Annotated in this window: 197 protein-coding genes (2 of these 197 only partly in view); 85 read left to right on the top strand and 112 right to left on the bottom strand. The window is 55.5% G+C overall.

Features of this window, described 5'->3' with window-relative positions; all coding sequences use genetic code 11:
- Both P1X16_RS08315 and P1X16_RS08310 read left to right on the top strand, forming a co-directional pair.
- A protein-coding gene (locus P1X16_RS08315) for a DUF2147 domain-containing protein (RefSeq protein ID WP_277227479.1) crosses the window boundary here: on the top strand, nucleotides 1-419 show its 3' portion. It extends 28 nt beyond the left edge of the window; the window shows 419 of its 447 coding nt (coding positions 29-447); its start codon lies off the left edge, out of view; its stop codon occupies nucleotides 417-419.
- A 191-nt stretch (nucleotides 420-610) separates the two neighbouring features.
- Nucleotides 611-1,243 (top strand): hypothetical protein, encoded by a 633-nt coding sequence (locus P1X16_RS08310; protein WP_277227478.1) that lies wholly within the window; start codon nucleotides 611-613, stop codon nucleotides 1,241-1,243.
- Nucleotides 1,244-1,369: 126 nt separating this feature from the next.
- Here the strand turns inward: P1X16_RS08310 and P1X16_RS08305 are convergent, their stop codons facing one another.
- The gene (locus P1X16_RS08305; protein WP_277227477.1) at nucleotides 1,370-3,337 is read right to left on the bottom strand and encodes a M1 family aminopeptidase; all 1,968 of its coding nucleotides are present in this window, start codon (nucleotides 3,335-3,337) and stop codon (nucleotides 1,370-1,372) included.
- Nucleotides 3,338-3,537: 200 nt separating this feature from the next.
- Between P1X16_RS08305 and P1X16_RS08300 the strand changes: the two genes are divergently transcribed.
- Entirely contained in the window at nucleotides 3,538-5,805 is a 2,268-nt protein-coding gene (locus P1X16_RS08300) for a gliding motility-associated C-terminal domain-containing protein (RefSeq protein WP_277227476.1), read from the top strand.
- A 101-nt stretch (nucleotides 5,806-5,906) separates the two neighbouring features.
- Here P1X16_RS08300 and P1X16_RS08295 read toward each other — a convergent pair whose 3' ends face one another.
- The 3 genes from P1X16_RS08295 to P1X16_RS08285 all read right to left on the bottom strand — a co-directional run bounded on the left by P1X16_RS08295 (nucleotide 5,907) and on the right by P1X16_RS08285 (nucleotide 7,423).
- Nucleotides 5,907-6,566, bottom strand: a complete 660-nt coding sequence (locus tag P1X16_RS08295) for a cytochrome c oxidase subunit III (protein WP_277227475.1) — start codon at nucleotides 6,564-6,566, stop codon at nucleotides 5,907-5,909.
- 262 nt (nucleotides 6,567-6,828) lie between these two features.
- On the bottom strand, nucleotides 6,829-7,176 hold the full coding sequence (locus tag P1X16_RS08290; RefSeq protein ID WP_277227474.1) for a hypothetical protein: 348 nt from the start codon (nucleotides 7,174-7,176) through the stop codon (nucleotides 6,829-6,831).
- Nucleotides 7,169-7,423, bottom strand: a complete 255-nt coding sequence (locus P1X16_RS08285) for a hypothetical protein (RefSeq protein ID WP_277227473.1) — start codon at nucleotides 7,421-7,423, stop codon at nucleotides 7,169-7,171. Before P1X16_RS08285 ends, P1X16_RS08290 begins: the two co-directional genes overlap by 8 nt.
- A gap of 251 nt (nucleotides 7,424-7,674) precedes the next feature.
- Here P1X16_RS08285 and P1X16_RS08280 point away from each other — a divergent pair, with 251 nt between their 5' ends.
- From P1X16_RS08280 to P1X16_RS08260, 5 genes are all read left to right on the top strand, one after another.
- Nucleotides 7,675-8,502 (top strand): hypothetical protein, encoded by an 828-nt coding sequence (locus tag P1X16_RS08280; RefSeq protein WP_277227472.1) that lies wholly within the window; start codon nucleotides 7,675-7,677, stop codon nucleotides 8,500-8,502.
- 78 nt (nucleotides 8,503-8,580) lie between these two features.
- Nucleotides 8,581-9,099 (top strand): DUF4920 domain-containing protein, encoded by a 519-nt coding sequence (locus P1X16_RS08275; protein WP_277227471.1) that lies wholly within the window; start codon nucleotides 8,581-8,583, stop codon nucleotides 9,097-9,099.
- 178 nt (nucleotides 9,100-9,277) lie between these two features.
- The gene (gene ligA / locus P1X16_RS08270; protein ID WP_277227470.1) at nucleotides 9,278-11,449 is read left to right on the top strand and encodes an NAD-dependent DNA ligase LigA; all 2,172 of its coding nucleotides are present in this window, start codon (nucleotides 9,278-9,280) and stop codon (nucleotides 11,447-11,449) included.
- A gap of 195 nt (nucleotides 11,450-11,644) precedes the next feature.
- Nucleotides 11,645-12,025 (top strand): rhodanese-like domain-containing protein, encoded by a 381-nt coding sequence (locus tag P1X16_RS08265; protein WP_277227469.1) that lies wholly within the window; start codon nucleotides 11,645-11,647, stop codon nucleotides 12,023-12,025.
- A gap of 273 nt (nucleotides 12,026-12,298) precedes the next feature.
- On the top strand, nucleotides 12,299-13,783 hold the full coding sequence (locus P1X16_RS08260; protein WP_277227468.1) for a right-handed parallel beta-helix repeat-containing protein: 1,485 nt from the start codon (nucleotides 12,299-12,301) through the stop codon (nucleotides 13,781-13,783).
- Between the two features lie 161 nt (nucleotides 13,784-13,944).
- On the opposite strand, the gene P1X16_RS08255 is transcribed toward P1X16_RS08260, so the two are convergent.
- The gene (locus P1X16_RS08255) at nucleotides 13,945-15,123 is read right to left on the bottom strand and encodes a glycoside hydrolase family 2 TIM barrel-domain containing protein (protein ID WP_277227467.1); all 1,179 of its coding nucleotides are present in this window, start codon (nucleotides 15,121-15,123) and stop codon (nucleotides 13,945-13,947) included.
- A 654-nt stretch (nucleotides 15,124-15,777) separates the two neighbouring features.
- On the opposite strand from P1X16_RS08255, the gene P1X16_RS08250 reads away from it, so the two are divergent.
- Nucleotides 15,778-18,072, top strand: a complete 2,295-nt coding sequence (locus tag P1X16_RS08250; protein WP_277227466.1) for a glycosyltransferase — start codon at nucleotides 15,778-15,780, stop codon at nucleotides 18,070-18,072.
- 68 nt (nucleotides 18,073-18,140) lie between these two features.
- Here P1X16_RS08250 and P1X16_RS08245 read toward each other — a convergent pair whose 3' ends face one another.
- Nucleotides 18,141-19,055 (bottom strand): polysaccharide deacetylase family protein, encoded by a 915-nt coding sequence (locus tag P1X16_RS08245; protein WP_277227465.1) that lies wholly within the window; start codon nucleotides 19,053-19,055, stop codon nucleotides 18,141-18,143.
- 123 nt (nucleotides 19,056-19,178) lie between these two features.
- Between P1X16_RS08245 and dapA the strand changes: the two genes are divergently transcribed.
- Nucleotides 19,179-20,045 (top strand): 4-hydroxy-tetrahydrodipicolinate synthase, encoded by an 867-nt coding sequence (gene dapA / locus P1X16_RS08240; RefSeq protein ID WP_277227464.1) that lies wholly within the window; start codon nucleotides 19,179-19,181, stop codon nucleotides 20,043-20,045.
- Between the two features lie 101 nt (nucleotides 20,046-20,146).
- Here the strand turns inward: dapA and P1X16_RS08235 are convergent, their stop codons facing one another.
- The 5 genes from P1X16_RS08235 to P1X16_RS08215 form a co-directional block, all read right to left on the bottom strand.
- Nucleotides 20,147-21,049 carry a cupin-like domain-containing protein gene (locus P1X16_RS08235; RefSeq protein ID WP_277227463.1) on the bottom strand — a complete coding sequence of 301 codons (903 nt, stop codon included), beginning with the start codon at nucleotides 21,047-21,049 and terminating at the stop codon, nucleotides 20,147-20,149.
- Nucleotides 21,050-21,174: 125 nt separating this feature from the next.
- On the bottom strand, nucleotides 21,175-21,909 hold the full coding sequence (locus P1X16_RS08230) for a (Fe-S)-binding protein (RefSeq protein ID WP_277227462.1): 735 nt from the start codon (nucleotides 21,907-21,909) through the stop codon (nucleotides 21,175-21,177).
- Nucleotides 21,910-21,981: 72 nt separating this feature from the next.
- Nucleotides 21,982-22,833 (bottom strand): hydroxymethylglutaryl-CoA lyase, encoded by an 852-nt coding sequence (locus tag P1X16_RS08225; protein WP_277227461.1) that lies wholly within the window; start codon nucleotides 22,831-22,833, stop codon nucleotides 21,982-21,984.
- A 75-nt stretch (nucleotides 22,834-22,908) separates the two neighbouring features.
- The gene (locus P1X16_RS08220) at nucleotides 22,909-23,886 is read right to left on the bottom strand and encodes a hypothetical protein (protein WP_277227460.1); all 978 of its coding nucleotides are present in this window, start codon (nucleotides 23,884-23,886) and stop codon (nucleotides 22,909-22,911) included.
- A 124-nt stretch (nucleotides 23,887-24,010) separates the two neighbouring features.
- A complete protein-coding gene (locus tag P1X16_RS08215; protein WP_277227459.1) occupies nucleotides 24,011-24,631 on the bottom strand; it encodes a helix-turn-helix transcriptional regulator in 621 nt (206 codons plus the stop codon).
- 277 nt (nucleotides 24,632-24,908) lie between these two features.
- Between P1X16_RS08215 and P1X16_RS08210 the strand changes: the two genes are divergently transcribed.
- Complete coding sequence (locus P1X16_RS08210; protein WP_277227458.1) at nucleotides 24,909-26,249, top strand: M23 family metallopeptidase; 1,341 nt, start codon at nucleotides 24,909-24,911, stop codon at nucleotides 26,247-26,249.
- Nucleotides 26,250-26,488: 239 nt separating this feature from the next.
- On the opposite strand, the gene P1X16_RS08205 is transcribed toward P1X16_RS08210, so the two are convergent.
- The 3 genes from P1X16_RS08205 to P1X16_RS08195 all read right to left on the bottom strand — a co-directional run bounded on the left by P1X16_RS08205 (nucleotide 26,489) and on the right by P1X16_RS08195 (nucleotide 29,874).
- Complete coding sequence (locus tag P1X16_RS08205; protein ID WP_277227457.1) at nucleotides 26,489-27,052, bottom strand: hypothetical protein; 564 nt, start codon at nucleotides 27,050-27,052, stop codon at nucleotides 26,489-26,491.
- Nucleotides 27,053-27,361: 309 nt separating this feature from the next.
- Nucleotides 27,362-28,084: a hypothetical protein gene (locus tag P1X16_RS08200; RefSeq protein WP_277227456.1), complete on the bottom strand. Its 723-nt coding sequence runs from the start codon at nucleotides 28,082-28,084 to the stop codon at nucleotides 27,362-27,364.
- Nucleotides 28,081-29,874 carry a S8 family serine peptidase gene (locus P1X16_RS08195; RefSeq protein WP_277227455.1) on the bottom strand — a complete coding sequence of 598 codons (1,794 nt, stop codon included), beginning with the start codon at nucleotides 29,872-29,874 and terminating at the stop codon, nucleotides 28,081-28,083. Before P1X16_RS08195 ends, P1X16_RS08200 begins: the two co-directional genes overlap by 4 nt.
- A 218-nt stretch (nucleotides 29,875-30,092) precedes the next feature.
- On the opposite strand from P1X16_RS08195, the gene P1X16_RS08190 reads away from it, so the two are divergent.
- Both P1X16_RS08190 and P1X16_RS08185 read left to right on the top strand, forming a co-directional pair.
- Entirely contained in the window at nucleotides 30,093-30,920 is an 828-nt protein-coding gene (locus P1X16_RS08190; RefSeq protein ID WP_277227454.1) for an OmpA family protein, read from the top strand.
- An 864-nt stretch (nucleotides 30,921-31,784) separates the two neighbouring features.
- Complete coding sequence (locus P1X16_RS08185) at nucleotides 31,785-32,021, top strand: hypothetical protein (RefSeq protein WP_245124992.1); 237 nt, start codon at nucleotides 31,785-31,787, stop codon at nucleotides 32,019-32,021.
- Between the two features lie 137 nt (nucleotides 32,022-32,158).
- Here the strand turns inward: P1X16_RS08185 and P1X16_RS08180 are convergent, their stop codons facing one another.
- The 3 genes from P1X16_RS08180 to P1X16_RS08170 all read right to left on the bottom strand — a co-directional run bounded on the left by P1X16_RS08180 (nucleotide 32,159) and on the right by P1X16_RS08170 (nucleotide 35,179).
- The gene (locus P1X16_RS08180) at nucleotides 32,159-33,550 is read right to left on the bottom strand and encodes a M20/M25/M40 family metallo-hydrolase (RefSeq protein ID WP_277227453.1); all 1,392 of its coding nucleotides are present in this window, start codon (nucleotides 33,548-33,550) and stop codon (nucleotides 32,159-32,161) included.
- A gap of 99 nt (nucleotides 33,551-33,649) precedes the next feature.
- Nucleotides 33,650-34,204, bottom strand: a complete 555-nt coding sequence (locus P1X16_RS08175) for a histidine phosphatase family protein (RefSeq protein WP_277227452.1) — start codon at nucleotides 34,202-34,204, stop codon at nucleotides 33,650-33,652.
- A 39-nt stretch (nucleotides 34,205-34,243) separates the two neighbouring features.
- On the bottom strand, nucleotides 34,244-35,179 hold the full coding sequence (locus P1X16_RS08170; RefSeq protein WP_277229501.1) for a DUF1028 domain-containing protein: 936 nt from the start codon (nucleotides 35,177-35,179) through the stop codon (nucleotides 34,244-34,246).
- A gap of 321 nt (nucleotides 35,180-35,500) precedes the next feature.
- Here P1X16_RS08170 and P1X16_RS08165 point away from each other — a divergent pair, with 321 nt between their 5' ends.
- The 3 genes from P1X16_RS08165 to P1X16_RS08155 all read left to right on the top strand — a co-directional run bounded on the left by P1X16_RS08165 (nucleotide 35,501) and on the right by P1X16_RS08155 (nucleotide 38,911).
- On the top strand, nucleotides 35,501-36,577 hold the full coding sequence (locus P1X16_RS08165; protein WP_277227451.1) for an ATP-binding cassette domain-containing protein: 1,077 nt from the start codon (nucleotides 35,501-35,503) through the stop codon (nucleotides 36,575-36,577).
- Entirely contained in the window at nucleotides 36,574-38,145 is a 1,572-nt protein-coding gene (locus tag P1X16_RS08160) for an ABC transporter permease/substrate-binding protein (RefSeq protein WP_277227450.1), read from the top strand. The genes P1X16_RS08165 and P1X16_RS08160 overlap by 4 nt, the downstream gene beginning before the upstream one ends.
- Nucleotides 38,146-38,230: 85 nt before the next feature.
- Nucleotides 38,231-38,911: a response regulator transcription factor gene (locus P1X16_RS08155; RefSeq protein ID WP_277227449.1), complete on the top strand. Its 681-nt coding sequence runs from the start codon at nucleotides 38,231-38,233 to the stop codon at nucleotides 38,909-38,911.
- Between the two features lie 51 nt (nucleotides 38,912-38,962).
- On the opposite strand, the gene P1X16_RS08150 is transcribed toward P1X16_RS08155, so the two are convergent.
- Entirely contained in the window at nucleotides 38,963-39,340 is a 378-nt protein-coding gene (locus P1X16_RS08150) for a four helix bundle protein (RefSeq protein ID WP_277227448.1), read from the bottom strand.
- Nucleotides 39,341-39,467: 127 nt separating this feature from the next.
- Between P1X16_RS08150 and P1X16_RS08145 the strand changes: the two genes are divergently transcribed.
- Nucleotides 39,468-40,841, top strand: coding sequence for a HAMP domain-containing sensor histidine kinase (locus P1X16_RS08145; RefSeq protein ID WP_277227447.1), 1,374 nt, complete (start codon nucleotides 39,468-39,470; stop codon nucleotides 40,839-40,841).
- A 132-nt stretch (nucleotides 40,842-40,973) separates the two neighbouring features.
- Nucleotides 40,974-41,186 carry a hypothetical protein gene (locus tag P1X16_RS08140; RefSeq protein WP_277227446.1) on the top strand — a complete coding sequence of 71 codons (213 nt, stop codon included), beginning with the start codon at nucleotides 40,974-40,976 and terminating at the stop codon, nucleotides 41,184-41,186.
- A gap of 103 nt (nucleotides 41,187-41,289) precedes the next feature.
- Here the strand turns inward: P1X16_RS08140 and surE are convergent, their stop codons facing one another.
- Nucleotides 41,290-42,168 carry a 5'/3'-nucleotidase SurE gene (gene surE / locus P1X16_RS08135; protein WP_277229499.1) on the bottom strand — a complete coding sequence of 293 codons (879 nt, stop codon included), beginning with the start codon at nucleotides 42,166-42,168 and terminating at the stop codon, nucleotides 41,290-41,292.
- A gap of 263 nt (nucleotides 42,169-42,431) precedes the next feature.
- On the opposite strand from surE, the gene P1X16_RS08130 reads away from it, so the two are divergent.
- The 8 genes from P1X16_RS08130 (at nucleotide 42,432) to P1X16_RS08095 (ending at nucleotide 51,830) form a co-directional block, all read left to right on the top strand.
- Nucleotides 42,432-43,094: a hypothetical protein gene (locus tag P1X16_RS08130; protein ID WP_277227445.1), complete on the top strand. Its 663-nt coding sequence runs from the start codon at nucleotides 42,432-42,434 to the stop codon at nucleotides 43,092-43,094.
- 117 nt (nucleotides 43,095-43,211) lie between these two features.
- Complete coding sequence (locus P1X16_RS08125) at nucleotides 43,212-43,646, top strand: DoxX family protein (RefSeq protein ID WP_277227444.1); 435 nt, start codon at nucleotides 43,212-43,214, stop codon at nucleotides 43,644-43,646.
- A gap of 141 nt (nucleotides 43,647-43,787) precedes the next feature.
- Complete coding sequence (uxuA, locus tag P1X16_RS08120) at nucleotides 43,788-44,957, top strand: mannonate dehydratase (RefSeq protein ID WP_277227443.1); 1,170 nt, start codon at nucleotides 43,788-43,790, stop codon at nucleotides 44,955-44,957.
- Nucleotides 44,958-45,296: 339 nt separating this feature from the next.
- On the top strand, nucleotides 45,297-47,045 hold the full coding sequence (locus P1X16_RS08115) for a M14 family metallopeptidase (RefSeq protein WP_277227442.1): 1,749 nt from the start codon (nucleotides 45,297-45,299) through the stop codon (nucleotides 47,043-47,045).
- 176 nt (nucleotides 47,046-47,221) lie between these two features.
- Nucleotides 47,222-48,118 (top strand): ABC transporter ATP-binding protein, encoded by an 897-nt coding sequence (locus tag P1X16_RS08110; protein WP_277227441.1) that lies wholly within the window; start codon nucleotides 47,222-47,224, stop codon nucleotides 48,116-48,118.
- A 106-nt stretch (nucleotides 48,119-48,224) separates the two neighbouring features.
- On the top strand, nucleotides 48,225-48,986 hold the full coding sequence (locus tag P1X16_RS08105; protein WP_277227440.1) for an ABC transporter permease: 762 nt from the start codon (nucleotides 48,225-48,227) through the stop codon (nucleotides 48,984-48,986).
- A 409-nt stretch (nucleotides 48,987-49,395) separates the two neighbouring features.
- Nucleotides 49,396-51,300: a GDSL-type esterase/lipase family protein gene (locus tag P1X16_RS08100; RefSeq protein ID WP_277227439.1), complete on the top strand. Its 1,905-nt coding sequence runs from the start codon at nucleotides 49,396-49,398 to the stop codon at nucleotides 51,298-51,300.
- A 104-nt stretch (nucleotides 51,301-51,404) separates the two neighbouring features.
- Nucleotides 51,405-51,830 (top strand): DUF1810 domain-containing protein, encoded by a 426-nt coding sequence (locus P1X16_RS08095; protein WP_277227438.1) that lies wholly within the window; start codon nucleotides 51,405-51,407, stop codon nucleotides 51,828-51,830.
- Between the two features lie 120 nt (nucleotides 51,831-51,950).
- Here the strand turns inward: P1X16_RS08095 and P1X16_RS08090 are convergent, their stop codons facing one another.
- The 10 genes from P1X16_RS08090 to dnaG all read right to left on the bottom strand — a co-directional run bounded on the left by P1X16_RS08090 (nucleotide 51,951) and on the right by dnaG (nucleotide 64,163).
- The gene (locus P1X16_RS08090) at nucleotides 51,951-52,739 is read right to left on the bottom strand and encodes a hypothetical protein (protein WP_277227437.1); all 789 of its coding nucleotides are present in this window, start codon (nucleotides 52,737-52,739) and stop codon (nucleotides 51,951-51,953) included.
- A gap of 158 nt (nucleotides 52,740-52,897) precedes the next feature.
- The gene (locus tag P1X16_RS08085; RefSeq protein WP_277227436.1) at nucleotides 52,898-53,470 is read right to left on the bottom strand and encodes a cupin domain-containing protein; all 573 of its coding nucleotides are present in this window, start codon (nucleotides 53,468-53,470) and stop codon (nucleotides 52,898-52,900) included.
- Nucleotides 53,471-53,626: 156 nt separating this feature from the next.
- On the bottom strand, nucleotides 53,627-54,874 hold the full coding sequence (locus P1X16_RS08080; RefSeq protein WP_277227435.1) for a bifunctional 3,4-dihydroxy-2-butanone-4-phosphate synthase/GTP cyclohydrolase II: 1,248 nt from the start codon (nucleotides 54,872-54,874) through the stop codon (nucleotides 53,627-53,629).
- 235 nt (nucleotides 54,875-55,109) lie between these two features.
- On the bottom strand, nucleotides 55,110-55,925 hold the full coding sequence (gene proC, locus P1X16_RS08075) for a pyrroline-5-carboxylate reductase (protein WP_277227434.1): 816 nt from the start codon (nucleotides 55,923-55,925) through the stop codon (nucleotides 55,110-55,112).
- 214 nt (nucleotides 55,926-56,139) lie between these two features.
- Nucleotides 56,140-57,183: a UbiA family prenyltransferase gene (locus P1X16_RS08070; protein WP_277227433.1), complete on the bottom strand. Its 1,044-nt coding sequence runs from the start codon at nucleotides 57,181-57,183 to the stop codon at nucleotides 56,140-56,142.
- The gene (locus tag P1X16_RS08065) at nucleotides 57,176-57,874 is read right to left on the bottom strand and encodes an HAD family hydrolase (protein WP_277227432.1); all 699 of its coding nucleotides are present in this window, start codon (nucleotides 57,872-57,874) and stop codon (nucleotides 57,176-57,178) included. Before P1X16_RS08065 ends, P1X16_RS08070 begins: the two co-directional genes overlap by 8 nt.
- 545 nt (nucleotides 57,875-58,419) lie before the next feature.
- Nucleotides 58,420-59,601, bottom strand: a complete 1,182-nt coding sequence (locus P1X16_RS08060) for a glycosyltransferase (protein ID WP_277227431.1) — start codon at nucleotides 59,599-59,601, stop codon at nucleotides 58,420-58,422.
- A gap of 11 nt (nucleotides 59,602-59,612) precedes the next feature.
- On the bottom strand, nucleotides 59,613-60,863 hold the full coding sequence (locus P1X16_RS08055; protein WP_277227430.1) for a glycosyltransferase family 4 protein: 1,251 nt from the start codon (nucleotides 60,861-60,863) through the stop codon (nucleotides 59,613-59,615).
- A gap of 48 nt (nucleotides 60,864-60,911) precedes the next feature.
- Complete coding sequence (locus P1X16_RS08050; RefSeq protein ID WP_277227429.1) at nucleotides 60,912-61,931, bottom strand: potassium channel protein; 1,020 nt, start codon at nucleotides 61,929-61,931, stop codon at nucleotides 60,912-60,914.
- A 147-nt stretch (nucleotides 61,932-62,078) separates the two neighbouring features.
- Nucleotides 62,079-64,163 carry a DNA primase gene (dnaG, locus tag P1X16_RS08045; RefSeq protein WP_277227428.1) on the bottom strand — a complete coding sequence of 695 codons (2,085 nt, stop codon included), beginning with the start codon at nucleotides 64,161-64,163 and terminating at the stop codon, nucleotides 62,079-62,081.
- A gap of 223 nt (nucleotides 64,164-64,386) precedes the next feature.
- Here dnaG and P1X16_RS08040 point away from each other — a divergent pair, with 223 nt between their 5' ends.
- Both P1X16_RS08040 and P1X16_RS08035 read left to right on the top strand, forming a co-directional pair.
- Entirely contained in the window at nucleotides 64,387-65,487 is a 1,101-nt protein-coding gene (locus P1X16_RS08040) for an Mrp/NBP35 family ATP-binding protein (RefSeq protein ID WP_277227427.1), read from the top strand.
- A gap of 503 nt (nucleotides 65,488-65,990) precedes the next feature.
- On the top strand, nucleotides 65,991-66,326 hold the full coding sequence (locus P1X16_RS08035; protein WP_277227426.1) for a NifU family protein: 336 nt from the start codon (nucleotides 65,991-65,993) through the stop codon (nucleotides 66,324-66,326).
- A gap of 147 nt (nucleotides 66,327-66,473) precedes the next feature.
- Here the strand turns inward: P1X16_RS08035 and P1X16_RS08030 are convergent, their stop codons facing one another.
- Nucleotides 66,474-67,100: a hypothetical protein gene (locus tag P1X16_RS08030; protein ID WP_277227425.1), complete on the bottom strand. Its 627-nt coding sequence runs from the start codon at nucleotides 67,098-67,100 to the stop codon at nucleotides 66,474-66,476.
- A 123-nt stretch (nucleotides 67,101-67,223) separates the two neighbouring features.
- On the bottom strand, nucleotides 67,224-67,907 hold the full coding sequence (locus tag P1X16_RS08025; protein WP_277227424.1) for a family 16 glycoside hydrolase: 684 nt from the start codon (nucleotides 67,905-67,907) through the stop codon (nucleotides 67,224-67,226).
- A gap of 209 nt (nucleotides 67,908-68,116) precedes the next feature.
- Here P1X16_RS08025 and fahA point away from each other — a divergent pair, with 209 nt between their 5' ends.
- Nucleotides 68,117-69,400 (top strand): fumarylacetoacetase, encoded by a 1,284-nt coding sequence (gene fahA / locus P1X16_RS08020; RefSeq protein WP_277227423.1) that lies wholly within the window; start codon nucleotides 68,117-68,119, stop codon nucleotides 69,398-69,400.
- 86 nt (nucleotides 69,401-69,486) lie between these two features.
- Here fahA and cobC read toward each other — a convergent pair whose 3' ends face one another.
- The 12 genes from cobC to P1X16_RS07960 form a co-directional block, all read right to left on the bottom strand.
- On the bottom strand, nucleotides 69,487-70,065 hold the full coding sequence (gene cobC, locus P1X16_RS08015) for an alpha-ribazole phosphatase family protein (RefSeq protein WP_277227422.1): 579 nt from the start codon (nucleotides 70,063-70,065) through the stop codon (nucleotides 69,487-69,489).
- Nucleotides 70,050-70,847, bottom strand: coding sequence for an adenosylcobinamide-GDP ribazoletransferase (locus tag P1X16_RS08010; protein WP_346771240.1), 798 nt, complete (start codon nucleotides 70,845-70,847; stop codon nucleotides 70,050-70,052). The genes cobC and P1X16_RS08010 overlap by 16 nt, the downstream gene beginning before the upstream one ends.
- Entirely contained in the window at nucleotides 70,844-71,902 is a 1,059-nt protein-coding gene (gene cobT / locus P1X16_RS08005; protein ID WP_277227421.1) for a nicotinate-nucleotide--dimethylbenzimidazole phosphoribosyltransferase, read from the bottom strand. Before cobT ends, P1X16_RS08010 begins: the two co-directional genes overlap by 4 nt.
- A 393-nt stretch (nucleotides 71,903-72,295) precedes the next feature.
- Nucleotides 72,296-74,221 (bottom strand): acetate--CoA ligase, encoded by a 1,926-nt coding sequence (acs, locus tag P1X16_RS08000; RefSeq protein WP_277227420.1) that lies wholly within the window; start codon nucleotides 74,219-74,221, stop codon nucleotides 72,296-72,298.
- A gap of 404 nt (nucleotides 74,222-74,625) precedes the next feature.
- Nucleotides 74,626-75,024, bottom strand: a complete 399-nt coding sequence (locus P1X16_RS07995) for a response regulator (protein ID WP_277227419.1) — start codon at nucleotides 75,022-75,024, stop codon at nucleotides 74,626-74,628.
- Nucleotides 75,025-75,088: 64 nt separating this feature from the next.
- Nucleotides 75,089-77,863, bottom strand: coding sequence for a sensor histidine kinase (locus P1X16_RS07990; protein WP_277227418.1), 2,775 nt, complete (start codon nucleotides 77,861-77,863; stop codon nucleotides 75,089-75,091).
- A 90-nt stretch (nucleotides 77,864-77,953) separates the two neighbouring features.
- Nucleotides 77,954-78,166, bottom strand: a complete 213-nt coding sequence (locus tag P1X16_RS07985; protein WP_277227417.1) for a hypothetical protein — start codon at nucleotides 78,164-78,166, stop codon at nucleotides 77,954-77,956.
- Nucleotides 78,167-78,683: 517 nt separating this feature from the next.
- Nucleotides 78,684-80,207 (bottom strand): MFS transporter, encoded by a 1,524-nt coding sequence (locus P1X16_RS07980; RefSeq protein WP_277227416.1) that lies wholly within the window; start codon nucleotides 80,205-80,207, stop codon nucleotides 78,684-78,686.
- 132 nt (nucleotides 80,208-80,339) lie between these two features.
- Nucleotides 80,340-81,911, bottom strand: coding sequence for a hypothetical protein (locus P1X16_RS07975; protein ID WP_277227415.1), 1,572 nt, complete (start codon nucleotides 81,909-81,911; stop codon nucleotides 80,340-80,342).
- Nucleotides 81,912-82,051: 140 nt separating this feature from the next.
- Nucleotides 82,052-82,474 (bottom strand): helix-turn-helix domain-containing protein, encoded by a 423-nt coding sequence (locus tag P1X16_RS07970; protein ID WP_277227414.1) that lies wholly within the window; start codon nucleotides 82,472-82,474, stop codon nucleotides 82,052-82,054.
- 686 nt (nucleotides 82,475-83,160) lie between these two features.
- Nucleotides 83,161-83,940, bottom strand: a complete 780-nt coding sequence (locus P1X16_RS07965) for a DUF2490 domain-containing protein (RefSeq protein ID WP_277227413.1) — start codon at nucleotides 83,938-83,940, stop codon at nucleotides 83,161-83,163.
- Between the two features lie 86 nt (nucleotides 83,941-84,026).
- A complete protein-coding gene (locus P1X16_RS07960; RefSeq protein ID WP_277227412.1) occupies nucleotides 84,027-84,962 on the bottom strand; it encodes a M28 family peptidase in 936 nt (311 codons plus the stop codon).
- Between the two features lie 132 nt (nucleotides 84,963-85,094).
- Here P1X16_RS07960 and P1X16_RS07955 point away from each other — a divergent pair, with 132 nt between their 5' ends.
- Both P1X16_RS07955 and P1X16_RS07950 read left to right on the top strand, forming a co-directional pair.
- Nucleotides 85,095-87,176 carry an ATP-binding protein gene (locus tag P1X16_RS07955; RefSeq protein ID WP_277227411.1) on the top strand — a complete coding sequence of 694 codons (2,082 nt, stop codon included), beginning with the start codon at nucleotides 85,095-85,097 and terminating at the stop codon, nucleotides 87,174-87,176.
- 104 nt (nucleotides 87,177-87,280) lie between these two features.
- Nucleotides 87,281-88,192 (top strand): flavin reductase family protein, encoded by a 912-nt coding sequence (locus tag P1X16_RS07950; protein WP_277227410.1) that lies wholly within the window; start codon nucleotides 87,281-87,283, stop codon nucleotides 88,190-88,192.
- Nucleotides 88,193-88,310: 118 nt separating this feature from the next.
- On the opposite strand, the gene P1X16_RS07945 is transcribed toward P1X16_RS07950, so the two are convergent.
- Together P1X16_RS07945 and tsaE are read right to left on the bottom strand one after the other, a co-directional pair.
- Complete coding sequence (locus P1X16_RS07945) at nucleotides 88,311-89,537, bottom strand: alanine dehydrogenase (protein WP_277227409.1); 1,227 nt, start codon at nucleotides 89,535-89,537, stop codon at nucleotides 88,311-88,313.
- 94 nt (nucleotides 89,538-89,631) lie between these two features.
- On the bottom strand, nucleotides 89,632-90,066 hold the full coding sequence (gene tsaE / locus P1X16_RS07940) for a tRNA (adenosine(37)-N6)-threonylcarbamoyltransferase complex ATPase subunit type 1 TsaE (RefSeq protein WP_277227408.1): 435 nt from the start codon (nucleotides 90,064-90,066) through the stop codon (nucleotides 89,632-89,634).
- Nucleotides 90,067-90,243: 177 nt separating this feature from the next.
- Between tsaE and P1X16_RS07935 the strand changes: the two genes are divergently transcribed.
- The 3 genes from P1X16_RS07935 to P1X16_RS07925 all read left to right on the top strand — a co-directional run bounded on the left by P1X16_RS07935 (nucleotide 90,244) and on the right by P1X16_RS07925 (nucleotide 95,981).
- Nucleotides 90,244-91,500 carry an aminotransferase class I/II-fold pyridoxal phosphate-dependent enzyme gene (locus P1X16_RS07935; RefSeq protein ID WP_277227407.1) on the top strand — a complete coding sequence of 419 codons (1,257 nt, stop codon included), beginning with the start codon at nucleotides 90,244-90,246 and terminating at the stop codon, nucleotides 91,498-91,500.
- A gap of 329 nt (nucleotides 91,501-91,829) precedes the next feature.
- Complete coding sequence (locus P1X16_RS07930) at nucleotides 91,830-94,277, top strand: TonB dependent receptor (protein WP_277227406.1); 2,448 nt, start codon at nucleotides 91,830-91,832, stop codon at nucleotides 94,275-94,277.
- Between the two features lie 336 nt (nucleotides 94,278-94,613).
- A complete protein-coding gene (locus P1X16_RS07925) occupies nucleotides 94,614-95,981 on the top strand; it encodes a sigma 54-interacting transcriptional regulator (RefSeq protein WP_277227405.1) in 1,368 nt (455 codons plus the stop codon).
- Between the two features lie 101 nt (nucleotides 95,982-96,082).
- Here the strand turns inward: P1X16_RS07925 and P1X16_RS07920 are convergent, their stop codons facing one another.
- The 8 genes from P1X16_RS07920 to P1X16_RS07885 form a co-directional block, all read right to left on the bottom strand.
- Nucleotides 96,083-96,901 (bottom strand): amidohydrolase family protein, encoded by an 819-nt coding sequence (locus P1X16_RS07920; protein ID WP_277227404.1) that lies wholly within the window; start codon nucleotides 96,899-96,901, stop codon nucleotides 96,083-96,085.
- Nucleotides 96,811-98,301, bottom strand: coding sequence for a dipeptidase (locus tag P1X16_RS07915; RefSeq protein ID WP_277227403.1), 1,491 nt, complete (start codon nucleotides 98,299-98,301; stop codon nucleotides 96,811-96,813). Before P1X16_RS07915 ends, P1X16_RS07920 begins: the two co-directional genes overlap by 91 nt.
- An 86-nt stretch (nucleotides 98,302-98,387) precedes the next feature.
- Nucleotides 98,388-99,332, bottom strand: coding sequence for a polymorphic toxin type 5 domain-containing protein (locus tag P1X16_RS07910; RefSeq protein ID WP_277227402.1), 945 nt, complete (start codon nucleotides 99,330-99,332; stop codon nucleotides 98,388-98,390).
- Entirely contained in the window at nucleotides 99,304-100,431 is a 1,128-nt protein-coding gene (locus tag P1X16_RS07905; protein ID WP_277227401.1) for an aminotransferase class I/II-fold pyridoxal phosphate-dependent enzyme, read from the bottom strand. The genes P1X16_RS07910 and P1X16_RS07905 overlap by 29 nt, the downstream gene beginning before the upstream one ends.
- Nucleotides 100,432-100,655: 224 nt before the next feature.
- Nucleotides 100,656-102,719, bottom strand: a complete 2,064-nt coding sequence (locus tag P1X16_RS07900; protein ID WP_277227400.1) for a hypothetical protein — start codon at nucleotides 102,717-102,719, stop codon at nucleotides 100,656-100,658.
- The gene (locus tag P1X16_RS07895; RefSeq protein WP_277227399.1) at nucleotides 102,703-104,055 is read right to left on the bottom strand and encodes a hypothetical protein; all 1,353 of its coding nucleotides are present in this window, start codon (nucleotides 104,053-104,055) and stop codon (nucleotides 102,703-102,705) included. The genes P1X16_RS07900 and P1X16_RS07895 overlap by 17 nt, the downstream gene beginning before the upstream one ends.
- 3 nt (nucleotides 104,056-104,058) lie before the next feature.
- Nucleotides 104,059-104,994: a hypothetical protein gene (locus P1X16_RS07890; RefSeq protein WP_277227398.1), complete on the bottom strand. Its 936-nt coding sequence runs from the start codon at nucleotides 104,992-104,994 to the stop codon at nucleotides 104,059-104,061.
- A gap of 132 nt (nucleotides 104,995-105,126) precedes the next feature.
- Complete coding sequence (locus P1X16_RS07885) at nucleotides 105,127-105,981, bottom strand: hypothetical protein (RefSeq protein WP_277227397.1); 855 nt, start codon at nucleotides 105,979-105,981, stop codon at nucleotides 105,127-105,129.
- Between the two features lie 322 nt (nucleotides 105,982-106,303).
- Here P1X16_RS07885 and P1X16_RS07880 point away from each other — a divergent pair, with 322 nt between their 5' ends.
- Entirely contained in the window at nucleotides 106,304-107,020 is a 717-nt protein-coding gene (locus P1X16_RS07880) for a methyltransferase (RefSeq protein ID WP_277227396.1), read from the top strand.
- 99 nt (nucleotides 107,021-107,119) lie between these two features.
- On the opposite strand, the gene P1X16_RS07875 is transcribed toward P1X16_RS07880, so the two are convergent.
- Nucleotides 107,120-108,478: a saccharopine dehydrogenase C-terminal domain-containing protein gene (locus tag P1X16_RS07875; protein ID WP_277227395.1), complete on the bottom strand. Its 1,359-nt coding sequence runs from the start codon at nucleotides 108,476-108,478 to the stop codon at nucleotides 107,120-107,122.
- A 372-nt stretch (nucleotides 108,479-108,850) separates the two neighbouring features.
- Between P1X16_RS07875 and P1X16_RS07870 the strand changes: the two genes are divergently transcribed.
- The gene (locus P1X16_RS07870) at nucleotides 108,851-109,354 is read left to right on the top strand and encodes a cytidine deaminase (RefSeq protein WP_277227394.1); all 504 of its coding nucleotides are present in this window, start codon (nucleotides 108,851-108,853) and stop codon (nucleotides 109,352-109,354) included.
- Nucleotides 109,355-109,475: 121 nt separating this feature from the next.
- Entirely contained in the window at nucleotides 109,476-110,153 is a 678-nt protein-coding gene (locus P1X16_RS07865) for a phospholipase (RefSeq protein WP_277227393.1), read from the top strand.
- Nucleotides 110,154-110,242: 89 nt separating this feature from the next.
- Here P1X16_RS07865 and P1X16_RS07860 read toward each other — a convergent pair whose 3' ends face one another.
- The 4 genes from P1X16_RS07860 to P1X16_RS07845 form a co-directional block, all read right to left on the bottom strand.
- On the bottom strand, nucleotides 110,243-110,989 hold the full coding sequence (locus P1X16_RS07860; RefSeq protein WP_277227392.1) for an SDR family NAD(P)-dependent oxidoreductase: 747 nt from the start codon (nucleotides 110,987-110,989) through the stop codon (nucleotides 110,243-110,245).
- A 106-nt stretch (nucleotides 110,990-111,095) separates the two neighbouring features.
- Complete coding sequence (locus tag P1X16_RS07855; protein WP_277227391.1) at nucleotides 111,096-111,920, bottom strand: porin family protein; 825 nt, start codon at nucleotides 111,918-111,920, stop codon at nucleotides 111,096-111,098.
- A complete protein-coding gene (ubiE, locus tag P1X16_RS07850) occupies nucleotides 111,869-112,597 on the bottom strand; it encodes a bifunctional demethylmenaquinone methyltransferase/2-methoxy-6-polyprenyl-1,4-benzoquinol methylase UbiE (RefSeq protein ID WP_277227390.1) in 729 nt (242 codons plus the stop codon). The genes P1X16_RS07855 and ubiE overlap by 52 nt, the downstream gene beginning before the upstream one ends.
- Before the next feature lie 128 nt (nucleotides 112,598-112,725).
- Nucleotides 112,726-114,954, bottom strand: coding sequence for an OmpA family protein (locus tag P1X16_RS07845; RefSeq protein WP_277227389.1), 2,229 nt, complete (start codon nucleotides 114,952-114,954; stop codon nucleotides 112,726-112,728).
- Nucleotides 114,955-115,435: 481 nt separating this feature from the next.
- Here P1X16_RS07845 and yihA point away from each other — a divergent pair, with 481 nt between their 5' ends.
- The 3 genes from yihA (at nucleotide 115,436) to P1X16_RS07830 (ending at nucleotide 117,177) form a co-directional block, all read left to right on the top strand.
- Complete coding sequence (yihA, locus tag P1X16_RS07840; protein ID WP_277227388.1) at nucleotides 115,436-116,053, top strand: ribosome biogenesis GTP-binding protein YihA/YsxC; 618 nt, start codon at nucleotides 115,436-115,438, stop codon at nucleotides 116,051-116,053.
- A gap of 76 nt (nucleotides 116,054-116,129) precedes the next feature.
- Nucleotides 116,130-116,597, top strand: a complete 468-nt coding sequence (locus P1X16_RS07835; RefSeq protein ID WP_277227387.1) for an energy transducer TonB — start codon at nucleotides 116,130-116,132, stop codon at nucleotides 116,595-116,597.
- A 31-nt stretch (nucleotides 116,598-116,628) separates the two neighbouring features.
- Entirely contained in the window at nucleotides 116,629-117,177 is a 549-nt protein-coding gene (locus P1X16_RS07830) for a DUF5606 domain-containing protein (RefSeq protein ID WP_277227386.1), read from the top strand.
- 76 nt (nucleotides 117,178-117,253) lie between these two features.
- Here P1X16_RS07830 and fbp read toward each other — a convergent pair whose 3' ends face one another.
- Nucleotides 117,254-118,267, bottom strand: coding sequence for a class 1 fructose-bisphosphatase (fbp, locus tag P1X16_RS07825; protein WP_277227385.1), 1,014 nt, complete (start codon nucleotides 118,265-118,267; stop codon nucleotides 117,254-117,256).
- A gap of 166 nt (nucleotides 118,268-118,433) precedes the next feature.
- Here fbp and P1X16_RS07820 point away from each other — a divergent pair, with 166 nt between their 5' ends.
- The 5 genes from P1X16_RS07820 to P1X16_RS07800 all read left to right on the top strand — a co-directional run bounded on the left by P1X16_RS07820 (nucleotide 118,434) and on the right by P1X16_RS07800 (nucleotide 124,021).
- Nucleotides 118,434-119,723, top strand: a complete 1,290-nt coding sequence (locus P1X16_RS07820; RefSeq protein WP_277227384.1) for an aspartate kinase — start codon at nucleotides 118,434-118,436, stop codon at nucleotides 119,721-119,723.
- Nucleotides 119,724-119,930: 207 nt separating this feature from the next.
- A complete protein-coding gene (locus P1X16_RS07815) occupies nucleotides 119,931-120,563 on the top strand; it encodes a peroxiredoxin (protein WP_277227383.1) in 633 nt (210 codons plus the stop codon).
- 168 nt (nucleotides 120,564-120,731) lie between these two features.
- Nucleotides 120,732-121,985, top strand: coding sequence for a glycosyltransferase N-terminal domain-containing protein (locus tag P1X16_RS07810; protein WP_277227382.1), 1,254 nt, complete (start codon nucleotides 120,732-120,734; stop codon nucleotides 121,983-121,985).
- 112 nt (nucleotides 121,986-122,097) lie between these two features.
- The gene (gene rsgA, locus P1X16_RS07805) at nucleotides 122,098-123,024 is read left to right on the top strand and encodes a ribosome small subunit-dependent GTPase A (protein WP_277227381.1); all 927 of its coding nucleotides are present in this window, start codon (nucleotides 122,098-122,100) and stop codon (nucleotides 123,022-123,024) included.
- A 118-nt stretch (nucleotides 123,025-123,142) separates the two neighbouring features.
- Entirely contained in the window at nucleotides 123,143-124,021 is an 879-nt protein-coding gene (locus P1X16_RS07800; protein ID WP_277227380.1) for an NAD(P)-dependent oxidoreductase, read from the top strand.
- A 92-nt stretch (nucleotides 124,022-124,113) separates the two neighbouring features.
- On the opposite strand, the gene P1X16_RS07795 is transcribed toward P1X16_RS07800, so the two are convergent.
- Nucleotides 124,114-124,761, bottom strand: a complete 648-nt coding sequence (locus P1X16_RS07795; RefSeq protein WP_277227379.1) for a fasciclin domain-containing protein — start codon at nucleotides 124,759-124,761, stop codon at nucleotides 124,114-124,116.
- Nucleotides 124,762-124,957: 196 nt separating this feature from the next.
- On the opposite strand from P1X16_RS07795, the gene P1X16_RS07790 reads away from it, so the two are divergent.
- On the top strand, nucleotides 124,958-125,416 hold the full coding sequence (locus tag P1X16_RS07790) for a peptidylprolyl isomerase (RefSeq protein ID WP_277227378.1): 459 nt from the start codon (nucleotides 124,958-124,960) through the stop codon (nucleotides 125,414-125,416).
- A gap of 147 nt (nucleotides 125,417-125,563) precedes the next feature.
- On the opposite strand, the gene P1X16_RS07785 is transcribed toward P1X16_RS07790, so the two are convergent.
- Nucleotides 125,564-127,093, bottom strand: a complete 1,530-nt coding sequence (locus P1X16_RS07785; protein WP_277227377.1) for a sigma 54-interacting transcriptional regulator — start codon at nucleotides 127,091-127,093, stop codon at nucleotides 125,564-125,566.
- Between the two features lie 304 nt (nucleotides 127,094-127,397).
- Nucleotides 127,398-128,504: a VWA domain-containing protein gene (locus P1X16_RS07780; RefSeq protein ID WP_277227376.1), complete on the bottom strand. Its 1,107-nt coding sequence runs from the start codon at nucleotides 128,502-128,504 to the stop codon at nucleotides 127,398-127,400.
- A gap of 175 nt (nucleotides 128,505-128,679) precedes the next feature.
- On the opposite strand from P1X16_RS07780, the gene P1X16_RS07775 reads away from it, so the two are divergent.
- From P1X16_RS07775 to P1X16_RS07765, 3 genes are all read left to right on the top strand, one after another.
- Complete coding sequence (locus P1X16_RS07775) at nucleotides 128,680-128,961, top strand: DUF427 domain-containing protein (RefSeq protein WP_277227375.1); 282 nt, start codon at nucleotides 128,680-128,682, stop codon at nucleotides 128,959-128,961.
- A gap of 102 nt (nucleotides 128,962-129,063) precedes the next feature.
- The gene (locus tag P1X16_RS07770; RefSeq protein ID WP_277227374.1) at nucleotides 129,064-129,681 is read left to right on the top strand and encodes a hypothetical protein; all 618 of its coding nucleotides are present in this window, start codon (nucleotides 129,064-129,066) and stop codon (nucleotides 129,679-129,681) included.
- Nucleotides 129,682-129,979: 298 nt separating this feature from the next.
- Nucleotides 129,980-130,624, top strand: coding sequence for a hypothetical protein (locus P1X16_RS07765; RefSeq protein WP_277227373.1), 645 nt, complete (start codon nucleotides 129,980-129,982; stop codon nucleotides 130,622-130,624).
- Between the two features lie 83 nt (nucleotides 130,625-130,707).
- Here the strand turns inward: P1X16_RS07765 and P1X16_RS07760 are convergent, their stop codons facing one another.
- Together P1X16_RS07760 and P1X16_RS07755 are read right to left on the bottom strand one after the other, a co-directional pair.
- A complete protein-coding gene (locus P1X16_RS07760) occupies nucleotides 130,708-131,685 on the bottom strand; it encodes an acyl-ACP desaturase (RefSeq protein ID WP_277227372.1) in 978 nt (325 codons plus the stop codon).
- Nucleotides 131,686-131,797: 112 nt separating this feature from the next.
- The gene (locus P1X16_RS07755) at nucleotides 131,798-133,429 is read right to left on the bottom strand and encodes a hypothetical protein (protein ID WP_277227371.1); all 1,632 of its coding nucleotides are present in this window, start codon (nucleotides 133,427-133,429) and stop codon (nucleotides 131,798-131,800) included.
- A 186-nt stretch (nucleotides 133,430-133,615) separates the two neighbouring features.
- Here P1X16_RS07755 and P1X16_RS07750 point away from each other — a divergent pair, with 186 nt between their 5' ends.
- Complete coding sequence (locus P1X16_RS07750) at nucleotides 133,616-135,286, top strand: hypothetical protein (RefSeq protein WP_277227370.1); 1,671 nt, start codon at nucleotides 133,616-133,618, stop codon at nucleotides 135,284-135,286.
- Between the two features lie 74 nt (nucleotides 135,287-135,360).
- Here P1X16_RS07750 and P1X16_RS07745 read toward each other — a convergent pair whose 3' ends face one another.
- The 4 genes from P1X16_RS07745 to P1X16_RS07730 all read right to left on the bottom strand — a co-directional run bounded on the left by P1X16_RS07745 (nucleotide 135,361) and on the right by P1X16_RS07730 (nucleotide 141,198).
- Nucleotides 135,361-136,170 carry a phytanoyl-CoA dioxygenase family protein gene (locus P1X16_RS07745; protein ID WP_277227369.1) on the bottom strand — a complete coding sequence of 270 codons (810 nt, stop codon included), beginning with the start codon at nucleotides 136,168-136,170 and terminating at the stop codon, nucleotides 135,361-135,363.
- Nucleotides 136,171-136,414: 244 nt separating this feature from the next.
- Nucleotides 136,415-137,335 (bottom strand): glycosyltransferase, encoded by a 921-nt coding sequence (locus tag P1X16_RS07740; protein ID WP_277227368.1) that lies wholly within the window; start codon nucleotides 137,333-137,335, stop codon nucleotides 136,415-136,417.
- 53 nt (nucleotides 137,336-137,388) lie between these two features.
- On the bottom strand, nucleotides 137,389-139,797 hold the full coding sequence (locus P1X16_RS07735) for a glycoside hydrolase family 95 protein (RefSeq protein ID WP_277227367.1): 2,409 nt from the start codon (nucleotides 139,795-139,797) through the stop codon (nucleotides 137,389-137,391).
- Nucleotides 139,798-139,899: 102 nt separating this feature from the next.
- Complete coding sequence (locus P1X16_RS07730) at nucleotides 139,900-141,198, bottom strand: hypothetical protein (protein WP_277227366.1); 1,299 nt, start codon at nucleotides 141,196-141,198, stop codon at nucleotides 139,900-139,902.
- A 102-nt stretch (nucleotides 141,199-141,300) separates the two neighbouring features.
- On the opposite strand from P1X16_RS07730, the gene corA reads away from it, so the two are divergent.
- The 3 genes from corA (at nucleotide 141,301) to P1X16_RS07715 (ending at nucleotide 144,696) form a co-directional block, all read left to right on the top strand.
- On the top strand, nucleotides 141,301-142,494 hold the full coding sequence (gene corA, locus P1X16_RS07725; RefSeq protein ID WP_277227365.1) for a magnesium/cobalt transporter CorA: 1,194 nt from the start codon (nucleotides 141,301-141,303) through the stop codon (nucleotides 142,492-142,494).
- Nucleotides 142,495-142,699: 205 nt separating this feature from the next.
- Nucleotides 142,700-143,749, top strand: a complete 1,050-nt coding sequence (locus tag P1X16_RS07720; protein WP_277227364.1) for an aldo/keto reductase — start codon at nucleotides 142,700-142,702, stop codon at nucleotides 143,747-143,749.
- 68 nt (nucleotides 143,750-143,817) lie between these two features.
- Entirely contained in the window at nucleotides 143,818-144,696 is an 879-nt protein-coding gene (locus P1X16_RS07715) for a hypothetical protein (RefSeq protein ID WP_277227363.1), read from the top strand.
- Nucleotides 144,697-144,773: 77 nt separating this feature from the next.
- Here P1X16_RS07715 and P1X16_RS07710 read toward each other — a convergent pair whose 3' ends face one another.
- A complete protein-coding gene (locus tag P1X16_RS07710; protein WP_277227362.1) occupies nucleotides 144,774-147,506 on the bottom strand; it encodes a hypothetical protein in 2,733 nt (910 codons plus the stop codon).
- A 305-nt stretch (nucleotides 147,507-147,811) separates the two neighbouring features.
- Between P1X16_RS07710 and P1X16_RS07705 the strand changes: the two genes are divergently transcribed.
- Nucleotides 147,812-149,272 carry an amino acid permease gene (locus P1X16_RS07705; protein ID WP_277227361.1) on the top strand — a complete coding sequence of 487 codons (1,461 nt, stop codon included), beginning with the start codon at nucleotides 147,812-147,814 and terminating at the stop codon, nucleotides 149,270-149,272.
- A gap of 145 nt (nucleotides 149,273-149,417) precedes the next feature.
- On the opposite strand, the gene P1X16_RS07700 is transcribed toward P1X16_RS07705, so the two are convergent.
- From P1X16_RS07700 to P1X16_RS07690, 3 genes are all read right to left on the bottom strand, one after another.
- Entirely contained in the window at nucleotides 149,418-150,116 is a 699-nt protein-coding gene (locus P1X16_RS07700; protein ID WP_277227360.1) for a carboxypeptidase-like regulatory domain-containing protein, read from the bottom strand.
- A gap of 510 nt (nucleotides 150,117-150,626) precedes the next feature.
- Nucleotides 150,627-151,040, bottom strand: a complete 414-nt coding sequence (locus P1X16_RS07695) for a hypothetical protein (protein ID WP_277227359.1) — start codon at nucleotides 151,038-151,040, stop codon at nucleotides 150,627-150,629.
- A gap of 95 nt (nucleotides 151,041-151,135) precedes the next feature.
- A complete protein-coding gene (locus tag P1X16_RS07690) occupies nucleotides 151,136-151,906 on the bottom strand; it encodes a DUF547 domain-containing protein (RefSeq protein WP_277227358.1) in 771 nt (256 codons plus the stop codon).
- Nucleotides 151,907-152,077: 171 nt separating this feature from the next.
- Here P1X16_RS07690 and P1X16_RS07685 point away from each other — a divergent pair, with 171 nt between their 5' ends.
- The 3 genes from P1X16_RS07685 (at nucleotide 152,078) to P1X16_RS07675 (ending at nucleotide 155,237) form a co-directional block, all read left to right on the top strand.
- On the top strand, nucleotides 152,078-153,427 hold the full coding sequence (locus tag P1X16_RS07685) for an FAD-dependent oxidoreductase (RefSeq protein WP_277227357.1): 1,350 nt from the start codon (nucleotides 152,078-152,080) through the stop codon (nucleotides 153,425-153,427).
- A 105-nt stretch (nucleotides 153,428-153,532) separates the two neighbouring features.
- Nucleotides 153,533-153,796 (top strand): hypothetical protein, encoded by a 264-nt coding sequence (locus P1X16_RS07680; RefSeq protein WP_277227356.1) that lies wholly within the window; start codon nucleotides 153,533-153,535, stop codon nucleotides 153,794-153,796.
- A 70-nt stretch (nucleotides 153,797-153,866) separates the two neighbouring features.
- A complete protein-coding gene (locus tag P1X16_RS07675) occupies nucleotides 153,867-155,237 on the top strand; it encodes a 4Fe-4S binding protein (protein ID WP_277227355.1) in 1,371 nt (456 codons plus the stop codon).
- On the opposite strand, the gene P1X16_RS07670 is transcribed toward P1X16_RS07675, so the two are convergent.
- The 5 genes from P1X16_RS07670 to P1X16_RS07650 form a co-directional block, all read right to left on the bottom strand.
- Complete coding sequence (locus tag P1X16_RS07670) at nucleotides 155,203-156,162, bottom strand: hypothetical protein (protein WP_277227354.1); 960 nt, start codon at nucleotides 156,160-156,162, stop codon at nucleotides 155,203-155,205. The two genes, P1X16_RS07675 and P1X16_RS07670, sit on opposite strands and share 35 nt — an antisense overlap.
- Nucleotides 156,163-156,221: 59 nt before the next feature.
- On the bottom strand, nucleotides 156,222-156,602 hold the full coding sequence (locus tag P1X16_RS07665) for a hypothetical protein (RefSeq protein WP_277227353.1): 381 nt from the start codon (nucleotides 156,600-156,602) through the stop codon (nucleotides 156,222-156,224).
- Between the two features lie 164 nt (nucleotides 156,603-156,766).
- A complete protein-coding gene (locus P1X16_RS07660) occupies nucleotides 156,767-157,768 on the bottom strand; it encodes an alpha/beta hydrolase (RefSeq protein WP_277227352.1) in 1,002 nt (333 codons plus the stop codon).
- 141 nt (nucleotides 157,769-157,909) lie between these two features.
- The gene (locus tag P1X16_RS07655; RefSeq protein ID WP_277227351.1) at nucleotides 157,910-158,479 is read right to left on the bottom strand and encodes a hypothetical protein; all 570 of its coding nucleotides are present in this window, start codon (nucleotides 158,477-158,479) and stop codon (nucleotides 157,910-157,912) included.
- A gap of 123 nt (nucleotides 158,480-158,602) precedes the next feature.
- Entirely contained in the window at nucleotides 158,603-159,070 is a 468-nt protein-coding gene (locus P1X16_RS07650) for a peroxiredoxin (RefSeq protein WP_277227350.1), read from the bottom strand.
- Nucleotides 159,071-159,253: 183 nt separating this feature from the next.
- On the opposite strand from P1X16_RS07650, the gene P1X16_RS07645 reads away from it, so the two are divergent.
- From P1X16_RS07645 to P1X16_RS07635, 3 genes are all read left to right on the top strand, one after another.
- The gene (locus tag P1X16_RS07645) at nucleotides 159,254-159,946 is read left to right on the top strand and encodes a glycosyltransferase family 2 protein (protein ID WP_277227349.1); all 693 of its coding nucleotides are present in this window, start codon (nucleotides 159,254-159,256) and stop codon (nucleotides 159,944-159,946) included.
- A 106-nt stretch (nucleotides 159,947-160,052) separates the two neighbouring features.
- Nucleotides 160,053-161,519 carry a glycosyltransferase gene (locus P1X16_RS07640; RefSeq protein ID WP_277227348.1) on the top strand — a complete coding sequence of 489 codons (1,467 nt, stop codon included), beginning with the start codon at nucleotides 160,053-160,055 and terminating at the stop codon, nucleotides 161,517-161,519.
- Between the two features lie 108 nt (nucleotides 161,520-161,627).
- On the top strand, nucleotides 161,628-163,013 hold the full coding sequence (locus P1X16_RS07635; protein WP_277227347.1) for a hypothetical protein: 1,386 nt from the start codon (nucleotides 161,628-161,630) through the stop codon (nucleotides 163,011-163,013).
- Nucleotides 163,014-163,058: 45 nt separating this feature from the next.
- Here P1X16_RS07635 and P1X16_RS07630 read toward each other — a convergent pair whose 3' ends face one another.
- From P1X16_RS07630 to P1X16_RS07585, 10 genes are all read right to left on the bottom strand, one after another.
- Nucleotides 163,059-164,003, bottom strand: a complete 945-nt coding sequence (locus tag P1X16_RS07630; RefSeq protein ID WP_277227346.1) for a hypothetical protein — start codon at nucleotides 164,001-164,003, stop codon at nucleotides 163,059-163,061.
- A gap of 54 nt (nucleotides 164,004-164,057) precedes the next feature.
- Nucleotides 164,058-164,702, bottom strand: a complete 645-nt coding sequence (locus P1X16_RS07625) for a TIGR04282 family arsenosugar biosynthesis glycosyltransferase (RefSeq protein WP_277227345.1) — start codon at nucleotides 164,700-164,702, stop codon at nucleotides 164,058-164,060.
- A 20-nt stretch (nucleotides 164,703-164,722) separates the two neighbouring features.
- Nucleotides 164,723-165,451 carry a hypothetical protein gene (locus P1X16_RS07620; RefSeq protein ID WP_277227344.1) on the bottom strand — a complete coding sequence of 243 codons (729 nt, stop codon included), beginning with the start codon at nucleotides 165,449-165,451 and terminating at the stop codon, nucleotides 164,723-164,725.
- Nucleotides 165,417-166,346 (bottom strand): hypothetical protein, encoded by a 930-nt coding sequence (locus P1X16_RS07615; RefSeq protein WP_277227343.1) that lies wholly within the window; start codon nucleotides 166,344-166,346, stop codon nucleotides 165,417-165,419. The genes P1X16_RS07620 and P1X16_RS07615 overlap by 35 nt, the downstream gene beginning before the upstream one ends.
- 100 nt (nucleotides 166,347-166,446) lie before the next feature.
- Nucleotides 166,447-166,926, bottom strand: coding sequence for a rhodanese-like domain-containing protein (locus P1X16_RS07610; RefSeq protein ID WP_277227342.1), 480 nt, complete (start codon nucleotides 166,924-166,926; stop codon nucleotides 166,447-166,449).
- Nucleotides 166,927-167,043: 117 nt separating this feature from the next.
- Nucleotides 167,044-168,093 (bottom strand): arsenosugar biosynthesis radical SAM (seleno)protein ArsS, encoded by a 1,050-nt coding sequence (gene arsS / locus P1X16_RS07605; RefSeq protein ID WP_277227341.1) that lies wholly within the window; start codon nucleotides 168,091-168,093, stop codon nucleotides 167,044-167,046.
- Nucleotides 168,094-168,242: 149 nt separating this feature from the next.
- Nucleotides 168,243-168,581: an arsenosugar biosynthesis-associated peroxidase-like protein gene (locus P1X16_RS07600; RefSeq protein WP_277227340.1), complete on the bottom strand. Its 339-nt coding sequence runs from the start codon at nucleotides 168,579-168,581 to the stop codon at nucleotides 168,243-168,245.
- A gap of 77 nt (nucleotides 168,582-168,658) precedes the next feature.
- Nucleotides 168,659-169,228, bottom strand: coding sequence for a heme NO-binding domain-containing protein (locus P1X16_RS07595; protein WP_277227339.1), 570 nt, complete (start codon nucleotides 169,226-169,228; stop codon nucleotides 168,659-168,661).
- Between the two features lie 123 nt (nucleotides 169,229-169,351).
- Entirely contained in the window at nucleotides 169,352-170,281 is a 930-nt protein-coding gene (locus tag P1X16_RS07590) for an anti-sigma factor (protein WP_277227338.1), read from the bottom strand.
- A gap of 2 nt (nucleotides 170,282-170,283) precedes the next feature.
- Entirely contained in the window at nucleotides 170,284-170,844 is a 561-nt protein-coding gene (locus tag P1X16_RS07585; protein WP_277227337.1) for a sigma-70 family RNA polymerase sigma factor, read from the bottom strand.
- A 263-nt stretch (nucleotides 170,845-171,107) separates the two neighbouring features.
- On the opposite strand from P1X16_RS07585, the gene P1X16_RS07580 reads away from it, so the two are divergent.
- Entirely contained in the window at nucleotides 171,108-172,508 is a 1,401-nt protein-coding gene (locus tag P1X16_RS07580) for an NAD-dependent succinate-semialdehyde dehydrogenase (protein ID WP_277227336.1), read from the top strand.
- A 326-nt stretch (nucleotides 172,509-172,834) separates the two neighbouring features.
- Here P1X16_RS07580 and P1X16_RS07575 read toward each other — a convergent pair whose 3' ends face one another.
- The 3 genes from P1X16_RS07575 to P1X16_RS07565 form a co-directional block, all read right to left on the bottom strand.
- Nucleotides 172,835-173,569 carry a YdcF family protein gene (locus tag P1X16_RS07575; RefSeq protein WP_277227335.1) on the bottom strand — a complete coding sequence of 245 codons (735 nt, stop codon included), beginning with the start codon at nucleotides 173,567-173,569 and terminating at the stop codon, nucleotides 172,835-172,837.
- Nucleotides 173,570-173,790: 221 nt separating this feature from the next.
- Entirely contained in the window at nucleotides 173,791-174,147 is a 357-nt protein-coding gene (locus P1X16_RS07570) for a thioredoxin family protein (protein WP_277227334.1), read from the bottom strand.
- Between the two features lie 147 nt (nucleotides 174,148-174,294).
- On the bottom strand, nucleotides 174,295-176,085 hold the full coding sequence (locus P1X16_RS07565; RefSeq protein WP_277227333.1) for a DUF885 domain-containing protein: 1,791 nt from the start codon (nucleotides 176,083-176,085) through the stop codon (nucleotides 174,295-174,297).
- 529 nt (nucleotides 176,086-176,614) lie between these two features.
- On the opposite strand from P1X16_RS07565, the gene P1X16_RS07560 reads away from it, so the two are divergent.
- From P1X16_RS07560 to P1X16_RS07550, 3 genes are all read left to right on the top strand, one after another.
- Nucleotides 176,615-178,042: a DNA/RNA non-specific endonuclease gene (locus P1X16_RS07560; RefSeq protein WP_277227332.1), complete on the top strand. Its 1,428-nt coding sequence runs from the start codon at nucleotides 176,615-176,617 to the stop codon at nucleotides 178,040-178,042.
- A 330-nt stretch (nucleotides 178,043-178,372) separates the two neighbouring features.
- On the top strand, nucleotides 178,373-179,536 hold the full coding sequence (locus tag P1X16_RS07555; RefSeq protein WP_277227331.1) for an MFS transporter: 1,164 nt from the start codon (nucleotides 178,373-178,375) through the stop codon (nucleotides 179,534-179,536).
- Between the two features lie 72 nt (nucleotides 179,537-179,608).
- Nucleotides 179,609-180,652 (top strand): AI-2E family transporter, encoded by a 1,044-nt coding sequence (locus P1X16_RS07550; protein WP_277227330.1) that lies wholly within the window; start codon nucleotides 179,609-179,611, stop codon nucleotides 180,650-180,652.
- A gap of 154 nt (nucleotides 180,653-180,806) precedes the next feature.
- Here P1X16_RS07550 and P1X16_RS07545 read toward each other — a convergent pair whose 3' ends face one another.
- From P1X16_RS07545 to rsmA, 7 genes are all read right to left on the bottom strand, one after another.
- Nucleotides 180,807-182,453, bottom strand: coding sequence for a M28 family peptidase (locus tag P1X16_RS07545; protein ID WP_277227329.1), 1,647 nt, complete (start codon nucleotides 182,451-182,453; stop codon nucleotides 180,807-180,809).
- Nucleotides 182,454-182,548: 95 nt separating this feature from the next.
- On the bottom strand, nucleotides 182,549-183,199 hold the full coding sequence (locus P1X16_RS07540) for an endonuclease V (protein WP_277229494.1): 651 nt from the start codon (nucleotides 183,197-183,199) through the stop codon (nucleotides 182,549-182,551).
- Nucleotides 183,139-184,023, bottom strand: a complete 885-nt coding sequence (locus P1X16_RS31315; RefSeq protein ID WP_346771239.1) for a nuclease A inhibitor family protein — start codon at nucleotides 184,021-184,023, stop codon at nucleotides 183,139-183,141. Before P1X16_RS31315 ends, P1X16_RS07540 begins: the two co-directional genes overlap by 61 nt.
- Before the next feature lie 143 nt (nucleotides 184,024-184,166).
- Nucleotides 184,167-184,640 carry a transcription elongation factor GreA gene (gene greA, locus P1X16_RS07525; protein ID WP_277227328.1) on the bottom strand — a complete coding sequence of 158 codons (474 nt, stop codon included), beginning with the start codon at nucleotides 184,638-184,640 and terminating at the stop codon, nucleotides 184,167-184,169.
- 164 nt (nucleotides 184,641-184,804) lie between these two features.
- On the bottom strand, nucleotides 184,805-185,770 hold the full coding sequence (locus tag P1X16_RS07520; protein ID WP_277227327.1) for an NAD(P)-dependent oxidoreductase: 966 nt from the start codon (nucleotides 185,768-185,770) through the stop codon (nucleotides 184,805-184,807).
- Nucleotides 185,771-185,781: 11 nt separating this feature from the next.
- The gene (locus P1X16_RS07515) at nucleotides 185,782-186,174 is read right to left on the bottom strand and encodes a hypothetical protein (protein WP_277227326.1); all 393 of its coding nucleotides are present in this window, start codon (nucleotides 186,172-186,174) and stop codon (nucleotides 185,782-185,784) included.
- 25 nt (nucleotides 186,175-186,199) lie between these two features.
- A complete protein-coding gene (rsmA, locus tag P1X16_RS07510) occupies nucleotides 186,200-186,985 on the bottom strand; it encodes a 16S rRNA (adenine(1518)-N(6)/adenine(1519)-N(6))-dimethyltransferase RsmA (RefSeq protein WP_277227325.1) in 786 nt (261 codons plus the stop codon).
- A 290-nt stretch (nucleotides 186,986-187,275) separates the two neighbouring features.
- Between rsmA and P1X16_RS07505 the strand changes: the two genes are divergently transcribed.
- The 10 genes from P1X16_RS07505 (at nucleotide 187,276) to accC (ending at nucleotide 196,386) form a co-directional block, all read left to right on the top strand.
- Entirely contained in the window at nucleotides 187,276-188,730 is a 1,455-nt protein-coding gene (locus tag P1X16_RS07505) for a leucyl aminopeptidase (protein ID WP_277227324.1), read from the top strand.
- 135 nt (nucleotides 188,731-188,865) lie between these two features.
- Nucleotides 188,866-189,918: a 4-hydroxythreonine-4-phosphate dehydrogenase PdxA gene (gene pdxA, locus P1X16_RS07500; RefSeq protein WP_277227323.1), complete on the top strand. Its 1,053-nt coding sequence runs from the start codon at nucleotides 188,866-188,868 to the stop codon at nucleotides 189,916-189,918.
- A 352-nt stretch (nucleotides 189,919-190,270) separates the two neighbouring features.
- Nucleotides 190,271-190,639 carry a helix-turn-helix domain-containing protein gene (locus tag P1X16_RS07495; RefSeq protein WP_277227322.1) on the top strand — a complete coding sequence of 123 codons (369 nt, stop codon included), beginning with the start codon at nucleotides 190,271-190,273 and terminating at the stop codon, nucleotides 190,637-190,639.
- Between the two features lie 77 nt (nucleotides 190,640-190,716).
- Nucleotides 190,717-191,250 (top strand): DUF177 domain-containing protein, encoded by a 534-nt coding sequence (locus P1X16_RS07490; RefSeq protein ID WP_277227321.1) that lies wholly within the window; start codon nucleotides 190,717-190,719, stop codon nucleotides 191,248-191,250.
- 58 nt (nucleotides 191,251-191,308) lie between these two features.
- A complete protein-coding gene (gene rpmF / locus P1X16_RS07485) occupies nucleotides 191,309-191,536 on the top strand; it encodes a 50S ribosomal protein L32 (protein ID WP_022822852.1) in 228 nt (75 codons plus the stop codon).
- A 111-nt stretch (nucleotides 191,537-191,647) separates the two neighbouring features.
- Nucleotides 191,648-192,589, top strand: a complete 942-nt coding sequence (gene plsX / locus P1X16_RS07480) for a phosphate acyltransferase PlsX (RefSeq protein ID WP_277227320.1) — start codon at nucleotides 191,648-191,650, stop codon at nucleotides 192,587-192,589.
- 57 nt (nucleotides 192,590-192,646) lie between these two features.
- Complete coding sequence (locus tag P1X16_RS07475; RefSeq protein WP_277227319.1) at nucleotides 192,647-193,660, top strand: beta-ketoacyl-ACP synthase III; 1,014 nt, start codon at nucleotides 192,647-192,649, stop codon at nucleotides 193,658-193,660.
- A gap of 191 nt (nucleotides 193,661-193,851) precedes the next feature.
- Nucleotides 193,852-194,415 (top strand): elongation factor P, encoded by a 564-nt coding sequence (efp, locus tag P1X16_RS07470; protein WP_277227318.1) that lies wholly within the window; start codon nucleotides 193,852-193,854, stop codon nucleotides 194,413-194,415.
- 25 nt (nucleotides 194,416-194,440) lie between these two features.
- Entirely contained in the window at nucleotides 194,441-194,926 is a 486-nt protein-coding gene (gene accB / locus P1X16_RS07465; protein ID WP_277229488.1) for an acetyl-CoA carboxylase biotin carboxyl carrier protein, read from the top strand.
- Nucleotides 194,927-195,039: 113 nt separating this feature from the next.
- Entirely contained in the window at nucleotides 195,040-196,386 is a 1,347-nt protein-coding gene (gene accC / locus P1X16_RS07460; protein WP_277227317.1) for an acetyl-CoA carboxylase biotin carboxylase subunit, read from the top strand.
- A gap of 63 nt (nucleotides 196,387-196,449) precedes the next feature.
- Here the strand turns inward: accC and P1X16_RS07455 are convergent, their stop codons facing one another.
- The 3 genes from P1X16_RS07455 to P1X16_RS07445 form a co-directional block, all read right to left on the bottom strand.
- A complete protein-coding gene (locus P1X16_RS07455) occupies nucleotides 196,450-196,932 on the bottom strand; it encodes a hypothetical protein (RefSeq protein ID WP_277227316.1) in 483 nt (160 codons plus the stop codon).
- A 71-nt stretch (nucleotides 196,933-197,003) separates the two neighbouring features.
- Nucleotides 197,004-197,585 (bottom strand): DUF3109 family protein, encoded by a 582-nt coding sequence (locus tag P1X16_RS07450; protein ID WP_277227315.1) that lies wholly within the window; start codon nucleotides 197,583-197,585, stop codon nucleotides 197,004-197,006.
- Between the two features lie 119 nt (nucleotides 197,586-197,704).
- Nucleotides 197,705-198,967 carry a glycosyltransferase family 4 protein gene (locus P1X16_RS07445; protein ID WP_277227314.1) on the bottom strand — a complete coding sequence of 421 codons (1,263 nt, stop codon included), beginning with the start codon at nucleotides 198,965-198,967 and terminating at the stop codon, nucleotides 197,705-197,707.
- A 176-nt stretch (nucleotides 198,968-199,143) separates the two neighbouring features.
- On the opposite strand from P1X16_RS07445, the gene P1X16_RS07440 reads away from it, so the two are divergent.
- The 3 genes from P1X16_RS07440 (at nucleotide 199,144) to murA (ending at nucleotide 203,743) form a co-directional block, all read left to right on the top strand.
- Nucleotides 199,144-201,402, top strand: a complete 2,259-nt coding sequence (locus P1X16_RS07440; protein ID WP_277227313.1) for a UvrD-helicase domain-containing protein — start codon at nucleotides 199,144-199,146, stop codon at nucleotides 201,400-201,402.
- Nucleotides 201,403-201,535: 133 nt separating this feature from the next.
- The gene (locus tag P1X16_RS07435) at nucleotides 201,536-202,264 is read left to right on the top strand and encodes a DUF4290 domain-containing protein (protein ID WP_277227312.1); all 729 of its coding nucleotides are present in this window, start codon (nucleotides 201,536-201,538) and stop codon (nucleotides 202,262-202,264) included.
- Nucleotides 202,265-202,438: 174 nt separating this feature from the next.
- Entirely contained in the window at nucleotides 202,439-203,743 is a 1,305-nt protein-coding gene (murA, locus tag P1X16_RS07430) for a UDP-N-acetylglucosamine 1-carboxyvinyltransferase (RefSeq protein WP_277227311.1), read from the top strand.
- Between the two features lie 48 nt (nucleotides 203,744-203,791).
- On the opposite strand, the gene P1X16_RS07425 is transcribed toward murA, so the two are convergent.
- On the bottom strand, nucleotides 203,792-204,337 hold the full coding sequence (locus P1X16_RS07425) for a GAF domain-containing protein (RefSeq protein WP_277227310.1): 546 nt from the start codon (nucleotides 204,335-204,337) through the stop codon (nucleotides 203,792-203,794).
- Nucleotides 204,338-204,651: 314 nt separating this feature from the next.
- On the opposite strand from P1X16_RS07425, the gene P1X16_RS07420 reads away from it, so the two are divergent.
- On the top strand, nucleotides 204,652-205,440 hold the full coding sequence (locus tag P1X16_RS07420; RefSeq protein ID WP_277227309.1) for a DUF4349 domain-containing protein: 789 nt from the start codon (nucleotides 204,652-204,654) through the stop codon (nucleotides 205,438-205,440).
- A gap of 78 nt (nucleotides 205,441-205,518) precedes the next feature.
- On the opposite strand, the gene P1X16_RS07415 is transcribed toward P1X16_RS07420, so the two are convergent.
- From P1X16_RS07415 to P1X16_RS07380, 8 genes are all read right to left on the bottom strand, one after another.
- Nucleotides 205,519-205,854, bottom strand: a complete 336-nt coding sequence (locus P1X16_RS07415) for a phage holin family protein (protein ID WP_277227308.1) — start codon at nucleotides 205,852-205,854, stop codon at nucleotides 205,519-205,521.
- A gap of 190 nt (nucleotides 205,855-206,044) precedes the next feature.
- Nucleotides 206,045-207,139 carry an agmatinase family protein gene (locus P1X16_RS07410; protein ID WP_277227307.1) on the bottom strand — a complete coding sequence of 365 codons (1,095 nt, stop codon included), beginning with the start codon at nucleotides 207,137-207,139 and terminating at the stop codon, nucleotides 206,045-206,047.
- A 116-nt stretch (nucleotides 207,140-207,255) separates the two neighbouring features.
- Nucleotides 207,256-207,897, bottom strand: a complete 642-nt coding sequence (locus P1X16_RS07405; RefSeq protein ID WP_277227306.1) for a chemotaxis protein CheC — start codon at nucleotides 207,895-207,897, stop codon at nucleotides 207,256-207,258.
- Between the two features lie 55 nt (nucleotides 207,898-207,952).
- Entirely contained in the window at nucleotides 207,953-209,581 is a 1,629-nt protein-coding gene (locus tag P1X16_RS07400; RefSeq protein WP_277227305.1) for a chemotaxis protein CheA, read from the bottom strand.
- The gene (locus P1X16_RS07395; protein ID WP_277227304.1) at nucleotides 209,578-210,660 is read right to left on the bottom strand and encodes a chemotaxis protein CheB; all 1,083 of its coding nucleotides are present in this window, start codon (nucleotides 210,658-210,660) and stop codon (nucleotides 209,578-209,580) included. The genes P1X16_RS07400 and P1X16_RS07395 overlap by 4 nt, the downstream gene beginning before the upstream one ends.
- Before the next feature lie 81 nt (nucleotides 210,661-210,741).
- Nucleotides 210,742-211,110, bottom strand: a complete 369-nt coding sequence (locus P1X16_RS07390; protein WP_245124572.1) for a response regulator — start codon at nucleotides 211,108-211,110, stop codon at nucleotides 210,742-210,744.
- Nucleotides 211,111-211,188: 78 nt separating this feature from the next.
- On the bottom strand, nucleotides 211,189-211,695 hold the full coding sequence (locus P1X16_RS07385) for a chemotaxis protein CheW (protein ID WP_277227303.1): 507 nt from the start codon (nucleotides 211,693-211,695) through the stop codon (nucleotides 211,189-211,191).
- Nucleotides 211,696-211,899: 204 nt separating this feature from the next.
- A complete protein-coding gene (locus P1X16_RS07380) occupies nucleotides 211,900-216,306 on the bottom strand; it encodes a HAMP domain-containing protein (protein WP_277227302.1) in 4,407 nt (1,468 codons plus the stop codon).
- Between the two features lie 348 nt (nucleotides 216,307-216,654).
- Between P1X16_RS07380 and topA the strand changes: the two genes are divergently transcribed.
- From topA to P1X16_RS07355, 5 genes are all read left to right on the top strand, one after another.
- Nucleotides 216,655-219,159: a type I DNA topoisomerase gene (gene topA, locus P1X16_RS07375; protein ID WP_277227301.1), complete on the top strand. Its 2,505-nt coding sequence runs from the start codon at nucleotides 216,655-216,657 to the stop codon at nucleotides 219,157-219,159.
- A 432-nt stretch (nucleotides 219,160-219,591) separates the two neighbouring features.
- Nucleotides 219,592-220,461 (top strand): DUF4846 domain-containing protein, encoded by an 870-nt coding sequence (locus P1X16_RS07370; RefSeq protein WP_277227300.1) that lies wholly within the window; start codon nucleotides 219,592-219,594, stop codon nucleotides 220,459-220,461.
- Nucleotides 220,462-220,623: 162 nt separating this feature from the next.
- Entirely contained in the window at nucleotides 220,624-221,316 is a 693-nt protein-coding gene (locus tag P1X16_RS07365; protein ID WP_277227299.1) for an NAD-dependent deacylase, read from the top strand.
- Between the two features lie 119 nt (nucleotides 221,317-221,435).
- Nucleotides 221,436-221,996 carry a metal-dependent hydrolase gene (locus P1X16_RS07360; RefSeq protein ID WP_277227298.1) on the top strand — a complete coding sequence of 187 codons (561 nt, stop codon included), beginning with the start codon at nucleotides 221,436-221,438 and terminating at the stop codon, nucleotides 221,994-221,996.
- A 141-nt stretch (nucleotides 221,997-222,137) separates the two neighbouring features.
- Nucleotides 222,138-225,806, top strand: coding sequence for a hypothetical protein (locus P1X16_RS07355; protein ID WP_277227297.1), 3,669 nt, complete (start codon nucleotides 222,138-222,140; stop codon nucleotides 225,804-225,806).
- A gap of 237 nt (nucleotides 225,807-226,043) precedes the next feature.
- Here P1X16_RS07355 and P1X16_RS07350 read toward each other — a convergent pair whose 3' ends face one another.
- A complete protein-coding gene (locus P1X16_RS07350; RefSeq protein WP_277227296.1) occupies nucleotides 226,044-226,673 on the bottom strand; it encodes an SDR family oxidoreductase in 630 nt (209 codons plus the stop codon).
- Between the two features lie 66 nt (nucleotides 226,674-226,739).
- Nucleotides 226,740-227,546 (bottom strand): helix-turn-helix domain-containing protein, encoded by an 807-nt coding sequence (locus P1X16_RS07345; RefSeq protein WP_277227295.1) that lies wholly within the window; start codon nucleotides 227,544-227,546, stop codon nucleotides 226,740-226,742.
- A gap of 443 nt (nucleotides 227,547-227,989) precedes the next feature.
- Between P1X16_RS07345 and P1X16_RS07340 the strand changes: the two genes are divergently transcribed.
- A complete protein-coding gene (locus tag P1X16_RS07340; RefSeq protein WP_277227294.1) occupies nucleotides 227,990-228,271 on the top strand; it encodes an acyl carrier protein in 282 nt (93 codons plus the stop codon).
- Between the two features lie 447 nt (nucleotides 228,272-228,718).
- On the top strand, nucleotides 228,719-229,747 hold the full coding sequence (locus P1X16_RS07335; protein ID WP_346771238.1) for a phosphatase: 1,029 nt from the start codon (nucleotides 228,719-228,721) through the stop codon (nucleotides 229,745-229,747).
- 103 nt (nucleotides 229,748-229,850) lie between these two features.
- On the opposite strand, the gene ppk1 is transcribed toward P1X16_RS07335, so the two are convergent.
- Nucleotides 229,851-230,686, bottom strand: the 3' end of a protein-coding gene (gene ppk1, locus P1X16_RS07330; protein WP_277227293.1) for a polyphosphate kinase 1. Its footprint extends 1,498 nt past the window's final position; only the last 836 of its 2,334 coding nucleotides appear in the window; the start codon falls outside the window, past its right edge — the gene reads right to left on this strand; the stop codon is at nucleotides 229,851-229,853.

The raw sequence follows: 230,686 nt of genomic DNA, 5'->3' as shown, positions 1-230,686 counted from the left end.
TTTTTCTAGCTAGCCTGGTTTCGGCCCCGGCGCAAACGCCTACCGCTACCCCACCGCTCGGGGTGTGGGCCGATGACACCGGCGACTCGCATATCGAGTTGTATCGGTGCGGTGAAGAGTTGTGCGGCCGAGTGGTATGGCTTCGGCAGCCCACTGACCCCAACGGGAAGCCGCGCCTCGACGAAAAAAACCCGAAAGCCGAGCGACGCACCCAGCCCTTGAAAAATCTAACGGTGTTGCAGCACCTGCGCCACAACCCGAGCAATGACCGATGGGAAGGTGGTGAAATTTATGACCCGGAAAACGGCCGCACGTATTCCTGTTATGTGAGTGCCGCTGGTAAAGACCGGCTGGAAGTAAAGGGCTACATCGGTTTCTCGATGATCGGTAAATCTCACTATTGGCAGCGAGTAAAATGAGTGCGTAAAGCTTGCTAGTATGCAGGCGACCTGTAATTATTTAATTTATTTTTAATTGAAGGCAAGCCCCGGCACGGAGCTTGCCTTCGTTGTTTTAGCCCTTTTTCCAACGATTTGAAGAGCTTTCATTGAGAAGTCAATCGAAACCATTTGTCTCGACTGGTGTTCTCCCTCCATACGGCATTTCCACCTTGCATCCCTTCCTAAAACGGCTTTTTTCTTCGCCCTCTGCCTCAGCCAAGGCCGAGTGGCAGCCCCTGCAACGCACTCCCGCCGAGCAGCGGAAGCACGCGCAGTGGGTGGAAGAGCAGGTGTATTTAAATTGGGCTGGTCCTTATTTTAAAGCCTACCATTTCACTAAGACCGGCATTCAGGGCCAAGGGCTGCGGGTGCAGTTGCTAGCCGAGCACGGGCGCCAGGGCGCGGTTTTTTTCTATGACCCTAGCATCGGCCCCGGCAACTTCCGCCACTTCTTCGACCTAATCTGCGAGCGGGTGGTTGCCCTTGGGTATCGACTGTCCACGTCGGATCAGCGCAATCTGCACCACGAGCGCTACACCGAAACCATCGAGAAGCACTTTCTTAAGCCCCTACCCCGCGACTGTAGCATTACTGGCCGCTGCCTTCAGCGCTTTGGTACCGTCACGGTAGATTTGGTGAGCGTGAATGATCAGCCTGGCTTTATTCGCTTCACCAGCAATCCTTATCAGGATTCTATCTTCACTCCGGCGCATTCCTTCGACGAGCTAATGTCCGCCGTGCTGGACATGCCTCCTGCTCCGCCTGAGGTGCAAGCACTTATTAAAAAATACTATAAAGAGTAAAGCAGAAGCGTCAAGTTCTTTCAACTGTTTAGCCTCTTGCCTTCACCAACAAAGGGCCGGCCTCGAAAGAAGGCCGGCCCTTTGCGTTTTACTGTAGTCATTGTTCAAGCAAGCAATTCGAAAGCCCTATTGCCGCACGAAGCGTGCTAGCGAGACCATGCCATTAGGCGTAGTAAGGCGCAAATGGTAGAGGCCAGCCGCCAGACGACGCGTGTCGAGTTGTGGTTTCAGCGGGTCCACTGTTTGGCGCAGCCACACGCGGCCCGTAGCGTCCGTAACCTCGGCTAGGGCGCGCGAGCTTAGGTCGGCAAGCATGAGGGCTTCGTGGCAAGGATTAGGATACACGGCAAGTCGGGCTAAGCGCGCCGCAGAACTGTTGCTCAGGATTAAAGTATTGTCGCGGGTAATCGTACCCGTACCATTGAGTAGCCACTGAGCGGGGTCGACGTCGATGCGAGCTACTGTTTTGCTGACGGGCACGCTAAACGTTGATACTAGTTGGCTTTGGCGCAGGCGCAGCACTTGGGTGGTGTTGTCGGTAAACGTGAGGAGATAGTCTACGTCGGTATCAAAGAAGGCCGTCACGCTTGGCATGCTCGCGGTTTCTGTGCTTTCGAGGAAGAAGGCCTGGCCGGTCTGGTTCCAGCGTACGTTGAACGTGGGGTAGCCTTCCCCCGCAAACCACTGGTTGAAAAAGTATTGCAGCGGCCGGCCAGCTTCTCCCTCGAAAACGCGCTGCAAATCGATGGTGCGGGCAGTGCGGCCGCTGTAGGTGGTTTGGTAGGTGCGTAGTGCGCGGAAAAACTTCTGGTCGTCGTTAAGTAAGTAACGAAGCATGTGCACGACGGCCGCTCCCTTATTATAAGTAAGCCGCCCGCTGAAGATGCGGCCCACGTTGGTAGTATCAACTACGCGGACGCTGCCATCGGGACTGCGCATGACACTGTTGTGCGCGTTGTCCATCCATTGCCGGGCCGCAGTGGCCGACGAGAAACGGTCGAGCGACAGGTACTCGCCATAGGAAGCGAAGCCTTCGTTCAGCCAGATATCTTCCCAGGAGCCACACGTTACGTTGTCGCCAAACCATTGGTGAAACAGTTCGTGTGCCGTCAGCGTGAACGTGAAGCCATCCTGCGTGGTCATGGTTTGGTGCTCCATGCCGCCCCCAAGCGGCGCCATGCTGTGGCCGTATTTTTCGCTGGCAAACGGGTAGAGCCCTACTAAGCTGGAGTAGTTTTCGATGAAGCCCGGTGTACGGTCGATTTCGGTGCGGAAGTTGGTGAGGGCAGCTTGGCTGTATACGTAGTTGACAATTGGAATTTGAGGGCCGCCCGCCGGATTGGCGTAGTTGGTGTACTCGATGTAAGGGGCTACCGCCACCGACACCAGATAGTAGGCAATAGGCTTGACTCGGTGCTTCCACTCGTAGCGGCTCTTTCCGTTGGCCAAGGGCGTTACTCGCTGCAATACTCCATTCGAGCCTACTTTATTGCTGCCGCTCGTCGTCACCCACACGTCCAACGAATCGGCCTTATCGGTCAGCACTTGCTTGCAGGGCCACCACTCGTGGGCCGAAAATGGCTCCGACAAACTCCACGTAACATTAACGCCATAGTTGTTTACAAATCGGGTGCTCAAGGCATTGCCAATGGCAGCCGACTGCCCGCTCGGCGCAGTGCCGCGGTAGTAGACAACGGTGGTGAAAAGCGTATTGGCCGCTACCCCCTGCGGAATAGCTGCCATAACGTCGGAACTTGTCCAGCGCCAACCCGACGAGCGGCGGCCATTTATTACCACCGAGTCGATGGTGTAGTCCGGGTAGAGTTCGAAAGCCACCGAATCGAGAGGCTGCGCGAGCGTGCGGGCAAGCATCCGTACGTTTCCGCTCACGTTGCGTGAGTTGTTTTCCAGGGCCAGATCGAGCTTGTAGTATTTCACATCGTAGCGGTCCATCTTCTGGCGGTGCCGCACGGTGGTAGCCGGCTGACGCAGGGCGGCCTGCACATGCGACCGGGCACAGCTAGCTGCTGCACTGTTGAGGTCGGTAGCCGAAGGTTGGTTGGCTCCGTCCTGCGCGCGCAGGCCAGGAGCCATAAACAATATATTGATTAACAACAAGTAAACACGTTGCATGAGTGGGAGGCAGCAGGAATTTGATGACGACAAAATGTAGGGAGAGCAAGGTCTGAAAGATACAAAGGCCCTACTACAAACTGGGTGGTTTATCCTATAGGTTAGCCCTGCAGGTTGTATATTTCGAGAGTTCTTTTCTCTGCTCCACCCTAGCTGCAAAAATGATTCTTTCTTTTCTCCTAGTATTTCGTAGTAGTTGCCGGCCACCGGGTTTGTTGGTGCTCCTGCTCTTGCTTATTGGGCTAGGTCGCTCAGCCCATGCTACGCACATAGTAGGCGGCGAAATGGATCTGCAATACCGGTCGGGGTCCAGCTACACGCTAACGCTCAATCTGTATTTCGACGCACTCAACGGCAATGCCGGTGCTCTAGATACAGCTCTGACGGTCAGCATCTTCGACAAAGCCACCAATATGCGGATGCAAAATTTGACGTTGCGCCTCCGCACCAACTCGTTTGTCAATTATACCAATCCGGCTTGCTCATCCACGTCGTCGTTGGTTACGCGTAGGCTGATTTACACGGCCGGGGTTGATTTGGCAGCCAACCGCTACACCAGTCCAGCTGGCTACTATGCTGCCGTAGAGCGCTGTTGCCGCAACAACGGCATTAGCAACATTCTTAACCCGGGCGACGCAGGCCAAACCTTCTACTTGGAGTTCCCGGCTGTGGTGCGCAACGGTCTGACCTTCCGCGACTCCACTCCCCGCATTTTCCCGCCTCTAAGCGACTATGCCTGCCGCGGCGAATTGTTTTACTACGACTTTGGCGGCCAGGATGCCGACGGCGACTCGCTGGTGTACGAGCTAGCCACTCCTTTCAACGGCAACTCCACCCCCGGCGACCCGAAGCCGTTTGCAGCAGCGCCACAACCTTATCGAGAAGTTCGCTGGGGGCCGGGCCGTAGCGAAACCAACCAGATTCCGGGCACTCCTACCCTGACTATCAACCGGTTCACTGGCCGGTTGCAGGTACGGCCCTCCCAAGTAGGGCTGTTTGTGTTTGGGCTGAAATGCTCGGAATTCCGGGACGGCATCAAGATCGGAGAGACCCGGCGCGACTTCCAACTCAAAGTAATCCTCTGCACGCCCAACTCAGCGCCTAGCATGACGGTGCGGGCGTCGGGAGCCAACATGTATCGAGAAGGAGTGGATACGGTGCGCCTGCGCCCTGGTACTGAACGTTGCTTGAATCTGCGCTTCACGGACCCGGACTCCCCCTCGCAACTAACCTTGGGCTTGCGGGCTGTCAACTTCCCCGCTGCTTTGCTGCCGGCTTTTTCGCTCACGCAAGGCACCATCCGGACCCCTGGCCTCCCCGACACGCTGGTTTCGCGGCTGTGCTTTCCAAGCTGCTTTGATTCCAAAGGGCAGGTGTATTTGCTGGATATAATTGTGTCGGACAATGGTTGCAGCCTCCCGAAGCGCGATACGGTGCGGGTTGCTTTTACGGCCCAGCCCGACCCTAACAGTCCTCCTACCTTGGCTAGCACGGCTGGCCCTGCCTTGCCTCTGAAGGTCCGCGTAGGTGACCTGGTAACATTTGACGTGATAGGCGCCGACCCCGATAACGACCCCATTACGTTGACTATGAACGGTGTGGGCTTCCAACCAGCCGAGGTGGGCGCCACTTTCACGCAGGGGCCCAATGGTAACCAAATCCGGGGACGGTTTTCGTGGCGCGTCGATTGCCGGGCCGCAGGTCGTCCATTGCACGAATTCCGGTTCACAGCCTCAGCAGGACCCTGCAACGAACCAAAGACTGTGGTTCTGACGGTTCCTATTCAAGTGGAGTACAACAACTCACCGCCTGTACTTGCCTCGCCCGAGCTACCGACCCCGATCAGCGCCACTGATCCACCCATCGTCATTGAGCGGCTAATAGGAGGTGTGTTTGAAGCTACTTTCACCGGTACCGACGCCGATCAGGATCCCCTGGTGCTATCGGCTACCGGCAACGGGTTCGATTTGGCGGCGGCCGGCATGAGCTTCCGCCCCACCAATGGCAACGGACAAGCGGCGGCCACCTTCCGCTGGGATGCCAACTGCGTCGCCGCTGCTCTCCCCGACCAGACGCTAGAAGTTACCTTTCAACTGCAGGAAACCACTTGCCGGCCGGGCCCGCAGACGCGCGTTGTGCGCTTCAAGCTGGTGCAGCCAGAAAATGTCGAGTTCAAGCCAGTCAATATCTTCACCCCTAACGGCGACAATCTCAACGCTACTTTTAATATCCCCAATTTGCCGGCTGACTTCTGCGAATCGCGCTTTGCTACCATCAAAATCTTTTCCCGCTGGGGCAACTTGGTTTATGAATCCAAGAACCGCAATTTCAGCTGGGACGGAGGCAAGCAGGTGCCGGGAGTGTATTATTACCTAATCGAGTACACCGACGGCCGCAAGTATAAAGGTCCCATCACACTGGAGCGCTAAATGTAAATTACTGTGCACCTAGTGAACACAGCAGTAAACCAAAGAGCAACAAAAAAGCCCGGTCTAGGCCGGGCTTTTTTGTTGCTCTTAATTAAAGCACTCTAGTACAAGAACACGAATACCACAAACAACACCACCCACAGCGCATCAATGAAGTGCCAGAAATAACTGAGGAGGCGAAGCTGAAGACGGCGATACGGATTGCGGATGAAGACCAGCGTGCGAACCGCGTCGCGGGAGGCATGCAAGGTGCGCAGCAGCAAGGCTAGCAGAAACAGCATACCACCTAGCAAGTGAGCTACGTGCAGGGCCGAAATCAGGTAGATGTAGCTGCCTGTGGCGAAAGTGTGATTTTCTATTCCCTTGAACGTGACGCCCTGCGCCACCAACTCGCGCCAGCCAAGTACTTGCAAGCCCGCGAAAATGCAGCCTAGCAGTAGCGTAGCCCCGAGGCAACGCGTTAAGTTCACTACATCGTCGGAGCGGTAGATACGCGGTGCCTGGGCAAGCGTGTAGCTGCTAATGAGCAGCACAATGGTACTGATAGAGAAAAACTTGGGAAAAGGATGCAGCCCGCGGGGCAGATCGGCCATGTAACGGGTTTGGGCATACGCTACCACCAGAAACAAAAACAATACGCCGATGCCGGCCATAGCCAAATACAGCATCATCAACATGGGCGGTACTCGCTCCATGCGCTGGAAGGCGGAGGCTGTTCGGTTGGCCCCTACTTTATCTTTACGTTCTTTATCGGAATTCATGCGTGGTGGCGAGAAGAAAGCGAAGTCCTTGGCAAACCAATCCAGAAAGCTTTAGTTCCGATAGAACTATATCTACTAGGCCGGAAGCCACAAAGCAAGATACGTAAAAGCCTCTCTCGCCGACAACCAGAATTACGGGCTTTTCTGGGTAAATCAGGAAGAAACAACGTGCTATGCTGATGCCGACTATTGGCGAAATAACCGCTTAGTTAAATCCACCTTCGGCCGGCATCAGCATAACAGCCAGGGTATCACGAGAATTTCAGTTGCCGCGAAAAAAAGACCCTATTTTACCTAGCACAGCGTTGATGGTAATTTTGGGGCTGCGGCCGGTGCCAAAAGTTACGTGGGTTTTGCCGGCCACCCGCAGATCCATAACGAGGCCTAAGCGCAAGGCCAAGTCATTGAGTTGCTGCAAAGGGTCAATTTTAGGGGCGTTTCTAGGTTTAGGAGGCGCATTCGGGTCTTTAGGAGGCCCGCTCGTGAGCTTGTCGAGCACGCGCTGACTAGGAAAGTTGACGATAAGGTAAGTACCCGACGCAGCTATCTGAATAGCGTCGCCATCCCAGGTCACTACCAACTGCGCCTCCAGTTCAAGACCGTTAGCCAAGGGAATCTGGGTTAGTAGGAGGCAAAGCAGGGCGGTTGGCAGCCGCTGGGTTTTCGCCGCGGGTGCGGATGCGCAACGAGCCGTTTAGCCGCCAGGTAGCTGCCGGAGCCGCGGGGTTTTGGGGGTTAGGAACCTGCAGTTCCATCTGGTCGAAGGCCAGGGCTAATTCTACCCCACCCGAAAGTTTGGAGAGCAGCGAAGCGGCCGTATCGGCCCAGGAAGTGGGTTGTTGGCTTGAATCAGGCATGAGAGCGTGAGAAGAAAAAGTGGTACATACTTCCGGCGGGTTAGGGCAAGAAGACTTGGCAGGGTTATGGCAAACGACCAGCCTCGGCGCAAGTTACACGCATCCTTACTTGTCGTACGGCTGGGCTACCAAAACATTCTTCCATTAGCACTGTCACTTATCTAATGGAGTATAATATACCGTTCAGCTAATCCAATTAAGCTCGACTACGTATGAGAGCCATCTGCCACTTTTTCTCTGCTCCTACTCCTATGCAATTCCCTTCTTGTTTCTCGTTGTTACTCACTCAGGGTCTAGCACTTACCTTATCAAGTACGCAGGCTCAAGACACCTCTACTTTAACTCACCACGCCCTGCCCGTCAACAACCTAACGGAGTTGGCCGTAGCCGCGCCCAAATCCAATCAGGCGTTTGGGATGGCCGATAATACCGAGCTTATTTATCAGATAAAGGATGCGAGCGGCAAGCCGGCTGGCGAGCTACGGCAGCGGGTGGTGACGCTAAGCAGTACGGAGCGAAAGGAAAGTAAAAAAACCATAGTCCCGGAAAACATTACCACGCTGAAAAGCGGCCTCTATACCAACAAAAACCTGCTGGTGCGGCTGCAGGATCTTACCTTCCGCAGCCGCCGCGACACCTGCTTCACCGACGGCCTCGCCGACTTGGACGCCGACGCCCTCCGCCGCTTCCGCGACCGGAAACTGGCCTACTTGCCCATGCCAGTTGCCTGGCCCAACCAGCCTACGGTAGGCACTAGCCTTCCCGATGGCGGCATCAACGTGCAGGTTAGCAGCTCGGTGGTGGATATTGCTACGGTTAGCACCGTGCTCCGCAAGCGGCGCGTCGTGAGCGGACCTTCGTCGTTGACCACGCCAGCGGGCACGTTTAACTGTTATAAAGTAGAAGCCGTGCGTGAGAGTGCCACCGTACCCCGCCCCGACATGGCCATGCGTACCAGTGTCAAACAAGTAGATTATTACGCTCCCGGCGTAGGCATCGTGCGCACCGAAATCTATGGCAAGAATGGCAAGGTAGCGCAGGTGCGCGAGTTGGCGGCTCGCAACATTAGCGCCGAATAGCGCGGTGCGTAGCGTCTAACTAGAACTTTGTAATTTCCGGTGTGTTAACTCCTTGAATTCACTGTCTAGACCAACCCTATGACTACCAAGCTTCTTGTGCTGGCGGCTACCCTAACTTGTTTGGGCGCCTGCCAGTCGACCCCGGCTACCGATGCGGCCAGCGCCAGCAAGCCCGCCACCGAAACGGCAGCCATGCCGCAGGGCAAAACCTATGGCGCGGCAGTAACCGCCGAAGGTGCCAAGCCACTCTCCGAGCTTAAGCAGGTGCTAGGCAAGCAAGACTCGGCACAAGTGAAGCTAGTGGGCACCGCCGATGCCGTATGTCAAGCCAAAGGCTGCTGGCTGACCATGAAAACGCCCGAAGGCCAGGAAATGCGGGTCCGCTTCAAAGACTACGCGTTCTTTGTGCCCAAAGACATAGCCGGCAAAACCGTGGTGATAAACGGGTGGGCGCACCGCGAGCAGGTACCCGTTTCCGATTTGCAGCACTACGCTAAAGATGCCGGCAAATCCGACCAAGAAGTGGCCGCCATTACCAAGCCCGAGGAGCAACTGAATTTCGAGGCTGACGGCGTACTCATTACCGACAAAATGTAAGCTCGGTTCTGACTGCATAGAAAGCCATTACACAACGTAACTCTTTATAAAAAGCCCGTCCGTTTCGAAACGGACGGGCTTTTTATATCCTGAGTATGCCGAAAGCCGTAGCTTGCAAAGCCACCGGCTTTAAACCCAACCACCAGTGGCATTAGTTGAAGCTTCTGCGCCCCTCTTTATGACAACCGACATTCAGCAGCAAATTTCCGCCCTCACTGAGCGCCTCCACCACCTCAACTACCAATATTATCAGAGGGATACTTCTGAAGTATCCGACCAGGAATTCGACCAGCTCCTGGCCGATTTGCAACGCCTGGAAAAAGAGTATCCGCAGTATGCCCTGCCCAACTCCCCCACGCAACGGGTGGGCGGCACCATCACCAAGCAGTTTCCTACGGCCCTGCACCGCTACCCCATGCTTAGCTTGGGCAACACCTACTCGGAAGCAGACTTGCGCGAGTTCGACGAGCGGGTACGCCGTGGCTTGGAGGGCGCCGAATTTGCCTACGTCTGCGAGTTGAAGTTCGACGGGGTAGCCATGAGCCTAACCTACGAGCAAGGTCAGCTGACCCAGGGCGTCACGCGCGGCGACGGTACCCGCGGCGACGTGGTAACAAACAACGTGCGCACCATCAAGAACCTGCCGCTGCACCTGCGCCCCGACACGGCAGCCAAGCAACCCGCCGAAATGGAAGTACGGGGCGAAGTATTCATGCCCCTGCCGGTTTTCGCTGAGTTGAATGCCGAGCGCGAAGCCAATGGCGAAGCATTGCTGGCTAACCCACGCAACGCCGCCAGTGGGGCCCTCAAGCTCCAAGATTCGGCGCTGGTGGCCGAACGGCGGTTGCGGTTCTACGCTTACTCCTTCCTGATGCCGGGCCGGAGCATATTTCCCACCCACAGCGCTTCCCTAGAAGCGCTTAACGATTGGGGCTTGCCCGTATCGAACACGTGGCGGCTATGCCGGAGCATGGACGAGGTGCTGGACTTTGTGCACGAGTGGGACAAGAAGCGCTTTACCCTACCCGTTGCCACCGATGGCATTGTTATCAAAGTTGATGATTTCCGGCAGCAGGAACAGCTAGGATACACCTCGAAAAGTCCGCGCTGGGCCATTGCGTATAAGTATCCTGCCGAAGCTGCCCGCACACGCCTGCGGGAAGTGCAGTACAACGTCGGCCGTACCGGCGCCGTTACGCCTGTGGCGCTGCTCGACCCTGTGCCACTGGCCGGCACCGTGGTGAAGCGCGCATCCGTGCACAACGCCAACCAGATTGCCGCCCTCGACCTGCGCCTCGGCGACATGGTATTTGTGGAGAAAGGCGGGGAAATCATTCCGAAAATCACGGGCGTCGACCTCACGGCCCGCCTTCCCGAAAGCCAGGCCATCGTTTACCCCGCCACGTGCCCAGCCTGCGATACGCCGCTTATTCGTCCGGCAGGCGAGGCGCATTACCGCTGCCCCAACGAACGGGGCTGCCCACCGCAGCGCAAGGCCAAGCTCGAACACTACGTGTCGCGCAAGGCCCTAGACATCGACGGGCTCGGTGCCGAAACCGTCGGCCGCTTCTTCGATTTGGGCTTAGTTACGGATGCGGCCAGCTTGTACGATTTGCCCGCTAAGGCGCAGGAACTGGCGCAATTGGAGCGCATGGGCGAGAAATCAGTGCAGCGCCTGGTAGCCGGCTTAGAGCAAAGCAAGCAAGTACCTTTCGACCGGGTACTCTTTGGGCTAGGAATCCGCTACGTAGGCGAGACCGTGGCCGAGAAGCTGGCCGCGCACTACCGCACCGTAGATGCCATGGCGCAAGCCTCAGTAACTGAGCTTGCCGCCGTGCCCGAAGTAGGAGGCGTTATTGCCGAGTCGGTGGCGGCTTGGTTTCAAGAGGCTGCCAACCGCGACTTAGTGGAGCGCCTACGACTAGCGGGCGTGCAACTGGCGCTAACTGGCGAAGCACCCCAAGCCGTGAGTAACCGGCTAGAGGGCCTCACCTTCGTATTGTCGGGGGTGTTCGAATTGCACAGCCGGGATGAACTGCAAGCCCTAATTCAGGCGCACGGCGGCAAAATAACGGGCAGCATCAGCAAGAAACTCAGCTATCTGGTAGCCGGCGACAAAATGGGCCCTGCCAAGCGTGAGAAGGCTACGGAACTGAAAGTACCCATCATTTCGGAGACCGATCTGCTAGCCATGATTCCGACTGAGACAGAGGCTACCTTTAACGGTGCCGAGGACTTAGACGGACCGCTGGAAGACGTACAAGATTTAGGCATTTCCTCGAAATCCTCTGAATCTGACTCATTTCCAGCGAAAAGCAGTGGTACAGGTCAACAGGGTTCTCTATTTTAGGGCCCCCATAATACCGGCCTCCCGGGCAGCATACTTTCACGAATGGGTTAGCCTGGCTACCGCGTAGCCACGCTTTAATTCCCCCCTGATCCCTCGGGGAGTATGCGTCCGGGAGCACCGGTGGCCAAAACTGGCCCCGGCGCAGTCTGTTTTTCGCGTCGCTCTCCTCTTTCTTTTTCGCTTTTACTGTTCGTTATGTATCGCCTCCTTGTGCTGGCTTTCCTGGGTGTATTCAGCTTTCTGCCAGCAGCGTTTGCCCAAACCGCTACAACCTTTACCCCGCCTGCTGTGGTGGCCGACATGCTAAAAAAACCTCGCACGGTCCTGCTCGATGTGCGCACCCCCGAGGAGTTTGCTGCCGGCCATGTGAAAGGAGCCGAGAACCTAAACTTTCGCGCCCCTGACTTCCGCGAGCAGGTCGCTAAACTAGACAAAGAGCAAAACTACGTTCTGTATTGTGCTTCCGGCAACCGGAGCGGCCAAACGTTGAAGCTGATGGAAGAAGCTGGCTTCAAGAATGTTGTGAATGCAGGCGGCTTCAAAGACCTGAAAGCGGCTGGTTTGCCATCTGAGTAGTAGCTACGTTGCCGAACAGCATACACTCTTCAAGTTACACCTACTTCTGTAGCAGTTGGATTGCGTTTGTAGCTACTGCACAATCTTGGAGCGCTTACTTGTGTAGCCTTGTAATTCAACTGCTTGCACCAAAGAATTATTCGTACTGTATCTGTAATCCTGTTTGTTCTATTGTCTTTCTCTGCATCAGCCAAGACCTATTATGTCAGTGCAACTGGCAATGATGCAGACGCAGGTACTTCCATCAAGAAAGCTTGGAAGACAATCGGGAAAGTGAATAGCACCCCCTTTAAAGCAGGTGACCAGATCCTGTTTGAAGGCGGCAGCAATTTTGAAGGCGCTATTTGGGTGCGCAGTACGGTTCAAGGGTCGGTTGCTCGGCCCATCCTCTTTGGCTCGTACGGAGCAGGCCGGGCACGCATCATCAGCGGTACTACATATGGCTTCTACGCCGAAAACATCGGTGGTATTGAGCTGCACAATCTGGAATTTGTTGGTTCGGGGCGACTAACCAACACCAATTCCGGCGTCATCTTTCACCTCGACCTAGCCGACACCCATTTACAACACGTGGTGCTCGACAACCTTAGCGTGCAAGGCTACCGCGACCGGGGCATTTCCATCGGTAGTGCGAACGGAAGTAGCGGCTACGACCACGTGCGCGTGACGCGCTGCGTTGTGTCGGCCAATGGCGAGGCTGGCTTGGGCTCGTATGCCCAAACGCTAGCTGCCCACCACAACTGGTACGTGGGGTCCTGCCAAGCCTTTGACAACACTGGTCGGGCCGACGTAACCGATACGCACACTGGCAGCGGCATCGTGCTTTCAGGCGTCGATGGAGTTCTGATTGAGCGTTGCGAAGCTCATCATAATGGTGCCCTTAATGCCAACCCCAACGGCGGCCCCGTTGGTATCTGGGGCTGGAACTGCAACAACTTAATCATCCAATACTGCGAATCGCACCACAACCAGACGGGGACCACAAAGGATGGCGGAGGCTTCGACTTAGACGGCGGCTGCACCAACTCCATTTTGCAGTACAACTACTCGCACGACAACGACGGCCCAGGTTACCTCGTGGCTCAATATGCAAATGCGCCTCCCCTACACGACGTAACGGTTCGCTATAACATCAGTGAAAATGACGGGCGTCGGCATGGGCAGGGCGCGCTGACGCTTTGGTCGTCGGGTGCCAACGGGGGTATCCAACGAGCCTTTGTCCACAACAATACCATCTATGTGAGTGCGCCAGCAGATAACTCACAACCGAAGGCAGTGCATATAAGCGGCGAAGGCTTCACCGACGTGGGCCTACACAACAATGTGCTGCAAACTACGGCCGGCTTACCAGTGGTAGTGAGCCTCACAACTCGTGGGGTACTCTTGCAAGGCAACGCGTATTGGAGCAGCGGACAGGCCCTACAAATAGCTTGGGGCGCTGAGCGGTACAATTCGCTTAGGGAATGGCGAGCAGCAACCGGGCAAGAACAACTTGGCACTCGCGCCACAGGAATAGAAGCAGATCCGCAGCTGCAGCAGCCCGGCACCGGTGGTACCCTAGCAACCCTAAATTCCAGCCGACAGCTGACTTCCCTTACCGCGTATCAAATGCAAGCCAGCTCAGGCTTACTAGGTACTGGCTTAGACCTACTTAGTGAATTCAATCGTGACCCTGGACCGCACGATTTCTTTGGCAATCCAATTCCTTCGCACGGTGAAAAGCGGGCTATTGGGGCTAGCGAATCCACTAGCAACTAAAGCTTCTTTAGGGCAACTAACCTTAAAGTTGAAAGGGGATTTCCAATGGATTGACGCCCTCTAATAAGCAGGAATCGAGTAGCTTATCTATATTTCAAATAACTCATTACACACTCATTCACAAGTGATTATATACAAGTATATCAAAATCTTATTTAGCCTTACTTCAGCAAGCTAGCTGCCTGAAGAGAGGACTTCAGCTTAGTAGCGAGCGAGCCTTGGTCGTTGCCCTTGGAAGTGGCTCCTTGCACGTAAAAAGGGAAGTTTGCTGTGGAGGCTCCTCCGTGCCCATCCGTGACCGTAACGTACAAGCGGTAGGCTCCCGGCTTAGAAGGAGTGCGCACTGAGGTATTAAACTGATTGGGCGCCAGCACCAAGCCGGGGAGCGGTTCGTCGCGGACTTGTAGCGTCTTGCGGTCTTCGCGCCAACGCGACTCGGGCCGGACCTCCCATGCCACGCGCAAGCTGTCGTGCTCCTGGTCTTGGGCCGTAACGAAAGCCGGATACGTCTGGCTCGGCCGCAGCCGTAAGCTTTGATTGTCGAAGTGCCGATTGAACTGGATGTCGCTTACTTGGGGTGCCCGATTAGCTGGCCAAGTGCCGCTCCACAAATACTGCATCTGGTCGACGAGTTCGGTCCGCTCTCCGGTAGGCGTAAACATGCTGAACCACGTAGGAGTCGCCTCTTGGCGGTTGCCCCAATAGAAGACGTAGGAACCCAAGCACTGATTACTTTCCTTCTGAATGCCCGTCTGGTAGAATTCGGCTACTGCCCTAGCTTTTTGGGCGCTTCGTGGCTCTAGCGCTGCCCCCCAGCTGGTTTGAGAAGTCTCCCAATAGCCTTGGGTCCCAAACTCAGTGATAATGTACGGATGCTGCCAGTTAACCTTTTTCAGGTAGTTCCGAAGTTCTCTTAAGTTACCGTAGCTATTAAACGCAATGAAGTCCAGTTCATGGCCTCGGTTTCCCATCCACTTCAATACCGTGGGGTCAATGAAAGTGGATATCACCGGATGATTTGGATCTTCCTTATGGATCATTCTTGCCACGTCATCAATGGCATCAAACACATCTGGGTTGCCGGACCCCTGTTCCACTTCGTTGCCAACATCCCAGGCGAGCAGGGCCGGGTGGTTGCGGTAGCGTATCACTTGCTTGCGCAGATCTTCCACCTGCTTTTTTACAGCCTTCTTGTCGTAATAATCAAACCCATCACGCTCGGGTATCAGCCATAACCCAAGCAGAACGGTTAGGCCATGTGCCTGCGCCGAATCGAGCAGGGGCTGAGCATAGTCGGTGGTCCAGAGCCGAATAGAGTTACCACCGGCTGCTTTCAACAAAGCAAATTTCTCAAGTCCACCGGCTCCTTTTACAAAATAGGGTTTTCCGCCACGCAGCAACTCGTACTTAGTACCTGTACGAACTACCCGCACGGGGATAACCTTATTAGGCGATGTAGCGTTAGGAGCCTGGTTTTGCTGCTCAGCTGCGCGGCTTTCTCTTTTCTGTTCAGTGCAGGCAACCGCCAGGCTAGCAAGGAAAAGCCCAAGCAGCAAACGACTCGCTCTGTTAACCTGATGGCGAATTTTAAACAATTGCTGCATGAATATTTGTTGAAACTTTTGTCTGGCAACTCGACATACGAAGCAGATCAATGTTCCGGTTGTAAAGCGCAAATCTATGATTTATTGTATAAATAATTCTACAATATTTATATAATCATAAACAGAGGAGCTTGCGCCTACTAGAAAGTCAGAGTATCTTTATACAATTTCTATTTATTTTCCAGTCACAGAGAGCTATGTCTCGACATAAGTTGTTAGAGCATAGCTTGATTGAGATTCGCGAAAGGCGCTCGGATGGACGATACTCGAAAAACAGTGCGGGAAGGTGATTTTGCAGGAAATAGTACAACCCCTTCTCCTACCACTGTCAAATACAAAGCAGCCCCTGGCGTAAAGCAGATGCGGCTATTAGTCGCCTTAGGTTGCTTGATGCTGCTGCAATTCGTTTGGTGGTTTGCTGACGCCGACCACATTGGTAACCCGTTGTTGTTCTGGCTGCTAACCGGCTCATTGGGCTTTAAATTTTTGCGTACGCTGCACGAGTGGTACCACTACGTAAATGTGCGGGAACCCATAGCGCCTACTTGGCAGCCTGGCTATGCCCCTACCGTAGATGTACTCACGACCTTTTGCGCCGGCGAGCCCTACGATATGATCGTGCGCACATTGCAGGCTATGCAGGCTATTCGCTACCCTCACACCAGCTACCTCTGCGATGAAGCCGACGACCCGTATCTACGTCGGGTGTGCGAGCAGCTCGGTGTAGTACACGTCACGCGCAAAATAAAGGTGCACGCCAAAGCCGGCAACATCAACAACGCGCTGCGCCAAGCCACGGGTGAGCTGTGCGTGGTGCTCGACCCTGACCACGTGCCCACCCCCGACTTCCTCGACCAGGTGGTACCGTATTTCCAAGATACTCACGTGGGCTTTGTGCAGGTGGTGCAGGCCTACGGCAACCAGCACGAGAGTTTGGTAGCCCGCGGCGCAGCAGAGCAAACCTATCATTTTTATGGTCCGCTGCTCATGGGCATGAATGCCTACAACACCGGCCAGGCTATTGGCGCCAACTGCACCTTCCGCCGTATCGCACTCGACTCCATTGGTGGCCACGCATCGGGCCTAACGGAAGACATGCATACCGCTATGCGTTTGCACGCCCAGGGGTGGCAGTCGGTGTATTTGCCCAAGGTGCTGAGCCGGGGACTGGTACCTGCTTCGCTCGGGGCCTTCTATTCGCAGCAGCTGAAATGGTCACGCGGCGCTTTCGACTTACTGTTTCGAGTGTATCCGCGCTTGTTTCCTCGCTTCAGTTGGCGGCAGCGGCTACATTACTTGCTTTTGCCTTTGTACTTTTTGTCGGGGGTTGTCACGCTCATTGACATAGCCGTACCCACCCTAGCGCTAGTAACCACTACGTTTCCTTGGCGAGTGGGGCTCGGCGAATTCACGTTGCATATTTTCCCTTTCACGGCCCTTACACTTCTTATTCGCTTGTGTGCGCAACGCTGGCTACGCGAGCCGCACGAAGCAGGCTTGCACTTGGCAGGAGGTATTTTGCGGGTAGGTTCGTGGTGGGTGTATGCGTTGGGCTTTTTCTATGCGCTGATCAACTTCAAAGTACCCTACATTCCAACGCCTAAAGAAGGCCGCCCGGCGACAGAGTGGCTGATCAGCCTGCCCAATATCCTGACCGCTGTAGTGCTGGTAGCTGCCGCCAAATATGGCCGGGGGCTTTCCTTAACGCCAGCCACGCAGTTTATGTCGGTGCTGGTACTTTTCAACGCGGCTATTCTGCTGGCGGCTGTGGCCATGGCGCAGCACGGAATCCTGGAATCGTTGCTGCGCACGGCAGCAGCTACACGGCCTGTGCGGTGGCTGTTGCTAACGGCCGACCAATGGCGCGGCCAAATCGGCCACCAGCTGGTGGAAGGGTTGCGGCCCGCCGCTGGCCGTTTTGCAATCGGGCTAGCCAGCCTCTATTGCCTTACTTTGGTGGGGCTTTATAGCTACCGGACCCAGTACCTTGCTTTAGAGCGGCAATGGTGGCCTACGCAGCCAGATGCCTCCTTGCATGTTGGGCAACTTGTGGCGTTGCCTACCACTAGCACCCCTCCTCCTACCGACTCCACGTCTCTTGTGGCTTTAGATATGCCCGCAAGCCCGACCCTGGCGCAACTGCAGACGCTGAAGCAAACCTTAGCGGCACGGCGTGGGGCCACCTTAGTGAATTGGGAACTGAAGCCTGGCAATCGGGGCAACTTGCAGCAGCTTAGGCAGCTAGAGCTAGATGAATTGAAGTTTCCTGTGCTCTTACGGCCGCTGCTTCATACTTCTTCGGCATCTGAGTACATCCACGACTGGCAAAACCTTGTGCGGCAGGTGCGTACCGTTGGGGGGCCACGGCTGATATGGGTCTGGACCCCACCCCAGAGTGATTCACTGAAGGCGTATTTCCCGGGCATCAATTATGTGGATTGGGTGGCCGTGGATGGTCGCAATACTTTAGCCGATCCGGCCGAGTGGTACAATCCAGTTCGCGCGCAACTAGCTCCTGCTATTGAGCTACACTCCAAGCCCGTACTACTCCTAATGGCTTCTGCCGAAAAAGCAAAAGTGGTTCCACGGCAATTGAGTGAAAGTTTCCCTGAAGTGAAAGCCGTAATTTTCGATCAGGCACACACTAGTTTATCTAAGATCAAACAACTCAGCTTTGCAGAGTAGTACCATACTTTACCAACACAAAGGGCACCAACTTATCAAGTTGGCGCCCTTTGTGTTGGTAAGCAACTTTAAAAGCTATTAACCATACTGTTGTGCAGCGTGCGCGGGCTCCAATAGCCGCTGGCGATGATGCGCCGAATGGTGTAAAGAGGATCTTGCGGGTCGCGTTTCTCAGCTAGCACAAAGGCGGCTACCATGCCCCGCTGCTTGAGTTGCGGAATAGCCTCCGGATTCCAGAGGCCGAACGGATAGGCAAAGTACTTGATGTCTTTGCCGGTGATTTCCTCAAGGGTTTTCGTAGGCTTTTCCACCTGCGTCACCCAATCCTCGCCCTGATACTTTTTCACGTTGTGGTGGTCCCAAGTGTGCGAACCGATAACGTTGCCTTCGTCGGAAAGCTGCTTCACTTGGGCCTTGCTCATGTAGCGCGGCCGGCCTAAGCTCACGGTCATCACAAAGTATACCGCTTTAAAACCGTGCTTTTCCAGCTCCGGCCGGGCCACCGTAAACTGGTCTAGGTCGGTGTCATCGAAGGTCAGCATGATGGGCTTGGGAGGCAGAGGGGCGCCGGTAGCCAGGTAAGCGTAGAGCTGGTCGGGCAGGATGGTGTGGTAGCCGCTGTCGGCCAGCATCTGAATTTGCTTTTTGAACTGCTCGACGGGTACTATGTAGTCTTTCGCTCCTTTCGAATCGCGCGGACGCCAGTCGCGGATTTGGTGGTAGCACAGGATAGGCACTTGCGGACGGGCCGTGATGGTGGCTGCATCGGCAATACGGCTGGCCGGAATGCTAGCTGGATCGGGTGTTGAGGGCCCTGTTGAGGCGGTTTCAGTTGTCGCAACTGCGTTGGAAGCACTAGTCGCCGTCTCGGCTGCGGTACCAACCTCGGTCGTCAGGGCTGACTTGGAATCGTTACAGGAAGAAAAGGTGAAAGCAGTGGCACAAACGGCCGCAGCGACTAATGAGGAGTAAGAAAGCTTCATGAAAGATAAAAAGTGACCAGACCGCAGGCAAATGCTTTATTTTCGCGCAACGAAGTTGAAAAAGAGTCGCTTTGACTGATTCTAGGCTTCTTGCATCCTACAAAGCAACAGTTTATTCCCCGCATGGACAAATTCCGAGGCACGGGTGTCGCCCTCGTCACTCCTTTCTCCCCTTCCGACCAGTCAGTCGATTATGCCGCGCTGCGCCGTCTACTCGACTTCGTTATCGAGGGGGGAGTTGAATATTTGGTGGTCAACGGCACTACCGCCGAATCTCCTACTATCACGCACGAAGAAAAAGCGGAAATTCTTCGTGTCGTGAAAGAACACGTAGCAGGGCGCGTGCCCCTCGTGTATGGCATTGGGGGCAATGATACTGCCGGCACCGAAGCCACTATCCGCAACACCGACCTATCAGGCATTGCGGCGCTACTTTCGGCCAGCCCCTACTACAACAAACCTTCCCAAGCGGGCATCATTGCGCACTACGAGCGGTTAGCCGATGCTTCGCCGGTACCCGTCATTCTGTATAACGTGCCGGGTCGCACCGCCTCCAACCTCACGGCCGCCACTACGCTTCGGTTGGCTCAGCACCCCAACATTATCGGCATCAAGGAAGCCAGCGGCAACTTAGAGCAGTGCCAGCAAATAGCCGCTCACAAACCCGAAGACTTCCTGCTCATCTCCGGCGACGATATGATGACAACTTCACTTGTTAGCTTCGGGGCCGTGGGTGTTATATCCGTGCTGGCGAATGCCTTCCCGCGCCCTTTCACTGATATGGTGCGCCACGCACTGGCCGGTGAGTTTGCGCAGGCAAGCCAACTTCTCTTCAGGTTTGTGGACCTGAACCCGCTGATGTATGAAGAAAGCAACCCAGTAGGCGTAAAAGCCGCTCTAGAAGCACTAGGCGTGTGCTCCGGGGCCGTGCGCCTACCGTTGCTGGCAGCTTCAGAGAGCTTGCAGGAGCGAGTAAAGCAGCTACTGTAAGGTTTTACTCTTTCCTCTATAAGCAACAAGCCGCCTCCAAGGAAGCGGCTTGTTGCTTATAGAGGAAATCTGAATTTTGTTCTTGCCAGAAGCAGCTGTTTCTAGTGTTTAGGAGCTGTTAGTTTCTCCTGGAGATCCATAAGGCGGCCGAGCACTTTGCTATACCCCAACATGGCCAGCGCCAGGGCGGGATAGGTTTCTTTTCGCAGCTGGAAGTTGTCTTCCACGAAGTCGGTCCAGTTGTAGGTGTTGAGGTAGCTTCGAGCCACTGATATGCAAGGTTCGTGAATCTGAGTGGTATGCCACCACTTAGTGGGAAACAAAATGGTTTCGCCTTCCTTGACCGTAACCTTCACTGGCTTTGCGTTCCTGAACAGCGGGTACTTCTCGTAATCCGGGTTGAAAATGTTCACCCGCGCAATCTTTTCGTTGTCCTCTTCCGGATAGAGATACGCTGTTTGGTCGGGAGGGTATAAGATGAAGTCTTTGGAACCGTACACTTGGGTAATTTGGGTGTGCAGGTACAAAGCATCGACGTGTAGAAACGGAAAGCAGGATCCATTGCCACCCAGAAAAAGCTCGTAGACTTCCGTGTGCAGCAACATCATCTTCGATAAGAGCGGATGCCGTACTCTGTCGGGGGCCCCAACGCTTACTTCGGGCGTAATGTCTGCCATCAACTCGGGTAGCAGCTTCTCTAAGTTCAGGCAGAACGGATAAGGCGCAGGATTGTCGGGAGTGGAAGTAAGCAGCCGGTCGACGGTTTCGGCCATCGTATAGGTCTTCCCCTTTATATCCTTGGTGAGGTGTCCGTAGTTGGTTTTGAAAAACTCGGGCGTGAATTTTCCCATGGCACTCCACTTACTAGCTCCATCCGTCAGTACAACGGGAATACCTGGTTCGATATACTCGGCAATCAATTCACGGCGCGAAATATTACTTCTCTTATCAACTGTAGCTGTATAAGCGTCAGAAGATTGAGGTTGCGCCACGTCAGCAGGCATAGGATCTTTAAATGAATTGTTAGCTAATAGACGAGCAGAAAGAACATAGCTCTCCCTACAGTATAAATATATACTATTCGTATAACAAATACGGGTTTATTGTATTTTTCTACTAGCAGCAGCTCTTACCAGCCGCTGGCTAGTACATCAGCCACATGGAGCGTTTTGATGGGCTTCTTCTCACGGCGAATGTAGGCGTCGAGGTGCATGAGGCAGCTGGTGTCGGTACTGATGATGTATTCGGCGCCGGTAGCCAAGGCGTGCTCTACTTTCTGCTCGGCCATGGCCACGGAAATGGCTTCAAACTTCACGGCGAAAGTGCCCCCAAAACCGCAGCAGGTTTCGTTTTCGGCCATCTCCAGGCGTTCGAGGCCGGGAATGGCATCGAGCAACTGCCGCGGGGCTATTTTGATACCGCACTCGCGCAGGGCCGAGCAAGAATCGTGGTAAGTGTAGCGGCCTTGGAGGCGGGCCTGCGGAATAGCTGACACTCCTAGCACATCAACTAAAAACTCGGTTAGCTCGAAAATGCGGCGCTGCGTGGCATGGTAACGGCCTTGCTCGGGGCTGCCGTCAAAGAGTTCAGCGTACGAATTGCGTACCATACCCACGCACGAAGCCGAAGGGCTGACGATGTACCGGTCGGGCTCGTTGGGGAAGTCGTCGAGAAACTTGCAGGCTACTTCGCGGCTCTCTTTTTTGTAGCCGGCATTGTAGGCGGGCTGCCCGCAGCAGGTTTGGTTGCTATTGTAGTGCACCTCGCAGCCCACCGATTCCAGCACTTTCACCATGTTCATGGCCGTTTCCGGAAAAAGCTGATCTACGAAACAAGGAATAAATATATCGACGGCAGTAGGCATGGAAATGTGGCTTGAAGAAAAGGGATTTACCCTGGTATCAACTTTGAAAAAGAGAAGAAGCTAGCAGTAATACTAATGCGCTGCAAATATTGCCTGATTTAACTTTTTCGCCTCATCTAATGCCGCTTCGTTTAGCTTCAATTTCTCTCCTACTTCCCCACTGAAATCAAGTAGGCGCTCGGTCGGCATGTTGCCGGTGAGCTGGTCCGCGGCCATGGGGCAGCCTCCGTAGCCCCCGAGGGCGCCATCGAACCGTCGGCAACCAGCCTCGTAGGCGGCCTGCACTTTTTCGTGCCAACTGTCGGGGGTGGTGTGCAAATGCGCCCCAAATTCAATGTGCGGGAAAGCCACCGTCAATTCCTGGAAAGGCGGCGCAATAGTTTCCGGCACCGACGCCCCAATAGTATCCGACAAAGCAACGATGCGCACGCCAAGCGCATCAAGCTTTTGCGTGAATTCGCCTAGTACTTCCGGGCTCCAAGGGTCGCCATACGGGTTGCCAAACCCCATGCTCAAGTACACTACCTGCTCCTGCCCGGTGCGGGCGCATAGCTCCTGCATGCGCGCAACCTCATCGAGGGCCTCGGCGATGCTCTTGTTGGTGTTGCGCTGCTGGAAAGTTTCCGACACCGAAAGTGGAAACCCGATGTAGCGGATCTGGGAATACTGAGCAGCGGTTTCGGCCCCGCGTAAGTTCGCCACGATGGCCAACAGCTTGGTGGTAGTGGCGCTCAGCTCCAGCCCGTCGAGCACCTCGGCGGTGTCGGCGAGCTGGGGAATGGCCTTGGGCGAAACAAAGCTGCCGAAGTCGAGCGTGTCGAACCCTACCTGCATCAGCGTGTTCAGGTAGCTGATTTTCTGGGCAGTGGGAATGAAAGTGGGCCAGCCCTGCATAGCGTCGCGGGGGCAGTCGATGAGCTTCATGGTGGGGCGAGGAAAGTAGCGTGGAGCAGCAAAGGTAGAACCCCGCCCGACAAACCTATCCCCGTCCCATTCCGCTTACTTTTGCACCACTCCAAAGCGCCCACCGGCTACATCCAAAATAACCGTGTGCTCCACAAAGGGCTCGTTGCCGAGCATGCCGCCCAGCCCCGAAAAGCGCGTCAGCATCATTTGCCACCAGTCCATCCCCTCGATATACGTGACGGTGCGCAGGGGCATGGTTAAGGGTCCAACCTGCAAGGCCGCCGCGGTAGGCACCGTGTAAGAGGTCAGCGTTTTATTCCATGACTTAACCGCAGCCGTTTGAACTGGGGCGGCTGGGCGAGCTAAGCTTTTCCAGGTGCTTTGGTTGGTAATTAAAGCAAAAGCACTGCTGCCCGAGTCGAAGAGCATCTGCTTGGACTCCCCTTGCAGGCCCATGTTCAGCATTACACGGCGGCTGTCGAAACTCATGGGCACGTAGGTAGCCCGGCGCGCGAGGCTGTCGGGGACGGCGGCGTACAGATTGAACTGCCGATTGGCGTAATCGATAACCAGCACCTGCTCGGCCAGTACATCGGACCCTAGCGTCCCAATGACGAAGGGCGCCGTGCTGTCGGCTGGCAGCTGGGTAGCGCCGCCGTGCAGTACCCGAATAGTGCGCGCTTGCGCCTGCGCCTTACCGATAGTGTAACGGAAATTATGCACCCCATCAGCCTGTGGAAGAAGGGTAGTGCTAGTAGCTGGGTACTGAACCCGGAGCGCCGCCAGGGGATTATCGTATAGAACTGAGTAAGGGGCACCGGTATCGAATTGCAAGTAGCAGGTGCGGGCACAGCCGGGTAGTGTTACGGGGACGAGCATGGCCGAGTGTGGTATGGCCGGACGAGCCGTGGTATCAGCGTCCCAAACGAAAGAGCTGGTGGCAGGCAGCTGGGTAACGGTGAGCTGATTGACCGGTGGCTGGAACTGCTTCCGAACGTAGAAATAGCCGCCGATGGCACTTACAACCAGCACGACCAGCACCGCAAGCAGAACTTTGAAGAGGGGTTTCACGAGGAACAGAGTTAGGGGTGAATTACGAAACCAAAACTAGGGTCTAGCCTAACCCGCCCGTGCGTCATTTACCCGCCATTTACCCGCCACTCCCTATTGTCAACTGATTATCAAATAGTTGTTATTACAGCCTGATACGATATAGGTCAAGGTTTCCCCGGCGCAGTTGCTGCGCATAGTAGCCAACCGTTAGCACGTTGAGGGAATACGAGAGGATGAATACTCCTAAAAAGGCTCCCGGTAGCACGAGGTGGTAGTAGCGGGCTGCTGCCATCTGGCCCAGCAACAACAGCATATACACGAAGAAGCAACCTACTTGCCACAAGATCTGGAAGCCTAGCACGCGGCGACCTATTTCGGCCACGTGCTCGGTGTCGTGGCGGCGCGCGCGCCAGAGCAGCAGCGGCACTACTATGTTGAGAAGGGGAAGCAGCAGAAAGCTTAGCGCGCTTAGATTAAGCAACTGCAAAAACTGCGGGTCTGACCGGAACGCTGGTACAACAGCGGAGACTTCCGCTGCTTGTTGGAGCTCTGGTTCACGCAGAGTTTCCGGCGCATTCTGCAGCACTTCCAGCGGCACTTCCAGCGCCACCGCTAGCGCCAACACAGTGTGGCCGCGGGGGGTGGTGTCGCCTTGCTCTACCCGCTGTATAGTGCGCAAACTTACCCCCGACCGCTCTGCCAACACCTCCTGTGAAAAACCTTTGCTTTTGCGAGCGGCGATAATACGGTCAGCAGAGAACATATAGACGGTAGAGAAAAGATAAATTCCGTCAATAATACCTCTCTCCCTCCATATATTCTCGTTGCACAGTTGCACAACTACTTGCTTGAGTTTAGAAGGCAGCCTTTGGGCTTGACGAGTTAATAAGCCGCGACGCAAGCCTAACACAGCTCGGCACTAGTCGCAGCTAGGTTCGATCAGCACCCTTGGCACCAAGCAGCAACAGCAAGTCAAGCCAGTATCAGGGGGCGGCGAACTACCCTGCCCATTTAGGGGTTTGAAAGGAAACCAGCAACTCATGCCCTTTCGCCTGCGCGCTCCGCTATACCTCGTTTTCTTTTTGTTGCTTACGGCCTGTAGCCAGCAACAAACCTTACAGGGGCTCTTTCAAAAATCAACGCCCCACGAAACTTACGCCCGGCGCCTACGCCAAGCCGGCCTCGACCAGACGGCCTTGGGCCGCGACTGGCTAAATGCCGCTGCTAACGCCCTACGCGACTCGCTGGTCGTGACGCTGCCCTTCCAGGAAACCGGCTACTTTTCTGCCGAGCGGGCTACGGCGGCCTCCTACCGTTACCAAGTCCGGGAGGGAGAAACCGTTCGTATTAGCCTGACTTTAGGAGCCGGTACCGACGCTCGGGTATTTCTGGATGCCTTCGAGCTAGACCCTGAACGGGCCACGCCGCGTCCACTTGCCTCCGCCGATACCACTGCCCTGTCCTTCAGCTACGTCGCCGAAGACGACCGTCAGCACCTGTTGCGGGTGCAGCCCGAATTGCTGCGTACTGGCCAGTTTACGTTGCGGATTCAGCGGGCCCCGAGTCTGGGCTTTCCGGTGCACGGCAAGAACGACGTGGCCGTGGGTAGCTTCTGGGGAGTCGACCGGGACGGGGGTGCCCGTCGGCACGAAGGCATCGACATCTTTGCCAAGCGCGGCACCCCGGCCGTAGCGGCGGTGGCAGGCTTCATCACCCGCGTAAACGAGACGCCACGAGGGGGCAAGGTGGTTTGGCTGGCCGACACCGAGCACAGCCAGCATCTTTACTACGCCCACCTCGACCGCCAACTAGTGCAGCCCGGCCAGCAAGTGAAACCCGGCGACACGCTCGGCTTAATCGGCAACACCGGTAACGCCCGCACCACGCCGCCACACTTGCACTTCGGCATCTACCGGGGCGGCCGGGGCGCCGTCGATCCGTTTCCGTTTGTACGGCATGCCGATGCTTTGCCGCCTGCTCCGCGCACTGCTCCCGAGCGGCTAGGCCAGTGGGTGCGGGTGCGCGACAAGCAAGCCACGCTGCACCGGGGCCCATTGGCCAAAGCCACAGCCGTTGCAGGCGTTGTGCGCAATACGCCCCTGCTGGTGGTTGGCAGCCAAACCGACTGGTACCGGGTGCAGCGCCCCGATGGTCAACTGGGCTACATTCCGGCGCGTGCCGTGGTAGCGGCCACGGCACCCCTGCGCCGGACGGCTTTGCCGGTTGCTACCGATCTGTACGCTAAACCACAAACCGGCGCCGCCACCCTCGACTCGTTGCCGGCGCGCAGCTTGGTAGCTGTGTTGGGCGAATTCCAGGGCTTTCGGCTGGTCCGCAGCGCCACCGGTACTATCGGCTGGCTAGCCGGCCTCGATTCTTAATTGCAGGGCTAGCTTCACTAACCATTCATGTAGCTGCCTCTACCTTTCACCCGGTGATTGGATATTCGCGGCGCAGCTTTCCTGGTGGAGCTGCGCCGCGTTTGCTAACGCATCAGCAGGATTATCTACCCGTAAAACGAAACAGCCCCTGTCATACGACAAGGGCTGTTTCGTTTTACGGGTAGATACCAACGTTGTATCAGCTGGCAGATGAAGTGCCAGCACATTGTGGATATAGGCTACTCCGCCACAATAACCGCTTTGCGCAGCTTTTTGGCATAAGCCAAACGGCGCTCTTTGCCACCGGCGGCCGTGTAGTCGAAGCCTACGGCTTTGGTATCATCCCGAACTGCTTGCCAAGCTTGGGCATCCACGTCGGAGGGCAGACGCAGGGTGCGAGGTACCGCCGGCTGAGTGAACCGGTCTTCCTTGAAGAAAGCATTCATGCTTTGCAGAATAGCAATTTCTTTGTCGCGGGCAGTGGCAGCCGTAGGATCCGCAGCCATGCGCTTGTCAATCAAAGCGGTGGCGGGCATCAACTCTTTGCGCAGTGTATCGCCGGTGCTTGTCAAGATAACGAAGCGCGCTTGCGCATTCAGGATCTTGGTGCCCCGCAATTGCAGCACGAAGTTGTCTTTGGTTTTGGTATTAGAGAAGTAATGACTGGCATTCACAGTGCGTAGCACAGTACGGTTCGTAACGCGGCCGCGCGACGGATCAGGAGCTGGCGTATAGGGCTTATCGGCGTTACGGGCAGTGCCCGCTTCCTTATCGGTGGTAATACACGAGGAAACTTGGAGCAAAACGCCCAAGCAAGTGGCAACTAGTACTAATTTTTTCATTATTACGCGAAAAACTTTCATTAGAGCAGGTCGGCAAAGTACAAAGTCACCCATTAGTGGGATGATGTCCGAAAGCCGAACTCACTAAGTTTAAATCAAAGCTACGGCTAACCCTTTAGCTACCAAAAAACTAGACAGGATTAAAATTTAAGGCTTGTTTGTCGGTTTTAGCTGTGGTTTTTGTGTCACCTAATATTAAGCTTATATTACGAGCTCTATACGTTTGCCACTTAGCGTAAGGTTTGAAAAATGCCACTTTAAATTGAAATTTTAGAGCCAGCCCAGCTCCACTCCTACCGTCCAGCGGGGCAGTTCCGGATAGCTGGTTCGGTAAGTTGAAGTGAAGGTATCAGAAAGCCGGTAGCGCCCCACGGCCGCAAAACGTCCCGAGCCGAGCCTGGCCCCGACGCCGTAGGGCCAGCGGGTAATGTAAGGCAGCCCATGCTCCACCACTTTCACCCGCTTTGCGCCTGTGCCTGGCCGATCTTCGTAGCGGTGAGCCGTACTCATCACCCAACCACCCCAGCCCGTTAGGTCGAGGTAGCGGCCTATCACGTTGCCACGGTGCCCCACGTTCACCCGCACAAACCCTTCGAGCTGCCACTGCGACGCCACCAACGACTCGCGGTAGTGCAAAGCGGGCGTAGGCAACCGTTTTTGACTGGTTTGGTCGAGCCCGTATACCTGCCGCACAAACCGCAGGTCCACTCCCGCACTAAGCGGCTCGTTCAACCGAAATTTATTGCGCACTCCAAGCATCAATTCGGCAGAATTGCTGTAGTTCAGTTTAGCGCCCGCCGCAGCCCGGCCTACCACCGGCAGGTAGCCCACATACAGGTGGTTGAAGAATGCCCTGTTCGGTCCGAAAGAGGTATAAACTGTATCGTTGGCCACCTCGGCGTGCAGTAGCACCCGCTGCGCATGCGTGGGTAGCCCGACCAGAAGCGCCAGCATCAGCACAAGCGCCGCCGTCAGATTCTTAAATAAACTCATCGAACAAGATAGCTATGCGTGGTGCCTTGGTAGAATACCCGGACCACGTCGCCGGGACGTAAGGTGCGGCGCGGGATGCGCAGGATGGCGCGCTGGCTGACTTCCATCACCTCGTAGCGCCGCAATACGCCTTTGGCGTCCGCTACGTGCCAGTATAGGTAGCCGGCTGCTGGCAGCGGCGGGAAACCCGGTGCAGCAGGTGTGCTTGTCGCTGCTGGGCTCTGGCCTTCGGCCTGCGTTGGGCGTGCGTCCTCGCGGCCGAGCGGGGCTACTCGCGCTGGAGCAGAATCGGCTTTGTTGTTCGCTGAGTCTGCATAAAGTGGAAGCCGCTGCACCACAACCGGCCGATCCGCCTCCGGACGAATAATTACGGCCAGCGCGCTATCCTGAGGAACGAAGCTAACCTTTGGTGTTTGCTCCGGTGCCCGTTGTCCAGATGAGTTGCGCAGCACCACGGCCGCTTGAGGGATGCCGTAGCCGTGGGCGTAATCATAATAAGGATACAAACTAGCCGATTGCTCGATTTCAGTGAACAAAGCCATGACGGGCAGTGTACGCTGCAACTGCCAGGCGCAGGCAGCAAACCCCGCTACCAACGGCGACGCAAACGAAGTGCCGTCGATGCGGGAGTAGCCGCCGGGCGAAGCCGCCAATACGGTCCCGAAAGCGGCCACGTTGGGCTTTAGCCGGCGGCTAGCCGATGGCCCGTAGGCACTAAAGTCGAGGTGCAAGCCCGTATCGGGGTTTACGCCGCCCACCGCCAGCACGGAGTCGCCATCGGCGGGTGTACCAATGGTGCGCCACTCGTCGTTGTCGCCATCGTTGCCGGCGGCATTTACTACTAGTATGCCTTTGCGGACGGCTAACTCGGCGGCGCGGGCCACTAGGCTGGTGCGGCCATTCATATCTTCGGGGAAATAGCGGCGCGAAGTGTAGCCCAACGACGAGTTGATGATATCTGCACCGTTGCGGTCGGCCCACTCCACCGCGGCCAGCCAATCCAGTTCCTCGGTGTACACTTCCCGGTTCATGCGCTCCGTACGAGCCAGCAGATACTCGGCCCCGGGCGCCATGCCGAGCAGCGTACCATCGGGCAGGCGGCCAGCCAAGCACGAGAGCACCTCCAACCCGTGTGTGCCGCCGTGAAAGACGTTGGTGGTCTGACGCACGAAATCATAACTAGCTACCACCTTCTTTTCAGCGAAAAGCTGGCGAAAGGCCGGGTGCCGATCGGCTCCGTTGAAGCCCACATCGAAAATAGCAATGCGCAAGCCGCGTCCGTCAAGGCCGGCCCGCCGGAAAGCATCGGCCCCCAGGGTGCGGGTTTGCTGACGGGCCAATTGGCGGTCGGCGACACTAATGGTGGTCTTATCCCCTGCCCTAGCAAAAGTTGCTTCCGTTAGTTGGCGAGCGGGAAGCAGCGCTACTTCGGGCAGTTCCACTATCTGCCGCACGCCTGGTAGCGTCGCAAGCACGGCGGCTTGAGCGACTGTGGCCCGGCAGGCTACGGCATTGAACCATCGGCTCACGAAAAGCACCGTATCGGCGTGGGCTTGTACGGCGCGCAAATACGAAGGGCTAACTGGAAAATCGGTAGCGTCGGCGGGCGGCAGATGTTGCCGCTGGCGGCGAGCTTGGGCAGCCGGGTGAAAGTAAGCCGCTGGCTCGAACTCGACTCCAACTTTGTCGCGCAGTTCCACCCAGTAGCGGCGCGTAGGTGGTGGGCCCGCAGCTTGGCTAGTTGTTCCTAACAGCAGGAGCAGCACTACAACCTGAACGCGAGACAGCAAATACAGCAAGGAAATAACAAGTAGTGGAATACAATCAAGATAACCGAGCAGCAGGGCTAGCATCAATAAAGCAGCATCCGACAGCACCACAGAAAGACTCGGTTTTGAGATTTCAAAGCTAATGCAAAACAACTGGTCTTGGTCGTATCGGTTCAGCAACTCAACTTTGCCAGGGCCGTTTCAAGCCCAACTACTTCTTCACCCTTCTCTCTAGTTCTATGAATCTGTTGTCTGCCCGTTTAACCTTGCTCTCTGCGCTCGGCTCTGGTGCATTACTATTAGGCGGTTGCAACGCCAAGGAAATTGCTGCACTGCAACAACAAAACGCCGCTCTTACTTCTTCCCGCGACCAATTGCAGGCGCAGAAAACCGCCCTCGAACAAGAGAAAACCCGCAACGAAGAAGCTTTACGAACTAGCTTACTCAACAGGAGCCAACAACTAAACCAGCTCAACGACAACCTTACCGGGGCCGAGCAAGCCAATAGTGCCCTCACCGCTGACTTACGCTCGAAAGAGCAGCGCATAGCTGAGATGCAACGCATTCTAGACCAGAAGGACGCCGCCGTGAAAGCTCTGCGCCAGAAAGTTGGGGATGCCCTGTTAGGTTTCAACGCTCAAGACTTGCAAGTGAACGTTAAAAACGGGAAGGTATACGTTTCCCTTTCCGAACAACTGCTCTTCAAGTCGGGCTCCACCAGAGTAGACCCCAAAGGCCAAGAGGCGCTGAAAAAGTTAGCTACTGCCTTGCAGGGCAACCAAGACGTGAACGTGCTAGTGGAAGGCCACACCGACAACGTACCCATTGCCAGAGGTACTGCCGGCATGCGCGACAACTGGGATTTGAGCGTACTGCGGGCCACTGAAATAACGCGCTTGCTTACTACCAACGGGCTACCAGCTAGTCAAGTAACCCCCTCAGGTCGCGCCGAGTACGTGCCAGTTGCCGAAAATAATTCACCTACCAACAAAGCCCTAAATCGGCGCACCGAAATTATTCTGACGCCTAAACTCGACGAGTTATTCCAAATTTTGGAAGCCAACTAATTACTGCTCATGCAGTTCCGTCAATAAGCAACAATGACTTTCTCACATGGGAAAGTCATTCTTGTTTATAAGCTTACTCTCACCTAAAGATGAAAAAGCGCTCAACTTAAATTCACCATGTGCAGTCTTCTGCGAAATTTAATTGTCTTATTTAGTAGAGCAATTGTAAATTATTGACTTCTTAACAAACTATTGCAAAACGATACTGATTACAAAATTTAACACAACTGCATTACTACCTCCTGCTACATTGATGTTAGGGCTGAGCTGTATATGCACACTAAAGAGCTATAGATTAGAATTAGATTTCCAATAAAATATTATTGCTAGTTATATCTCAGTCATGAACTCTTCATCTTAGCAAAAATAAGTAATTTACACAAAATACGCTTGCAAAGACAAGCGTATGTACAGTTCGCCAGTTTTAAATCCGAAGCAATAGACTATTCAGTAGCGTGCTGAGTTCCGCTTTCTACTAGACAAGTTTTGACAACTCCTCTCTACTAATTACCGCGTAATTAAAAACGCAACTTTCATGAAACGCTCATGCAAGTTGTGCAAAAGCCAATGCAAATATTTTGCACAGCTGCGTTTCGCTGTTAAAGGCTTATACAAGGCCTCATCGTGAGAAGTAGGGCTCGCTAGGTCGTTCAGTTACTGAGAGGCTACTATCTGCTGTTGTAATTCAAAAGAAACAAGGATAGATGAATGAAAATTTGTTTTTGTAACAACCCAAATTAAACAATGCCAATTAGCTAACCTAGCTGCTATTTTCTCGTTGTAGATAAAAACTATTTGATATAAATAGTTTTTAGTTCAAATTTGAGCGATAGTTCGTATTTACTCAACCAAAAATTCCAGCTCATGGCTACTCCTGACCTCAGCAAATTACAGCAGATTCTGGCTAGCGCCGAAGACAACGAAGCGGTGCTCAATCAGATTCGCAAAAATATGACCAAAGTGACCGAATTGATTACAGAAATCAGCACGATGCTGGAGCCAGGCTATACAGTTGAGAAAAAAGAGCGTAAGCCTCGCGCTGTGAGCAGCACTGGCAAGCGTCCTGGCCGTCCGAAGAAAGAAACAACTTCCGCTGAATAGTTGCTTACTAATAAGTAAAAAAGCCGTCCGCAATTAATTGCAGACGGCTTTTTACTTTATCACAGTTCAACACAACCTAATGACACCAGCTAATAAGCCGAATTACGATTGGCTTCGTGCACTTGCTGCTGGGACTATTACAGACCGTATTTACTGATCAAATAAATAAGTCCCGCCATGCTGGCACCGCCCAATTCCAGTTCACGCCGGTTCACTTTGTCGAACGTGTCGGCGGCGGTGTGGTGAATATCGAAATAGCGCTGGTCGTCACAATTGTAGCCAATCAGGGCTTTCACTTGGTCCTTCAGGGGGCCGATGTCGGTGCCGCCGTGGCCGGGGGCAAATTCGTTGCTTTTGTAGGGTGCAAACAAAGGCTCCCACTGCTGCATTTTCTTGATGGTAGTGGGGTCAGCCTCGATGCTGAAACCACGGGGCGTAAAGCCTCCCCCATCCGATTCCATGGCAATTACGTGCTGCTCTTTGGCGGCTTTAGCCAACTCAGCATATTTAATGCCGCCACGCGCGCCATTCTCCTCGTTCATAAACAGTACTGCCCGAATGGTACGCTCGGGGCGCAAGCCGGTGGCCTTGAGCAACCGCAACACTTCCATGCTTTGCACGCAGCCGGTACCATCGTCGTGGGCTCCCTGGGCTAGGTCCCACGAATCGAGGTGGCCGCCCACGGTGATTATTTCGTTGGGATATTTCGAGCCTTTGATTTCGCCTACCACGTTGTAGCTTTTCACGTCGGGCAGGGTTTGGCAGGCCATTTCCAGCTCCACCATTAGGTCGGAATCCACCTTGAGAAGTTGGCTGAGCTGATCGGCGCCGTTGGTGCTAAGGGCAGCGGCGGGCACTTTGGCTACGTTGTCTTCGTAGCGCATGGTACCCGTGTGAGGAAAATCGTCGTGGGCTAGGCTGAGGCTGCGCACAAGAGCACCTACGGCACCCCGCTTCGCGGCTTCGGAAGCTCCTATGCGGCGCTGGTCGCCGGCTTCGCCGTAGGCGCGGCCGGTTTCTACGTAGGTGGCATTCATAGGCCGGTTGAAGAACACGAACTTGCCTTTCACCTTTTCGGCGGGCAATGCCGCTAGCTCGGCCATGCTCTTCACTTCCACTACTTGAGCCTTCAATTTGCCGTTCGTTCCGACAGAGCCGCCAAGGGCGCACACCGACAGAGCTACGCCCTTGCCTTTGGCCGGCTTAATTTCAGCTTTTTCCTTGGCACCCCGCACCCAATGCGGCACCATGACTTCTTGCAGGTACACCCGATCCAACCCCAACTTTTCCATGGCTACCTTGCCCCATTGCACTGCCTGTTCGGCCTGGGGCGAGCCACTGAGGCGCCCACCTACCTTGGTGCACAACTCGCGCAGGTTTTCGTAGCTCTGCCCGCGCAGCAACGCCTCGTCGTAGATTTTGCGGATGGCCAGCGAATCGATTTTGGTAGTGGTTTGAGCCGCGGCTGGCGCGCTAACGGCCAGCGCAAAAGCGCCAGCAAGCAGTAAACGAGGAAAAGAAATCAGCATGAAAAAGGAGAGGTTGAAAACAGAACAACAGTTGTAGAGCAACTGCCAACAGCGCTAAAGTAGTAGGAAGACCGCGGCAAGTTGCAGCATCGCCGGGTATTAACGGCTGGCGCTGGGTACTCCGTAGCGCCGCGCCACGGCTGTAGCGGCCTGGGTTGAGTCGCGGGGAAGCGTTACTTCCAGCAAATAGTCGTACTCATTGTCGCCGATGGAGGGCACTGGGCGTCGCGCCCCAAATGCCTCGGCGGTTTCGAGGATGGTGTTGGAATGACCAATAACGAGTACAGTCTGCCCCGGATAGCTCCGGCGGATGCGGCTGGCCAAAGCCGGCAACTGTTTCGGGTCATATTCTTGAACCGGAAGCTTAACGGCCTGCGCCAGTGGCTCAGCAGTAGTGCGCGTGCGGGTGGTAGCCGTGCTGAAGACAGCCGCCCAGGGTTTACGCCGCACCAAGGTGTCGCGCAGGGCTAAGGCGCGTTGCTGACCTGCGGGTGTCAGGAGCGGATCGGGCAGGTTGGGCGTGAGGTCTTTCTCGGCATGGCGCACTATATAGATAGTGGTTGGCTGATTGGCACCGGAATGGCTGGTTGAGCATTGCGTGGTAAAGGCCAACAATGGCCACAGCAACAAGTGTAGGAAGGCGAGGCGAGGCATGGATCTTGATTTGATTGAAAGCTACTTAAATAGCGACTACTACAAGGCCAGAATCTGTTTCAATTCGGCGTCGCTCACGGTCAGCAGCCCTACCTTGGGCAGGCGCTGGGTGAGAGTGCGCCAATTGGGGTCTTGCTTGAAGATGGGCTGGAGCATTTTGAGGGCTGCAGGCACCTGCTGCTTGTTGGCGAGGCTGATGGCGTGCCAGTACTTCATTTCCAGATTGTCGGGAAACAGCTTCTCGGCAGCTTGATACTCGCGGATAGCCCCTGGCACATCGTTTTTCTCCACGGCTAAGTCGCCGGCATTCATGTGCTCGTAGGCGCGGTGCAAGCGCAGTAAGCGGGCCAGTTCTTTGAGTGGCTCGGCGCTGTCATCTACCCGTAGGTCAAGCAGGCGGTCGGTCCAGGGGGCATCAGTGGCTTTACCGCGCACGATGAGAATGGCGGCAGATTGCCGGCCTCGAATGTCGCCACCCGCGGCTTGGGCGGCTTCCAGGGCGGCTACTACACGTTCTGCAAAAGGCAGTTTGGCGTTCTGCTCGTAGGCTTTGGCCATGGCCGCAGGCACCGTGTTGTTGAGCATCATGTTGGCTTGCACCGAAAACTGATTGCCCTGCTGCTGCCCGGCCATGTCGATGCATTTACTACCGGTGTGAGTTGCTACGCGGCCTTGCGCGTCGAGGATGGCTACTTGGCGCACGTCGCGGCCTTCGTCGGTGCGCAATAGCTCATCAAGGGCTTGTTGGGCCGTTTTGCCGCTCTTCAGCAAAGCCAGTCCGCGCGGGCCAAACGACTTGTTGGTGAACGACTGGGTGGCTACCACGCCCACGCCCGCTTCGCCCCAACTCACGGAAGTACCCACTGAAAACCAGTGGCTTTGCACGGCCACGGCCATGTCGCCGGTTTGTGGGTCGCGGGCAACAATGGAGAAGGTATGAGCCAGTGGATCAGCAGCACGGTATACCTGGGCCATAGCGCCGTGCTTAAGGCCGGAGGCTAGATTGATGAGCAGAAAAAGCAGTAGTAGCAGTTTGCGGTTCATGAGGAGCTTGAAAAGTAAAGTGGCTCAAGATACGCGCTGGCAGCTTTCGGGCGTAGCACCAAGCTTTTGCTTCATCTACTTGGAGAGCTAGGCAGTACCAAGTGCTACTTCACTCGTGAGAAGACATTGTGGTAATGATGTCGTGCAGGCAGCGCAATACGCGAAGCATAGGCCAAGTGCCACCGACGCTGGCATCCTATGTAAGCTGGTGCTTAAACTACATTTTTTACCTTACCGCCTCTACTCCGTTGTATGTCTGATTCTCAACCTATCATTCGGGTCCGTGGCCTAGGCAAGCACTATGGCCCGCACGCGGTAGTGCAAGGCGTATCGTTCGACCTGATGGCTGGCGAAACCCTGGTACTGCTTGGCCCGAGCGGCTGCGGCAAAACCACGCTGCTCAAAACGCTCAATCGGCTCGTTGAGCCCGATTCGGGCACGGTGGAAGTGCAGGGCCAAGATGTGCGCGCCCAACGGCCCGAGGAACTGCGGCGCGGCATTGGCTACGTGATTCAGCAAGTGGGGCTGCTGCCGCATCTCACCGTATCCGAGAATGTGGCCGTGGTACCGAAACTATTGGGGCACCCCGCCACTAAAGTAGCGGCCCGCACCGAGGCCCTGTTGACGCGCCTGCACTTGCCACCGGCCCGCTACGCCAATCAATATCCGAGGAAGCTTTCGGGGGGGCAGCAGCAACGGGTGGGGCTGGCCCGCGCCCTGGCCGCCGACCCACCCATCGTGCTGCTCGACGAGCCCTTTGGAGCCCTCGACCCTATCACCCGAGCCGACATCCGGCGGGAGTTTCGGGAGTTAGATGAGTTGCGTCTGAAAACCGTCGTCCTCGTCACCCACGACGTGACCGAAGCCTTCGAACTAGCCGACCGAATTATGCTGCTCGACAGCGGCCAAGTGCAGCAATTGGGCACGCCGCGGGAGTTGCTGTTTCAACCAGCCAACGACTTCGTTCGGCGCTTCTTTGAAGCCGAGCGGCTGACACTACAACTGCGTACGCTCACCCTCGATGACTTGCTCAAGGATTTAGCTGAATCGCCAGGTCATGTTTCTATACCTTATTCACAATCAAAAGAAAGCATAATTACATCTAACGCTACAGTTCAAGAAGCACTAAAGCTGCTAAGCACCCCATCTGCTACTCCTCACCTATCATCGGTGTTATGGATTCAACCAGTGGCGAGTGAGGCCGCGCAGGCTACTAACCGTGCGACAGACGGTTCTGAAATAATAATCGAAGAGGCCCTGATTCCGGTAACGCTGCCTGCGCTGATGGCGGCATTTGGGTTAGCTGTTCAACGCCTCCAACGCCCATGAATACGTTACAAGAGTTACTTGCCTTTTGGCAATTGCAGGCCGGTAAACTAGGGCAGCAAACGGTGCAGCACATTGGCCTGACGGCGGCATCCTTGCTGCTTGGTGTGGCCGTTGGGGTTCCGCTTGGTTTGCTGCTTACGCGCCGGCCGCGGCTGGCGCCTTGGGTGCTCGGCGCGGCCGGTGTGCTCCAAACTATTCCGAGTATTGCGCTGCTTGGTTTCCTAATTCCAGCCATGGGCATTGGGCCAGTGCCCGCCATTTTCGCGCTGTTTCTGTACGCGCTGCTGCCCATTGTGCGCAACACCGTAACCGGCATTCGGGGGGTAGATGCGGGCGTGGTGGAGGCGGCCCGCGGCCTAGGCTTCACCGACGGGCAACTGCTGCGGCGCGTGGAGCTGCCGCTAGCGTTGCCGGTGCTGCTGGCAGGTATCCGTACGGCCGCCGTTATCAATGTGGGCGTGGCTACGCTGGCAGCTTACGTGGCTGCGGGTGGGCTCGGCGAGTTCATCTTTGGAGGCATTGCGCTGAACAATCCGGTTATGATTTTGGCCGGCGCTATTCCGGCGGCCGCTTTGGCGCTTGTATTTGATGCGGCACTAGGCGGGGTACAACGCTTGGCGGGGCGCAAGCGGCGCAGCGTTGGCTTTGGGCTGCTCCTGGTATTACCTCTGCTGGCCACGCTGTACCTGCTGCCGCGCGCTACGGGTCGGTTACAGGCCGGCTTCAGCCCCGAGTTTGTGGGGCGGGCCGATGGGCTACCCGGCCTCACGCATACCTATGGTTTGCGCCGCCTGCCCAGTGTAGTGCTGGCGCCAGCCTTAGTCTACGAAGCGGCCCGCAATGCCAACGTCGATGTTATCGACGGCTACTCCACCGACGGGCGGATCAAGGCGTACAACCTGCAGGTACTGCACGACGACCGGCGCGTGTTCCCGCCCTACTACGCGGCGCCCGTGGTGCGCCCTGGCTTACTTAGCGCGCACCCGGAACTGCGGGCGGTGTTTGGCAAGCTAGCCGGGCAGCTTTCCGATTCGGTGATGACCGAACTAAACTACCACGTTGACTATCTGCACGAAGAGCCGAAAACCGTGGCTCTAAACTTTTTGCGCCGCCGGGGTTTGTGGCGCGAGCCCCGCCCCTTACCCGCGGGGGCGGCTACCGTGAAGCTAGGATCAAAGATTTTCGCCGAACAATACATCTTGGCCGAGATGTACGCTGGCCTCATCCGCGGCTACACCGACCTCGACGTGCAAACCAAAACCGGCCTGGGCGGCACCACCATCTGCTTCGAGGCTCTGCGCAGCGGCGCCATCGATATGTACCCCGAGTATACCGGTACTGGCCTACTAGTGCTACTACAACCTGCCCCCTCCGTAGTGGACTCATTGGGCGGCGACGCGGGGGCGGTGCTACGTTATGTTCGAGCCGGATTTCAGCGCCGCTACAACTTGGAATGGCTTGCCCCGCTAGGCTTCAACAACACGTATGCCTTACTCATGCGCCGTCAACAGGCCGCGCAGCTCGGTATTGCCTCCATTTCCGACTTAGGAGCGTATTTGCGGCAGTAGCGTGACTTGCTTATCTATACTGGCCTATTCTTCATCTACTGTTCATTCCGGCCGTAAGAACCTTGTGCCTTAAATCTGAATTTCTATGCACGTCCTGATTGTAGAAGACGAGAAAAGCCTGCACGACGAGGTGCGGCAATTTCTGCTTGAATCGCAGTATCTAGTGGACTCGGCCCACACCTATGGGGAAGCTTCCGAGAAGATATTTGTTAACAGCTACGACTTTGTGCTGCTCGACTTAGGTCTGCCCGGCGGCGACGGTCTGGACCTACTGCGCGAAGCACGCCGCAACGACCAGCAGGAAGCTTCCTTCATCATCCTGACGGCCCGCGGCGCCCTCGACGACCGGATTAAAGGCCTCGACCTCGGCGCCGACGACTACCTCCCCAAACCGTTCTCGCTGCTAGAGCTGCAAAGCCGGATGCAGGCCATTATGCGCCGCAAGTTTGGGTTGAAGCGGCAGGAAATCACCTTCGGTTCAGGCTTTTCGATGGACGTATCGGGCAGGGTGCTGCGCCAGGGCGACCAAGAAGTGGCCCTCACCAAAAAGGAATTCGACTTGCTGCATTACCTCGTGCTTCACAAAAACCGCGTGCTTACGCGCTTGCAGCTAGGAGAGCACCTGTGGGGCAACGTGTTGGAAGATGATTCCGACTCCAATTACATCGACGTACACATCAAGAACATCCGCAAAAAGCTCAGCGCTTTCGCCCCTACCGACTTTCTAGAAACCGTGCGCGGCATTGGCTATAGAGTAACGGAGTAGCGGAATAACTGAGTACCTATTTCATACGTCATTAATCAGGTACTCCGCTGCTCAGTTACTCTTTGAAGAGGCTGTTTTTCGGGCTTTAGTGAGGATGGCTGTGATTTGGGCGTATTCGTTTTCGAGGTCTGCTAACCGCTCTTTTGATACAATGTTTGCATCGCCAAGCAACTCCAGCCAAAGTTGGGTTTCGTCGGCTTCTTCCACGCAGATACTTAGTTTAGCGAAGAATTCGGCAGCAGAACGACCCCGACAAGCAGCCCGATAGTTTGCCGCAACTGACGTAGCAGATCGTAGCAGCTGCTTGCCTAGCACCTCAGCTTCACCGCTTCGTGGCAGCTGCTGATATAGCTTAATGATCCGTAAGGCTGCGGCTTTGGTACGAGCCCGGAATAGTTCGTTCTGCACAATCTTCTCTTCGGTAGTCATCGACTTTATAGTATTCGCGAGATATAATTTCCTTTTCTCAATACACGAAAAGATAGTTAACACAGCTTATTTTCCCGAACCATTCTCTTTACTCAGTTACTCCCCTAATCAGTTACTCTTCACAAGGATGCGCTTAGAAGCTAAGCTTGCACTGTTTAATGCTTTGTCGAAGCTGCTGCTGGTGCTACTGGGAGTGGCGTTGATTCCGGCCATTGTAAGCCGGGTGGCCGTGTCGCACACCGACCAGCGGCTGCACGAAAAAAAGCGGGAGGTGCTCGACCTGATTAAGCGCGACGGACTCGTTGCATTTGTACGGCAGGAAAAGAACGAGGCGTACGCCGACTACAACATCCTCAAACAAGAATACATCAGCCTGACCCCGGAACGCGGGCCGGCGCTGCCGAAACCCGAGGAGCTGATTTTCAACGAGCAACGGCAAGTAGACGACGAGGTAGAGGATTTCCGCATCCTGGGCTACCGGTTTACGGCCAATGGGCGGCCGTACCGCCTGGAAATTGGTTCGTCGTTGGCCACGGTGGAGCTTCTGGAAGATACGCTGCGGCGGCTGGCGCTGTGGGTGCTGGTGATTGGGGCAGCCGTCACCGTCGTGACGGACGCAGCGTTTGCGCGGTTTCTGTTGCGGCCCCTCGGGCAGCTTGTTTCGAGCAAGTTGCGTGATGTGCGTCACCCTTCGGCTTTCTCTTTCGAGCCCATCCCGACTACTACCACCGACTTTCGCCAGCTCGATGACAGCCTCAACGAAATGATGCACCAGATGCAGTCGGCGTTCGAGAAAGAGCGGGAGTTTATGAGCAACGTGTCGCACGAGTTACTGACGCCGGTTAGCATTCTGCAAACGCGCTTCGAGAACATGCTCCAGGACCCGGAGCTGAGTCACGCTCATTCGCTGAAGCTAGTGGAATCGCAGAAGACGCTGTACCGGCTGCGCAACACGGTGAAGACCTTACTGCTGATTGCCAACATCGAAAACGACCAATACTTGCGCGAAGAACCCGTGAGTTTATCCGCCGTGGTAGCCGACGTAACCAATGAGCTGGAAGACCGCCTTGCGCAACGGGAGCTGCACCTGCGGGTATTGCTCGACCCCGACTTTGTGCTGCCCCGCGCCAACCAGACGCTGCTTTTTACCTTGATTTTCAATTTGCTCAGCAACGCCATCAAGTACAACCGTTGGAACGGCAGCATTACCGTAACGGGCCAACTGCTACCAAACGGCGCCTACCGCCTAGCCGTGGCCGACATCGGCCCTGGCATTGCGCCCGAAAACCTTCCCCACCTCTTCGACCGGTTCCGGCGCTTTCATGCCAGCGGGCCCGCTTCACCGGAGGGCTTTGGGCTAGGTCTACCCATTGCGCAAACTATTGCCACCTTCCATGCCGCTACGCTCACGGCCACTTCTGAATTAGGCAAAGGCACAACATTCACGCTGGAATTTCAGCCGGTTTCAAAGCCCGTGCTAAGCGGCTCGTCCGCAAGCTAGAACAGCGCTTTACTTCTGTAAACCAGCATCTTAAATTTGAGCTTCCGGCTCGGTATACTACCGCTGAACCTCACCTAGTCTTCATGGTTGAAGTGCGAAATTGGGGCACTTGTTCTTTGGCTCCCACCATCCATGAAAACTTCCTCTCTTTCCAACCTGCGAGTACCGCTACTCGCCCTTTTTCTGCTGTTGACTCTGCTCTTGGTACTGGTACTCTTACCTAACCCGCTTCAACTAAAAAAGCCCCAAGCCCTAGCGCACATCGCTCCGCTAGTCGTCCGCCACGCCCCCGCCCCCGTACTGCGCCATGTCAGCGACGTTCGGCACCACCCACCACGTCCCTGACAAGGTTGCGGTTCGTAGAAAAGCCCCGCTGAATAGCTTCAGCGGGGCTTTTCTATGCGGACAGATTAGGAGCACTAGTAAGCTGGCTCCCCGTTGAGCTTGCTTATCCTAAGCCTTCGGCCGATTCGCCGGGGCCGGGCGTGGCGCTGCCAACTAAGGGGGCGGGTGCTGCTTCGGTTGTTGCCGGTGCGGTGGGAAACTGCCAGTTGGTATTCATGAGCTTCAGGGCGTAGTTGGCCGTGAGGTCGTACTGGCAGGGCACGATGGAAATGTAGTTGTTGGCCAAAGCCCACTCGTCGGTATCAGTGCCATGGTCGAGGTTGATGAACTCCCCAATCAGCCAGAAGTAAGGACGTTTGTGGGGGTCGTGGCGGAGGTCAAATTCTTCTTGCCACTTGGCATTGGCTTGGCGGCACAGCCGCACACCGGCAATAGGTGTAGCTGAGTTTGCGGGAATGTTTACGTTGAGCGCCGTGCCCGGTGGGATGCCATTTTCCAAGGCTTGACGCGCAATCATTTCAATCCATTCGCCGGTGTGCGAGAAGTCGGCATCGTGTCCGTACTCACAGAGTGAGAAGCCGATAGCTGGCAACCCTTCAATGGCTGCTTCAATAGCGGCCGACATCGTACCCGAATACAACACGTTCACCGAAGAGTTGGATCCGTGGTTGATGCCGGACACCACCAGGTCGGGCTTGCGCTCCTTTAGCACGTGGTTTTTTGCCAGCTTCACACAGTCGGCGGGGGTGCCACTGCACTCGTAGGCCTCAATGTCTTCGAAGATGGTACTGGCATCGAGGCGCAGCGGGTGCCCAATGGTAATGGCATGCCCCATACCCGACTGCGGCGAGTTGGGCGCCACAACTACTACTTCGCCGATGCGCCGCATCACGCGCACCAGCATGGCAATGCCCGGAGCCGTAATACCGTCGTCGTTGGAAATTAGAATCAAGGGGTTTTCAGCTTCAGCAGACACAGGCAGGGGGATTAGAAAAGACAAACAGCAAATAAAACTTGGGTAGCGCAACGCCAGCCAAGCGCGGTAAAGGTACGTGCGGAAAGAGGTTGAGTTAGCGTAACAGAAATCAAGCGAAATAGTGAGAGCAGCTTTCAACTTAGTGCTGATGTAGCTTGAACCCTAACAGGCCCTTTAACGCACATTATGGTTTCATTAAATCATCATTCCTTGAACGCCAGAGCGGCTAGGCGCGTAAGCATCGGCACTGTTACTTAATGCTCTGTTCCATGTTCAGTTTTCGTCTTCTGTTGTGGCCTGCTGGCGTGGCGCTACTGGCCCTGCAACTCAGCGCTTGTAACTCTTCCGGCAATAGCGGCTCCTCTAGCGGCGACGTTCCCTTCGCCGGCGACTCGCGCGCCAGCGACCCCAACGCGGCGGCCGAGCGCCTAGCTGCCAATCCGAACGTGCCTGACTCACTGCATCTTATCAGTCCGGGCCGGGCGGGCCGCTTGCGCCTCAACATGACCGAACAGGAGTTGCTCCGACGCGTACCGGCCGCCCAATTGAAGCGCACCACCTATCAGGACCAGGGCCAGACGTATCCGGCCTACGAGATGCTGGATGCCCAAAAGCCCGATGCCCCGGCCACCATCCTACACATGCGTCCCGATTCGACGGGTACCAGTCGGCTCCGTCGCATCCGCATCTACGACCCGCAATACCGTACCGCCGAAGGTATTGGGGTTGGCTCTCCCTTCGGGGCAGCCAGCCAAAACCTGGGCTTAACCCGGGTGCGCAACACGCCCGCAGGGTTTGCAGGCGTATCTGGGCTAGTGAATATGGCATGGGTTATCGACCCTAAGTCGCTGCCCGACAAGCATCCCGATGAAATGAAACCGGCCGATATTCCGCAAGCTTCGCGCATCACGGGCGTGCTGCTTTATCAGTAGGTGGAAACATAGCAGAATAGCATTAGATGATAAATAGTGTACTTTGGCCGCACCAGATACCGTTCAGGTCGTCTGCATGGTGCTACCAAAGACTGGCTTTGCCGCTTTTTCTCATCTATGGCGTTATTCAACAATCACTACCGTACCCACGACTTAGGCCTGCTGCTGCTACGGGTGGGCATAGGCATCATGTTCACCATCCATGGCTACCCCAAGCTTATTGGGGGCCCGGAAAAATGGATTGAGCTAGGCGGAGTGATGAAGATGCTGGGGCTGAATTTCGCGCCGGCCGCGTGGGGTTTTCTGGCCGCTATAGCCGAAGCAGTGGGCGGACAGCTTATCGCACTAGGATTGTTTTTCCGCATTGCCTGCGCGCTGCTAGCCGTTACGATGCTAGTAGCCACCGTCATGCACCTTAAGAGCGGCGACGCCTTCAACGCCTACTCGCACGCCCTCGAATCCTTGTTTCTGTTTTTGGGCTTGGCCTTTGCCGGTCCCGGCCGCTACAGCGTTGATCAACTCTTGTTCCCCGCTCGGCGGCGCTTGTACTAGGATAAAGGCCCCACGTAAGGGCGGCGCAAGGGTAAGCGCCTAGCGGAAACACGCGCTGCCTATGAGCTGGCGGTGTTGTCTGGCCTCGCCTATCGTGTATACTTGCGTTCCTTCCACTTTTAGTATAAGAACCCGACTTCTATGCCCCTTTTGCAAAGCTGGCGCTGGTACGGCCCCAACGACCCTGTTAGCCTCTCCGACATCCGGCAAGCCGGCGCTACCGACGTGGTAACGGCCCTGCACCATATCCCGAACGGCGAGGTATGGCCGGTAGAGGAAATCCAACGGCGCCAAGCCGAAGTAGCCGCCGCCGGCCTGACATGGAGCGTGGTGGAAAGCGTGCCGGTACACGAGCACATCAAAACCCGCATCGGTGACTTTCAGCGCTACATCCAGCACTACCAGGAGTCGTTGCGCAACTTGGCGACCTGCGGTATCTACACGGTTACCTACAATTTCATGCCGGTGCTGGACTGGACCCGCACCGACTTGGCCTACGAAGTAGAAGACGGCTCCAAAGCTCTTCGCTTCGAGAAAGCCGCTTTCGTGGCCTTCGATACGCTGCTGCTTCAGCGCCACAATGCCCGGCAAGACTACACGGCGCAGGAGCTGGCGCAGGCGGAAGCCCGCTTTGCTGGTATGAGCGACGCCGAAAAACAACTGTTGCAGCGCAATATCATTGCCGGGCTACCGGGCAGTGAAGAGAGCTTCACGCTGGGGCAGTTTCAATCGGCACTCGATGCCTACCAAGGCATTGATGCGGCTAAACTGCGCGAGCACCTGATTTTGTTTCTGCAGGAAATTGTGCCGGTGGCCGAGGAAGTGGGCATCAACCTCGCCATTCACCCCGACGACCCGCCCTATCCCATTCTGGGGTTGCCGCGCGTGGTGAGCACCGCTGCCGATGTGCAGGCCCTCGCCGACGCCGTGCCCTCCAAGCACAACGGCTTGTGCTTCTGCACCGGCTCGTTTGGCGTACGGCCCGACAACGATTTGCCAGCCATGGTACGCCAGTTCACCGACCGTATCCACTTCATTCACCTGCGCAGCACCCAGCGCGACGCCGATGGCAATTTCTACGAAGCCAACCACTTGGAAGGCGACGTAGACATGTACGCCGTGATGTACGAGCTGGTGCAGGTAATGCAGCAGCGCCAGGTACGCCTGCCCATGCGCCCCGACCATGGCCACCAAATGCTCGACGACTTGCACAAGAAAACCAACCCCGGCTATTCGGCCATCGGCCGCCTCCGTGGTTTAGCCGAGTTGCGTGGTCTGGAAATGGGTATCACCCGCGGGCTGGTTGATTAGGTTGCATCCAGACTATTCCGGATGGTCATGCTTTGGCAAGCTTGGCGTGGCCATCCAGACACATTGCCATAACCAAAACGTCGCCATATAACCAGAGTGGTCATGCTGAGCGCAGTCGAAGCATCTCGCTAGTGTAGTAAACTCGAACGCTATTGCAACGATTCGAGCGAGATGCTTCGACAAGCTCAGCATGACCACTCTGGTTATATGCATTGATTTTCTTCTCCTTCTATCTAGCAGTTAAAGCGCGACAAGGGTAGTGCATCGGACTATTCCTTGCTTTACGTGTACATTCTGCAGGGAAACGCTAGTTTCGGGGCTTGAACCTTGCTCCTGTCTATGCTTTCTTTCCTACTGTCTACATTGCTGCTTGCCTCACCGCCTAAAGAAGACTGGCGCACGCCTTTCGAGAAGGGCAACGGCAATACCACTGCCACTTACGCGGAGTGCATTGCTTATTATCAGAAGCTGGACGCTGCCTACCCCGAAATTCAGATGCGCGTAGTGGGTCCCACCGACAGCGGCCAACCGCTGCACGAGGTAGTAGTGGCACTCGATGGTAAGTTTGAGCCCGCCAACAGCCAAGAACGTTCTCGGCCAGTGGTTTTAATCCAGAACGGCATCCACCCCGGCGAGCCCGAAGGCATTGACGCCAGCATGGCGCTGGTGCGCGACTACGTGCAAAAGAAAGAGTTGCGGCGCCAGCTAGACAACATGACGCTGGTAGTCATCCCGATTTACAACGTGGACGGGGCGCTCAACCGCAATTCCACCACTCGTACCAACCAGAACGGCCCCGAGAGCTACGGCTTCCGCGGCAACGCCCGCAACCTCGACCTGAATCGGGACTACGTAAAGCAAGACTCGCGCAATGCCCGCTCGTTTGCCGAGCTTTTCCGCCGCTGGCAGCCCGACATCTTTGTGGACACCCACACTTCCAACGGCGCAGACTACCAATACACCATGACGCTGATTGCCACGCAGAAAAACAAGCTGGCACCCGCTCTGAGCGACTACCTAACGCAGCGCCTGCTCCCCGCCCTGAACACCGGCATGGACAAGCACAAGTCGCCGCTCACGCCCTACGTGGATTTTGAAGGCCAAACGCCCGATGCCCGTGGCCTGGTCGGCTTTCTGGAAACTCCGCGCTACTCCACTGGCTACACCACGCTCTTCAACACCATTGGCTTCGTGACGGAGACGCACATGCTGAAAGCCTACACGCCCCGCGTGCAAGCCACCTATGACTTCCTGGACGTGTTGCTACGCTTTGTGCATACCGATGTACTAGCCCTAACGCAAGCCCGAAGCCAAGCAACTCAAAAGCTTAGCGCTCAAACTACTTTCCCGCTGGCCTGGAAGCTCGATACGACGGCAGCAGACAAAGTCAACTTTCGGGGCTACACCGGCAAGACCAAGCCGAGCGAGGTAAGCGGCCAACCCCGCCTCTACTACGACCGCAAAGCCCCATTCACTCGCCAGCTCAATTACTACAACACCTTCCGGCCCACGGTCACGGTTTCGCGCCCGCAGGCGTATCTGATTCCGCAAGCTTGGACTGAGGTGCTCGACCGGCTGCGCGTGGCCGGCGCCCCCTTGCAGCGCCTCGCCCACGACACTACCCTCACGGCCGAGGTGTACTACATCGAGGACTATAAAACCAGCCCGCGCCCCTACGAAGGACACTACCTGCACAGCGGCGTTACGGTGCGCACCACCCAGCAGCCCCTCCGCTACTACCGCGGCGACTACGTAGCCCGCCTCGACAATACCACTGCCCGTTTCCTGGTCGAAATGCTGGAACCCCAAGCCACCGACTCCTATTTCGCCTGGGGTTTTTTCGATAGTATCCTGCAGCAGAAAGAGCATTTCTCTGACTATGTATTCGAGGATGTAGCAGCCGACTTACTACGCCGCGACCCGGCACTGCGCGAGCAACTGGAAAAGCAAAAGCAGCAAGATCCAGCCTTAGCAAAAAGCGGCGCGTCCCAGTTGGAGTGGGTATACCGGCATTCCAAATACTATGAACCTACCCACATGCGCTACCCAGTTGCGCGCTGGCAAGGCGGAAAATTGGCTACTGAATAATATCCCGCAAGTACCTGACTGCTTGCCTTTAACATTCCTGCTATTCAAGCTACTATTTCACTACAGCAAGAAATAGTATTGCAATGAAGCGAAGGAGCCTTCTGCAAATACAGCACAAGCATAGAGCTTTACATTGCGTCAATTACAATGACGTTGTTTCCTTATAGCTTCGCGCCATGGCTATCCTCGAACTCAACAATCTTTCCAAAGCCTACGGCAGCACCACTGCCTTGCGCAACCTTACGCTGAGCGTGGAACCGGGCAGTGTATACGGGCTGCTTGGACCTAATGGCAGCGGCAAAACCACTACCCTCGGTATTGCCTTAGGCGTGCTGCGGGCGTCGGGGGGGAGCGTCCGTTGGTTTGGGCAGGCACCCTCTGCTAGCAACCGCCGCCGCGTGGGGGCACTGCTCGAAACGCCTAACTTTTTTCCCTATCTCTCGGCCCGCCAAAATCTGCTGCTCGCCGCCGATGTGAAGCACGCTGACCCAAGCACCGTCGATCGGGCACTGGATGTAACTGGTCTAGGCACGCGTCAGCACGATGCCTTCAAAGGTTTCTCGCTGGGCATGAAGCAGCGTTTGGCGCTGGCCTCCACCCTGCTTGGCAACCCGGAAGTGCTGGTGCTCGATGAGCCCACCAACGGCCTCGACCCGCAAGGCATTGCTGAAGTGCGCGGCTTGGTTACGCGCCTGGCCGCCGACGGCAAAACCATCATCATTGCCAGTCACCTGCTCGACGAAATCGAGAAAGTGTGCACCCACGTGGCCGTACTCCAGCGCGGCGACTTACGCGCCGCCGGCCCCGTGCACAACATTCTCGCCACTGCCGATCGAGTAGTGCTGCGCCCCGCTTCGGATACTTCCGCCACTACCCTCCAGCAAGCCTTGGCAACGCTGCCTTGGGTATCAGATGTGCGGCCCGAAACGGCCGGGTCCTTCAGTGTCGCCTTAAGCGCGGGCCAAGGTTCGGCCGATCTAAACCGCGCGTTGTTTGCCCAGGGCATTGCGCTGGCCGGCCTGGAAGTGCGCCACCGCAGTCTGGAAGCACAGTTCTTGGAACTAACAAAATGAAGGGCTACATGATGGAGTTGTTCGACAGTTGGCAGTTCAATAAGCCAGCGGAACAACCAAGTATGTAGCTTCTTACCATCTCAACTATTCTATAATTCCCCCGCATATGTTCCGCGCTGAACTTCGCAAAATTCTCCCCTACCGTACTGTCTGGATAATTCTAGCGCTGTTCATAGTACTCTTAGCGCTGTTTGTATCGGCGGGGGGCAACGTGGTACTCAATGGGCAGCAGGTGGGCGCTACACTTTACACCTTTCCCGGGCTGTGGCAGAAACTCGCCTATGTGGCTAGCTACTTCAATTTGCTGCTTGGCATTTTGCTGGTTATTCTGATAACCGACGAATTTCAGTTTCGCACGTTCCGCCAACAAGTTATTGATGGGGCATCTGTGGCAGAACTGCTCCAAAATAAACTGTTGGTATCAGGTCTGCTGGCGGCATTCGGTATGCTAACGGTGCTGGGACTCGGCTTCTATTTTGGCCTAACCCGGGCCGCTGATACCGCCAATCAAGCCACAGTAGGCATTACGGCCGTGGCACTGTACGGGGTGCAGGTACTAGGCTTGCTGTCCTTAGCAGCCCTGTTGGCTGTGCTCGTGCGCCGAAGCGGCCCATCTATTCTGCTGTTTCTACTTTACGCCTGGGTGGTCGAGCCGCTGTTACGCTTTTCGCTCCCCGATGAGCTAGACCGCTACCTTCCTGCCAAAATCTTCAATAGCCTCACACCTATGCCCGGCCAGGAGGTGCTCGACACAATGACGGGGCCCTCAGTAGCATTATTGCCTACTCAAGCCTTACCATTAGCACTAGTGTACACAGCAGTTTTTTGGGGCCTGAGCTACTTTGTATTGCGCAGTCGAGACTTATAAGCTCGTAAGGCTTAGCAGTACCCCTATCTACCGGTAAATAATTTATAAGCCACTACAAATCAAACTGTAGCGGTCAATTATAAACGCATGCCATTAGGGTAAAGCAAGATATAATATAACTAAATTAACATATTTTTAATATAAATTTTTAACGTTATAGTGCCAATTCATATAACCCTTAAATATTTATATCGTACTTTTATAATTATTCAATTGTCAGCTCCGCGCTACGGCAATTGAAACTTTCTCTGTAAGGTTTTCTGTATCACTGGCATATCCTTAGCCGTTGGGGCTAAGGCAAAACGCGGTATTCTGCTGTTCCACTGCCAAACCTAGTCAACCATACAGACCGCTCTTTCCTTTTCTACCACCAAAACCCGTTGCTGTGAAACAAGACTTTTCCACGAATTTGTCTTCACCTCCCGCTTTTTTTCAATTTCACAAGGCTCTGCTTGCCCTGACCCTGTTGCTGCTGAGTTTACCAGCAGTGCTTCAGGCGCAAGTAAAGATTATGCCTTTCGGCGACTCGGTTACGCAGGGCGCCGCGCTACACAACAGCTACCGCCGCGCACTCTGGATAAAGCTGCAAAACGGCGGCTATTACGTCGATTTTGTGGGCAGCCATGACACCAACTTTGGTGGGCCGCCCCAGAACACCGACTTCGACCTCAGCAACGAAGGCCACTGGGGCTGGCGAGCAGATGAGTTGCTGTACTCGGTCAACGATTGGGCCGCCGCCAACCGGCCTGACATTGTGCTGCTACACGTAGGCACCAACGATGTGCTTCAGGGACAAAGTGTAAACAGTACAGTAAACGAAGTCGGCCAGATTATAGATCGGCTGCGGGCCGTCAACCCCAATGTTAAGCTACTACTAGCCAAGCTAATACCTACTACCCGCAGCGAAAACGGCACCATTAGCGCCCTGAATGAGGCGTTGGGCGGGCTGGCCGGGCAAAAGAACACCGCGCAATCGAGCGTGACTATTGTAGATCAGAACGCCAATTTCAACGCCTACGCCGACACCTACGATGGGGTGCACCCCAATGAAGAGGGCGAGGAAAAAATGGCGTCGAAGTGGTACCAAGCTCTCCAGCCCTTACTTACTCCGGCCCCGTCGCCCTATCTGCTCCCGGCAGTTAACCCTGAAAATGTGACGGCAGGTTTAAACTACCAGTACTACGAAGGCAGTTGGAGAGAACTACCGAATTTCGACATGTTAGCCCCCGCCAAGGAAGGCGAGACCCCTTGGCCGACGCTAGCACCGCGCAACCGCGACGAACATTTTGCTTTTCGCTACACGGGCTACATCGACGTGCCCGCTGACGGCGAATACACCTTCTTCACTTCCTCCGACGACGGTTCGCAGCTTTTCATCGACTCGCATCTGGTTGTGGACAACAACGGCCTGCACAGCTTGCACGAACGCTCAGGCACGATTGGCTTGCAGCGCGGCAAGCACGCCCTGACCGTAACCTTCTTTGAAAGCACAGGGGGGCAGGAATTTGATGTTAACTACGAAGGTCCGGGCATTGGCAAATCAGCTATTCCTGCTTCTTCTTTGTACCGGGAAGGCAGTATAGGAAACCCCACGGCCAGCTTCTACCGTGCCATCAACCTCAACGGTCCGGCGCTGCACCTCGACGGCAACGCCTGGGAAAGCAGCTCGACAGCTAATTTTTCGTTCTCGGGCCACACATACGAAAACCAAGACGTAACGCTTACTCCAGAAACGGACTCAGACCGGGCGCACATGATTCGCTCCATGATTTGGGGAGGCGCTGTTTCGCTTACGCTAAACGCAGTACCCAGCGGCACCTACGACGTCTACTTGTACGTTTGGGAAGACAACCACCCGGAAACCTTCAACATCGAGTTGGAGAACAACAGGGTTTTGAGCGACTACAATAGCGAAGGCCAAGGCCGGTGGAACAAACTAGGCCCGTGGCGGACCACTATTACCGACGGGGCACTCAACCTGGAAGCGCACGGTGGAGCCGCCAACCTTTCGGGACTGGAAGTATGGCGCATAGATTCCAACAATGCCTCGCAAGACGCACAGGCCACTAGCAGCGCCGACAAGCTTTCTATTCATCCCAACCCTGGTGCCACGCAGGTATTCTTAAACACTGATGCCAACGACTGGAGCCAAGCTGTGGTGCGCGACAGTTACGGCCAGGTACGCCTAACGCAGAAGCGCCAACAAGTTGACTCCGGCCTGGATATTTCTGCCTTGCCCAACGGCATATATGTGGTGGAAGTAACATCTACTGACGGCCAACTATTGCGGAGCAGACTACAAGTGGAACATTAAGCCAACACAGGCATAGTAGCCCCGTTGAACATGCGCGTTATCGGTAGCCCACGAGTTATGTAGACTACTTCAAACCACTTTATTCCGGAACTATCCACCATCAAATGAGCAACGAGAGCAGCTTACAACGCTTTGTAGAAGCCCAGGAAACTTCGTACGCCACTGCCTTATCTGAGATTAAGCGGGGCAGAAAACAAACCCATTGGATGTGGTACGTCTTCCCTCAGCTAAAAGGCCTAGGGGTAAGCAGTACCGCCCAATACTACGGGCTGGCAGATGCCGCGGAAGCCGAGCAGTATAGCCAGCATCCGGTACTCGGCCAGCGGCTACTCGACATCTCCAACGCGCTGTTAGAACTTTCCAGCTCGAATGCCACCACCATCATGGGTAGCCCCGACGATGTTAAGTTGAAATCGTCGATGACGTTGTTTGCGTCCCTGCCCGGTGCCAGCCCTGTCTTTCAGCGCGTGCTCGACAAGTTTTACCAGGGCGCTCAAGATCCGAACACGCTACGCTTACTCGGCCGTTAGAACAACAAACCCACCGCACCCTTGCGCCCAAACAAGATTCAGGAAGCACAAGGGCCATGGGTACATACCACAAAAAAGCCCTGCTGTATAGCAGGGCTTTTTTGCTGGGAGGCACTTAGGCTACTTAGCTTCTTCCTTCACCAATGAGTTAGCATAGTTCACAATGAAAGCTAACTCGCGCGCTACGGTGAAGCTTAGCTGATTTTGCTTGGCATACTGCTCTAGCTGTTTGGACTGGCCGCGAAACACGTTCAGCAGATCCTTTTTAGGATTGCGCAGCGCAATAACGTCACCCGCCGGAGTGGCCAGAAAAAAGTCGTCTTTCATTTCGGTATAGGTACCGGCGTAGCGGCCAGCGCCGTAGGGGTTGCCATAGCCATACCCCCCATACCCATAGGGCCCGGAAGAGGTCACGGTGCGCTGCATCAATGATTCGCGGCGGAGCAACATGCGGGGCCCATTGCTAAGCTGCTCGAAAAACGCCGGCGACTTGAAGTCGCTGTAGTCGTTGCCGTGGTTCCAGCGGTAGGTCCGGAACACGCGCACTCGGTTCAGATCCGACTCTTCGGTGCGCCGGGAGCCATAGAACGGATTGCCGTAGTAGTAGCCGTTGCGGGCATCGTAGAAGTTGTCGTAGTAGCCGGTAGCTCGGCGGCTATCCCGATTCTCACCCTTCACCGCGAAGCTATTGATAGCCACCGCCGAGAGCGTCGTGACGGTGCCGTCGGGCTGCGCCATCATGAGCACGTCCTGGTCGCGGCGGAGCGTAACCGGGCCGCGGAGGGTATCGCCGTTGGTGAGCAGGATGGTGCTGCCCGCAAATTGTTGAACAAAAGCAGACTGTTGGGCCTCGGCGGTGCGGGCCACTGCCAGCAGCCCAGCCAGGAAAGTGACGGCAAAACGATACATGGTCATAGCAGCAGAAAGATAACCGAAAAAACGAGGGGCTGCCGCAGCAGCGTCGTTTTTCAGGACCAGCCCGCAGCCGGCCCTAGTATCTGTTCTAACCTACTATTGTATCCCCGGGTTCATTAAAACGCACCGCTTACCGCACACCTAGCCCGGATTCAATCAGGGCTCAGCTGGCCGCCTACGAAGATGGTATCATTCTTCGCCGCCAACTCTTTCCGGGCTTCCGGGCGTTGGTAGGGCATCTTGCTGGCAGTACGAAAATACTCTTCCATAGTGCCGGCTGGCTGGTGCATCACAATCAGGCGCGCATCCCCTTCGCTCGTTTTAACAAAGGCATGCTTCACATTGCGCGGTACGAACATGGTATCCCCGGTCTTCAGGCGCATAACCTCCTCTCCTACCTGAAACTTGAATTCCCCGTCGAGCACATAAAACCATTCGTCCATCTTAAGATGCACGTGCAGAATAGGGCCTATTTTGCTCCGCCGCAAAGTGTCGAAAATGACGCAGCGCCCCTGGGTGTCTTTGGCCGATACTTTCACGGTAAACGTGGCATCTAGAAACTCGAACGGCTGATTGGTCCGGTCGTCGCCGTTTCTTACTAGAATTCCTTTTTGAGGAGTTTCGTCGTTCGTACCATCCACAGGCGCAGCAGCCAAGGCCAATGGTGCTGTATAGGCTACCGCCGGAGCGGCCAAAGACAGTTGAAGGAAAGAGCGTCGTTGCATGGGTTGCTGTATAATCGTATTTATTGAATATATGGTTCAATCCTCTGAAAATCAACCCATTCACATGTATATGTGATATTGACACGACTAGCTTTAAATAAAAAACAGCCCGTACGAGTACCGTATGGGCTGTTCAAGCAAGGCTATTACGCTGTTCTAACCGACTCCTAAAGCCGTATCCGGACTTACATGCGGGGCGAGATTGGTGCCCATAATGGTGTGCCCGAGCTTGTCGCGCTTGGTAGCCAGGTAGCTCTGGTTGTGCTCGTTGGGTTCGATTTCAATAGCCACCGACTCCACGATTTCTAATCCGTAGCCGATCAGGCCGGTACGCTTGCGCGGGTTGTTAGACAGCAAACGCATCTTACTGATACCCAAGTCACGCAGGATTTGCGCGCCCACGCCATAATCCCGCTCGTCGACCCCGAACCCGAGCTCTACGTTGGCTTCTACGGTGTCGCGCCCCTGCTCCTGGAGTTTGTACGCCCGTAGCTTGTTGAGCAGCCCGATACCGCGGCCCTCCTGGTTCATGTATACGATTACACCGCGGCCTTCGCGCTCGATTTGCTCCATGGCTTTGTGCAGCTGCGGACCACAGTCGCAGCGGCAACTGCCGAAGATGTCGCCCGTCACGCAGGAGCTGTGTACGCGCACCAGCACCGGCTCGGGCGTGGAGATGTCTCCTTTTACCAACGCTAGATGCTGGGCACCGTTGGAGCTTTGCGTGAAGGAGTATAAGTCGAAATCGCCCCACTGGGTGGGCATCCGCACCGAAATATCGCGCGAGATTAAGCTTTCCTTGGCTAGGCGGTACTTGATTAAGTCTTGCACCGAAATCAGCTTCAGATTCCACTTGGTAGCCACAGCGCGTAGCTCGGGCAAGCGGGCCATTTCGCCGTCTTCGCGCAATATTTCTACCAGTACACCCGCGGGCTCGAAACCGGCTAAGCGGGCCAAATCTACGGCTGCCTCGGTGTGTCCGGCGCGGCGCAGCACGCCTTCTTTACGAGCTTTCAGCGGGAAAATATGACCAGGCTTGCCTAGTTCTTCGGGCTTGGTTTCGGGGTCGATGAGGGCCAGAATGGTCTTGGAACGGTCGGAGGCCGAAATACCGGTGGTAACGCCGTTCTTCAGCAGATCGACGCTGACGGTAAAGGGAGTGGCGTGCAGGGCGGTGTTGCGGCCCACCATTAGCTCCAGCCCGAGCTCTTCGCAACGGTCCTCAATAAGCGGGGCACACACGAGCCCCCGACCGTGGGTGGCCATGAAATTGATGATTTCGGGCGTGGCACACCGAGCCGCGCAAATAAAGTCGCCTTCATTTTCACGGTCCTCGTCGTCTACTACCACTACTACCTTGCCCGCCCGGATATCGGCAATGGCGTCTTCTATGGAATCAAGCATGGAAAGCTGATTTTACGCTGATATTAAAGTATTTAGCGGGGTTTCTTGGTTAGCAACCTAATCGCAAAGCTGAAGAACAACTACCAACAGCGGTGCGAAGTTACGAGAGGTGAAATTGTAAGCGCTGAAACAGTAAAATTGATAGATAAGAAAAGGCGAAATGGATGGCCCTCTCCTGCTCCTTGCACGGGTAGAACATCAACTTCGCCTTTGCGGGTTTCTCTGTTTTCGCCTTCTACTCTTTTGCCAGCTCCGTGGCCCGCTGCTGGGCGGCTTTTATGCCATCAACCAGCGTATCAGCGAGGTTGCCGGCGCGGAAGGCTCGCAGAGCCGCTTCGGTGGTGCCACCTTTCGAGGCCACATTAGCAATCAGTTGGTCGAGGCTTTGGTCGGAGTTATTGAGCAAGTGGAATGCCCCTAGCATGGTTTGCTTCACCAGCAAACCGGCCACCGATTCAGAAAACCCAAGCTCCTGACCGGCCCGCATCATGGCCTGCACGATGTAATAGAAATAAGCTGGTCCGCTGCCACTTACGGCGGTTACGGCGTCGAGCAAACTCTCGTCTTCCAGAAAAATGGACCGGCCCGTGGCATTAAGTAAGTTCTCTACCTGGTGCAGCTGGCTACGTTCCACCTCTGGGGCCGCCGAAAAACCGGTGATGCCCATGCCCAGCAAAGCGGGCGTGTTGGGCATGGCTCGCAATACTTGCTGATGATTGAGTTCGCGCTGCAACCGCGCGATGGGAATACCAGCCATGATGGAAACCACCGTTTGCTGGGGTTGCAACACGCGCCGCAAGCCGTCGGCGGCCCGCCCAAAATCTTGCGGCTTCACGGCCACCAGCACCACATCGTAGTCGCCTACGGCCGCGGACACTAGACCCGTTGGCAGTCCCAACTGGCTGGCGTGAAGGCGCTGGCAGTGCGCATCGTCGCGGCCTACTAGTAGCATATCGGTGCGCGCTACGAGGTTGTATTGCAGGAATGCTTTGGCAAAGGCCTGCCCCATATTACCGCAGCCCACTATGGCAATGCGTAGGTTCTTGTTCATCTCTATCGGAAAAGTTTCTGGCTAACAACCTCCTCTTTCTTTATCTACAGCGTGCTCTGTTGGTCAGTACCAGCCTTACACCGCAAGCTTGGCCGCCTCAATGATAAGGCGAAACCAGCAGTCTATAAAGCAACTGTGCCCATAACTCACGGGGAGCTATGGGCACGAAGCTAAGTTTGGTAGTGTATCAGGAGTACTCCGGGCAATGCTATGCTTACTTGTTCAAGCTAAACTGCGCTTCGAGCAAGGGAGAAAGTACCGGAATCCGGACGAACATGAGCGTAACCAACAGCAGGCAGAACAGCACCACGTACGTCATAAACCACTTACGCGTATAAAGCTTTTCCGAACCTTGCACCGGCGAGTTTTCCAGCAAACCGATCTTCAAGTACCAAGCAAAAAGCAAGGCGAAGAAAGGGAAGCTAAGCAGCAACTCGATGCGGTTCTTGATCAGGAAGATACCCAGGAAGAACGCCGAGGTGAGGGCGTAGAAGAACATGGAAATCAGCAAGCTGTTCTCGGTGTAGAACTGGAAAGAACGACGATAGAGACCAGCCAACTCGGGGTTTTTGATCAGGCGATACTCGGCGAAACGCTTGGTAGCCATCAGGTAAGCACCACCCATCCAGTAGGCGATAATGATACTGGAAGGAGGCAAGCTGTTGAAGAACGAAGAGCCGCTGAACGTAACCGACGTGAGAGCAGGCGCTACAATAAACCAACCGAGCATAAAGCGGATGGGGTTGTTAACCGACTCCGACAGCACGTCCAGATACACCCGCTCTTTGGTACGGAGCGGACGCACGTTGTAGATCACGCCCATTACCAGCAAGAAGATGGAAATCAGCAGGAACTGAAGGCTGATTTGATAAGCCAAGAAGAAACCAACGGCTGCTAGCAAGAACCACTCGGTGTAAACCAGCGCTGGGTTTACCACCCGCACCACCGAGGTACGCTGCTTTTTCAGGGGGTGAAACTTGTCGAACTCGGCATCGAGGTACTCGTTGATAACGTAGTTGGCGGAAGCAACCAAGCAAGTGCTGATCAAGCCAAGCACCAGCTTAACGAAAAGAGCGGTGTCGAGCGGAACTTTGTAGATGATGAGAGCGAAGAGCACGCCCGGCATCATAAACACGTTCTTCACCCAGTTGTCGGGCCGGGCAATGGCGATGTAGTCAGCTATACCAGCTGGTACCCGGGTCACGAGACCTTCGGTCGGCATTACCTCAGGAGAGGCAGAAATAGACGCTTTATCCATGAGCGGGAGTCGTTAAAGTGGCGACAAGTTGGTTTTCTAGTTGTTTGTAGAACGTGAATTGGTCGAAAGGCTGCTTGTCGACAATCAGACAAGGCATACCGGCGCGCTCAGCGCAAACGCCGTCGAGTTCGGGTCGGTCGCCAATAAAAAGACACTCGGCGGGCGAGATGCCTAGTTCGGCCGTCAGGTACAGTAAGCCCTGGGGGGCGGGCTTGAGGTGATTGATGTGCGGATCGGTAGAGCTGACGATGATGTCAGCAGCTAGGTTCATAGCATCAAGCTTATCTTGAGCTGGGTAGTCAGAGTAGATGCCAATGGTGATACCACGTTGGCGCAGAGCAGAGAAGAAAGATTGCGCGCCGGGGTATACGCAACTTGCTAGATATTGGTTGGGATGATGAAACATCCAGTAGTCAACTACGCGCTTAACTTTTTCAAACGGGTAGTCTGTGCACCAAGTGTATTGAGCGTTCTGTAGATCAGGTATCGACTGGCCTGGGCGTTTCTCCCTTTCGGACCGAAACTTCTGCAGAATGCGCATTTCCTGCAGCCGCCAAGGTCGAAGAGCGTAATAGCCGAGCAGGTCAAAGAGCATTTTCGAGCGAAGCCGCGACTGATTGTACAACGTGCCGTCGACATCGAAAATCACCGCTTTTACGCTTTCCCAATCAACCTTTTCCAAAGATATCATTATTTGAATGTAAAACTATAACGTGGTAGCAACTATGAAACACATGATTGAATTTTTCATATGTAAAATAGCAATCCCCACAGTAAGCTTTAAATTATATGTTTTCAAAATTATGCCATATGAAGTATTAATCCAAATTGATGTAGAAATATTATAATGGCGTTTCTTAATACAATCGTTTGTTCTGTACCTTAAACGCTGTTTTTGCGCATCATAATCAAATAAAAAGTTGATATAATACAAAATCAACAGAATTTCACCACCTGCGCTTAGCGCAATCGTATGAAAGGCTGTTTTTCAGCAGTACGCCGCCCTGCTGAGTGAACTACTATGGTCAGATACGACCTTCTCTTGTAGAGTGCTTTCGCAGTGCTTCATGATAGCTTCATTTACTGAAGCAGCCCAAGAATTACTACCTCAAACTCAGCCGCCCCTAACCTACTTAGTCTTTAAATGCTTCCCGCTAGTTGCTAACCATGAGCAGAAAATAAGCGGTGATATTTATGACGCTTACACATACAGCTCACCAGCAACCTGGTGACCTTTTAGCTGACTTTAGTAGTCTCGAACAATGTTTCGAGTTGGTTGGTAGATGCCTCCCAATCATAGTGCTCTTGCACAAATTTTCGGCCTTGCGCCGCCAAGCGAGTTGCTGAATCGGTATCAGTAAGCAAGGAGGTAATGCATTCGGCTAGCTCCACTGCCGACTCCCCAACCAACAAATCATGGCCTGCACGACCGTGCAAGGCATTGTTGGCTAACGGGGTGGTGATGCAAGGCAGCTTCATGGCCATAGCTTCGAGCAACTTATTCTGTAAGCCCGTCCCAACGCGCATGGGTGCTACAAACACGCGGGCAGCCGCATAAGCATCCCGAATATCATCAATCCAGCCGCTAACCGTAACGGCGTCGGAAGCCAAGGCCAGCACCCGTGGCGCGGGGGTAGTACCCGCAATAAGCAGCCGCGCCGCCGGGTGCGCGCGCCGCACCAGCGGCAGAATCTCGAGGGCTAAAAATTCGACGGCATCCACGTTGGGGTGGTAGCTCATGTTGCCGCAGAACAGAAGATCGTGCGTTTTGGCAACCATACGGGGCGCAAAGAACTCGGTGTCGATACCGTTGCGCACGATGCGGATTTCCTCGCGCCGCGGGTGCTCAATGAGTTGGCGGTCTTGCTCGGAAATGATGGTATGAGACTGAAACCAATCGAAGGTTGCGGCTTCGTAGGCTTGCAAGCTTCGACCTTCGCGGGTGTACACCTTGCCTTCAGCCCAAGAGCTTTGGTCGGCGCGGCGCAACATCCCCGTCGAGAATACATCCATGTAATCCAGCGTCATGGGCAAGCGGCCCGCATATGAACGCACGTAATGCGCCATCCGGATAAGCTGGCAGTAGACCTGGTCGGGCTGAAACTCACGGATCAGGGCATCGAGGCGGCGCTGCACGCGGGCATCATAGAAATAGCCAACCTGAAAGGGCAATCCTTGAAGCAGGGCCAGCGCCATATTGCGGGCAATACCTGGCCGCCGGAGCCGCTGCACGTGTAAGCCGCCCACACACAACGGCCGAACGGCCTCATAAGCAGTTGCCGACACTTCTTCGTCGGAAAGGCAGAAGAGGCAGACTTCGTGGTGACGGGCTAAGTAACGGAGCTGGTGGTAAGCCCGCAGTTTATCGCCTTTGTCGAGGGGAAACGGAAAGCGAGACAGGAGAACAAGGAGCTTCATTGCCGGCAAACTTACGCCGTTTCAACCCGGCGCTGCTGCACCACGCTGTATAAGTCCAGAAAACGCTCCACCACCCGACGGTTATCGTAGAGGCGTACGATGGTGTGCGCAGCCTCACGCCCGATAAGGTCGGCGGGCAATTGGCCGTGGTAGTAGCGCCCAATGGCTTCCACCCAAGCAGCCGGGGTGTCGCGCAGCACGATGTCGTGCTCGTCGCGGACGTGGATGCCTTCGGCGCCCAACATGGTGCTTAGAATGCACTTGCCCAAGGCCATGCCCTCGATGATTTTGATGCGCATGCCGCCCCCACTCAGCAAGGGCACCAGCATCACCTCGTACTGCTGCATAAACAACTGAGCCGACTCGACAAACCCATGCACCACCACGTTGGGCAACTGCAACTCCCGGAACCGCGCGGGCATTTCCTTGCCGGCCAAATGCAGCTCCAGCTTAGGGTATTGGGCGTGCACCTGCGGCCAGATTTCGGTTAGAAACCAGTCGAGGCCTTCTTGATTGGGCAGCCAGTTCAGCGTACCAATCATAAACAAAGTATGCGGCTTGGGCTGGATGGAAACATCAGGCTGAAACCGCTCCAGCTGCACGCCGGCCGGCACAAACACCACGGGCTCTTTGCAGCCCAAGTCTCGTAGGCGCTGCTGATCGGGCTCGGTAATGGCCGCTACGGCGTCGAAGCGCGGCAGATAATACTGTTCGAACTGCTGCATCCGACCCGCCAAATGACGCAGGTATAGCTTCTTAAGTGGGTTTCGCTCGCGCTGGGCCAGCATTTGCCAGATAGTGTACTCCACGTTGTGGGCCCGCACTACCACCGGTACCTCGGGCGCTACACGCCGCACCACGCCTTCGTACCAAGCCACAAACGTGCCTTCCAACTGAACGACATCTATTTCTTCTGCACTTAAAATCTCGGCGAGTTGAGCGGCGGCTTCCTCGCTTACAAACCGCTCTACATTGTAGGGCAGCTTACTGGCCAGCAGGTTGCGCAGCGCCTTTGTCGGCGACAGGCGCGTGTCTACATCCACCGTTACGAGGCGCAGGTTGGGGCCAAGGTGGGCTAGTGCATCGGCGGGTTGGTGGTGCTTGGGCGTGTTCAGGGCCAGCACCGTCACGCGGTGCCCCGCCCGAATAAGGCCCGCAGCTACGTCGTACATAGCAATTGCGCCCCCGTCGGTAGGTGGAAAAGGGACGCGCGGACAAACTTGCAGAATATGCACGTTAAAGGAGGTGGGTTGGGACGGCAAAGCTACAAAGAACGTGCAGGCGGCAAAGCCAAAGCGAAGAACCCTAGCCTACGCTCGAAACAGTTTCACCAGCGCGTTTATTTGCTCGTCGGTGCCCAGAAACAACAGTACGTCACCAGGAACCGGCACGGTATCAGCGCTAGGGCTCACTTGTAGCTCACCGTCGTGGTGTTTGAGGCCAATGACGGTGGCACCGGTGCGGGAGCGTATGTCGAGTTCCCGAATGCTACGGGCGCGCCACTCGTAGCGCAGCTCTTCAGGGCGCATTTCCTCGAGCCGAAGCTTGTTGGGGCCGAGACCCGAAATCATATCCAAAAACCGGATTACTTCGGGGCGCATCACCAGGTTGGCCATGTGGGAACCGCCTATTTCATCGGGCATTACCACCGAGTCGGCACCGGCGCGCAGGAGCTTGTGCTCGCTGGTTTTGAGGCTAGCGCGGGCAATAATTTTGATAGTAGGGTTCAGCTCGCGGGCCGTGAGGGCCACAAACACATTGTCGGCATCTTTAGGCAAAGACGTGATGAGGGCGCGGGCGCGCGAAACACCGGCGGCCCGCAAGGTGTCGTCGGCGGTAGCATCGCCGAACACGGCCAGAATAGTACCCCCGGTGGCTTCGCTGGCTGCTTTGAGCAGGTTCTCATCCTGCTCGACTATGACCACCTGGGCCCCGCTAGCCCGCAACTCGTGGTAGGCTTTGCTGCCATTGCGCCCAAAGCCACACACAATTACGTGGTCTTTGAAGCCGCGAATTTCTTGGTCGGTCCGAAGCATATTGAACATGTTGCGCAGCTCGCCATCGAAGATGTAGGTAGTCAATACCGACAAGAGGTAGGCAACTACGAGCAGGTTAAAGAAAATGTAAAGTGAAACGAACAGCCGACCCGGCGGCGAGAGCGGATGCAATTCTCCGAAGCCTACCGTGGAAACGGTAATCATGGTCATGTAGAAGGCATCAATCACCCCGAAGCCCTCGATGATCATGAACCCGGCAATGCCGGTCCCGAAGCTGCCGATGGTTAGCAGCACCGCCAGCAAGAATCGGCTTAGGTTAAGACGCTTCCACATTCCTCGGGAATTCTAAATTATGGTACTGAATTAGAAATTTGTTGACAAGAAAGCAAGACCCACCGGCTAGCACCGCCTTGTAAACAGGCCATATTGCATTAGTAGCTCGCCAACGCAGCCATAATGCAGCCTTCGTGCAGGGGCAACCTAGGCGCCGCGCGACAACACAGTACCAAGCAGCCGGGCCAGTTCGTTGTCCATTTGCTTGAGGGCCCGGATGGTTTGCAGATGCTCCATCATGGTCGCATCATCGAGCGGATGCCGCAGCGCCTCAAGCCGAGTTGCCAACTCCCGTTCCACGTTCACTTTGTTGAGGCGCAGAATAGCGTTGTCGCAGGCTATTTGGATGAGGTCCAGCTCGCGGGGCACGTGAATCTGGTGAGTGGTCCAGTTGGGGCTTAGCTCGTACCGCTCGGTGGCTAGTTCGGCAATAAGGGCCCGAATATCGGAGCGGCTGTGCTGAATCAGGGTCCGGATTTCCGGCCAGCGGCCTTGGGTCAGCTCCTCGCGGCATAGGTGCAGCAGGTCGGCATAGATGCCCGTTTTGAAAGGCGTGTCGTCGAGCTGCCCGAACAGGTATTGCGCCACGCTGACTTCGGGAGCCAGCGGCTGCGCCGAGTACAGCAGCAGCAGCCGCACCACTTCCCGCTCGCACTGCTCCTGCACGTCGGGTATGGGCTCTAGGTCCTCGCGGGTGATGGTTTGCAAGTCGCCGCCCCCGCCCATCAGGTCTTCCGGCGAAGCCCCGTACATCAGCGCCTCCGCTTCCTCGTCCGGACTCATAGGCCGCGGGGCGGGCCGCGCAGCAGCCGGTGTTTGTCCGGTTGGCGTAGGGCTGGCGGTTCGTGGCCGTTGCTGCTCGCTTCCACCACTGGTGCTCGTGCTTGGGGCTGCTTTCGGGCTGGTCTGCCGAGCTATTTTGTTGTACTCGGTGATGAGCACTTGCTCGTCGATGCCGAAGGTTTGCGAGGTCTGTTGCAAAAACACCTGCCGCTTGATGGGGTCGGGCACTTTGGCTATGCTTTGCAGCACCTCCCGAATGGCTTCGGCTTTCTTTACCGGGTCTTGGGCCGCTTCGCGCGATACCAAGTCGGTTTTGAACTGGATAAAGTCCTGGCTAGCTTGCTCTAAGTGGTCTTTGAAGCGTTGGTCGCCGACTTTGCGGATGTAGCTGTCGGGGTCGTCGCCGTCGGGAAACAGCACCACGCGCACGTTCAGGCCGCCTTCCAGCAGCATGTCGATGCCGCGCAACGACGCCCGAATACCGGCCGCGTCGCCGTCGTAGAGCACAGTTACGTTGTCGGTATAGCGCTTGATGAGGCGGATTTGGCCGTCGGTGAGCGAGGTACCCGACGAGGCTACGACGTTCTTGATGCCGCCTTGGTGCAAACTAAGCACGTCGAGGTAGCCTTCTACCAAGTAGCACAGTTCCTCGGTCCGGATGGCCTGCCGGGCATGGTAGAGCCCATAGAGCACATCCGACTTGTGGTAAATCTCGGATTCCGGCGAGTTCAGGTACTTAGCCGTCTTGTCGTTGGGCTTAAGCGTGCGTGCGCCAAACCCAATCACCCGGCCCGACACGTTGTGGATCGGGAACATGACGCGGCCCCGAAAACGGTCGTAGCGGCGGCCGGTGTCGTGGCCCTGATCGTCGTCGCGGCGAATCACGAGGCCGGTTTTCTCTAGGTACTTTTGCTCGAAGCCCGCGGCCGTGGCCGACTTCAGCAGGTCGTCCCACTGGTCGAGGGAGTAGCCGAGCTCGAAGGTGGCAATGGTGGTTTGGTTGAGGCCGCGCTGGCGCAGGTAGCTCCACCCAATGCTCTGGCCCTCGTCACTGCTCTTCAGCAGCTTGTGGTAGTGGTCTTTGGCCCAGTTCGAGACGATGAACTGCGAGTCCTTTTCGTTTTGGGCGAGTTGTTGCTCGGGCGTTTTTTCTTCTTCTTCGACCTCGATGCCGTACTTCTTGGCCAGGTACTTCAGGGCTTCCACGTAGCTGGTGCCCTCGATGTCCATGATGAACTGCACCACCCCGCCCGCCTTACCGCACCCGAAGCACTTGTAGAGTCCTTTGGCTGGTGCTACCGAAAAGCTCGGCGATTTTTCGTGGTGAAACGGGCAGCAGGCCCACATATTCTGGCCTTTCCGTTTCAGGCTTACAAAGTCACCAACCACCTCCACAATATCGGCGTGGTGAATAATTTGATCGACTAGTTCTTTGGGGATGCGGGCCATACTGCTAGCAAAGGTAGGCAGATACCGCGCGTTGTAGCGCTACTATCCGCGGTAACAGCAAGTAGTCGTTGGGCGCCCGAAAAAGCAGGCTTCCTCTTGCGCAACTGCTACACAACCTCGTGGCTAGTCCTAGCCTTCTATAAGCTCCCGAGCGCAAGGGCAACCTCCTACCCCATTTCGGGGTTATCTTTGTAGTTCGCATTCGTATTTCCCTACTCACGATATGGCTATTACCCAAGAAGACGTCCTGAAGGCCCTCAGCTACGTCGAGGAGCCCGATTTGGGCAAAGATCTTGTCACGCTCAACATGATTGAGGACGTGCACATCGACGGCCGCACCGTGTCGTTTACTGTGGTCCTCACTACGCCGGCTTGCCCACTTAAAGAACTGATTCACAACGCCTGCGTCCGGGCCATTCACACCATGGTAGACAAGGACGCCGACGTGCAAATCAAAATGACCTCGCGCGTGACCACCATGCGCCAGAATCGCGACATCCTCCCCGGGGTGCGCAACATCATTGCCATTGCTTCGGGCAAAGGTGGCGTAGGCAAAAGCACCGTTACAGCCAATCTAGCTATTGCCTTGGCTAACACCGGCGCCAAAGTCGGGCTGGTAGACGCCGATATTTCGGGCCCGAGTATGCCCCTCATGTTTGGCGTGGAAGACGCCCGTCCGCACGTGTTCCGCACCCCCGACGGCCGCAACCAGATTCAGCCAATCGAGGCCTATGGCGTGAAAATCATGAGCATCGGCTTCCTGGCGCCCGCTGAAAGCGCCATTGTGTGGCGTGGCCCCATGGCATCGTCGGCCCTCAAGCAGTTCATTACGGAAGTGGATTGGGGCGAGCTAGACTACCTGCTCCTCGACATGCCCCCCGGAACCTCGGATATACACCTGACCATGGTGCAAACTGTGCCCGTTACGGGTTCGGTCATCGTAACCACGCCGCAGAAAGTAGCACTGGCCGATGCCGAAAAAGGCTTGCAGATGTTCCGGTTGCCCCAAATCAACGTGCCTGTATTAGGTGTGGTGGAAAACATGGCGTGGTTCACGCCCGCTGAGCTGCCTGAAAACAAGTACTTCATCTTTGGTGAAGGCGGTGGCACGGCCTTGGCTGAAAAGCACCAAGTACCGCTGCTCGGCCAGATACCGCTGGTACAAAGCATCCGCGAAAACGGCGACTTCGGCACCCCGGCTATTCTGCAAAGCGGCACTCCCGCTGCTGAATTGTTTGGCCAGCTAGCCGAAGAACTAGCCCGGCAAGTGTCCATCCGCAATGCCGTGGCTCCTAAGACGAATATTGTGGAAATGAACTCCTAGTAAGCGTTGCGGTCTAAGCACACAGACCATCAGTTGAGTTTATTTAGCATCCTGTATGTTGGCGTTGCAGTGGTCTTGTCATGCTGAGCTTGCCGAAGCATCTCGCTAGTGTGGTAAACCCCTCTGTCAGCTCAACGAGTCGAGCGAGATGCTTCGGCAAGCTCAGCATGACAGTTACTTTGACAACCTCAGCACGCCAGATGCTTAAGTTGCGCTTAGCTATGATGGTGTAAGCAAACAACGGCTGGTTAGCATCTCTAGCCCCTCTTCGGCTGAGGAGGGAACTAGATTTCTACCTGTTTAGTCTAGCACTAGAAGCGACACGTTGGCTCCTGCAGCTTGTAAAGGGCAAGACACCACCTTCTAAGCTCAACGCTACGGATCCAGCAACTTTGCTGGATCAAACTTGGTTTACTTTTTACTCGCCAGAAGCCTTACCTTTGCATTACCTCATGGTTGACTTGCATCTACGGAAGCAGGTAAGCCATTAAAATCAGTGATTTATGACGCATTCCGCTGCCGTAGAAGACCATCCCCTCCTATCCCGTATCGAGTTGGCGCTGGATAGCATCCGCCCGTATCTGGCGGCCGACGGCGGCAACGTGCGGGTACTGGAAATCACCGACGACATGGTGCTGCGCCTGGAGTTGCTCGGGGCCTGCGGCACCTGCCCCATGTCGCCGATGACGCTCAAAGCTGGTGTGGAAGAGTCAGTAAAGAAGGCTGTTCCCGAAATTCGGTCTGTTGAAGCTATCAACATCACTCCTATGTCGGAGCAACCAGCAGGCCAGACTGGCCACCCTGTGTCACCTGTTCCGGTACCGACCCCGCAGTTTTAAGCTCGCTTAGTTGCGTACAGCAGCCCCGCTCCTACCAGTTTCCGGTAGAAGCGGGGCTGCTTGGTTTTGGGCACTTTGAAGTATGCTAGTTCCGAATAGAATGCTTCTTATTTCGAATGACTTTTATAACCTATAGATCAGCAATTACTAGTCGTAGATATAATATTTCCACATAGAGTTTTCAGTGCTATATAAAGTCTGCAGCTTCCCTTGCGCTTTGTGATTCTTTGTTGGATCGTACACTACAACTTCATAATTAAAACCAACAAGTACATTCTGTATAAACACTAAATTGTATGTATCTGCTTTCCTCTCGTATTCATATCCAGCAATTCCCATGATCCAAGGGTTTGGCACACCATTTATGTAATCAGGCACTAAGTCGACTATAGTTGCCGGGTACTGGTGTTTTTTTTCCTTGTATCTATCTATAGCATCTATTAGCTCGCCTGCATTTTTTATTGCGACGTTTCTGCTTAAGCGCCTTGCTGAATCAGCTCCCCACATTGATAATGTGAATACCAGCACAGGAACTGTGAATAGCAGTATCGGTAAAATATTCCTCTTATTACTTTCTTTTCTTCCTAATTGGAGAGCCCAAAATACTCCAAATGGTACTAGTATAAGTCCGAAGAAGCTTCCAATTTGGAGTAAATTGAATAATGTATTTGCCAGCCTACTTAAATAACTCGGCCCTGGTAAAAAAGGCAATAGAATTATAAGCCCTATTATTAAATTAATTGCAATTATTTCTTTCCATCGGGTCCTATTCATTTATATACCTATTCAATTCCAACCTCAACGCTTCGGCACTCAGTTCCTAATTAGTTCCCTATGAAAATGGGCTGCTGTGTTCAAGGCGACTATGAAAAAGGCCAAAGTACAGTCAGCATTAGATTAATCGGCTGGTGTGACGACCAAGTTTCTAAAGTGAGCTTCTGTGCCTGAGCCAATCCAAAGGCCAATTACCCCTTTATGTGCAGGGCCATGCTTTAAATCTGATACAATCAACGTAGGTTGGGTAGCCCCATGTACATAGAGTTTAGCCGTGCTGTCCTTCACTACTATTCGCACCTTGGTCCACTTGCCGACTTCCAAATCAACATAGGCCTCATATTTTTCGGGGGATTCCTTACGCAGCTTTTGCCAAGGAAAATCCGGATGGGAAATGTATTGGGAGGAATGGTTCCTACGCACCTGGTCTTCTGCTCGTCCGTTGGTTGGGCGAAGATAGAGGCACTCAAATTTCGTGTCCGTTTCATCTACCCGGAAAGCAATGCCCACAAAGCCCCGCGCAGTTTCTACGGCAGTGCTCAAGGGCTGACCGGCAAGCTCAACTTCGATGGTGCCATTATGAAAGGGCACATTCCTGACTTTGGCGTACTTCAACTCCGAGGTAATTCCCTGGGCAGTATCCAGTACTTTCACTGATTTCTTTCCCAAGTAAGTGTCCTGCTCCATCTGTACACGCACAGCCGTTAGACCGGTGGTGTCATCAAGCGCAAAAGTTCTTTTACCTGCTTGGCTCTGAGCAGTAAGTGAAATCAGTACCAGGAAAAAAGCAACCACCGTACTCTTCATAACAAGGCAATTGTTAAATCAAGACTAACGTGGAATAGAATAGTATTTGAAGCAGCAGGTGTGGCTACTAATTGGTGGCAGCTACACGCTGTGGAATGTATAGGTTAAGATAAAAGCTTCAACTAGGTTCACCTAACGTTCAGTTGAGTTTGCTCGTCATTTGGCCGGCGCCGCTACCTTTACCGCTTCTCCTATAAACTATCCACCCTATGGCCAACCTGAACGACCCGGCACTCCGCTCTTGGATTGATATTCCGCCAACCAGTGACTTTCCGATTCAGAACTTGCCGTTTGGGGTATTTGAAACCGAAGAACGGGGCACCCGCCTGGCCGTGGCTATTGGAGACTATGCGCTGGATTTGTACGCCGTGGCGCAGTTCGGCTTTTTTTCGGATCTGGACCTCGGCCCGAAGATGCCCAAGGTTTTTCGACGTCGGACGCTCAATCAGTTTATTGCCCTGGGGCGGCCGGCTTGGCGCGCCGTGCGCGAGCGGGTAAGTGAGTTGTTGCGCCACGACAACGAAGCCCTGCGCTCCGACGAAGTGATGCGCGAGTGTTTGGTGCGGCAGAGCGAGGTGCGGATGCTGCGGCCAGTGAAACCCAACAATTACACCGATTTCTACAGCAGCATTGAGCACGCCACCAACGTGGGCATGATGTTCCGCGACCCGGCCAATGCCTTGCTGCCCAACTGGCGTCACATCCCGATTGGCTACCACGGCCGGGCTAGCAGCATTGTGGTATCGGGCACCGACATTCGTCGGCCCAACGGGCAGCGCAAGGCACCCGATGCTGATGCTCCCACTTTCGGGCCCTCGCAGCAGTTGGATTTCGAGTTGGAAATGGCTTTTGTGGTTGGTAAAGGCTCGGCGCTCGGAGACACTATTCCGCTGCAATACGCAGAGGACCATATTTTCGGGCTGGTGCTGTTCAACGATTGGAGCGCACGCGACATTCAAAGCTGGGAGTACGTACCGCTCGGGCCGTTTCTGGGCAAGAGCTTCGGCAGCAGCATCTCGCCGTGGGTGGTGACGCTCGACGCGCTGGAGCCGTTCCGCGTGGCGGGCCCGGTGCAGGAACCCGAGCCGCTGCTGTACCTGCGCCATGTCAATGCGCACAACTTCGACATCAACTTGGAAGTTGGCCTACAGCCCGAAGGCAGCCCTGAAACTGTAGTATCTCGCACCAATTTCCAGCACATGTACTGGAGCATGGCGCAGCAGCTTACCCACCAGAGCAGCAACGGCTGCAACCTCGAAGTTGGCGACCTGTACGCTTCGGGCACCATTAGCGGCCCCACGCCCGACTCGCTCGGTTCGATGCTGGAACTTGCGTGGCGCGGTACTCGCCCTGTCGTTCTCCCCACGGGTGAAGAGCGTAAATTCCTGCACGACGGGGACACCGTAACCATGCGCGGCTACTGCGAAAACAACGGCATTCGCATTGGTTTCGGCGAGGTGAATGGCACTATTCTGCCAGCCTCGGTAAGCTAGAAACTCTTACATCTGCGCCACCTACCAAAAGCAAGCCCCGACTCATTCCTAAGTCGGGGCTTGCTTGTTGAAGGGAAAGCCCCACTTCAGGCGTTGGTGTATGCCACGTTGAAGCGGCCTTGATTATAACGCACTTTGGAGATAGAGCCGTAGTCGATGTCCAGCCGGAAGGCGTTTGCCAGCGGCAGCCCCAAGCAATGGCAAAGCATGCTCCGAATAACCGCCGAATGGCAAAAAACCAAGGCTACTTGCGGGGGGTTGGGCTGTGCTAAGACCTCGTCAAGAAAGGCGGTGGTGCGGGCTTGCAGGTCGAGGAAACTTTCACCGCCGGGAGCGGGCACCTGCACGTAGTCGGCCATCCAGGGGTCGAGTTCGGCGGCGGGCAGGGTGTTCCAAGGTTGCAATTCCCACCGACCGAAGTCGTACTCTCGCAGCCGGTCGTCGAAGTGGATGGGGCCGGGCACCAGGGCTTCGGCTAGGCAGCGGCAACGGGTAAGCGGACTGCTGTAAGCAGTTACCGGCCCGGCCGCTAATATTGGAGCTAAGCGAGTGGCTACGGCGGCTTCGTCTTCGGGGTAGGTATCGGCAACGGGCACGTCGGAGCCGCCGTAGCAAATGCCGGCCTCCGTGGCCACCCGGGTATGCCGAATCAAGTATAATTCCATAGTCGAGAGCAAAGAAATAGATATACCACTACCTCCGCTACTTGTTGGGTGGCGCCCAAACAGTCGCCGGTGTAGCCACCAATCCAGCGGGTGAAGTAGCGGGCCAAGTAGGTTTTTACGAGCCCTAACGGCAGCAGCACCAAGAGCAGCCACCAGTTGCGCAGCCAAGCCGAGTACGCCAGCAACGGCAGCAGCCCTAGCAGCAGCCCGATTCCGAAATCGGCGGCGCTTATTTTCTTGGCAATCGGTTTGGATTTGCTGTCCTCGTTTTCGCGGGCGTATTCGTGGGTGTAGATAAACGAGAGGGCCGTGGCGCGGCTCAGGGCGTGCGCCACTACTAGCACCGGCACCACGTGCCACGCAGGCAAGCCGGGAGTGGAAATAACTGCCTTCAAAGCCAGAAACCTCAGCGTCAGCATCAGCCCCAAACCCGTGACGCCATACGTACCGAGGCGACTGTCTTTCATGATTTCGAGGATGCGCAGCTTGGTCCAGCCTCCCCCAAATCCGTCGCAGACATCAGCAAAGCCGTCTTCGTGAAAAGCGCCCGTCAGCAGGATGCTGGCCACCATGCTCAGCAGCAAAGCCACCTCCAGCGGAAACAGGAAATGCAGCCCCCAATACACGCCCGCCGCCGCGCCGCCCACTATCCAGCCCACAACCGGAAAGTAAATCGTGGACTTGTTGAGGTTTTCTTCGGAGTGGCCTACCCATTTCGGGCACGGAATGCGGGTATAGAACATGAGCGCCGTGAAGAACAGCTCCACTTGCCGCCGCATCATGCCGTGACGGGAGCTGGCTCGGTGCTCTGGCTTACGCCCGCGCTTTCGAAAGAAGCCATTTCGTTCAGGAAATTAACGGCCGCCACGAGCAACGGGTACGCCAGCGCGCAGCCGGTGCCCTCCCCTAGCCGCAAATTCAGCTGTAGTAGTGGCTGCGCGTGCAGGTAGGCCAGCATCCGCCGGTGCCCACTTTCCTCGGACTGGTGACAGAATACGCAGTACTCGCGCACCTGCGGGTATAGGACCGTGGCCGCCAACAACGCCGCTGTGGCAATGAACCCATCAATCAGCAACAATAGGCCCTGCTCTGCGGCTCCAAGCATGGCGCCCACCATCTGCACGATTTCAAAGCCGCCGAACGTAGCCAGCACTTCCAGCGGGTTGGTTAAGGCGGCGTGTTGCTGGGCGGCGGCCGTCAAAATAGCTTCTTTGTGGCTGAGTTGCTCGTCGTCGAGGCCGGTGCCGCGGCCTAGGCATTCGGTGAGGGGCAGGCCCGTGAACCGGTGCATCAGCAAGGTGGCCGCTGAGGTGTTGGCAATGCCCATTTCGCCGAAGCCAAGCACATTGCAGCCAGTGGCAGCCACTTCGCGCGCCAGTTTGGCGCCTGCGGCCAAGGCTTGTTCGCACTGCGCTACGCTCATGGCCGGCTCATGGAGGAAACTACGCGTGCCTTCCGCAATTTTTTGGTTGATAACCGCCGGATAATCGTCGAAACTGCCTTTTACGCCGGCATCCACCACTTTCAGCGCTATGCCTTGCTGCCGACAAAACACATTGATGGCGGCTCCACCGTTCAGAAAGTTCAGCACCATTTGGTAGGTGACTTCCTGCGGGTATTTGCTTACGCCCTCGGCGGCAATACCGTGGTCGGCGGCGAAGACAAGTAGGTGGGGCTTGCGGAGTTGGGGCGTAAGGGTTTGCTGAACAAGCGCCACTTGCTGTGCCAGTTGCTCTAACTGCCCGAGCGCGCCAACTGGCTTGGTCTTGTTGTCGATTTTATGTTGAATGGCAGCGGCTAACTCCTGATTGAGCGGCTTGATGTGGAAGTCGGGCATAAGGCAGGTTTTGGCGCGAAGGTAATGGCGCAAACCGGAAAGAACCTTGATGCCCACGTTATTGAGAACTTTTATACTTCGCACCTCTAAGGTGTGCGGACAGCTAGACCAGAACTAAATTCCAACTCAAACCCAGAACGTCATGCTGAGCGCAGTCGAAGCATCTCGCTCGACTCGTTGGGCAAGCGTTAGGGTTTACCACACTGGCGAGATGCTTCGACTGCGCTCAGCATGACGGTTACTTTGACAACATCAGCACGCGAGATGCTTCGACTGCGCCTCTGGCTCCGCTCAGCATGACGGGGCCTATTTGTTGAACGCCTATATACCCTAACTAAGCAGAAAGGGCCGTTGGGATATCCAACGGCCCTTTTGCTTGCTATATCGTTTGTTCTACTTCCGTCCGCCGATAATCTCGTCTACTATGCCTGGGTCGAGCAGCGTGGTGGTGTCGCCGAGGTTGGAGGTTTCTCCTTCGGCTACTTTGCGCAGGATGCGGCGCATGATTTTGCCGGAGCGGGTTTTCGGCAAGCCCGACACAATTTGAATCTTGTCGGGCTTGGCAATTTTGCCGATTTCGGCCACGATGGTTTCGATGATGCTGGCCTCGATGTGCGCTTTGTCGTTTTCTTTGTCACAGACGCCTTCGCGGCAGATAACGTAGGCATAGATGCCCTGGCCTTTCACATCGTGCGGGTAGCCCACTACCGCCGACTCCACCACGTTGGGGTTCTGGTTGATGGCGTTTTCGATTTCGGCCGTACCGAACCGGTGGCCGCTCACATTTATCACGTCATCGACGCGGCCAATGATGCGGTAGAGCCCTTCCTCGTCGCGGCGGGCCCCGTCGCCGGTGAAGTAGTAGCCGGGATAGGGCGCGAAATAGGTTTGGCGGGCACGCTCATGGTCGCCGTAGGTGGTGCGGATAATGCCGGGCCAGCTGTGCTTGATGGCCAAGTAGCCTTCCTCGCCGTTGCCTTCAATTTCCTTGCCTTCCTGCGTAAGCAGCACCGGCAACACGCCCGGCAGCGGCAAGCCAGCGCGGGCAGGTACGCTCGGCGTGATACCCGCCAAAGCCGAAATCATGATACCCCCGGTTTCGGTTTGCCACCAGGTATCCACGATGGGGCAACGCTCCTTGCCTACGTGGGTATGGTACCAATGCCAGGCTTCCTCGTTGATGGGTTCCCCTACCGACCCTAACACCCGCAACGAATCCAGCGAATAACTCAATACGTTGTCGAGCGGGGCGGCCATCAGGCTGCGGATAGCGGTGGGGGCCGTGTAGAATATGGTCACCGAATGCTTGTCAATAACTTCCCAAAACCGGCCCGCATCGGGATACGTTGGGATGCCCTCGAACATGAGCGTGGTGGCGCCGGCCAGCAACGGCCCGTAGAGCAGGTACGAGTGCCCCGTTACCCACCCAATGTCGGCGGTGCACCAGTAGATGTCGTTTTCTTCCACCTGAAACACGTTACGGAACGTGTAATCGGTCCAGACCATGTAACCGGCCGTGCTGTGTACCACGCCCTTGGGCTTGCCAGTGCTACCCGAGGTATACAAGATAAAGAGCGGATCTTCGGCCTCCATTTCCTCGGCGGGGCAGCTTTTGGCCACGTCCTCGGCTTCTTCGTGGTACCATACGTCGCGGCCTTCCTTCATCTGCACGGGCCAGCCCAAGTGCTCTACCACAATCACGCGGCGCACCGAGGGGCAATGCTCTAACGCCTCATCCACCACGCGCTTCACCGGAATCTGTTTGGCGCCGCGGTTCAGGCCGTCGGCCGTGAGCACCACGCTTGCCTGCGCATCGTTGACGCGGTCGGCAATGGCGGTGGCAGAGAAGCCGGCAAACACCACGGAATGCACCGCCCCAATGCGGGCGCAGGCCAGCACGGCAATAGCCAGCTCCGGAATCATGGGCATGTAGAGGCACACCCGGTCGCCTTTTTCCACGCCGTTGTTGTGCAGCACGTTGGCAAACTTGCAAACCTCCTGGTGCAGCTCGCGGTAGGTTAGGCGCAGGTGGCGGGTCTTGGTATCGTTGGGCTCGTAGATGATGGCCAGTTTGTTGCCGCGCGTGGCGAGGTGGCGGTCCAAGCAATTTTCGGTGATGTTGAGGCGGGCACCCCCAAACCACTCGTTTTTGCCAGCAGCCATATCGGAGTCGAGCACCTTGTCCCACTTGCGGCGCCAAGTGAACGGCTCGGCTACCTCCGCCCAAAACTGTTCGGGGTTTGAGATGCTGCGGCTATAAGCATCTTGGTACTCTTCCAGGGTACGGATGCGGGCGTGTTTGGTGGGTATGTCGGGCATGGGAAAGGTGAAATTGTGAAGTGGGGAGGTTGTGAGGTGCTTTTCGGGAAGCCTATTTACCATTCTACTGGATAATTAGGCCTTCACTTGTTTCTAGTTTCACTCGGATGAGGGGTTGGGGTGGTTATCTATCTGTTAAACAGTAGCTGGTTCTTGCTTGCTAACTCTAGTTTTTCAACTACCCCTAGTCTTTCCTTATTCGAGGACTTTAATTGCTCTGTCTAGTGCTGGCATCTGTTTTAGTTTGTGCATGTATAGTTCAGCCACGAGGGAGTTGGTTGCCGGCTAGACTTTCGATGCTTACCCTCTGCCGTGCCTTTCCGGCTCTGCTTTGATTTCCGTCAGAACCAGGAGGCGTCAATGGAGCGCAACAAAAGCAAATTCTCTTTTTTGCGGTGAACGAGCTAAGGAGTAAGGTCGGCTTGGGTTTGCGGAGCGGCCAGCAATTCGCGCACTTTTACCATGAGTTGGCGGGTGCTGAAGGGTTTGGGCATGTAGAGGTCGGCGCCAACTTCGTAGCCTTTCTTGACATCGGCATCTTTGGTTTTGGCAGAGAGGAAAACGACTTTGGTTTTGATACGGTCGGGGTGGGTTTTGATGTACTGACAAACGTAGTAGCCGTCTACGTCGGGCATCATGATGTCGAGCAACACAATGTCGACGGGGGCACGGTCCACGGCTTCGATGGCCTCGGTGCCGTTGCGGGCAATGCTGACGGCGTAGCCATTCTTACGCATCAAAAATTCGAGCGACATCACAATGTTGGGCTCATCATCCACGATTAATATATGAGGAGCAGGCATAGGCTGGGATTCTGAAGGCTGAACTAATTGATTGCAACGGGCGGGTAGGGCGGTGCTACTGGCATCAAGCTTCATGATGCGCTTCTACCGGCAGCTCCACCGAGAAGCAGGCCCCTTGGTTGGGTTGGCTTTCCACCCAGATGCGGCCGGCGTGCAGTTCCACTATCTTTTTGGTGATGGCCAGGCCAAGGCCCGAGCCTTCGGGCTTGCGCATGGTTTGGTTTTTGGCTTGAAAGAACTTGTCGAAGATGAGCGTGTGAAAGGCGGCTTCGATACCCTTGCCATTGTCTTGCACCACGAGGCGCAACGTGGCGGGCAATCCAGCTCCCGTCGGCGGCAGCTCGGCCGCCACCCGAATATGGCCGCTGCCATCGGCCCGGCACGATTTGATGGCGTTGCTCAGCAGATTAACCAGCACTTGCATGAGCCGGTCACGGTCGGCGGAGAGCTGGGGCAAACCGGGCGGCGCTTCCACATCCAGCTGAATCTGCTTGTCGCGCAGCAACTGCCCCACCGATTCGATGGCGTCGTTGAGGATTTCCACCGGGTCGAGCGGCTCCCGGTCCAGGGTGGCTTTGCCGGACTCGAACTTCTCCAGGTCCAGCACCAAGGATATAAGCCGGCTCAGGCGCTCCGACTCCCGCGTGATGGTGAGTTGGAACCGCTGGCGCTCTTCTTCTTCCAGGTCGGGGTTGTCGGTCAGGATTTCCGATAGGGCCCGGATGCTGGTGAGCGGGGTGCGCAGCTCGTGCGTGACGGTGGCCAGGAACTCGTCTTTGTCGTGGTCGAGGGCCTGGAGTTGGTCGTAGGCGGCGCGTAGCTCGTCGGTGAGGCGCTGAAGCTGGCGCTGTTGCTTTTGCAGCTGGCGGTTGGCTTCGAGCAATTGCTGACTTTCGCGCAGAATTCCGACCACGTTGTCGAAGCTGATGTCCTCCACCCCTACCGACGACGAGAGTAGCAGCCGGGCCGAGGCCGGGCCAATGCTGCCGGCCAGCAATTTCTCGGAGTAAGCCAGTAGGCGCGGGTCGGCTTGGGGAGGAGTTACGTCGTCGGCGGGGTGCGCATCCGGAAACCGTTCGGCAAAAGCCCGCAGCGCTTGGCCGGCGCGGCGCTTGCCCAGGAAGCCGTTGAGCAGCGCCCGTACGTCGGGCAGCGGAGCGACACCTTGCCAACTGGCCGGCCCTTCAAATACGTTGCGGTAGTGAAACACGCCCACGAAAATGTCGGCCTGCCGCTGCTCTAGCGCCGAAGGCCCCCGCAGCAGCGAGACGCCCACGTAGAACCCGATATTGAAAAACCAGCTCCAAAACAGCCCGTGCGACAGGTAATCGAGCCCTTCCAGCCCGAACAAGGCGAAAGGCCGCAGCCCTTGCCAGCCAAAGAGGCCGTTGGAAAGTAACTCCTCGCTCAGCATGTTGGGTCCCACCATGGTAGGCACCACGAGCGTAAAAAACCACACCGCAAACCCCGCCAAAATACCTACCGTGGCCCCCTGCCGGTTGCCGCCTTTCCAGTAAAGCCCCCCGAGCACCACCGGCACAAACTGCGCCACCGCCGCAAACGACACCAGCCCAATATTGACCAGCGGCAGCAAATGCCCAACCTCAATATAGTAGCCATAGGCCAGCAGCAGCACCAGCACCACCGCCAGCCGACGGCTGTTCAGGGCTACCTTGCCGAGGTAGGCAAACCAGCTTGGCCCTTCGGTTTGGGTGGCCGGAATGCGCACCAGCAGCGGCATAAGCAGGTGGTTGCTCATCATCACGCTCAAGGCAATGGTTTCCACAATAATCATGGAAGAAGCCGCCGACAGCCCACCGATGTAGATAAACAGCGCCAGCCAAGGGTGCCCCGCTTGCATGGGCAGCACCAGCACAAACGTGTCGGCGTCGAGGCCGTGGCCCGACAGCAGCCGCCCGCCGAAAGCCAGCGGCAGCACAAACAGGTTGATAATGATGAGGTAGAGCGGAAACAGCCACATGGCTTTGCGCAGGTGGTCTTCGTTGACGTTTTCCACCACCGACACCTGAAACTGCCGCGGCAGCAACAGGATAGCCGCCATACTCAGCAAGAGTAGTGTAAACCACTGTCCGCTGCTGGTACCTGCCCCGTCCAGGGTGAACAACCGGCTTAGGTCGGGTACGGCGGCCGCTTGCGTAAACACGTCGGAGAAGCCATTGAAAAGCCCGAACGTCACGAAGGCGCCGGCCGCCAGAAACGCCACCAGCTTCACTAGGCTTTCCAGGGCTACGGCCAGCACCATGCCTTCGTGCCGCTCGGTGGCCTCAATAGAGCGCACTCCAAAGATGATGGTGAAGAAAGCCAGCGCCACCGTTGTATAAAGCGCCGAGCTGGCCGCCGCGCTTTCCAGGGGCAGCTGCAAGGCCGCCGGGCCGCGGGTGATGATGTCGAAGGAGGCCGCAATGGCCTTGATTTGCAGCGAAATGTAAGGCACAATGCCGAGTACGCACACCACCGTTGCCAGGGCCCCGAGCGAAGCGCTTTTGCCGTAGCGGGCCGAAATAAAATCGGCAATGGACGTCAGGCGCTGCAAGCGGCAAATCCGGATGATTTTGCGCAGCACCAGCCAGGCCGCCGGAGCCATCAGCGTGGGCCCCAAATAGATACCCACAAACTCCAACCCGAAGTGCGCCGCGCGTCCCACTGACCCATAGTAGGTCCAGGCGGTGCAGTATACGGCCATGCTCAGCGCGTACACATACGGATTGTTCACCAAGCTGCTCCGTGCCGATCCCGCCCGACGCTCCGCCGCATACGCCACCCCGAAGAGCAGCGCCAAGTAGCCAAACGAAAAGCCGATAACAAGCAGCTTGGACATAAAGAGTAACGGAGTAGAGCGTACTAGAATGATGGGTAAGCCGTGTTGCAAACCAAGGAAGTCGTTGAACTACCTTGGTTACTCAGGCTCTCAACTGCCTTCCCGCCGGACCAGCCAGGCCGTGAGAATCACCAGCGTGAGCCAAGCCAGCAAGACGTAGAGGTACAGCACTGGCACGCCCCCTACCCGACCATCATGGTTGAAGACGGCCAGCAGCGGGAAATTCAGCAATACCCCAAACAGCAAACTCACGAACAGCAGACGCTGCCCGCGGCGCTGCTCGGCTTGCTCTTGCGGAGACATGGGTAGCATAGCGTTTCAATTATCTGAAGAAACAAAGCGTCCGGAAGCTAGCAGTTTGCCACACAACAAACCTTCACCAACCAGCACTTTCACCTCAAGAAGTCACTGATTGGGTTGCTACTGCAACACACCTACCCTGTGATGCTGAGCGGAGCCGGAGGCGCAGTCGAAGCATCTCGCGTGCTGAGGTTGTAGTGCTATTGTCATGCTGAGCGCAGTCGAAGCATCTCGCTAGTGTGGTAAACCCTCTTAGCAGTGCAACGAGTCGAGCGAGATGCTTCGGCTTCGTTGCACTGCGCTCAGCATGACAGTCACTTTGGCAACGTCAGCACGCGAGATGCTTCGACTGCGCTCAGCATGACGGTCAGGGCTAATTGCATTGCAGGCAGGTGCATGGCGTTTACTTAGCATGAGGCCATCTGCTGCCACATAAGAAAGTCCGCTGGACAAGGGCCCAACGGACTTTCCAGGAAGGGCTGTAAAAGCAAGCTGACTCGGATTCAGCCTGTTGTTATTTTTACCGAGCGTCTCCGGAGTTGTCCTCCATCAGGCGCACATTGCGCACGTCTTTCATCAGCGCCGTGCCAATAAACCAGCAAATCAACGCAATGATAACCGGGTAGAGCAAGCCCGCGAAGCTGCTATAGTCTTTCAGCAGCGTGCCTTCGGGCTGCGCTGCGGCGCGCAACGTGAGGGCGGTGGCAATGAAAGGCACAAAGCCCCCGAATACGCCGTTGCCAATGTGGTAGGGCAGCGAAAGAGACGTATAGCGCACTTTGGTAGGGAACAGCTCTACCAGATAAGCGGCGATTGGGCCGTAGGCCATGGTCACGAACAGCACCAGGCAGAACACCAGAATGGTCATGGGCACGAGGCTCGGCGAAAGCGCCTTCATCACGGCAGGTACGGCTTTGCCCGTGGCATCCACGGTAGCGGCCGTTACTTCGGTCAGCGGACCGGCAAAGGCCTTGAGGCCATAGAAAATAGGAATGGTAAACAGCGCGCCGCAGAGCAAGCCCATCATGATGATTTTCTTACGACCAATCCGGTCCGATAGGCCGCCGAAGTACACGAAGAACGGCGTAGCCAGCAGCAGCGCAATACACAGCACCAAGCTAGCATCCACGAGGTCGAGCTTCAGCGTGTTTTGCATGAAAGAATACGCATAAAACTGCCCGGTATACCAGACCACGCCTTGGCCCATAGTGGCCCCGAACAGCGAAATAAGTACCAGCCGACGGTTTACAGGGTTCACAAACGACTCGCGCAACGGGTTGGTGCTGGTTTTGCCTTCGGCCTTGGCCTTGGCAAACAACGGCGACTCGTGCAGTTTGCGCCGGATATAATAGGAGGCAATAACCAACAAACCCGACAGCAGGAACGGAATGCGCCAGCCCCACTCTTTGAAGGCATCTTCACCTAAGCTTTTGCGGGTGGCAATGATAACCAACACGCTCAAGAACAGACCAGCTGTAGCCGTAATCTGAATAAAGGAGGTGTAGTAGCCCCGCTTATTGTCTGGTGAGTGCTCGGCCACGTAGGTGGTAGCGCCGCCATACTCGCCGCCTAAAGCCAGACCTTGCAGCAAGCGCAACAGCGTCACGATGATGGGCGCGGCTACCCCAATCTTGTCGTAGCTCGGAATGAGACCCGTCACGAATGTGGCGCCACCCATGATGAGCAACGTCAGCAAGAACGTGTACTTGCGGCCCACCAAGTCGCCGATGCGGCCGAAGAAGACGGCCCCGAACGGCCGCACAATAAAGCCGGCCCCAAATACAGCCAAGGTTCCGAGAATGGTGTCTTCAATCTTGCCGGTGGTGCCAAACAGCACCGGCCCAATAATAGCGGCCAAGGAGCCGAAGATGTAGAAGTCGTACCACTCGATAACAGTACCTACCGACGAAGCGGTAATCACCTGCCAGATTTTGCTGGTGGACGTGTTGTTGTTGTCGTGGGCAATAGCGTCGTCGGCAGCGCCCGCTAGGGGTGCCGCCCCTGAGTAAGCCCCTGAATCACGGTTAGGGAGGTTGCGGTTCATGATACGTATGGGTGTTTTTGAAGGTGAGAGTCGAGATGGCGTAGCGGTGAATTTGTGAACTGGTGAGTTTGCCGTTTTACTAGCGCAGCTTGAGCTACAAACTCACTAATTCACACTTCACAAATTCGCTCCTTACAAGAAGACCTGCGTTTGCAGCGTGATTTCCGGACGGTACTTCACGTTGTTGATTAAGGCTCCGCTGGGAATAGGTGCCTGGTCGGAGAAGTCGGGGCGGGCTCGGTAGTTCAGGGTGACTTTGGCGTTGTGGCCATCGAGCAGCACGTTTACGCCGGCATCGTACAGATTCACGCCCGCTCGTTCGCCATTGCTTTTGCGCAAGCCTTCGTAGCTGCTGTGCAGATAGGCTATGTAAGGCTGCAACCGCACTTTCGGGCCGAGCGTGTTTTGGGGTAGCAGGAAGCCCGCGTTTAGGTATTGCGCATTGCCCGTACCCGACTGTGGGTAGGCGTTGCCGCGTATAGCTGCCGCGCCATAGCCGGGGTTTTCGGGCCCCACGTAGCGCACGTAGTTCGGTCCGAAATTGAACTTGTAATACACCCCATAGATGGTTAGCGCGGTGCGCGAGGCCGTATCGAGGGGCACATCATAGAACACATCGGCCCCTAAGAGCTTGATGTCGTGCTTGCTAGTAGGCACAGCCGTGAAAAGATCAGTAGGAGTAGTACTAGTAGGTGATGGGACCAGACTAGACAGCACCACGGAACTGTTGGTTGGCCGCGAATACATGCCATCCTTGTTGTACATGAAGCCCGTTCCAACGCTCAGTACGCGCTTGGTGCCGAGATATGTACCTTGGTAGTAAGGCAGCAGGTTGGCTTCAGGCTCCAAAAAATTGTAACTGAAGTAGCCCTGATACACATGACTGGTGTTCTGCGGATTGTATTGCGCAATATTGGTACCCGTGTTTACGCCAGCGTCTGTGGTACCTAAGCCTAGCGGATTGCCGGTTTGCACACCGCCCGCCACGTAGTTAGCATTAGTGGGCAGGTTGGTTAGGAACGGGTCGCTCACCGACAAGCGGTAGTCGAACTTGCCGATGCGGCCCTTGGCAAACACCCCGATGTAGCGGGCAAACTGGTCGAGGGCGTCGATGGTGGGGAAGTTAGTGAGCGGAAAGTCCATGGCCAGCATGCTGGTGGTGCTGGCGCTGCTCAGGCGCGAAATACCATTGTAATAGTGCAGGCCCGCCCCGAGGTTGAGGTACTTGTTGACTTTGTACTCCGTCACCGCTTCGTGGATGAAGAACTGTGGCTTTTTGCCGTCGGTGGTGGGGTTTACGCCGCCACTAACCCCGTTTTGGTTGTTGATACCCAAGTGCGTATACACCAGAAACCGGGGGTTGAGCTGCGCCAGAATTACCAGGCGCGAGCGGCGAATGCCAAACTCCACTTGGCTTTCTTTGGGCTTGTTGGGGGCCCGCAGGGTGCCGGTATTGTTCTCGTTGTAGCGGGCGTAAATCTGCGACCAGAGCAGAAACCGAAGGTACTTGGAGCCGTCGGGCGAGAGGTTGACTTTCATTCCCGGGCCGTACGGAACCGGCTTAGTGGCGGTAGGCGTAGCGGGTGGCGGCGCCGGTGTGGCGGGCGGGGGAGCCTGGCCGGCAGGTGGCGTTATTACCTGGGCCGAAGCTCCGGCAGCAGTCAACAGCGCATTAAGCGCCAGCGCGTAACGGGCGTTTCGCATAGAGGGGTTGTGGGAATGATGTGGGGATAGATCAAGCACTCCAGACGCGGCAGCTACTGCTTCGTCTTCAGCTCAACCAAGTAGCAAAACCTTCCGCCAGAAGTCACGCCCTTGCTATATTTCTGCTAACCCCTATAGCCCTATCCCTGCCGAAACCGCTCCCACCGAATCATCATGTACTTGTCGCCTAGCTCGGTCACCACCAAGCCCGCACCCTTCAGGTTGTTAGGGTCCTGAAAGAATTCATTCAACTCCTTCTGATTTAGTATTTTGTAGGTGGGATGATAATCTGTTTGCCGGGGAGCCTTCATCCCGTATTTCTTCACCCAGTTCATCACGCTTACGTGGCTCACCCCGAGCAGCCGCTCTATTTCGCGGTAGCTCACCCCTTCTACGTAAAGCTGCAACGCCTTTATCACGTAGTAGGAGTTGATTTCCTTACCGGCCTTCGCCACCGAGTAGTGATAGCCGCAGTTCTTGCACTTGTATCGCTGCCTACCACCTACTACTCCACTTTTCGTGGCTTCTTTCGATTCGCATTTCGGGCAAGCAAGCTGAGCCATAACAGGGTGAGTGAGGACTTACACTAAGAAAACTATACCTAATTAGTAAATATATACTAAATCAGCAAAGATATAGCACTTTCTTACCTTAAAGTTGACCTAATGAAGAAGCCACGCGGCACTAAGCGCCTGTTACGCAGCATTGAAAAGCAACGTAGTAGCCTGGAACACTTGAACGAACATCCCTGAGTTATTGCGGCGGCAGTATGACTACCGGCAGCTAGGCCTAGGTATTTGGCACACCAAGTCTACTACTATTCCACTTGCCGTTCGGCAACAGGCTTTGCGTGTGCTGCTGGCAACCTGCACTCAGTGGCATCAGCAGCTAACAGCACAGGCAAAGAAGTTTTACTTAGCAGTTTGGCTGTTCGAACAGGACTTTGCGCACTCTTCGCAAGTAGTGGCAGCTATTGGAGAAAAAATTACGCGGTATCAACATTTATTTATTGACTGCGATTCGACTTTGCCTTTACCAGATAAGTACCGGCAACTGCCCGAAGCCGACCAACTTGAGTGGGTCCTGTGCCAGCACAATGAGTGGTACGAACCCCGAAATTTCCCTGATGGCTGACCCGCGTGGATGCTGCGTCGCCCCCATCACTCTTATATAGACGATACAGGCCAGGAATTTTTGATTGTCCAGTCCGACCGGGTTTGGGTGGGAATGTTTCCTACAAGCACTAGCCTTACTCCCCACCCGTAAAATCAAGATCGTAGAGGATGTTCACCCGGAAACCATTGTTTATTTCGAATACCGGCCGGCCAGTGGCGGGGTCAGGCTCGGCGTGTTGCGTCACCTGGTTGAGGTAGTTGAGTTCGACTTTTGCATTCTCGCTGAACTGGTACCCTAGTCCACCGGAAAGGCGGTTTTGGTTGAATACGTTGTTGCCCACGTTGCGCCCGAAACTGATAAAAAGTTCATCAAACGCATTCAGGTACCATTCGCCATTGTCGATGGTGGGGCCTTGCAGCGGGTAGCTCCCCGCCAACTGATACCGAATCCGGTGCTGATACTCCCATGCTTGCACTCGGCCAGCGCCTTCTTCAGCGCGTTGCCCAAGCCAGCGCTGCTCTAGGCGCAAGCGTTGTTCGAGTTGCAAACGGCCAAACGCATCAGTCAGCGTCACGTCTTCATAGAGGCGGTGTTCGGGTTGGGGCCGGCCACTTACCGTAGGATAACGCCCGTATTCGTGCGTTTGGAAATAGGTGTAGCCGCCACTTACTGTCACCCGGTCGGTAAGCTGGCGCACCAAGCCCAGCCGCGCCAAATGCTGCTGCTGCGTGCCGAGCAGCTTTACCCGCCGCAGTTGATACTCGGTGTGTAGCGCCCATTGGTCGCTAAGCGCATGGTCGCCCGAATAGACCACCCAGCCGAGTGTGTTGTGGTCGAGCAGACGCGGCAGGGCCTGGCCAAACCCAGCTGTAACCATCAAACAAAGCCCTAATACGAGCGGCAATCTGCGCATAAACTCCAGCAAGCGGCGCCAGAAAAGATTCGTGCGCGCGTGCTTCCCTTACGGCACCCATTCGCTACGGTTGGGTTCTTGCAACCTCAAAGGCGCAGCACGGTAGCCAGCACGGCATCAACTGCTAAGCCCAGGCGGCGCATATCAAGCCGGTTGAGCGTATCGGTGGTTTCGTGGTAGTGCTGGTTGCGGTAGAAAGCCGTATCGGTGAGCAGCACGGCCGAATACCCGAACTGCCAGTAGTTGAGGTGGTCGGAAAAGTCGATGCCGGGCAGCCAAGCCGGCGCTTTAAACCGCTTCACGGGTAAAGCCGCTGCCGCGCGGTAGCGGCGCGCAAACTGCCGGCCGAAGCGGCCATTCCCGAATTTCTGCGCCACCGTCACGTAGTTGCCGCGGCTACCAAACAGCAGCTTCAGCGGGCCGAACGGATACCGCTGGCTCCCTTTTTGGTCGTCGTAATAGCCTAGCATTTCCAGGGCTATCATGCCCCGCACCGGCACGCCCGCCGCGTGCAGCGCCTGAGCGTGCACGTAACTGCCCATCTGGCGGGTACGGAAAAACGGCGGTTCCTCTAGCGTGTAGGCCACCACATCTATTCGGTAAGGCAAATTAGGTTGCTGGCCGAGCAGCCGTGCCAGTTCCAATAGCGCCGCTACCCCGCTGCCGTTGTCGTCGGCGCCGGGCTGTTCGCCGCACACATCATAGTGCGCCCCAATGATGAGGCGCGGCCCGGCTTCGGGCCCGAAACTGCCAATCAGGTTTTGGTAAGGCTTGCCCTGCACTTCATATGTCTGCTCGCTGGTACGTGCGCCTGCCGTGCGCATTGCCTGCCGGATGTAATCGGCGGCCTGTTGCAAACTTGCTGGGTGCAGATAATTGCGGGGTTGCGGCGTGCTTACCAGCGTAAGAATATGGTGGCGCAGGCGGGTGGTATCGGCAGCGAGACCCGGTGAAAGTTGCTGGGCCTGGCCCCGAAAGCCCAACGATATGAGCGACAACAAGCAGAAGAAACGCAAGAACATGTACAGAGAAGAAAGCTAAACAATACGGTGTAATACAAGATTATAAATTTAACCCTACTGAGGAGCTACGCAAAGCTGTCTGATTTCATTAGGAAAGTTAAATAGGTTCTTTGCGATGCTTACCTTTCGGGTATGATTGCACGCTTGTTGGGTTGTTTTTTGCTTTTTTTATATGCTTTCCAAGGGATAGGACAGAGCCCTCAAACCGCTGCTTTTCAGCAAGCATTGGCCCACGCCTCCACCGACACCAGCCGGGTACTGCTGCTAGCCGACCTAAGCGCCACCTACCGCTACTCGCATTTTGATTCGGTGCAGTGGTACGCGCTACAAGGCCTAAAACTAGCCCGGCGCATTGGCTACCCCAAGGGGGAAGGCCGCTGCCTTTCGCGCCTGGCTATTCTGCCTGCCGAACGCGGCAACCTTCCCGAAGCGCTCCGGCTCAATTTGCAGGCGCTACAACTCAACCGCCAAAGTCATGACTTGTGTGGCGTGGCCCGCTCGCTCAACCAAACGGGCTTACTGTATTTCGCTCTCGATGATTTTCGTCCTTCGCTGCGCTGCTACTTTCAAGCCCGCGCCACCTACCAGCAAGCTCACCTCAACGATATTTCCCTGCTGGCCAGCATCACGACTAATATTGGGGCCAGCTACCAAGGGCTAGCCCTGCTCGACTCGGCCTCCTACTACTTGCGCCAAGCGCATGATTTAACGGTTACGCCCCCTCCTACTGGCTGGAGTTGCTGGGGCAATCCGCAGCCCTACATTTTGCGGGAGCTTGGTCGGTTGCAGGTCTCGCGCGGCTTAACCAGCTCGGCAGTAGACCACTATCGTCGTAGTGCCAAGGCGGCAATGCCCGAAAATGATTTGCGGAGTCGGTGTCGCGCGTTTCAGTACCTGGCCGAACTATACTACCGCCGCCAGCAAACCGATTCCTGCGTTTTCTACGCCCGAAAATCCTTGGTGGTAGGCCAAACGCTACCTTTTATTGTGGGAGTGCTGCGCACCAGCACCCTTCTGGCTGACGTGTTTCGAGCCCGTGGCCAGAGTGACAGCACGCTCAAATACATGGGCATCATGCTCACGGCCCAGGACAGCCTGCACAATCCCCACCGCATCAAACAGCTCGATGCCATTGGCTTCGACGAACAGTTGCGGCTGCGGCAGCTAGAAGAAGAACGCGCCGAACTCACCTCCTCCTTCCGCCTGTATGCGCTGTGGGTTGGGCTCGGAACACTTTTACTGGTGGCTTTGCTGCTCGGGCGGCACATTTATAAGCAAAAGCAAGCCAACCAGCGGCTCCAACACCTCAACAACCAGATTAGCCAACAGAAAGAAGAGCTAACCAGGCAGCGCGACACGCTGGGCCGCATGGTGCAGCAGCTGCGCACCACCCAAAGCCAGCTAGTGCTGCGCGAAAAAATGGCTTCTTTAGGTGAATTGATGGCCAGTGTTGCTTACGAAATCAAAACCCCGATGAGCAGCGTAAAAAATTTCGCTGCCATCAGCGCCGGCTTATGCCAGGATCTGCGCGAAGAGCTAGCCAAAACCGCCCTGCCCATCGACGACCAGCAGCTTATCGACGAGATGTTCAACAATCTCAGTCACTACCAGTCCCGAATTGTGCTGGACAGCCAACGAGCGGAAGGCTTCGTCAATAGCATGCTCGACTACTCCAGCACTGGCCCGGCCCAGCGCCAGGCGACGGATCTGAACGCACTTGCGAATGAGTATATGCGCTTCACCTACAACGACCTGCGCCTCAAGAATCGGCATTTCAACACGGCCTTGTTTTATTACCCCGACGAAATGCTTCCCCTGGTACCTGTGGTGCGGCAAGAGCTAGGCCGGGTGCTAATTAGCCTGTTTACCAATGCGTATCACGCGGTGCATCAGCGCCAGCGCCAAGCCACTGAGGAGGAGTATGTGCCCCAGGTTACGCTTCGTACCCGCTTGCTCGGCGAGCAGGCAGAAATCCGGGTACGGGACAACGGGCCCGGGGTACCGGAAGAGTCGCTAACGGATATCTTCCAACGCTTCTTCACCACCAAACCCGATGGGGAAGGCATGGGCCTGGGCCTATGGGTTAGCTACGACATTATTACGCGCGGCCACGGTGGCATGCTAGCTGTGGAAAGCAAATTCGGCGAGTACACGGAGTTCATTATTACTCTCCCGCTGCAAGGAAAGTCGGCCGTTTCCGCCGTTAAAGACTGAAGAATCAGTGGTGTAGGAAGTTTGGCGTTCAATCGGCGCATATTGCGCCAGCGAAAGGTCAAACTCGCTAAGCCGCTGCATCAGAATTCACCTACTTCACCGCTATGTCTTTTCGCACGATTACGCCAGGTACGCTGCCGGGACCCGAGTGGCACCAGTTTTTGCTGAGTGCTGTGGCCCCGCGCCCGGTGGCGTTTGTGAGTACCATTTCCGCCGCCAGGGAAGTGAACCTGAGCCCGTATTCGTTTTTCAACGTGTTCAGTTCCAACCCGCCGACCCTTATCTTCTCCCCCGCCAACCGGGTGCGCGACAACACACAAAAGCACACCCTTTTCAATGTGCGGGAGGTAGCCGAATGCGTGGTCAATATCTGCGACTATGCGGTTGTAGAGCAAATGTCATTGGCCAGCACCGAGTATGAGCGGGGCGTAAATGAATTCGTAAAAGCAGGCCTCACGGAGCTGGCTTCGGATTTGGTACGGCCCCCACGCGTGGCTGAGTGCCCGGTTTCGTTGGAGTGTGTAGTCGAGCAGATTATTGCCATCGGAGATTCAAACGGGGGAGGTAACCTCGTGATTTGCCGGGTGGTGCAAGCGCACTTTCGCGAGGATATCCTGCTAGAATCCGGCCCCGGCATCGACCCACATAAGTTCGACGCCGTTGCTCGCCTCGCCGGCGACTGGTACAGCCGCGTGACGCCCGAGAGCTTGTTCACGGTGCCTAAACCCAACCGCAACCTCGGCATCGGCATCGACCAGCTACCCGAGCACATCCGCCACTCCGACGTCCTGACTGGCAACAATCTAGGCCGCCTCGCCAACATCGAATTACAAGCCATACCCACCCCCGAGCAGGTTCAGGAGTTCAAGCATGATCCGCTGATCAGCACTTTGTTGCAACAGCACTTCGGCGACCCCACCGAGCAAAGGCGGCAACTTGTGCTACTCGGCAAGCAGTTGCTGGAGGAAGGCAAGTTGCTCGATGCATGGAAAACGTTGCTGCTGGCAGCCGGATAGCTTGCAAATATGTGGATCCTAAGAAAAAGGGCTGGTTAAACAGAGTAGCTACTCTGTTTAACCAGCCCTTTTTCTTAGCAGTAAGAGAAAAGTAGATTCTTGAAACCAGGCTGCCGTTTTAGTTGCGCACAGCAATCATCAAGCTTAACTCCTTGTAGCGCATGTTGAAGCGCTTAGCGATGGTAGCATTGGTGAGGGAGCCTTTGTAGACGTACACACCCGACCGGAAATGCTCGTTGGTAAACAGCACCTCGTTGATGCCGCCGTGCTGGCTGATTTCCTGCAGAATGGGCGTGAAAATGTTGCTTAGCGCATTGGTTGCGGTGCGCGGCACACGGCTAGCAATGTTGGGCACGCAGTAATGAATAACGTCGTACTTGCGGAAGACCGGCTTATTGTGGGTGGTCATTTCGCTGGTTTCGAAGCAGCCGCCCTGGTCGATGCTCACGTCGATGATGACGGAACCGGGGGCCATGCTAGCTACCATGTTTTCGGGCACCATAAACGGGACGCGGCCTTCTTCGGCGTTGAGGGCACCAATTACCACGTCGGCGCGGCGGATTTGCTGGCTAAGGGCGAAGGTGTCGAGGGTGCTGGTGTAGAGCTGGGTGCCCAGGTTCTGCTTGAGGCGGCGCAGCTTATAAATGTGGTTGTCGAACACTTTCACTTCGGCGCCGAGGCCGGTAGCGGCACGGGCGGCGTATTCCGCTACGGTACCCGCACCCAAAATAACAACCTGGGACGGCGGCACCCCAGTGATACCGCCCAAGATGATGCCTTTGCCTTCATTGGAGCGGGCCAAGTATTCGGCGGCAATCAGCATGACCGTGGAGCCAGCTATTTCGCTCATGGCCCGCACCACGGGCCGGGCGCCGGAGGGGTCCTTGATGAGCTCGAAGCTGATGGCATTCACCTTTTTGCGGGTGAGTGCCATCACGTAGTCGGCGGTGAGCGTGCCAAACTGCAAAGCTGAAATCAAGGTCTGGTTGGCTTTCAGAAATTCGATTTCATCCTGAGTAGGGGGCGCCACTTTCAGAATGAGGTCGGCCTCGTAGACTTCCTTTTGCGAGTAGGCAATGGTAGCGCCGGCTTCGGAATAGTCGTGGTCGGAGTACTTGCTTGGCTCGCCGGCCCCGCTCTCCATTACCACCTCGTGGCCTTCGTCGATGAGGTGCTTTACGGCCTCGGGCGTGAGGCAAATGCGGTTTTCCTGGAGCGAGGTCTCGCGCGGCAGCCCGATGAACAGCTTGCGCTTCCGTGTTTCCACGGCCAGCATAGATTCCTGGGTGAAGTAAGCGCGGCTCGTAGCCAGCGACTCAAATCCGGGGGGTACTGCTTCGGGCATTTTTTCAAGTAAAAACCGAGAATCAACAACTACAAGTCAGCGGCACTGTCTACGTCCACCCTTGCCATCAGCACCAGCAGACAATTCAACATCTTCAGCTTGTAATCGTTAGTTCTCTCGACTCGTCGCCAGTAACGGTGAGTCGGATAAGTAGTCGGTTGGAAGGTAAAAGGGGCTCAATGCGGCTGGGCCACTCTATGAGGCAAAGATAGCCAGAATCGAAGTACTCTACCGCACCAAGTTGCTCAGCTTCGGCTGGCGAGTCGAGGCGGTAGAAATCGAAGTGGAAAATTGGCTGGTCGTCGGCGTCGCGGTATTCGTTGACAAGGGCGAAGGTTGGGCTGCTAACGTCGCGCCCCGGTACGCCTAGCGTCTCGCACAAGGCCTTAATAAACGTGGTTTTGCCGGCGCCCATTTCGCCTTCAAAACAGATAATGGAGTGGCCTTGGATAGCCTCACGCACCTGAGCGGCAGCAGCAGGCAAGGCCGCAAGGGTAGGAATTGAAATTTCAAGCACTGGAACAGGCATGAGCAGCAGGGTTGAAAGCGCAAGTTTACGCAAAGCCGGTTTCTCTCGGTTCTTTATCGGTTTGCGCACTCTATAACTCCGGCCCCTGTTACTGGTTAGAACGAGAGCTAAGGCGTTTTGCTTTGGCTTCGCTATGCACATCGGGCGTACATTTGCCCGACCATAACACCTTTTCTCATGCAAGTTTCGCGAATGGCAGGCAGCCTTATCGGCTCCGAAATCATCAAAATTGGCAATGAAGTAAACGACATGATTCGTAAGGGGGAGCAGATTTGCAACCTCACCATTGGCGACTTTGACCCCACTATTTTCCCGATTCCCGCGGAATTTCAAACGGAAATCACCGAAGCCTACCAGGCCGGCAACACCAACTACCCCCCGGCCAACGGCATGGCTGCCCTGCGCGAAGCCGCAACCACCTTCACCAAGCAGCGCCTGGGCCTAGAGTATTCGCCCAACGATGTGCTGGTGGCCGGCGGCTCCCGCCCCCTCATCTATGCCACCTACCTCGCCCTCATCGACCCCGGCGACCGGGTGGTATTTCCGGTGCCTAGCTGGAACAACAACCACTATTGCCACCTCTCCGGCGCCGAGCCCGTGATGGTGGAAACCCTGCCCGAAAACAACTTTATGCCTACGGCTGCCGAGTTGGCCCCGCACTTACCAGGGGCGACACTGCTAGCCCTGTGCTCGCCGCTTAACCCTACGGGCACTGTGTTCTCGCGCCAGAACCTGCTGGAAATCTGCGACCTGGTGCTGGCCGAAAATCAGCGCCGCCAGCCCGGCGAAAAACCGCTTTACCTGCTCTACGACCAGATTTACTGGATGCTAACCTTCGGCGAGACCGAGCACTTCGACCCCGTAAACCTGCGCCCCGAACTACGCGACTACGTCATTTACATCGACGGCATTTCGAAGTGCTTGGCAGCTACTGGCGTGCGCGTGGGATATGCGTTTGGGCCGGCCAATGTCATCGACAAAATGAAGTCGATTCTGGGCCACGTAGGCGCCTGGGCACCGAAGGCCGAGCAGGTTGCCACGGCGAAGTACCTGCCCCAAGCAACCGAAGTAGACGCTTTCATGGCGCAGTTTAAAACCAAGATTCAGCACAGCCTCGATACCCTGCACAACGGGTTGCAGAATCTGAAAAGCCAGGGCTTGCCCGTTGACTCCATGGTACCGATGGGCGCTATTTACCTCACAGCCCGCCTCGACGTGCTCGGCAAAACCACTCCCGACGGGCAAGTGCTAGCCACCACCAAAGACTTAACCTTTTACCTTATCAAAGAGGCCCGGCTAGCTTTGGTGCCTTTCAGCGCCTTCGGCACCTCGGATACAGCGCCTTGGTTTCGGATGTCGGTGGGTGGCGCCTCGTTAGAGTCCATTGAGGCGGCACTGCCCCGGTTACAGGCAGCTTTGCAAGCTTTGCGGTAAACTTATTTGCTAGCTTAAATTCGACGAGACCCTTGCTCAACAGCGAGGGTCTTTTCGTGGGTACCCCGGCCATTGCAACTTTTCCTGGCCTTATAAGTTGTTCAAGCCGACAAGTTAGTTTTTACAATAATTATCTGTTGCTACACTGTTTTAGTGATGATATACCTATCTTTCCTCCACTTTTTCAAGTATTTTGCATTCTAACTCAAGGTAACTGAACAAGTACGCCTCTTTGTTCTTACTACTTGCGAAAGCGTAAATAGTGCGCTTCATGCTCCTACTACCACACCGGTTGCACGCTCCGAGTTTTCATTCAACGGGAAGTGCTCATGCTTTTTGATTTTGCCCGCTCGTCGGGATGGTTTTCTTTGTTGACGGTGGTGCTTTTTCTACCGATTTACCCGTTAGTAGCTCAAGGCCAACCCGCTCCGGTTTCGGGCGTTGTTCGTGCCAGTACTGGTGCAACCGTAGAAGGCGCTACCATTACGCTGCATCGGGCCCTCGATTCGGTAGCGGTAAAAACTGAATTCAGCGACCCGCAAGGACGTTTTTCTCTGGCTCCTGCCCTACCGGGGCGCTACTTGATTTCGGGCGTGCAGCTAGGCTACAACCGGGTGTGGCTCGGGCCACTCGACGTTTCGGAGGTAGCTGCACCAGCGCTTACCCTTACTCTTGCGGCTAGTGCTGTACAACTCAAAGGAGTAACTGTAACTGGCCAGAAACCACTGTTTGAGCGTCTGCCCGACCGTACCGTGGTGAACGTAGAAAACAGCAGCCTAGCCAGTGGCAACACAACGCTCGATGTACTAAGCCGAGCCCCCGGTGTGGCCGTCAATGGCAACGATAATCTGGCTCTGCGCGGCAAACAAGGCTTGCTGGTGCTGCTCGACGGCAAGCGGGTGCCTCTAACTGGTACTGAACTCGCTACGCTGCTCCGCTCTTTACCAGCCGAGCAAGTACGCAGCATCGAGCTTATTACCAACCCACCCGCCAAGTACGATGCGCAGGGCGGGGCCGGTATTATTGCCATCAACCTCAAGAAAGACATACACTTCGGCACCAACGGCAGCGCCAACGCCAGCTACGGCCGAGGCCAGTATGGCAAATTCACTACCGACCTCTCGCTCAACCACCGGAGCAAGGCGCTCAATCTGTATGGCAGCTATGCCTACACGAAGCGAAACGGCTTCCAGAACCTAGCCTTCGACCGGCAGTACTTCTCGGATGGGTTCCTGACGTTGCGCACAACCCAATACAATGGACGGCGCGTCGACTTGGAGTCGCACACCTGGCGGACGGGCATTGACTATACCGTTAGCAAAAGCACCACAGTTGGGGCTGTCGTGAGTGGCCTTGCCAGCCGTTTGCCGGTTGATGGCACCAATCGCTCGGTGTTTTTCGATGACACCAACACGGAAACACAACGCTATTCAGCCCGCACGCTAAGTGAGGTACGCACTCCCAATGTGGCTGGCAACGTAACACTGCGGCACACCTTCCGTCCTGATTCGGCTGGCACCCCCGAGCTAACGATCGACACCGATTTGGCCCGCTACGGTACCAACCGGGACCTGTCTTTGGCCACTACCTATGAGTTTCCTCAGCAGAGCCCAAGGTTACTGACTGGCAACCAAGATGGCGCGCTTACTATTTATTCGGCAAAGGCAGATTACGTGCGGCCCCTACCAAACGGAATGCGCGCCGAGGCTGGTGTTAAAGCCAGTTGGGTTCGCTCCGACAACGACGTGGTGTTTTACAATACCATCGATGGTCAGATTGCCCGAGACCCCAATCAATCAAATGGCTTCCGCTACCGCGAAAACATCAATGCGGCTTATGCCACGCTAAGCCACACCGGGCCTAAGCTGACGGTTACGGCTGGCTTACGGGCCGAGCAAACCAATGCCACTGGCCGGCAAACTCAGGGCGACCAAAACTTCGACCGGCACTACTTGCAGCTTTTCCCCAACCTAAGTCTGCTGCGCACTATTTCTGAAACACACGAAATGGGTTTCTCGCTAAGCCGCCGCCTCGACCGCCCCACTTACAACCAGCTCAATCCGTTTCGTTTCTATATCGACCCCACTACGTATCAGGCCGGCAACCCCTACTTGCGGCCGCAAAGCAGCTACAAAGCCGAGCTGACGCATACGTATAACAAGCTAACCACCGGCCTGAGCTACGCTTATACCGATAACCCGATTCTGTTCGTGTATCAGCTCGATGACAATGGACTGGTAAAATTGACCAACGAAAATGTGCAGGCCGAGCACTATTACGCCTTTACCGTAACGGCTCCTCTCGCGCCCACCAAGTGGTGGCACCTGTACGCTGATGCCGAGCTGTTTTATGTCTATTTCAACGGTACTTTCGAAGGCTCCGCCACGCTGCCAGGCCAGGTAGGTGCCATCTTGAGCGCCAATAATTCGTTTAGCTGGGGCAAAGGCTGGTCGGCTGACTTGAACGGTAGCTACAACTCGCGCGAGCGATATGGCTTTCAGATTGTTCGCTCATTCGGGCAGTTATCAGTGGGCATCCAAAAAACAGTACTGGCGGGCCGCGGCACGCTGCGGCTCAATGGCACCGACCTGTTGTACACGGCTCCGGTGCGTTCCACTTCGCGCTATGTTGTGTTCAACGAAAACCTACGCCGCACCCAGGATACGCGCGTGGGCACTATCTCGTTTGGCTACCGTTTTGGCAGCAACGAAGTAGCTCCCAACCGCAAACGCTCCACCGGAGCCGAGGACGAGAAACGTCGCGCGGCTGGTCAATAGCCCTTGCTTAACCTAGTTCCTGCATCCCGCCTTTAGTTACTAAAGTGCGGGATGTTGCTTTTATAGGCTACCCTGTTTTTAGCCTCACAATGGGTCACTGCATTGCTGCTTGTCCTCGCCGCAGGGGCGCAAGTAGGCCTCGAAATCAAGCACTACATGATCATGCGATAGTATTGCATAACGCTACTATTTAGCTTCGTATCCATCTAGAAAGTTAACAGTATCGGGCGGCTCGGCACTTCAGCCGGGGTTGGGTTGGCAATTGAGGTGGGTTACTATTTCTAAAGATTTGGCGGCGCATTCGGCCGGAATCTGTTGTATCAAACTACCGTCGTTATGGACTTCGAATCGACTGTGTGGTTTCAAACCTTCACGCATCAGCATGGGCTGCTGGCCGATATTATCGGGCAGTTGGAAGCTAGCGGTATCGAGTTAGCGGCCTTGCACCTGAACGACGTACCCACCGGCGCGGGTATTATTTTCCTGGACCAAGACTCCAAGCTCGCGGAAGTTCAGGAAGCCATGGATTCTTTTAGCTACTATTCCGACACCCGCATTATTGCCGTGTCGGTGGGGCGGCTGGCCAGTACGAGCACCTGGGCGCTGCTGCGCAGCGGCGCGGCCGAGGTATTTGCTTGGTTTGAGGTGGAGAAGCCCGTGCAGATTGTGGCTTCGCGGCTGGCCTACTGGCAGGTGTTGGAGGAAAAAGTTATGGACCTGCAGCAGCGCTTAGTGGGCCGCAGCAAGTGCTGGATCAACACGCTACGGCAGCTCGTGGATATGTCGCTCTCCAACTGCCAAGTGTTGATTATGGGCGAAAGTGGCACCGGCAAAGAGCTGGTGGCTCAGGAGATACATCGCCTCGACCCCCGGCCCACCAAGCGCGACTGTGTGGTAGTGGACTGTACCAACCTAATTCCGGGCTTGTCGGGCAGTGAGTTGTTTGGGCACGAGAAGGGCGCCTTCACCAACGCCATCAGCACCCGCGACGGCGCCCTGGCGCTGGCCCACGAAGGCACGTTGTTTCTGGATGAGCTAGGGGAACTGCCCCTGCCCTTGCAGGCGGAGCTACTGCGGGCGCTGCAGGAAGGCACTTATAAGCGGGTGGGCAGCAACACCTGGCGGCAAGCCAGCTTCCGGCTGGTAAGTGCTACCAACCGCGACTTGGCCGAAGAAGTCCGCAAGGGCAGATTTCGGCAGGACTTGTACTACCGGATTTCCGGCTGGACCTGCCATCTGCCGCCCCTGCGCGAGCGAAAAGAAGACATTGTAGTACTAGCCGAGCATTTCTTTCGCGAGCAGCACCACATTCAGCAACCCGTAGATCGGCAGGTGTACGACTTTCTGCTGCTGCGCGATTATCCCGGCAACGTGCGTGAATTGCAACAACTCATCAACCGCATTGCCAACAAGCACCTGGGCGAAGGCCCCATCACCCTCGGCGACATTCCGCGCTCTGACTGGCCCGATTTCGCCGGTTTCGGCACCAACGAAGGCCCTGGCACGCCGGAGCTGGAAATTGGTGTAACGAGCTTGCTGTACCGGGGCCTGGGCCTCAAAGAAATAAAGGATCAGGTAACAGAAATTGCCAAGAAAGTGGCCATCACGCACGAAAACGGCAATTTAAAGCTAGCTGCTCACCGCCTAGGCTGCAGCGAAAGAATTTTGCAAATGCACCGCCGCAGCGGGGAAGTAGTCAGCTAGGCAGACATAAGAAGGCTGCGGGGTGAGCTTGCCATTCAACCCGCGCATGGTGCGCCAGCAAAACAAGAAGCTCGCTCTGCAACGGCCTCACGCACCTCGCTTCACGATTTTGCTAGTAGCCACGGGTCGCGCCACTCGTTGGCTACTACGGCGGCTACGGCTATACGCGGCGGCTGGGCAGGTTCGGGGCGCACTTGCTTGATGAGGCGCAACAGATTTCCCGCCAGTACGAGTTTGGCATCTTCCAGAGGCAGGTGCAGGGCCGCCACTTTACTTAATTCGACGCCAGGGTGCAGCCACGGCCCATCGGAACCGAAAAGAAATTTGCGGGGCCCGACCCGGTCGAAGGCACGTTGCAGAATGTCGAAGCGGCGCACCCCCGAGGTGTCGGTGTAGATGTTGGGAAAGCGCACGAGCTGATCAATAAGACCAGATTGCGCCCGCCAGTCGTCGGAGAAACTGCCCAAATGCGGGATGATGAAGTTGACGTCGGGGTATTGCTCACCGAGCAGTTCCACCACCGATATTTCGCCTACCACGTCGTAGAGCACCGGCAGGTGGAAGGCGCGGGCTACATCGCAGATTTCGCGGCTGATGCGGGCGTCGTAGCGGTGGCACTTGATACCCACAAAGCCATATTGCTGCACGGCGGTGCCTACCATTTCCAGTACTCGGCCCCGGTCGCGCTGGGCGTGCACAAAGGCAAAGCCGTAGAAACGCTCAGGGTTGCGGCGCACTAGCTGGGCCACTTGTCGGTTGGCCGCGGCATAGTCGGAGTGGAAGGCAGCAAACAGCACAGTTTTCTGAATACCCGCTTCCTGCGCCCACTTCAGATACGCTGCGAGAGGTGCGTCGGTGTCCCAGGGGCCGGTGAGGCCGTCGCCTTTGCCGGCGTGGCAGTGGCAGTCGATGATGAGCATGGCCTTGAAGATGAAGTGACAGGGAATTGACCTAGGCGGTGCAGGAAGGCCAAACTAGTGCGGATGCCGCGCCAGAAATTGGGGAGGTACAGGTACTCGTCGGGGCCGTGCTTTCGGTCGTCGGGCAGCCCAAACCCCATGAGCACCGTCGGAATGCCGAGGCGCTGCTCGAAGACACTCACCACGGGTATGGTCCCTCCCGAGCGCTGCAGCACCGGAGTGCGGCCAAATCCTTCGGCGTAGGCCTGGGTTGCAGCTTGCATCACCGGATGCGTGGGCGACACAGTATAGGGCGGCGCGTGCAGTTGGCTCCGAAGTGTGGCTTGCACTTGCGGGGGCGTAATGCGGCGCAGATAGGCTCGCAATTGCTGCTCTACTTTGTGCGGATCTTGCCCTGCCGCCAGCCGGAAGCTCAGCTTAGCACTGGCCGACGGTGGCACCACCGATTTCACTCCCTTCCCCTGGTAGCCACCGCTTAGGCCCGTAATGCTGAGCGAGGGCCGCAACGTTGTACGCTCGTAAAGGCTGTACCCCCCTTCGCCCCACCCCTGCTCTACCTGGGCCTCGCGCAGCAATTGAGCATCGGGTGGGCCATGACGGCGCAAGTACGCCCGCTCAGCAGCCGATGCCGGCACTACTGTTTCGTAGAAACCCGGAATAGCTACGCGGCCGTCCGCATCGTGCAGGGCGGCCACTAGCTCACTCAACGCCTGCAACGGGTTTAGCACGGCCCCGCCGAATATGCCGGAATGTAACTCGGCCTGCGGGCCGCGCACTTCCAATTCAGCCGCCAAGGAGCCCCGCAAGCCATAGGTGAGCGAAGGTTGCTGAGCTGAAATCATGTTGGTGTCCGACAACACTGCCCAATCGGCGCAAAGCAGACGCTGGTGTTGGCGTACGAAAGCATCTAGGTTAGGACTACCAATTTCTTCTTCGCCTTCCAGCAGCAGCTTCACGTTCAGGGGCAAGGGCCGACGGGCAGTTAGCAGCAATTCCAAAGCCTTGATATGGGTGAAGAACTGGCCCTTATCGTCGGATGCGCCGCGGCCGTACAGCTTGTTGCCGCGAATAAGACCGCCAAAGGGTGGCACCGTCCAGGCAGAAATGGGCTCCACGGGCTGCACATCGTAGTGGCCGTAGATAAGCAGCGTGGGACGCCGGGGGCTCACTAGTTTTTCGGCATACACAATGGGGTGACGCGGCGTTTGGAATATCCGCACGCCTTCTAGTCCGCAGCTCCGTAGGTGTGTGGCCAGCCATTGGGCACAAGCTTGCACCGCGCCAGCATACTTGGGGTCGGTGCTGACGCTGGGGAAGGCAACGAGCTGTTGGAGTTGCGCTAAGGCTTGGTGCTGCCACCTGGGTTTTGCGTCGGTAGTCGGGTGAGTTGGGTGTAGCATAGTGCGCGGCCTTACGGGGTTGCTGAATACAATACAGGCTACTCCTGCCAGCAAAACGCAGCTAGGCTAACCGAGTAGCAGCGTACTTAAAAGCCGGTTTCCGACACCAAATCCTTCTGAGAGCCCACGGCAAAAAACAGCTCCCCGTTGGCCGACCACCCTTTCACCCGGTGAGCTGCTATGTAGGCTGGCGTTACGTAGTAGTCGGGCAACAGCTTTTGAGCATTCCATTTTCGGGCCGTAGCTACATCCACGGGCACTCCTTTGATGTCGATGACTTGAATGGTGCTGCCTTTGCCAGTGGCTCCCATGCGGGCCCCGTCCGACCGGTTGAGGTGGCGGTCCTGAATGGCGAGGCGCTCGGTTAGGTGTTTGCGGCGGCTCAGCGTCAAGACGGGCGTTACGTGGCCAGCATCCACGCGCCGGTCTTTGGCGGAGCGCCACACGGGCTTGCCGCCCTTCCCGTCCTTTATTAAGAAGCCGAGCGGATGCTTGCCGTCGTTTGCTATTGTTTGCGCCATATTTCGCCTAAACTGGCGGTTGAACTTGCGGTACTCTTCCTCCTGCTCTCGTTCCAGCTGCTCGCGCTCCACTTCTAGGAACGCCTCGCCCAACAACTCATCCAGCACCGACTTAGACGCCTTGCCGCTTGCCTGGCAATGCGAGCAGCCGCAGCTACACCCCGTTGGGTGGCCGCCCGTTCGCACCAGCCGCAGCTTGGTAGTAAGGCGAAACCGACGTAGAAAACGGCTCAGGGCTTCCTGGCAGGCCGGACAGCCACCACGCTGCACCACCAACAGTACGCTCCGTACCCGCACCGGAAACCCCGGCTCTGCGGCTGCCCGATTGCGCAGCCAGCGCATCAATTGCAGCTCGGGGTGGCCCGCACAGCCTGCGGCGCCTACCGGCGCTGGGCGCAACGGCACCCGCAACGTCTGACCACCGCGCGTATAAACGGTAGCTAGGTCCTTGGCCGGCGCCGGGGCTGCCCGGCGCGGAGGATTAGGCGTAAACGGCATGTTTAGTTTCATGGCGTAAGCTGGCGTTGGGAGTGGAAAACAAAAGGTTGTTTTTGCTGGCCCAGGCCAGCAACACCTGCCTTAGGTGCGCTATATCGGCTGGGGAATGGTCGGCGCGCAGGCAGAAGGTGACTTGTGGTAGTGTAGGTTGCTGGGGGTTGGCAGTCAGCAACGCCCGAATACCTTGCAGCGCTAAGTAGGAATGCAGGCCTAGCGCCGCCACGGCGGTAGGTAAGGTTAGTTTCTGTACCGGAAACCAGCCGCCCGTTGGTTGCCAACCCGCTGCCCCTAACGCCCGCCGAAATTCACGGATACGCCGCGCCAACTGCTGCCGGGCAGTGTTGCCGGCTCCGGCCGCGTCGTGTTGCAAGGCTTGCCCGGCTGCCCAAGCGTGCCAATTCGATACGGGGCTGCTGTGTACTCGCGTAGAGCCGCGCCGGGCAAAGCGGGCCACCCATTTCTGGCTGCCCGTTAGCACGGCTACTGGCACACCCAAGCCCTTGGCCAGGGAGTTGATGCACACAATATCCGGACCACGCACGCCCAGGTAGGCGAGGCTGCCACCGCCGCCCTGGCCTAGTGGGCGCTGGGCGCTGGGCTTTGCTCCCACCACCCCGAAGGCTTGCGTATCGTCGAGGAGCAGGACGCTGCGCGGATCGGGGCGCAACAGTTCCTGGTAGCAACTCAGCGGTGCGGGGCCTTCTTGTGTTAGGCGCCAGCCATCGGTAAGCAGCCACGGTATGCGGCCCTGCTGGCGGTAGATGTGCAGCATGCGGCGCAGGGCTGGCAGATTGTCGGCGTTGAAGGGCACCACGGGCAAGCCGCGCAATGCTGCTCGCGCCGCGCCCCAGTGGCCTATCGGGTACATTGCTTGGTCGATGAACACGGCCGCGCTGGGCGGAGCCAACGCCAGTACATCCCAAAATAAATGCAGTGTGGAAGGCGACAACAAGCCGGTTTCCAATCCTTGCCGATGGGCTACCGCCTCGGCTATGCGGCGGTGCCAATCAGGCTCCTGCAAGGCAGCTGGCCGACCCGTGGTGAGTGCCAGGTTAGTTGGAACGGTGAAAGTAGGTGGGCCCAGATAAAGAGCGGACGTGAAATCGAGCATATAGCCGACAGGTGTGACCCAGAAAACGAAAGCCTAACACAGCCTAAAACAGGTGAAGTACCGCCTCGCCCGTGCATGGCGCTCAGGGCCAACCGATGGGCCTACCAGCCTCTGCGTCAACGGCCAAAAACTCGGTGAGCTTCGCCTTGCAGCAACCTCGAACGGAACGCCCACCGGCCCGACAGCGGCCTTTGCTGCCGGACCGGTGGGCCTTTCGTTTCGCCTCACTCCGAGTTGTTGCTTCGGCGGGGCATAGGCACCGCAACGGGCGTGGCCTGCCCCAAGCCGTTGGCCAAAGCACCACCAGCTAATTGCGCAGGCCGGCGGGTTTGTCGCTGCTGCAAGGCCACCTGCCGATCAATCAGATCGGACGGCTGCAGGTACCGATCCTCGTTAGAAGGAATCATTACGCGGGCATCCACAATGTCGGAGGCAATATCAACGCCGGTTACGGCCTGATAGGCATGGATGTAGCGCTGAATTTCCTCGCGCCAGTAGTGTGCCCAGTTGGCCGCATTCACGGCCCCGACGTTGGGGTCGTTCCAGGAACCGTAGCGGATGCTGAGAAGCAGTTGCTCCCCGAACACACCCAAGTCGCGGAAGTGCGAAATATTGGTCGAGTTCCAACCTTGAAGCAGCTTCATGTTGTCGACGCGGTCCATCCACGGCTCGGCATAAGGCACCATAATCCGGCCGCCCATAAATTCGCGCATTTCGGGGCGGGCCAACAGCCACTGCTGGGTCAGCATCTCGGCGCGGGCCGCCCAGGGCAGGTCGCCGTACTGGTTGTGGGCGCCTTCGGCTAGCGTCAGGTGCACTTCCCGCAGGTGATTGAGGATAGGGAATCCGTCGGGAATTACCGTCGTGAAGTTGGCTTGCTGGTAGAACTCCATGGTGGTCCGCAACAAGCTGTGGAAACAGCGCTGGAAGTTGGACCGGTGTTCTGCCGCCTCTACATTTTGCACGGCGCGGCCTTTCAGCGAGTAACCGTACTCGTACTTGTACTCCTGATTGCGGCGGTTGATGGTTTGCCGGAACCGTTCGTCCTCGATGAAGCCCCAAATCAGGTTGCTCAAGGGGCGCAACGGGTCCAAGTTGAGGTTGGCCAGCGGGTCGGGGCCGGGGCCGGGGCGGCGGACGTTCTGGAAACGCAGGCTGATGGCATTCATGGTTTGCACCAAGCCGCCTTCCTCATGCCAATACGACCAAATCAGCTCCATCAGCGGCGGTGCCTGAAGCCGCGACTTCAGAATACCGTAGCAGGCAGTACCGTTGAGCTCACTGTCTGTTTTCAATGGCACCTCCGACAGCTTTTCGCGGATCAGCTTAAAATAGGGCAGCACTTGTGCGTTACCATCGTCGTTGCCGAGTTGGTCGAGGTAGTCGTTGCGCAGCGTGCTAATATCAACGCGGGCGCCAGCCAAACGGCCAGAGTCGGAACCCCGACGGCCCGGCAGCGCCTTCGGGCGGTTCTTGTTGAGGTTGCCAGTGGAATTGGCCGGGTCTTGCTCGAAGGTGTTGCGGTCGATGGCTAAACCGGTTTCCTGCATCAAAAAAGCCTCGGTAGCATACTTAAGCAAACTATACGATGCCACCCGCGAAAACGGCAGATACTGCGCTCGCGCATTTAAACGAAGGTCCCGCATATCCTGATCTTGCGAGCACATCACCTTATCAATAAAGGACCGGTAGCGCGTAAAGTTTACGGTCCGGTTGCGGATCAACACCCACAACGCTTGGTCGGGGCTTTCCTCGCGACGGGCTTCCTGCATGGTCACCTTGGTTGGGCGAATGCTGGCTTCGTCCACTACCCGCACCTTCACCGGCCCAAAGTCCAGCTCCTCGACTACCACTTCGGACTCGCGCGGCTCGTCGGGCTGGCCGCTCCTTAACTCCTTGGCAAAATAGCCCCGCACTGTGTACGTGCCAATCAAGTCCCAGCCAGATATATCCCAGGTTAGGGCAATGCTTTGCCGATCTGTGAGGAGCGTGTCACTTGTCGGAAAATTGATACCGCTGAAGATGGCTTCTTCGAGGAGAGTGCCTTTCTTAGGTTTCACGCGCCCGTTTTCCACGCTGTACTGCCATTCAAACAGGGCATTTCCAGTACTCGAAGACAAGGTATCAAACACGAGCATGATGGCACTATAGTCTTTCAACCAAGTTTCCAGCTGCTTATCCGTGCCTTCAACGCTTAGCTCCAAGGTCAGAGTTGAATCATCGCCCAACGAAACCTGCGTACTGTCAACGCTAAGTTCGCGGTGCAAAATATTATTGTTGAGGTTCATGAGTGGTGGTGGTTAAGGATTTGAAAGAAGTGCCGTTGGCGGAGAGCAGCGGCTGGGCTAGAGCCGACGACGGCAGCCCGTAGGTTCGGGCTCGGTTGAGCGCCCAGCGGGAGAGCAAGGCCGTAAGCACCGCGTACTCTTGCGGGGCCGTAAGCTGGCCGTCGGCTTTGGCTTGGCCCACCACGGCAAATGCCAGGGAGGGAGCGGCCTGTTCGCGCAGTTCAGGCTGGGCCTGCCACTGCCGATAGAGTGCCTGCAGTTGTGCTGGCTGCCGCTCCGCTACCGGAAACAAGTCGGCTAGGCGCCGCCCTTTCAGGGCCGGAGAGCGGTGGTTGCAAACGAGCTTGGCAAATTCGGGCAGCAAACTGAGGAGCAGCTTGAGTAGCTGCTGCTTGTCGGCGGCCAACCCTTTGGTGGGATACAGAGCCTGCCACTGCTCGACCAACGCCGCCCACTGCGGGTGCGGGTACAGGGCGGCACCTAAAGCCAGGCTGATTTGCACCCGGATCCAGGGGAACGGGTGTGGCCCGTCGGTGCCGATGCGGAACACAAAGTAGCTCGGCAAGCTAACCACGCTCATCAGCCCATAAGTTGCCGAGATACCCAAGTGTCCGAGGGCCCAGAAGTCCGACAGAATTTCGTTGAGCCAGCGGCTAAACAACTGCCAGCCCACCTGCTGCGGACCACCCCGCGCCACCAGCGCATCAATTTCCTCCCGAATACTCTTGGTAAGGCCGAGCAGCTCAGAGCCTTGGTGCCCCACTTCATGGATAAGAGAAGAAGCAATACCGCTGCCCACCATCCGCTCCCGCGGAATCTGAATTACGCCCACGGGGTTGTCGTCGCCGCCGGGCAGGCGCGTGCGGGCCCGGCGGATGGCGGCCCCGTGGCCCCGTTCCACAAAGCAGATGAGCGGGGGCGGGTCGTAGTAGTTGCCGGGCAAGTTCAGCGCGTCTTCGGCTAAGGCATCGAGGCCCGCCATGAACACTCCCGTGCCATGCTCGCCGCGCTGGCTGAACACATCCGCGAAAATATCAACTTGGTCGAGCAGGTTATTGAAGCGCAGCTTCAAGAGCACAAAGCGGGCCTGCGCTTGGTCGGTGCTGAGGGCTTGGCTTTCGGGGCTTCGCACCCAGCGCACAAAGTCGCGCAGCCGGCGGCGCAGGTCGAAAGCCACGCGGGCCAAGTGCGCATTAATAGCAGCCTGCGCGGGCGCCGACACGGCTGCGGCCAGCACCATGGGCATGCCGAGCGCAAAGGAACGCACCGTTTGAAGGCGACTAAACAAGCCGAGCGCCTCGTTGGCCAAAAACTGGGTATCGGCGGCGCGGCGCATGGGTTAGAGCTGAATAATCAGCGTGCGGCCCTGACGCTGCCACGTCCCCTGCGTGGGGCGCTGCGAAGCTTGTCCGTCGTCGGCGCCATAGTCGGCCCCGTCAGCGGAATCATAGTCGCCCTGGCTACTGTTGCTCCCGCCAAAGTTGAAGCTGCTGAAGTTAGGCCCTATGCCTGGTCCGCCGTACTGGGGACGTACGCCCCGACGTGGGCTACCAGCGCGCCGGCCTGGTGCCTGTCCCCGCGAAAACCGGCCCCGCGCGTCGCGAGTTTGCGCGCTACCTGGGGTGCGCAACAAGCCAGGAGCGTGCTGCCGAGCAGCTTGCCCAAGGGCGGTGCGCACCGCCACGCGGGGCTGTATACCGGGGCGCTGGCGTTGGATGCTGGCCCCGCGGCGGGCCGCCGAGTTGGCAAAACGCACAAAGGCACGAGCCGTTTCAAACTCCTGGTCTTCGGGGCTTAACCCTTCCAACTCCAACTCAAACAGGTTGCTAGCCGCCGAACCCAATTTGCCTCCAATCATGCCCCCAATGGGGCCACCTACAAACGTGCCGAGCGCCTTACCCGCTAGTGGCAACGCCGTTTTGGCCACCGACTTGAGAGCACTACCAATGCCTTTCCCAATCGAGGAGTTGGCAAAGCTGCGCACGGCACGCCCGGCGCTTCTGACCAGCTTGCCCAGGAACATGTTCAGCTCTTGCTCGTTGGTGACTTCGAGCAGCTCGTGCGCAAGTTCCATTTCCTGGGTTTCGTTGAGTTCTCCGTTTAGCTCGTAGGACTCGCCATTCATCTCATACGATTCCCCATTCATTTCGTAGGATTCGCCGTTCAGCTCGCCTAAGTATTCGGGGTTGAACTCGAAAGTTTCCTGCGAGCTGCCGTACTCTTGCTCCTGGCCAAGGGCTTGCTCGAACTCCTGTGCAAATTCGTTCTGGTACATGACGGAAAAGGTTAAGAAGTGAGGTGTAATTGAACTGTGTGAATGATTTTTCTGAAGGAAATCAGGGGTAAGGGCCGGCCTCTATGCCAGCCACGCTCGTTGCAGCCCGGCTACCTTGAGCCGCGGCTCTGCTTAGGCGTTGAGGAGGATGATGGTGTGGCCACGGCGCACCCAGGTACCACGCGTGGGCCGGGCAATTCCGTTGGTACCGCCATTCTCCACAGAGAGGCCCTGTAGCAGTCCCGGCGCTAGTTGCGGCACCGATACGCCCAGCACCTGCTGCCCCAGCTGCGACGGCGAAAGCCGCGGGTTCTGGCGGGATAGGCGCGCGGCACGGCGGGCCACATCGGAGGCAAAGCGCACGTAGGCGCGTGCTATTTCCAGTTCTTGGCTTTCTGGGTTGAGCCCTTCGAACTCTAGGTTGAAAACCCGTTTGGCATTGCTGGCGAGGAAGTTGCCGGCTTTGGTACCCGCCCAACCGCCTATGGCGCTACCCGCGGCTTTGCCTGCCTGGTTGCCAATCCAGCCACCGGCACGAGCGCCTAGCGGGCCGAGCTTGCCACCCAGCGCGGCGCCGGCCCGGCTACCAAGGGCGCCCCCCGCCTGGCCCCCATATTGTGCCCCTAGTTGAGGCAGCGTATTCTGGCCCACATTTACTAGGTACTGCCCCACCGACTGCCCCACCGGCGACGCCACAAAACTTGAGGCTGCGCTCTTGACGGCGCCCGCTGCCTTGCTCATCAGGTCGCCCAGAAACATGTTCAGTTCCTGCTCGTTGCTTACTTCGAGCAGTTGGTAGGCCATTTCCAGTTCCTGGTTTTCTTGCTGGCTGGCTTCGTACTCGTTGCTGTACTCCTGCTCGAATTCACCATTGAATTCTTGCTCTTGGCTGTACTCGCCCTGGGAACCGTATTCGTACTCATTCTCGTACTCGGCGGCCAGCGGGCCAGATTCCATTTCCTGTAATGTTCTATCGATGTTATGCATGACAGACAGCTGGTTAAGTTGAAAAAGAAGTGCTTCTCTTCTTTTTTCAAACCCAGTGCCAGCATGCCAAAGGCCGTTTCCAGCCAATAGAGGCGGGTACCTCCGAAACTCGTTTCGCTACGCTTTCTTTTCCTCGGTAATCGGCGAAAACTATTTCGCCTTTTGGGCTTCGTTCGCAGGGGCGCCCGCTGCTTAATGACCAAGTGCTTGTCAGCCTCAGGCTAGGGGCGCATAACGCGGGCAAGTCTGGCTTCAAGCAAGCTGGTGGTTGATTTACTTTGAAAGCCGGACCTTTGGGGTGCCATCCTTTCTTCTCTGCCTAGTGGCTAACACCTATTTTCAGTTCAAGCAATTCCGAGTAGAGCAGGCGCACTGCGCCATGAAAGTCAGTACCGATGCGTGCGTGCTCGGCGCAGCTGCCGATGTAGCGGGTGCCCGCCGCATTTTGGATGTTGGTACCGGCACCGGCCTACTGGCTCTGATGGCCGCGCAGCGTAACCCTACTGCGCAGATTGAGGCTGTGGAACTAGACGAAGCCGCCGCCATGCAAGCGCAAACCAACTTCACCGTTAGTCCTTGGGCCGACCGGCTCGCGCTGCATGCGCAGTCCTTAGCTGATTTTGCGGCCACCCAACCCGCTCCCTTCGACCATATCCTCTGCAATCCGCCCTTCTTTCGGCACTCTCTGCGCCCGCCCGATGCTCGGCGCGCCACCGCCCGCCACACCGCCTCCGATACCCTAACCTTTGCGGAGCTAGTCCGCTTCGCCGCCAGCTTCTTAGCACTCCAAGGGCACCTCTCGGTGCTGCTCCCGCCTCCCGAAATGCAGCATTTCGAGTTGGAAGCCTCGCGTGCAGCCTTGTTCCCTCTCACTCGCCTTGTGCTCCGGCACCGGGCGGGCAGCAAGCCGCTCCGCCACATCACCACCTTCGGCAGGCAAGTCCAGCCTGTGGTACAGCAAGAATTGTTAGTGACGGAAGCCGAGGTATACTCCGCGGCGTTCAAGGAGTTGCTTGGGCCGTTTTATCTAGCTCTGTAAGTCCAGCGGAGCCAAGACCACTGTCAACAACTTCCTCCCACTCGCCCGGAACCAACCAACACAAGCGTCGCTGGCAAGCTCCGTAGTGCATACTCGTCCTTACAAAACCGTCTCTTCTTCCACGAACTGAATGTTGTAATCGGCAGCTAATTCGGCCAGAATGGGCTCGTACAGGCCGGCGTGCGTAGGTATAATGACGCCCCGTTGCGTCAACTCACCACGCACAAGGCGCCGGACGGCCATACCAACGGGCAGCCCAACCGTTTTGGCCATGGCCGTGTGGGTAGCATCGTCGCCTAGCACCACCAACGAAGCGGTGAGGTGGTGCCGCTTGCCGTGTAGCTCGTAGTTGAAAAGGTGCTGCATCACAATCATGTCGTGGTCATCGGGCTTAAGCTGCCACTTTTTGGTCAGGAGGCGCTCCAGCAGCTGGGCGGGAGTTGCATCGGCGTGGTTCACGGCTTGGTCGGTGAACAGGCCGAGCCATTGGAGCCGCTGCATTTCAGGGCCAGTGAAATGCAAACCGAGGTAATCGGCAAACCGCATGGCCAGCTCGGTTTCGGTGGTGGCGCGGGGCAATGAAACCGGCAGATACGCCTCTATCAACTCACGCCACGTCATATCAGACGGGTTGCCCAAACTCCCCGAATCGTCTGTTAAGCCTAGGCGCACTAAGGTATCCCAGGCAGCACAATAGCCAGGGCGACGTAGCGTACCTCGCAAAATGGTAGGGATGTCTTGCAAGCCATAGGGCGCGCGGTAGCTCAGCGAATCGCGGTTGGCATAGCCCTCGAAGGCGCCATAGCCCGGCACCTCTATGGGCGTAGGATGCGCAAACAGGCGTTGGTAAGGAATGTAACGCGGGTGCCCGTTCTCAAGATATTTGGCCGTGCCCTGCCCTGCCATCACCACGTTGCGAGGATTCCAGGTAAACTTGTACTGCCACGGATTGTCCCCTTCCGAATCGGGAGCGAGCAGCCCACCACAGTACGAGTGAAACGATGTAATGTGGCCGCCCTGTGCCCGTATTCGCTCAATCACAGCCATAGCCGACATATGGTCTAAGCCGGGGTCGAGGCCGCATTCCATCAGGATAGTGATACCCGCAGTGCGTGACTCATCTTCTAGTGCCCTAATTTCTGGGCTGACGTAGCTGGCCGTCACCAAGTGCCGCCGGTGTTGCACGCAGGCCCGCGCCACGGGCGCATGGAATTGCGCCGGCAGCATAGAAACCACAACATCTGCTTGCGTCACCAGCTCTTCGAGGTGCGTACTGTCTGAAATGTCAAACGATACTGCATGGGCGTATTCGGTGTGTGCGGCCAGTACAGGCACCAAGTGGGCCGGATTGACATCGGCAACGGTGAGAAACCAGTTTTCGGTGGCTGCGTGGCGCAACAAATACTGAATAAGGGAGGTAGCCGAACGGCCGGCTCCCAGCAGAAGAAGACGAGTCATGTATAGATGGTAGCAACAAACAAGAAACAGCGGATCCACAACGGCCGACACCGCAGACAAGGTAATTTGTGCGCCCTGCATTCCGCATCAGAAGTTAATTCTAATGAAACTTCCTCAACCAAAGCCATAGCGCACTACACTGCCATACTTGGCCATAGTGCACAAGCTGAACAAGGTTCTACGTGTAAAGGCCGTCTGGTATACAACCCATGCCTATTAAGAAGCATGTTTCCTGCTGTTTCCCGTGCAATTAGTACTATATGCTGTCTGCCGGACTATATGCACTGATTGATAATTGTAGTACATTGACCGCCCCTTACCCAATTGGGGCCGGCCACCGTACCGGAACCTCTTCTTATTTCCGCCTACGCAATGGCCCAACCGCTCCGCCTCACTATTGACGTCGAGGTTCTTACCGAAGCCGACCTTACTCCTGCTGAAGCTGCCACCTGGCAAGCTGCCCGCGCCGCCACCGACCACGCCTACGCTCCCTACTCCCACTTTCACGTGGGCACCGCATTGCTCCTCGACGATGGCACTTTGTTTCGCGGCACCAACCAGGAAAATGCAGCGTTTCCATCCGGCCTTTGTGCCGAGCGCACCGCTTTATTCGGCTTAGCTGCCACCCAACCCGAACGCCGCATTGTAGGCATGGCCGTAGCCGCCCGCCCCGCCTCCGGCGACTTTGTGTCCGTAACTAGCTGCGGTGCCTGCCGCCAAGTGATGGCCGAATACGAACACCGCCAGCACCAGCCTATCCCGCTGCTCCTGCCCGGCCCCAACGGTAGCATCTACCGCTTCGGCCGCCTCAGCGACTTACTTCCGTTTGGCTTTACCGCCGACGACTTGCCTAAGCAAAGAGTACCGGAAGTTTAACGGACGTATTGGCACCTATCGAGTTAAGAGAACTGACTGGTGCCCGTAATTTCTCAGCCACAGGCTGGGACGGCCTCCTTGTAACGCTCTTGGGCTATTTTCTTTTTTCAGTCACTTCTATATGTCTGCTCAGGAGCATCACTTGCCCGTAACCCGCACGGCTCGCTACTTTCAATTAGGCGAGTTGTCGGCTGCTACTCGGCAGGTGTGGTTTGTGTGCCATGGCTACGGGCAATTAGCGGCGTATTTCATTCGGCACTTCGCTGCTCTTGCTACCGCTGATTCTTCGCTGGTGGTCGTAGCTCCGGAAGGCTTATCACGCTTCTATCTGCAAGGACCTAGCAATGGCCGGGGCCGCATTGGCGCCACCTGGATGACGCGCGAAGACCGGCTATTTGAAATCGACGACTACGTTGGCTACCTCAACCAACTAGCCAACACAGTGCTGACTCATGCGCCGCAAGAGGTGCGCGTGACGGTGCTTGGGTTCTCGCAGGGGGCTGCAACGGTGAGCCGCTGGCTAGCTCGTGCCCGTTTCCGTCCGGCCCGGCTTATTTTGTGGGCCGGGGCCTTTCCGCCCGATATGGATTTCACGGTTGCCACGCAGTTGGTACGCAACCTACCCGTCACCCTGGTTTGCGGCGATGATGACGAGTTTATAAAACCCACTGACCTCGAACAGCAGCGCGCGTTTCTACGGAGCTTAGGAGTTGAGCCCGAGGTCATATACTTTGCCGGTAAGCACACCCTGGACGCCAACGTACTCCAACAACTGTATGCGCAGGGTGTTGCTACGTAGACTTTACTTTTGTCATTGTGCTATAAAGTCGGCAGCCCACAAAAAAGCCCTGTCGAGCAGGGCTTTTGTAGTTTGCTTGAGCTGTTTGCTTACTCTTTCCGAATCACTGTAGCGGCGGCTTGCGCAGCAGGCAGAATCAATACTTCCGCAATATTGACGTGGGCCGGCCGGGTTACCATAAACTGAATTACGTCGGCAATGTCTTCGGCCCGCAAGGGTTCAAACCCCTTGTATACCGTGGCGGCCCGCTCGTTGTCGCCTTTGAAGCGCACCTGCGAAAACTCAGTTTCCACGGCCCCCGGATTCACTTCAGCCACCCGAATGTGGTGAGGCAGAAGGTCAAGGCGCATACCCTTCGTAAGGGCTGCTACCGCCGCTTTCGAGGCACAATACACGTTGCCGTTAGCATAGGTTTCGTGCCCGGCAATAGAACCGATGTTGATGATATGGCCTTTCTTACGGCGCGTCATAGTAGGCAGCAGAGCCCGGCTCACGTAAAGTAAACCTTTCACATTCCCGTCGAGCATAGCGTCCCAATCCGCGGGGTCACCGTCTTGGATGGGCGCCAGTCCGTGTGCATTCCCAGCATTGTTGATCAGTACTTCGACTTCGGCAAATTCAGCTGGCAAACCAGCCACAGCAGCGTCTACCGCTGCTTGGTCGCGGACGTCAAACGTAAGAATATGAACCGGCACGGGCGCTACTTCTTGGGCTAGCTCTTCTAGCCGCTCCCGCCGCCGCCCCGTCACGACCAGTTGAAATCCGGCCTTGCTTAGCGCCACCGCTGTAGCTCGGCCAATACCCGATGAAGCGCCCGTAATGAATGCAGTTTGCATGATTGATCTTGTTGATTTCCAACTTGTTAAATGGCTGATTGCTCAATTGTTGAACTGACGATAAGTCTATCCACAATCAAACAATCAGCCACCCAACTTTTCTCCTTTACTCGAATGTCAAATACAGCGTTACGGTGTTGCTGCGTAGTCTTTGCAAGCTGTTGCTGTAAATATTGTTGTCCGGTAAATACAGGTTTTTGAGGCCGTGCGAAAACCGCAGTTCTGGTGCGAATTTGAAGAACGGGTAAAACAAGTCCATCCCCACGCCATACTCGATGGCCACATCGGTGTTATCCGCGGTGATGTTGTTTCGCTCTTCGTCTTTGCGCCGGTTGCCCACGTTTACGCTCGGCTTTATACCGCCTACCACGTACATGCGCGTGTTGCGCCGCCGCTCCGAGTGAAACTTCACTAGCAGAGGGAAATCGGCCTGCGTAGACCCAATTTCTTGAGTTACCAGTTCAGACGGATCGTTCGGATCGGCGGTATTCTGAGTATAACCGGCTGGCTTGAACTCCAACTGGCGCGTAATAAAGCTAACCCCCGGCGCAAACCGCAGGTTGAAATAGTCACCCAACCGTACGTCACCCACGAAGCCGACCGAGAAGCCCGGACCATTCAGCGCATTCACCGACACGCCGCGGCTGGTGTTCAGGTTCTGGATGTACGCCTGGGACTGCTCGACTTTGAACCGCGAAAAATGCGGCGCAATGTAGAAACCAGGGTGAAACCATTTATCGTCGTAGCCGGGCAGGTTGTTTACGGTGATGGATTTCACTCGCCCATTTTTGGCCCGGCTGGCGCTCGTTTTGCTTTTGCGTTGGGCCTGGGCGCCAAAGGAAGTTGCCAGAGCCAAAAAAATCAGCAGTGAGAAGCGGCTTATTTGTGAGCGGTGTAGATAGAGCTGATGCCGAACGTGAGTGGTTGCCATGCGGGAGTATTGAAGCCGACTTGCCGGAGGATAGCCAAGAAATCGGGGCCATCTGGAAAGGCCTGCACCGATTCGGGCAGGTAAGTATATGCGGAGTTGTCTTTGGAAATCATCTTGCCGAAGACAGGAAGCACCCGCTGAAAATAGAAATTGTATGCTTGCTTGAGCGGAAACGCTGTAGGCTTGGAAAATTCCAGAATCACAAGCTTTCCTCCTGGCCGGAGCACGCGACGCATTTCCGTTAGGCCTTTGGTCAGATTCTCGAAGTTGCGTACCCCAAACGAAGCCGTAACGGCATCGAAGTGATTATCGGGGTACGGTAAGTTCTCGGAATCACCTTGCTCCAACTGAATCCGGTGCGTCAGGCCCTTTTCTTGCAGCTTACGCCGACCAACTGCCAGCATACCCTCCGAAATGTCGACGCCCGTCACTTGCGCGTCGGCCGAAGCAGCACGCAACGTTTCGATGGCGAAATCAGCCGTTCCGGTAGCAATATCGAGTATGCGGGCTGGCCGTAAGGTCTTAAGCTCGCTCACTGCTTTGCGCCGCCAATAAATGTCGGTGCCAACGCTTAAGAAGTGGTTTAGGAAGTCGTATTTGCCCGCAATGCTATTAAACATGTGAGCCACTTGGGACTTCTTGCCAGCGGTGTCGTCTTTGTAGGGTACTACGGCCATAGGTCTGGGGCGAACAACGAAGATTCAGGGGCAAAATTGCCCAAACATAACGTCTGTCGAGTCATTATGTTGAAAAAAAGCGGGCCGGGCATAGAGCCCGGCCCGCTTTATATGATTCACCCAACAGCTTAGTCGTTGTCGGTCTTTACTTTGACTTTTTCGCCAGTGGCATCTTTAGCCTTCGAATCGATAGTACCATCCTTGGTAATGGTCTTGCTCTTTTCGTCGTTGGCGCCTTTGGTTTTCACCTTCACTTTGTCGCTGTCCTCATCCACTTTGGTTTTCACCTTGGTGCCATCGGCTAGCTTAGCTTTGCTTTTGCCTGGCTGAAGCGTCGCGCCAGCGCCCGGAACAGACGATGAGGTGCTGGTGCCTGCACCAGTGCTCGTGGTAGTTGCAGGTGCAACACCTGGAGTCAATACTGGTGCAGCTTCTCCTTCCTTCACAATCGGACGGAATTCCACGCGGCGGTTCAGCTGCATGTTCTCCGGCGAATCGTTGGCCGCGGCCGGACGACGCTCACCGTAGCTTACCGTTACCATCCGGGTCTCCGCAATACCCGATTTCTTTAGGTAGTTGTAGGCCGCATCGGCGCGGTTCTGGCCTAGTACGATGTTGTACTCGTCGGTATTGCGCGAGTCGCAGTGGCCTTCGATAGAGATATTAACGCCCGAATTTGCCTTCAGGATCGAGCTGATGTTGTCCAACTCGGTAATCGACTCAGGCCGCAGCTTGTACTTGTCGGTATCGAAGTAGATGTTCTTGAAGGCTACTTGCGATGTTGTGTCAACATATGGCACGTAGAAGTTCTTTTCTACAACGGTTGAGTCGTTGGTTGAAATCGGCACGGTAAATTCTTCCGTCACGATGTTCGTTCCATCCTTTGTTACGGCTACCTGGTACGCACGGCCCGACAGCACACTCACTTGATAGTCGCCAGTTATGGGCTTCGTTACGTCGCGGTAGCTGAGTGCCGTTTTATCGGCCTGCGTGCCACTGAATACCAATTCTACGCCCGGAATTACGGTGCTGTCGCGCTGCGAAAACACTCGGCCCCGAATAGTGGCGTTTTTAATGTAGTTAATGGTGTAGATATCCTTCTCCCCATAACCACCAATGCGGTACGACGACAGATAAGCGTAGCTACCATCCGGGCTTAAGCGGTAGTAGGTATCATCGTCGGGCGTGTTTACGGGGTAGCCCATGTTCTCGGGGCGGCCCCATCTTTTGGCTATCGAGTCGTACTCCGACTTGAAGATGTCGTAGCCACCCATGGTGTTGTGACCACGCGACGAGAAGTACAAAGTTTTACCGTCGCGGCTTAGGTACGGGCTATCGTCATCGTACTTGGTGTTGATGGCCGTGCCCATCGACTTAGCGGGGCCCCAATCCCCACCGGCTTGCCGGGTGGAATAATAGATGTCGAGCGAGCCGTCTTCGGAATACTTACCGGTCGAGAAGTAGATCGTGAGGCCGTCTGGTGTAATAAAGGCGTCAGACTCGAAGGCTTTCGAGTTAACGTTTTGATTTAGCTTCTTAGGCGCCGTCCAATCACCGCCCGACTTCTCCGAGTAGAAGATGTCGCCGTTCTCGTCCTGGCGATACATGAGTAGCTTAGAGTCATTGTCGAAAAGTTGGGTGGATGCATCGTGGCCTTTGCCGTTGAGCACACCGCTCAGCGAGCGGGGCTTATCCCAGTTTTCGTCGTCGATGCGCTTGGTTTCGAAGATGTCTTCGTAGTACTCGCCATCGGTGGCAAGGTTGCCGCCTTTCTTATCCCCTGTGTTGCCGGCGCCAGTCACGTTTTCGCCACGCGAGGTGAAAAGCAACAGCTTATCATCGCCCGAAATAACGGGGCTGTGCTCGGCATAAGGCGTGTTCACGGTTGGCCCGAGGTTCTTCACGAAGATATCCTTGGGGCTGTTGAACTGCACCTTGGCGTTCTTCGAGTGCTGAATCAGCTGCGCTAGCTCGGCTTTGCGCGTGTCCTTTGGCTTAAGCGTTACGTTGTAGGCTTGAAAGTGCGCAATAGCCTCGTCGAAGTTATAGTTCAGGTGGTCAACGCGGCCCAGCCAATACTCCACATCCTTGGACACCTTTGGCTTCAGCTTCTGGGCTTTGTAGATATAGTCACTGGCCTTCTCCTTATCAAACGACATGTAAGAAATACCAGCCCGGAACAAGGCTAGGGGATTATTCGGCTCCTTAGCCAACACTTGTTCATAGAAAGGAATAGATGCCCGATAGTTCTCTTGCTCGAAGAACTTATTTGCGGTCTTGAGCTGCTTGCGCGTGCTCTGAGCCAGCGTGGGCTGGGCCACGGCGGCAGCAAGAGCGAAAGCGCAAGAGGCTTTCAATAACCTTCTGACTAAGTTGTCCATTGTTGGAGGGGTTTGAAGAATAAGGAGATGCGGAGGAGTTTGGAGAGAAAACTGCGGGCGCAACTAGTGGCCAGGCCGGTTGTAAATGAGTTGCCTCGTTATACTGAAAACCCTAACAAGGGTTAAGTAGGACGTTAATTTTTGCTATGCAAAGCGCCAGAAAGAACTCTTTTAAGAGATTAATGCTTTTTAGTTATTTGCGCAGTAGAAGGCAATTTGCGGGCAAAGATAGAAATTTTATAATGCGACCTTAATCTCATCCTACTACTTCACAAGTATTTAAAAATTTAGATTTATGCGGACATAGGTTCCTAGCCTATTTACAATTATGAATACTAGGTAACGCGCAAATATAGACGGGCTTCAGACATAGCAATGGTTCTAGCTGAAATTTTATATTCCCGACCTTTTGCATTCTTACCTCCTACCTTTGCACGTAAACTAGTTTAGCTGTTGTATGCAAATTCGTGAAGCCGAGTTTTTGATGAGTAATACGCGGGTCGATCAATGTCCGGCGCCCACTCTCCCCGAATATGCGTTTATCGGCCGATCTAACGTTGGCAAATCGTCGCTTATCAATATGCTGACCGAGCGGCGGGGTTTGGCTAAAACTTCTTCGTTACCGGGTAAAACGCAGTTAATCAACCATTTTCTTATCAATAAGCAGTGGTATCTGGTTGATTTACCAGGATACGGGTATGCAAAAACCAGTAAAACAAACCGGGTAGCGTGGACCCGCATGATTAATTTTTATTTGCGGCAGCGCCCCAACTTAGCTTGTGTGTTTGTCTTAATTGACTCGCGTCATCCGGCGCAAACTGTCGACTTGGAATTTATGGAAATGCTCGGCACAGAAGGCATTCCTTTTGTGATGGTATTTACAAAAGCCGATAAACAATCGAATAGCCGCACCCAACTCCAAGTAGCTGACTACATGAAAAAAATGTCGGAGAACTGGGATGAAGTGCCACAACATTTTATTACGTCGGCAGAACAAAAAACTGGCCGCGAAGAGTTGTTGGCTTTCATTGAGAATGTAAATCGGCAGCTAGCCGAAGCACAGCACAATGCCTAAATTGGCCCTGAAATTGCCATGACCGCGGGCGCATTGTCGCCTTGCTTTCCTACCTATCTTCTTGCTTCTACTTCTCATGAAAAAACTCACATTTGCGCTAGCGCTGGGCTTATTTGCTGGCTCCGCTTCCGTTTTTGCGCAAACTACCAAACCTAAATCGGCGGCTCCGGCCCCGGAAACTGCCCCCGCCCCTGCGGCCGCACCCCAGCACCAGGCTGGCGGTATCAACAAGTCTATTCCGGTGGCCGAATACTACGAAGGCGGGCAGGATGCCATGTATGCCTTTATCGAGAAGGAAAAGAAATACCCTATCCTGGCTAAGCGCAACCGCATTCAAGGCACTTGCGTGGTGAGCTTCACGCTCACCACCAGTGGCACCTTAGAAGGTGTGAAGTTGGTGAAAGGAATTGGTGGTGGCTGCGGCGAAGAAGCACTGCGTGTGGTTCGGTTGCTGCAATTCAAGAAGCCCGACTACGCCATCTTAACCAGCTTGCCAATCGTGTTTAAATTGTCGGCGCCGGGTCAAGCCGCCGCGACTGAGTAACTTTGCCTTTTCAAACAACCGTACTGTACTTATGCCCTACGACCTCAAGGAGATTGCCGCTATCAGCGGAATGCCCGGTCTGTACCGCCTCGTGAAGCCTACCCGCGCCGGGGTTATTATTGAAAGCCTGGATGCGCGTGCCGCTCGTTCCGTAGCCTCTGCCCGCAACAAGGTGTCGTTGCTCCAGGAGATTTCCATTTACACTCAGGATTACGACCAAACGGTGCCCCTGACGGAAGTTTTCGACCGTATCCATCAAAAATATGGCACCGAGCTAACGGTCAACAACAAGTCCGACGACCGGGACCTGACGGCCTTCATGGGCGAAATCATTCCCGATTACGACCGGGACCGGGTGTATATGTCGGACATCAAAAAGCTGGTGCAGTGGTACCAGGCCGTGAGCAGCACCTTGGAATACCAAGCGCCCGCCACCGAAGAAACCACAGAAGCTACTAGCACGACCGCTGAAGAGCCTGAAGCTGTAAGCGTAGCCGCCGATGCTGCTCCCGCCGAGGAGGGCACTGCTAAGAAATCGAAAGGCAAGAAGAAGACAGACGAGACTACCGCCAGCGAATAGTCGTTAGCTTCTTCTATTGCATCAAAAAAGCCCGCCGGATTGCTCCGGCGGGCTTTTTTGCAAATTTCAGTTTCTACTAGCTTACTTCCTGCTCTTGCGCCAAGAATGCTTCGACTTGCTCTACGAGTTCTTTCGAGCCAATAAACAAGGGGCAACGGGCGTGCATGTCCTGGGGTCGAATTTCCATGGTGCGCATCTGGCCGTTGCTGGATTTGCCGCCGGCTTGCTCTACAATGAAGGCCAGCGGGTTGCACTCGTACATGAGGCGCAGCTTGCCATCGGGCGACTTGTTGGTAGACGGATAGATATAGATGCCGCCCTTGAGCAGGTTGCGGTGGAAGTCGGCAACCAAAGAGCCGATGTAGCGGGCCGAGAAGTTGTCTTGCTTGCACTGCTCGACGAAAGCGGCCACACCTGGTGAGAAGGAAGCAGAGCTACCTTCATTCACAGAGTACACCGTGCCCGTTTTGGGAGTAACAATTTGGGGATGCGAAAGGAAAAACTCGCCTAGTGAAGGCTCGTACGTAAAGCCGTTTACCCCGTTGCCCGTGGTGTACACCATCATGGTGCTGGACCCATAGATGACGTAGCCAGCGGCCACCTGGTTGGTACCGGTTTGCAAGCAGTCATCCATGGTGCCTTCCGTGCCAGTTGGCGACACCCGACGATAGATGCTGAAGATAGTGCCGATACTCACGTTTACATCGATGTTGGAAGAACCATCAAGCGGGTCAATGGCCACGATGTACTTTCCCTGCACGTTGCCGGTCTGGATAACTTCTTCGTCTTCCTCGCTGATAACCGTGCACACCTCACCCCCATTGCGCAGCGCCCGAATAAAACGAATGTTGGCAATAACATCGAGCTTTTGCTGGTCTTCGCCCTGCACGTTACGGTTGCCATACGCCCCGGCAATATCGATCAGGCCAGAACGGTTGATTTCGCGGTTCACGATTTTGGCGGCCAAGGCAATATCACGAAGCAACTGAGAAAGCTCCCCGGTTGCGTAGGGAAAGTCCTCTTGCTTGCGCATAATGAAGCGGTCCAGGGTAGTGCCAACGGGCAGCGCCAGCTTGTCGTGTTGGTTCATATAGGATGTAGGAAGATGAAAAGGTCGGGGTGTGCTCAAAATTAAGCCCTTTTTCGTGCTTGAGAAAGCGAAATTTCGCTGCAGCCGATTAAGGTAAGGTAATGTTGAGCTGTTCTCCTTGGAAGCCGAAGAAGCCGAGAAAGCGTCATTTCCTACATTTGACGCCATGCAGCACTCCCAATCTCTCAAGATTTACAAGTTCGGTGGCGCTTCGGTGAAAGATGCCGCTGCTATCACCAACCTTCGTAGCATTGTCAGCAAGCACGGCGCCGATGGGCCGTTGCTGATTGTGGTATCGGCGATGGGCAAGACTACGAATGCCCTGGAAGAGATTTTCCAACTTGCTTACGCTGGGCAGGATTATGCTGCTCTGCTATTGCAACTTGCTGATTTTCATCGGGCGGTAGCGCAAGAGCTGCTATCTGCTACTAACGAGGATGCTGCTTCCGCTACTGCCAGCAACGACCCGAGCCTAGAACAACTAGTAGAGCAGCTCGGCGACCGGCTAGCAACCCTGACCACCGGCGAATTCGACAAGCAGTACGACCAAGTGGTAAGTTTTGGGGAATTACTAGCCACCCGAATAGTGGCCAGCGCCTTGGGAGCCCAATGGCTGGATTGCCGCCCCCTGCTGCGCACCGACCATGCCTGGCGTGAAGGCCGCGTCGATTGGCCTACTACAGAGCGTAATCTGACAACGGCAGTGCCCCCGCTGCTCGCTAACGGACCCGTTGTGACGCAGGGGTTTCTGGGAGGTACGGCCAGTGGCCACACCACCACGCTCGGCCGGGAAGGCTCCGATTATACGGCCGCTATCTTCGCTTATTGCCTCGGGGCCGAATCCGTTACTATTTGGAAAGACGTGGCGGGGCTGTTGAATGCTGACCCCAAGATATTCGAGGACACGGTGCGCTACCCGGAAATCAGCTACCAGGAAACCATCGAAATGGCCTACTACGGCGCATCGGTTATCCACCCCAAAACCATCAAGCCGTTGGCTGTGCGGCAGATTCCGCTCTACGTGAAGTCGTTTGTGGATCCTACGGCCGAGGGCACCAAGATTCATGACTGCCGTCATGGGCTGTTGGTGCCGGCTTTTATTCGCAAAACCAACCAGTGCCTGATTTCCTTTGAGTCCAAGGACCTCACCTTTATTTCCGAGGAAAACCTGGAAGTGATATTTGGAGCGTTGGCGCAGGTTCGGCTGAAAATAAATCTGATGCAGAACTCGGCCATTAGCTTTTCGGTCTGCACCGACTTTTCCGCTTACCGGCTCGATAAGCTGCTGACTGCCCTGCGCGAACAATTCACGATTCACTACAACACCGACCTGGAACTCTACACTATCAAGAACTACGACGCTGCCAGCCTACAACGCCTGACCACTAGCCGAGAATTGCTCTTGGAGCAGCGCACCCGCCAGACATTTCAGTTCGTGTGCCGCAGCAATGCGTAGCGGAAATGCAACGGGGCTTGCGGTTGGGACCAACTCTTTTGTTGAGTACCGTATAGGGAGGAAACTTGATGCAAACAGTCAGTAGCAGGCAGCGGGGCATTTTCAGCCAATGCTTTTGCCTTACGCCTCACCTCTTGCTTGGCGAGGTGCTGCCTGCTCACTTGTCGTTTCGCACTCTCTCACCTCAACCATCTTATTTCCAGAAACATGGCAGTTCTTGTAGGCAAGCGTGCTCCTTCTTTCAAAGCTCCCGCTGTTATCAACGGCGAGTTAGAGGAAGATTTCTCGCTCGACCGTTACCTAGGCAAAAAGCACGTCATCTTTTTCTTTTATTCGGCTGACTTCGCGTTTGTTTGCCCCACCGAAATTCTTGCTTTCCAAGAACACCTAGCTGAATTTGAAGCAAAAGGGGTAGCCATTGTGGGCTGCTCTACCGACACCCGCTACACACACTTAGCCTGGCTGCAAACCCCGCGCGAAGAAGGGGGCATTATGGGTATCACCTATCCATTGGTAGCCGATGCCAGCAAAACCATTTCGGCCAACTATGATGTGCTTGGCGGCCGCTACGACTACAATGAGGCTGGCGAAATGGTGTTTGTAGGAATTCCGCTGGCGTACCGGGGCTTGTTCTTGATTGACCGAGACGGTATTGTTCGGCATCAGGTGGTGAATGATGGGCCGCTGGGCCGCAGCGTAGAAGAAGCCTTGCGCATGGTAGATGCATTGCAGCATTTCGAGGTGAAAGGCGAGATGTGCCCCGCCGGGTGGAAACCTGGCCATCAGGCCTTACCTCCTACCCGCGAAGGCCTAGCCAAATTCCTCGGCAAGCTTCACTAGGAAAGAGTTGTTTGTAGTCGGTTTCTGGCGGTCAGTTAACTGCAATTGATTACCAGAAACCGATTAGTGGTTGTTAGCTGTACTTTTGCGCGGCTTTCTGGTTGCTGAAGCTTCGCAATGCTTTGCTGGCTGCAATCAGAAGCTTACACCTAGCAACTACAACTGCTTTTGCATTTCCTGTATATACTTTCCTTACACCTGTATGCGCTGCTGTTGCGGCTGGTCTCGCCTTTTGTGCCTAAAGCGGCGCTCTGGGTGCAAGGGCAGCGCACCTTGCTGCCACGCATTCAGCAGGCCCTACAAGCCGAAACGGCTCCCCTGGCCTGGTTTCACTGCGCCTCACTCGGCGAATTCGAGCAAGGTCGGCCCTTGATGGAGGCGTACGCGCAGCAGTATCCTAGCCACAAAATAGTGTTGACTTTCTTCTCGGCCTCGGGCTACGAAGTGCGCAAAAACTGGCCGGGAGCGGCGTATGTGTTCTACCTCCCCCTGGATACGGCCGATAATGCGCGCCTTTTTCTGGCGGCGGTGCGGCCCCGGTTGGCCGTTTTTGTGAAGTACGAATTTTGGCACTACTTCCTCACAGAGCTTGAGCGGCAGCGCGTACCTACTATTTGCGTATCCGCCATTTTCTGGCCCAAGCAGGTGTATTTCCGGCCATGGGGTGGTTTCCACCGACAGATGCTGCGCAAGTTCACCCATATTTTCACCCAGAATCAAGATTCGGTGGAAATGCTACGCTCCATTGGGGTTCCGCAGGCCAGCGTAGCCGGCGATACGCGTTTTGATACGGTAGTGCGCACGGCCGCTGCCCCGCCGCGGGACTTACCGCTCCTTGATGCCTTCACCGACGATTGGGCGCCGGTGTTCATCATCGGAAGTTCGTGGCCCGAGGATTTGCCGGCTCTGACGCCGTTGCTGCAACAGTACCAGGATAAGCTGCGCTTTATTGTGGCCCCCCACGAAATCAGCGAAACCAATCTGCGCTTGGTAGAGGAAGTGTTGCCGGGCCGGGTAGTGCGCTACTCTCGTACCGACAAGGCTACCATAGCCGCGGCGCGGGTACTGCTTATCGATAACGTCGGATTACTGAATCAGCTGTACCGTTTTGGCCACTACGCGTACATCGGGGGCGCCTTTGGCAAGGGGCTGCACAATACGCTGGAGGCGGCAGCTTTTGGCTTACCGCTGTTTTTTGGGCCTACCTACCATAAGTTTCAAGAAGCGCAGGACCTGGTGGCTATTGGCTGTGCGTTTCCGGTTACTTCCGCCGAGGAGCTACTGAAAGTATTTGCTCCGCTGTATCACCGCGAAGACTTGCGCCTTACCGTACAAGACCTGAGTTTGGATTACGTACACGACCACAGCGGCGCTACCAACAAGATCATGCAGTGGCTTGCGGCCCAAGTAGTGACTGAGTAGCCGAGTATTTCAGAAAGATGCGCTGGAATTATTGCTCCCAAACTCCTTTCTCGGCTACTCACATAGTAAGTTACTTCACACTCAGTTACTGCCTTACCTAGTTACTCTATTTATGACCGGAACCATCGTTAAATCTACGGGCTCGTGGTACGTGGTGCGCGAGGCAGGCTCGGGGCAATTGCACCGGTGCCGGCTGCGGGGCAAGTTCAAAATGAAGGGCCTAAAGGTGAGCAACCCGCTGGCCGTGGGCGACCAGGTGGAGTTTACGGTAGAAGAACAAACGGAGGGTGCGGGCGTGATTCACCACATCGAGCCGCGCCGCAACTATATAATTCGCCGTTCGGTCCACAAAACCGAGCACGCCCACATTGTGGCCGCCAACCTCGACTTGGCCCTGTTGGTCGTGACGCTGGCCTCCCCAGCCACCTCGTTTGGTTTTATCGACCGGTTTCTGGTAACGGCCGAGGCATACAGCATCCCGGTAACGCTGATTTTCAACAAAACCGACCTCTACGACGAAGACCTGAACGATTACCAAGGCCAGGTGCAAGCTATGTATCAGCGCATTGGGTACCCCGGGCTTCGTTGCTCGGCCCATACGGGCGAGGGAATAGCGGCTATTGATGAATTGCTTGAGGGCCGTACCACTCTGCTTTCCGGCCACTCAGGAGTTGGCAAAAGCACGCTCATCAACACCCTCGTGCCCGACCTCGACATCAAAACCGCTGAAATCAGCGAGTTTTCCGACAAGGGCGTGCACACCACCACGTTTGCCGAGATGCTGGAAGTGCGCCCCGGCACTTTCATCATCGACACGCCCGGCATCAAGGAGCTAGGCTTGGTTGATGTGAAAGCAGGCGAGCTAGCGCACTTTTTCCCCGAGATGCGCGCCTTGCTCAACCAGTGCCGCTACCACAATTGCCAGCACACACACGAACCCGGCTGCGCCGTGCGCGAAGCCGTGGACAAAGGCAAAATAGCCCTCCCCCGCTACGACAGCTATGTAAGCATGCTGGAAGCCGACGATAACCGTAGGTGATGCGCTGAGCTTGTAAAATGGTGTGTTCGACGTGCTACGTTCACCGGCTGCACGTATGGTATATGTGGCGCAAGCAGAACGCCAAACGTGCACCCTCACCATCTTACAACTTCAAATTATGAAGATTGCCTTTCTAGGCCTTGGCAAAATGGGCGAAGCCATGGCAACCAACTTGCTGAAAGCCGGCCACGAGCTTACTGTGTATAACCGGACTTCCAGCAAAGCTGCTCCTCTCGAAAAGTTAGGTGCTACGGTGGCCGCTACCCCTGCGCAGGCGGTGCAAGATGCCGCCATTGCCTTCTCGATGGTAACCGACGACGTAGCTCTACAAGACCTGTGTATCGGCCCCGACGGGTTCTTACCGGCTCTAACTCAGGGCGCCGTTCATGCCTCGTGCAGCACCGTAGCCCCCGATACCAACCGTCGGTTGGCGGAAGAGCACGCCCGGCATGGGTCGCACTTGGTGGCTATACCGGTGTTCGGCAAACCCGAAGCGGCAGCAGCGGCCAAGCTCTGGTTGATTATGGCCGGCGACGAGGGCGCCAAGAAAACTTTGAAACCCGTGCTGGAAGTGTTGGGTCAGGGCAACGCCCAGGATTTTGGCACCGACCCCGGAGCAGCTAACGTCATCAAGCTGTGTGGCAACTTCATGCTTGGGGCCGCCATCCAGGCAATGGCCGAGGCTTTTACGCTAGCTCAGAAAAGCGGCCTTGAGCGGCAGCAGGTCTACGAGTTCTTTACGAGCACCCTTTTCAATTTACCTGTTTACAAAAGCTATGGCAAGTTGGTAGCAGAACGCCATTACCAGCCCGTTGGCGCTACGCCGGCTACCCTCCGCAAGGACCTGCGCTTGGTGCTCGACGAGGCTCGCACCCATATAGTACCCATGCCCTTCGCCAACATTATCTTCGATCAACTTTCAGCAACCACGGCAAAAAACGAAGAGGTGGATTGGGCTGGTTTTGCAGAGCGGGTAGCAGAAAATGCCGGTCTTTAGCTTCGAAACGAAGTACTGTAGTTTGTGCTACAACCAAAAAGAGCCCGGCTGCTACATGCAGCCGGGCTCTTTAAATATGAAATTCGAATAGCCTATTCCTCTTTCGGTAGCACTACGCCGTCGATGATGTGCGTGACGCCATTGCTGGATATAACGTCGGGGGTTTGTACGGTAGCGGGAGCATCGGTACCATTGCTTACCATTACTTTGCCTTCCTTCACGCTGATGGTCAGTTTCTGTCCGTTTACCGTTGTCAGTTGCTGACCGTCTCTCAGATCTTGCGCCAACAAGCGGCCGGCAATGACATGATATGTAAGTACCCCTTTCAGCTTCTCTTTGCTTTCCGGTTTCATCAGGCCATCAAGAGCGCCTTTGGGCAGCTTGTCGAAGGCGGCATTGTTAGGCGCGAAAACGGTGAACGGACCTGGGCCGCTCAGCGTGCCATCGAGGCCCGCGGCCTGCACGGCTTTCACTAGGGTAGTGACGCTGCTGGCCTGCACGGCATTCTGCACGATGGTTTTGTCGGGAGTCATGGCCACGCCGTCTACCATTACGCCTCCGGGCTTGGCCATGCGCGCCGAATCCGACATCAAGGCCGCCGAATCAACGGTAGTGGCCGTGTCGGGCGTGGTGGACGTGGCAGTTTCTGCGGTTTTGTTGTCGCCGCAGCTGCTGAGGCCAAGCGTGAGCAGGCTCATTGACAGCAAGCTTAAGGAGGCGGTGCGCAGAGAATTCTTCATAAAATGCAGAACAGAAGTTGATTGAAGTGATAAGCGTATGTTTGTCGCCTTGCAAGGCACAAATATGCTACGAAACTCTGCTAGTAACTGGATGTTTCTCGGATTTCAAAATGGCTACCTTTGTGCCAGGCCGGCATTTGTCGGCTTGCACTTATAGGGTTTAAGTGTTCGTTCCATCTGACTGTTTCCCACAATTATGAAAACTGCCGAAATCCACACCAACCGTGGTGTGATGAAAGTGGAGTTCTACGAGCAAGACGCTCCTAACACCGTAAAAAACTTCACTGACCTGGCTAAGAAAGGCTTCTACGATGGTTTGAAGTTTCACCGTGTCATTCCCAACTTCGTGATTCAGGGCGGTTGCCCCAACTCGCGCGAAGGTTCTAAGGGCATGGCTGGCACCGGCGGCCCTGGCTACAAAATCGACTGTGAGCTAACCGGCGACCACCAGTACCACGAGCGTGGTGCGCTGAGCATGGCCCACGCCGGCCGCAACACCGGTGGCAGCCAGTTCTTCATCGTCCACGACCGTCAGAACACGGCCCATCTCGACCGCAACCACACTGTTTTCGGCAAAGTGGTGGAAGGGCTGGAAGTGATTGATGCCATTCGCCCCAACGACGACATCCAGAAGATTGTGGTGAACGAGGAATAAGCACAGTCCCTACTTCATCTTAATAAAAAGGCCCAGCACATAAGGTGCTGGGCCTTTTTATTTTTCTTGTTGGGTAATAGTAACTGTGATGTAACAAAAACAGCCGCTTCGATTTGAGGCGGCTGTTTTTGTTAGCAATAAATCAAGCTACCGACGGCGGCCGCGCTGTGGGCGCTCGTCTTCGTCCTCATCGTCGTCGTCATCACCGAAGCTCGGCATGGTGAACATCGAGGAAAGCAAGTCTTTGAACTGCGCACCGGCAGTGAGGCGGTTGCGCGAAATCAAGCTGTACTCGGCGAGGCCGTGGAGCAGGAATTCCATCAGGAAGTAGGTGGTTTCCTTGTCCTCGTTGGGGTGCAACTCCGTTACGATGTCGCGCAGGCCGGGCACTTTGTCGAGAGCCGAACGATAGTCGCTGTCGGAGGCATCGTGCAGGATATCGACGGTGTTGCCGCTGCCGAACCACTCCTGCACCGTTTTGTAGGGACTGGTGCGGTTTTTTAGCTTCTTAGCTTTGTCAGGGTCGGGGAAGTAGTTCAGGAATAGCGTGCGGATGGCTTTTCCCATCAGCTTCTCGGCTACAATGCCAGCTCCCTCCTGCTCGCCTTCGTATACCAGCTCCACCTTACCCGTAACAGCGGGCACAGCAGAAATAAAGTCACCTACACGTACGTACGTTTTTTTCTCCCCATTGATAAGGGCACGCCGCTCGGCGCCGGCTATTACTTGCTCGTAAGCCGAAATAGTGAGGCGCGCCGACACACCGCTTTTAGCATCTACAAACTCCGAGGCGCGGGCTTCTACAGCTACCTGCTCCACCAAGTCGTGTACGATTTCGTTGGTGGTCACTAGGCCACGCTGCTCTTCCTTGATGCGGGCCTCTTGCTTGGTGATGCGCTTACCGATTTCGATAGATTTCGGGTAGTGCGTGATGATCTGGGCGTCGATACGGTCCTTGAGCGGCGTCACGATGGAACCGCGGTTGGTGTAGTCTTCGGGGTTGGCCGTAAACACGAATTGCAGGTCCAACGGAAGACGCACCTTGAAACCACGAATCTGAATGTCGCCTTCCTGCAGGATGTTGAAGAGCGATACTTGAATGCGGGGCTGCAAGTCGGGCAGCTCGTTGATAACAAAAATGCCACGGTGCGCCCGCGGAATCAGGCCGAAGTGAATAACCCGCTCGTCGCTGTAAGGCAGCTTGAGCGTAGCCGCTTTGATGGGGTCGGCGTCGCCGATAAGGTCGGCGACGGATACGTCGGGGGTGGCAAGCTTCTCGGTATAACGCTCGTCGCGGTGCATCCAGCTTACAGGCGTGTTGTCGCCGTGCTCGGCTATCAGGTTTTTCGCAAACACGGATAGCGGCTGCATGGGGTCGTCGTTTAGCTCGGAGCCTTCCACTACTGGGATATACTCATCGAGCAAGCCTACTAGCAAGCGGGCAATACGCGTTTTGGCCTGACCGCGCAAGCCAAGCAGGTTGATGTGGTGACCGGCCAAAATGGCGCGTTGCAGATCAGGAATTACGGTTTCCTCGTAGCCATAGATGCCCGGAAACACTTCAGTCTTACTTTGCAGCTTGGCAATCAGGTTATCGCGCAGTTCTTCTTTAACGGAGCGCGGCTGATACCCGCTGGCCCGGAGCTGGCCCAGCGTACGAATAGATTCTTGTTTCATCGGGAGTTGTAACGGGGTGTATAGGCCCCAAGTTGTTTAACCGCTTAGATGCGGCAGAGGTTCAGGCGCAATGTAACTAGTGAGGGCACGGCCGCCATTCTAATTGCCTTACATCATTATGTGCTACCCACTTAGTGGCAAGTTTCATAATCATGCACTAGCTGAAAAGGCACAGGCAAGTCGAGAAAATTTTATAGCTGGCATTTGCATATCAGCCGTAAAGCAGCCGCTAGGTAAGCAACAATGCTAGTTTTCCTCCCTAGTAAAGAAGAAAAACTAGCATTATTGCGTGTAAGGCGAATACCTAGAGCGTCTTGCGGCGGTTGCGCTTGTAGTCCTCAAAAATCATGTGGCCAAGGCCTTTCAACGAGGAATAGTAGGCTTTGCCTTGATTCACTTCCGTAAATTCATTCACAAACTGCTTCAAATATGGGTCGGAGGCAATCATGAACGTAGTGATGGGCACCTTGAGGCGACGGGCAGCGGCCGCCAGATTCAGGGTTTTGTTGACCACTTTGCGGTCCAGCCCGAAACTGTTTTTGTAGTAGCCGCCCGCCGGTTCTTTCAGGCAAGTGGGCTTGCCATCCGTAATCATGAAAATCTGCTTGTTGGGCGTCTTGCGCTTGCGCAGCAAATCCAGGGCTAGCTCTAAGCCAGCTACCGTATTGGTGTGGTAAGGCCCTACTTGCAAGTACGGCAGGTCTTTCACCTCAATCTGCCAAGCGTCGTTGCCGAACACCAGCACGTCGAGCGTGTCTTTGGGGTACTTCTGCTTAACCAACTCGGCGAGGGCCATAGCCACTTTCTTGGCCGGCGTGATGCGGTCCTCACCGTAGAGAATCATGGAGTGCGAAATATCAATCATGAGCACCGTGCTGGTTTGGCTCTTGTGCTCATTTTCGCGCACTTCCAGGTCACCTTCAGCCAGCATGAATTCTTCCGACAAGCCGTGGTTGAGCTGGGCATTGCGAATCGACTCGGTCATCGAAATCTGGTCTAGCGAGTCGCCAAACCGAAATTCGCGCATGTCGGTGCTTTGCTCGTCGCCTTGGCCGGTGTGCGGGGTGCGGTGGTTACCCTGCCCAGATTTTTTTAGCTTGCCAAAGATTTCTTCGAGCGAGCTTTTGCGAATTTGCTGCTCACTTTTGGCCGTGATGTTGAAAGCTCCCTCCTTCTGAGGATCTTCATCGATGTAGCCTTTCTTCTTGAGGTCTTCGATAAAGTCGCCCATCCCGTAGTCATCGTCGGTAAGGCCGTACTGCTTGTCTAGCTCGTTGAGCCAGGACAACGTTTCGGCAACATCGCCCGAGGTGATGGTGATGAGCTGCATGAATATTTTAAACAAAGAGTCGAAGCCTTTCTCGGGCGACTCTTCGGGCACGTAATCTCGGAAACGGAAGCCTGCGGACATAGGAAAAGGGTTGAGTTGTCAGAACAACGGGCGGGGAAAGTTAGTTTTTCATTTGTCGTGGTTTGTGTTTCAAGTTACATTATGGAACGCCAGGCCCAGATGAATTTCAGCCTTCAAACCCACAAACCAGACGACCACCTTACCAGTGAAAAGCAAACGTTAAAACCATACGTCTATGAAAGCAATTTGGAACAATACCGTCGTGGCCGAAAGCAATGACACCGTTGTGGTTGAAAACAACCATTATTTTCCGGCCGATTCTATCAAGAAAGAATTCTTCGAGGATAGCATTGCGCACACCAGCTGCCCCTGGAAAGGACGGGCCAGCTACTACTCGCTCCGCGTCAACGGGGAGCTAAACAAAGATGCCGCTTGGTTTTATCCTGAACCTAAAGAAGCAGCACAGCAAATTCAAGGACGAGTGGCGTTTTGGAAAGGTGTACAGGTAACCAGCTAAGCTGCAAAACTATACATCTATAACTGCAACTTCCTCTTGAACTAGACAGTAAATGCAGTAGAATGCTGGCACAGAAATAGCCGGCGTTCTACTGCATTTTTTATGAAAGCGCCTGTTGTTTCACTGCTTCTGGTTTTGCTGTCGGCTTGCGACGCACCCCGAGCCACCGAGGCGTCGGATCCGGCTACTTTGCGTGCTACTGCCACCCCTATTGCTACGGCCACACCGGTTAGCTTTCGGAAGGAACTGCGCGAAGGCACCCACCGATTTGTGCTGCAAACCACAGGCGAAGGCTCGCAGCGCCAAATGGAGCTTCGAGTGGAAAAAGATGGTAAAGAGCTAATTACCAATACGCAGGCCGTGGAAGGCACTGTGGAAGATGCCGTTGCGACCAACCTCAACAACGATGACTCTCCGGAACTATTAGTATTTATCACCGACGCAGGCAGTGGCTCCTACGGGCAGCTCCTCGGCTATGAATTCAAGGGCCAAGGCCGCCGTCCTCTTTCGCTGCCCGAACTCAGCGGCGCTGCCGCCAAAGGCTACCAAGGCCACGACACCTTCAAGGTGGAAGGCCAGGAAGTGGTCCGCACGTTCCCGATTTTTCTTGATGCTGACCCTAACTGCTGCCCGAGCGGTGGACAACGCTCCGTTTTATACAAGCTGCCGACTGGCAGCACGGTATTTCAACAAGTTAGCTATAGGAATCAAGCGCGCTGACCTTACATTGCAATAAACCCAGATTATTAATAACGAATCTTTGTCCGCACATCCCACTGAAGACCTTTTAATCAATTATTTCGCTTGCTATCGGCACGTGTTTACACGTTAGGAATTTGTATTTCGTATAGAATATAATACCTTGCGCCAATATTTCTACGCGCCGAACTAGATAGAATTGAGGAGATAACGCCGGCCACTTACCGCTTGATCTTTATCCGCTACTGCCATACTCGCCAAGAGCGTTGTGCGCAAAACAGACTTACTCCCACGTCCACTCTTCCCTAACCATATTACCATGAAAGCACGTGTTTTAGTGTTACTTAGCGCCTCTGTTGTGGCAGCCACTGCCTGCGACTCTTCGCGGGGCATTGTTGAAGACACTTCAACTCAAACGTCGACGGTGGAAAGCACTGTGGCTACCGAGCCAGTTAGCTTTTCTAAAGACCTGACGCAGGGTAATGCACGCTTTGAGATTCGTACTACTGGTTCTGAAGCTCAGCGGCAGCTTACCATCCGTTCGTACCGTGGGGCGGCCCTCACCACTGAGCCGGTGCGCCTCGATATTAATGGTGCTGTACGGGAAACGGTGACGGGTGACCTGAACGGCAACGGCAAACCTGAAATCTACATCTTCACCGATGCTTCCACCGCGAATGGTGGTTTCTATGGCTACGAGTTTTCGGATCGGGCTTACACTCCTATCACAGGTCCTGGCTTGATTACGGGTCCTGCTGCCGTGGGCTATGCGGGCAAAGACACGTACACATTAAGCAACAACATGCTTAGCCGCACCTTCCCCCTAGCGGATAATTCTGCTTCCGCTGCTTCTACCGATGGTGCTGCTTCCGCTACCACGACGCCTGGCTCGCGCACCATCACCTACAAGCTCGACCCCACCGGTAAATGGGTGATGGGCCAAGTGATGGACGGCCAGCCTTAATAAATAGTAAACTAGCACATGAAAAAGCCCCCGTAGCATAGCGTTACGGGGGCTTTTTCATGTGCTAGTTTTTAGCGCAATAATTACTCAATCCACTTGAACTTGTATTCCAGCTTGGGTACCGGCATCCGGTCGGCAACCCGACGCAGACGGTTGGGTAGGGCCATAACGTAGTCCCGAGCTTTTTCAGCGGCGCTGTTGAGGCCTGTCATGTGGTCGACTTTCCAGGTGTTAATCAGGCTTTCTAGAATGTCGGTGTAGTCTTGGCTGGTGTACACGCCGAGGCGCTGTGCGGCATCGGTGAAGTGCCCGTAGGTCTTGCCCATCTCGACGCCTAGCTCCCGCATGTAGTGGGCAGGCATCACAATTTTCTTGCGCATCATGTCTTCGAAGGCCAGCATCATTTCCGATGGGTCCACTTCGAAAATCTTTTCTACGAACGTCTGATACACACGGGCGTGGCGGGCCTCGTCGCCGGCAATCATGCCGCAGAGCTTCGACAAGGAAGCGTCGCCGGCTTTGCGGGCCAGTGTACCTACGCGGCGGTGCGAGAGGTTGGTAGCTGCTTCCTGGTAGCTGGTGTACACGAAAGCCCGATACGGGTCGTGGGCGGTTCCAAGGTCGAAGCCGTCGGCAATGAGGTGCTGCGTGCTGGCCTCAAACTCGCGCATGTTTACGCGGCCGCTGAGGTATAGGTAGCGGTTAAGCAAATCGCCGTGGCGGTTTTCTTCGGCCGTCCAGCCCCGAATCCACTGCGCCCAGCCGTTGTCACGGTCGCGGTCTAGGTCGTCGAGTTCATGAAACCAAGCTTCGTAGTTGGGCAGGGCCTCTTCGGTGATAGTGTCGCCGATGAGTACGGCTAACAGATCGTAGCTTAGTTCGGCAGCTCGCTCACGCAGCAGCTTTACTTCATCGAAGAAGGTATCGAGCCGCGAGTCGGGCAGGAAATCAGATGGTTGCCAGCTATCCTCTACGCTTTTCAGAAACGTACCGAGGTTGTTGCGAAGAAATGGTTCAATGTGCCTGAGAACCTCGCTGCGGGAAGTGACGGTCGCAATCATGGTGTAGTAGGGAGAAAGTTGCAGGAGAAGAGAGTCTCAAAGGTATATACTCAGTACCCTCAAATACGCGGAATAAATTCACCTGGACTGCTATAAAATTTTGTCCTCACGCTTATTTCATGCTTTGTTCATGCAGCAAATAATAACGCAGCGTGTCAGCAGCCCCGGCTCGCACCGTTGACTCAGGGAGTAGCTTTGCAGCGGCTGAACCATTGGCGTTGAGTTGCTTATTGAGTATACGAGCTCCGCTTGGAGTAAGTAACAACTGTACCCTTGGATTTAATTTTGCTAGGCTCCTGATGCTTTCCGCATAGGCGCGGGTGCCGGTCAATTGTTGTCGCCATACAGCCTGTGAGGGGTTGGCAGTGGTCCAGCCCGAGAGCATCATCATTTTGGCAGGGTGCGGATCGGGGTTACGAAACGGGCTGGCCGCCTTGTAGGTAGCGGGCAGCACATCGGTAATCAGCAGGGTATTGGCTGGCAAAGCGGCCGTAAGCTGCGCTCGAAGTTGTTGGTTGTGACGGCGCTCGGCCTGTAGTACAGTGCGGCGGTGCCAGGTTTTGTAGGCGTAAGGGCCAGCGGCTACGGCTAGCGCAGTCAGTACCAAGGTGAGTGGGCGGGTGGCCGAGGACAACCGAGTTTCGCGCAGCACATAAAGCAAGTTGCTTAGCACCCAGAAATCGAACAGCGGCAGACCCACCCGAGGCGGCAGCTTCATTATAATGCCAAGCACCAGCAGCAGCCCCACATACCCTGCCTGAGTTAGCCAGAACCACTGCCGCTGACGTAGGCCTTGGGTCTTGGCAATCCATATCAGCAGTAGGGCTTGCAGCAGCAAGAGCGGAAAATAGTCGCGTACCACCAAGCGCAGCATCACTTGCAACTTGAGGGGCGCAATGGTGCGCAGAAACCAGAGCGGCTGGTACTGCGTGGCCCGCCGAAACATAGCTTCGTTGATGATGGTGGAATCGGCCATCATCCAGTTAGCTACTGCTTGCAACCCCAGGCTGTCGGAGGGGGTACGGGGCACGGGGCGCAAAATCTGATAATCGTTGAGATGCGCTTTCGGTACGTCCAGAGCCGCCAGGGTCTTGGTTTGAGAGCTGCTGGTTAAACTCAATACTGCGGCGCCAATGCCAGCCCACAGCACAGCGCTAAGCAGGATGGGCAATGCGCGTCGGCCGCTTAGCCACCAAGCGCCCGGCGCAGCTATAAGCAACCCCATAAGGGCCGGGGCAGGCCGGATCAGCCAACTAAGCCCGAAGGCCACTACTCCTAAGTAGAAGGCACCCCAATGCTGAGGGCGTTGCGCTGCAAACAGCACTCCAGCACCCGCCAGCAACAACGGAACGCGCACGTAGTTGAACCAGAACCCATGTTCCAGCCAAGCCACGAAGAAAAACAAAACCAGTAGCGCCACCTGCTTGGCCGGCGATACTCGCCCCGTAAGCAATTGGTCGAGGACCGAGAAAACCAAAACAGTGGCTACATAAAGCAGAGCATACAGCATCAACCCGAACCAAGGCACCGCCGGAAAAAGCTGATACAGTCCGGCGAACAAGGCACCGAACCCATGAAAGTAAAGGTGCAGATCAGTAACGGGTGCCGCCGCCGCGGTGCCGCGCAGCAGCAGAATTATAGCCGGGTCGTCGTTGGTTTCAAAGTAGCAACCAAGCCCCCAGCAAGCTAGCAGCAGCAACAATGCGGGCAGCAACACGCGCCGGAAAAGTTTGGGCCAAGGCAACAAGTAAAAAGGAGGCAGTTGGTTAGGAAGGAAGTAGCAGGTTTCGCTCTGACAGCCAAAGCTAAGTAAACAAGCCGGCCAAAAGCAGGTAAGCAGATTTAGTGCGCCTGAAACTTAGTTGTTCCTCTCGTTCCCGGCCGTTCATTACCTATCAGCACCTCAGTTGATTTCACCACCTTTGCCGGCGTGAATCAACGTTGGCTTTTTCGTTTGCCTCATCTGGCACTGGGCTTGGTGCTCGTCTTTACGGTAGCTTTTTTTGCCCTAACCCACGAGGGGCTGTATGACCTCGACGACCTGCTGTACGCGCGCTACGCCCACGCGCTGACAACGGGTTCCTACCGTCCCCTCCCCGACCCGCAGCACGTATTCCACGACCCGTTACAAGAACGGCTACTCATTTTTGGGCCGGTAGCGGGATTCTACCAGCTGCTAGGGGTCGACATTATCAGCACCACTCTTTGGCCGCTGCTCTGCACGTTGGGCTGTTCTATTCTTATCTGGGCGCTATACCGACGGCGCGAACCGGTAGTAGCCGCGGGAGTTATGGTGTTATTAGGGCTGCATTATTTCACGCTCAACCTCAGCACCTACCTCTATCCCGACAACATACTGATGTTCTGGTGCTTGGCTGGCGCGGCTGCGCTGCTTACGGGGCGGCGGCCTCAGCAGGTGCGGCCCGGGGCCTGGGGCGCGGGGTTTGCGGTACTGAGTTTTGCCGCGTTGCTATGCAAGGAAACCATTGCGTTCTACGTGCCTTTCTATGTCGGACTACTGGGGTTGGATGCGTATCGGCGGCGCTACGGCCGGTTTTGGGTGGCGGCATTGGTTACGGGCGGGGTGCTGCTCGGGGCCTACCTGCTGTACTATCAATATCTGACCAACGACCCGCTCTACCGCTACCACGTCATCGAGCAAACCAACGCATATATGAGCGACGGTAACTACGTGCAAGGCCACCGGGGCGCTTTGCTCGGCCGCGTGACGTGGGAACCACTGCGTTTTTTTGTGGGTACTGGCGTAGGAATAATGCTGGTGTTAGCTGCGGCAGCTGCCTTATCAACTCGATGGAAACGCGCTGCTACTGCCTCCCCTGCTGACTCTACTACCGACGCTTTATTTTGGGTGGCGCTAGCGGCAACTACGCTAGGATTCTATTGGTGGGGAAGCACGTCGTTGCGCGAGTACAACCCCATTTCCTTGCAGCCACGCATGATGACACCGCTGCTGCCCCCTTTGGCCATAGCGGCGGGCTTTGGACTCCGCGCTTTCTGGCAAACAGGACGCGGGGGTTGGCTTATGGGCGGCGTCCTGTTGCTGTTCGCAGGGTGGTTGCGCAGCGCGGTATCCATCCCCTACGGTTTGCTTGGTGTGCTTTTTCTGGGCTCGTCGCTCTTGCGGCAACAGCTGCCCCTACGGTATCGGCCGGGCACGACGGGCCTTGCGGGCTTGCTTCTCCTCGGGTTAGCTGTGGCGCTCCTGATACGGCCGGTGCACTTCATGCGCAAGCCCACGGTCTCCTCGCATTTCGCCCAAAACAGAATACTACAGGCGCATTTGCAGGCTCCACATAAAGGCGTAGTATTCGTAGACGAATTTCTACTGCGCACCCACGACTTCTACTACAGCTTCCGAGTTCCACCGGGCTTGCGGTTCCGCAGCTACCTGTCCCGCGACTCGGTGCGGCTACTTCCAGGCGAGAAAACCTGGTTGCTACTCAACCGCAGCACCCTCACTAACGAAGAGCTTACCCGCAAGCTCATCCGCTACTCCCCCGACTCGGTAACGATGTGGTTTCCCCAGCACAAACTAGTGGCACAGGAAGGCAAGGTAGAGCTGTATGAGGTAGTCAGGTAATGCTTTCTAGATGGCAGCATGCGGATGCTACTCGTATCAGCGGCAGACCAACTTAGTTGGCTTCTTGAAATAGGTTAGGCTTGCCAAAACCGCATTTCCAGCGAAATACGCGTGGCATCGGCGTTAAGGTTGACAGCCCCGCCGTGGAGCAAGTAGGGTGAGAAAAGTAGCACTTCTTCGGGGCCTGGGTTGGGGCGGATAAGCTCTAGAGGTGCTGGCGCCCCCTTCACCCCCGGCACCGTGTAGGTGATACCATTATAAACGGCCCCCTGTTGGGTACGCTCGGTCTGGTTTTCGGGCCACCAATGACTGCCGGGAATCAGGCTTAGCGAAGAATCGGCGGTGCTACCGGCTACGGGCACGTAGATATTAACGCAGTTGTCGTAGTCGGGCAGCCACACGTCGCGGTGCAGAGGATTGTTGTCGGAGCGGCCGGGACGCACGATGCGCAGGTGGAAGATGCGGGCATCGTCGAAGGGATTGTGCGCCTGTACGGGACGGCCGCACAGCTCTCCTACCCTGGCTTCCAGCAAAGCAGCCGGCACCGGCAAATGGTCGAGCGTGTATTCTTTGGTGGTATTTACTACGGCCAAGTGCCGTGCCTGGTCGTCGCCTACTATGAGGTGATACTCGCTGACTGGAAAATCGGCGGCAACCGGCATACCAGCGCTTCGCAGCGCCTCCCGTACCAGTTCGGCTAAGCCTTCTTGCAATTGCTGCTGCTCGGCTGGAGCCAGAAAAGGAGCAACAATGTAGCCTTTGGCGGCCCACGCAGTACCGGCTGTCAGGTCGATGCTGCTGGCCAGCAACACCCGATCTTCACCCGGATTGCTTTCCCCTTCTATCTGATACGTAACAAGATGCTGATTGACGCTAACTTTCATAGAGGTGCGCTTAAAGCAATTTAAGGCTTGCAAGATACTAGGACGGCTTGATGCAGGCTGCAGTTCCCTTTCCTAGTCAATACGAATTTCCTTTAATAGGTGAAGCTGATAAGGCAGTTAATAGAGTAACTAAACACGCTTCGCTTCTGTCATTCCGACGCAGGAGGAATCTGAGGAAACTCTTGTGAATCGGTAACTCAGATTCCTCCTGCGTCGGAATGACAGGCAAGCTCCTATTCCATACTTACTTCCACAGATGGCTCCAGTGGCCCAGCAGCCAATCCAGCGGCTGCTGTTTGCCGGTTTGCAGGAGCAGTTCGTAAAGAGTGGCGGCGTCGGTATTGCTGCCCCAGCGGATAGCTTGGCGCATTTCCCAACGCAAACGCACGGCCAGGGCGTCCCACTCGTCGGGCGTTTGGCACAGGCGTAGGGCTTTGCGGCAGGTTTGAATGGTGGAGGCTAAATGCGGGTCGTGGGGGCGGTAGGCGCGGCGCGACATGGCCTGCGGGTGCACCCGTTTCTGCGTGGTTACTTCGTCCAGAAAGTAAAAAGCCCAGTTGCGGGCAGCCCGCACCCAGAAGTCGAAGTCCTCATAATAGAGCGTTTCGTCGTAGCCGCCTAGCTCGTCAAGAGTGGCGCGGCGCATCATCATGGTGGGCGTGCTGATGAAATAGCGGCGCAGCACCTCGGCAAAAACATAGCCCGATGCCGGCCGCGGGTGCAGCCCCTGCGGAGTGCGGCGAAAGTGGAAGCGCACGTGTTGCGAGGCTTCGTTAATCAGTTCGGCATCGGAGTACACCATCCCGTAGTACGGCGGCAGCTGCTGAAAGGCCGCTACTTGCTGGGCTATGCGCTGGGGCAACAGCACATCATCGGTGGCGAAATCAAGCAGAAACTCACCCCGCGACAAACGGTACGCTTGGTTGAAAGCGGCGCACAAGCCCAAGTTGCGCGGCTGGGCCAAGAGTCGCCACTCTGGATTGGCCTGCGCGTATTGCTGCATGATGGCTAAGCTGCCATCGGTGCTGGCGTTGTCCACCAGAATTACTTCCAGCCTCGGGTACGACTGCGCCAAAATGGAATCCAGCGCGGCCGGCAGAAAGCGGGCGTGATTGTAGCACAGCGCCACAATACTGACGATGGGCAGGTCGGCGGAGTCAGGCACTGAATTGATGAATAAGCAATACGTTCGGGCGGCCTCGTGGTATTACGAGCATTTTACAGATTGGCCCCTAGCTTCCTACTTTGGCCGGGTTTCAAGGTCAGGTTGATTACCTTTTCGCCGTAGCGCACTTTGGTGGTAGTGCCTTTGATGCTGCGAATGGTGCTGTGTACGAGTTTACCGTTTTGCCACGCCAAGTCTACCTCGAAACCGCCGCGCGCTCGCAGGCCTTTTACGCTGCCTTCCTTCCAAGCATCGGGCAGGGCGGGTAGCAGGTGAAGGGCGCCGTCGTGGCTTTGCAGCAACATCTCACTGATGCCGGCAATGCCTCCAAAGTTACCGTCGATTTGGAAGGGCGGATGGGCACAAAACAGGTTAGCATACGTTCCGCCGCCTTTGCTATACTGGGTGTTTTCCAGGCCGGTAAGGTGCAACAGGTTGCGCACCAGTTTGTAGGCGTGGTTGCCGTCGTGGAGGCGGGCCCAAAAGTTGATTTTCCAGGCGATGCTCCAGCCCGTGCCTTCGTCGCCCCGGATTTCGAGGGTGCGCCGGGCCGCCGCGGCTAGACTTGGCGTGGTGAGCGGCGAAATCTCCCGGCCCGGGTGCAGCCCAAACAAGTGCGATACGTGCCGGTGCTGCGGCTCGGCATCTTCCCAATCCTTATACCACTCCTGCAAGTTGCCTTTCTTCCCCACGTGCAGCGGAAAGAGCTGGGCCTTTTTCTCGGTCAGTGTCTTTCGAAAATCGTCGTCTACCCCGAGTTTTTCCGAGGCTTCTATCACGTTCGTAAACAAGTCCCGGATGATGGACATATCCATAGTAGAAGCCATGGATATACTGCCCTTCGTCCCTTTCTCGGTAATAAACACGTTTTCCGGCGACGACGACGGCGCGGTTACCAAAAGGCCATTTTTGTCGGGCACGAGGTAGTCCAAGCAGAATACGGCAGCTTCCTTCATGAGCGGGTACGCCATGCTGCGCAAGTATTCGGTGTTGTTGGTGAAGCGGTAATGCTCCCACAAATGCTGACTCAGCCAGGCACTACCCATATTCCAGTTGGCCCAGGTAGGTGCGCCTTTGCCCAGGTCGCCAACCGGATTGGAAGTAGCCCAAATGTCGGAGTTGTGGTGCACGGCCCAGCCCTTGGCGTTATAGAAGTTCTTGGCTGTTTCGCGGCCGGTTACGGCGGTAGCACCAATCAGTTCCAGAAACGGCTCCTGCATTTCCGACAGGTTGGTGACTTCCGACGGCCAGTAGTTCATCTGGGCGTTGATGTTGGTGGTGTAGTTGCTGCTCCACGGCGGCCGGACGCTGTTGTTCCAGATGCCTTGCAGGTTGGCGGGCCGACCACCCGGCCTGGAACTGGATATGAGTAGGTAGCGCCCAAACTGAAAGTATAAGGCCTCCAGCGCCGGATCAGTCCCTCCGTCGGCGTACAGCTTCAGGCGCTCCAGCGTGGACAGCTTAGGCTCCGGGCTGTTGTTTAGCGTGAGCGTAACCCGGTTGAAGTAGCGCTGATAGTCTTGCACGTGGCTCCGGCGTATAGCCGCGAAGCTTTTCGGGAAGGCCTTGGTCATATCGGCGGTGGCCAGCTTGCTTTCGTCTTTGCCGTCCTGGTCGGGGCATTTGTCGAAGCCGTTGAAGCTGGTGGCTGCGGAAAGGTAGAGTACCACTTCGGTGGCGTTGCGCACGTGTAGGCCGGTGGCATCGGTGGTTACGCGGCCGTCGGTGTTGCGGGCCTTGAGGCGCAGTTCGAAGCGCATGCCCCGGCAAGAACCCGCCGCCTCATATACCACGGGCTCGGCATTGTAGCGCACGTAGTTGGGGTCAGCGTGAGAAGGCGCTTTGCCACGCATCACTAGTTCGTCGGAGCCGCTGGGTGCTACCGTGTATTGAAGCTGGCTTTTGGTGGTAGCATCGAACGTCAGGCCGCCTTTTTTGCTGCTCTTGAATTGAACGACAATTACTTGGTCGGGCGCCGACGACAGAATTTCCCGGCTGTAGCGGGTGTCGCCAACCGTGAACTGAGTGCTGGCCGTGGCCTCGGAAATGTTTAGGTCGCGGTAGTAGTTGGTGGGCGTACCGGTGAAGTCCTGCTTGATAAGTAGGTCGCCAAGTGGCATATAGGCTTCCGTGTACAAGCCCTGCATCTTGCGGCAGAGGTCTTCGGCCTTCTTGTAGTCTTCATTGAACAATGCCTCCCGAATCTGGGGCAGGTAGCTGGCGGCCGTCGGGTTCGGATTCAGGTTGGCTGGTCCACCCGACCAGAGGCTGCTTTCGTTGAGTTGAATCAGTTCCTCGCCGGGTCGCCCGAATACCATGGCTCCCAGCCGGCCATTGCCCACGGGCAGTGCCTCGGTCCAGGTGCTGGCGGGTTCTTTATACCATAGCTTCAGATTCTGCTGAGCCTGGCTCCCCGACAACGTGCCTATAATCAGCCCCCCAAGCAAGAGCAACATTTTCATCTGACGCATCACCATAGAGAACTGTGCTTGACAAGAAAAAGCGGTAAGCGCAGCTCTTACTGCAGTTTACCGAACCGTGCGCGGCGGGAAATTACAAGAATTTCAACGCCGCCAGTATTCCCGAAAGTACCACGCGCACCACAACAGAAGCAGCCCTTGGCGCCCTACTCCGGCCAAAAGAGCGCCGTAGAGCCCGAAGCCAGGCACTAATATCGCCAGCGCCACCGCGTACACCGCCGCCGAACCCGCCTGCACCGCCACGTAGCGTCCCACCCGCGCCTGAGCCGTAAATACCATGATGAGCGGCCAAGCTATAAACCGAAACCAATCGGCCAGCAACTGGGGCGCCAGCAGGTCGGCGGCCGGCGCAAAACGGGCCTCAAATAGCAGCGGCAGCAACCAGTTGCGCAGCCCGTAGAGCAGCACCAACCCGACGGCCAGCACGGGCACCAGCAGGCGCAGCACGGTGCGGACCCATTGCTTTTGGGCGGCGGGTTGGGTTGCCAGAGCAGCCAAGCGCGGGTAGTACACGCTGCTCATCACGGCAGCCAGCACCATAGTATAGTTGTCGCTGAGCTTGACTACGGCCTGCCACAGGTCGGTTTCCGCCAGCCCAAACTGGCGCACCAGTACTTCGCGCACCGCAAAATCCACGGCTTTGCCGAACAGCAGCAGCCCTACGGCCATCAGCAAAAACTTGCTTAGTTCTCGCAACGCTACTTTGCTGAGCCGCCCGCGCAAAGATGGCAGTAAGCCGTGGCGACGGGCCAGCCACACGGCTGGCAGCAGCGTAGCCCCTTGCGCCAAGAGGTACGCTAACAAGGCCGTAGCAACAGCTGGCGTTTCTTTGTTGCTCAGCAATACCGTGGCTACGGCCGCGGGGCCTAGCCCACTCAAGAGTACAGTTAGGGCAATGTAGGCGCGCAACCGACCGGCCGCTAGCAGCATAGCTCCCACCAAGGCATACAGAACGAGCAATACAATTCCGAAGCCGAATAGCACCAGCCACCCCACACTGGGTTGAAACACGCTCACCAATGGCCCGGGCACCCACCACAGCAGCACCAACCCGAGTAGTAGCGCGGCGCCATTCAGCGCTACCGTCGCCCCGAGCCAAGCCCGGTAGCGCCCACCCGTTGCTTGCAGCGGGGCCAGATACTTCACTGCTCCTACGTGCGTACCGTCGTTGGGCAGGGTGGTGAACAAAGTCAGGAGGTTCTGGAAATGCGCCAGCAGCGTTAGCCCCCCGGGGCCGCCATACACGGCCAGGAGTTTGTTGAGTAGCAGCGCTCCACCTGCCCGGGCCGCCAAGGCCACTCCCGACCCCAATGAGCTGCGCACAAACTGGCCGCTGCTTGGCGCCTCGGCAGTTTTAGGAGCAGACGTAGGAGCAGGTGGCATCAACTGCAAAAGTAGAATAGTTAAGGCAGTAGCTTCCGCCAACTAGCACCGCAACACCTTAGTCGAGCTTCCACCGTACATTAATGCGGTTTAATTTTCCTTATGGACTCCCCAACCCTCTCTCCCGACCAACCAACTACCTCTGCTGCTCCCTTCAGCGACGAGCAGTATTCTTCTATTGCCGACCGCTCGGCCACCCAGCTAGCGCGCGAGCAGCAAGTGGGGCGGCGGCCAGGCACGCTCTCTATCCGGGAAGGCTCGCTCAAGCCGCGGCTGTTTCTGTTTTCCTACGACGAGCAGCACTACGAGGAACGCGAGTACGCCAACTATGATGAGCTGCTAGCCCGATTTCGGTCTCAACCCGATCTGCGCCACTGGATCGACGTGCGGGGCTACGATGACCTTGCCTTGCTTGAGCGCATCATCACGGATTTCGAACTGCACCCGTTGCAGATGGAAGATGTGCTCAACGACCACCAGCGCGCCAAAGTCGACATCTTCAACGACAACCGCCTGTTCTTGGTGTCGCGGATGACCGAATTCACCACGTTACTTGAAATCGACGACGACCAGCTTTCCATCTTCACGGGTCCCAACTACGTCCTCTCCTTTCAGGACGACTACCATGACTGCCTGGACCCGGTGCGGCAGCGAATTCGCTCGGGCTTCAGCCAAATCAAGCGCAAGCCGCCGCTCTACCTCGCCTACGCCATTACCGATGTAGTGCTCGACCACTACTACCCCACCATGGCGGCCATCGGCGACTACATCGAGAAGCTGGAAAACCGCATCCTCGAAGACCGTCCCGACCGGCGGGTGCTCAACCGGATTTTGCGGGTAAAAAAGGATATTGTTCGTTTTCGCCAATTGGTGTACCCCGAGCGGGAGAAAATTGCGGAAATCCTGCGCCAACCCGACGAGGTAGTATCGGAAGAAATGAAGATCTATTTCCGCGACTGTTACGACCACGCTATCCAAGCCCTGGAGCTGGCCGAGAGTTACCGCGAATCGGTGAGCAGCCTGGTGGATTTGTTTATGTCCAACCAAAGCAACCGCATGAACGAGGTAATGAAAGTGCTGACCATCATCAGCTCCATTTTCATTCCGCTCAGCTTTGTGGCGGGGCTCTACGGCATGAACTTCTCCCGCGAGAACCCCAACGGCACCATCAACCGCCTCAACATGCCCGAACTGTATGCTCCCTGGGGCTATATTGGCGTCTTGACGCTGATGGCTTTAATGGTAATTGGCCAGCTTTACTACTTCTACCGCAAAGGCTGGCTCACCAACCGATAAGCTAACACTCTGGCGGATTTCAAACGAGTTTGCAGAGCTTACACAAGACGAGGCGTATCCGAATGGTCATGCAAGGCAACTATTTGGATACGCCTCGCTTAACGCATGCGATTTGTGTTAGAGAAACCTTGGTTTGTGTAGTCGAGGCAGTGAGCGTGTCAGGATTTTTGTGAGCAGGATATATTCCCTCTACAATCCTCTACCTATGAGCCTTACTTCCTTCCGCACCCTTGGCCGCTCCGGCCTGGTGGTTAGCCCACTCGCCCTCGGCACCATGACCTTCGGCACACCCCGCTGGGGCTCGCCCGACGACGTTTCCAAGGCCATTTTCCACGCCTACGTCGAGGCCGGCGGCAACTTTGTTGACACGGCCGATGTGTACGCCGGCGGGCGAAGCGAGGAACTGCTCGGCGGCTACATTGCCGACCGTTGTTTGCGCGACCAACTAGTACTGGCCACCAAATTTTCCTTTAACACGAATCCGGGCAACCCCCATGCCGGGGGCAACGGTCGCAAAAACATCTACCGCGCCGTCGAAAGCTCCCTCCGGCGCCTCAAAACCGACTACATCGACTTGTACTGGCTGCACGTCTGGGATATGGTAACGCCCGTGGAAGAAGTGCTGCAAACGCTCGGCGACTTGGTGCGAGCCGGCAAAATCCGCTACTTCGGCTTCTCCGACATGCCCGCATGGTACGCCACGAAGGCTGCTACTTTGGCCGCGGTGCACGCCATTCCGGGCCCCATTGCCATGCAGCTCGAGTATTCGCTGGTGGGGCGTAGTATCGAACATGAGTACGTGCCTGCCGCCCGCGAGTGTGGATTGGGTATTACCCCCTGGAGCCCACTGGCCGCTGGTTTCTTAGCTGGTAAGTACCAGCCCGAAGGTGCAACTGCCACCGGCGAGGGCCGCCTTACTGGCCCCAACCCCTTCGGCAATACCAAGTTCACGGAACACAACTGGCGCGTACTTGATGCGCTACGCACCGTTGCCTCCCAACTCGACCGTTCACTAGCACAGGTGGCCCTGGCCTGGGCCTCGGCGCAACCCGGCATGACTTCCCTTATCATCGGGGCTAGTAAAGTCGAGCAATTGCACGACAATTTAGGGTCGTTGGAAATCCGGCTTACCCCCGAACAGCTTCAAACACTAGACGAAGCGAGTGCACTCCCTCCTCCCTTTCCCTACGGCATCTTCACGCCGGCCATAAACCGTGGCATCTTCGGGGGCGGCACCGTGCAAGGCTGGCACTAGCGCCTTCAAATAGCTTAGAGCAGAAGTACTAGTACGCTGCGCCAATGCCGTACTTGTTACAAAAAAAGATGAACGAGTTTGTAGGCTATTGCACCGTTGAAGTAACTGACAGCGTACTGGACCTATCGTTCCCGTTGGCGGTTTTGTATCCGACCCGCGCACCGACGAAATCAGAACTTGTGGGAGGCTACACGCTGGATTTGGCCCGCAACGCTCCCATAAAAGAAGGGGAATTCCGCTTAGCTATCATTTCGCATGGCAAGGGAAGTTCGCCTTGGGTATATCGGACACTGGCTTATTTCCTTGCGGGCAATGGGTTCGTCGTTGGTCTGCCCGAGCATCCGTTCAACAACCGCGACAACAACACCTGGCACGGAACCATCCAGAATTTAAAGGCTCGGCCGCACCATGTGCAGTTAGCCATCAATACTCTTTACGAGCATCCGGAATTTGCGGCGTCTCTGAAGCCTGACTGGGTAGCCATCATCGGTCATTCGATGGGCGGCTACACAGCCTTGGCGTTAGCGGGCGGTATCCCTACGTGCTTTCCCCACGAATCGCCCGATCAGCAAGCGCACATTGTCAGGACCCCAACTGACCATCGGATCAAAGCCTTAGTGCTGTTAGCGCCAGCTACGCCTTGGTTTTTGGCAGAAAACTCCTTGCACAACGTTGTTGCTCCTATCTTACTACTCGAAGCAGAGAAAGACGAGCACACTCCATCCGAGCATGGGCTGATCGTCTTGCACAGAGTTGCCAATCAGAACAAGGTTCAGCACCGAGTAATCGAAAATGCGGGCCACTTCTCTTTCCTCAGCCCGTTTCCCGCAGCCAGGACAAATCCGACCTTCCCGCCCTCGCAAGACCCACCCGGCTTCGACCGTCTACGTTTTCATGAAGAGTTGAACACCGAAGTGCTAGCCTTTTTGACGAGTCAAACCCACTGATTAATTGAACTAGCTTTAGGATGGTTGGTGCAAACAAGGAAGCTATTAGGTGCTTGCTTTTTTAGTGCGTCAGCAATCTACTCGTTGATGTCGGTGCGGCGCAGCTCGGTGCCGACGGTTCGGTAGAGATGCAAGGACTTGTTGCGCGCATCGTATTCCAATCCCACGGCCGAGGCGCTACTTTCAAACGGCTGGCCTCCCAACAGGCGCCCCTGCCGGTCGTAAACGTAGGCGCGGCGCGGCCCCGGCTCAGTTAAGACGTACATCCTCCGGCCGCCGTCAAAGTCGAAAAACTGCGCGGGCTTCACTCCCGAAGTCAGAAACTTCTGGCTGAGCAGCCGGCGGCCAGTCGGCTCGAACAAGTCAAACTGCCCGCCTTCTTCGCGGCTCACAACGTAGTTGCGCTGGCGTTGGTCGGGAATGAGGCGGAACACGGAATTACGGCTCCAAGTAGCTACGCGGGTCCGGCTCACCACATCACCGGCCAACGAGAATGTCACCAATTCGCCGTGCTGGCTAACCACCGTAAGGCGAGTACGGCCCAACGTGGCACCAATTTCGGCCGAAGCAGTGCTTTGCAGCCGGGCCCCCACACTGATTGGGAAGCCGGGGTACACACTCCCCTGCGGGTCGCAGGCATACACGTACCCATTTTCTAGAAGCACCACTATAATGTCGCGCCCCCCTACTACCAGGTAAAGCGGCGGCGCTGCCAAGTTGAAGTCGAAGCGCTTCGGCTGCCAAGCCGGATAGGCATTGCCGTTGGTGTCGTACAGAAACAGGTTGCCGCCGCCCCCCGCCACCAACAAGCGCGGCGCGCCATTGCCCTCCGGCGACACACTTAGGGCGGTAGCCTGCACCGAATCGGGCAGGTTGAGGGGGAAATTGGCCGCCGAGTGGCCATTCGCATCAAGCAGGTGTAGTTGTCCGGCCGTGGCCAGCAAATAGCCGGGCTGCCCACCCACTAGGCGGCGCTGCACAGCACCCACTATCGGTCCCGGCAACGAATCCGACCAAGCCACTACGTTTTCGGGGGTTACGTAGTGCAGCACCTGGGCCGAATCTTGCACTAGCACTCCGGCCCGACCAGCCCCGGTTATTGGGGTTAGAATTGGCGGGCCCTTCAGGGGCGTTTTGAAAGTAAGCGCGGCCCCCGAAGCGCTGGCTCCCTGCACCCGCGCCACGGCTGGCCCGGTGGTAGGGCGCCGAAACAGCAGTTCGGTGAAGTATTGGGAATCGGTGTCGGTTTCGTCGCCCGTGGGCACGAATTGCAAGGCTACCTGAGGGAAACGCTTAAACAACGCCTCGTTGCGGAGCAGCCCAGCCCGACGCTCTTCCACCAAGCCACGCAAAAGCAAGTTCCAGGCGTTGCGGGTGTCGAGGAAGACGCGCAACCGGGCCAGCGGTTGCGTTTCCTGCAAGAACCCCACTTGGGCTGGCGAACGTGCCCATACCTCCCCCGCCGCTACGTCGGTCAGTAGTTGGCGCAGGGCCACAGCATCTTGCCCGAAAACCAGATAGTTGCCAACCACCGCTACCACCGGCTGCCGAAACCCACCGAACAGTGGCCCCATCAGTCGCGCTGGTAGCTCGGGCACTCCCGTGTTGTAGAGCTGGTAGGGGCCCACCCGCTCGAAAGACGGACTCGCACCTACAGCCCGGCGCAGCTTTCCTAGCAACAACGCTTGGTTGGCAGGCCGTGGGCAATAGGCCAGCGCCAGCCGCGTCGGGCTCACACGCGCCGACTGCTGCGTCAGGTAGCACAAAGCCACCTCCTGGCTAAGCCCCGCCGTCAGGCTGTCGAGCAGGGAGTTGATTCCTGGCGCCAGCGTATCTGTTACGGCAGCCCGGCGCGGATTGCGCAATACTTCGGCCGGTCCCACACTCAGGTGCATCAGCAGGGCAGTGCGTAAACTGAGCACCTCGGCCATGCGCAAACGCTGGGTCGGCTGGCCACGCAGTTGCTCGTGCAGGCTGCCGCGGGTGGTTTCGGGGTTGGCAAAGCCGCTGAACGCCACTCTATTGCCAGCCAACTTCATTTCCATCTGCCCCGTGCTGGTTAAGCTGGTAATGCTGCCCATCTCGGGAAGCAGTTCCCGCCGGAAAAACACGCTCAGTAACTGCGGCAACCGCCGGTAGTTTACCAGCAGCGTAGCATCCACGTCGCGCAGCCGGAAGAAGTCGGTATTCTGAAAATCGGCGGCTACAGTGGGCTGCTCCGGCCCCGCTAGGCGGCGCACTACGGCCTCGATGAGTGCCGGACTAGCGCTCAGCAGCAAGTGGTTGCGGTAGTTAAAAAAGGTGATGCCACGGTCGGTTCCCACCTCGGTTACTTCGTTGAGAATAGTGCCTTCGTAGTCGCGTGTGGCTACTTGAAAGTGCGGATCGCGCCCCAGGGCATCCAGCAGGCTACGCACCTGCCGATATTCCCGAATACTGGTCACCGGCACTTGCAGCAGCAGATCAAACTGGTTAGGCCCCGTTACGTGCACCGAAGTCAGCACTTTTTTGCGGCCCAGAAACCGGCTCACTACATCGCGCCCCCCTGTGAGGCTGTCAATCAAGGCGACGTTGTTTTGCAGGCTTTCGAAGTAGCGCACAGCCAGCAGATTATCCCAGAGCTGTGTTTCCTTGAGGTGGCGCACCAGCATAGGATGGTCGCGCGTGGCCGCCACCAGCACGGCATCGTCGGGAACTAAAGTCCACGGATCTACGGGCACGGCGGCTACGGTGCGCCGGTAGTACACATAAGAAGCCAGAGCCGCCAAGAGCAACAGTGCGGTCAGAATAGCAAGTAGCTTCTTGGACATACGGCGGGACAGGGCGGCAAAAATAGCGTTTTGTTTACTGGAACACAGGTTTGGCGCTGCACAAGGAAGCACACAAGTTGATTTAGCTTAGGTAAAGTGTATACGGCTATAACTTGCTCGGTTTGCAATACTCCACTCGCCGTAGCTGTGTTACGAACTACTTCCACCGCTGGGTGCCGCCAAACTCTTACGTTTCCTGTAGCGAAAGCAAGAGCTCGACGATAGTGCGTGGTTGGTTTGAGCCTGTTCGTCAAGAACAGGGTTTTCTTTTTCTATCTTCCGGCCCAAATCCTGATTCTCTCTCTATGTCCGAAGAACAAGGCCACTTTAAGCGGGCCATTACGCTTTTTGATGCAATTATGATTGTGACCGGTAGCATGATTGGCTCCGGCATTTTTATCGTTTCGGCCGATATTTCGCGGCAGGTAGGTTCAGCGGGTTGGCTGCTGGTGGTATGGGTCATTACGGGATTCATCACGCTGGCCGGGGCAGTTAGCTACGGCGAGTTGGCGGCCATGTTCCCGAAAGTGGGCGGGCAGTATGTGTATCTGCGCGAGGCCTACAACAAGTTGGTGGCGTTTCTGTACGGCTGGTCACTGTTTCTCGTGATTCAGACCGGCGTAATTGCGGCGGTAGCCGTGGCATTTGCGCGCTTTGTGGGAGTGCTGATGCCCTGGTTCAGTGAAACCAACGTGCTGTTCCGGATAGCATCGTTCAACTTCACCACCGTGCAGTTGCTGGCTATTCTAATGCTAGTAGGCCTGACTTGGGTGAACTCGCGCGGGGTGCAAGGCGGCAAGCTTATTTCCAACATCTTCGGCAGCACCAAGCTAGTGGCGCTGGCGCTGCTTATTCTGTTTGGGTTGGCGCTCGGCATCAACGACCAAGCCGTTAGCTTAAACTTCCACGATATGTGGAATGCGGCCAGCTTCTCGCCTACCGGGCAAAGTGTACCGCTTACCACCTGGGGTTTGGTTGGCGCTATTGGGTTGGCCATGACGGGCTCGTTGTTTAGCGCGGACTCCTGGAACAACATTGGCTTTTCGGGCGACGAGATTGTGCGCCCCGAGCGGACGATAGTGCTGAGCATGGCTATTGGCACCGGCATCGTCACGGCGCTGTATTTACTCATCAACCTAGTGTACCTGCTGGTGATGCCGCTGCACGGCGACCCAGCTGCGGCAGCTACCGATGTGGTGAGCCGGGGCATTATGTACGCCGCCAACGACCGGGTAGCTACTGCCGTGGCCGAAAGCATTCTGGGTCGGGCCGGCGCCTACGTGATGGCGGGGTTGATTATGATTAGCACGTTTGGCGCCAACAACAGCATCATTCTTAGCGGCGCCCGCGCCTACTACGCCATGGCCAAAGACGGCTTGTTTTTTCCCGGCATGGGGCGGCTCAACAAAGCAGGCGTACCCGGCGTAGCCTTGTGGGCGCAGTGCTTGTGGGCTTGCGGCTTATGTTTGTCGGGCTCGTATGGGCAGCTGCTCAACTACGTGATGTTCTCGGTGATTTTGTTCTATGTCATCACCATCATCGGCATCTTTATCCTGCGTCGCACGCGGCCTACCACTCCCCGGCCGTACCGCGCCCTCGGCTACCCCGTAATACCGCTGCTCTACGTTGTGCTGGCTTCCGCTTTCTGTGTGGTGCTGCTCGTGTCGCCAGCCACGGCCCGCGACTCAGGTATGGGGTTGCTGCTTGTGGCGCTAGGAGTGCCTGCATATTTCCTGTTCGGCAAAGGGTTTGCCAACCCTAAGTAAGGGAGCTAACCCATTCGGTTTGCTGGCGACTTGCTTTGGTTTGCAGTTGAAGCGTCAACTCATTCCTCGATTTCCTTACCCTTGATCAATAAAAAGGCCGCTCTGGATTATCAGAGCGGCCTTTTTGTTGACTATTCCTGACCGCTTAACGGCGGCGCTTTGCCCCTTCGGCGGGCAGCAGTGTTACGTTGACGGGCTGCGAGCCGCGCGTACGCACTTCTTGATCTTGGTAGCCACCATAGCCATACACTAAGTGGTTGTCACCAGCGGGTACTTCCAGAGAATAGTTGCCGCTAGCATCGGTGCCAGTGCCCTTGCGTGAGCCTTTCAGCAACACGGTAGCACCCGCGAGCGGCCGGCCGTTCTCGTCAAGAATACGCCCCGATAGCGTGTAGAATGTGGGAGCTGCAGGTGCCACAACAGTAGCGGGTGCAGCTTCCTCTATCACCTGCTCGGTTACTGGCGCTACGGCCTGCACCTGCCGACTATCGAGGCTGGTTTCGGCTACGGGCCGTGCCACACGCCGAGGAGCAGCTTCGGCTACAACAGGCTTTTCAACTTCAGCAGCAACTTCTTCCTTAACCTCTTCTTTTGCTTCAGCTGGCGCTTCTTCCTCCGCTGCATGGGCACCCGTCACGCTAGCTTCTCCAAGCATTACAGAGGGCATTACACTGTTAATAGCATTGCTTCCTTCCTCAGGCATGAAGTAGCCAATGGTGGCCAGCAGAAAAATAACCCCTACTACAGCGCCCAACCACTTATTACCGGAAGAGAGAGACTCTTCTTCCTCTTGGAGGTAAGTGCTTTGGTTGTCGGTTTCAGGCAGGGTAGAATTTGTGGGCATAGATGTGAGAAAATGAGATGAATAGAGAAAAGTCGTTTAGGAACTTATGTACTTATTTGCACATAAAAGCTATTTAGTGTCTTTTTGAATCAACACCGGTTCCTAAAGATATAATATTACTTTTCAGCTGTCCTAACTTTACTTGGCACCAATAGCTCATTACAGACATATACCTACATAAATACAACTATAAATTAAAGCGGTCCTACCGTTCTACCTGGAAATCCGGCAAAAGAGTCCTATCATAAAGGCTGCATAAATCTACTATGCCTATCAAAAATGTCTATTCAGCTATTAGCATACGAGCAAAACAGTTCGTCACTAACATTAGACTAAGCATTGAATAGTACAGGATTCGACTATAATGGAGAAAGATTTACAGAATGATAAAAACGAATAATGTCTTTCTTAATATTACGACATAATACAAAAGGAGGCTTGCCAAGATTGGCAAGCCTCCTTTTGTATTATCCTTTTAAGTACCCAACTACCTGTCGGCGGGCCGTGTAGTTAGTCGTGGGCCGTGGTGGCCGGGCCGCTTACGTCCTTGTCGCCGAACTCTTGATGGCGGGTGCGCAATGTGTGGTCTAGCTCTACACTGCCCTCCGACTCAAAGCCTGGGCCTGAGGATACCTCTCCGGAATTGGTGTGGTCGTTGCCACCCTGGGGCTCTGTTTCGCTGCCTCCGATGTGCAGGTTTTCAAGCTGGTCTTTTTGGTCGCTACGCTGTTTGTAGCCTTGAGCACCTGTATTGCGGTACGCCGAAGGGTCATTGGCTTCTTTGCCATTGCTCTGATCGGCTTGGTAGGCCTTTTCTTCTTCGAGTTGCTCGTTATAAGGAGCTGGCTGGTTATCGGTGATCTTGCTATTCTCTTTGTCTTCGTCGTTGACTTCGTCTTTGCCGAGCAGTTTATCAAATATCATGGTCGTGAGAATTAAAGGTGAGGTATTGCCTTAATTCTTACGGGTGGCAGGTAGTGGGGTTGTAATACGCAGGAAATCAGCTCGACGCCCGCTTGCTATTTCCGGTCGTTCAGCGTCCAGTCGTACGCGTAAAAGTCGATGGCGGCGGTGGCCGGAATGCCTTTAGAGCCCCTATATTGATTGATATACGCTACTGTAGATTTGCCAGTGGCCTTGAAATCGGCTTCGTACCACTTGAAAATCTCAGACAGCAATACCTTTTTGCCAGTAGCCTCAACCCGTATAAACTGCGGGTCCTGCAACACTTTGCGGGCTTGGTTGGTGAGTTGCGCGTCGAGTGCAGCAGGAGCGTAGGCTTCTGGCCGCAACCGCGGGCAGCCGCGCGCCCCGCAAACCAGCGCAAAGTGAATGCGCGGATCGGCATATACCTTGCGTAGCTTATTGTTTTCCAGCTCGTTAAGCGTCAGCAACTCCCTGGCTATTGCATGCTCTTTCTTATCGAAAAAGCCCGGCAGTTTCATTACCGACGTCAGGGGATAAGCGTCTACTACACCCTTAATAACCGTTAGGTTGTAGGCGTTGAGGTAGAATGCCTTCCGCTCGGAAACGGTGGCCCCATAAATATCGAAATGCTGCACCCGTTGTATCAGGGTGTGCAGGGTGGCCGCTTCTTGGCGGGCGGCGGTATAGTTTACTTGTCCGTCGGGGGTTACTACTTTTTTCAAGAAGGCTGTGACATCTTCATGAAACGGACGTGGAGCGTTGCCAGCAGTGGCGGGTAAGCTTGCCCACATTACCAGCACACTTACTAATAAAGCAGCGAAGCGGCCGGCAATGAGGCGGCGAGCGGCCGACGAGAAATTCATATGTACGTCAGTGAAGAAGCAAAAGCCGGAGGCCAACCGTAGCGCAACAGCAGGTTATACAAACCTAACAGCGCGTATGAAATTAAAGCCTCATCGCTCAGTGATATTTTCTGCTCAACTTTACGAGAACTCACAGCCTATCGGGTTTTCCGCCTCGTATATTTTTCACTTATGCATCTGGTTGTTATCGGCAATGGAATTACAGGCGTTACGGCGGCTGTCACGGTTCGGCGGCTGCGCCCCGACGCCCGCATTACGCTGGTGTCCGACGAGACAACACACCATTACTCGCGCACTGCGTTGATGTACGTGTACATGGGCCACCTGCGCTACCAAGACATCAAGCCGTTCGAGGACTGGTTTTGGACGGAAAACCGGCTAGAGCTAGTGCAAGCCACAGCCACAGCCTTGAACACGACCCGCAAAGAGCTTAGCCTAAGCACGGGCCAAACCCTGTCATACGACCAACTTTTGCTGGCCACGGGCTCGGTCAGCCGCTTCGCTGACTGGCCCGGACAGCACCTACCAGGCGTTCAAGGCCTTTATTCTCTGCCCGACCTCGAACAGATGACCCGCGAAACGCACGGCATCCAACAGGCGGTGGTAGTAGGCGGCGGGCTGATCGGAATAGAGCTGGCCGAAATGCTGCATTCCCGAGGCATCCGGGTCACGATGCTGGTGCGCGACGACCGGTATTGGGCGTCGGTATTGCCTAAGCCGGAAGCCGAGCTCATCAATATCCAACTACAAGCCCACGACATTGATGTTCGCTACCGCACCGAACTCGCCGAGCTACTGCCCGATGGTGCGGGCCGGGTGCGCGCGGTGCGCACCACTGCCGGCGAAGAAATAGAAGCGCAGTGGGTGGGCTTGGCGACGGGCGTAAAACCCAACCTAACTCTCGCCCAGGCAGCAGGACTAGCTACCGACCGGGGCATTCTGGTTGACGAGTTGCTGCAAACCAGCGTACCTGGCGTTTTCGCGGCTGGCGACTGTGCGCAGCACCGCCAAGCGGGGGCCAACGAAGTACCAATAGAGCAGCTTTGGTATACTGGTCGGGCGCAGGGCGAAACGGTGGCGCACACCATCTGCGGGCAGCCCACCCCCTATCGGCGTGGCATCTGGTTCAACTCGGCTAAGTTCTTCAATCTCGAATACCAAACCTACGGCCGCGTGCCCGCCGAACTTACTGAGGGCGTAGAGTCATTCTATTGGCAACATCCCAATACCTTGCACGCCTTGCGCATTAACTTCCGGCCGTCGGCTGGCTTTGCCGTAACGGGCATGAACGCCATGGGCTTGCGGCAGCGCCACGAGGTGTGGGAGAACTGGCTACGAGCGGAAACACCGATTCATGACGTGCTGCGCCAGCTAGGTGCCGCTAACTTCGACCCCGAATTCTACAAGCAGCACGAAGCGGATATTGTCGCGCAATTCAACAAGCAATTTCCAGGACAGCCGGTTGTATTGCAGCGGCGCAAGGGATTATTTGCCCGTTTGCTGTCTGCGTCTGGTACCTGAGTTCCTACCCTGAGGCCAGTTGCTCGCCTCAATTGGCGAGCAGACAACAAAACCTTGGTCATAAACGAAGGCTAGACTCAGGATAGATTTTCTTAACCACTTCTCATGGATTTCAACAAACTATACCGGCCTAGCGCCCTCAACAGCTTTCAATTCATTGCCGTCACGGGCTTGATCATGAGCGGTGGTGCTCACCTGATTCTACGTTATTTCACTCACAGTGTACCGGCGGGTTTCAACTGGCTCTACGTGTGCTGGTTAGGCTTGTATGTTGTTGGCACGCTGCTCAATTATTTCGGCAGGCCCGATGCGCCCCACCATCATCACCACCATCACGATGATGACGACCATGACCACGACTTGCACTAGCCCAAGCACACTTGCTGGATTAAACAGCTTTGTGTGCCGACTCAACTAAATACGTATTATTAAATAGATTATGGCCTCGCTTGCTCTATCTCAGCCGCCGGTGTCCGATACGTCGGTAACTGAAAAAATTCTGCTTACAGTTATCGGGCTGGGGCTACTGGCTCTTTCCACCGTGGCCTTTGATGCCGATGCGGAACGGGCACGTTTGAGCTTTTACACGGCCATGACCCTGATTAGCAGCGGAACCCTCGCCTGGGCGTGGTGGAAATTCGGGCGCGGCGACGCGGGCGTGAAGCAAGACAACCTGTGGTTGCGCGGCAGCACCGGGCGCGGTGCCATTGCCTGGATTACGGCCGTAGTGCTCACGGGCTTCTACGTAGTGCTCTACTGGTACAGCAGCCCCGACGACCAAGGCAACTTCGGGCCCTTTAATCAACTGGTGCACGCCCTAGACCCGTTCAGCCAGTGGCTGCGCCACAAGCCCGCCGACCAGTGGCTGCTCTACGGCACCTTCTATACCCTGGCGGTGCTCGTGATGGGTGGCCGCGCGCTATGGAAGTATCGGCACTCGCCCTACCAGCGCATTCGTACGGTGTCGGTGATGTTTTTCCAACTGGGCTTCGCCTTTATACTGCCTGGCTTGCTGCTGGCCTTCCAAAAGCCCGAGTACTACTTTAGCTACTTTTGGCCGCTGAAATACGACTACCTGTTTCCGGGTACAGTAGGCTACCTGTTGAAAGATGGCGGCCCCGGCCTGGGGGTGTTCATGGTGTTCTGGAGCGTAGTTATTTCGTTTGTAGGCGTCCCTATTCTCACCTATTTCTACGGGAAGCGCTGGTACTGCTCGTGGGTGTGCGGCTGCGGCGGCCTCGCCGAAACGGCCGGCGACCCCTACCGTCACCTCTCCGACAAAAGGCGCGGCGCGTGGCGCTGGGAAGTGCGGATTATGTACCCCATCCTCGTAGCTATCGTGCTGATTACGGCGCTGCTGTGGCTGGCAGCTTCGGGTGCGGTGCCTGCCTTGCAGCCTGTGGCAGAGCCTTTATCGAAGGCCTATGGGTTTGCAATCGGCTCGGTGTTTTCGGGCGTGGTGGGCGTGGGGTTCTACCCTTTGCTAGGCAACCGGGTGTGGTGCCGGTTTGGGTGCCCAATGGCGGCGTATCTCGGGCTATTGCAGAAGCACTTCTCGCGCTTTCGTATCACCACTAACGGCGCCCAATGCATTTCGTGCGGCAACTGCTCCAACGTGTGCGAAATGGGCATCGACGTAAAGCAATATGCCCAACGCGGCGAGCCTATTATCCGGGCGGCCTGCGTGGGGTGCGGTATGTGCAGCACAGCTTGCCCGCGCGGTGTCCTCAACCTCGAAAATGGTCCGCGCGAAGGACGCTACCAAGGCTCTCCCCTCATCCACGCGGATTCGCTGCGGATTTTGAGCTAGGCGGCGACGCCTCTATTTTAAAGCTTAACGGTCCCTTGGGTTTCAGCCACCGCTTGATCTCGGCATACGTGAGCTGATAATCGGAGTCGGGCTGCAGGGCCTCAATAACATGCGGGAAACCGAAATCATAGTACAGCACCAAGCCAAACGACGTAACGGCAAAATCGTAGAAGCGCGGCTCTCCCTCCTGAAGCTCGACGGTGCTGGTGCTGTCGTTCCAGTACAGCCGATGCTTAACGTCGGTTAATAAATTGGTATCGGTCTCGATTTGCGGATATTCTTTGGGCAGCGTGCCTAAGTGCTCGGTTACGCGGCGGTTGATGGACTGCTGCCAGCGCTGCTGCAGTGCCAATGTATCAGCCACCAAGTCGCGCACTTTCAGCAGGCTGCCAGTGCGCAAATCGAAGGTGGCATGGCGCTTCACTGTGGATGGATAAGCCCCACCATACACAGAAGTAAACTCCACTGACAACAGGCTATGGTCATTGTAGAGCACCTCGTAGCGGGATTCGGTGAAGTCGTTTTTTTTGCCTTCAAACTCCGCGTGCGCCTGCTCAATAGCCGTGCTAACTACAAGCGGCTGCGGGACATCATCCAAGTCCTCGCCGAGGGCCGCATCCACTAGCCCCAGATTGATGCGCGCAGCTGCTACGGCATCGGGCAACTGCACTTGTGGCACAATGAAGCGTCCTTTAATCGTGTCACTTACGCTGATAACAACCGCCCGCTCTACCTTAACAACGGCTGGTTTGGCAACCGTTTTAGATTTCTTGGACTTGCTAGCTGGTCGCCGGGCAGTGGCTTGGGAGGCTGGTTTCGGAGCCGCAGTAATTCTAGGTGAAACCGACGGCCGGGTTAAAACAGGAATAAGAGGATTCTGCTGCTGCGCTTGTGCAAGCGCAGTCGTTAATAATAGCGCAGGCAACAGCCCGTGCAAATATCTGTTAACCATAGAGAGGACAGTCGCGCGAAATCATGCGCAACTTACGGCTTGCGGCCCGAATGCTCATCTTGCCGCGACGAATTACGCTCCAGCTTTTTAGCTGGCTGGTCAGGCAGGTACTGCTGCAAAGGGAGTTGTTGTACGCCTCCGGCGTCCATTCTATCCTGCACAGCAGCTTGCGGCATTTTGCTAACCCCAGAGTCGGGCACGACTATGCGCATGGCATTTGGGTAGCTACGATATGTGCTTCCAGATGCTAATTGCTGTTGTTTCTGGGAGGCGGCGGGAGCAAGCATCCGCCCCGAGTTGCGCGGCTGCAGCCTAAACTTTTCGCTTAGTTTCAACTGACTAGGCGGGGTTGTTTGGGCCAGTGCGGGGGTCAAGAAGACCGGCGAAAACAAAACAAGCAGAAGAGTTTTCATTGGTTCGTTCCTGTTTAAAGGTGGAGCACTTAGCTACTCTATTGACTCACTTGGTCCTGATAAGGTTGCAACTTAGATTCGTTTACAACTCTTACAGAGCACCGGTAAGTATTCTGCCTTATAACAACTGTTTTACAACCGCCGCACACAACATGCAGGCAGCACTACCGCACAAAAGCCAGCAGGGCCGCCAGAAACTGCGGGGTGGCTTCCAGGTGCGGAATGTGACCTACGCCGGGCAGTGGCACTAGCTTGGCGCCTTTGATTTGAGCGGCTGTCCGCTGGCCTAGCGCCGGATACTGCCCCATCCGGGCCAGAACTTTCGGGTCTTTAATCAGGCCTTTACCAACCACCGTTCGGTCGTCCTGCCCGATGATTAGCAACGTGGGAGCCGTGCTTGCGCCAAACTCGTAGCTCACTGGCTGCTGGTAAATCATGTCGAAGGTGAGGGCGTTGGCGCGGGCTACTTTCAGAAAATCGGGGTGGCGGGTTTGGGCGGCCAGGGGCAGCAGCCACTCGTCGTGGGCTTTCGGGTAGCCCTTGGGGTAATACGTGGCATGGTATTTCCGAATGCTTTCTTCGGTGCTTTTCCGTTCGCTAGCCTCGGCCTGGTCGATTGTCTGGAATGGCACGCCCACGCGGTAATCCTCTAAGCCAATGGGATTTTCAAGCACTAGCTTCTCGGTGGCAGCGGGGTAGAGTAGCGCGAAACGCGTAGCGAGCATACCGCCCATACTATGCCCTACAATGGTGGCTTTCTGAATTCCTAGCGTGTCGAGCAGGTGCTTGGTATTGTGGGCGAGTTGGTGGAAAGAGTAATGAATATCGGGTTTGTCGGACTTGCCAAAGCCAATTTGGTCGGGCACCACTACGCGAAACCCGGCCGCCGTCAGCGCCTTGATAGTTTCCCGCCAGTAAGCCCCGAAAAAGTTTTTGCCGTGCAGCAACACCACTGTACGGCCATTGGCTTTGGCAGTGGCGGGCACGTCCATATAGGCCATTCGGAGGCGCTGGCCTTCCAGCGTGAGCGGTAGGGTACGCACCGGAAACGGATACTCGTATCCGTCGAGCGTGGCATTAAGGGAAGCGGGTGTAGTTTGGGCTACACTAAGCGTAGCAAACAACAAAGCGAAAAGGAGCAGCAGAAAAGAACAGGAACGGTGCATAAACTGGAAGCATCATGGATTTCAGTTCTGCGCTTACGCAAAATAGGTGGCTTTGGCGACCCTACTACTTCACTCGATACTAGAAAGTCCTCGTACTCGCTCCTCTTTTGCGCCTAGGTCTCTTCTTGTGTAGGTTGTGGCCTAGAGAGTAGGCTTTTCGTTGTTTAAGCCACCTTGTTTGAGCAGCAGGTCGATGGTGCGGGTATCTTCGTCGCTCCAAATCACGTTGCGGATATCCTCGAAGCCGAGCACGGAATGGCCGTCCGCTTCGCCGTACTGGGTGTACGTTTCCAGTAGTAATTCATCATCGGCAACGCGCACCACGTAGCCGTAGAGGTAGCCCTCGGCTTGGGTTTCGAGCATGACGAGTTGGCGCACCTCCTGCGCACGCTGCAGCAGCACCGGAATTGTGAGGTACTGATTTTCGAGGCCGCCCGGCGTGGAAGGCAGGGCATATACCACTTCGGGGTTGTGCTCCTTGAATTCGATTAGGCGCACGTACCGGTCATCGAAATGCATCTGCGTGACCGTGTTAAGGCTGATGGTCTGGACGCCGGTTGGCAGGCCCTGGCGCGTGATTGTGCGCAACAGCAGCAATTCGGGGTTGTGACTGAGGACGTAGCCTAAAAACAAACCATTGCTGGTTCGCAACGACACAACGCGACGGTTTCGTTGCGCCCGCTGTAGCATATCCGTTCGTAATGAGCCCATCAAGTAATTGTTGGTTATTGAGTATTGGTTGTTGAGGGCGTATGCTACTTATCACTTGTTGCGGTTAACTGGCAGCATAGCCTTACCCATTAACAAGCAACAAATAGAATCAACCCTCAACCATCAACTTAAATCCCGTTGCAGGTCGGTCAGCACTTGGCGGGCGTGGGCTACGTGGTCGGTGGCCCGGTTCATGGAATTGAATATGTAGCGGATCACTCCCTGCTTATCGATGACGAAGGTGACGCGGCCGGGCAGAATGCCAAGAAGCGCGCGAGGCACTTCGTAGAGTTTGCGCACTTGGCCGCCCGTATCAGCTAGCAGCGGAAACGGTAGCCGGTGCTTCTGGGTGAACTTCTGGTGCGACGCCTCCGAATCGGAGCTGACGCCCACAACTTCAGCCCCTAAATCCTGAAAGTCCTGGTATTGGTCGCGAAACGAGCAGGCCTCGGCGGTGCAGCCAGGCGTGTCATCTTTGGGATAGAAATACAACACGATAGCTCGTTTTCCTCGTTGGTCGGCTAAGCGAAAAGCCTCACCAGTAGTGGTTTTCAGAGTGAAGTCGGGAGCAGTGTCACCTAGCTGTAGCATGCAGGATACGGTTCAGGTTGAAATCGTAAAAGTAGCGTACAAGGTTAGAATTTAGATGAAGACGATTTTGTGGTCCTACAAACCGCATCTTTGTAGTTCCCGGACGCTTACTGAAGCTTGAAACGGGTACCAAACAACCGAGAAAGCCAAGCGCAGTTATTGGAAATCTATGAAGCCTATAGAATGCCGTTAATAGATGTTATTATCCCGGCCTACAATGAAGAGCAATCCATTGGGAAGGTGCTGGCAGAAATCCCAGCGGGCTTGGTTCGGGAAGTTATCGTGGTTGACAATAACTCTTCCGATCAAACCGGGACGGTAGCGCGCGCCGCGGGTGCCACTGTGCTCCGAGAGCCCCGCCCAGGCTACGGCTACGCGTGCTTGGCAGGTATGGCCCGCTGCTACGCACGGCCAGCCGCCGAACAGCCCGAAATTATTGTCTTTCTAGACGGCGACCATTCCGATTATCCCGAGGAAATGCCGCTGCTGCTCGCCCCTATCCTGCGCGGCGAAGCGGATATGGTAATTGGCTCCCGCGCCTTGGGTGAGCGAGAAGCTGGCTCGATGATGCCGCAGCAGATATTTGGCAACTGGCTGGCTACTAACTTACTGCGACGACTCTACGGCGCCAGCTTCACCGATCTTGGCCCTTTCCGGGCTATTAGAGCGTCGGCCCTTACGCGGATTGGCATGCAGGATACCACCTACGGCTGGACCGTGGAAATGCAGCTCAAAGCCGCCAAGCTCAAAATTCCGAGCACCGAAGTAGCGGTGCGCTACCGCCGGCGCATCGGCACGAGCAAGGTGTCGGGTACGGTGCGCGGTACACTCGGGGCCGGCTACAAAATCCTGTGGACTATTTTCCGCTATCTATAATCTATTCTTAGCATCAGTACTGCGCGGTGCACTGATCATACCCATTGCGTCAGGGTAATGATTTATAACCCTGGCATGCCGTACTTTGTGCCCTTTTATTTCCTGCATGCTCTTTCTTGAAGTCACGCTGCTAGTGCTGTATGGGCTGTGCCTGGCTTTCATCCTAGGCTTCAGCGTTACGCAGTTTCAGCTGACTCAACTAGCCCGCCGGGCCTACGCACGCGGGCTGGCAGCCGAGCCGGCGGCTCCTGCCACATGGCCCCGCGTGACCGTGCAGCTTCCTATCTACAACGAAGTATTTGTGGTGGAGCGGTTGCTCGACGCCTGCGCCGCCCTCGACTACCCCATCGATAAGCTCCACCTGCAAGTCCTCGACGATTCGACCGACGAAACGGTGGGACTAGTAGCGGCCCGAGTGGCGCATTATCGGGCCCGCGGACTACGCATCGACCAAGTGCGCCGTCCCGACCGGCAGGGCTTCAAAGCGGGTGCCTTGCGCCATGGCTTGGAGCTTACCAACGGCGAGTTCATTGCCATTTTCGATGCTGATTTCGTACCCAAGCCCGACTTTTTACGCCGAACCCTACCCTACTTCGACGCCCCCGACGTGGGCGTGGTGCAAACCCGCTGGGGCCACCTCAACGAAACATATTCCCTCCTGACGCAGCTCCAAGCCTTTGGCTTGAATGCCCACTTCTACCTCGAGCAAGTGGGCCGCACCAGTGGCGGGCACTTCATCAACTTCAACGGCACCGGCGGGGTTTGGCGGCGTTCCTGCATTAAAGACGCCGGCGGCTGGCACACCGACACCCTCACCGAAGACCTGGACTTAAGCTACCGTGCCCAGCTTCGCGGCTGGCGTTTCCGCTACCTGCCGCAGGTGGTGGCCCCAGCCGAGTTGCCTGCCGCCATGGACGCCCTTAAGTCGCAGCAGTTCCGCTGGACCAAAGGCGCCGCCGAAACAGCTCGTAAGCACTTGCTGACAGTGTTGCGCTCCAACCAAACCAACGCCACCAAGCTGCACGCCGCATTTCATTTGCTGAACAGTACGGTGTTTGTGGCTATACTACTTATGGCACTAGTAAGCGTGCCGCTGGTTTACGTGCGCGTCGATTTGCCACAACTCAAGCCCCTGCTGCAATTGTCGTCGGTGTTTTTGCTGGCTTTTGTTCCCCTTATTCACTACTACTATACCAGTTGGCGCCTCGACCAGCCGCGGGCCTCCGGGTGGCGGTTTGCCCCTAAGTTTCTGCTGTTTATGTCGATGTCGATGGGGCTGACGCTGCACAATGCGCGGGCCGTGCTGTTAGGCTGGCTCGGCAAGCAGTCAGCCTTTATCCGGACGCCCAAGCTCGGGCTGATAAATCAGCAGGGCACCTGGCGGGGCCGACGCTACCGCACTGGCTCTTTGCTCGACGGTCTTACCTTGTCGGAAGGGCTGCTTACGCTGTACTTTGCTTTCGGTATCGGGGCGGGGCTCTACTTAAAAGATTGGGGCCTGATTCCCTTTCACTTGATGCTCACCATTGGCTATGGCTTAACTTTCTACTACTCCATGCGGCACCGTAAGTAGCCCATCATACGGGAGAGTTGCACGGCAGAATTGGTCTGCAGGGCTGTCTATTAGGCCCGACAGCTCTTTGTGCATTGCCAGTCGGTTTATTTAAGCTTCTTTCTACTCTTGACTGCTCGGTCTACCACGCGCCCCCTTCAGCTACTGGCCCTGCTCCTTTCGGGGATGGTGTACGGGGTGCTGGCCTACGCCACCCCCAGAACGCAATTCTGGCAATTGCTGACCTTGCTGGCTGTTGCGTTTGGCTTGTACGTCTACTTACTGCAGACGCGCCTTCCGTTGCGGGTCGGCCTAGTGGCGGCGCTGCTTTTGCGCCTGCTGTGGCTGCCCGTCCTCCCCAACCTCTCCGACGACTACCATCGTTTTCGCTGGGACGGGTTGCTGGTTGCCCAAGGCGTTAACCCCTTCCAATACCGCCCCGACGAGTTGGTTTCCAGTGCAGTTAAAGCCGAGGCCAATCCCTCAGACTCTACTATCACCCAACAATCCTCGTTCCGCCGCACACTTCCGGCAACAGTAAATCAGCAGCTGGCCATTCTGTACCCCAAGCTGAACTCACCGCACTACTACTCGGTGTATCCACCAGTGTGCCAGGCGGCGTTTGGACTTGCTTCGGGCCTTTTCCCAACCAACGAGCGAGGGGCAGTGGTGATGTTACGGCTGGTAGTATTGCTAGCCGAAGCGAGCACTGCGGCGCTGCTGCTAGCATTGCTGAGGGCCTTTGGGCAGGCTGCGCAGCGGGCTCTTTGGTACCTACTTAATCCGCTAGTGGTAGCCGAACTGACCGGCAATCTGCATTTCGAAGCCCTCATGATTTGTTTTGGGCTGCTGGCTTTGTGGCTGTTGGTGCGAGGCAAACAGCACTGGTCGGCGGCAGCTTTGGGACTCGCGGTAGGCACCAAATTGCTACCCGTGCTTATGCTACCCTTGCTATTGAAAAGACTTGGCTGGTGGAAGTTTGTGCGCTATTCAGTATTAGTTGGCTTTATGGTATCAGCGCTTTTCCTGCCATTTATATCCCTTGATTTACTGCACAATATCAACCGTAGCCTCACGCTTTACTTCAGCAAGTTTGAGTTCAATGCCAGCGTATATTATGTGCTTCGATTTATCGGCTACCGCCTTACGGGCTACAACGAAATTGCCATCATCGGGCCGGGTTTAGCACGGGCTACCGCGGTGCTAGCTTTGTTGTTGGCGTGGCGGGAAAAACCGGCCGTCTGGGCTACGTTGCCACGCACTTTGCTTTTCACGCTTACTATTTACTACCTATTCGCCATCGTGGTACACCCTTGGTATCTGGCCCCGCTGGTAGCCCTAAGCGTATTCACCGCCTACCGTTTCGCGCTGGTTTGGTCGGGCATGGTGGTTTTGTCTTATGCAGCGTATCAAACCAATGCCTACCTCGAAAACCCGTGGCTGCTGGCCTTGGAATATCTCACAGTACTAACGGTATTGATATGGGAGCTACGCCGAAACGCTGTTAATGCCTGATACCGAAAGCCTATTAGTTGCTACACTAAGCGGCCGTCACTAGCTCTACTTAACTTGACTTGAATCGGCAGCGGGATGATTCCAGTAGGCGTAGCGGCTAACTTTTTTGAGCGTCAGCTTACGGCCGTCCCAGGCTGTTTGGCGCAACAGCAGGTTAGGGTATTTCTTCGCAAACCAGTACTTGCTGGTCTTTTTTTGCGACAGCTGTACTTGCACCAACCACGCAGGCTCTGGCGCATCGGCAGCGGGAGCCTCCTGTACTTTAATTTCCGCATTATAATACACGGGTGGCGCCGCCTTGCTGGTTTGCTGCAATTCGCAAATGGTGGCCTGAAAGGTAGGTAAGGCGGCAAAGCGCAAGCTGCGCAATGTGTAAGGCAATGCATCCTCAAAGAGCAGGTCGCGGCGCAGGTTACGCTGCCCGGCTCCCTGCGTGTCCCAATAGGAGTTGTAGGTTTGTATGTACTGCAAGCCGTCGTCCTGAAAGGCTTTGAACGTGTTGCCACACCATTCCTGCGACGAACTGGTGAGCTTGTAGAGCCCCACCGGGTTTTCGCGGCGAAAGAACAGAGAAGTCAGGAAATGATACGGATACTGGTCGGTAGGAATCCGGCAAAACTGGTTCACCTTCATCACCGGAAACAAGTCGAAACGCTCGTAGTCGTCGGTCTTGACTTTGTATTGGTCGTTGAATTCCTCTTTTACCGTGAGCTGGGCGTACTCGAAACGCCGCACTTTGTTGTACACGACTCGCTCGGCGTCGTATAGTGCCACTTCGGCAAGCCCGTCTTCCCATAGCTTGTTCATGGCCCACAGATGTTCAAAATGAGGATCTAGGCGCCTTAGTGCGTTAGGCAACACCTCGGGTTGCGGCTTGCCGGTGGGCGGCGCTCCTGACTTGCCAGCCGTGTCCGGCGACGAGCAACTTACCGCACCGACACCCAGTAGTAAACTCACGCCCAGCAGCCAAGGCTCAATTGGAAGACGCATAACGGGGAGTTGGAATGTGACGCCTAAGTAAGCGGAAAGTAAGTAAAGCCCTTATTACTTATCCTCTGCATTACCCGCCCCAGTACTAGTGCGCCATGCTCTCAGGTCGTCGGCATCGTCCACATCGCGCAGGACAGGCAACTGCGCCACTTGCAGGCCAAGCCGGTCGGCATCGGCAAGTGTATGCGGTAAAACTGCGTCGGTACTCCAACTTTTATTAACAAACAAATCAGTGTATAACTCCTTCATTCCTAACAAGTAGTAGCCACCATCTTCGGCCGGTCCTATAACTACATCATGCGTTGCCAATAAGGCATAGGCTTCCGTCAGCAACTGAGGTGTTATACCGGGGCAATCAGTTCCGATGATAAGGGCAGCCGTGGCCCCAGCTGCAAAAGCATGTGAGAAAGCCGCCTGCATTTTCTGACCCAGGTCACCAGGATACTGATACACTTGCTCGTACTTATCCCACCCTTCAGGCAAGGCAGCGGGTGCTGTAGAAGGTGCCGCTAGCCAGAGCGTTTTGTGCGCAGGCACATCGGCAATAACCGTAAAAGTGTGGTGCAGCAACTCCTGGTACACAGCTAGCGCGGCTTCGGCGCCGATGCCTGCTGCCAGCCGAGTTTTTACCTTTCCTAGCTCGGGGTACCGAGCAAATACGAGTAGGTGTGAGTTAGCCGTATTGTTATCGGGTGCCATTATCCTGCTGCTTTGGAATGTTATTGGTTGGTTACGTTGCCTTGATAAACCTTTGCAAATTTAGGGTTACTCGACAAGCGTTGTTTCTCTACTAGAGACAGTGCAGCGGTTGATGCAGGCCGGTGCCGTTTCGTGTAGAGTTGCAAATACGAGGCAAATGATTCGTGCATAATCCAGAGGGTATTCGGCTTGGCTGCCAACCGCAGAAGGCTATCCTCAAAGTCGCGAGTACCAGTCATATGTTGGCGCAAACTGGCTAAAGAAGGTTCTAGCGTCAACCACCCCATTAGGGTTAGCACTGGTGAGTCCGACAACTCATAAGTGGCGAAGGGTGATAAATATTGATAAGCCTGTTCTACCCCGCCCACAACCAGCGTACGGTGTTTGGCCACCGCATATACTTGACTAATATAGGCCTCATTTTCTACTTGATGATGATGATATGCTCTGCCTTGACGCCACAACTTGGTGGTGTATACCACCACTATAATGCAAAGTGCCCATTGCCAGCTCAACGTCAAACTTGGTATGCTCGGATTACATCTAACTAGGTAAATTAGAATACCGACAGCCCATATGCTAAATAGCGGTACAGCTAGCCGCAACGGCAATTTCATCCACAAGGCAATGAATGTCAACATGATGAAAAAAGCTAGCTGAGCGAGCCAGTATTCTTTTGCTTGCTCAGTGGCACCTAGAAACACCCATATACTGCTAAAGACAAAAAACAAACCATACGCAATGCTCACGTACCATGTAATAGGTCGACATTGCTTTGCGAGGAAGCCTTTGCTTCGGAAATAGATCCTTGTCGAAGCGGAAGCTTTGCTCGTACAGCTGCTCATTGACTACAGTAGAATCTCCAAACGCCCAGTTGGCTACGGACAACACACCCAAACTGTCAGCGGCAGTAACTGGTTGAGGCTGGTATAGGGCATAATCTAAATAGTAGGCATTGCCTACATCAATCCTTTGGCGTGTATTCTCACTACGCGAATAAGTAAGAGCGAGAACACCAGCTGCAACGGCCATAATAGCGCCCGCGCTTATCACGGGCAAGAATGCCCGATAACCCGCTAACCACCAAGCCCCAGGTATGGCAACCAGCAACCCCAGTATGGCGGCACTCGGTCGGATGCACCATCCTAGCATGACCACAGCTAATCCTACAGCCAACGAAAAAAAGTGTTTTCGCTGGCTTGTTGCATACAGTATTCCCGTGCCAGCTAGCAGAATAGGGAGCCGTGTGAAGTTGATAAGCAAGGCCGTTTGCTGCCACGCAAACCAGTAGATTAGAATCAAGCAGCAAGCAAGACTTAGCACGGAAACCTTACCTGCCAATACATCATATAGAACCTGATAAACCAGCACCAGACTGACATATAGTAGCAGGTAAAGCAATAGGCCATACCAAGGAATAGCCGGCCAGATTCGATATAAAGTGGCTAGTACGGAAGCTAATCCATGAAAATACAGATGCAAATCGGCTACAGGAGCTAAAGCCGTTTCGCCACGTATCACCTGGCTTATAGCAACATCATCATTTGATTCGTAATAGCACCCGAATAGTATCCAAGTAAACAGCAGTAACAGGATAGGTAGAACCCAAACTAGCAGCAACTTGGTAACATATACTTTCTTCATATAAGAAAAAGAACGTCCTGGTGCTTGCCCCATAAGGACGTAGCTGCACCTAGTCTTTTACCTGCTTGGCAAGAGCACTATATCTGAAAGTAGTCTATTGCTACTTATATACTTGCCGGCCGCTTTTCAGCCAAGGGCTCCACAAAGGCGAATAAGGATGTATGTTTTGGGTAACGCCTTGTTGATTGTACACCGAGTGGCCCTCATTCACCCATTGGAAAAGCCCTCCGTACAAGTTGCGCACATCCTGAAAACCTAGCGCTTTCAGCCGCTCCCCCACCCGCTCACTACGATACCCCACCGAACAGTACACAACCACCGTCTGATTGCGAGGCAGGTCAGGGAAAGTGTTTTTCTCGAAAGAAGTGAAATCTACAAAATGGGCGTTGCGCAAATGGCTCACTTGATACTCCGCAGGCGTACGGGTATCAAGGAGTAGCACGGCTTCGGGCTTTTCCGCCAGCATCGTTGCCAGTTGGGCGGGCCGGACTACGGGTACTGTGTTACGGTATAGCGTCCGCAGCAGTCGGTCGTAGGTGGTAGAGTTATCACTGTCAGTATGTTGGCAGGCGGAAAACATTAGCAGCGTCAGCAGTAGTGCAAAAAGCCAAATAGGTGGCAAAGCCACTCGATATCGTTGAGACACTTTTCTCATGAAGAAGCCTGCAAGACGGAATTGCTTGGTGCCCAATACAATCTAGGTAGTAGCACCCCCACAACTTGAGCCAGCCCCGGCGGTGCAGCCATAGCAGTGTTGGTTGACAATAACAGCGCGGCCGTTGAGGGCAGCTTCGTTGAAGTCGCGGATGTGTTGGGGAGCGTGGGCGTCGACGGGTAGCTCCAGCATCTGGTTGAAGTCACAGTCGTAGAGTTGGCCATCCCAGCCGATGCTTAGGGTCGAGCGGCACATCACATTTTCGGCGGCGGCGGGGTTGTAAGCCGTTACCAGCTTCTCCATGTAGCCCAAGTAATTGCCACTTTCCAGCAAGTACTCTAGGAATCGGCTGACCGGCAAGTTGGTAATGGTAAGCAAGTTGTTGAATATCACCCCATGCTCGCGTAGTAACCGCTGCTTGAAGTCGCGCTCCAACCCGGCTTGGCTGCCCGGCAAGAATGCCCCTGAAGGATTATACACGAGGTCGAGTGATAAGCCTGAGCCCCCTACACCGTAGCCTACTTCGTTTAGCATCCGCAGGGCCCGGATGGAGCGCCCAAACACGCCATCACCCCGCTGAGCGTCGGTACGGCTGGCCGAGAAGTGCGGCAGCGAAGAAACCACGCGCACACCATGCCGGGCAAAAAACTCGGGCAGGTCGTGGTACTTAGGATTGGCTACGATGATAGTTAGGTTGCAGCGCACAATGATTTGCCGACCAAGTGCCGAAATCTGCTCAACCAGCCACCGAAAATTCGGATTCATTTCGGGGGCTCCACCCGTCAAATCTACCACCGGAATATCAGTTTGGGCCAGCGCATCCAAGCAGAGCTGCATGGTTTCGCGGGTCATGATTTCGGTGCGGTCGGGGCCGGCATCGACGTGGCAGTGGCGGCAGGTTTGGTTGCACATCTTACCCACGTTGATCTGCATCACCGTCATGCCAGTTGGGCGCAAGGGTAAGAGTCCGGTTTCGCTCAGCTTGCGGGCAAAGGGTACAAGGTGCGCACCCTCCGCGTCGGCCTGCGAAAGAACCATTAGCTGATAACTGGTATCAGCTAACGGGTGATGCTGAGCGTGTAATGACTTCATTCGGCGATATAGAATGCCCTTTCGGACATCGAAAACACTTTTATTTCAATTGAAACTATCGTGAATGAAGAGCATAACGCTTTGCCTGTATCCACCACGAACATCGTAACAAACTAAAAGCGGTTTTTCTTCAGCAGAAGCCAAGCAATTTACATCGACAACTCCTTGGCTTTGTTCATCATCTGCACACCATGCACCAGCACTGCCCCGCCTTTAATGGCTGCGGCTACGTGTACAGCCTCCATCATTTGGGCTTCGTCGGCGCCTTTTTGCAGCGAGTCGGTAGTGTAGGCGTCGATACAGTACGGGCACTGCACGGCGTGAGCCACTGCCAAAGCAATTAGGGCTTTTTCGCGCTCCGAGAGGGCTCCCTCCTTGAATACCTCCCCGTAGTAAGAGAAGAATTTGCTGCCCATTTCGGCTTGCCATTCCGTGATGTTACCAAATTTGGCTAGGTCAGCTGGGTTGTAGTACGTTGACTTTTCCATGTGTTTTAAAGAAAAAAGAGCTGGTAAAAAGAAGTAGCTAGGTGAATAGCCTTGAACCAGACCATTCAATGTCGATTTTAGTTACGGTTAGCTGATATGGGCGCAGCAGGCAGGCGCTTCACCCGAATAAGCACATGCTCACCATTTTCGCTGGTTTCGGGCTCTACTACAATATGATCGGCCTCGTCGAAATATGCAGCCAGGCCCCGCACAATGCCGACCGCCAATGCCCCCATTCGTCGTTGCGACACATAGGTGATTTCCAGTTCATCGGGTGAGTGCCGCACTACATGCAGAACGGGCGGCGCGTTTTTGGTGTGCTCACTCCGCACTTGCCGGTGCATAGTGTTTTCGGTGTGCTCTATCATATCCAACGTTTTCCAGTTGGGCTGGATAAGCTTCTGGTACATGTACATGAGGTCGGGCACCAAATACTCGCCAAATTTCTCGTGAAGCTCATTGGCTGGTATCCCAGTCATTTCGGCGGCCTTCCCCACCAAGGCATACATATGCTCATCGGGATACACCTCCTTATGGTCGAAGTGGCCAGAAGTGAGGCCTGCAGCTTCCACCAAGCGGACCCACGTACTATGATCGTATTGTGTTTGGACGTATCTCTTGAGGAGAATAAAAACTGTCCCGTGCATAGCTGATTAAAATTCAGGAAAATAAGCCTACAACTTAACACCATTTCGGTGAAGACGGCTGAAAAGAAAAAGCGAGGAGCACAGAGTTCAACTTCTGTGCTCCTCGCTTTTTCTTTTGGCAAACTAAATATTCCCTACCACAGTCATCGTGGAGAGTGTTGGCGTTGGGCTGCCGCCCACGTTCTCCACGGTCATGGCAAAGGCTTGGGCGCTGGCAATGTCTTTCATTTGCTGCAACCCCTCGCCAGCCGCAGTAGTAGCGGCCAGCACCCCGGCATCAACCGGCTTCCCTTTGTCGAGAGCCCAAAGCTGGTATTGCTTGCCAGCTGGGGGCGCGGGTAGGCTGCGCACATCCACGTACACAGCGCGCGTAGCCGGGTTGTAGAGCACCCGGGCTTTTGCTGTGGGGGCAGCCGGTGTACCAGCCAGCGTCACGTGCCGGAACTGCTCGTCGCGTAGCACCGCCAGTTCTTGGCGCTGCGTAGTCATCAGTTTCTGCGAAGCTTGCTGCGTGGCGGCGAAGCGGGCCTGCTCGTTCTGCACCGCAAACAGCTCGGACTGCGTGTGTTGCCAACGATTGTAGAGCACATAGTTACCGCCTAGGCTGAGGAGCAAGGCCACCGAGGCTGCCATCAGCCACCCAAAGCCGCGGGCCGGAGCCTGCGCTTGTACTGGTTCTGGCGCACTGCTGATGGGGCGCACTACCGGCTCGGGAGCAGGCGCACTAACTGGTGGCAGAGTAACTGCTACGGGTTGCGGAGTGGGCGTAGGCTCGGCAGTAAAGGGAACCACCGGATTTGTATCCTTCTCAGAATCCTGCTGGCGAATGGCTTGCTGCCAGCCGGTCAAAACCCGCTCCCGCATGTCGGCGGGAGGCGTGATAGAATGCGCCTCGGCATAGGCATCGAGGCCCATAACAATGACGTCTAGTTCGTGGCGAATTTCGGGATGAATGGCCGCTAAACGCTCCACTTCGGAACGCTCGGCATCCGACAATATGCCCAATGCATATTCTTCCAGAATGCCTGATTCGATGTATTGCTGAGTGTCCACGACTATCGAATCAGTTTAGAAAGTACTTTAATAGCTGCTCTGGCGCGGGTTTTTACCGTGCCCAGGGGCAGATTCAGTTCTTCGGCTACTTCACTTTGCGTGTAACCTCCGAAGTACAGCATATCGACGACCTGCTGTTGGTCGGGGTTGAGTTGTTTGGTCATTTCCTGCAAGCCGATGTGCTCGGGCCGGAACGTGGGAGATGCGGGCTCACGTACTGCGGCGCTGTCCTCAAGCGGTTGTGTACGACTACCTACGCGGTACTGTCGAGACCGGATTTTGTCAATAGCCAAATTCCGGCATACATTCATTACCCAAGTAAAGAGTCGCCCCTTTCCAGCGTCATACGAGCCGAAAGAGTTCCAAATTTTGACCATGCTCTCTTGGAGCACGTCTTCGGCTTCTTCTTCTTTCTTGACAATGCGCATGATGACGCCGTATAGCGCCGCCGAGTATCGGTCGTAGAACAGGGTCATGGCCGACTCGTCCCGGTCGCGGAGGCGTTGCACCAGCAAGTCCTCTTCTGATAGAGAAGGTACGGGTTCGGGGGGGATTACATTCACGGGCTACAACAGTATAGAACGATGGGCATTACAGACCCTTCGCCGGACGAAAGTACACTTCTAACGCATTTGTTTGGAAACTCAACCTTCAAAATCACGCACGAGCTCCGTAACCTGCGTGCTACGACTACGTTTTGCGGTTAGTTGCACACTCAGATGAGGTCGAGTAGTTGTGTAAAGGAGCGTTTACCGCTCTGTTTATTTTTCAACATCACTGCCTCAAGTGCTCACCCTGTTATTCCTTTCCTACTCCCCTGCTTCTCATGCCTATAGCTTCCATAAATCCTTATAACGGCCGCGTTGAGCGACGTTTCCGCGCATTTAGCTGGCCCCAAACCGAACGCATTCTGGGCCAGGCGCATCGGGCGGCGGCCGAATGGCGCACCACTACGTTTGCGCACCGTGCGCAGCTTATGCACCGCGCCGCTAAGCTATTGCGGGAGCGGCAAGACGAGCTAGCCCGCATTATGGCGCTGGAAATGGGCAAGCCCGTAGTGGACGGCCGCGCAGAAGTGCTGAAGTGCGCCCTCTGCTGCGACTATTATGCCGACCACGCCGAGGAATTCCTGGCCGACGACATCATCGAAACCGAGGCGCAGCGCAGCTTTATCAGCCACGAACCAATTGGGGTGGTGCTGGCCGTAATGCCCTGGAATTTTCCGCTCTGGCAAGTGGTGCGCTTTATTGCGCCCGCGTTGATGGCCGGCAATGTCGGGCTGCTCAAACACGCCTCCAACGTGCCCCAATGCGCCCTGGCGCTGGAAAAGATCTATCATGATGCTGGTTTCCCACCGGCTACCTTCCGAGCGCTGCTGGTGGGCTCGGAGATGGTTGAGAAACTGATTGAGGACGACCGGGTGCGGGCCGTGACGCTTACCGGCTCGGAGCCAGCCGGCGCGCAAGTAGCCGCCACCGCTGGCCGCCAAATCAAGAAAACCGTGCTGGAACTCGGTGGCTCGGATGCATTTATAGTGTTGGCCGACGCCGACCTGGAGCTAGCCGCCAAAACCGCTGCGCAGGCGCGCATGATCAACGCCGGGCAGAGCTGCATTGCGGCCAAGCGCTTCATTGTGGAAAAACCGGTGGTGAAAGAGTTTATCAGCAAAATGAAAACGCACCTGCTGGCCTTCCGCACCGGCGACCCGCTGGATGAGGACACCCAATACGGCCCCCTCGCCCGTCCCGACTTGGCCGACGAAATCACGCAGCAAGTCGAGGATTCTATAAAGCAGGGGGCTAAAGTGGAGCTGCACGGCGGCCAAAGTAAGCCCGGTACCGCCCTGTTCCGGCCCATGATCCTGAGCAACATCAAGCCCAAGCAGCGCGCCTACCACGAAGAGTTATTCGGCCCCGTGGCCCTTATTCTGGAAGCCAAAGATGCCAACGATGCTATCCGCCTCGCTAACGATTCGCGCTTCGGCCTCGGCGGTTCCGTCTGGACCCAGAATGTGAAGCGCGGCGAAGAGCTAGCCCGCCAAGTGGAGGCTGGCGCGGTGTTCGTGAACAGCATGGTGAAGTCGTCGCCGGAAATGCCGTTTGGGGGCGTTAAGAAGTCGGGCTACGGCCGGGAGTTGTCGTACTTGGGCATTCGGGAATTTGTCAACCAGAAGTCCATTTGGATAGCCAAAGAAGAAAACCCCGAGAAGCAGAAGAAGGTAGAGTAACTTGCCTTCATGACTTTGCGAGACGCAGTAGGTACAATCCTAGCTCTACTCATCATGATGGCCATCATGGGAGGAGGCTTCTATTATCAGTTCAAATCCGAATACCCTTTTGTTGATCCTATACTAACTTCAGTAAAGAAGAGGTACAACATAGAAACCGTTAGCAGCACTGCTTACCAATGTAGGTTAAGCGACGGGGAGGATACTGTCTACTTCAATTTAGAAGTATCGGGCTCTAATAAAGCCGCAATAACCACGGGTTATGCCGTCCGAAAAAATGCAGAGTGGGCGGTTAAAGAGTCGAAAACCAAGCTCATACATACGAACTAGCAGTAACCTAGTATCCGATAGGTGAGGTAGCCCGCAATTTCATGCAGCAGCAGGCCCCAACCGCCAAGTGTATCGTTGCCGGGCATAAGCCAGTAGTCGGGTGTGGGGGCCCGGTCGGTGGAGCGGAAGCCAGCGGGGAATGGTAACGGGTGCAGACCCACCTTGTGAAAGCAGCCGAGGGCACGGCGCTGATGGAAAGCCGAGGTAACCAAGATCAACGTATCTAATTCGGGGCGCTTGGCTACTATCTGTTTGGTGAACAGAGCATTTTCGCGGGTGTTGCGGCTGCGGTCTTCTTTGATGATAACCGAATCGGGGACGCCGGCTAGATGCAGCAGCGTAATCAGGTCGGCGGCTTCGGTGTGGGCTTTCTTCATCATGGCACCCGAACCGCCCGACACCAAGATGTGCCGCACCCGGCCAGCCCGCCACAGCCACAGCGCATTGGTGAGACGGTCGGCACCCTCGTGCAAATACACCCTGTCGTGGGGCGACTTGCTGACGCTCGTGATGCCCGTCAGCAACACGGCGGCATCGGCGTGGCGTGGTAGGCTCTTTAGCCGGACTGGGGGTAGCTCCCACGCCAGCAAGGTTTCGTTTAGCAGCGCGTTGTTGGTACCGAGCAGGAGTAACAGTAAGGCAAGGCGTACAAGGTTTCGCCGCCGCGTTGGTCGCCGTGTGAGTAGAGCTGCCGCTAGTAGCACGAGCAACCACAGTACCGGCAGCAACACAAAATCAAGAAGTTTGGAAAGCAGAAAAAACACTAGCGAATACTTTCGAAGGCTATAAACCTGTACTTATAAGAACTGAAAAATGAGTTGCGTTTTCGTTTAAATCAAGCCATAATTAGAGACTAGAAGCATTTTCTTTTACTGAAAGAGCAATAGCATCAGTAAAAACGTAGCTAGTACTGCCAGCAAGGCCCACACGTCTTTGTGCAACCGCAATTTTCTCACGCCGATAATGGCTCCAGATCCCGCAGCCGTTGCAGCATGTCGGATACCTGTTGCTCTTCGGTTAGCGTGTCGCACTCCAGGATGCGGCCTTGGCAATAGGACACAAAAAATGGCGCTACTTTTTCCTGCATCATCTTTTTGGCCACAGGATTCTCATCGGAGTTTAAGCGCAAAAACAGGATGCTTTTGAAATTCTCCCTGCCAGCAAACTTGGCGAAAGGGGGCGCCAGTAATTCACAGATTTCGCAACTCTCGGATGTGAACTTGGCAAATACTTTCAAGTGCTCATGCGTGAGCCGACGCAATTCCTCGTCGTTGACGTCATGGACCTGCTCTCGATCTGCTTGTTTCATAAAGGCACTAGACTGGAATAGCTGAGCTTGTTGAAGTAAATACGGAAAGACCAGCAACTGAGATATGAAGAGCTTGCCACGTTCAAACACAAACAGCCCCAAACCTTGCGGTCCGGGGCTGTTTCGCGGTGACTAACAGGCTGTTTTCTACACAGGATTTTTTAGCATCAACGTCCGGATGTACTTCACGGGCGCACTTCCGAAACTCAGAAACTTCTCGTTGAAAGTTTTCAAATCGAAGCTGTTGCCTTCGGCTTTTTTTAGCTCCTCGCGCAAATCATAGATTTCGGTGTACCCCGTGAAGTAGCTACTAAGCTGTACTTGGCTCAGAGTGGCGCGGCGCCATTTGTTGGTAGCCTCGGCTTCTTCTTGAAACCCGTCGCGGAGGAGCATGGCTTTGGCGGCTTGCTCGCTGATGTTGTTGACGTGGACCTCGTGGTCGAGAATGGTGTTGAGGGTCACGCGCATGTTCCATTTGTCCCACATCAGCCAGATTTCGTCGGAGTTGCTGCCGTAGCCGCTTTCCAGCATCATGCGCTCAGCGTACACGGCCCAGCCTTCCACCATGGCCCCATTACCGAAGACCGCCTTGATGAGCGAAGGGCTGCGGTTGGCGTATACTAATTGCGTGTAGTGGCCCGGAATGGCCTCGTGGATATTCAGGATTTGCAGCGTGTAGTTGTTGTATTCGCGCAAATAGCTCTCGGCACTGGTAGCGGACTGGCCGGTGAGCGGCTCTACATTGTAGTAAGTGTTGGCGGCTTTGTCGTAGGGGCCGGGAGCCGAAACGCTGGCGCCCGCACCGCTCCCGCGCATGTAGAGCGGCGTTTCGCGCACCACCAGCGGCTTGCTAGGGTCCTGCGTAAGCAGCTTTTTGTCGTTGACGAACTGCACCAACTGCGGAATCTGCGCCTTCACGGCCGCCACGAACCCTGACGGCGTCACGTGCTCCTGCGACAACCGTCCAATCACCTGCTTGACCAGCGCCAGCGAATCGGTGGGCAGTGGCTGGTTGGGGAAGTACTTAGGATAGAGCCGCGCCGCCCGGACTTTCATATCACGCAGCAGCCTAGCACGGTTCTGCTGGGCCTTGGCGTACACTTGGTCGGCAGTGTAGGTGGACTGGATGTCGTAGAAAAACTTCCTGTCGAAGAGCGCCTTGCCTATCCGGAAGCTGCGGAACTTGCCCGAGGGTAGCACCTCGGTTTTCAGGAAACGCAGGTAGTCTTCGATGCTGAGCCGGGTGGTAGCCAAGCGGTTCTTGAAGTCCTCTTTCTCGCGCGCCGTCAGCCCCGACCTGGCAATGGAATCCTGCAAGGCTTTACCGAATACAGCCAGCCCGCCCTCATTTTGCTTGATGCCCAGTTCAGTGTGCTCCTTGGTTGGGTTCTGGATGTTGGCTTCGGCGGCAGCGTAATATTCAGTGGAGCGGGCAAGTTTGAGGCTGATGGCGCGCAGCCGGCGGTCGAGGGGCCAGTAGCGACCATTTAGAATTTCGGCCACCGAGGCGCCTAGGTTGTAGTTGGCCGGATTCCACTCCCACTCCCGCAGCGTATCGAGCTGCCAGCGGCCCGCTTGCAGGTAGTTCTGCATCAGATGCCAGTCCGTTTGGTTGTTCACCGACAAGTCGGTAGGCTTGAAGGTGGCCAGTTCTTTGCCGCGCCGTTTCAGGACCTTTGCCTCGCCGAGCCGCCGGGCAGCCGTCGGAATTATCAGCACCGAATCGTAGCGGTGGTAGCCTTTGCTGCTGGCAAACTTGGGGTTGTAGTACCACAACGAATCCAGGAAGCGCGCCTTGTACCGTTCGAAGCTGTCATTGGCCGTTTCGGCATCCACGGTTTCACTGATTTCACCGGATTGGCTGCAACTGCTCAGGTAAGCGAAGCCGGTGAGGGCAGTGGCCGCTAGTAGAAGCTTCAGGCGTAGGGGTTGGGGCATGTAGTGCGGTTACTAGAAGTTAATTGACAGTATGGGCAGTGACGAAGTTTGCCGTTGGGTTGTTGCCGTGCGTCACCGAATTATCTTTTCTTTTTCATTAAGATTAGATCCTACTAATATCCAAGGGCTAAAAGGCAAGATGATGTACCGCTGGCACTGCTGCATGAACAAAGCCTACCAGAAAACGCGCTGCTAGCCTCCTAAGATTACTGCCCCGAAAACTCCGAGCCTATCTAGCTGGATTTCCCAGGTAAAGTATCAGGGTAATTTCTTGAGAATAGCATGCGGAGCCAGTATAGTGGTTATTTAGGCATGAGCTGTTTGAAAAGCGCAAGCCGACAGGGCTATGCAGAATAGTTTCTTCATAGTTGAAAGAATGCTGAGCTTTAAGCTAGTTTCGGGGCTTAGTTAATTGTGCTATTATCCAACTTGCTAGTGGCAGCTAATTGCTACGTTGTATGCTTCAACCGGAGCTGCAAAGCTCACGCCATGGCCTAGTTCGCAATCCGTGCTCACCCGCTCTCTTCTCATGCGTTTCCTCCCCGCCCTCCTATTTCCTCTCTTAGCCTGCTCACAACAAGCCGCCGAAACCAGCCGTCCGCCACTGCCTACTGGCCCGCCCGTCATCGATGTGCAGGCGCCTGCTCAACAAAGTGCTGCTGGCAGCTTCCCCGAAACGTTTGAGGCAGGCGGCAAAGGCGGGTATTCCGAAGCCGACGAAATGCTAGGCTCAGGCTCCTGGCATTTCGTGGAAGCCTTGATTGGCAGCTCCGAGCAAGACCACAAGAACGGGCAGCACGCGGCCCGTCTGCGGGAAAAGGGACGGCTGCGAATGAATTTCAACGCGCCAGCCGGGGTACGTACCATCCGCATTAGCAGCGCTGCGTACGGCACCGACCCCGCCAGCACCTGGGAACTATGGGGCAGCACAGACGGAGACCGCAACTACCGCCGCATTGGGCAGCCGGTGCGTACGCAAGGCACGCAGCTAGTGACCACCACATTCCAGGGTAGCACCACCAGTGCGCTGCGTTTGGAAATTCGCAAGATCGATACGGGCAAAGGCCGGCTCAATATCGATGACATTGCCCTGGAAAGCACCACCGGAGCGGCAGTGGCAGGCGCAACCGGCGCCCCAAGCGCCACAACCCCGCCGCCCGCTACAGCCCGGAAGCAGGCTACGGCCATTGTCACGAGCCGCGACGACAACATGGCCTTGGGCAACCCAAGCGGGGCTACCGCCAGCCCAAGTTCTCCAAACAACTACCTGATGACCAAGCCGCAGTACACGCTGAGCTACAACAATCAGCGCGGCATCCCGAACTGGGTGAGTTGGCACCTAAACCGGGCGTGGATGGGTTCGGCACCGCGCCAAGACGATTTCCGCCCCGACCCGGCCTTGCCTGGCACGTTTTACGCCGTAACGCGCAGCTCCTACACTGGCTCTGGCTTCGACAAAGGCCACAACTGCCCCTCCGCCGACCGCACCACCGACCTCGACGACAATTCGGCCACCTTCCTGATGACCAACATGATTCCGCAGGCGCCCAACAACAACCAGCGCACCTGGGGCGACTTAGAGGAATGGACTCGGCAGCAGGTCAGGAACGGACAGGAAGTGTACATTGTGATGGGCAGCTACGGCAAAGGCGGTACTGGCCTCAATGGTTTGAAAACCACCATCGACAATGGCCGGGTGACGGTGCCGGCCCACGTGTGGAAGGTCTTGGTTATTTTACCGGAAGGCTCTGATGATCTGCGCCGCATTGCTGCCGGTCAGGCCCGTATCATTGCCATCGACACCCCAAACGACCAATCTATAAGTCCCGACTGGAGCCGCTACCGCGTAAGTGTCGATGCCCTAGAGGCCGCCACGGGCCTGGACCTGCTAAGCAACCTGCCCCTAGATGTGCAGGCCCGCCTACAGGCACGGGCAGATACAGGACCAGTGCAGTAAGGATTGGAAGCACGGAGTAATCTGGTTTAAGCGCGGCGACGTGGGGTTGACGCGGCCTTGCTTTACTGCTCCAAGCAGTTTTTGGTGTTTCCTTCCTACTTCGCGTGCTAGTCCTCGTAGAAGTCCTGAGTATCTTTGCCTTGCTGCGCTTTCGGTGCAGCTGCCGCCCCTCCGCTCTCTACTCCCGCCCATTGCGCACTTACTGGTGCGTAGTGGGCTTTTTTGTAGCTGACCCAGGGTTTCTCATCGGCTTTACGACGACTTATCTACCAAGCTTCCAGCGTAGTTCCAAAGGAGTGCACGCGCTGCTCTAATCTGCTTCTCTTCCAGATGATTGCCGAAACATACAAGTCACAACCGCCCGCTACCTCGCGCCTTGTTCACCGGGTAGCGGTGGGCACCTCTTTTTTTCTGCAAGGACTGTGCTTTTCTTCCTGGGCCGCCCGCATTCCTACTGTGCAGCAACGCCTTCAGCTCTCCGATACCGAGTTGGGCGGGGTGTTACTGGCCGTACCCGTTGGGCTACTGCTGTCGTTACCCCTCTCCGGATGGCTGGTGGCGCGTTACGGAAGCCGGCGGATTACCGTGCTTGGGCTGTCCATCTACGCTACTGTGCTTACCCTGCTGGGGTTGGCTGAAACTACCACGCAGCTTCTGGCAGGGCTGGTGCTCTTTGGTTTGGCAGCCAACATGTCCAACATCAGCGTCAATACCCAAGCCGTTGGCGTCGAGGCTCTCTACGGCAAGTCCATCATGGCCTCTTTTCACGGTATCTGGAGTTTGGCGGGCTTTATTGGAGCCGCAATAGGCACCCTCATGATCGGCTACGGCGCAACTATTGTTGTGCACTTCGCACTTATAACCGGCACTGTGGCGCTGGGCATCCTACTCATGCGCTCCTACTTGCTTCCTGAAGATGCTGGCCAAGACCCCAACCAACCCATCTTCGTGCTCCCCGACAAGTCATTGCTGCTGTTGGGCGTGCTGGCATTCTGCTCCTTGCTCTGCGAGGGCACCATGTTCGACTGGAGCGGCGTGTATTTCAACAAAGTGGTGCACGCTGAAAAAGCCTGGGCGGGAGTCGGCTTCACGGCTTTTATGAGCACCATGGCCGCCGGGCGCTTCGTGGCCGACTCCTTCACCGACCGGTTTGGCCGCCAACGCACCCTGCAACTGAGTGGTTTATTTTCGGCTTCGGGTTTGGTGCTGGCCGTACTGCTGCCCACTCTGGTGCCCGCTACTATTGGCTTTATGTTGGTGGGCATAGGTGTGTCGTCGGTGGTGCCGCTGGTGTATGGGGCCGCGGGGCGCTCCACGGTTATGTCGCCGGGCATGGCGCTGGCAGCGGTATCCACGGTCGGTTTTGCGGGCTTTCTGCTGGGGCCGCCGGTTATCGGTTTGGTGGCAGGAGCTACTAGCTTACGAGTATCGTTTGCCATTATTGCCCTGATGGGACTGTGCGTAACGGCGCTGGCAAGCCGGGCGCGGGTGTAGGTAATTCACTGGTTGGCTTTCGATACAGAAAGACAATTTTGTAATTTACTAGTCCTCCTCTCCTCCCTTGTCATGGCTGATACTATCTATTCTAACCGGCAGCAGTCTGTGCTGCTGATTACCTGTCTGTTGGTGCTGGCGGGCCTTATTCTGTTTGGGCTTGGCGGCTACATCACCGGCTTTTTAGGAGCTGGCATCTTGTTCGTGGTGTTCCGGCCTTGGTTTAAGGTGCTGGTGCACCAACGCGGCTGGAATCGGCAGGTCGTAACCATCGGCATCTTGATTTTCGCGCTGGTAGTTATCATCCTACCCTTCACTGCCCTTACGCTGATGCTCGTCAACCGCATCAGCTACTACGGCCAGGATACCAGCCAAATTATGACGGTGCTGCACACCATTGAGCGCAAGATTGGCTACACCTTCACCAACGAGCAAACCGTGCGGTCATTGCTACAGCAAAGTGTGGCGTGGCTTAGTCAACGCCTCCCGTCGTTGGCCACCAGCTTGCTGCATTTTGTGGTCATTATCGGGCTGATGCTGTTCACGCTGTACTTCATGTACACGCAGGAAGGCAGTTTTCTGAAAGGGTTGCGCCGTTACCTGCCCTTTCGCGACGGCACGATAGAGGAGCTGGGCGAATCGTTGAAAAACAATGTGAATGCCAACGTGCTTGGTCAGGCGCTTATCTCATTCGTTCAGGCCCTGCTTACCGGCCTTACGCTCTGGATTTTTCACGTGCCCGATGCTCTGTTCTGGGGTATGGTGTCTTTTTTCCTGGCCTTCGTCCCGGTGCTGGGCACCCCGTTGGTATGGCTACCAGCCGCTATCCTGAAGCTAACTCAAGGCGCTACCGGACAAGGAGTTGGTATTCTGTTGATTGGCTTCATTATTATCATGAACATCGACAACCTACTGCGCATCGTGTTAGCCCGCCGCATCGGCGACATTCATCCGCTTATTACGCTAGCTGGTGTGGTATTGGGCGTGAATATCTTCGGCATCCTGGGTTTGGTTCTCGGTCCGCTGCTTCTTTCTTACTTCATCGTACTGATGAAGGTGTTTGAGCGCGAAAATCGGCTACGGGCCATTACAAAGGCCAAATCCTCCAACGTATAACGGTCATGCTGAGCGCAGCCGGAGCATCTCGCTCGAATCGTTGCAGTAGTAAAGAGTTTACTACACTAGCGAGATGCTTCGGCTTCGTTGCACTGCGCTCAGCATGACCGTTCTGGAGCTTTAGAACTTATTTTAATGCCCTGAAGGCTGCTTTTTACTTCTTGGCAAACCGCTCACCGAAGAAATTGCCGGTGTTCCAGATCGGGCGTGTAGGGTTGTTGGCGACCAGGTAGCCGACCAGGAAGTTTAGTTGCGCGTATTTGCGGCCGGCATCGAAATCGAACTGACCGTTCATGCCGTCCTGGGGCTTATGATAGTAGCGGGCACGCCACTTCTGTACCTGTTGGCTGAGGTTGTTTTGGCCATCGGCGGTTTTGTTGCCGTATTTGATGTGCAGAGCCGGAATGCCTTGGGTTACGAAGCTATACTGGTCTGAGCGGATGAAACGGTTTTGCGCCGGCTCGGGGTCAGCTTCCACCGTTAAGTCTAGGGCTTTTGTTGCTTCAGCCACGGGAGCGGCTAGCGAAGAATTTTCCGCTCCCAACGCCACCACCGACAGCAGCGGCGCAATGATGGTAGGCATATCGGTATTGATGTTGGCCACTATCTGGCTTTTGGGCACCGTGGGGTTACGCGCGAAGTAGGCAGAGCCAAGCAAGCCCATTTCCTCACCAGTCACCATCGTAATGAGCACCGAGCGGCGGGGCTTGTCCTTGAGGCGGCTGTACACGCCCGCTATTTCCAGCAGACTAGCTACACCCGTGGCGTTGTCGTGGGCGCCGTTGTAGATGGAGTCTCCCTCTACGGCTGTCCCTATGCCAATGTGGTCGAGGTGGGCGGTGTGCACCACGTATTCATCACGCAGTTTAGGGTCAGTGCCCTGGATTTTGCCGACTACGTTGTAGCTGTCTACATTCTGGTAACGAGTACGTTGCGTGGCTGTGAGGCGCGGCAGCAAAGCTACCGAAGCTGGCTTACCAGCCCGCAACGATGCCAAGGCCCGTGTGGTATCGGTAGCGGCACCGGCAAAGAGCCGCTGCAAGGTAGCGGCGCTTACCGAGCCCAACACGCGCAACTGAGCGCCGCCGTAGGTACGCGACACGGCCACGTTGCCGTCGGCACCCAATACACTTACCACGCCTTTGGGCGGGTCGGCTAGGTGAGCGGACGGCTTGGCTGCGGCTAGCAGCACGCCCACAGCGCCGTGTTGGGCAGCCGTTTGCAGAATGGTTAGTACATCGGTGTTGTAGAGGCGCACCGCATCTGGAAACTGCTTGGGCTCTTCCCGCGTCACCACTACTATTTTGCCCTTCGCATCGAGGCCTGCGTAATCGTCGTAGCCTAGCTCGGGGGCACTGATACCGAAGCCAGCAAACACTAGTGGCGCGGCCACTGAGGTGCTGGCTTCTGCCGGATTGGGGTAGAACGTGAAGTCGGAGCCGTAGGTCAGTGCCTGCTCCGGGCCTTGCGGTGCTTGCAGACGCAGGGTAGCGCCCGGCTCGGTAAAAGCGCGCCGCAAACGCACAGTTTGCAGGTACGTGCCATTTTCGCCGGCGGGCAGTACACCGCGTTTTTTGTATTGCTCCACCACGTAGTCTACCGCCATTTGGTAGCCCGCCGTACCGGGCAGTCGGCCTTGCAGCTTATCATCGGCTAAGTACTGCACGTGCGCCTTGTAGTCGGCGGCGCTGACTTTGTCCAGGGGTTTCTGGAGCGCCTTGGGTACCCCGGTAGATTGGGCAAACGCTGTTACCGTTGTGAATATACCTCCTGCTAAAAGCGCAAATGACTTTACCCTCATGCGTTGTAAATGAAATAAATGAAAGAAGTGCTGAACACTTGTTGAGTGCTCAACAAGTGTTCAGCAGATGTTGCTACAAAAGCACGAAGTGAGCTTCAACTTCTGGTGAGTGAATCAAGCTCATGAAGCAAAGCTGGTATTCGATAAAAACCCGCCATTTTCCCAATGAAAGCCGCCGCAGTTGCTACGTCTGTTCCGGCGCTGGTGATATACAGCGAACTTTTGCTTTGGCCGCGCAGCACTCCCACTACCTGGCGGCCGGAATGATAGAAGCGCGTCTTTGCTACTCCAATAACTGGCACTTTCTCTTCCAGATGCTGGTACAAATGCCACCCTAAGCCGGGCCGATTATCGTCATCGAGCACTACGTACCCGTCTATCACCACGTAGTTCACTTCCTTTAAGTCGACTCGCTCCAAGACCGCCAGCAAACACGGTAGTTCCCGCTTGTAGAAGGCTCCTGGCTCATAAGGCTCTAGCCCGGAGAGCTTGGCTTCGTGCTTGTTGGTTAGGGTTGTACTGTCCCATGCCTCGAACGTGACAGCAACAGCCTTGGCCTGTTGCTGGCGGTAGTACACATCCAATGCCACTATCATAGGCAGCAGTAATTCTTGCTGTTGCCTATCAACAGCAACTTTATAGACCCAAAGAACAACCCACCCAGCTACCTTGCCTGAACAGCATCTTAGGTTTCCGTCAGTACTGTTTTGAAGCCAGCTAGTTTGCCGTCCTCGGTTTTGCCTAATGCATAAGCTTTTACTTGCGGGCCGCTGCCAACGCGATACACCTTGGTATCCTGAAGTTCCTGCTTCATAAACATTTGCAGGGCCTTGAACCGGTTGGCTTGCGCCGGGTCGCCGAGCACGCCCTGGTCGGCGGTATGGTTGCGCAGGAATACCGTCAGTTCCTTGGCTTCGACCTTGGTATCGGCTGGCTCGCCAAGTAGCTTCAGCAAGGTTGCATCCGTCAGTTCGCCGCTTGGGGCCGGGTAGCTTACCGGCTCCAGCGGCGCATCCGATTCGCTCATGAAGACCAGTCCTTGGGTGAGTTGCTGTAGTTGCGCTGTCGCGCCATCGGCAGAAGCCTCTGTGGTAGCGGGCTCGTTGGCCTCGGTAGTTTCGCGGCTGCCTTTCGAATCCAGAGAAGCGGACTTACGTGAGGTTTCGCCAGCAGCCAGAGGCACTTGCGCGGCAATGGCGGCGGCCAGCTCCTTCATCCGATCTTCGGCTACTTTTATTTTGGGGTTAGCGAAGTTCATGTCCGACACCTTATTCATTGGAATCAGGTGAATGTGCGCGTGCGGCACTTCCAGGCCGATAACCGCCACGCCAATGCGCTTGCACGGCACGGCCGCGGCCACGCCTATGGCTACGCGCTGCGCAAACAGATGCAGCGCCGCCAACTCCTCGGCTGGCAAATCAAAGATGTAGTCCACTTCCCGCTTGGGAATCACGAGCGTGTGGCCTTCTACAAGGGGCGTGATGTCGAGAAACGCCAGGTGCTGGTCGTCCTCCGCAACCTTATATGCTGGCAGCTCACCAGCCACAATACGGGAGAAAATGGAAGCCATACTTTGAGAGTAACAGAGTGAGGGAGTAACGGAGTAGAAAAGAATATGTGTTCTGCTTGCGCCAAAGTACGAGCCAAAACGCAAAAAGGACGAAGCCCTTGGCCTCGTCCCTCACCTGATTCGCTTTGCTACTCTCTTACTTTCTAGCGGCTGATTTCAAGAATTTCGAAAAGCAGCTTGCCCGCAGGCACCGTTATTTCGGCAGTATCGCCGGCTGACTTGCCGAGCAAGCCTTTGCCGATAGGTGACTTCACGGATATCTTCCCGGCGGCAAGGTTCGCTTCTTCCTCGGCTACGAGCGTGTAATCAAGCACCATGTTATTCTTCAGGTTCTTGAGCTTCACTTTGCTCATGATGAGCACCTTACTGGTATCGAGGTTCGACTCGTCGAGCAGACGGGCGTTGCCAACTACTTCTTCCAGCTTCGCAATTTTAAGTTCGAGCAGGCCTTGAGCGTCCTTGGCCGCGTCGTACTCGGCATTTTCACTTAAGTCTCCTTTATCACGCGCTTCGCGCAGCTGCTCGGCGGCGTTGGCCCGGCCGCGAATTTTGAGGTCCTGCAACTCGTCTTTGAGTTTCTGCAGCCCCTCGGCGGTGTAGTAATTTATGGTGGCCATGGTTAGGTTGATGGTAAGCTAAAAAACAAGGAGAACGGTCAGCGGCGCCGACCGTTCTCCCAAACCTGGTTTAGGCAAATATACATAGTTTCTGGATTGAAGCTACCTCCTGCCACCACTTGACTGCGGCCAACAGGTGGTTCCAGTTACTAACTAGCAGCCACTCAACCTGCAACCTTTGCTTGACTGCCAGAATCCAAAAAATCTTTCAGCTTACCCGCCAACACTTCGTTTATGCGCCGGTACGACTGAAACGTCCAGCCGCCTATGTGCGGCGATAAGAGCACATTGGGGGCAGTCGAAAGGAAGCTAAACCGCGCTTGCTGCTCTGGATTCAGGGTTGCTAACTTTTCATTGTCGAGTACGTCCAACGCCGCGCCGCGTACCTGGCCGCTCTGCAAGCTCTGAACGAGGGCCGCATGATCGAGAACTTCGCCGCGGGCAGTGTTGAGCAACCAAATCGGGTTTCGGAAACCTTGCAGCAACGCTTCGTTCACGAAATGATGGTTTGCCGCCGAATATGGTATATGCAAGCTGAACACTTCGGCCTGGTCCTGTAGCTCGGCCAAAGAAACCAGCGCGGCATATTCATCGGGAAGTATCGTGGGGTCGTGGTCGTAGGCGAGTACCGTGCAGCCAAACGCCGAGAGGCGGCGCGCAAAGGCCCGGCCCATGTGCCCGTAGCCTAGCAAGCCGATAGTTTTTCCTTGGATTTCCTCGCCACGGTTTGCCTCTCGCCGCCACTGTCCGGCGCGCACTTCGTGGTCGGCCCGCAAAATGTTACGGAACAACGCCAGCAGCAGCCCCACTGCATATTCTCCTACTGCGTCGCGGTTGCCTTCCGGGGCGTTCAGCAATGTAACGCCCGCTGCTGCCATAGCTTCCTCGTCGATGTTGTCAACTCCTGCTCCCGCCCGGGCCACGTAGCGCAAGTGCGGACCGTGGGCCAGCAATTCAGTCGTCACGCGCAACTTCGACCGGACCATCAGCCCGTCGTAGGGGTGCGCCGCTAGCGCAGCGGGCACTTCCGCAGCTTTTAGCTCGGGGTGGTAATGCAGCGTCACCCCAATTTCCTGCATGTACTCAGGCAAACTAGGGTGCATTTCGTCGATGACGAGGCAGAGGGACATGATTTGATGATTTAAAAAGATCCTACTGGAGCAAGAGTTGTGTCCCCTGTGAGGTGCAACAACTCTTTCATTAACTCATTTTTTGTTAATGCACCTACCCTACTTTCTTCTGCTTTTTGCACCGAGGTGGCACGCAAAGGATAAAGAAAATATAAGTTTATACCAGCCCGTACAACTAGGTACCTGCTGCTTCTGTAGGCTGCATACACTCGATCTAACAAAGGTTTTCCGTATGGCCTAGAAGCATCTTGGTATAAATGCAATGCCGTACCGTTATCATAACTGGCAGTGTAATAGCATCCAGTCAGATGGGTTATATTATCTTCATCAAACAGATCAGACAGAACATACCAGCTTAAGCACAATACAGCCATAGCGAGAATCAGCTTGTAAAGCATTGACATTGTGTCAGATGTTTTTGCAAAGACCCTAAACGCTATGTGCTTCAACCCGCTTTGTCAAGCCCACAAAATCGGCCACGCTTAACTGTTCTGCACGCTTATCGAAGATTGGGTCAGTGGTGGTTTCCGGGGGCATGCCGAACGGCTTAAGGGCATTGCGTAGCGTCTTGCGCCGCGTGGCAAAAGCCTGCTTCACCACTTTAAAAAACAGCTTTTCATCACAGTCCAGATGCTCCGTCTCGTTGCGCGTCAAGCGAATAACGGCCGACTGCACCTTAGGCGGCGGGTTGAAAACGTGCGGCGGTACCGTAAACAAATATTCAATACGATAGTACGCCTGCAGCAGCACGCTTAGGATACCATAGGTTTTCGAGCCAGGCCCCTCGGCCAGCCGGTCGGCTACTTCCTTCTGAATCATACCCACCACTTCGCGCACCTGTTGGCGGTGGGCCAGCACCTGGAAGTAAATTTGGCTGCTAATGTTATAGGGAAAGTTGCCGATGATGCTAATGGGCTGCTGGTTGTAGAGCTTGCCTAAGTCCATCTTCAAGAAATCCTGACTATAAACCCGGTCGGCCAGCGCTGGGAAGTGCTTTTGCAGGTACGCTACCGACTCCCGGTCAATTTCCACCACCGACGTGCGGTAGCTCGGGTTTTGCAGCAACGTCTCGGTTAATACCCCCATGCCCGGGCCGATTTCCAGCACTTCCTTCACGCCATCGGGCAGTTGCAAGGCTTCCACTATTTTGCGCGCAATGTTGGTATCAGCCAGAAAGTGTTGGCCTAAGTGTTTTTTGGCTTTAACGGAATCCATAGGGAGGGAAAATTATGCTTGCGTGGCAATGGGGTCTGCTAGTGGCAACACGTGTGCGGGCAGGTTGTAGAAAAATAGCCGAGCTGTTAGGTTAACTACGTACACTACAAGCGGCACCAAGCCACAGAGTTTTCAGCGGTTGGCGCACCAGCTCCGCTAGCAATTCGACCACCTAGTGAAAACCAGCTACTAGAAACTTCAATTACCTTCACGCCCAAAGGTACGCCTACGTCGCCAAAACCGGCGGTGGCGAACTTTACCTTCGGCTTTCACTGCTTTTTGTGCTTCCCATGTCGCTTGAACTCGCCCACGCCGCTGATTTTCCTTCCATTGCGGACACCGTTTTTATTGTGCCCGCTGGCACCACGGAACTGCCTATTTCCGCCGCCGCCGACTTGCCCGAAGCGGCCCGCAGCTACGTAGCCGACCAACTAGCCACTGAATCCAAGCTGATTCGCCTCAATCAGTATTCGCATCACCATTATTATATAGTGGCGCCCGCCACTGACAAAATCACGCCCCATCTTGCCGCCGAGGCGTTGCGCAAAAGCGGCCACCAGCTGCACGCGCAATTGAAAGCCGACAAAGTGCGTCAGCTGTACGTAGTCGACCTAACGGAAACCGGTGCTCTTTCGCTGGCCGAAGGGTTAGCGCTGACTGCTTATCAGTTTGAAGGATACAAAACCGATGAGAAGTCCAAGAAAGCGCCCGACCTCCAGAAACTCATTCTGGTTGGTTCGCACATCACGGCTACGCAAGTGCAAGAACTGGCTGGCGTGCTGCAAGGTGTGTTCTTGGCCCGCGACCTAGTAAATGCGCCCCTCAACAAGCTCAATGCCACGCAGTTTGCCGAGCGCATGGCCGCTGCGGGCGAAGAAGTAGGTTATCACACCGAAATTCTGGACTTAGTCCGCATCGAGGCCTTGCGCATGGGAGGTTTGCTCGCTGTCAACCAAGGTAGCCCCGAGCCGCCTACGTTTACCATCATGGAGTACAAGCCTGCGGGAGCCACCAACGCCAAGCCGTACGTGCTAGTTGGTAAGGGCGTCGTGTTCGATACGGGCGGCTTGAGTTTGAAGCCCACGCCCAACAGCATGGACATGATGAAGCTCGATATGGCGGGCGGCGCGGTCGTGACGGGCGTACTCTATGCGCTGGCTAAAAACCAAGTACCTCTGCACGTTATTGGCTTGGTGCCCGCCACCGACAACCGCCCCGGCGGCCTCGCTTTTGCTCCCGGCGACGTCATCACGATGTACAGTGGCCTGACGGTGGAAGTATTGAACACCGATGCCGAGGGCCGTCTATTGCTAGCCGACGCGCTGGCATTTGCCAAGAAATACGACCCCGAATTAGTGCTCGACTTTGCTACCCTCACGGGTGCTGCTGCTCGCGCCATTGGCAAGGAAGGCATTGTAGCAATGGGTACCGCTGGCGACGAGTGGATGCATGAGCTGAAGCAAGCCGGTCACCGCACGCATGAGCGCCTAGTGGAGTTTCCGCTGTGGGACGAGTACGCCGACCACATCAAATCCGACATTGCCGATATCAACAACATCGGCAAAGGCGAGGCTGGCGCTATTTCCGCTGGTAAATTCTTGGAGCGTTTTATCGAAGGGTACCCATGGGTGCACTTCGACATTGCGGGTCCTGCCTACCTCACTGCCCCCGACTCCTACCGCGGCAAAGGCGGCACTGGTACCGCCGTCCGCCTCACCTACGATTTCCTGAAAACCAAAGTATAAGTCACAATAAGACTGTCATGTGAAGCTTGCCGAGGCACCTTACGTACTGACATAGAGCAACTAGTCTACGCAGTTCTCGAAGTGGTTCGGCAACCTTGGCATGACGGTCCTTTTTCACTCATCTACACTCCTTCCATGCTCCCACGCATTGGCATCTCCGTCGGCGACCTAGCCGGCATCGGGCCGGAAATCATATACAAGACCTTCCTCGACGCGCGGCTGCTTAAGTTCTGCACCCCTGTTGTATATGGCACGGCTACAGTGCTCTTCGACGATTTTCCGGTAGCCAAAGACAGCGAATCCCTCACCTTTCGTCAGGTCCGCGAAGCCACCGATATTGCTCCCGGCAAACTCAACGCCGTGACTTGTTGGGAAGAAGACTTCGTGCTTACTCCCGGCCAGCCCACCACTGCCAGCGGCACCGCCGCCCGCTTAAGCTTGCTTGCAGCGTCCCGCGACTTGAAGGCTGGCCTGCTCGATGCTTTGGTCACGGCCCCCATCAGCAAGGAAAACACCCAAGCCGACGACTTCCGCTACCCGGGCCACACCGAATTTCTTACCACCTTTTTTGGCGCCTCCGAGAGCTTGATGCTGCTCGCCAGTGAAGAACTTCGAGTAGCCACTGCCACGGGGCATATTGCTTTGAAAGATGTGCCTAGCCGCGTCACCAATGAGCTGCTACTCACAAAGCTGCGCATTCTATTAAAGTCTTTAAAGCAAGATTTCGGAATTGATAAACCGAAAGTTGCTGTGCTTGGTCTTAATCCCCATGCCGGCGAAAATGGCCTACTTGGCACGGAAGAGCAAGAGGTAGTGACGCCCGTTATCCAGCAGTTGCTCCAGGAAGGCCATCTGGTATTCGGGCCCTACCCCGCCGACGGCTACTTCGGCACTCGCCAGTACCGCCAGTTCGACGCTACCCTTTCCCTCTACCACGACCAAGGCCTGATTCCGTTCAAAAGCATAGCCTTCGAGCGAGGCGTCAACTTCACCGCGGGCCTGTCCGTCATTCGCACTTCTCCCGACCACGGCACTGCCTATGGTATAGCAGGCCAATACAAAGCCGACGAAACCTCGTTCCGGGAAGCTCTTTATTTAGCCTGTGACCTAGTGCGGCAACGCGCCTCCTTGGCTGAAATCAAGCCGCTGGTGCCGAGTGCTGCCCCACGTGGCGGCCGCTATGAGTAACCTGCGCGGAGTGTGCTAGTCGTCTTTACACATTGGTTTAAGAAATTAAGAACACCGCAGTAAAGACTTAGCTAGCACATTTTCAGCTGATCCTTACTCGTTCATTATAAACATATTACCGCATACTACATAAAGTCACCATTCATTATCTGAATGGTGACTTTATCATTTTAACTCAGGCATGAACTGCACATTAAGCTATAGTCCTAACTACAACTCACAGAAACTGTAGCTAATCGAAATTGAAACATTCTTTTCAAAAACGAAATTTACTTTGCTGTTTTAAAACAAGCGCGTAACTTTGCAGCCGCTAAGCCATACTTGAACCCCACTTTCGTTTTCTTACTGCTTTATGATTCTTCAAACTCCATCTGACTACCGCACGGCCCTACGCCGAATGGATGCGCTGGTCGCTGCTGGTTTTGAAGGCAATGACGCTCTAGAAGCCGAGTTCCGGGAGTTGATAGTTGCACTCGACACGTATGAGGATAAGCTAGGCCTGCTGCCGATACCTAATCTACCTACTTCACTAGCAGATATGATAGAGTTGAAGCGGCAGCAGATGCGTCTTAAGCAAAAAGACTTAGCGCAGCTGCTGGAAGTACCAGCCGGGCGTCTTTCGCAGATCCTTAGTGGCAAACGCCGCGTTACGCTCGATTTGGCCAAACGCCTCTACGAGCGGTTAGGAATTCCCCCGGAGTTCATCCTGAAAAATGCCTAAAGCCAAACCTTGCTTTAGCGCCTACTTTTACTAAACGGCAAAATCTTTCTACTTTTGCCCCCTGCTATAAATTGACCGTGAAGAAGAACGTTGAATACGACCTGGCCATTGCCAAGCTAGCCGACAAAACGCACCATTTTGCGTATGAGCTGGACCGCGCGTTTTTCGAGCAGTTCGATCAGCAGCTCATCCCGGATGGCAAGCTCCACGCAGATGTGACGTTGATCAAGACAGACCGCCTGCTCACGCTGAACTTTGATATTACGGGTACGGTACGCCTCACCTGCGACCGGAGCCTCGATGAATACGACCAGGATGTGAACGTGCACGAACAACTCTTGGTTCGCTACGGCGACCGGGAGCTTGAACTAGACGACAACGTGCTGCAAATCACCCCCGACACGCAGACACTTCCCCTGGCACAACACATGTTCGATTACATTGGGTTGGCGCTGCCGATGAAAAAGCTGCATCCGCGCTTTCAAAACGAGCCCGACGAAAACCCTGAATCGGAAACCAAGCTCATCTTTACCACTCGCCAGCCCGGCGATGACGACGATGACGACGAGGGCACCGACCCGCGCTGGAACGCGCTGCGTAACCTCAACTAAGCGCCTGAGTCGCTTTTCACTCAACAAGCAACACTTACCATTTCATATTTCCTGACTCATGGCACATCCTAAGAGACGCCAATCCTCGACCCGCCGCGACAAGCGTCGCACCCACGACAAGCTGACCCCAAAGGCAGTTACTCTCTGCCAAAACACGGGCGAGCTGCACCTCCGTCATAAGGCCTACGTAGTAGATGGCGACCTGTACCTGCACGGCAAAGTAGCCATCAAAGGCTACGCTCCGGTTGCAGCTCCTGCCGCCGCTGCCGACACCGACGAAGAATAGACGTACAGCCCCGTTTTCCCCTTACATTGCCTCCCGGCCTTGTTCCTCACTAAAGGAAGCCGGGAGGCTACGTAAGGTTCCTCTCCCAGACTCCTCCTTGATACCTCGTACATGAAGATAGCCCTGGACGCTATGGGGGGCGATTTTGCGCCCCAGGCTGCGGTCGATGGTGCGGTACTCGCCGCACAAGAACTTGCCGGCAAGGCGCAGATTGTGCTCATCGGCCAAGAAGCAGCCGTCCGCCCTCTCTTAGACCAGCACGGCGACGCAGCTGCTAGCCTTGAGTTGGTCTCAGCCTCTCAAATCATTGAGATGGGTGAACATCCGGCCAAAGCGTATCAGCAGAAGCAAGATTCTAGCATTGCCGTGGGCTACCGGCTGCTACACACTGGCGAAGTCGACGCATTTTGCTCGGCTGGCAACACGGGCGCCATGCTCGTAGGTGCCATGTTCAGCGTGAAGCCTGTACCTGGTGTGCTCCGGCCTGCTATTGCCAACTTTGTTCCGAAGCTGCATGGTGGTATGGGCATCTTACTCGATGTAGGAGCCAATGCCGAGTGCAAACCTGAAATGCTGGAGCAATTCGGTGAGTTGGGGTCGTTGTACGCGCAGTATGTGCTTGGTATTACCAATCCTAAAGTGGGATTGATGAACATAGGCGAAGAAGAAGGCAAAGGCACGACTCTCACGCAGGCAGTACATCAACTACTTAAGGTGAACCCGCACGTTAATTTCATTGGTAACATTGAAGGGCGCGACCTTTTCAATGGCAAAGCCGATGTAATTGTTTGTGACGGCTACACTGGCAACGTGATGCTGAAGATGGCCGAGTCCATCTACGATATCATGGCCGAAAAGCAGATGCGCGACCCCTTCTTCGACAAGTTCAATTACGAGGCCGTTGGGGGGTCCCCCATTTTGGGCATCAACGACAACGCTATTATCGGGCACGGTGTGAGCACGCCATTGGCTATCTGCAACATGTTGTTGCAAGGATACCAAATGGCTCAATCCGGCATCTCCGACCAGATCAAAAATACCTTCAAGTCTTAGCGACTAAGTCCGGCCCAGGCCGGATTTTTTCTTGCCGCGTTTTCCGATTTTTCTTCAATGAAAATTACCGCCGCTATAACCGGAGTGGGCTCGTATGTGCCTGATTACGTGCTTACGAACCAGGAGCTCGAAAAGATGGTGGACACCACCGACGAGTGGATCACAACTCGAACTGGCATCAAAGAGCGCCGAATTCTAAAAGGTGAAGACCAGGGCACTTCGGTAATGGGCATCAAAGCGGTGCAGCAGTTACTTGCTAAAACAGGTACGCAGCCCGAAGAAATTGACTTGTTAATTTGTTCGACTACAACGCCCGATCTGGTGTTTCCGGCTACGGCCAACATTATTTCGGCTGCCGTTGGTACCACCAAGGCTTTCAGCTTTGATATGCAGGCGGCTTGCTCGGGCTTCCTATTTGCCCTCGCTACTGGTTCGCAATACATTCAAACGGGCACGTACAAGAAAGTAGTGGTGGTAGGTGCCGATAAGATGTCGGCTATTGTTGACTATACCGACCGCGCCAACTGCATTATCTTCGGCGACGGGGCTGGTGCTGTACTGCTGGAGCCTAGCACCGAAGGATACGGCTTGCAAGACCAAGTTTTGTGCTCCGATGGTAGAGGCGAACAATACTTGTACCAGAAAGCGGGCGGTAGCCGCCGTCCTCCATCCGCTGAAACGGTAGCAAATCGGGAACATTACGTATACCAAGAGGGGGCTACAGTGTTCAAGTTTGCCGTGACCAACATGGCCAATGTAGCCGCCCAGGTGATGGAGCGCAACCACCTCACCAACGACGACGTGGCCTGGCTGGTACCGCACCAAGCCAATAAGCGTATAATCGACGCTACAGCGCACCGTATGGGCGTGGGGCCGGAAAAGGTGATGCTCAACATCCAACGGTACGGCAACACAACCAATGCCACTATTCCGCTTTGCCTCGCCGACTACGAACAGCAACTGCGCCAAGGGGATAACCTAATTCTAGCCGCTTTTGGTGGTGGCTTTACCTGGGGCTCTATCTACCTCAAATGGGCGTACGATCCTAAGCCTGACCCAATCACCGTGTAACTACGGCGGCTCGGTTGCGGAAAACCTCTATACTTGCACTCCCGATGTGCCGCCCCGCCACTTTTCCGGGACGGCACTTCTTTTGAACAGAAAACTTACAAAATTGAAGAGTTGGTAATTGGCTGCTTGACCTTTCTTCCTTGTGTCAAATCACCCCGTTACCGATTTCTAATTCCCCCTCTCACTTTAACATGGCTACTACCGCAGATTTCCGCAACGGACTAGTGCTCAACTACAATGGCGACTTGCACGTCATCACGGAGTTTCAGCACGTAAAGCCCGGCAAAGGTCCCGCCTTCGTGCGTACTAAGCTCCGCAACATCAAAACCGGCAAGGTGATTGACAACACGTTCAATGCCGGGGTGAAAGTGGAAACCGCCCGCGTCGAGCAACGTCCGCACCAGTACCTGTTCAAGGACGACTACGGCTACACGTTCATGGACAATGCCACTTTCGAGCAGGTAGTGCTGCCCGAAGCCATGGTGCCCTTCGCCGACCTGATGAAAGAAGGCCAGGAAGCTACCATCCTGTTCCACGCCGAAACCGAGCAGCCTCTCACAGCCGAACTGCCGACCACCGTGGAATTGGTTGTAACCTACACTGAGCCTGGCCTGAAAGGCGACACAGCCACTAACACGCTCAAGCCTGCTATTGTCGAGACCGGGGCCCGGATTCAGGTGCCACTGTTCATTGATCAGGACACTAAAATCCGCGTCGATACCCGCGACTACTCCTATGTCGAAAGAGTCAAATAAGCAGTCCAGCAAGTCAAGCGCCGCCATGAAAGCCAAGGAACTCCAGGAACTTATCGACTTCATTGCGAAGTCGGGCCTCAACAAAGTCAACATTGAAACGGAGGAGTTTAAGATCTCCGTACAACGTGAGCCCAGCTACAAGCCAGTAGGTGGCGTATCGGCTTCTGCCGCGCCTGCGCCAGCTCCTGCGCCCACTGCTCCGGCCCCTGTTCCTGCTACTCCAGCTCCAACTCCGGCAGCGCCCGCAGCTGCGGCGCCAGCGGCTGACAACTATGTGGCGCTGAAAGCTCCCATGATTGGCACGTTCTACCGCAGCAGCAGCCCCGACACTCCAGCTTTCGTGCAGGTAGGTGATTTGGTGGAAAAAGGCCAGGTGATCTGCATCATCGAAGCCATGAAATTATTCAATGAAATAGAGGCCGAAGCATCGGGCCGCATTGTGAAAGCCATGGTCGAAAACGCCTCGCCGGTGGAGTACGACCAGCCGCTGTTCCTGATCGAGCCAATGTAATTCATTGGGGTCTTAGGGTCTTAGAAACTTGGGGGCTGGTTTCCATCAGCGCCAAGTTTGTAAGGCCCTTTGCTTTTGCTTGAAGACCCCAAGACCTTAAGCCCTAACAACCAATGTTCAAGAAAATACTGATTGCCAACCGGGGTGAAATTGCGCTGCGCATTATCCGGACTTGCAAGGAAATGGGCATCAAAACGGTGGCTGTCTATTCTACCGCCGACAAGGAAAGCCTGCACGTGCGCTTCGCTGATGAAGCAGTTTGCATTGGCCCCCCTCCCTCCTCGCAGTCTTACCTCAGTATCCCCACCCTGATTGCGGCAGCGGAAATAACCAATGCCGATGCCATTCACCCAGGTTACGGTTTCCTAAGCGAAAACGCGGAATTCTCGCGTGTATGCCAGGAAAACGGCATCAAGTTCATCGGGGCTACGCCCGAGATGATCAACCAAATGGGCGACAAGGCCTCGGCTAAAGCTACCATGATTAAAGCGGGCGTACCCTGCATTCCAGGTTCGGCCGGCTTGCTCGAATCGGTGGAGCAAGGCAAGAAGGTAGCCGCCAAAATCAAGTATCCGGTTATTCTAAAAGCTACTGCCGGTGGCGGCGGGCGTGGTATGCGCATCATTCCTTCCGAAGAAGACTTCGAGAAGGCTTGGAACGACGCTCGCACCGAGGCCAAAGCCGCCTTCGGCAACGATGGTGTGTACCTAGAGAAGTTTGTGGAAGAGCCACGCCACATCGAGATTCAGGTGTGCGGTGACCAATACGGCCGCGTTTGCCACCTCTCCGAGCGCGACTGCTCGATTCAGCGCCGCCACCAGAAGCTAGTGGAAGAAGCGCCTTCTCCTTTCATGACCGACGAATTACGCGAGCGGATGGGCCAAGCGGCTGTGGCTGGCGCCGGCGCCATCGGTTACGAAGGCGTGGGCACCATCGAGTTTTTGGTAGACAAAAACCGGGATTTCTATTTCATGGAGATGAACACCCGCATTCAGGTGGAGCATCCCGTGACCGAGGAAATCGTCAACTACGACCTCATCAAGGAGCAGATTAAAGTAGCCGCTGGCATCCCGATTTCCGGCGACAACTACTATCCTAAGATGCACGCCATGGAGTGCCGCATCAACGCCGAAGATCCTACCCGGGACTTCCGCCCCTCCCCCGGCAAAATCACGACGTTGCACATTCCTGGTGGCCACGGCGTTCGAGTTGATACCCACGTGTATGCGGGCTACACCATTCCCTCGAACTACGATTCGATGATAGCTAAGCTCATCACCGTTGCCCAGACCCGCCAGGAGTGCATCGTGAAGATGAAGCGTGCATTGAGTGAATTCGTGGTGGAAGGCGTAAAGACCACTATCCCGTTCCACTTGGCTCTGATGGACAACAAGAACTTCCAGGACGGTGACTTCACGACGAAATTCCTGGAGACGTCATTTGACTTTTCTGAGTTGTAATTTTAGATATGCTAATGGTAAACAAAACGCCCGGTCAGAAAAGAGACCGGGCGTTTTGTTTATTCAGGGACTGGTTAAGTTTCCAAAACTATCAAAGTGAGCTTTGGGTAGGTAGTAGCTACCTACTATGCGCACGGGCTTAGCATCTGGCTCACCGAACTCGGTTTCGCTGTCGTCGGCCAAATAGCTTTCCCCTTTCATAAACACAATGTCATAGTATAAATCATCCGGTTGTTCTGGATGTGTGAATGGCACCAGCACAGCTATGTCAAACTGTGACGAGAGTTGTTGCCCTAGCCATAGTGCTCTGGCTTCCTCATTCGCTCGGGGAGTGCGGTAAATAGCTACGTGTTGCGGAAAGTGCGGCACTTCGGATTCGGTAGCTTCAAAGAAGATGTGCGTGGGGCAGCTAGAATCAAATTCCATTGGTTGCTCGTCACCTACCAACATGTCCCAAGCGAAAGCCGTGAGACCAAGCATTACGGTCTGCAGAAAGTGCTGGATTTGGGTAGCAGACAGCACTCTACTTAAGTACAATTCTTCCATATTGGCCTAGCTATCCGGTCGTGCCATGAAACAAAAAGGCCAACTTCGCAGTCGGCCTTTATTTGTGTTATCTACTTGTTTAGTTCGGGGGCACCTTGCTCGATTTCCTGTACCAACTCGCCGTACCAATCCTCCCCGTACTTGCGCACTAATGGCTCTTTGAGAAACTGGTAGATGCGCACACCTAGGTTGGCCCCAAAAGAGCACGCTGGGTTGCAGATATTCCACCGGTCGTAGTTCAGGGCCTCGAAGCCTTCGTACTTAGTAATGCGGATTGGGTACAGATGACAGCTGACAGGCTTTTTGAAGCTGGTAGCACCGGCTAAATATGCCTGCTCAATGCCACACTTCAAGATTCCACGCTCGTCGTAGAGGGCGTAGGCGCACTCCCGGTCGTTGATGGTAGTGGTGCTGTAGTCGCCTTCCCAATCCTTGATGTAGAGGCCTTGCTGCTCGATGGCTTGTTGACCAGCTTGCGTCAGAAATGGCTTAATGTTTTGGTATTCGGCTTCGAGAATTTGTAGCTCTTCTTCTTCCAGGGGAGCTCCTAGGTCGCCTTCCACGCAGCAGGCGCCCTTACAAGCTTCCAGGTTGCAGACGAAAAAGTTGTCCCGAATGTCATCGGAGATGACAGTATTTTGAATGATGATCATAGTGGGTTCCTGCTGAGGGCTGCAGAGGTTGCAATCAGGTTGACAAAGGCCGTTCTTTACAACTGCGTGCGTCAACTTCTGCGTTCCTCTGCCGAAAGATTAACTGCAAAGATACCCAATTACCTTAGCCCAAACAGCACGTCTTCGGTCAGCTTGCACTGCCGGTGATGCGAATACGTGGCCAACGCCACGGCCTGTGCTTGCTCTCCCAACTCCTGCATCAGTTCAGGCTCACTCAACAAGCGCCCGATGGCCGTTTCAAAAGCGGCTGCGTTGCGCAGCGGAAACAGCAGACCCGTGCCGCCATCATCTATTATCTCCAAGGTACCACCGGTGGCCGTGGCCACTACTGGCAAGCCTGCTGCCATAGCCTCGATAGTGACCATTCCGTAGGTCTCGTTGGTGGAACCCGTGATGGAAATATCGAGGGCGCGGTAGGCAATTTCGGGCTGCGGCGTAAACTCGCGGATGTGCACCACCTCCCCTAAGCCTAGCTCCTGCACCCGGCGTAGCACTGCTTCACGATACGTATTGCCTTCATTGCGCGTCGATTCGCCAACTAGTAGCAGGTGAAGCGGCACAGCAGGGTGCTGCTTGCGTAAGACTGCCAACTCTTCTACCAAAAAGTCCTGTCCCTTGCCATCATCAAACCGACCGATGAGGCCTAGTAGCACCACATTAGCAGGCAGTTGCAAGTTCAAATGTTGTCGGGCAATAGTGCGGGTTAGAGCAGGGTCGGCGAACTTCTCTAGCTCGATACCCAGCGGTACGACATGCAGTTTTTTAGGCGATAAATGGGTTTTCTCTAACACCTGCCGTGCGAGCCCCGGCAGCGGCGAGAGCCACGCATCCAGCGCCCGAAAGCGTAAAGTGTGCACCACACTACGCTTCGGGGGCCCTAGCTGCATATGCTGCTGATATAGTAGCTTGAGGCTAGGCAGATGCACCGTTTTGCTCAGCACGGCCAACCCTAAGTCGCCGTTGCGGGTGACGATGAGCGTACGAGTGTTGAAGGCGCGCAATGTATGAGCCAGCAAACGTGCAGCGGGAACGTCCAGCGCTTTCCAACGGTTGGTAAGATAAGCTACGGGCAAGTTCAGGGCCTCCGCTCGCGCAGCAATGGGCGAGCCGACGAGCGTAATCACCTGCACTGGCCAGCCGCGACGGTGCATCCAATCGGCGAAGCGCACGGTGTTCAATTCTAGCCCACCCCAGCTCGCCGACAAACATAGCAACGACAACGGATAAGGCGACCCAACAACGGCATCGGGAGCAAAGGAAACAGCGGCAAACTCAGCAGGATTCACGCGGCGAAGATACGGCTCGTAGTTTTTGTGTTGGGAGAGGTTGAGGTTATCTAGGAATACAGCCCTGCTTTGCATTGGTACCGTGTATGCTTGACCAGACGATATACTTAACCAACAAGGACGACGCTAGGCTACTATTGCTTTCCTCATCAGTGTATGCCAAAGCTCGTGTTACAACTGGAATTTGTACTTCCTCACCCCACTGTAAAGCCGTACCTTTGCTAATAAGCCAAAACGCTTAGCTTTTCTGAATGGCACTGGATTATCTTTCCCTACTAAATCCCTCGCAGGCGGCTGCCGTGATGCAAATCGACGGCCCTTGCATGATTATAGCCGGCGCGGGCTCGGGCAAAACCCGGGTGCTTACCTACCGCATTGCCAACTTACTCGAACAGGGCGTCGACCCGTTCAATATCCTCGCCCTTACCTTCACCAACAAGGCCGCCAAGGAGATGCGCGCCCGTATCGAAAAGGTAGTGGGTGGCGCGGCAGCCAAGAACCTGTGGATGGGCACTTTCCACAGCATTTTCGCCCGGATTTTGCGCTCCGAAGCCGACAAAATAGGTTTCCCCCGCTCGTTCACCATCTACGACACACAAGACAGCAAAACGCTGGTCAGCCAGATCTTGAAAGAGCTGGAGCTCGACGATAAGCTCTACAAGCCCGGCATGGTACTCGGTCGAATTTCGGCCGCGAAGAACAAGCTCATTTCTGTGCAGCAATACCTCAACGACCCCGTGATTCGGCAGGACGATGAGGCGGCGTTGCGGCCCAAGATTGGCGTGATTTACCAGCAGTACGCCAACCGCTGCTTCAAGGCTGGCGCCATGGACTTCGACGACCTGCTCTACCAAACCAACGTCTTGTTCAAGGACCACCCCGATGTCCTAAACAAGTACCAGAACTTGTTTAAGTACGTGATGGTGGACGAGTACCAAGACACCAACTACTCGCAGTACCTAATTGCGCGCAAGCTGGCGGCCAAGGAGCGCAACATTTGCGTGGTAGGCGACGACGCGCAAAGTATTTACGCCTTCCGGGGCGCTGATATTCAGAACATTCTCAACTTCGAGAAGGACTACCCCGAGTTGCAGGTGTTCAAACTGGAGCAGAACTACCGCTCCACCAAAACTATTGTGAAGGCGGCCAACTCGGTTATTAAAAACAACCAGGCCCAGCTTCGCAAAGACGTTTTCTCCGACAACGAGGAAGGTCCGCTAATCGAAGTACTCAAGGCCTCTTCCGACAACGAGGAAGGCAAGTTGGTGGCCAACTCCATATTCGAGGACAAGATGAGTCACCATCTGTCGTACGACGATTTTGCCATCTTGTACCGCACCAACGCCCAAAGCCGGGCCATAGAAGAAGCCCTGCGTAAGCTCAACATTCGCTACAAGATTGTGGGCGGCCTGAGCTTCTATCAGCGCAAGGAAATCAAAGATTTGGTGGCTTACCTGCGCCTCACAGTAAACCCCAACGACGAGCAGGCGCTGCGCCGCGTTATCAACTACCCCAAGCGCGGCATCGGCGACACCACTATTGCCAAGCTCATCAACGCTGCCGAGGAAAGCAACCACACCATTTGGGAGGTAGTATCCAATGCCGACCAGTTCCTGCCCACCCGCGCTGCCAACCCGATAGTGGACTTCGCCGAGAAGATTAAGGCGTACACGGCGGTAGCGGCCAAGGAAGATGCCTTTGAAGCCGCCAAGTTTATTGCCAAAAACTCGGGCATGATTGAGGAGTTGTATGCTGACAAGAGCATCGAAGGTCTCTCCCGCTACGAGAACATCCAGGAATTGCTGAACGGTGTGAAGGCCTACACTGAGGACCCAGAACGCGAAGACAAAACGCTTGGCGCGTTTCTGCAGGATATTGCCCTCGTAACGGATGCTGACACGAAAGATGCGCAGCAAGAAGGCGAAACCGTAACCATGATGACGATTCACTCGGCCAAAGGCTTGGAGTTTCGCAACGTGTACATCGTGGGCATGGAGGAAAACCTCTTTCCGAGCCAGATGATGATTACCTCGCGAGCCGACTTGGAGGAAGAGCGCCGGCTGTTTTACGTGGCCATCACGCGGGCCGAGAAGAAGCTGACGCTGAGCTACGCTACTTCCCGTTACCAATGGGGCAACTTGCGCAGCTGCGAGAAGAGCCGGTTCTTGGATGAGATTGATCCGCAGTTCGTGGACTTCAAGTTTGCCGCTACGCCTAGTGCCGGGCCGGGCGAGTCGCCGTTTGGGCATGTATTCGAACGCCGCAGCAACCTCTTACCCACTCCTCCGCGTAAGACAGTAGCCAAAGGCTATACGCCCCCCGCCGACTTCCAACCCTCTGATACCAGCAACCTGCAAACCGGGCAGCGGGTGGAGCACCCCAAGTTTGGTTTCGGCCATGTGACCAAGCTGGAAACCGTTTCGGGCTCTACCAAAGCTATTATTCAGTTCGAGGAAGTCGGCGAGAAGACGTTATTGCTGAGTTTTGCGAAATTGCGGGTGCTTGGTTGATGCAATAACGGCGGTATGGCTAGCTTTGGCTTTGCAAATACCGAGCAGGGACAATAACCAACTCCCCATTTACCAGCAATGTAGCGGCTGTATACACCGCTACTAGCCCTAATTCCTAGGATTTTCTTTTCCGATGCCCCTACCCTCCTTACATAAACACGAACTTCTGCAACGCGAGTACGGCCAAAGTACCTATCAACTGGTACAAGGCCTGCGCGAAGTAGAAGACAAGGCCGAGCGTACGCGCCGCGCCACCCAAATTGTGCAGCTCATCTTCCGGCTGCAACCCGCCCTGCGCGACCAGCCCGATGCACAGCAGCGCGTCTGGAACCACCTCTACGAGATGGCCGACGAGGACTTAGACATCGATGCGCCGTTCGAGTTGCAAGGGCTCAGCCAGCTCAACCAGCATCCCAAGCCAGTACCCTACCCCACCCAGAACCCCAAGCTGCGTGCCTATGGCAAAAGCGTGGAGCTGATGGTGGAAAAGGCCTTGTCGTTGCAAGACCCAACAGAGCGCGAGCAGGCGACCATTACTATCGGGCGGACTATGAAGTACCTGTACCGCTCGCACAACAAGGAAAACGCTAAGGACGTCACTATTCTCAAGCACCTCAAAGACCTCTCTGGTGGGCAGCTAACCCTGGACCCGGCGCAGGTGGAAGCCCAGGGCTTGTTTGAATTTGCAGGCGGTTCAGCTCCAGTAGCTGCCGGTGGTTCGAGCCGGGCTGCCTTCATTGTGCCACAGCCGCGCCAAGACCGTGAAGGACGCCGCGGCAACAATAGCGGTGGCAACCGGCGCGACAAGCAGCGCCGCGGTGGCAAAAAAGGCCGTCAAGAGCCTCAGCAACCTCCTCAGTAATTTTTTGGAGGAGCTAGAAGCCAGAAGTTCAAAGCAGCAGAAGACGAGTAATTAGAAGCAAAGAAGTTAAAACTGGAATACTCTGTCTGATATTCCGGCTTCCTCTTACTTTCTAGTTACTTCTCTTCAACTTACTGCTCTAATCTCTAGCTCTTAGCTCCTAACTTCTACTATATGGCCGCATTTGAAGTAATTGGCGGGAATCCGCTTAAAGGAGAAATTGTGCCCCAGGGCGCCAAAAACGAGGCATTGCAGATTCTTTGTGCTGTATTGCTTACCTCGGAACCCGTTACCATCTCCAACATTCCCGATATCCGCGACGTCAACAAGCTGATTGAGTTGCTGCGCGATATGGGTGTTAAAGTAGGTAAGCTTGCCACGGATACCTACCGTTTTCAAGCCGACGATGTGCACATCGACTACCTTGACACGCCCGAATTTGTGGCACAAGGCAGAGCGTTGCGCGGGTCGGTAATGATTCTTGGCCCTATGCTGGCTCGTTTCGGCAAATGCCAATTACCGAAGCCAGGCGGCGACAAAATTGGCCGCCGCCCGCTGGACACGCACTTTGTGGGCTTGGAAAAGCTCGGTGGCAAGCTCACGCTTGAGGGATTGGACTTCTATCGCATCAACTCCGAAGGCCGACTGCGTGGCGCCTACATGCTGCTAGAAGAAGCCTCTGTAACGGGCACTGCCAATATTGTAATGGCCGCTGTGCTGGCTGAAGGCACTACTACCATCTATAACGCGGCCTGCGAGCCGTACGTGCAGCAGCTTTGCAAAATGCTAGTGCGTATGGGTGCTCGTATCAACGGCATCGGCTCTAATCTACTCACCATTGAAGGCGTGGAAAGCCTCGGTGGCACCGATCACCGCATGCTGCCCGACATGATTGAAATCGGCTCGTTCATTGGCCTCGCGGCCATGACCGGGTCTGAAATTACCATCAAAGACTGTCAGATTTCCGAGCTAGGGGTTATTCCGGACACGTTCCGCAAACTCGGCATCCAGCTGGAATTCCGCGGCGACGATATCTACATCCCGGCTCAGGACCGCTACGAGATTTCCACTTACCTCGACGGCAGCATCCTAACCATCTCCGACCATACCTGGCCGGGCCTAACTCCTGACTTGCTCAGCATTGTGCTGGTAGTAGCCGCGCAAGCAAAAGGCACTGTGCTCATTCACCAGAAAATGTTCGAGAGTCGCTTATTCTTCGTGGACAAGCTTATCGACATGGGCGCCCAGATTATTCTCTGCGACCCGCACCGCGCTACCGTTATTGGCCTCAACAAGCGCACCCGTCTGCACGGCATCACGATGACCTCTCCTGATATTCGAGCGGGTGTAGCGTTGCTGATTGCTGCTCTATCTGCCGACGGTCGTAGCGTAATCGAGAACGTAGAGCAAATCGACCGCGGCTATCAGCACATCGACAAGCGTCTGAACGCTTTAGGAGCACAGATTCGTCGTTTGTAAGCAACCTTCCTTATAGACAAAAAATAGGTGCTGCCGCAAAAGCAGCACCTATTTTTTTGCCTTTACCGGAATTTTTACGCTGCTGATATACGCCTTGATAACTGGCACCAAAGCCGGCAAAATGGCTTCAATGGCAGCACGTTCTTGCAAAGTCCAATGGTGCGGTTGCCCAAACAAGCAGGGCTGCAGAATGCCCCACAGTTGGTCGTTTTCGGTGATGTGGGCATGAATCAGCGCGCGGTGGCCGAAGGTTTTATGCTCGAATTCACGGTTGAGTACATCGGGTGTGGCAGTTTCTACATCCTCCACGAACACGGAAGGCCGTGTAGCCAATGCAGCCCGAAACAATGGGTCTTCCTTCGGTAAGTCGGTGGTGTCTTCCTGCCAGTCATGGATAGGGTTGGGTACCACGTCGTTTTTGCGCCAGCAGAAGGCGATGCGGCCTTTCCCAACGGTTGGGTCTCGGACGTACAGAAAACAACGGTCGGCATCCAGATACTTCCCTACTTGCTCTAGTACCCGGTTGATAGTAGCAGTAGGTGATTCGTCGGCGGGCACTGTTAAAAGCAGAGAATGATTGACAGTTGAATTCATACTGATTGGGTCGAGAACATGCTTATGTGAAAACGGGCAGGCTGTTGAATAGTTATTGACTGACTTCCACAATAGCTGGAGGTTGGGTTAGCTACAGAATGGTCCATATACCAGGCAATGACAGTTTAGCGTTGAGGTAACGTGCTGGTGGTAAGTGTCGAAGAACCTACTCACTTTCAAGTTCCTGCCCCATGAGAAGAACCGCATTGCTTCTTTGTTTAAGCTTGTTTTGGCTGGCTTCCTGTAGCGATAAGCAGGAATCTGCTCCAGAAAGCACTAGTATGGCCGCTCCGGAAAACGTGATGGCTCCTACTTTGTCTGAATCTGTATCTGAATCAGATAAGGAGCTGGAAGAAACTTCTCTTGCTACGGAAGCCGCAGCCCAAGATCCTCCCGTGTCTGCCAGGGTAACCGCTGCTCCGGCCGCTACACGCAAACTGATTTATCATGCCGAGGTACGGGTGAAAGTGGAAGACCTAGACCGGGCTAACGCCCGCATGGACAGCCTCACGCGCACATATGGAGCCTACGTGTCGGATGCGTCGGAGACGCGCCAGGATGGGCAGCGGCAGCACCAAATGAAAATCAGGGTAGTACCGAGCCGCTTTCAGGCTATGCTAGGTGGTCTTAACGGACTAGGCACTTTGGTTTCTAAAACCCTGAGTACCGACGACGTAACGGCCGAACATGCCGATATATCGGCGCGTTTAGGCACCAAACGAGCTCTAGAACAACGCTACATTGCCCTGCTGAGTCAGGCCAAAAAGGTATCTGACATTCTAGAAATAGAAGAGAAAATAGGCAATGTGCGCGGCGACATCGAAGCAACAGAAAGCCGGCTAAAAACACTCAATGACCAGGTAGCCTACTCTACCATCACGCTGACCTACTTCCAGGAATTACCCTTAACCGCACCAGATGCGCCGGTTATTTCCTTTAGCAGCCGACTCGTTCAATCTTTCTACGATGGTTGGGAGTTGTTCACTGGCCTCGTGCTAGCCTTGGTAACAGCTTGGCCGCTCCTGCTTGGTGCCGTGCTTGGCGTGTGGGGGCTACGCGCTTGGCGACAACGACGCCGGCAGCGTGCAGCGGCTTCGCTCTAGAACTTATTTGATGCATGTATCATAAAAAAGCCCTGGCTACTTGAGTAGCTGGGGCTTTTTTATGGTGATATTAACTACTTAGTCTACAATCATATCCACGACAGACGTTACAACCGATAGCACCACGCTAAAGAGCAGTGCGGAGAGAAAGTTATCTACTGCAAAGCCTGACAGCAGTGCGTCGGCAATCATGACGATGGCAGCGTTGATAACCAACAGGAACAGGCCAAGCGTCAGGATCGTGATGGGCAGCCCGAGTATCTTCAAGACTGGCTTCAGTACGGCATTCAAGACAGCCAGCACGATGACCAGCAATAAGGCGTCGGTGAAGCCCCCAATGTGAGAGCCAGGTAGAAATGCAGCCAGCAGATAGGTGATAACTGCCGTGAGCAGAAACTTGAGAATAAATCCCATGAGCGTAGAGAAATGTAAGTGAGGGAGAAAGTTGGGGAATGTACGCGGATGAGGTGAAAAGGATAGCCTGAGGCCTAATTCGCTTAATTGCCTCTCTTCTACTACCAGAAAAAGGGGAGGCGGAGCAGTTGTCTTTATCGACCGATAAAGACAACTGCTCCGCCTCCCCTTTTATAATTCTCTACTGCTTCTACTTTTCGGCGGCTCTGTCGGTGAGGCGGCCTTGGGATACGCCCATCCAGTTGGCCATGCTGTAAAGCAGACGCGCACCAACAATAGCATTCCATTCGGTGTCGCCGGGTGCTACTTCGTTTAGGTCGCAGCCGATAATGGTGCGGCCGGAGCGTACAACCTCACGAATGAGGTAAAGGGCTTCTTCAAACTCGAGGCCACCGGGTACCGGCGTACCTGTGCCCGGACAGAGCTTCGGGTCGAGTCCGTCAATATCAAAGCTTAGGTACACCTTCTGCGGCAGCTGCGCAATGATTTTACCACACACCTTTTTCCAGGATTTCTTCGCAAAGCGCTCGTCGCTCAGGAAGCGGTTATGGAACATGGCAATCCGGCCTTGGCTGTGCTCCACCGTTTCGGCTTCCTGCTGGCTTAAGTCACGGATGCCGACCTGCACCAGCTTTTTCACCTGTGGCAGCTTCAGCGCGTTGTACATGATAGAAGCGTGCGAGTACTCGAAGCCTTCGTACGCCGGACGCAGGTCACAGTGCGCATCAATTTGGAGAATACCAAAATCATCGTAGCGCTCAGCCAGTGCGTGCAGGTAGCCAAGCGGCGTGCTATGGTCTCCGCCGAGCAGCACAACCCCCTTGCCCTCATCGAGATACGCGCCGGTTTTTTCTTTCAGGTACTTCAGCAAGCTTAAGCCGCGCTTGGTGATGGCCGCGGGTACATCGGCATGCTTGGCGGCCTCAGCAGCAGGCTCGCCCGCCTCTAGCCACTTAATGTAGGCAGCAGCCTGCTTGCGTAGTTCCTGGCTTTCCTGAGCTACTTTTTCATCGGCCTCTTCCATGGCCAGGCCCATCCGCCACGCGTCGGGCATGTCCGGGTCGTAGAGGTCAACTTGCAGCGAAGCCTCACGAATAGCTTCGGGGCCTTCGGCGGTACCGGCCCGATACGAAACGGTAACCTCCCAAGGTACAGGTACGATAACCACCTGCGCCTCTTCCACAGTGAAGGGCAAGCCAAATACACCACCTTGCGCGTCGCCTAGGGCATTGGGGTCAAAGTTTGCTAGTTTGTGTTTGAGAGCAGAAGAATGTGTTGAAGCCATAAGGCGAATAGTGTGGTGGTGAAAGAGGCCTAAAGGTAAAATGGTGAGTTGGGTGTTCTAGTTGCGCAATTTGCGTCAGTAGAACATCCAACTCACCATCTCGTCTTCAACCTTAGTTAAGAAGGCTGACCGTTAAGAAAGTCGTACGTGCGAATGATATCGAGAATTTTCTCGAAAGTAGGGCGGTCGAAGAACAGCATCAAGGGCAGTTCCACGGAGTTGTCTTTGTCGGAAAACTGCGTGATAACTGAAAATATCAGGGGCTGCACTAGAGGCTGCGCGAGCAACAAATTATTGAGGGAAGTCGCAATGTCTCCGCGAGGAGCAATAGGTGGCGCGCCGTATATCTTGGCTTTCAGGATGTTAGCCAACTGAGTCACTAAAGCGCCTGTAATAATATTGCTGATTTCCAATAACAACGACTCCTGCATTTCATCGATTTGCGTGGATGGAGCCGTATTCATGCGCAAACAAACCTTGGACAGGCGCTGAATATGTAGTCCCGAAAAGAACATCAGCGTAGTACCATTGAACTCGCCACGAATGTCGGACTGCACCGGAACGTGGTTCTGCTCGATGTCGCGCACACGGTCAAGAATACCAGTACCAGGCACCAAATCGAGGCTAGGCACTTCTAAAAGAACCTTCTCTTGGGCAATCACCGCGAAGGAGTCGGCGGCGCGGGCCAGTCCTATGTTCAGAATTTCGCGGACCACGTCGCGCTCCAGTTCCGTCATGTGCAAGTCCATATTATTCATTCGATTGGCTGCTGCTGCGATAACGTGACCACAGCGAATTCAGCAGTACGTAAATTTAAGGTCGCCGGGCTAGAAACAGACGAGTTAAGGCGGGCACATCGAGCACCAGGCAGACCTGCCCGCTGCCAAGCAACGTAACTCCCCCAAACAATTCAATGGTATCCAGCGGCTTACTCATAGGCTTAATGACAATATCTTGCTGTCGCAAAAAACGATCAACGATAAGCCCAAGTTTGCGATTGTTGTAGGCAATGATGATAATGTCCTGCCGGCCATCTATGTCGGCGCGTGAAACCGGAGCCATTGGCCCGTCTCCATTAAGCAGCCGACGCAAACTAACCACGGGTACATTTTCACCCTGCACACTGGCCATTAACAGCCCGCCAATGACGTGCAGCTGCTTAGGCCATAGCGACACAACCGAATCGGTGTGCATGAGTGGAATAGCGTAGCTGCGCTGATCGAGTTCGAAAAGCAACGCGCCTTTTACGGCAATAGACGTGGGGAGCACCAACGTGAAGGTGGTGCCCTCCCCTAGCTTGGAATCGACGCGCAACTGCCCACCGAGCGAGTCGATAGCTAGTTTGACAACGTCGAGCCCGACGCCGCGGCCGGAAATTTCGGTTACTTCCTTGGCCATGGAGAAGCCCGGCTCGAACAGGAAAGCCCGCACCGCATCATCATCCAGCGTTTTGGCAATCTGCTTTGGCACCAATCCACGCTCTACCGCCTTCTTGCGAACCTGCTCGATGTTGATGCCTTTGCCATCGTCGATTACTTGAATCAGCACATCATCGCGCTCGGTTTGTGCCGAAAGCCGCAGGTGCCCTTCCGCCGACTTGCCGGCTTTCACCCGCTCCGCGGGCGTTTCGATGCCGTGGCCTACAGCATTGCGCACTAGGTGCAGAAGCGCATCGGTGATGATCTGCAGGATGTTGCGGTCAATCTGTATGTCCTGGCCGCTGAGCGTTAGCTCTACTTGCTTTTGCTCGGCAGTAGCCACGTCGCGCACCACCCGGGGAAACTTGTTTAGCAAGGAGCCCACGTTTACCAAGCGCGCATCCATGACCGAGTACTGCAACTCATCGGTGATGCGGAATAGATGGGCAGCAGTGGATTGCAGGGCCGAATTGCCGATTTCTTGGCTTAGTGTCAGAATCCGGTCCCGGTCGATAATCAACTCGCCTACCAAGTTGAGCAGGTGGTCGAGCTTTTTTATCTGAATGTAAACCAAGTCCGAAAGCTCCAGCTTGCGGTTGGCTTCTTCGTCGCTCAAATCTTCCTCGGGCAGCTCGGGCTCTTGGCCTTCTACCAACCGGTTAAGGTTATCGAGCAAGGTGGTGACATCGGGCAGGGCTGCTTCTTCACCTACGGCCCTAATCATCGTGCCTATGGTATCAATACCCAAGAAAAGCACCTTGCTTAAGCTGCCCGTAAAGTCGCGCTGCTTGTCCCGAATCAAGCCGAAGATGGTTTCCATATGGTGCGCCACTTCGCCGATTTCCGTGAAGCCCATAGCCCGGGAATTGGACTTCAGGTTGTGCATAAGTCGGAACAGCTCGTTGAGAGAAGGCTGGTCCTGGGGGTTGCGTTCCAGCTCGCTGATATGCTGGCTCATGGCGTCGTAGTATTCGAGCGCCTCAGCCATAAAGATTTCACGGTATTCCTGCTCGCGTGATTTCATAGCTCAACCAGACGACACGAAGAAGGAACAGAAAATCTTGTACTGCGCACACCAGATGCCGTCCGCCGGAACTGTGCAGTATACTGCACAATAGCCTCGGGCAGTTCTACCAGCGGCAGCACCGCATTGGCCCACCCCGCTTGAATCACCGAGTTTGGCATGGAAAAAAGCACCGACGAAGCCTCGTCCTGCGCCAACACAGTGCCGCCGTGCTGGCGGATTGCTTGCGCTCCTAGCGTACCGTCGCGGCCCATACCCGTAAGGACTACTCCCAACACATTGTTGCCCACCGTATGGGCAACTGAGCGCATGAGAATATCAATTGAGGGCTCATCACCGGAAGGGCTAGATTCGGTTGAGAAATCAGTTTGCCAGCACTGCCAAGGAGTATGTAGCGCAGACCTCACCACGAGGTTATGGCCGCCGGGCGCTACCAAAATACAGCCTGGTGTTAGTTGAGTACCTGCCCCGGCAGCAATAACCGGCAACGAACTTGCCCGCGCTAGGCGCTTCACAAACGAGTTCAGGAAGGATGCCGGCAAGTGTACTGCCACCACTACTGCGCAAGCCAGGGTAGCCGGTAAGGACCGCACCAACTGTTCAACCACTTCAGGGCTTCCCGTGGAGCCGCCAATAACTACCACGCCGCTCGGTAAACCAGGCACGGCTGCCGCACGACTTACTGAATGCCACGAAGAAACAGGCTGTACCGGAGCAACTTCGAGTTTGCGCAGTATTGTATTGCTCCATTCCAATGCGGCAGCACCAGCTAAAATATAGTCGAAAACGCCCCACCGGCTGGCTTCTCGCATCATGCCCGGCAGTGGCTGACTTTCACAGTACAGCAACACCGGCAGCACCACATGGCGGCTAAGGACTTCCAACCCACGCAGCTGCCGCTCTCCCACAATTAATAGCGCGGGACGAAGGCGGCGGACTTGCGTAATGAATTCAGTTGGGTCTTCGCTGACATTAGTTACGCGTAGCCCAAGCTGCTGCAGTAGCCGCGTCAGTGCAAGCCGCCCGGCGGTGGGCAAGCTACCAAGTAAAACAGTTTGGGGAACGGGAATATCAGGCACGAGAAAAAACCAATACAACAGGCAGGCTCACAGCCAGCCGAAAAGCCAGCTGACTGTGTGGAAGGCAATTATAGCAGCGCGCTATTCAGCACTTAGCGCCCCTCCTACTATCTCCAGCACCTTCTCTTCTGAGAAAGGCTTCACGATGTAGGCAGAAGCTCCGCTTTCCAGCGCTTCATTTACAATCACCTCTTGGCCTACGGCGCTGCACATTACCACCTTTACATCAGGGTCGTTTTCACGAATGCCTTTCAATACATCAAGGCCAGTGTTGTCGGGCAGAATTACGTCGAGGGTGATGAGGTCTGGTTTAGTGGCAGCCGCCATTTCAATGGCTTGTTGGCCATTAGCGGCTTCACCCACTACTTCATAGCCAGCATCAGTAAGCACATTCTTGAGCATCGTGCGCATGTAAAAAGAGTCGTCGACGATGAGGATGCGGTTTTTCATAAGACGTATTTCAAAAATCCAGAGAGAGCAGAAGGAACAGAAGCTGGACGTTGTACGGCAGCCGGCAGGCAAAGATGTTTAAGAAGACTGCAATTGCATGATCTCAGAGGGAGTAAGCAGCTTCAGCATGTCGAGCACGATGATGATGCGGCCGTCTACCTTGGCTATTCCCTCGATGTACTTGTCGTTGATGTTGATGTCTTGGATGAACTCCGGCGCTTTTTCAATGATAGAAACCGGAATTGATAATGGCTGCGGCACTTCCCGGACCACAATCCCAATGGTGTAGTCCTTGGCTTCGATGGCTAAGGTGTACGACGTAGCAGGTAGCTCCTGCCCCGCTGGCCGCAGCCCAAACCGCTCTTCCAAATCAACAATGGCAATAATATCGCCGCGCAGGTTGGCTATGCCTTTGATAAACGGCGGCGTTTTGGGCATACGCGCCACTTCAGGCGTTATCGTTACCTCTTTTACCTGCTCGATGCGCAGGCCGTATTCCTCGTCGCCAAGCCGGAAAACAATCAATTGAATGATGGCGTCGGGCTTCAAGGTTTTCTTGTCGCTGTTTTGTTCTGCGTCAGGCATTGAACAACTGAAACTTATATAGGAGAACTGCTACTTGAACTATTGGTTGTTGGCAAGCCGTGGGGTATTACAACCTTTCGGCTTTAGCAGGAGCCTATTTGCCAGCATACCGAAGCTCCTGGCTTGTCACACTAGAACATTATGCTTCAACAAGTTCAAGCTAACATTCTAGTGCGACAGGCAGGATCTATTCAATACAGGTACTTATTTCGCTTTTTCTTTTGCCCGACCCTTCGCTGGCTTTTCATCCTGCGCTTTCGGTGCGTCTGCTGGCGCTGCTCCACTAGAAGACTTTGGCATTGCGCCGTTGCTGGCACGCCGGCTCGGTTTGGAATTGCGTGGTGCTTCAGCCTTCACATTGCTGGCAGCACTGCGAGCAGGCGCTGCTTTATCGGCTGCGTTATGACCATCGCCACGACGCGTAGTCGTTTGGGGCCGAGCAGCTTGGGCGGGTGCCTGAGCGGTGTCAGCAGAGGTAACGCGGCGGCGGCTGGCCCGGTCTCGGGCTGGATTAGCTGCCACCAGTGCTGGCTGAGGCTGAGTTGCCGGACGACGCATAACGCGACGCGGCCGGACAGGTTCGGGCTCTGGTTCGGGCTCATATATTTCCATCAACTGGAAGTTGGAGAGGCCCAACTGCAGGTCATCGGCAATGTCAGTCAGTCGCTGGCTCGATACCGTCAACTCGTACATGGAGCTGGACAAGCCTTTGGCCGTGCCCGCCACTTGTTGCGTACCGGTGGCGGTTTGCTCGGCAATGGCTACCACTTCTTCCACGTACTTCACCACGTCGCCAATCGAGGTTTTCTGAATCTCGGTGGCCGTCAGGATGTCGCGGGAGGTGCGGAGGGTTTCACCCGAGCTGGTGGCAATGTTCTTGAAGGCCGAGCTGGCTTCGAACGTAGCATTCTTCCCTTTCAGTACGCGGCCTTCCATGGTGGAAATAGCCGTTGCCGCGCTAGTAGTATCCTTCTTCACGTCGTCAACCAGCGTACCGATTTCCGAAGCCGAGCGACGGGAGCCTTCGGCCAGTTTCCGGATTTCCTCGGCTACTACCGCAAAACCACGACCTGCCTCACCAGCCCGGGCCGCTTCAATGGCCGCGTTCAGAGCCAGCAGGTTGGTTTGGGAAGCAATGTCGGTGATGACGGCCAGCGTCTTGCTGATGTCCTGCGAGCGGTTGGAGAGTACTTCGATGGTGCGAGCTGTTTGAGCGGCGGCCGCCGAAATTTCCTCCATGTTCTTTACCACTTCGGCCACCGTTTTCAGACCGAGCTGCGAGGTTTGCTCACCAAGAATAGCGGCCTTGATACCAACGTCGGCTTTGCCAGCCGTTTCTTTGGTGGCCTGCATAATCTCTTCGATCAGCTTGAAGGCCTGGTCGGTTTTCAATGCTTGGTTTTGCGCGCCTTCGGCCATTTGCTGCATGGCCAAGGCCACGTCAACGGTTACGCGGCTCATCTCCTGCCCTTTCGCCGCCATTTCCTCCGACGACGTGCCCACTACCTGCGACGACTCGTTGATTTCTGCCAGCAGGTCGTTGAGGTTGTCGACGGCCAGGTTGAGAGCGTCGGCCATGGCTTGAATGTCGCCGGCCGTCTGAATTTCAACTTGCTGCGTGAGGTCACCTTCCGATATAGCCCGTACCACGCGGCTCACTTCCAGTACCGGCGAGGCAATGGATTCGAGCAGGTCGTTGAGGGTATCTACGATTTCCTTCCACGAGCCGCTTACACCGCCTACTGTGGCACGCTCGGTCAGCTTACCTTCCACCCCGGCCACTTTCGCCACGCGGCTTACTTCCTGCGCCAAACGGTTCAGGTCGTCCACCATGCGGTTGATGGTATCGGCTAGCTCTGCTACTTCGCCTTTGGCTTCCAGTGTCAGCTTCTGCGTTAGGTCGCCTTGTGATACGCCCGTCACTACCTTGCCGATGCCCCGCACCTGGGTGGTGAGGTTGGCAGCCATGGTATTTACGTTATCGGTCAGGTCTTTCCACACGCCGCTCACGTTAGGAACTTGCGCCTGACCACCGAGGCGGCCTTCGGTACCTACTTCCTGCGCCACGCGGGTTACCTCGCCTGCGAAGATATTGAGCGAGTCCACCATCCGGTTGATGTTGTCCTTGAGGTCAAGCAATTCGCCTTTTACATCTACCGATACCTTCTGGCTCAGGTCGCCGCGCGCTACAGCCGTGGTTACGTTGGCAATGTCGCGCACCTGGCTGGTGAGCGAGGCGGCCATGAAGTTTACGTTATCAGTGAGGTCTTTCCACGTACCACGCACGTTCGGTACATCGGCCTGGCCCCCGAGTTTGCCTTCGGTGCCTACTTCGCGAGCCACACGAGTTACCTCATCACCGAACGTATTCAGCGAGTCCACCATCTGGTTCAGGTTTTCCTTCAGCTGAAGGAGCTCCCCTTTCACATTTACCGTTACTTTCTGGCTCAAGTCTCCTTTCGCAACAGCAGTAGCTACGTTGGCAATGTCTCGTACCTGAGAGGTCAGGTTTGAGGCCATGGTGTTTACATTGTCGGTCAGGTCTTTCCAAGTGCCCATAACGTTAGGCACCGACGCTTGACCACCAAGGATACCCTCGGTACCCACCTCACGGGCTACACGGGTTACCTCGCCTGCGAAGATGTTGAGCGAGTCCACCATCTGATTGAGGATGTTCTTGAGGTCGAATATCTCGCCTTTCACATCTACCGTCATCTTCTGCGTCAGGTCGCCTTTCGCTACGGCGCTGGCTACGTTGGCAATGTCTCGTACCTGAGAGGTCAGGTTCGAGGCCATGAAGTTTACGTTGTCGGTCAGGTCTTTCCAGGTGCCGCTTACGCGCGGCACAGCAGCTTGGCCGCCGAGCTTTCCTTCGGTGCCTACTTCGCGGGCTACGCGGGTTACTTCGTCACCGAAGATGTTGAGCGAGTCCACCATCTGGTTGAGGATGTTCTTCAACTCCAGGATTTCCCCCTTCACATCCACCGTCATCTTCTGGCTCAAGTCGCCGCGGGCTACGGCGGTAGCCACGTTGGCAATGTCTCGTACCTGAGAGGTCAGGTTGGACGCCATGAAGTTTACATTGTCGGTCAGTTCCTTCCACACGCCTGCCACATTCGGCACCAGTGCTTGGCCGCCTAGCTTACCTTCTGTGCCTACTTCCAGGGCTACGCGGGTTACCTCACCGGCAAACAGGTTCAGCGAATCTACCATCTGGTTTAGGTTCTGCTTCAAATCGAGCAGTTCGCCTTTCAACTCCACGGTGATTTTTTGCGTCAGGTCGCCTTTCGCTACGGCGGTAGCTACGTTGGCAATGTCTCGTACCTGCAACGTCAGGTTCGAGGCCATGAAGTTCACGTTATCGGTCAACTCTTTCCAGACACCTGCCACATTCGGTACGGAAGCTTGTCCGCCAAGCTTACCTTCGGTACCTACTTCCAGAGCCACGCGGGTTACTTCGCCGGCAAACAGGTTCAGCGAATCCACCATCTGATTCAGGTTCTGCTTGAGGTCGAGCAGTTCGCCTTTCACATCGACCGTCATCTTCTGGCTGAGGTCACCCTTAGCTACGGCGCTGGCTACGTTGGCAATGTCACGCACCTGACTCGTCAGGTTGGACGCCATATAGTTCACGTTGTCGGTCAGGTCTTTCCACACCCCGGCCACGTTGGGCACCGACGCTTGGCCCCCAAGTTTACCCTCCGTACCAACCTCCAGCGCCACGCGGGTTACTTCGTCACCGAAGATGTTGAGCGAGTCCACCATCTGGTTGAGGATGTTCTTCAACTCCAGGATTTCCCCCTTCACATCCACCGTCATCTTTTGCGTCAGGTCGCCTTTGGCAACCGCGCTGGCCACGTTGGCAATGTCGCGCACCTGAGAGGTCAGATTGGACGCCATCGTATTTACGTTGTCGGTCAGGTCTTTCCACACGCCGCCTACATTCGGCACCGAGGCTTGTCCACCAAGCTTACCTTCGGTACCTACCTCCTGCGCCACACGGGTTACTTCGCCGGCAAACAGGTTGAGGTTGTCGATGGTCTTGTTGATGGTTTCGGCCATCACCTTGAAGTCGCCAGATACTGGAATCTGGAAGGTTTCGTCGAGGTTGCCTTTGCTGATGTTCTTGAGCACCTTGCCTACTTCCAACACCGGCACGGCAATGCTATCTACCAGCCCGTTGATGTTGTTGATCATGTCGCGCCAGAAACCAGCGGCATTGTCGGCGGACGCACGGGCCTTCAGGTTGCCTTCCACCCCGGCTACTTTCGAAATGCGCGACACTTCTCCCCCTACGCCACCTATCATCTCCACCATGGAGTTGTAGGCCTCGGCTATTTCAGCGAAGATGTCATCGGTTTGTTTGGTGAGGCGCACCGAAACATCCCCTTTTTTGAAAGCATCGAGAGCATAAAGCACTCGGTTGAGTTGATCGTTGACGTAATCGGGATTCTGAACAGCCTCGTTGTTGCGGGTGCTGCGTCCGGTACCGCGTTTGCGGGTATTTTCTCCATTGGATGCAACCTCGGCGAGTTGGCCGGGCTCAACAACAGAGTTGGAAGCAGCCGCGGGGGCGGCGCGTTGGGTGGTGGTATTCTTACCTGATGCCATAAAGTAGGAGTAGCGAGGCCCGTGGAAAGTAGGCGAAGCAAACGAGAACTTACCGAAAACGGCCTTTCTCTACTTGGCAAAGGTAAGGAATACACTTATTCCTTCGCACAGGATTATGTGCTTAGAAGCAAGACAAGGGAAAGATTTCAGTGAACCAGTTGCCTCTACTTTACTGTTTGTCTCTTGCTGTAGTCCCGGGGTGTGGCAGAGTTATTGTGCGGTGGGCACTGACACACCAGATTATTAAAGCATCTTTGCGGCAAAATTCAACTTCTTGCCCATCGCCGCGTTTTCTATACTGAGTCTCCATCTTAGCTGGCCCTCTACCGTAGCAATTTTATCCACCCAATGGTCAAAAACCTAGTCATCGTCGAGTCGCCTGCCAAAGCCAAAACTATAGAAGGCTACTTGGGCAAGGACTATGTCGTTAAGAGTTCCTTCGGCCACGTCCGCGACCTGCCCAAGGATAATAACGCAATTGACATAGCCAACGGCTTCAAGCCTACCTACGTGGTATCGGCCGACAAGCGAGAGATAATCACGCAGCTCAAAAAGCTGTCGAAGGAAGCGGAAACCGTATGGTTAGCGAGCGACGATGACCGGGAAGGCGAGGCTATTTCCTGGCACTTAGCCGAAACGCTTAACCTCAGCGGCACCGACAAAACCCGTCGGATTGTGTTCCGTGAAATCACCAAGAACGCCATCCTCAACGCTATTGCCACCCCGCGAGAAATCGACCTGAACTTGGTGAATGCTCAGCAAGCCCGCCGCGTCCTCGACCGGTTGGTGGGTTTTGAGCTAAGCCCAGTGCTCTGGAAAAAGGTGAAAGCCGGCTTATCGGCGGGTCGTGTGCAGAGCGTAGCCGTGCGTATTGTGGTGGAGCGGGAACGTGAAATCAACCAGTTCAAAGTGTCGTCGGCGTACCGCGTAACGGCACGCTTCGATGCGGGCCGCGGGGCGGTGCTGGAAGCCGAACTTCCTACTCGCTTCAAGACGCGGGACGAGGCAGAAGCCTTCCTGGCACGGTGCGTAGGCGCCGATTACCGCATTGAGAACCTAGAGAAAAAGCCCGGCAAGCGCAGCCCTGCGCCACCATTCACTACGTCTACCCTACAACAGGAAGCCTCGCGTAAGCTGGGCTTTTCGGTAGCGCAGACCATGAGCGTGGCCCAAAAGCTTTATGAAGCGGGCAAGATCAGCTACATGCGGACCGACTCGGTGAACCTCTCGCAGGATGCTCTTGATGCAGCCCGCGTTGAAATCAGCCGTGCTTACGGACCTGAGTACGCCCAAACCCGCGTATACAAAACCAAGTCTGCTTCTGCGCAGGAAGCTCACGAAGCAATTCGCCCCACCGATTTTGCACTGGCAAAAGCTGGCTCTGATTCGCAGGAGCAGCGTTTGTATGACCTGATTCGGAAGCGGGCCATGGCCTCGCAGATGGCCGATGCCGTAATTGAGCGCACGGTTGCCAGCATCGGTATCAGCACCCAGCCTGGCGTTTTACTGTCGGCTACAGGCGAGGTTATCACGTTCGAAGGCTTCTTGAAAGCCTATGCCGAAAGCAAAGACGAAGAAGAACTCGACGAAGCAAACAACACGGACTCGTCGTTCTCGCGCGGCTTGCCCCCCCTGAGCGTAGGCCAGCAACTTCCTTTGCAATTGCTGCGGGCCATGGAGCGTTTTGCTTCGCCGCCAGCTCGTTACACAGAAGCTTCGCTGGTAAAGAAGCTGGAAGAAATGGGCATCGGTCGGCCATCCACCTATGCTCCTACCATCAGCACCATTCAGAAGCGTGGCTACGTGGAAAAGGACTCGCGTGAAGGCAAGGAACGCAAGTTCCATGTGCTGACCCTGGATGGTGACGCAGTGAAGACGGAAGTGAAAACTGAAACCTTCGGTGCCGACAAGGCCAAGCTGTTCCCGACCGATACGGCTATGGTCGTCAACGACTTCCTGGTAGAGCACTTCCCCGTCATCGTTGACTTTCAGTTCACGGCCAAGGTAGAAGACGAATTCGACCAGATAGCCAACGGCCACGAGTTATGGACTGATATGCTGTCGGGTTTCTACAGTACTTTCCACGCCACTGTGGAGCGCGGCCAGGACATCGAGCGTAGCACGTTGGGCAGCACCCGCGTTATCGGGATTCACCCCGAAACCGGTCAGAAGCTTACAGCCCGTTTGGGTCGCTATGGCCCGTACGTTCAAATTGAGCCCAAAGAAGGTGCACCCGAAGGTGAAAAGGCGGTATATGCCAGCTTGCGTAAAGGCCAATTCATCGAGAATATCACCCTGGAAGAGGCACTGGACTTGTTCAAATTGCCGCGTATTGTTGGCCAATACGAAGACAAAGATATGACGGCGGCCTTGGGTCGTTTCGGGCCTTACATCCGCCACGATGGCAAGTTCTACTCTCTTACTAAGGAGCAGGACCCACACACCATCACGGCCACTGAGGCTATCGAGTTGATTGAGAACAAGCGCAAAACCGACGCGGAACGCCTCATAAAGGAGTTTCCTGAAAACCCAAATATTCAAGTTCTGAACGGTCGGTTTGGTCCTTACATCGTGGCGGGCAAAAAGAACGTGAAGATTCCGAAAGGAGAAGAACCTGCTGGCCTCACGCTAGAGCGTTGTTTGGAACTGGCCGCCGCCACTCCCGATAAACCCGCTAAAGGCGGCCGCTTCGCCAAGAAAGCCACTCCGGAAGCTGACGCAGCTGATGCAGCTGATAAGCCAGCCAAGAAAAAGCCTGCTGCAACTGCTGCTAAAAAGCCCGCAGCAAAGAAACCGGCCGCGAAAAAAGCAGCTGGCGCCACTACTAAGAAGGCAACGGCGAAAGCAAAATAATATCCTGAAATTTCAACTACTTATCGGCCTGCTGAGTTATCGGCAGGCCGATTTTTTATGCGTAAGACAGAGTAGGCCGTTCGCAGCATTCCTCACATTGAAATATGCGCAATAGCCTTACTTCAACTCGAACGTTAAGTTCGGTCGCGTTATTTCCGTTGGAAATTATTGAACTCCGCTTCACGCTTAACCTGAACAATGCATTACAACTTAGTCTGAGTATAGCATTAGCATCATTAGATAGGCGGTGTGGCAAACTAAAGCTATAGCTGCCCGAGCTAGCGGCCTGGTTTCAAGCACCACACTCACGCGTGTCTTGAAAATATTATAAGGCAGACCTTATATAGTAACCTTAGATACTACCGTTATTGCGTCATCTATACTGCCTACGCCTGCGCAGCGTGGGCATTTCACGTTTATTTATTTGTTAAAGTGCGCTTAGTATTTCTATCAATCCTAACATTCGCTGTTTTAGGAGGCACCTTGTCAACGACTAGCGCACAATCAGTTAAATTAATTGACGCAACATCGAACCATTATCTGTGGCTGCCTGCAGGCACTTACCATGTTAAGCGCAGCCTAGCTGCTCGGTTTGCAGTTCCGCCGGGTTGCCAGCGCGTGGCAGTGGAGCCGGGTTCCTTTGGGCATTGGTTGCGCTACTTACCACTGCTGCCCGCCGGCACGGCTGTGCACCTTCATGATGGCAAGCTAAAAGACCCGCAAACCGTTCATGCGGCAGTGTTGCATATCGACGTTGGCACCCGTGACTTGCAGCAATGCGCGGATGCTGTTATCCGGTTGCGGGGTGAATACGAGTTTTCCAGGAAGCCCGACCAAGTGCACTTTCACCTCACCAGCGGGCACGATATTCGGTTTGCGGACTGGTACAGCGGCCAGGGCTTTCGTGTGAGTGGTGACGAGGTGTTGCCCGCTTCTAAAACAGTAGAAAAGCCTACTCACGCTGTTTTCCGGCGTTATCTAGACCAGATTTTCACTTACGCTGGCACGCTGTCCTTGGCAAGAGAACTAACACCTGTTTCCCTCGCCAACGTGCAGCCAGGCGACGTATTTATCCGAGGCGGCTCGCCGGGCCACGCTGTACTTGTGCTAGATGTAGCGGAGCACCTCACTACCGGTCAACGCTATGTGTTGTTAGCCCAAAGCTATATGCCCGCGCAACAGATACATGTGCTTCGTAACACAGAATCGTTAGGCGGTGCGTGGTTTGCCATACAGCCTGACAATGCACGATTTGCTACGCCGGAATGGGTATTCAGGCGCGAAGAATTGCGGCGGTTTTGATCGAGCTAAGTCTTTTGCAGGAGTTTATTTGCTTGATTAAGTTGTCACAGCATCTACCTTGGCACCTGCACAAATGAGCTAGCACTTGTAGCGAATTTCTCGCCGCCGAGGCTATTCGTTTGATTCAGCACGCTTTACAAGCATACTCTTATGCTACACACTATGAAAAAGAAACTGGTGGCCTTAACCGGCGCAGGCATAAGTGCAGAAAGTGGGCTGGCTACTTTCCGCGGTTCCGATGGTCTTTGGGAAGGGCATCGGGTAGAAGATGTAGCTTCCCCCGAAGGATGGGCGCGAAATCCGGAACTGGTGCTGGACTTCTACAACCAACGCCGCGCCGCTGCGCGGGTGGCACAGCCCAATGCTGGTCATCGGGCCCTGGTGGAGCTAGAGCAGGATTTCGACGTGGTGATATTAACTCAAAACGTGGATGATCTGCACGAACGGGCTGGTTCTTCGCAGGTAATTCATCTGCACGGCAAATTGTTCGAGTCGCGCAGCTCATTGCACGAGGAACTGGTGTATCCTATGGAGTCAGACCGGATTGAGTTAGGAGAGATGTGCGAAAAAGGGCATCAGCTTCGGCCGAACATCGTGTGGTTCGGGGAGCAGGTACCGCTAATGGAGCTAGCCATGGACGAGGCGGCTACGGCTGATATTTTTCTGGTGGTGGGTACGTCGTTGCAAGTGTATCCGGCAGCCAATTTGGTGCACTATGCCCCGAGCTTCTGCCCTATTTACGTCATCGACCCGCACCAGCCCCCACTGATGGGCCGGCCTAACCTTCACTTTGTTACGGAGCCGGCCAGCACGGGCGTAGCGCGGGTAGCAGCAGAATTGCGGAGCAATTTGTAAGGGGTAGCACAATTCCGATTTTTAATATTATTTATCAGCTATATATTACAGAGCGTGTCAGCATTTTTTGCCACGCTCTGTCTAAGCTTGGCTTCGCACTATAGCAAACAAAGAGGAATATGGCTTCCGTTTTCGGACATACAGCACTAGGCGCCACAATAGGTGTGCTGCTACTTCCGGAACGGCGGCACTGGCGCTGGTGGATACTAGCGGCTGCGTGCGCGTTTTTGCCTGATGCCGATGTAGTTGGCTTTAAATTTCATGTGCCTTACGCCGCCTTATGGGGGCACCGGGGCCTAACGCATTCCTTACTAGCGGCAGCAGTAGTAGCAACAGTTCTGGTTGGATTGTACAGCCCACGGCGAGCAACAAATGCCCCCGGGCTGACGCGGATATGGGTATTGCTGTTCTTGGCCACGGCTTCACACGGCCTGCTCGACGCCATGACTACAGGTGGTTTAGGGGTAGCTTTTTTCAGCCCAATCGACCAGCAACGCTACTTTTTTGAATTTCGACCTATCCAAGTATCACCTATTGGCATTCGCAATTTTGCGGGCCAAAAGGCAATGCGGGTGCTTGCCAGCGAGGTGGTTTGGGTGGGGTTGCCTTGTTTACTGCTTTTGCTGCTAAACCGGTTGTTACTGTTAAGAAGCCAACCTTTACAGGACAGAGCAGGTTAAAAGGGGCAACTGAAATTAAATTTCAGTTAAATATCATCTGCCTACCCCCTGCGCACGCAGGTAGCTAGTCCGTTTTCTATGCATTCACATCTGCGCTGTTTGTTGTTAGCCGCTTTAGGCTTGGCCACTACATCACCTGTTTTGGCTCAGACCTCCGCCCCGGCAGCACACACCGTTTACTTATTCGGCAATACTGCCACCGCCGACCTGCCAACTACCCATTTGCAAACGTTGCGTAAGGCGTTAGAACAGCAAGCCGGCACTTTTACAGTAGTTCACCTCGGAGACATGGCCGGGCCGCAGGGCTTGGGTACCAAGCAAGATTCCAGCCGCACCAACGAGACGGCCCGCATTGATGCCCTTTTGGCCTTGGTAAAGGATTTGCCAAACGGTAAAATCTACTTTGTACCCGGCGACCGGGATTGGGCCAACTCCGGTCCCGATGGCCTGAAGCGCGTACGCCGCCTCGAAGAGTACATTGAAAAGCGCTTGCCCAACCAAAATGCCTTTGCTCCTACCGGCGGTTGCCCTGGCCCCGAAGTAATCGACGTGGCGCCGAACGTGCGGCTCGTGGCGTTGAACTCGCCTTGGTTCACGCACCCCTTCGACCGGCCTGAAGCCCCCGATACCGATTGCAAAACGCTCACGCAAGAGGAATTTCGAGAGCAGCTACAGGATCTACTCGACGACACCAAGGGCAAGAACGTGTTGCTAGTCGGTCACCAGCCCGTGGTTACCAACGGCGTGTACGGTGGCAACCAACCTCTGAGCCGGCACTTGCTGCCGCCGGTGGCAGGCAGCATCTACGCGGCGTACCGCCAGAATGTGGGCACACCGCGCGACATGGCCAATCCAGCCTATCAGGGTTTTCGCAAAGAGATGCTGAACACATTGCGCGACAACCCCGGCGCGGTGTACGCCGCCGCCCACGACTACAGCTTGCAGCTTACTCGCCTCGAAGACAACTACCATTTGGTATCCGGCTCGTTTGCCGAAAAGCAACACGTTGGAGCCAATGCTAGCTCGCAGTACAACAAGTCGGAAGAAGGGTTTTCAAAGCTGGAGTATTACGCCGACGGCACGGTGAAGGCCTTTTTCTATGCTTTCGATGGCGCGGGCACCACTGCTAAGCAAGCCTACACGGCCACACTGTTTCAGTCGGCCTGCCAGGAGCCCCGGCTGCCCAATGTGCCAGTAAACAGCTTTATTCCGGAGTGCCCTACCGCCCCGAAGGGCGTAGCCGAAGTGAAACCCGACGTGGCAACCCCGCCCGTGCAGACACTGGCGGCCGGCAAACAATACGCCGGCACCGGCGCCGCAAGGTTCTTCTTGGGTCCGCTTTACCGCACTTCCTGGACGCAGCCAGTTACCGTGCCTACTCTGGACCTAAACACCGAAAAAGGCGGTCTGCGGGCATTCGGGCGCGGCGGCGGACGCCAAACAACATCCCTGAAGCTGATTGCCGCCGACTCCTCGGAGTACGTGTTTCGGTCCGTTGATAAAGATGTAACCAAGATTCTGCCACCCGAGCTTCGCAATTCGGTGGCGGCCAATGTGCTACGCGGCATCACGCCCACGGCTCACCCTTATTCGGCGCTGGTAACTGGCTCTTTGCTCGATCAAACCGACATTCTGCACGCTCGGCCCCGCCTCTTCGTGCTACCCGACAACCAGCAGCTAGGCCCTTATCGGGAAGAGTACGCCGGCTTGTTTGGTACGCTCGAAGACCGGCCCGTAGACCCCAAGCCTAATTTGCCTGGCTTCGGCGGGGCCGATGAGGTGCGCCGTTCGTTCAGCTTTTTCCGGCAGCTCTACAAAGACCACGATAACCGCATTGACGCTGTTGCCTTCGGTAAGGCCCGGGCTTTCGACATGCTGGTGGCCGACTTCGGTAAGCACGAAGACAACTGGAAGTGGGCCGGCTATAAGGAAGGTAAAAACACCGTCTATAAGCCTATTCCGCGCGACCGGGACCAGTCATTCACGCTCTGGAATGGCCTGCTGACTTACCTCGCCAACCGCGAATGGGCCGTACCCAGCATCGAAGACTTTCAAAGCAAGTTCGATGATCTGGAAAGCCTGAACTGGCCGGCCCGCAACCTCGACCGGTTTTTGCTGCAAAGCCTAACGCGGGAACAGTGGCAGGAAATTGGGCAGTACATGCAAACCAAGATTACGCCCGCGGCCATCGACCAAGCCACGGCTCAGCTGCCCAAGGAAATGATGCCGCTTTCGGGCAACGATTTGAATCGCAAACTCAAAGCCCGCATTCAGGAACTCCCCAAGGCGCTGGACGACTACTATCTAATGCTGGCCAAGCGGGTGGATGTGGTAGGCTCCAACAAGGCCGAAGTGTTTCAGGTGGACCGCCAAGCCGACGGCAATGTACGAGTCCGCATGTTCGACAAAGCAAAGGAAGGCGACCAGCCCGACGGCGCACCGCTGTTCGAGCGCACCTTCAAGCGCAACGAAACCGATGAAGTCAGCCTGTACGGCCTTGATGGCAAAGACATTTTCACGGTAACGGGCGCCGCTAAAAACAGTGTTCTGGTGCGCATCATCGGGGGAGACGGCAAAGACCAGATTGCTGATAATTCGCAAGTAAGCGGGTTGCGCACACTCACCAAGGTCTACGACGTACCCGATACCGACCTCAAGCTAGGTTCGGAAAGCGACAACCGCACTTCTGCGAAACCATCCGTCAACAGCTACGATCGGGAGGCTTTCAATTACGACGGCTATACGCCCCGCGCTACGCTCATCTACAACCAAAGCGACGGGTTTGGCGCGGGCATCGGCGTGGACATTGTGCGCCAAGGCTTCCGCAAACCGGGCTTCAAAAACCTCTATGGTTTCGACGTGCAGGGCTCGACAAACGGCAACTTTGAAGTGGCCCTCAACATGCGCCACCGCCACGCTATCGGGCTTTTTGATATTGGTGCCCGGGCTGAGTACGGCAACTTTTTCCAGTTCTACAACTTCTTCGGGCTCGGCAACAACACGACCAAGGACGATGGACTCTACGACAACAACTACTATAAGGCCCGCTACAGAGGCTACAGGGGTAGTGTTTTCACGGAGCGAGTGTTCTTCCAGCGCAGCCTCTTCCGCCTTGGGGCCGGCTACGAGCAGTACGAAACCAACTTTGCGCGCAACACCTACCTGGGGCAGCTCATCGACAACCCAACGCAGCCTGATGTCCCGGTACCGAACACCTCGTTGCAACGGCTGGCCGGTTTGAATGCCTTGCTTGACTTGGATTTGCGCGACCGGCAGCAGTTTGCGCGGCGCGGTGTTCGGCTGCGCGCCCAGCACGACACGTACTTCCAGCTCAACAACGACAAAAGTAACTACGGCCTAACGCAAGGCTTCGCCGAATACTATGGCACGGCCCGGCTGCTGATTCCGGTGACGCTGGTGCTTAAGGGCGGCGGCGCCAAAACCTATGGCAAGACCGAGGAAATTCCATTCTATAAGCTTGCCTACCTGGGCCAGCGCGAAAACCTGCGCGGCTACGTCCGCAACCGTTTCACCGGCGACGCCAGCTTGTTTTTCAACTCCGAGTTGCGCCTAGCACTCGGACAAGTGAAAAACAACTTCCTGCCCTTCTCCTACGGCCTATTCGGTTTCTATGACAAGGGCCGGGTGTACTACAAAGCCAACTCGCCGGGCGGCTGGCACGATGGCTATGGCGCCGGCTTCTACATAGCGCCCGTCTCCGACCAGTTGGCTTTGTCGGTATCCTATCAGGTATCGCCTGAGGAAAGTGGCCTAATTCAGTTCGGTCTAGGTTTCCGCATCGACCAATAGCATCAAGATGCTACGCTAGCGTAGTCTGTTAGCAAGTTGCAGTCGTTCTGCATATAACATACCTCAGCAGCCACAGGCCATCATAGAATTTCTATGTGTCCTGTGGCTGCAGTGCTGTAATACCTATATCAGTAGTACTGATTGACTGCCTTAGTTAGCCATCTCGCAATGAATGACCGTTCCCGTCGACAGACGGTCGTAATACATGGGTATTGCGACGCATAAGGAAAACCTAACTCAGTACGATAAAGACGCCGCTTTACGCAGGTAGGTACGGTCCTGCACTTGCCGGAGCATGAAATCTGCTACGTCGGCTCGCGAAATCTTGATCTTAAGGCCTTTTTCAGTGGCGGGAAAGCCGTGCCGGTATTGGCCGGTGCGCTGGCCGTTTGTGAGCGTAGCGGGCCGGGCAATAGTCCACTCCAACGTGCTCTGCCGGATGTAGTCTTCCTGCCGTTCCGAATCGGCGAAAGCCTGCCGCAGAAACAGCGGCACAATCAGGTATTTGTAGGAGAAAGGCAGTGCCTCTTGGCTGTCGCCGATGCCGAGCGTGGTCAGGCAGATAAAGCGCCGCACCCCGGTTTGCTCCATGGCCCGAATGATGTGGCTCGTCCCCTCGGACCGTACCGCGTCCTTCTGGCTAGCAGGCGCCCCAAGCGCCGACAACACCACCTCCTGGCCTTGCATTGCCTGCTCGACCGACACAAAATCAAGCACGTCACCCTGCACGACGCGCAGGTTGGGATGCTGCAACCCAAGTTTGAGGGGGTTACGAGCAAAAGCCGTGACCATGTGGCCTTGCGCTAAGGCCTGTTGTACTAGTTGGCGGCCGGTACCGCCCGTAGCGCCGAAAATAAGTGCGTTCATAGTAGTTTGTTTTTCAACAAAGTACCGTCGCACCCTCGCGGCAAAATAGAACAAAACCGACAGCTACTACTGGATGATGAGTGGGAAGTTTTCTACCAGTTCCTTCACTTGTTTCTGGTACTGATAGGGAGAGCAGCCCGCAAATTCCTGAAACGAACGGATGTAGTGCGACTGATCAGCATAGTCGTTTTCGAAAGCCACATCAGAGAGCTTGCGGTACTGACGGCTTCGCAGCTGGTTTAGCGAGACCTGAAACCGGCAGATTCTGGAAAACAGCTTGGGTGAGATGCCCACGTGCTGCTTGAACTTGCGCTGAAAGCTGCGCTCTGACATACGCAGGCTTTCCTGCAAGCTCAGCAAGGAAACTCCCCCACCCGTAGTGTGCATCTGGCGGAGCGAATACTGAATATCCTGGCTTATCACGGCCTTGTTTTTCTGAATCAAGGCAAACAAGAACGTTGATAACAGTTCGATCTGCTGGCCGACTGGCTCTGTATTCACCAATTGCTCGAATAACGGCGCCGTCAGCAGGTTAAGGTCCAGGCAGGAATTAGTTAGCTCATCGGCATCGAAACCAAACACAGCGGGCAGCGCGCTCGGGTGAAAATAGACGCCGAGGGTTTTGAAGGAGCCGGGCGCATAGATGTCGCCGGAGGCGGTGGTTTGGCCATACAGGAACGCCCGCGGCCATTGCGCGTGCGTTTCATCCTGAAAAAGCGGGTATTCTGGCTGTTGGAAAATCAGGCCCGGATACCCGTCGGCTATCATCCGAAAGGTCTTCATCCTGGCGTTGTCGCCAGCACTTTCCAGCAGCCAGAAATAGCGGACGTACTCCTTAAGGTAGTCGGGCGGGGCAAACTGCTGAACGTGCATGGCAGCTGGTTAACTAGATAGTGGTGGCTACAGAAAGGCATTACACCCACGGCGCAACTGGTACGCAAGGTAACAGACATTTACTGTCAACATCTGATACTGAAGGAGTAACAGCAAATAAGTCGTAGCCCACTGCAAGAGTAGTAACCCAAATCGCTGCCTTCATCCAATCTTCTCTCAACGGTTCAGACCCGGCAGCCGACGGTTCAGACACCGCTGGTAACGGTTCACCGGATTTTCTATTCCCTGTGTTGCTTTAGTGCGCCACCTTTGGTCTATCACCTAACCACTACAGGCTATGAAAGAGCTAATCCCCTTCCTCCTATCTGTATTGACTGCCTATAACTGCCTTGTAGCGGGGCTTAGTACTTCCTGTCTTGCTATCTGACTTTCTCGATAGGCTCAACCCAGATTCTCGCTCTTGCTTCCCACTCTGTTTTGCTATGATTTCTGTAACAAGCTTCGTTTTTAAATCTCTGATTCAACTGGTGCTACGCCTCGTCAGCATGTACAAAATCGATGAGCTTAAACAGCAAAGCCTGAATTTGCGCCCAAGCCGGGAAATTAGCTTCGATCTACTCGATTTCATCGATTGCCTTTTCGATTTGGAAGGTTGCTTTCATATCCCCATTCCCGATGAAGTACCCCTCTTCACCATCGATGACCTTTTCGACTATGTAGCAACATCACTGCGCCGCTGGGCCTCTTATGATTCAGCAGTTTAGTTCACTAAAATTATAACAATTGCGTGCATGTCGTACATGTGATGCATGCAAATCTACAGGTGTTTCTTACTTCATGCTATAAAACCCACTGAAACACGGGATATCTTGCTTAGGCCCTAAAATCAACTCACTACCGCCTAGCTGAAAAAAGAGTAAATAGCGATCCATCCACCCGCCAGCCCCAAAGCAGGTTTTCAGGCTAGCCGACAGCTGTACATGCACCTAGGTGCCATGCAGAACCTTGTATTTCAACGGCTCGTCGAGTGTGAATTTACATCCTGATTTACAGGAGCAAACCTCTACTAGCAGCGATAGAACGAACATGTTTGATGCTCAAACAGGAAAAGATAAATCAACACGGTAAGTAGCAAGCAACACGTCTTGAGGAAGCGCAACAGATGGGAAAAATTCAAGAAAAGATGGTCTGCTTTCTGCAAACGGCTATCTTTGACCCGATTTTTCACCTCATCCCCCGTCCTGATGGAGTATCCGCTACTGAAGTTGGCCGCTATTGATATAGGCTCTAATGCCGTTCGTTGCCAAATTTCAGCAGTCCTCCACTACGGCGACCGGTACCGCCTAAAGCGGGTGGAATACGTACGCTACCCGCTTCGGCTCGGCGAAGATGTGTTTGCCACGGGCACCATTTCCGACAAGAAACAAGAGAAGTTCATTAAGTTTCTGCACGCCCTGCGACTGCTAATGGAGGTGCACGATGTGGCGCCAAATCACTACCTGATTTGCGCTACTTCCGCCATGCGCACTGCCTCCAACGGGGCTGAAGTGGCGGCCCGCATTCAGCAGGAACTCGGCATGACGGTGCAAGTAATTGATGGGCAAGCCGAAGCGGCCTACATCAACCGCGTTATCGAACATCTGCTCGAAGACAAAAAGCACTACCTGCACATCGACGTAGGCGGCGGCAGCACCGAGTTTAACATCTACCACGACCGGCGCAAAGTGGCGTCGCAGTCGTTTGAGATAGGTTCTATCCGGCGGATGCAGCAAGAAGAAAGCGGCAAAGCCAACACAGGTGCCCAAAACGACCTTTGGCAGCGCATGGAAGAATGGGTGAAGGAAAACGCCCGCCGCTACCACGTCACGCGTGCCATCGGGACGGGCGGCAACATCAACAAGCTCTACAGCATCGCCCAGACGCAGCTCGATAAGCCCGTCACGCGCCGCCGTATTGCTACTGTGCTGCACAACCTCACCACCATGAGCATGGACGAGCGGGTTAACGTAGCCATGCTCAACCCCGACCGTGCCGATGTTATTGTGCCCGCTGGCCATATCTACCTTTCCGCTATGGAATGGGCCAACGTGCACCAAATGATTGTGCCTGATATTGGTCTAAAAGACGGTATGCTGCAAACCCTGTTTGAGGAACACTTCGACGAAATACGGTCTCGCCAAGACCATTCCAAAAGCATCCCCTTCCCCACTCCCCAAACGCGCCCTACCGAAGTGGAGTAATGGCTAGAGCCGTTTAGTCTCACTTAGTCTCTTGTTAGCCTAAAAAGCAAAGGACCTTCCTCAGATGAGGAAGGTCCTTTGCTTTTTCTAGCTTCTATTGGTTTTACACATTCGGAACGTTCAAACCGCTGTCTTCACCATCACCGATAATAACCGGATAAGCAACTGTTTCCTGTTCACTCGTTTCCTCAGTTGGAAAGTCAGCCTCTGGTCCATCAAGTTCGCAGTCAACTTCGGCAGCGGCTATCTCAGCTTCAGTGGCAGCCGCACTTTCGTCTTCTTTGCTACGCACCGTTTGCTGATTGAGCAGGGCCAGTAGCGCTTCGGGCGTAGCAGCAGCAAGCCGGTCGTCGTCGCGGCGATAGAAGTCGCGGTGCACGTTGACAATAGACTCGCCGGGCGCAGGCTGGCGCCGGATGTAAGCCCCATCTTCACGCATGGTATACGAGTTCTGATTGTCGAGCAGGTTGAGCATCAAGATACTGATAGCTTCGCGTTTGAGCTGCGGGTTCACAATCAAGAACAGGGCTTCGATGCGCCGGTCGAAGGAGCGCACCATCACATCGGCAGAGCCGGCATACACTTTCGGCTGGCCTGCCTGGTGGAAATAAAACAGGCGCGCGTGTTCGAGCAAGTCGCCGACGATGCTGCGCACCTCGATGTTCTCACTCAGTCCCGGCCGGCCCGGGCGGAGGCAGCAAATACCCCGCACAATAAAGCGGATGGGTACGCCCGCCTTCGACGCCTTGTAGAACTCGTCTATCATCTCCTTGTCCTCCAAGGAGTTCATTTTCATTACGATACCGCTCGGCAACCCTTTCTTGGCGTGCTTTACCTCTTCACGGATGAGGTGAATGAGCTGCTGGCGCATGTCTTTAGGCGCCGTAATGAGGTACTCGTAATCGTCGGGTTGGGAGTGACCGGTAATAACGTTGAAGA

This window comes from Hymenobacter sp. YC55, assembly GCF_029433095.1.
Taxonomy (GTDB): Bacteria; Bacteroidota; Bacteroidia; order Cytophagales; family Hymenobacteraceae; genus Hymenobacter.
Note: the sequence above shows the minus strand (reverse complement) of the source record. Positions and strands in the feature narration are given on the sequence as shown.

What these genes read in the sequence shown, in the direction of transcription:
- P1X16_RS08305 (WP_277227477.1), bottom strand. Translation starts at nt 3,337, where the DNA reads ATGGCTCCTGGCCTGCGCGCGCAGGACGGAGCCAACCAACCTTCGGCT.
- P1X16_RS08300 (WP_277227476.1), top strand. Translation starts at nt 3,538, where the DNA reads ATGATTCTTTCTTTTCTCCTAGTATTTCGTAGTAGTTGCCGGCCACCG.
- P1X16_RS08295 (WP_277227475.1), bottom strand. Translation starts at nt 6,566, where the DNA reads ATGAATTCCGATAAAGAACGTAAAGATAAAGTAGGGGCCAACCGAACA.
- P1X16_RS08285 (WP_277227473.1), bottom strand. Translation starts at nt 7,423, where the DNA reads ATGCCTGATTCAAGCCAACAACCCACTTCCTGGGCCGATACGGCCGCT.
- P1X16_RS08280 (WP_277227472.1), top strand. Translation starts at nt 7,675, where the DNA reads ATGCAATTCCCTTCTTGTTTCTCGTTGTTACTCACTCAGGGTCTAGCA.
- P1X16_RS08275 (WP_277227471.1), top strand. Translation starts at nt 8,581, where the DNA reads ATGACTACCAAGCTTCTTGTGCTGGCGGCTACCCTAACTTGTTTGGGC.
- ligA (WP_277227470.1), top strand. Translation starts at nt 9,278, where the DNA reads ATGACAACCGACATTCAGCAGCAAATTTCCGCCCTCACTGAGCGCCTC.
- P1X16_RS08265 (WP_277227469.1), top strand. Translation starts at nt 11,645, where the DNA reads ATGTATCGCCTCCTTGTGCTGGCTTTCCTGGGTGTATTCAGCTTTCTG.
- P1X16_RS08250 (WP_277227466.1), top strand. Translation starts at nt 15,778, where the DNA reads ATGCTGCTGCAATTCGTTTGGTGGTTTGCTGACGCCGACCACATTGGT.
- P1X16_RS08245 (WP_277227465.1), bottom strand. Translation starts at nt 19,055, where the DNA reads ATGAAGCTTTCTTACTCCTCATTAGTCGCTGCGGCCGTTTGTGCCACT.
- dapA (WP_277227464.1), top strand. Translation starts at nt 19,179, where the DNA reads ATGGACAAATTCCGAGGCACGGGTGTCGCCCTCGTCACTCCTTTCTCC.
- P1X16_RS08235 (WP_277227463.1), bottom strand. Translation starts at nt 21,049, where the DNA reads ATGCCTGCTGACGTGGCGCAACCTCAATCTTCTGACGCTTATACAGCT.
- P1X16_RS08230 (WP_277227462.1), bottom strand. Translation starts at nt 21,909, where the DNA reads ATGCCTACTGCCGTCGATATATTTATTCCTTGTTTCGTAGATCAGCTT.
- P1X16_RS08225 (WP_277227461.1), bottom strand. Translation starts at nt 22,833, where the DNA reads ATGAAGCTCATCGACTGCCCCCGCGACGCTATGCAGGGCTGGCCCACT.
- P1X16_RS08215 (WP_277227459.1), bottom strand. Translation starts at nt 24,631, where the DNA reads ATGTTCTCTGCTGACCGTATTATCGCCGCTCGCAAAAGCAAAGGTTTT.
- P1X16_RS08210 (WP_277227458.1), top strand. Translation starts at nt 24,909, where the DNA reads ATGCCCTTTCGCCTGCGCGCTCCGCTATACCTCGTTTTCTTTTTGTTG.
- P1X16_RS08200 (WP_277227456.1), bottom strand. Translation starts at nt 28,084, where the DNA reads ATGAGTTTATTTAAGAATCTGACGGCGGCGCTTGTGCTGATGCTGGCG.
- P1X16_RS08190 (WP_277227454.1), top strand. Translation starts at nt 30,093, where the DNA reads ATGAATCTGTTGTCTGCCCGTTTAACCTTGCTCTCTGCGCTCGGCTCT.
- P1X16_RS08185 (WP_245124992.1), top strand. Translation starts at nt 31,785, where the DNA reads ATGGCTACTCCTGACCTCAGCAAATTACAGCAGATTCTGGCTAGCGCC.
- P1X16_RS08180 (WP_277227453.1), bottom strand. Translation starts at nt 33,550, where the DNA reads ATGCTGATTTCTTTTCCTCGTTTACTGCTTGCTGGCGCTTTTGCGCTG.
- P1X16_RS08175 (WP_277227452.1), bottom strand. Translation starts at nt 34,204, where the DNA reads ATGCCTCGCCTCGCCTTCCTACACTTGTTGCTGTGGCCATTGTTGGCC.
- P1X16_RS08170 (WP_277229501.1), bottom strand. Translation starts at nt 35,179, where the DNA reads ATGGCCCAGGTATACCGTGCTGCTGATCCACTGGCTCATACCTTCTCC.
- P1X16_RS08165 (WP_277227451.1), top strand. Translation starts at nt 35,501, where the DNA reads ATGTCTGATTCTCAACCTATCATTCGGGTCCGTGGCCTAGGCAAGCAC.
- P1X16_RS08160 (WP_277227450.1), top strand. Translation starts at nt 36,574, where the DNA reads ATGAATACGTTACAAGAGTTACTTGCCTTTTGGCAATTGCAGGCCGGT.
- P1X16_RS08155 (WP_277227449.1), top strand. Translation starts at nt 38,231, where the DNA reads ATGCACGTCCTGATTGTAGAAGACGAGAAAAGCCTGCACGACGAGGTG.
- P1X16_RS08150 (WP_277227448.1), bottom strand. Translation starts at nt 39,340, where the DNA reads ATGACTACCGAAGAGAAGATTGTGCAGAACGAACTATTCCGGGCTCGT.
- P1X16_RS08145 (WP_277227447.1), top strand. Translation starts at nt 39,468, where the DNA reads ATGCGCTTAGAAGCTAAGCTTGCACTGTTTAATGCTTTGTCGAAGCTG.
- P1X16_RS08140 (WP_277227446.1), top strand. Translation starts at nt 40,974, where the DNA reads ATGAAAACTTCCTCTCTTTCCAACCTGCGAGTACCGCTACTCGCCCTT.
- P1X16_RS08130 (WP_277227445.1), top strand. Translation starts at nt 42,432, where the DNA reads ATGTTCAGTTTTCGTCTTCTGTTGTGGCCTGCTGGCGTGGCGCTACTG.
- P1X16_RS08125 (WP_277227444.1), top strand. Translation starts at nt 43,212, where the DNA reads ATGGCGTTATTCAACAATCACTACCGTACCCACGACTTAGGCCTGCTG.
- uxuA (WP_277227443.1), top strand. Translation starts at nt 43,788, where the DNA reads ATGCCCCTTTTGCAAAGCTGGCGCTGGTACGGCCCCAACGACCCTGTT.
- P1X16_RS08115 (WP_277227442.1), top strand. Translation starts at nt 45,297, where the DNA reads ATGCTTTCTTTCCTACTGTCTACATTGCTGCTTGCCTCACCGCCTAAA.
- P1X16_RS08110 (WP_277227441.1), top strand. Translation starts at nt 47,222, where the DNA reads ATGGCTATCCTCGAACTCAACAATCTTTCCAAAGCCTACGGCAGCACC.
- P1X16_RS08105 (WP_277227440.1), top strand. Translation starts at nt 48,225, where the DNA reads ATGTTCCGCGCTGAACTTCGCAAAATTCTCCCCTACCGTACTGTCTGG.
- P1X16_RS08095 (WP_277227438.1), top strand. Translation starts at nt 51,405, where the DNA reads ATGAGCAACGAGAGCAGCTTACAACGCTTTGTAGAAGCCCAGGAAACT.
- P1X16_RS08090 (WP_277227437.1), bottom strand. Translation starts at nt 52,739, where the DNA reads ATGTATCGTTTTGCCGTCACTTTCCTGGCTGGGCTGCTGGCAGTGGCC.
- P1X16_RS08085 (WP_277227436.1), bottom strand. Translation starts at nt 53,470, where the DNA reads ATGCAACGACGCTCTTTCCTTCAACTGTCTTTGGCCGCTCCGGCGGTA.
- P1X16_RS08080 (WP_277227435.1), bottom strand. Translation starts at nt 54,874, where the DNA reads ATGCTTGATTCCATAGAAGACGCCATTGCCGATATCCGGGCGGGCAAG.
- proC (WP_277227434.1), bottom strand. Translation starts at nt 55,925, where the DNA reads ATGAACAAGAACCTACGCATTGCCATAGTGGGCTGCGGTAATATGGGG.
- P1X16_RS08070 (WP_277227433.1), bottom strand. Translation starts at nt 57,183, where the DNA reads ATGGATAAAGCGTCTATTTCTGCCTCTCCTGAGGTAATGCCGACCGAA.
- P1X16_RS08065 (WP_277227432.1), bottom strand. Translation starts at nt 57,874, where the DNA reads ATGATATCTTTGGAAAAGGTTGATTGGGAAAGCGTAAAAGCGGTGATT.
- P1X16_RS08060 (WP_277227431.1), bottom strand. Translation starts at nt 59,601, where the DNA reads ATGAAGCTCCTTGTTCTCCTGTCTCGCTTTCCGTTTCCCCTCGACAAA.
- P1X16_RS08050 (WP_277227429.1), bottom strand. Translation starts at nt 61,931, where the DNA reads ATGTGGAAGCGTCTTAACCTAAGCCGATTCTTGCTGGCGGTGCTGCTA.
- dnaG (WP_277227428.1), bottom strand. Translation starts at nt 64,163, where the DNA reads ATGGCCCGCATCCCCAAAGAACTAGTCGATCAAATTATTCACCACGCC.
- P1X16_RS08040 (WP_277227427.1), top strand. Translation starts at nt 64,387, where the DNA reads ATGGCTATTACCCAAGAAGACGTCCTGAAGGCCCTCAGCTACGTCGAG.
- P1X16_RS08035 (WP_277227426.1), top strand. Translation starts at nt 65,991, where the DNA reads ATGACGCATTCCGCTGCCGTAGAAGACCATCCCCTCCTATCCCGTATC.
- P1X16_RS08030 (WP_277227425.1), bottom strand. Translation starts at nt 67,100, where the DNA reads ATGAATAGGACCCGATGGAAAGAAATAATTGCAATTAATTTAATAATA.
- P1X16_RS08025 (WP_277227424.1), bottom strand. Translation starts at nt 67,907, where the DNA reads ATGAAGAGTACGGTGGTTGCTTTTTTCCTGGTACTGATTTCACTTACT.
- fahA (WP_277227423.1), top strand. Translation starts at nt 68,117, where the DNA reads ATGGCCAACCTGAACGACCCGGCACTCCGCTCTTGGATTGATATTCCG.
- cobC (WP_277227422.1), bottom strand. Translation starts at nt 70,065, where the DNA reads ATGGAATTATACTTGATTCGGCATACCCGGGTGGCCACGGAGGCCGGC.
- P1X16_RS08010 (WP_346771240.1), bottom strand. Translation starts at nt 70,847, where the DNA reads ATGATGCGGCGGCAAGTGGAGCTGTTCTTCACGGCGCTCATGTTCTAT.
- cobT (WP_277227421.1), bottom strand. Translation starts at nt 71,902, where the DNA reads ATGCCCGACTTCCACATCAAGCCGCTCAATCAGGAGTTAGCCGCTGCC.
- acs (WP_277227420.1), bottom strand. Translation starts at nt 74,221, where the DNA reads ATGCCCGACATACCCACCAAACACGCCCGCATCCGTACCCTGGAAGAG.
- P1X16_RS07995 (WP_277227419.1), bottom strand. Translation starts at nt 75,024, where the DNA reads ATGCCTGCTCCTCATATATTAATCGTGGATGATGAGCCCAACATTGTG.
- P1X16_RS07990 (WP_277227418.1), bottom strand. Translation starts at nt 77,863, where the DNA reads ATGTCCAAGCTGCTTGTTATCGGCTTTTCGTTTGGCTACTTGGCGCTG.
- P1X16_RS07985 (WP_277227417.1), bottom strand. Translation starts at nt 78,166, where the DNA reads ATGTCTCCGCAAGAGCAAGCCGAGCAGCGCCGCGGGCAGCGTCTGCTG.
- P1X16_RS07980 (WP_277227416.1), bottom strand. Translation starts at nt 80,207, where the DNA reads ATGAACCGCAACCTCCCTAACCGTGATTCAGGGGCTTACTCAGGGGCG.
- P1X16_RS07975 (WP_277227415.1), bottom strand. Translation starts at nt 81,911, where the DNA reads ATGCGAAACGCCCGTTACGCGCTGGCGCTTAATGCGCTGTTGACTGCT.
- P1X16_RS07970 (WP_277227414.1), bottom strand. Translation starts at nt 82,474, where the DNA reads ATGGCTCAGCTTGCTTGCCCGAAATGCGAATCGAAAGAAGCCACGAAA.
- P1X16_RS07965 (WP_277227413.1), bottom strand. Translation starts at nt 83,940, where the DNA reads ATGCGCAGATTGCCGCTCGTATTAGGGCTTTGTTTGATGGTTACAGCT.
- P1X16_RS07960 (WP_277227412.1), bottom strand. Translation starts at nt 84,962, where the DNA reads ATGTTCTTGCGTTTCTTCTGCTTGTTGTCGCTCATATCGTTGGGCTTT.
- P1X16_RS07955 (WP_277227411.1), top strand. Translation starts at nt 85,095, where the DNA reads ATGATTGCACGCTTGTTGGGTTGTTTTTTGCTTTTTTTATATGCTTTC.
- P1X16_RS07950 (WP_277227410.1), top strand. Translation starts at nt 87,281, where the DNA reads ATGTCTTTTCGCACGATTACGCCAGGTACGCTGCCGGGACCCGAGTGG.
- P1X16_RS07945 (WP_277227409.1), bottom strand. Translation starts at nt 89,537, where the DNA reads ATGCCCGAAGCAGTACCCCCCGGATTTGAGTCGCTGGCTACGAGCCGC.
- tsaE (WP_277227408.1), bottom strand. Translation starts at nt 90,066, where the DNA reads ATGCCTGTTCCAGTGCTTGAAATTTCAATTCCTACCCTTGCGGCCTTG.
- P1X16_RS07935 (WP_277227407.1), top strand. Translation starts at nt 90,244, where the DNA reads ATGCAAGTTTCGCGAATGGCAGGCAGCCTTATCGGCTCCGAAATCATC.
- P1X16_RS07930 (WP_277227406.1), top strand. Translation starts at nt 91,830, where the DNA reads ATGCTTTTTGATTTTGCCCGCTCGTCGGGATGGTTTTCTTTGTTGACG.
- P1X16_RS07925 (WP_277227405.1), top strand. Translation starts at nt 94,614, where the DNA reads ATGGACTTCGAATCGACTGTGTGGTTTCAAACCTTCACGCATCAGCAT.
- P1X16_RS07920 (WP_277227404.1), bottom strand. Translation starts at nt 96,901, where the DNA reads ATGCTCATCATCGACTGCCACTGCCACGCCGGCAAAGGCGACGGCCTC.
- P1X16_RS07915 (WP_277227403.1), bottom strand. Translation starts at nt 98,301, where the DNA reads ATGCTACACCCAACTCACCCGACTACCGACGCAAAACCCAGGTGGCAG.
- P1X16_RS07910 (WP_277227402.1), bottom strand. Translation starts at nt 99,332, where the DNA reads ATGAAACTAAACATGCCGTTTACGCCTAATCCTCCGCGCCGGGCAGCC.
- P1X16_RS07905 (WP_277227401.1), bottom strand. Translation starts at nt 100,431, where the DNA reads ATGCTCGATTTCACGTCCGCTCTTTATCTGGGCCCACCTACTTTCACC.
- P1X16_RS07900 (WP_277227400.1), bottom strand. Translation starts at nt 102,719, where the DNA reads ATGAACCTCAACAATAATATTTTGCACCGCGAACTTAGCGTTGACAGT.
- P1X16_RS07895 (WP_277227399.1), bottom strand. Translation starts at nt 104,055, where the DNA reads ATGCGCCGCGCCGCCGATACCCAGTTTTTGGCCAACGAGGCGCTCGGC.
- P1X16_RS07890 (WP_277227398.1), bottom strand. Translation starts at nt 104,994, where the DNA reads ATGTACCAGAACGAATTTGCACAGGAGTTCGAGCAAGCCCTTGGCCAG.
- P1X16_RS07885 (WP_277227397.1), bottom strand. Translation starts at nt 105,981, where the DNA reads ATGCATAACATCGATAGAACATTACAGGAAATGGAATCTGGCCCGCTG.
- P1X16_RS07875 (WP_277227395.1), bottom strand. Translation starts at nt 108,478, where the DNA reads ATGACTCGTCTTCTTCTGCTGGGAGCCGGCCGTTCGGCTACCTCCCTT.
- P1X16_RS07870 (WP_277227394.1), top strand. Translation starts at nt 108,851, where the DNA reads ATGGCCCAACCGCTCCGCCTCACTATTGACGTCGAGGTTCTTACCGAA.
- P1X16_RS07865 (WP_277227393.1), top strand. Translation starts at nt 109,476, where the DNA reads ATGTCTGCTCAGGAGCATCACTTGCCCGTAACCCGCACGGCTCGCTAC.
- P1X16_RS07860 (WP_277227392.1), bottom strand. Translation starts at nt 110,989, where the DNA reads ATGCAAACTGCATTCATTACGGGCGCTTCATCGGGTATTGGCCGAGCT.
- P1X16_RS07855 (WP_277227391.1), bottom strand. Translation starts at nt 111,920, where the DNA reads ATGGCAACCACTCACGTTCGGCATCAGCTCTATCTACACCGCTCACAA.
- ubiE (WP_277227390.1), bottom strand. Translation starts at nt 112,597, where the DNA reads ATGGCCGTAGTACCCTACAAAGACGACACCGCTGGCAAGAAGTCCCAA.
- yihA (WP_277227388.1), top strand. Translation starts at nt 115,436, where the DNA reads ATGCAAATTCGTGAAGCCGAGTTTTTGATGAGTAATACGCGGGTCGAT.
- P1X16_RS07835 (WP_277227387.1), top strand. Translation starts at nt 116,130, where the DNA reads ATGAAAAAACTCACATTTGCGCTAGCGCTGGGCTTATTTGCTGGCTCC.
- P1X16_RS07830 (WP_277227386.1), top strand. Translation starts at nt 116,629, where the DNA reads ATGCCCTACGACCTCAAGGAGATTGCCGCTATCAGCGGAATGCCCGGT.
- fbp (WP_277227385.1), bottom strand. Translation starts at nt 118,267, where the DNA reads ATGAACCAACACGACAAGCTGGCGCTGCCCGTTGGCACTACCCTGGAC.
- P1X16_RS07820 (WP_277227384.1), top strand. Translation starts at nt 118,434, where the DNA reads ATGCAGCACTCCCAATCTCTCAAGATTTACAAGTTCGGTGGCGCTTCG.
- P1X16_RS07815 (WP_277227383.1), top strand. Translation starts at nt 119,931, where the DNA reads ATGGCAGTTCTTGTAGGCAAGCGTGCTCCTTCTTTCAAAGCTCCCGCT.
- rsgA (WP_277227381.1), top strand. Translation starts at nt 122,098, where the DNA reads ATGACCGGAACCATCGTTAAATCTACGGGCTCGTGGTACGTGGTGCGC.
- P1X16_RS07800 (WP_277227380.1), top strand. Translation starts at nt 123,143, where the DNA reads ATGAAGATTGCCTTTCTAGGCCTTGGCAAAATGGGCGAAGCCATGGCA.
- P1X16_RS07795 (WP_277227379.1), bottom strand. Translation starts at nt 124,761, where the DNA reads ATGAAGAATTCTCTGCGCACCGCCTCCTTAAGCTTGCTGTCAATGAGC.
- P1X16_RS07790 (WP_277227378.1), top strand. Translation starts at nt 124,958, where the DNA reads ATGAAAACTGCCGAAATCCACACCAACCGTGGTGTGATGAAAGTGGAG.
- P1X16_RS07785 (WP_277227377.1), bottom strand. Translation starts at nt 127,093, where the DNA reads ATGAAACAAGAATCTATTCGTACGCTGGGCCAGCTCCGGGCCAGCGGG.
- P1X16_RS07780 (WP_277227376.1), bottom strand. Translation starts at nt 128,504, where the DNA reads ATGTCCGCAGGCTTCCGTTTCCGAGATTACGTGCCCGAAGAGTCGCCC.
- P1X16_RS07775 (WP_277227375.1), top strand. Translation starts at nt 128,680, where the DNA reads ATGAAAGCAATTTGGAACAATACCGTCGTGGCCGAAAGCAATGACACC.
- P1X16_RS07770 (WP_277227374.1), top strand. Translation starts at nt 129,064, where the DNA reads ATGAAAGCGCCTGTTGTTTCACTGCTTCTGGTTTTGCTGTCGGCTTGC.
- P1X16_RS07765 (WP_277227373.1), top strand. Translation starts at nt 129,980, where the DNA reads ATGAAAGCACGTGTTTTAGTGTTACTTAGCGCCTCTGTTGTGGCAGCC.
- P1X16_RS07760 (WP_277227372.1), bottom strand. Translation starts at nt 131,685, where the DNA reads ATGATTGCGACCGTCACTTCCCGCAGCGAGGTTCTCAGGCACATTGAA.
- P1X16_RS07745 (WP_277227369.1), bottom strand. Translation starts at nt 136,170, where the DNA reads ATGAAAGTTAGCGTCAATCAGCATCTTGTTACGTATCAGATAGAAGGG.
- P1X16_RS07735 (WP_277227367.1), bottom strand. Translation starts at nt 139,797, where the DNA reads ATGAAAATGTTGCTCTTGCTTGGGGGGCTGATTATAGGCACGTTGTCG.
- P1X16_RS07730 (WP_277227366.1), bottom strand. Translation starts at nt 141,198, where the DNA reads ATGCCACCTGCTCCTACGTCTGCTCCTAAAACTGCCGAGGCGCCAAGC.
- corA (WP_277227365.1), top strand. Translation starts at nt 141,301, where the DNA reads ATGGACTCCCCAACCCTCTCTCCCGACCAACCAACTACCTCTGCTGCT.
- P1X16_RS07720 (WP_277227364.1), top strand. Translation starts at nt 142,700, where the DNA reads ATGAGCCTTACTTCCTTCCGCACCCTTGGCCGCTCCGGCCTGGTGGTT.
- P1X16_RS07715 (WP_277227363.1), top strand. Translation starts at nt 143,818, where the DNA reads ATGAACGAGTTTGTAGGCTATTGCACCGTTGAAGTAACTGACAGCGTA.
- P1X16_RS07710 (WP_277227362.1), bottom strand. Translation starts at nt 147,506, where the DNA reads ATGTCCAAGAAGCTACTTGCTATTCTGACCGCACTGTTGCTCTTGGCG.
- P1X16_RS07705 (WP_277227361.1), top strand. Translation starts at nt 147,812, where the DNA reads ATGTCCGAAGAACAAGGCCACTTTAAGCGGGCCATTACGCTTTTTGAT.
- P1X16_RS07700 (WP_277227360.1), bottom strand. Translation starts at nt 150,116, where the DNA reads ATGCCCACAAATTCTACCCTGCCTGAAACCGACAACCAAAGCACTTAC.
- P1X16_RS07695 (WP_277227359.1), bottom strand. Translation starts at nt 151,040, where the DNA reads ATGATATTTGATAAACTGCTCGGCAAAGACGAAGTCAACGACGAAGAC.
- P1X16_RS07690 (WP_277227358.1), bottom strand. Translation starts at nt 151,906, where the DNA reads ATGAATTTCTCGTCGGCCGCTCGCCGCCTCATTGCCGGCCGCTTCGCT.
- P1X16_RS07685 (WP_277227357.1), top strand. Translation starts at nt 152,078, where the DNA reads ATGCATCTGGTTGTTATCGGCAATGGAATTACAGGCGTTACGGCGGCT.
- P1X16_RS07680 (WP_277227356.1), top strand. Translation starts at nt 153,533, where the DNA reads ATGGATTTCAACAAACTATACCGGCCTAGCGCCCTCAACAGCTTTCAA.
- P1X16_RS07675 (WP_277227355.1), top strand. Translation starts at nt 153,867, where the DNA reads ATGGCCTCGCTTGCTCTATCTCAGCCGCCGGTGTCCGATACGTCGGTA.
- P1X16_RS07665 (WP_277227353.1), bottom strand. Translation starts at nt 156,602, where the DNA reads ATGAAAACTCTTCTGCTTGTTTTGTTTTCGCCGGTCTTCTTGACCCCC.
- P1X16_RS07660 (WP_277227352.1), bottom strand. Translation starts at nt 157,768, where the DNA reads ATGCACCGTTCCTGTTCTTTTCTGCTGCTCCTTTTCGCTTTGTTGTTT.
- P1X16_RS07655 (WP_277227351.1), bottom strand. Translation starts at nt 158,479, where the DNA reads ATGGGCTCATTACGAACGGATATGCTACAGCGGGCGCAACGAAACCGT.
- P1X16_RS07650 (WP_277227350.1), bottom strand. Translation starts at nt 159,070, where the DNA reads ATGCTACAGCTAGGTGACACTGCTCCCGACTTCACTCTGAAAACCACT.
- P1X16_RS07645 (WP_277227349.1), top strand. Translation starts at nt 159,254, where the DNA reads ATGCCGTTAATAGATGTTATTATCCCGGCCTACAATGAAGAGCAATCC.
- P1X16_RS07640 (WP_277227348.1), top strand. Translation starts at nt 160,053, where the DNA reads ATGCTCTTTCTTGAAGTCACGCTGCTAGTGCTGTATGGGCTGTGCCTG.
- P1X16_RS07630 (WP_277227346.1), bottom strand. Translation starts at nt 164,003, where the DNA reads ATGCGTCTTCCAATTGAGCCTTGGCTGCTGGGCGTGAGTTTACTACTG.
- P1X16_RS07625 (WP_277227345.1), bottom strand. Translation starts at nt 164,702, where the DNA reads ATGGCACCCGATAACAATACGGCTAACTCACACCTACTCGTATTTGCT.
- P1X16_RS07615 (WP_277227343.1), bottom strand. Translation starts at nt 166,346, where the DNA reads ATGAAGAAAGTATATGTTACCAAGTTGCTGCTAGTTTGGGTTCTACCT.
- P1X16_RS07610 (WP_277227342.1), bottom strand. Translation starts at nt 166,926, where the DNA reads ATGTTTTCCGCCTGCCAACATACTGACAGTGATAACTCTACCACCTAC.
- arsS (WP_277227341.1), bottom strand. Translation starts at nt 168,093, where the DNA reads ATGAAGTCATTACACGCTCAGCATCACCCGTTAGCTGATACCAGTTAT.
- P1X16_RS07600 (WP_277227340.1), bottom strand. Translation starts at nt 168,581, where the DNA reads ATGGAAAAGTCAACGTACTACAACCCAGCTGACCTAGCCAAATTTGGT.
- P1X16_RS07595 (WP_277227339.1), bottom strand. Translation starts at nt 169,228, where the DNA reads ATGCACGGGACAGTTTTTATTCTCCTCAAGAGATACGTCCAAACACAA.
- P1X16_RS07580 (WP_277227336.1), top strand. Translation starts at nt 171,108, where the DNA reads ATGCCTATAGCTTCCATAAATCCTTATAACGGCCGCGTTGAGCGACGT.
- P1X16_RS07570 (WP_277227334.1), bottom strand. Translation starts at nt 174,147, where the DNA reads ATGAAACAAGCAGATCGAGAGCAGGTCCATGACGTCAACGACGAGGAA.
- P1X16_RS07565 (WP_277227333.1), bottom strand. Translation starts at nt 176,085, where the DNA reads ATGCCCCAACCCCTACGCCTGAAGCTTCTACTAGCGGCCACTGCCCTC.
- P1X16_RS07560 (WP_277227332.1), top strand. Translation starts at nt 176,615, where the DNA reads ATGCGTTTCCTCCCCGCCCTCCTATTTCCTCTCTTAGCCTGCTCACAA.
- P1X16_RS07555 (WP_277227331.1), top strand. Translation starts at nt 178,373, where the DNA reads ATGATTGCCGAAACATACAAGTCACAACCGCCCGCTACCTCGCGCCTT.
- P1X16_RS07550 (WP_277227330.1), top strand. Translation starts at nt 179,609, where the DNA reads ATGGCTGATACTATCTATTCTAACCGGCAGCAGTCTGTGCTGCTGATT.
- P1X16_RS07545 (WP_277227329.1), bottom strand. Translation starts at nt 182,453, where the DNA reads ATGAGGGTAAAGTCATTTGCGCTTTTAGCAGGAGGTATATTCACAACG.
- P1X16_RS31315 (WP_346771239.1), bottom strand. Translation starts at nt 184,023, where the DNA reads ATGGCTTCCATTTTCTCCCGTATTGTGGCTGGTGAGCTGCCAGCATAT.
- greA (WP_277227328.1), bottom strand. Translation starts at nt 184,640, where the DNA reads ATGGCCACCATAAATTACTACACCGCCGAGGGGCTGCAGAAACTCAAA.
- P1X16_RS07520 (WP_277227327.1), bottom strand. Translation starts at nt 185,770, where the DNA reads ATGTCCCTCTGCCTCGTCATCGACGAAATGCACCCTAGTTTGCCTGAG.
- P1X16_RS07515 (WP_277227326.1), bottom strand. Translation starts at nt 186,174, where the DNA reads ATGTCAATGCTTTACAAGCTGATTCTCGCTATGGCTGTATTGTGCTTA.
- rsmA (WP_277227325.1), bottom strand. Translation starts at nt 186,985, where the DNA reads ATGGATTCCGTTAAAGCCAAAAAACACTTAGGCCAACACTTTCTGGCT.
- P1X16_RS07505 (WP_277227324.1), top strand. Translation starts at nt 187,276, where the DNA reads ATGTCGCTTGAACTCGCCCACGCCGCTGATTTTCCTTCCATTGCGGAC.
- pdxA (WP_277227323.1), top strand. Translation starts at nt 188,866, where the DNA reads ATGCTCCCACGCATTGGCATCTCCGTCGGCGACCTAGCCGGCATCGGG.
- P1X16_RS07495 (WP_277227322.1), top strand. Translation starts at nt 190,271, where the DNA reads ATGATTCTTCAAACTCCATCTGACTACCGCACGGCCCTACGCCGAATG.
- rpmF (WP_022822852.1), top strand. Translation starts at nt 191,309, where the DNA reads ATGGCACATCCTAAGAGACGCCAATCCTCGACCCGCCGCGACAAGCGT.
- plsX (WP_277227320.1), top strand. Translation starts at nt 191,648, where the DNA reads ATGAAGATAGCCCTGGACGCTATGGGGGGCGATTTTGCGCCCCAGGCT.
- P1X16_RS07475 (WP_277227319.1), top strand. Translation starts at nt 192,647, where the DNA reads ATGAAAATTACCGCCGCTATAACCGGAGTGGGCTCGTATGTGCCTGAT.
- efp (WP_277227318.1), top strand. Translation starts at nt 193,852, where the DNA reads ATGGCTACTACCGCAGATTTCCGCAACGGACTAGTGCTCAACTACAAT.
- accB (WP_277229488.1), top strand. Translation starts at nt 194,441, where the DNA reads ATGAAAGCCAAGGAACTCCAGGAACTTATCGACTTCATTGCGAAGTCG.
- accC (WP_277227317.1), top strand. Translation starts at nt 195,040, where the DNA reads ATGTTCAAGAAAATACTGATTGCCAACCGGGGTGAAATTGCGCTGCGC.
- P1X16_RS07455 (WP_277227316.1), bottom strand. Translation starts at nt 196,932, where the DNA reads ATGGAAGAATTGTACTTAAGTAGAGTGCTGTCTGCTACCCAAATCCAG.
- P1X16_RS07450 (WP_277227315.1), bottom strand. Translation starts at nt 197,585, where the DNA reads ATGATCATCATTCAAAATACTGTCATCTCCGATGACATTCGGGACAAC.
- P1X16_RS07445 (WP_277227314.1), bottom strand. Translation starts at nt 198,967, where the DNA reads ATGCAAAGCAGGGCTGTATTCCTAGATAACCTCAACCTCTCCCAACAC.
- P1X16_RS07440 (WP_277227313.1), top strand. Translation starts at nt 199,144, where the DNA reads ATGGCACTGGATTATCTTTCCCTACTAAATCCCTCGCAGGCGGCTGCC.
- P1X16_RS07435 (WP_277227312.1), top strand. Translation starts at nt 201,536, where the DNA reads ATGCCCCTACCCTCCTTACATAAACACGAACTTCTGCAACGCGAGTAC.
- murA (WP_277227311.1), top strand. Translation starts at nt 202,439, where the DNA reads ATGGCCGCATTTGAAGTAATTGGCGGGAATCCGCTTAAAGGAGAAATT.
- P1X16_RS07425 (WP_277227310.1), bottom strand. Translation starts at nt 204,337, where the DNA reads ATGAATTCAACTGTCAATCATTCTCTGCTTTTAACAGTGCCCGCCGAC.
- P1X16_RS07415 (WP_277227308.1), bottom strand. Translation starts at nt 205,854, where the DNA reads ATGGGATTTATTCTCAAGTTTCTGCTCACGGCAGTTATCACCTATCTG.
- P1X16_RS07410 (WP_277227307.1), bottom strand. Translation starts at nt 207,139, where the DNA reads ATGGCTTCAACACATTCTTCTGCTCTCAAACACAAACTAGCAAACTTT.
- P1X16_RS07405 (WP_277227306.1), bottom strand. Translation starts at nt 207,897, where the DNA reads ATGAATAATATGGACTTGCACATGACGGAACTGGAGCGCGACGTGGTC.
- P1X16_RS07400 (WP_277227305.1), bottom strand. Translation starts at nt 209,581, where the DNA reads ATGAAATCACGCGAGCAGGAATACCGTGAAATCTTTATGGCTGAGGCG.
- P1X16_RS07390 (WP_245124572.1), bottom strand. Translation starts at nt 211,110, where the DNA reads ATGAAAAACCGCATCCTCATCGTCGACGACTCTTTTTACATGCGCACG.
- P1X16_RS07385 (WP_277227303.1), bottom strand. Translation starts at nt 211,695, where the DNA reads ATGCCTGACGCAGAACAAAACAGCGACAAGAAAACCTTGAAGCCCGAC.
- P1X16_RS07380 (WP_277227302.1), bottom strand. Translation starts at nt 216,306, where the DNA reads ATGGCATCAGGTAAGAATACCACCACCCAACGCGCCGCCCCCGCGGCT.
- topA (WP_277227301.1), top strand. Translation starts at nt 216,655, where the DNA reads ATGGTCAAAAACCTAGTCATCGTCGAGTCGCCTGCCAAAGCCAAAACT.
- P1X16_RS07365 (WP_277227299.1), top strand. Translation starts at nt 220,624, where the DNA reads ATGAAAAAGAAACTGGTGGCCTTAACCGGCGCAGGCATAAGTGCAGAA.
- P1X16_RS07360 (WP_277227298.1), top strand. Translation starts at nt 221,436, where the DNA reads ATGGCTTCCGTTTTCGGACATACAGCACTAGGCGCCACAATAGGTGTG.
- P1X16_RS07350 (WP_277227296.1), bottom strand. Translation starts at nt 226,673, where the DNA reads ATGAACGCACTTATTTTCGGCGCTACGGGCGGTACCGGCCGCCAACTA.
- P1X16_RS07345 (WP_277227295.1), bottom strand. Translation starts at nt 227,546, where the DNA reads ATGCACGTTCAGCAGTTTGCCCCGCCCGACTACCTTAAGGAGTACGTC.
- P1X16_RS07340 (WP_277227294.1), top strand. Translation starts at nt 227,990, where the DNA reads ATGATTTCTGTAACAAGCTTCGTTTTTAAATCTCTGATTCAACTGGTG.